Raw genomic sequence first — 230,686 nt, 5'->3', positions numbered from 1 at the left:
CTGGCGCTCCGCTATCACGGCCACCAGTTCCGCTCGTACAATCCCGATATCGGCGACGGCCGCGGCTTCACCTTCGCGCAGCTCCGCGACGGCCGGGGGCGGCTGATGGACCTCGGCACCAAGGGCTCTGGCCGGACGCCGTGGAGCCGCTCGGGTGATGGCCGCCTGACGCTGAAGGGCGGCGTCCGCGAGATCCTCGCGACCGAGATGCTCGAGGCGCTGAACGTCCCGACCTCGCGCACATTGTCGATCATCGAGACCGGGGAGGCACTGGAACGCGGCGACGAACCGAGCCCGACGCGCGGCGCCGTCATGGTCCGCCTCAACCACAGCCACGTCCGCATCGGCACCTTTCAGCGCCTCGCCTACGAACGCGACGAGGAGTCCCTGCGCGCGCTCGTCGGCTACACCCTGCGCAATCTCTACGACGAGGACAGCGACGACCCGGTCCGCCTGCTCGACCTGGTCGTCGGCCGCACCGCCACCCTCGCCGCGCGCTATATGGCGGCGGGCTTCGTCCACGGCGTGCTCAATTCGGACAACATCAACGTCACCGGCGAGAGCTTCGATTACGGCCCGTGGCGGTTCGCGCCGACCTGGGACCCGGCTTTCACCGCCGCCTACTTCGACCACCAGGGCCTCTACGCGTTCGGTCGCCAGCCCGAGGCGATCCACTGGGACGTCATGCAGCTCGCAATCAGCCTGCGCCAGATCGCCGAGAGCGACCCCCTCGTCGAAGCGCTCGACACCTTCGGCGACCGCTACATGGCTGCGGTCACCGAAGCGATCCTCTGGCGCCTAGGTGTCGTGGCCCGCGATCCGACCGAAGACCGCGCCCTCGTCCAGCACGTCGAACGCGCGCTGCGTACCACCGGCGCGAGCATCGACCGCTTCTATTTCGACGCGTTCGGCGGCACGCTCCCCGACACTTACGGCAAGCCCTGGACCGAAGTCCGCAACGCCCTCGCCCCCTACGCGCCGCGGAAAGATCGGTCGCACCCCTATTGGTCGGGCGAACCGTGCAGCATGCTGATCGACGAAGTGGAGAGCATCTGGTCCGCGATCGCCGACCGCGACGACTGGTCGCTGCTGGACGCCAAGGTCGCGAGCATCCGCGCGATGGGCGAAGCGCTGGCCTGACGCCCCGAAAAATCCGTCACCCCAGCGCAGGCTGGGGTCTCCCGCGGCTCCTGCCCCGCCCTCGCCACGGGAGATCCCAGCCTTCGCTGGGATGACGGCAAAGGCAGGACGAGGTCGCACGCCATCACCGAGCCCGGGGGTTGGTGACTTCCCCGTACCACACGCTAAAGAAAACACATGGCCGAAGAGCTCCCTATCCTACGAACCCGCCACCGGCGCGCTGCTCTGGCGCGCCCCCCTCAGCGACGTCGACGCCGAAGTTGCCGCGGCACGGGGCGGCTGGGCGATCTGGGCGTCCAAACCGCTCGCCTTCCGGATCGAGACGCTGCGCCGCTTCGCCAACGTCGTTCGCCAGCGCGCCGACGCCTTTGCCGACCTGATCGCGCGCGAAACCGGCAAGCCCGTCTGGGAAGCCCGCACCGAAGTCGACACCGTGATCGCAAAGGTCGACATCTCGGTCACCGCCTATGCCGAGCGCACCGCGCAGCGCCGGATGGACGCGCAACTCGGCAGCCGCGTCGCGCTCCGCCACAAGCCGCACGGCGTGCTCGCGGTGCTCGGCCCCTATAATTTCCCGGCGCATCTGCCCAACGGCCACATCGTCCCCGCGCTGATCGCCGGCAACGCGGTGGTGTTCAAACCGTCCGAGAAGACCCCCGCGAGCGGCGCCTTCATGGTCGACTGCTACCGTGCCGCCGGTGTGCCCGAGGATTGCATCCGCCTCGTCATCGGTGGCCCCGCCGAAGGCAAGACGCTGGCCGCGCATTCCGGCATCGACGGTCTGTTGTTCACCGGATCGGCGCGCACCGGCCTGGCGCTCAACCGCGCCTTCGCCGACAAGCCCGACAAGATCCTCGCGCTCGAAATGGGCGGCAACAACCCGATCATCGTGTGGGATACGCCCGACCTCCACACCGCCGCGGTGCTGGTGATCCAAAGCGCGTTCACCACCGCCGGGCAACGCTGCACCGCCGCCCGGCGCCTGATCGTCAATACGAAGCTCTACGATCCGCTGCTCGACGCGATCAATAAAATGATCGGCCGCATCATCGTCGGCGATCCGCATGCCAACCCCGCCCCGTTCATGGGCCCGGTGATCGACAACGAAGCCGCCGACCAGCTGACGGAGAGCTACCTCGCGCTGATGATGCGCGGCGGGCGCCCGATCCGCCACCTCGAACGCCCGGTCGCGGACCGCCCGTTCCTGATCCCGGCGCTGATCGACGTCACCGACATGCCCGACCGGCCCGATCTCGAACTGTTCGGCCCGATCCTGCAGGTCATCCGCGCTGACGACTTCGACGCCGCGATCGCCGAGGCCAACAACACCCGCTACGGCTTGTCCGCCTCGCTGATCAGCCAGACCCCCGCGCTCTACGACCGCTTCTGGGCCAACGCTCGCGCCGGCATCGTCAACTGGAACAAGCCGACCAACGGCGCCTCCAGCGGCGCGCCGTTCGGCGGCATCGGCTGGTCGGGCAACCATCGCCCCAGCGCCTATTACGCGGCGGACTACTGCGCCTATCCGGTCGTCAGCAGCGAAGCCGAAAGCGCCCGCGCCAGCATTGGGATCGGTCTGCGCGACGCCTGAGCGCGCTCCCCGGAAAAGCTCTCCTACCGCCCTCCCAAGCATCATTCCGTTGCGCCGCAGCGCGGCCCCGCCCATCTCCGGTCCATGGCAACCCTTCTAGACCCGACCGCCCGCGGGCGCGTGATCCTCGTCGGGGCGGGCCCCGGCGACCCCGGCCTCCTCACGGTTCGCGCGGTCGAGGCGTTGAAGACCGCCGATGTCGTCGTCCATGACGGCCTGATCGACCCCCGCGTCCTCGACATCGCACCGCCACAGGCACAACGCATCTCGGTCGCCAAGCAGCGCGCGCGCCACACCCTGCCGCAGGAGGCGATCAACGCGCTGATCATCGCGCACGTCCGCACCGGCGCGATCGTCATCCGGCTGAAGGGCGGTGACCCGTTCGTGTTCGGCCGCGGCGGCGAAGAGGTCGAGGCGGTCCGTGCCGCCGGCCTGCCGGTCGAGGTGATCCCCGGCGTTTCCGCCGCGCTCGGCTGTGCCGCGGAAGCGATGCTTCCGCTCACCCACCGCGACCATAGCAGCGCGGTCAGCTTCGTCGCCGGCCAGTGCAAGGGCCTCAGCGAGCAGGACTGGGCTGGCCTCGCCGGACAAGGTCGGACTTTGGTCATCTACATGGGCGTCGCCACCGCGACCGACATCGCCGACAAGCTGATGGCCGACGGCGTCGCCCCCGACATGCCTGTCGCGGTGCTCGAACGCGGCACGTTGAAGGGCAGCCGGGCGCTGCGCACGCTGCTCGCCGATCTCGGACCGATGGTGACGCGCGAAGCGGTCGCGAGCCCGGCGATCATCGTCGTCGGCGAAGTCGTCGAACTGTCCGACGCACAGGACAAGCTGGCCCGCTGGGCGCGCGTAGCAGAGGCGGCATCCGCATGAGACTCCTGACTGGCAACGATCTCCCGACCGGCGACGTCGTCTGGTGGAACGGCACCGGCTGGTCGCGCCACCTCGAGGACGCGGTCGACGTCGGCACCGCGGGCGAATCGATCCTGCGCACGGAGGAAGGCGCGCGCCGCGTCAACGTCCCCTATCTGATCGAAGCGACCGCGACCCCGGACGGCCCGCGGCCTGCGCACATCAAGGACCGCATCCGCGCGCTTGGACCGACGATGCGGCCTGATCTCACGTTGAAACCGGCCGATCCGAATGCGGGGAGTTGGGTGATATGATTCACGCAAAGACGCTAAGGCGCGAAGAGAAGCAGAGAGTGGTTCACGCGGAGGCGCGGAGACGCGGAGGTGTCATCCTTGCCGCGCAGCGGCCCTCATCATCACTGGCCGCGCAAGGATCATTAGCCGCTGGCGCGGGCGTTCTCCTCAAACGCAACTCCTCCGCGTCTCCGCGCCTCCGCGTGAACACCCTTCTTCTCTTAGCGTCTTCGCGGCTTAGCGTGATCCAACCTTCTGTCGGGCATACCCATGTATAAATACGACGAATACGATCAGTCGATGGTCGACCAGCGTGTCGACGAGTTCCGCGACCAGGTCCGGCGCCGCCTGTCGGGCGAACTGACTGAGGACCAGTTCAAGCCGCTGCGCCTGATGAACGGCCTCTATCTCCAGCTGCACGCCTACATGCTGCGGGTCGCGATCCCCTATGGCACACTCGACGGTCGCCAGATGCGCATGCTCGGCCACATCGCGCGCAAATACGATCGCGGTTACGGCCATTTCACCACCCGCCAGAACCTCCAGTTCAACTGGATCAAGCTCGACGAGACCCCAGACATCCTTGCCGAACTGGCGACCGTCGAGATGCATGCGATCCAGACGTCGGGAAACTGCATCCGCAACATCAGTTCGGACCAGTTCGCCGGCGCCGCCGCGGACGAAGTCGCCGATCCGCGTCCCTGGGCCGAGCTGATCCGCCAGTGGAGCACCTTCCACCCCGAATTCACCTACCTCCCGCGCAAGTTCAAGTTCGCGGTGATCGCGTCGGACGAAGACCGCGCGGCGATGCGCCTGCACGACATCGGCATCCAGCTGACGACGCGAGACGGCGAACTCGGTGCGAAGATCTTCGTCGGCGGCGGCATGGGCCGCACCCCGATGATCAGCCACGAAATCAAGGACTTCGTGGGCTCCGACGACCTGATGAGCTACCTCGAGGCGTGCCTGCGCGTCTACAATCGCTACGGCCGGCGCGACAATATCTACAAGGCTCGGATCAAGATCCTGCTCCACGAGATCGGTCCCGACGAATATCGCCGCCAGGTCGAGGAGGAGTTCGTCGCGGTGAAGACGCTCGGCCTCGACCCGCCGCGCGCCGAGCTGGACCGCATCACCGCCTTCTTCGGCGCGCCCGATTTCGACACTATCCCCGCACCCGCGATCGACCGCAGCGACCCCGACTTCGCGGTCTGGATCGACCAGAACGTCAAGACTCACAAGCAGGACGGCTATGCGATCGTCACGATCAGCCTGAAGCCGGTCGGCGGCATCCCCGGCGACGCCAGCGCCGATCAGATCGACCTGATGGCCGAGCTCGCGGAACGCTACAGCTTCGACGAACTCCGCGTCAGCCATGCGCAGAACATCGTCCTGCCGCACGTCCGTACGCGTGACCTTTACGACCTTTGGACCGCGCTCGCCGCTGCCGGGCTCGCCGAGCCGAACCTCGACCTGATCAGCGATATCATCGCGTGCCCCGGCCTCGACTATTGCAGCCTCGCCAACGCCCGCTCGATCCCGCTTGCGCAGAAGATCGCGACGCGCTTCGGCAGCCTCGAACGCCAGCGCGATCTCGGCGAGCTGAAGCTCAAGATCAGCGGCTGCATCAACGCCTGCGGCCATCATCACGCCGGCCACATCGGCATCCTCGGCGTCGACAAGAAGGGCACCGAGAACTACCAGCTCTCGCTCGGCGGATCGGGCGCTGAGGACGTCAGCCTCGCCAAGATCACCGGCCCCGGCTTCTCGGAGGACGGCGTGGTCGACGCGATCGAACGCGTTACCGATCGCTACATCCAGATCCGCGAGCCGGGCGAACGCTTCCTCGACACCTATCGCCGCGTCGGCTTCGAAACCTTCAAGGAGGCGATCTATGGATGAGCAACTGCTCCGCTTCCGCGACGACGAACCGCATGACGAACCCGCGGTCACGCTCGATTCGTTCATCGGCCAAAGCAACGCGACCGCGGTCCGTCTCGAAGCCGGCGACGATGCCCGTGCGCTTCTCCCGCAACTCGACCAGCTCGCGCTGATCGAGGTCAGCTTCCCCGGCTACCGAGACGGTCGCGGTTATTCGACCGCGCGCATCCTTCGCGAGGCCGGCTATGCCGGTGAGCTGCGCGCCGCTGGCGACGTGCTGGTCGACCAGATTCCGCTGATGCGTCGCTGCGGCTTCGACAGCTTCGCGCCCGAAGCGCCGATCGACATCGATGTGCTGCGCGCCAGCCTGGCCCGCTACGACACGCCGTACCAGAAGGCCGCGGACGACCGTGTCCCGATCTGGAAGCTGCGCCATGGGTAACGCCGTGCGCCAGCTCGACATGATCGACGTCACGCCCGCCTTCACGATCGTCGATGCCGCCGCGATGGAGGTCCGCTTCGCCGGCCGTTCGGCGCAGGAGATGCTGCGCGAATTGCTGAGCGGCGAGCTTGCTGGCCGCACCGCCGCGGTCTCGTCGTTCGGCGCCGAGTCGGCCGTCCTGCTGCACATGGTCTCGGAGATCGACCGCGACATTCCGGTGGTCTTCACCAACACGCAGAAGATGTTCGGTGAGACCCTCGCCTACCGCGACGAACTCGCCGAGCGCCTCGGCTTCACCGACCTGCGCGTGTTCCGCCCCGACCCACGCCTGCTCGCGATCAAGGACAAGGCTGGCTTGCGCTGGTCCTACGATCCCGACGGCTGCTGCGACCTGCGCAAGGTCGAACCCCTCCGCCGCGCCCTCGCGCCGTTCGATGCCTGGATATCGGGCCGGAAGGGGTTCCAGTCCGGCACCCGGCAGGCACTGCCGCGGTTCGAGGAAGACGAAGGCCGGCTGAAGATCAACCCGCTAGCGGACTGGGACAAGCCGCGCCTCGACGCCTATTTCGCCGAGCACGACCTGCCGCGTCACCCATTGGAAGCGCAAGGCTACCTCTCGATCGGCTGCGCCCCCTGCACCACCAAGGTCGCCCCTGGCGAAGACCCGCGCGCGGGGCGCTGGCGCAGTTTCGACAAGGTCGAATGCGGTATCCACGCCCCGACCAGCTACGACCCGATCATCTGATCGATTGCCCTCTCCCCTTCGGGGAGAGGGAGGGAGGAGCGTAGCGACGGAAGGGTGAGGGGTGTGAGGCTCGGAACGCTCGTCCCAACGCCCCTCACCCTTCCCACGGCAAGCGCCGCGGGCCCCTTCCCTCTCCCCGAGGGGGCGAGGGAGAGTTTAATACTCCGCGAGATCCGAGAACTTCGTGATCGTCGGATCGAACTTCATCCGCACCTTGCCGGTCGCGCCGTGACGCTGCTTGGCGATGATCAGCTCCGCCAGACCGTACACCCGCTCCATCTCGGCCGCCCAGCTGTTGTGATCCTCGAAGATCTTCGCGCTATCGCCCTCAGCTGGCCGCTTCGGCTCCTTCGAGGCGACGTAATAATCCTCGCGGTAGACGAACCAGACCATGTCGGCGTCCTGCTCGATCGACCCCGATTCACGCAGATCCGACAGCATCGGCGTCTTGTCCTCGCGGCTTTCGACCGCACGGCTCAGCTGCGACAGTGCCAGGACCGGCACGTTCAGGTCCTTGGCCATCGTCTTCAACCCGCGCGAAATCTCCGAGATTTCCTGGACGCGGTTGCCGTCCTTGCTCTTGCCCGATCCGCTCAGCAGCTGGAGATAGTCGACCACGACCAGCCCGATCTCGTTGTTGTGCCGCCGCTGCAGCCGCCGCACGCGCGTATGCAGCGCGCCGATGCTCAGGCCACCGGTATCGTCGATGAACAGCGGCAAATTCTCCAGCTCGGCCGCCGCCGCCGCCAGCTGTGCGAACTCGGTCCGGCTGATCTTACCCATGCGGAGCGATTCAGACGAGATTTGCGACTGCTCCGCCAGGATACGCGTCGCCAGCTGATCCGCGGACATTTCCAGCGAGAAGAACGCGACCTTGGCGCCGACCGAATCCGCCGGCGCAATGCCGTCGGCCATGTCGCGCATCCAGCGTCGCGCCGCGTTGAACGCGATGTTGGTCGCGAGCGAGGTCTTGCCCATGCCCGGACGACCCGCGAGGATCATCAGATCGCTGTGATGCATGCCGCCGATCTTGGCGTTGATCGAATCGATGCCGGTCGTCACGCCCGACAGGTTGCCGCCGGAATTGAGCGCGCGCTCGGCCATCTTGACCGCCGCGGTGGTCGCCTGCGCGAAGGTTTTCACTGCATTCTCGGTGCCGCCATCGGCCGAAACCTTGAACAGCTCCTCTTCCGCGAGCTCGATCTGCGCGCGCGGATTGACCTCCTCCGACGTATCCATCGCCCGCTCGACGAGCGTCCGCCCGACCGACACCAGCGACCGTAGCATCGCCAAATCATAGATCTGCGCCGCGAACTGCCGGGCGCCGATCAGCCCCGCACCGCTGCCGGTCAGGCTTGCCAGATACGCCGGGCCACCCAGTTCGCGCATGCCTTCGTCGGCGTCGAACATCGGCCGCAGCGTCACCGGCGTCACCAGCATGTCGTTGCCGCGCAGCGTCTTGATTGCGGCGAAGATACGGCCGTGGACCGGCTCGAAGAAATGCGCCGGCTCCAGCCGGTCGACCAGATCGTCCGCGAGCCGGTTGTCGATCATCATCGCGCCCAGCATCGCGGCTTCGGCCTCGACATTGCGGGGCAGCTGGGGGGCTTCGGGGACGGGAGCGGGGAATGCGAGCGTTGCCATCCGCTTCGTGTACGCACGCGACCCCCGCGTTCCAAGCCGGCTGCGGCGGAATGATGGGGATAAGTCGGGCAAGTGACACGCGCCGCGCGCGTCGCTATCGCGGGTCATGGCCGACCCGCGGATCATCGCTGTAGAGCTCGACGAGCATACGCTCGGCTGGCGTTCGGCGGATATCGAGCAGGAGCGCCGGATCGCGATCTTCGACCTGATCGAGGGCAATCACTTCGCGCCGCAACGTCCGCAGGCCGATGGCTATGCCGGCCCGTACCGGATCAAGCTGGAATCGTCCGAAGGTCGGCTCGGGATCCACATGTACCGCGAGGATGGCACGCATATCGAGACGCTGGTGCTGGCGCTCGGCCGCTTCCGCCGTCCGATCAAGGATTATTTCGCGATTTGCGACAGTTACTACCAAGCGATCCGCGCCTCGACGCCGCAACAGATCGAGACCGTCGACATGGCGCGCCGCGGCATCCACAACGAGGCGGCGGAGTTGCTGCGCGAACGCCTGGCGGGCAAGATCGACGTCGATTTCGATACCGCGCGGCGGCTGTTCACGCTGATCTGCGTCTTGCACATCCGTTGATGGACCGGCGCTGATGTACGGACTCTGGAAAACCGCCAGCGTGTTGGTCGCGATCGGAATCCTCGCGATCGTCGGATGGCATTACGCCACCGGCTGGCACCCATCGGTCAAGGACTACACGCTGCAGGGCGTCGACTTGGGCGAGAACCCGGGTCCGGTCGAATGGGGCACCGTGCGCGCACGTGGTGCCGACTTCGCCTATATCGTCGCAACCTCGGGCGCCGACCGTCGCGACCCTGGCTTCGAAGCCAATTGGGCCGCGCTTCCCGAAGCCGGCCTGCGTCGCGGCGCGGTCCACGTGTATTCGCTGTGCCAGAGCGCCAGCGACCAGGCTAACGCCTTCAACACCTTCGTGCCGCAAGCCGGCGACGCGCTGCCCGCCGCGGTCGATATCGCGTTTCACGACGACTGCACCGCCCGCCCCGATCGCGCCGCGCTGATAGAGGAGGTCGCGCGCTTCGTCGCGATGGTCGAGACGCACACCGGCAAACCGATGCTGCTGCGCATCGCGAAGCCCGTCGATGTCGCGTACCGCCTGTCCGATGCGCTCGCGCGCCCGATCTGGGCGGTGGCGAATGTGATGACGCCGCATTATGCCGCCCGGCCCTGGCGGATGTGGCGTGCGAGCGACTTCCGCCGTATCGACGGGATCGAGGGACCTGTGAACTGGAACGTGGTGGCATCATGAACGAAGCAACGACACTCGTGGCCGCGGCCCGCCGCGCATCAGCCCACGCGCACGCCCCCTATTCGCGGTTCGCGGTCGGCGCTGCGCTGTTGCTTCGCGACGGCAGCATCGTCACCGGCGCCAATGTCGAGAACGCCAGCTACGGCCTCTCGCTCTGCGCAGAAACCGTCGCGGTCGCCACCGCCAGCGCCGCCGGTCGCCTGCGCGAGATCGTCGCGATCGGCGTGATCGGCGGCGCGATGGACGCCGACGGCAACGCCACCGGGACGACCCCCGTCAGCCCGTGCGGCCGCTGCCGCCAGGTTCTCAACGAAGCCGCTCAAATGGCCGGTGTCGACCTGCCCGTCCATTGCGGCGCCGCGGAGGGCGATGCGATCCGGACTTACCGCCTGTCGGAGCTGCTGCCCGATGCTTTCGGGCCGGCCGATCTCGGCATCGGCTAAACGCCTGGCGCGGCGCCAGCGCCGGTCATCGCCCCTGTAAGCTCGCCGGAACGGCCACGGTCGCGAGAGGATGTTTCGACCGCCAGCGGAGCCCGCGAAGATCACCAACGTTAGACGCGGCCGGTGCGCAACGCTCTAGCCCAGTCGGCGCGACCATTGGCCTCAGCATCACGAGCCGCCTGCTCCCAATCATACTCGACCGCAATCAGCTCGACCGTCCAGCCGTGGCCGTCGTCGGACAAGATAGCGTACCGCGCATGCGGCGACCCGCTCTCCGCCACATGCGCATAGGGGCGGTCGTCGTCGTACGCCGGAAGGCCTACGCTTCCCGGGTTGACGATCAAGTGGCCACCATCGAGCCGTACCACACGTTGAAGGTGGGTGTGGCCGCACAGGATCACCGAAGCATCGATGTCTCCGATACGGCGTTCGATTTCGGCGGTGGTTGCCGGACGAATGCCTGTCTCGTCGACGGTTTCCAACAGATAGGTCAGGTCGCAATCGGGCGTGCCATGGACGAGAAGCACGTCTTGGAACAGACGAAGGGTCGCCGGCAGCGCTGCAAGCCACCCACGCTGTTCCGGCAGCATCGTCATCGCGGCGTGACGGTCCGACAGGCCCATCTTATCGAGGGCGTGCGTGGAAAGCTGACGTTCGTGGTTGCCGCGTATCGTCGGGAACTCGAGCGGCATCAGTCGGTCGGCGGTTTCCCTTGGGAACAGGCCCCCCGAGCATATGTCTCCTAGGTTGACCATCTTCTCGACCTTCCGCCCGGCGGCGTCGGCCAGGACGGCGTCGAGAGCGGCGACGTTACCGTGGATATCGGAGATAACACCAAGCTTCATCGCGGCATTCTAGCGAAGCAAGCGCTCGCCGATAACCCCGCGCTGGCAAACGGCTCCGGGACTTCCACGAAGCCGGCAACTACGGGAACAGCACGTCGTCGTACGTAGGCCCCGTCAGCCCCGCCCCCTTGCCCTCGTCCGACATCCGGGCGAAAGCCGCAGCGAAGGGGAACTGCCATGTCCGTCCTGTCCGACCGCTGGATCCGCGAGCGAGCGCTTGCCGATCGCATGATCGAGCCGTTTCACGAGGCCCAGCGCCGCGACGGCTGCATCAGTTATGGGCTGTCCTCGTACGGCTATGACGCGCGCGTTGCCGACGAGTTCAAGATCTTCACGAACGTCGACAGCGCGATCGTCGATCCCAAGGATTTCGCCGCGAACAGCTTCGTCGATCGCAAGACGGACGTCTGCATCATCCCGCCGAATAGTTTTGCACTGGCGCGCACCGTCGAATATTTTCGCGTGCCACGCGACGTACTGGTCATCTGCCTCGGCAAGTCGACCTATGCGCGCTGCGGGATCATCGTCAACGTGACGCCGCTCGAGCCCGAATGGGAGGGCCATGTGACGTTGGAGTTCTCGAACACCACGCCGCTGCCGGCGAAAATCTACGCCAATGAAGGCGCCTGCCAGTTCCTTTTCCTGCAGGGCAACGAGCCATGCGAGGTGAGCTATGCCGACCGCGCCGGTAAATACATGGGCCAACGCGGCGTAACCCTGCCGCGACTCTAGGGGCTTACCCGCCCGCCGAACGTGGGCTCCGCGTGAACCGTTGGTTACGTTCCCTCACACTGGTAGAAGCGGATACCCCTCAGCGTTCAGTCGCGCTGGCGGCTCAGCGCGTCGCCATCTGCGGCGCGAACCGCGCCAACCCGCGCTGTGCGAGATCATGCGAAGACACCACAGCGCCCGACGGCATGTCGAGCGCGACCGCCGGCTTGTCGAGAACGGCCGCATACAGCGCCTTGGCTTCTGCCGCGCGTCCCGTGTTCCGATAAACCGCGGCGAGATTGAGCATCAGCTCCGGCCGGTCGGGAAAAATCCGGCGCTCGGCGACGATGCTTCGTTCCGCAGCCCCCATGTTGCCAGCCGCGATCTGCGAATAGCCGGTTCGCTCGGCGGCGATCGCAGGGGTCGCCGCGACGACCAGGCTCAGAACGATCAGGGGAACTACACGCACATCCGATCTCCTCATGACCTTCCTCTTCGGAAAGGTTTCACTTTTGTGACATCGGTGTGTCACTTTCGTTACGCGCGTGCAAGTCTAATCGCAGACTCCCGACGTCGGAGTGACCAAAACGAAAAAGGGCGGCCCCGCAGGACCGCCCGTAGATATTCGACGCTATCGTTCGACTTAGAAGTCGTTGCGATACTGCTCGTTGCCGATGAAGCCGAGCTTGGTGATCGCGGAGCGCTTCACCACGGCCAACGTACGGTCGACCACCTCGTAGCGGGCCTGCGGATCCGGCTGGAAGTGCAGTTCCGGCTCCGGGCTCATCGTCGCGGTCTGGTCGAGATACTGACGCAGCGTTACCTCGTCGACCGGCGAACCGTTCCAAGACACGACACCGGCTGGGTCGATCGAGATCTTGTTCTTTTGCGGGTCGATCGGGTTCTGCGGCGGGTTCGGGCTGTTGACCGGAAGGTCGACCTTGACCGCGTGCGTCTGGATCGGAATGGTAATGATGAACATGATGAGGAGAACGAGCAGGACGTCGATCAACGGCGTCATGTTCATTTCCATCATCGGGCCGTCGTCTTCTTTGCCGCCGCTCATTGCCATGTCATGCTACTCCTAAATAGGTCCGAGCGATCGTCAGCGTTCGGTTGTGCCGCCGGCGGGCGGCTGTGAGATGAAGCCTACGCGGGCAAAGCCGGCGCGCTGCATCGTGTAGATGGTGCCGCCGATGCACTTGTACGGCGTGTTCACGTCGCCGCGGATATGTGCTTCGGGAAGCTCCAGACCGGCAACATTCGCGCCACCCTGGCGATCGATCTCGGCCTTCAGCTTGACCACGGCACGATCGAGCAGCTCGGTCGAGGTGACCGGGCTCATGCCCCAGAACACCGCGCAGCTGCCGTCGGGCTTGGTCGTCACCGACAGCGAGACGTTCTCGGGCTTGGTCGTCGTCGGATCGAAACGGACATCCGGAAGCTTCAGTTGCACCGCCTGGACCGCGACGGTCGTCGTCACCAGGAAGATGATCAGGAGCACAAGCATGACGTCGACCAGCGGCGTCGTATTGATGTCCGATATCGATTTCTCGGTGGAATCGCCACCAACGTTCATCGACATGTGCGAGTTATCCTATCCGTATCATTTATCGCCACCGGATCGCCCGGTGGAATGGGGCCGCCACACCGGCAGCCCCATCATATGCCGTTACGGGCGGGTCGGAACGCCACCGGTCTGGCCGGCAGTCGTCGTACCAGCAGCCGAAACCGGCTTGGCAACCGGCTTGGCCGCACCAGCAACGACCGGGCGCACGGCGCCGTTCGATGCCAGGAAGCCGAGCACGTCGTTCGAGAAGGCCGAGAGGTCCTCCGAGATCGACTTGTTGCGACGCTGCAGCCAGTTGTACGAGAGCACGGCAGGAACCGCGACGACCAGACCCAGAGCGGTCATGATCAGTGCTTCACCGACCGGGCCTGCGACCTTGTCGATCGATGCCTGGCCCGATGCGCCGATCTTCACCAGTGCGCGGTAGATGCCGATAACCGTACCGAACAGACCGATGAACGGCGAGACCGAACCGACCGTCGCGAGGAAGGCGAGACCGCCACCCAGCTTCGAGTTGATCGCGGCTTCCGAACGCGCCAGCGAACCGTGCAGCCAGTCATGCGCCTCGACCGGATCGGTCAGCTTGGCGTGCTGCTCCTGCGCGGCCAGGCCGTCGTCGACGATCTGCTTGTAGGCCGAGTTCTTCTCGAGCTTGGCCGAACCCTCGCGCAGCGAGTTCGACTGCCAGAAGCTCTGGCGGACGCGCTTCTGTTGATTGATCAGCTTCTGCTGCTCGAACAGCTTCGAGAACAGGATGTAGAACGAGACGACCGACATCAGCACCAGGATGCCGAACACGGTCTGCGAAATCAGACCGCCTTCCTTCAGGGCCTGCGTCAGGCCGTACGGGTTCTCGGGAGCGGCGGCGCCCGCCGCGGCAAGGATAGTGGTGAACATGATGGGTTGGTCCTCTGACTAGTCAATTTCGTTCGTGACGAAGAAGATTCGGAATGCGTGGTACGGCGTGCGATTACTGCGGGGGCACCTTCCAGGTGACGCTGAAGCTCGACGTCGCCACCATCGGGTTACCGTTGGTGTCCTTTGCCGCCGAATAGCGGCCGCGACGCTTCGCCACAGCGCAGGTCTGGTTATCCAGCGCCGTGTTCCCGCTCGACGAGGTCACGGTGCAGCCGGAAACCCGCCCGTCGGTACCGATCGTCACCTTGATGCTCGTCCGGCCCTGCGCCTCTTCGCGCAACGCAGACGGCGGATAGTCGTCGTTGGAGTACCACGAAATCGGGTTCCCCTTCGCGACGGCGCCCTGCGAGATCACCGGTGCCGGCGGTGCCGGCGGCGACGGTGGAGCAGGCGGTGCCGGCGGTGCCATCGGCTGGCTCAGCGGAATGATCGTCGAGGTCTGGATCTGCGGAGCAGGAGACGGCGTGACGACCAAAGGCGGCGGCACGACGACCGTGGTCGGCGGCGGCGGCAGGTTTGGCTGGTCAGGCGGCGGCGGCGGGGGCTCGTCGGGCGGAGGCGGCGGCGGCGGCGGCTCCACGTCGAACGTGTTAAGCTTTTCTTGGGCCTTTTTCACGTACTGGTACGCGAGGCCGGTGACGAAAGCATAGCCCAAGGCCGCATAAATCAGCGCGACGATTACGATCGCGGCGATTTTGCCTCCGGACATCTTTTGGTCAGTATAGGCCATTCAGAAACGACACTCCCTCAATCTGCCTGTCCCGGACGCTACGCGGCGTCGGAGGCACAAAACACAAAAACGTCTTCCGTGGGCCGGAGCATCCACGGGGCAGCGTGCAAGTCCTATCGCCACGCCTTGCGACACGCAAACGCTTTGTCGGACGCAACAAACGTACAAGCGCATGATGACACCAATATTTCTGTTTCGTTCAGGTGCAATGGGGTAGCGGACAGGCATGATTGCACCACGCCACCGTTCCGCCGCGCTGGTAGCGCTCGCACTTCTCGCCGCGCCGGCTACCGCGCAGGGCCTGCCCCAAGGTGCAATAGCGTCCGAAGTGATTCGGTCGGGTACAGCCGGGCTTGGCTATGCCGATCTTACCGATCTGGTGCTGGCGGCACCCGTGATCGCCGATGCCACAGTACGTTCGGTCAGCCGAATCAAGGGAGTCGAAGCCGCCGGGGTCGCGCCAGACCGGGTACGGCTCTACGTCGAGGTCGACGTGACCGCGCTGATCCGCGGCGCGCAGGGCCTGCCGCCACGGATCGGGTATCTCGTCGACGCCCCGCTCGACGCCCGCGGCCGCGCGCCGAATTTGAAGAAGACCCGCGTCCTCGTTCTCGCCCGCCCGGTCGCCGGCGCGATCGACCAGGTCCAGCTCGTCGCGAGCGATGCGCAGTTGCCGTGGACGCCCGAAACCGATTCGCGGCTTCGCACGATCGCCCGCGAGGTACTGGCTGCCGATGCACCGCCCGTGATCACCGGCGTCGGCAATGCCTTCCACGTCGCGGGTGCATTGCCCGGCGAAGGCGAGACGCAGGTGTTCCTGACGACAGCCGACCAGCGTCCGGTTTCGCTGTCGGTACTGCGCCGCCCTGGCGAGCAGCCGCGATGGGCGGTGGCGCTGAGCGAGATCGTTGACGAAGCCGCAGCACCACCGGCGCGCGATACGTTGCTCTGGTACCGCCTCGCCTGCGCGTTGCCAGCGACCCTTCCGGCGCACAGCACCTCGGCGCTCGAAGCGGCCGATGCGCAGGTCGCGCAGGAGGATTACAGCTTCGTCATTGCCGCACTGGGGGATTGCGCCCGGACCCGGCGCTGATCTCCAGCACCTGTCCGGTCGTCGACCACGCATCCTCGAGGAAGGCGATCGCCGCGTCGACATCGCGGGTGTCGGCACCCTGTTCCGGCACTACCGCGTTCACCCGCATCCCGGGCGCGCGCTCGATCGCCAACGGCCCGACGGCCGCGCGTGCCAGCGCCATCTCCAGCGGACTACGCGCCGCAATCACAACGACGAGCGAATCATCCGTCGCGGCTCGCACGAGCGCCGCGATGTCATGCTCTGCCGCAAGGTCCAACCGCATCAGCGGCGATGCCGCACCAGCGTCACACCGATCAATTCACCCGCCTCGGCAATCGCCAGCTTGACGATCTTCACCATCACCCGCGTCACCCGTGCATCCTGCAGGAACACCGTCTCGCAGATATGATCGGCGACGGCCTCGATCAGCGTGAAGTGCACGCCAGGTGGCAGCGCTTCGGTCGCGGCGCGTTTCAGCTCCATATAGTTCTTCGAAGCCGACAACGGCGTGTCCGGTGCGAAATGGCGCGGGCAGACAAGATCGACGGTCAGCGAAATCCGCAGCGGCTGCGGCAGATGCGTCTCCTCCGAATATATACCGGTCAGGACCGGCACTTCGATGTCGTGCACTTCGAGTTGAAGACTGTCTTCCATCCTCGCGCCTCTAGGATCACGCGGTGCGCGCGGCAATCCACTTGCGTTCACGCACCCGACCGGTAATGCGCGCGGCGATCGGCGCCGCGGGCGCCCGAGCGGGAAATACCGATGATCACGATCGTACGTCTGGATAGCATCGCGGCGGCCGACGTCGAAGCCCTGCTCGATCGTGCCTTCGAACCCGGACGCCACCGCCGCACCGCCTATATCGTACGCGGCGCAGCGCATGCGATCCCGACCCTCAGTTTCGCCGCGCTCGACGACGGCATGCTGGTCGGCAGCATCCAGTGCTGGCCGGTCGCGCTCGTCGCCGACGATGGCGTCGCGCAGCCGCTGGTCATGGTGGGCCCGGTTGCGGTCGATCCGACGCATCAGATGCACGGCATCGGGCGGCTGCTGATGACCGCCGCGCTGGATGCCGCGGCCGCACATCGGCTCGACGACGCGATGATGCTGATCGGCGATCCCGAATATTACGGCCGCTTCTTCGGCTTCAGCGCGGAGCGTACCGCGGACTGGATGCTGCCCGGCCCGGTCGAGCGCCACCGCCTGCTTGCGCGCGGTCCCGGCGTACCCGCGGTCGCCGGCACGCTCGGGCCACGCATCGCCGTCGCCGCCTGACGCCAATACGGCGCGGCCCGCTTTACGGACGAGCCCCGCTTTACGGAAGAGGTCGCCGCGCCTACCTCGCACCGATGCCCATGGACGCCCTTCCCGACCTCGCCTCGCTCAGCCTCGCGGAAATCGCCAAGCTGGTCGAGGACGCCAAACTGCCGCCCGTCGATACCTGGACCCCGACGCATTGCGGCAACAGCGAGATGCGGATCGCGCGTGACGGAACCTGGTATCACCAGGGCTCGCCGATCGGCCGCCCGGCGATGGTCCGGTTGTTCTCGACGATCCTCCGACGTGAACCGGACGGTGGCTATGTTCTGGTCACGCCGGTCGAAAAGCTCGACATCGAGGTCGAGGACGCGCCGTTCGTGGCGGTCGAAATGAAGGCCGAGGGACAGGACCGCAATGCGCGGCTCGCCTTCCGCCTCAACACCGGCGACCTCGTCACCGCGGATGCAAACCATCCTCTGCGCTTCGTCGACGATGCAAGCGGCCCCCGCCCCTACCTGACGGTTCGTGGCGGCCTGGAGGCGCTGGTGGCGCGCCCGGTCTATTACGAACTCGCCGAGCGCGCGATCGCTGGTGGTGAGACGCCCCCCGGCATCTGGAGCAACGGCGCCTTCTTCGCGCTGGACGCCGCAGCATGAGCCTTGCCGATCGGTTGGCAACCGCCCTCGCCCGCGATGTCGATCCCGGCATCGTGCTGTTGAGCGGCGACCGCGAGGACGCCCAGCCCGGCGAATCACTGCACGAAGCCGCAGTGCTGGTCGCCATCACCGACCGCGCCGAACCCGGCATCATCCTCACCAAACGCACGGACACGCTACGCCGCCACGCCGGCCAGATCGCGTTTCCGGGTGGCCGGGTCGATCCGGGGGAAGATGCGACCGCCGCGGCCCTTCGCGAAGCCGAGGAAGAGATTGCGCTTCCTCCCGCCGCGGTCTCGGTGATCGGCGCGGTTGATCGCTACCGCACCGGCACCGGCTATCACGTCACGCCGGTGATCGGCGTCGTCCCGCCCGATCTCACGCTGCATCCCAGCGAAGCCGAGGTCGCCAGCGTCTTCGAAGTTCCGATCGCCTTCCTGTTCGATTCCGCGAACCAGATCGAAGCCAGCGCGCAGTGGAAGGGTGAAACCCGGCAGTATTACGAGATCAACTGGCAGGATCGGCGCATCTGGGGCGCGACCGCGGCGATGATCGTCAACCTGTCGCGCCGGCTGGCACGCCTGTGACGACCCTTCCCGATGCACCCTGGCGCAACCGCGTCGGGCTCGAGCAGCTCGCTACCGCGCTCGGCGCACAGGACGGCCAGGCGCGCTTCGTCGGTGGCGCGGTGCGCGACACGCTGCTCCAACTCGACGTCGCCGATATCGACATCGCGACTTCGCACGCCCCCACCGAGGTCATCGCCCGGCTCCAGGACGCCCGCATCAAGGCGATCCCCACCGGCCTCGCGCACGGCACGATCACCGCGATCGTCGAGGGTGCGCCGGTCGAGGTGACGACGCTGCGTCGCGATGTCGCAACCGACGGCCGCCACGCGATCATCGCCTATACCGACGACTGGCGCGAGGATGCCGCACGCCGCGACTTCACGATCAACGCGCTCTATGCGGACCCGGCGACCGGCGAGGTGTTCGACTATTTCGGCGGGCTCGACGATCTCGCGGCACGGCGGGTTCGCTTCATCGGCGACCCGCTGCAGCGGATTGCGGAGGATCATCTCCGCATCCTGCGCTTCTTCCGGTTCCAGGCGCGGTTCGGCGAAGCGATCGACCAGGCCGGGCTCGACGCCTGTACGGCACGCGCCAACGACCTGATGGCGCTGTCCCGCGAACGCATCGCCAGCGAGGTGATGAAGCTGCTGGTCGCGACCGGCGCAGTAGCGGTCGTCCGATTGATGGTCGAACGCGGCATTTTCCGCGCCGTGCTGCCCGAAATCGATGAGGCGGGGGCGGACCGGCTTGCCGAACTCGCGCAGCGCGAACAGGCGGCGGGCATCGCGCCCGATCCTATCCGCCGCCTCGCCGCGGTAATTCCGGCGGCGGATGCCGAATCGGTCGGCGCTCGCCTGAAACTGTCGAATGCGGACCGCAAACGCCTGATCGCGGCCACGGCCGGCCCCGGCGAAGAGGGCACCCGCGGGTTGGCCTACCGCGCTGGTATCGTCGGTGCGACCGATCGGCTGTTGCTGGCAGGCGGGGACCTCACCGCGATCCAGGGCTGGACGCCCCCCACGCTCCCCATCAACGGCGGGGCGCTCGTGGCGCGCGGGTTACGCAAAGGCCCCGACGTCGCGGCCATGCTGCGCCGGATCGAGACGCTGTGGATAAACGAAGGGTTTCCGGACGCAGACCGCCTCTCAACAGTCGCCGACACATTAGTCGCCGAGGTACTGGCAGCCCAATCAGCGCCGGAATAATCAGCCTCAACCGAACCCCAGCATTGCGAACGCCGCGTCCGGATCGAGCGGCCGGGCAAAGAAATAACCCTGCCCGTACGTGCACCCCAGCGCTGCCAGCGTCTGCGCGAGTTCGTGGGTCTCGACGCCCTCGGCGGTCGTCTCCATGCCGAGCGCCTGCGCCAGGCTGAGGATAGCGCGCACGATCGATACCTTGTCGCGGTCGGCAAGCATTTCGGTGACGAAGCTGCGGTCGATCTTCAGCACGTCGATCGGCATCTGCTGCAGATAGGCGAGGTTCGAATACCCGGTACCGAAATCGTCCATCGCGAGCGTTGTGCCCAGCGCCTTCAGCGCGTGCATCGCCGATGCGATCCGCTCCGGGTCGCTGCCGATCGCGCTTTCGGTCAGCTCCAGCGTGAAACGGTCGCCGGTCAGCCCCGTCGCCGCCAGCGCCGCCTCGACCACCGGTGCGATATCGTCGCGCTGCAGCTGGATCGCCGATAGGTTGACCGCGACCCGGACGCCGCAATTCCCGCCAGCGGCAGCGTCCCACGCCGCCAGCGTTCGCGCCGCCTCCTCGATCGCCCAGCGGCCCAGCGGCACGATCAACCCGGATTCCTCGGCGACCGGGATGAACGCGTTGGGGGAATATTCACGGCCGTCGTCATCGGTCCATCGCGCCAGCGCCTCGAACGAGGTCACCCGGTTGGTGGCGAGGTCGCAGATCGGTTGATAGGCCAGATGCAGCCGGCGCTGTTCGATCGCCCGCCGCAGCGCCGTCTCCATCGCGAATGCATCGCGCGCGATCGTAAAGTCCTGCGTCAGATAGGATTCGGACCGGCCGCTGACCTTGGCGCGCTTCACCGCAAACTGCGCGTGGCGAACCAGTTCGGCGACCTCGTCCGGCTGGTCTGCGCCGTATGCGATGCCCACCGAGCATTCGATGCTGATCTCGTAGCCCGTCAGCCGAAACGGCGTCGCCAGCGCCTGACGGATCCGTCGCGCCAGTTCGTGGGCTTCGTCACGCGAATCGTCGAGCGCCATCAGGATGCCGAACTGGTCGCCGCTGAGCCGCGCCAGCGTATCTCGCGCGCGCAACGCGCCCTTGATCCGGCGCGCAACGGTAATCAGCAGTTCGTCGCCCGCCAGGCTGCCCAGACACGAATTCAACCGGCCGAACCGGTCGAGATCGATCGCCAGCACCGCATGGCCGTTGCGATCCGGCAGCCGTTCCAGGGTCTCCTCGAACCCCTCGCGATTGGGCAGCCCGGTCAGGCTGTCCGTGGTCATTTCGCGCCGCATGCTGCGCTCGGTATGCACCTGCGAGGTCTGGTCGACGAACGTCACCGTACAGCGATCATGCACCGCAACCGACGAACGCGCGAACGTCACCCGGTAATAGCGGCAGTCGACGACCTCGCCGAGCGTCCATTCGAAATCGACGCGGACCAGGCCTTCGTCGAGAAACAACGCGATGCGGTCGCCCAGTTCCGCCAGCATCGGCGATCGATCCGCCACCACGCCCAGCCCGGCCAGGCGATAGGCGCGGTTCGTCGCGAACACCGTCAGCCGCCCCTGCTGGCGATACACGTGCACGGCCGGGATCGGGACGAGCTCGAGCGCCAGCGTCACCAACTCCGCGGTGATGATCTCGGACGTCTCGGTCTGGGGAGCAGTCGATGCCATCAGGCCCGCCTATCTCCTTTTAGTTAAAACCCTCTGAATGATCCAAGATGGCGAAGTCATTCAAGAAAACCGTTTTATCCAAAGTGATTATCGCGCGGGAAGCCGGTCGGCGGCATCCGTCCGGCCGCACCCCGCGCCGCGCGCCACGGGCCAAGATCGGGCTCGGTTCGAATCCGACCGGTTCCCCCGCCCATCGGCCAGCTCAACCCGTCGGAAAACGCGAAGGTGATCGCATCGGCAAGCCCGCCATCGCGGTATCGCTGCATCTGCAGCCCCTGCCCGCGCGTCATCTCGACCAGCTCGGCCAGCGGAAACACCAGCATCTTGCGGTTGTCGCCGATCACCGCGACGTAGTCGTGCGTCGCCGCGATCGGCCGGACCAGCTTCAGCGTCTCGCCGGGCCGCGGCGTCACCACCGTCTTGCCCTTGCGCGTCTCGGCGACGACGTCGGCGGCGTTGACCACGAACCCGCGTCCGTCGGTCGCCGCGACCATCAGCCGGGTCTGCTTGGTCGCGGGCAACAGCGCGACGATGCCGACGCTGCCGTCGAGGTCGATCATCGCGCGCACCGGCTCGCCGAACCCGCGTCCGCCGGGCAACTTGTCTGACGCCAGCGTGTAGAACCGGCCATTCTCCGCCGCCAGCAACAGCTTGTCGGTGGTCTGCGCATGGAACGCGAAGGCCGGACCGTCGCCCTCCTTGAACTTCAGCGCCTCCGGGCTCGCGAGGTCGTTATGCCCACGCATCGCCCGGATCCAGCCGCGCTGCGACAAGATCACGGTGATCGGCTCGCGCTCGATCATCGCTTCCAGCGGTATGTCGCGGGTCGGTGCAGCCTCCTCGATTGTGGTGCGCCGCTTGCCGAGTTCGGTCTCCGAACCATAGCGGTCGCGGATCTTGCCGAGGTCGCGCTTCATGCGGTTCTGCTGCTTCTTCGGCGACTCCAGCAGCGCGGCTAGGTCGGCGCGTTCCTTGTCGAGCTTGTCGCGCTCGCCCCGGATCTCGAACTCCTCGAGCCGCCGGAGCGACCGCAGCCGCATGTTGAGGATGGCTTCGGCCTGCCGATCGGTCAGCGCGAACTCGGCGATCATCACCTTCTTGGGTTCGTCCTCGGTCCGGATGATCGCGATCACTCGGTCGAGGTTGAGATACGCGACCAGATAGCCTTCGAGCAGTTCGATCCGGTCGGCGATCTTCGCTAGCCGATGTTCGGTCCGCCGCCGCAGCACGACGAACTGATGCTCGACCCACGACGACAACGCCTCGCGCAAGCTCATCACCCGCGGCGTGCGATCCTTGTCGAGCACGTTGAGGTTCAGGCTGACCCTCGTTTCCAGGTCGGTCAGCCGGAACAGCCCGTCCATCATCACCTGCTGGTCGACGGTGCGGCTGCGCGGCTCGAGCACGATCCGGACCTCGGTATCCGATTCGTCGCGGACGTCGGCCAGGATCGGCAGCCGCTTGGCGTTGATCAGGTCGGCGATCTGCTCGATCAGCTTGCCCTTCTGCACGCCGTACGGGATCTCCGACACGATGACCTGCCAGCCGCCCCCCTTCTCCCGCTCGATCGTCCAGCGCGCCCGCACGCGGAAGCCGCCGCGCCCGGTCGCATAGGATTCGCGCATCACCGCCGCCGGGTCGACGACCAGCCCGCCGGTCGGAAAATCCGGGCCCGTGACATGCTCCAGGATCATCGCGTCGTCGGCATCGGGCCGGTCGACCAGCATGATCGCGGCATTCAACAGCTCGGCGGCGTTGTGCGGGGGAATGCTGGTCGCCATGCCCACCGCGATTCCGCTGGCACCATTTGCGAGGAGATTGGGGAACAGACCCGGGAACAGTTCGGGCTCGTGATCCTCGCCGTTATAGGTCGGGCGGTACGAGACGGCGTCCTCGTCTAGGCCATCCATCAGGTCCATCGCGACCTGCGTCAGCCGGGCTTCGGTATACCGGTAGGCAGCGGCGTTATCGCCGTCGATATTGCCGAAATTGCCCTGCCCATCGACCAACGGATACCGCATCGCAAACGACTGGGCGAGCCGCACCATGGCATCGTACACCGACTGGTCGCCGTGCGGGTGGTATTTGCCGATCACGTCGCCGACGACGCGCGCGCACTTCTTGTACCCCTGCGCCGGATCGAGCTTCAGCAGCCGCATCGCCCATAACAGGCGCCTGTGCACGGGCTTCAGGCCATCGCGGACATCGGGCAGCGACCGCGCCGTGATCGTCGACAACGCATAGACGAGGTACCGCTCGCTGAGCGCGCTGTCGAACGGGGCATCGACGATGCTGTCGAACGGGTCTTTGAAGTCGGTGGCCATCGGCTGCCACGCTAGCACCCGCGACCGTAACGATCAAAGGATAGCCACGCCTCCGTCACCTTTTGTTCTCCCCCCGGTCCCCACCGACCCGCCGAAGACCCGGCTGGTTGGCCGGTTCTCCGTATGGGCGCGGGACCGGGGTCCGCCGTCCGGCGCGGTTCGGCAAGGCGAGACGCGTCGGTATCCGAGGTACCGCGTTGGTGCCCGCAACGGCTCAGCATTCCTCGCGCGCAATTGCGCCTCCCCCTCCGCACGGATATAGGCCGCGGCATCGACCTTCATTGCCCAGCGATACGCGCGCCCGGGCCTGCTCAATTTTGAAAGGGTGCACATGGCTCGTCGCCGCCAGATCTACGAGGGCAAGGCCAAGATCCTCTACGAGGGTCCCGAACCCGGCACGCTGATCCAGTATTTCAAGGATGATGCGACCGCGTTCAACGCCCAGAAAAAGGGTACGATCAACGGCAAGGGGGTGCTTAACAACCGCATCTCCGAACACATCTTCACGCTGCTCGACCATATCGGCGTGCCGACGCACTTCATCCGCCGTCTCAACATGCGCGAGCAACTCATTCGCCAGGTTGAGATCGTTCCGATCGAAGTCGTCGTCCGCAACGTCGCCGCCGGCTCGCTGTCGACGCGCCTCGGGATCGAGGAAGGCACCAAGCTGCCGCGCACGATCATCGAATATTACTATAAGGACGATGCGCTCGGCGATCCGATGATCTCGGACGAGCACATCGCCGCGTTCGGCTGGGCCAGCCAGGAGGAGATGCACGACATCGCCGACCTCGCGATCCGCGTGAACGATTTCCTGTCCGGCCTGTTCGCCGGCGTCGGCATCCGCCTGATCGACTTCAAACTCGAATTCGGCCGCATCTTCGACAACGACTATGGTCGCATCATCCTCGCGGACGAGATTTCCCCGGACGGCTGCCGGCTGTGGGACATGGAAACCAACGAGAAGATGGACAAGGACCGCTTCCGTCGCGATCTCGGGGGCGAAGTTGAGGCCTATCAAGAGGTTGCACGCCGTCTTGGCCTGCTGCCCGAAGGTGGCGACAATTCGGTGCTCGACCTCGAAAAGCACCGCAAGAACCGGGGCAAGTAAATGAAGTTGAAGGTATTCGTGACGCTGAAGCCCGGCGTCCTCGACCCCCAGGGCAAGGCGATCCACCACGCGCTCGGCTCGCTCGGCTTCGCCGGCGTGCAGGATGTCCGCCAGGGCAAGCTGATCGAACTCGAAGTCGCCGACGATACCGACGACGCGGCGATCGATTCGATGTGCCGCAAGCTGCTCGCCAACACGGTGATCGAGAATTACCGGATCGAGAAGGCATGAAGGCGGTACTGTCATGAAGACTGCGGTGGTCGTCTTCCCGGGGTCGAACTGCGACCGCGATATCGCCGTCGCCCTCGAGGCCGTGACCGGCGTCAAGCCGGCGATGGTCTGGCATGCCGATACCGAACTGCCCGATGGCACCGGTATCGTCGCGGTCCCCGGCGGCTTTTCCTATGGCGACTATCTGCGCTCCGGCGCGATCGCCGCTCGTTCGCCGATCATGCGCGCGGTCGTCGAGGCGGCGGGCAAGGGCCTGCCCGTGCTCGGCATCTGCAACGGCTTCCAGGTCCTGACCGAAGCCGGCCTGTTGCCGGGCGCGCTGATGCGGAACGAAGGGCTGAACTTCGTCTGTCGCAACGTCGCGCTGACCGTCGACAACGCCCAATCCAGCTTCACCTCACGCTATGCCGCGGGCGAGCGGATCACCGTCCCGGTCGCGCATCATGACGGCAACTACTTCGCCGACACCGACACGCTCGACCGCCTTGAAGGTGAGGGCCAAGTCGCGTTCCGCTACGCCGAACAGGTCAACGGTTCCGCGCGCAGCATCGCCGGGCTGATCAACGACGCCGGCAACGTGCTGGGCATGATGCCGCACCCCGAACGCCGCATCGAAGCCGCGCACGGCGGGACCGACGGTCGCCGCCTGTTCGAAGGCCTGCTAAAAACCGTCGGCGCGTAATACCGGGCGCTCCCGAGGGAGCGCCCGTCCGGGTCAGGCCGCCGCGAACATCTCCGGCGGCAGCGCCATCAGCGACTCCGCACCGCCCTCGATCTTCCGACGCAGCGCGCCAGCATCCGGCAGGATACGCTCGGCAAAGAACCGCGCCGTCACCAGCTTGGCGTCGAGGAACGCGGCGTCGCCCTCACCGGCTGCCTTCAGCTTGGTCGCGGCGATCGCCATCCGCAGCCACATCGCGCCGACCGCGACGATCCCCATCAGCGTCATGTAGCTGTACGCGCCGGCGCCGACATTCTCGGGGTTCTTCATGCCGTTGGCCATGAACCACATCGTCGCCGCCTGCAGCTGGCCGTTGGCCTTCTCCAGATCGGTCGCGAAGACGGCGGTCGCCTCGTTCTGCTTGGCGGCGGCAACGTCGTCGGCGACCAGCTTGAAGAACGCCTGGATCGCACGGCCGCCGTTCATCGCCAGCTTCCGCCCGACCAGGTCCATCGCCTGCACGCCGTTGGTACCCTCGTAGATCTGCGCGATCCGGGCATCGCGGACATATTGCTCCATGCCCCATTCGGCGATGTAGCCGTGGCCGCCATAAACCTGCTGCGCGTTGGTCGCGATTTCATAGCCCTTGTCGGTGCCATACCCCTTGATGACCGGGGTCAGCAGGCCGATCAGGTCGCCAGCCAACTGGCGCTCCTCCTCGGTCTCCGCCGCATGCTCCAAATCGGCCTGCAGCGCAGTCCACATGATCAGCGCGCGGAGACCCTCGGTCTGCGCCTTCGCCTCCATCAGCATCCGGCGGATGTCGGGATGGACGAACAGCGTATCCGCCTTCTCCTGCGGCTCCTTCGGCCCGGTCAGCGCACGGCCCTGGCGGCGGTCGTGCGCATACTGGACGGCGTTCTGGTACGCGACCTCGGCGATGCCGAGACCCTGCAGACCGACGCCGAGGCGCGCGGCGTTCATCATGATGAACATCGCGGCGAGTCCCTTCATCTCCTCGCCGACCAGCCAGCCGGTCGCACCGTCATAGTTCATCACGCAGGTCGAATTGGCGTGGATGCCCATCTTGTGCTCGATCGAGCCGCAGGTGACGCCGTTGCGCGCCCCCAGCGAACCGTCCTCGTTGACCAGCACCTTGGGCACCACGAACAGCGAGATGCCCTTCGAGCTGTCGGGCGCACCTGGGGTCTTCGCCAACACCAGATGGATGATGTTCGGCGTCAGGTCATGCTCGCCCGACGAGATGAAGATCTTGGTGCCGGTGATCGCGTACGATCCATCCGCCTGCGGCTCAGCCTTGGTGCGGATCAAGCCCAGATCGGTGCCGCACTGCGGCTCGGTCAGGTTCATCGTGCCGCCCCATTCGCCCGACACCATCTTGGGCACGTACATCGCCTTCTGCGCGTCCGATCCCTTGGCGATCAGCGCGGCGATCGCGCCGTGGGTCAGGCCCGGATACATCGCGAACGCCATGTTCGACGAGATCATGTATTCCTGGAACGCGGTCGAGACGACGTGCGGTACGCCCTGGCCGCCATATTCGGGCTGGTTGCCGAGCGTCGCCCAGCCGCTCTCGACATACTGCTTGTATGCTTCCTTGAAGCCGTCGGGCGTCGTCACGCTGCCGTCGGCGTGGCGCGTGCAGCCCTGCTGGTCGCCCGACAGGTTGAGCGGGAACAGCACTTCCGCGACGAACTTGCCGCCCTCTTCCAGCACCGCGTCGACGACGTCGGGGGTGGCGGTGTCGAAGCCCGGCAGGTTGGCATAGCGTTCGAGCCCGACGACATGCTCGAGCACGAAACGGGTGTCACGGACGGGGGGCGTGTACTGCGGCATGATATTATCCTCTGTCCTGGGCGCGGCCGGCTTCGAGCACGGCGACGAAAGCGGTAAGTTCGGTGATGGCGGCGTCGATGTCGCGCTTCTGCGCCTCAAGCAGGTCGATCCGGGCGCGACCGCGATCGATCGCGACCTGGCGCTGCAGGCGACGACCGTCGCCGACGTCGTACAGGTCGATCATCTCGCGGATTTCGCCGAGGCTGAACCCGACGCGCTTGCCGCGGAGGATCCAGGCCAGGCGCGCGCGGTCACGGTGCGAATAGATCCGCTGCGTGCCGCGCCGTTCGGGGGTGATCAGCCCCTCGTCCTCATAGAAACGCAGCGCACGTGCGGTGACGTCGAACTCGGCCGACAGGTCGGAGATCGTGAAATTCTCCTGCCCCTCGCGGGCATCGATCACGGCATAGGAGGCGAAGGTCGTCATCGCCGCGATATCTAGGTCACCTTTACGTCAACGTCAATCCGCGCACAGGAACCGCCCCTTTGACGATCGCAGCGCGCTTGCCTCCGATCGCGACTCGCTCAGGCGGTCGACGGCAAGCGCGACGAGCGAGGCGCGTCCGGTGCACAACGACTCGCACGCGTCGGGAATATCGGCGGGAAACACAATCCGGTCGCCGTCGAACTTGGCGTTGAACCGGCACGCGCCGAACGCAAGCTTGAGCGTATCGCCCGATCGCGCCACCGTCCCCGTCGCGGCGCACGCCTGATCCTCGCCGTAATCGACGCTGACCCCGATCCGGGCGGTCTTGTCCGTCCCGACCACGCAAACCCGGTCGGTATCGCGCGCCCACGATCCCTGCAGCAGCGCGTGCGGGTTCGGCACGATTCCCGCCGTCTCGGCCGCCGCCTCCAGCCGCGCACCCGCGCTGTCCGCCACGGTGTTCGACGGCGCTTGCCCGCAACCGCCCAGTACGACCGCGAGCAGCAGCACGCGTTTCATTCGGCCGGGACCAGCCCGTCACCCTCGATCCGGCGGTAGAAACAGCTTCGTGCACCGGTGTGGCAGGCCGGGCCCGCAGCATCGGCGATCACCCAGATCGCATCCTGGTCGCAATCGACCCGTAGTTCGGCGACGCGCAGCACGTTGCCCGACGTCTCGCCCTTCTTCCACAGCGACGCCCGGCTCCGCGACCAGAAATGCGCCTCGCCCGTCGCCTGTGTCGCGGCCAGCGCCTCGGCGTTCATATGCGCCACCATCAGCACGTCGCCCGACACCCGGTCGGTCACCACCGCGGTGACGAGGCCGGCGGAATCATATTTGGGGTCGAGCAGGAGCCCGGTTTCGCGCGAGTCAGGATGGGGGTCGGTCATACCCCTTCATAGCCCAGATCGGCGCCGATGCGACGGGCCGCATGACCTGTTCGTGACAAACAGGCGACAAGTCGCACAACCGTTCCTATATGGCGGCCTCCGCTGGACGTGAGACCCCGCCATGCTGACGACAAACCCGTACGATGACGACAAGCTCCGCGAGGAGTGCGGAATTTTCGGCGTTTCCGCGACCGACGGCGCTGCCGCCCTGGTAGCGCTGGGGCTCCATGCCCTGCAGCACCGCGGGCAGGAAGCCGCCGGCATCACCACGTTCGATGGCAAGCATTTCCATACCCACCGCGCGATGGGCCATGTCGCGGGCAATTTCGACCGCGACGACGTCATCCGCGCGCTGCCGGGAACGATCGCCTGCGGCCATGTCCGCTATTCGACCAGCGGGGACACCGCGTTGCGCAACGTCCAGCCGCTCTACGCCGAGCTGTCGACGGGCGGCTTCGCAGTCGCGCACAACGGCAACATCTCGAACGCGATGCGGCTCCGCAAGGAGCTCGTCCGCCGCGGATCGATCTTCCAGTCGACCAGCGACACCGAGACGATCATCCATCTGGTCGCCACCTCGAACTACCGCACGCTGCTCGATCGCTTCATCGATGCGCTGAAGCAGGTCGAGGGCGCCTATTCGCTGATCGTGATGACGCCCGAGGGCATGATCGCCTGCCGCGATCCGCTTGGCATCCGGCCGCTGGTGATGGGCAAGCTCGGCGACGCGATCATCTTCGCGTCCGAAACGGTGGCGCTCGACGTGGTCGGCGCGACCTTTGTTCGCGCGGTCGAACCCGGCGAACTGGTGATCGTCCAGGGCTCCGAAGTCCGATCGATCCGCCCGTTCGCGCCGATGGCGGCGCGCCCGTGCATCTTCGAATGGGTCTATTTCTCGCGCCCTGATTCGATCGTCGGCGATCACTCGGTCTATTCGGTTCGGAAAGCGATCGGCGCGCAGCTCGCGATCGAATCGCCGGTCGACGCCGACCTCGTCATCCCGGTTCCCGACTCGGGCACGCCCGCAGCGATCGGTTACGCCCAGCAATCGGGCATTCCGTTCGAGCTCGGCATCATCCGCTCGCATTACGTCGGCCGCACCTTCATCTCGCCCGGCGACAAGGTCCGGCATCTCGGCGTCAAGCTCAAGCACAACGCCAACCGCGCGCTGATCAAGGGCAAGCGCGTCATCCTGGTCGATGATTCGATCGTTCGGGGCACCACGTCGCTGAAAATCGTCCAGATGATGCGCGAAGCCGGCGCCGCGGAGGTGCACATGCGCATCGCCAGCCCGCCGACGCGGCATTCGTGCTTCTACGGCGTCGACACCCCCGAACGCGCCAAGCTGCTGGCGGCGAAGCTCGATCTCGGCGGCATGACCGGCTTTATCCATGCCGACAGCCTGGCGTTCATTTCGATCGACGGGCTGTACAAGGCGCTGGGCGAGGCGAAGCGCGCCGATATCCGCCCGAAATACTGCGATGCCTGCTTCACCGGCGATTATCCGACGACGCTGACCGATTACGACGAGGGCGCCGAAGTCGACCAGTTCGCGATGCTCGCCGAACGCGTGGTCTGACGGAGCGCACGGATGAAGCCCCTCGCTGACAAACTCGCGCTGGTCACCGGCGCCAGCCGCGGCATCGGCGCCGCCACCGCGATCGCACTCGCCGCGCAGGGCGCGCATGTCGTCCTCACCGCGCGCACCGTCGGCGGGCTCGAGGAAGTCGAAGAAGCGATCCACGCCGCTGGCGGCTCCGCGACTATCGCGCCGCTCGACCTAGCGGAAACCGATGCGATCGCCCGCCTCGCCACCGCGATCGGGGGCCGCTGGGATGCGCTCGACGTCCTCGTCCTCAACGCGGCGATGCTCGGCTCGCTGTCGTCGGTGCCGTCGATCGACGCCAAGGAACTGGCGCAGATCCTGACGCTCAACGTCAGCGCGCAGGCCGCGCTGATCGCGGCGTTCGATCCGATGCTGAAGAAGGCGAAATCGGCGCGGGTGATCGGCGTGACGTCCAGCGTCGCGCGCAAGCCCCGTGCCTATTGGGGCATGTACGGCGCCTCGAAGGCGGCGTTCGAGACGCTGCTTGGCGCGTATGGCGACGAAATGGCCGAGATCAGCGGCATCCGCACCGCGATCCTGGACCCCGGCGCGACGCGGACCAAGATGCGCGCGCGCGCCTATCCCGGCGAGGATCCGCAGTCGGTCAAGGAACCCACGGTGGTGGCGGATCGGATCGTGCAGTTGGCGATCGACGGGTTCGAAAACGGATATTTCGAGCGGGTCGGCTGACTCTAGTCATGCCGGGCTCGTCCCGGCATCCAGGGTTACGCGCGCTGTCGTTCGTGGCTCCGGGTCCTGACTTTCGTCAGGATGACGGAGCGCGCTTTACCAAAGTCACCTGCGCGACATCGATACCGCCGCCGCGAAACCCACCCTCGCAGTACATCAAATAATAGCGCCACAACGCGACGAACTTCGCATCCAGCCGCTCAGGCAAACGTCCCTCGGCAACCGCCGCATCGAACGCCACCCGCCAGCGCCGCAGCGTCTCGGCATAATCGAGTCCGAACGCGTGAGGCGCCTCCCAAGCCAGCCCGCGCGCTTCCGCCAGCGCGCGAAACTTGCGCTCGGACAGCAGCAGCCCACCAGGAAACACATAACGCTGGATGAAATCGACGCTGGTCGCGTAGGCATCGAACACCGCATCATCGATCGCGATATACTGGATCGCCGCGCGCCCGCCGGGTTTCAAAACGCGGGCGATGGTGTCGAGATAGGCCGGCCAATATTCCTCGCCGACCGCCTCGACCATCTCGATGCTGGCGACCGCGTCGAATTGCCCTTCAGCGTCGCGATAATCGGTCAGCGCCACGGTCACGTCCAGCCCCGCCGCCGCCATCCGGTCGTCGACATAGCGCTTCTGCTCGGCCGACAGCGTCAGCGCGTGGACGTGCACCCCTGCCCGCGCGGCGATCTCGGCGAACGAGCCCCAGCCGCAGCCGATCTCCAGAATCGTATCGCCAGCCTGCACCCGCGTTCGGTCAAGGATCGCGCGCAGCTTGGTCTGCTGCGCGCTCTCGAACGGCTCCGCCGGATCGGCGAAGATCGCGCTCGAATAGGTCAGGGTCGGGTCGAGCCAAGCTTCGTAGAAGTCGTTGCCGAGGTCGTAATGCGCGGCGATGTTGCGGCGGGCGCCGCCGCGATCGTTGCGGCGCAGGCGATGCCATGCGCGCGCCGCAAGCTTGGCGATCCCCCCCGACCGCGCCGCATCGCCCAGCGGCACGCGGTTGCGCATGAACAGGTCGAACAGCGGCACCGGGTCGGGGCTCGACCAGTCGCCGGCCGCCCAGCCCTCGTACCAGCCGACCGACCCCGCCATCGCCAACCGGACGAGCGCACGCCAGCGATGGAGGACGACGACCGGCACTGGCCCCGCAGCCCGACCGCCGAGCAGCCGCCGCGTGCCGTCGGGCAACCGCGCCTCGATCCCGCCGACCTCGAGCCCCGCGTCGATACGGTCGAGCAGCTTGTGAAAGATCGGCGCGACCGCACGCGCAATGCGATTGCCCTCCGGCAACGTCGTTATGGCAAGCCCCGCATTCATCGCGGCGCTCCATGCAACACGGCGCGGACGGAGGAAAGCCGATACTCCTCGTCCTTGTCATCCTCCCGCCTTCGTCATCCTGACGAACGAGGCGTCAGATCTGCCGCCCCGCCGCCAGCGCCCGCTCCCGCGCCTCGCGGTGCCCGATGATCTTCGCAGGATACGCCTTCGGCCGACATCCCGCCTCGTCCGGATCGTGGATCGCGGCGTCGGACACGCCCTTCAACTCCGGCACCCAGCGCCGGATATAGTCCCCAGCATCGAACTTCTCCGACTGCGTCAGCGGCGCCATGATCCGAGAGAACATGTTCGAATCGATCCCGGTCCCTGCGGTCCACTGCCAGTTGACCGAATTGTTGCCGTAATCCGCACACAGCAGGCAGTCCCAGAACCATCGCTCGCCGCGCCGCCAGTCGATCAGCAGATGCTTGATCAGGAAGCTGGCGGTGATCATCCGCACCCGGTTGTGCATCCAGCCGGTGGTCCAGAGCTGGCGCATCCCGGCGTCGACGATCGGATAGCCGGTCTTGCCCTGCTGCCACGCGGCCAGGTCCGCATCGGCCGCCTTGCCAGTCCGCCACGGCAGCGTGTCGAATTTCGGACGGCCGTTGGCGTCGGCATAGTCGGGCATCGCCATCACGACGCCGTCTGTGAAGTCGCGCCACGCAAGCTCCTTCCGGAACTTCTCCGCATCGTGATGGCCGTCGACGCCGTGCCACACCGCGCGCGGGCTGACTTCGCCGAAGTGGAGGTGCGGCGACAGGCGCGATGTGCCCTCCTCGCCCGGCAGGTTGCGCGTGGCCTCGTACTCATCGACCTTGTCGGCGAAGTCGTCGATGCGCTTCAGCGCCGCCGCCTCGCCGGGTGTCCAGTCCTCGCCGAAACCGGTCGACCAGTCGGGCTTGCTCGGCAACAGGTCCCAACTCGAAAGCGTGTAGCTGTGCGGCCAGCGGTCTGGAGCCTCGATCTTCCGGGGCGCCGGCTCGGGTTTCGCAGGCGGCATCATCTGCGACAGCGCGCGCCAGAACCCGGAATAGACCTTGAACGGCGTGCCCGCACCGGTGCGAACGTGCTCTGGCCGGGCAAGATGGTTGCCGTCATGCAGGCACAGCCGCTCGCCGAGCGCCGCTTCCGCCTTGCGCCACCAGGGTTCGTAATGGCGGATCGCATGGATCCGGTCCGCACCGGTCTCTTCCATCAGCTTGGTCAGGATTTCGACCGCATCGCCGCGCCGCAGGATCAGCTTCGAGTGCTTTGCCTCCAGCGCCTTCGACAAAGCGTCGAGCGTGTGATGCAACCACCACCGCTGCGCACCGCCGATCGCCCACGCACCTGGCGCATCGTCGTCGAGGATATAGACGGGCACCACGGCGCCGGCCGCGGCGGCGGCGATCAGTGCGGGCTGGTCGTGAAGGCGAAGGTCCTGGCGCAGCCAGAGGAGCGTTGTCATGCCCGGCTCTACGCGCCGAGCCCGCGCTGCGTTCCGGCGCCACCTCCGAACGCATCGCCGAGGGTCAGGATCGCGGCGACGTGCCGCTCGGCAATCGCCAGCGCATCGTCGCCGTATCCGCCGCCTACCGTACTCGCGAGCGGGATGCCGCGCGCTGTCGCCAGCCCCGCCACCAGCCGCTCTCGGCGCTCCAGTCCGCCCAGGGTCAGCGAAAGCCGCCCCAGCCGATCGTCCACGAACGGATCCACCCCCGCCTGGTACAGGATCAGGTCGGGCCGGACCTCGTCGAGCATCGGCGCCAGCGTCGATTCGAGTGCAGCGAGATAGCCGTCGTCGTCCACCCCATCGGGCAGCGGGACGTCGAGCGTCGAACAAGCCTTCCGCACCGGAAAGTTCTTTGCGGCATGGATCGAATAGGTCGCAAGCCCCGGTCGGCCGGCGAGCAACGCCGCGGTGCCGTCGCCCTGATGAACGTCGCAGTCGACCACCAGGACGCGCTCGACCCGCCGCTCCTCGACCAGTCGCACCGCCGCCACCGCAAGGTCGTTGAACACGCAATATCCCGCGCCGGTATTGGCGAGCGCGTGGTGGCTGCCCCCTGCCGTATTCGCCGCGAAACCGTGCTCCAGCGCCAGGCACGCCGCGACCCAGGTTCCGTTCGGGACGATCGCCGCCCTTTGCGCCACCGCCGGCGTCACCGGAAAGCCGATCCGCCGCTCCTTCTCGCGCGGGACGCGGGCCTCCAGGACCTCGGCGACATAGTCCTCGTCGTGCACCGCCTCCAGCCACTGGCGCGGGGTGGTATCGGGCAGATGCCATTCGACGGTTGCACCCTGTGCCAGTAACAGGTCGCGGATCAGTCCGTTCTTGTTCCAGCGATAGGTGGATTTTGCCGGTGCCGGGGTGACATAGGCGGGGTGATGGACGACGCGGATCATCGACCCTAGTTAGGCATTCGAAGCGCCCGGAGACAGATGTGATCGACCTACCCTATCGGCCCTGTGCGGGCGTGATGCTGATCAATGCCGAGGGCAAGGTGTTCGTCGGCCAGCGCCTGGATACCACGATCGAGGCTTGGCAGATGCCGCAGGGCGGGATCGATCCCGGCGAGGACGCGCAAGCCGCGGCGTTGCGCGAACTCGGCGAGGAAACCGGCGTCGCGCCCGAGCATGTCGAACTGATCGCCGAGGCGCCGGGCGAATTCACCTATGATCTGCCGCCTGAACTGATCGGTAAGGCGTGGAAGGGCAAATGGCGCGGGCAACGCCAGCGCTGGTTCCTGTATCGCTTCCTCGGCACCGATACGGATATCGACATCGCCACCGCCCATCCCGAGTTCCGCAGCTGGCGCTGGATGGAGCCCGAAATGCTGCCGGCTACGATCGTGCCGTTCAAGAAGACGCTGTACGAAAAGGTACTCGACGCCTTCGCGCCACACCTCGGCGCAACGACCGGCCGCTGAATGGTTCCCAAGCCAGTCGGCGCTCGCTAGGGCAAGGCGTGCGCCGACTGTTGCTTATCCTCGCCCCGCTGCTGGTGGCGCCGCTGCTGATGGGCAATGCGGCGGATCCCGGCTCCGTCATGATCCCCGAGAACATCCGCGCGATGCTCGATGCTGCGCTCGAGTCCGGTAACGAGGCCGATGTCTCGACCATCGTGAAATACGCCCGCGCGGCCGATCCGCTGAGCGGCGACGCGGTCCTCGCGATCGCGGAGAAGTGGAAGGCGGATCGCGCCGCGCAGCGAACCGCGGTGATCCGCCAGGCGAACTTCCTCGATCTGTGGCGCGGCAAGGCCGAGGTCGGCGGGTATCTGACGACTGGCAACTCCGACACCGCGGGCGGCAGCGCGGTGATCGACCTGACCCGCGAGGGCCTGCGCTGGCGGCAGAAATTCCACGCCCAGGCCGACTTCCAGGCCAACAACGACATCACCGTGCGTGAGCACTACCTCGCCTCGTACGAACCCAATTTCAAGATCGACGATCGCGCCTATATCTACGGTGCGGCGCAGTATGAGAGCGACCGGTTCCTCGGCTACGACAACCGCTATTCGACCTCGGTCGGTGCCGGCTACAGCGTGCTGAAGACGCCGCGGACCAAGCTCGATCTCGAGCTCGGACCGGCGTATCGCTACACCGAATTCACCGACGCGGTCGTGCAGAGCAGCATCGCCGCGCGCGGGACGGTCGACTTCAGCTGGCGCCTGACCAAAGGCCTGACCGTCAGCCAGCTCGCCTCCGCCTATGTCCAGCGCGACAACAGCACGGTCAGCGGCACCACCGCGTTGACGGCGAAGTTGATCGGCCCCCTTTCGGCCTCCGTGTCCTACAATTTCCAGTATGAAAGCACCCCGCCGGTCGGGTCGGTGTCGACCGACACCACCAGCCGTGCTGCATTGGTCTATAGCTTCTGACGGTGGCCTAGCGTGCCGAGCGCCGCTAGGTTGATCGGATGACGGGACTTTCAACTACCGAGCGGGACGCCGTGGCGCATGCTGGCGCAGCGCCGATGCTGGCGCAGGTCGAGGCCTGGGCCAGTATCAACAGCGGCACGCGGAACCTCGACGGACTGAAGACCATGGCGGCGATGCTCGCGGATGAGTTCGCGGTACTCCCCGGTGATGTGACGTTGGTTCCCCCCGACCCTGCCGAAAGCGTTGGAGCGGACGGATCGGTTCTGGCGCTCGATCATGGTCATCACCTCCGCGTTACGGTCCGGCCGGATGCCCCGGTACGCATGCTGCTTACGGGTCACATGGACACGGTGTATCCGGTCGATCATCCGTTCCAGACGCTGCGGACATGTGAGGACGGTACGCTCAACGGTCCGGGCGTCGCCGACATGAAGGGCGGGCTGGCGGTGATGCTAGCGGCGCTGCGTGCGGTCGAGGCGAGCGGATCCGAGCTCGGTTACGACGTCGTGATCAATTCCGATGAGGAGACCGGCTCGTTCTCGTCCGCCGCGCTGCTTGCTGCCGCCGCGCGTGGCAAGGTCGCGGCACTGACTTACGAACCCGCGCTTGCCGACGGGACGCTGGCCGGGGCACGCGGCGGCACGGGAAACTTCTCGATCGTCGTCCGGGGGCGCAGCGCGCATGCTGGGCGCAACCCGGAGGACGGCCGCAACGCGGTCGTCGCCGCGGCCGATATCGCAGTGCGCCTCGCCAAGGCCGCCGGACCTGAGCTCGCCGTGAACCCGGCGCGGATCGAGGGTGGTGGACCGAACAACGTCGTCCCCGATCTCGCGGTGCTCCGCGTCAATTTCCGCCCTGCGACGCTGGACGATATCGCCCGCGCCCGCTCGCACGTCGATTCGGTCACCGCGACGGTCGCCGCAGACCATGACGTCACGGTCAGCGTGCATGGCGGCTTCAACCGTCCGCCGAAACCGATCGACGCCGGCGCCGCGCGGTTGTTCGGTCTCGTCAAGGCTTCGGGCGGCGACCTGGGGCTCGACATCGCGTGGAAGGCGACCGGCGGTGTCTGCGACGGCAACAACATCGCCGCCGCCGGCGTGCCGGTGGTCGATACGATGGGCGTCCGCGGTGGCGCGATCCATTCGGTCGACGAATTTCTCATACCCGACAGCCTGGCCGAGCGCGCCGCGTTGTCCGCGGTCACCATCCTGCGCATCGCCGAGGGACGCCTGTGAGTTTCCGCATCCGCGCCGCGGTCGACGACGACCTGCAGCATCTCTACGAAATGGCGAAGCTGACCGGGGGCGGGTTCACCAACCTGCCGCCCGATCGTCGGGCGCTTACCGCGAAGCTCGAGCGCAGCCACGCGGCCTTCGCGCGCACCGACCAGGGGGTCCGGGACGAGCTGTTCGTCCTCATGCTGGAGAACACGCAGACCGGAGAGGTTCGCGGCACCTGCCAGATCTTCACGCAGGTCGGGCAGAGTTGGCCGTTCTACAGCTACCGGATCGGCACGCTGACGCAGCACAGCAAGGAGCTGAACCGCACGTTCCGCGCCGACATGCTGACGCTGGCGACCGATCTGGAGGGCGCCAGCGAAGTCGGTGGCCTGTTCCTGCATCCCGGCGAACGCGCCGGGGGCCTGGGCCTGCTGCTCGCGCGCAGCCGCTATCTGTTCATCAAGGCGCATCGCGCGCGCTTCGCCGACCGGGTGCTGGCCGAACTGCGCGGGATCATCGACGAAGCCGGCGGATCGCCGTTCTGGGACGGTCTGGCAGGACGCTTCTTCGGGATGAATTTCCAGGACGCGGACCAGTTCAACGCGGTCAACGGCCACCAGTTCATCGCCGACCTGATGCCCAAGCATCCGATCTACACAGCGATGCTGTCCGAAACCGCGCGCGCCGCGATCGGCCTGCCGCATCCCTCGGGCCGCGCAGCGATGCGCATGCTGGAGAACGAGGGATTCTCGTTCGACAATTACATCGACATCTTCGACGGCGGCCCGACGATGACCGCGCGCACCGACACCGTCCGCGCCATCGCGGACGCACGAGAAGCGCGGGTGGCCACGATCACGAGCGATGGCGGCGTGGCATCGCTGGTAGCGTGCGGCACGCTCGGCGATTTCCGCTGTGCGTTCGGGGATGTCCGCACAACGGAGGACGGCATCGGATTGAGCGAAGCCTGCGCGAACGTGCTCGGGGTCGGCCCCGGCGATAAGGTGCTGCACGTGGCACGGTTGTAATGCTGGTTACGCACCCCCCATCGTCATCCCGGGCTCGACCCGGGATCCAGGGTAACAGGCGCTGCCACCCGTTACCCTGGGTCCTGACGTTCGTCAGGATGACGACGGTTTGATTCGCGGGGTTTCCATGACGGCTGAAATCAACTTCGACGGGCTGATCGGCCCAAGCCACAACTACGCCGGGCTCAGTCCCGGCAACCTCGCCGCAACGCGCAACGCCGGCGCAGTCGCATACCCGCGTGCCGCCGCGTTGCAGGGCATCGCGAAGATGCGCGCGAACCTGGATCTGGGTCTGGTCCAGGGGATTCTGCTCCCACACCGACGACCGAACCGGCTGTGGTTGGGATCACTGGCGACAGACTACGCCACCGCGCCAGATCATCTGCGCGCGCAGGCGATGTCCGCCTCGGCGATGTGGGCCGCGAACGCAGCCACGGTCAGCCCGGCAGCCGATACCGCAGACGGAATATGCCACCTCACCGTCGCCAACCTGATGACGATGCCGCATCGCAGCCATGAATCGCGCGAGACACTGCAGCAGCTCATCGTCGCGTTCGCCGACCCCGCCTTCCGAATCCACGGCCCCGTGCCGGCGCCGTTCGGCGACGAAGGTGCGGCGAACCATATGCGGCTTTGCGCCGCGCATGACGCGGCCGGCGTCGAGATCTTCGTCTACGGCGTCCCCGGCGGCCCCTTCCCGGCGCGCCAGCACCGCGAGGCGAGCGAAGCCGTCGCGCGCGCGCATCGCCTCGACCCGACGCGCACGCTGTTCGTGGCGCAGTCCGAGGCAGCGATCGCCGCAGGCGCGTTCCACAACGATGTCGTCGCGGTCGCCAACGAGCGCGTGCTGTTCGCGCACGAGCAGGCCTTTGCAGACAAGGACCGTTTCTACGCGGAGCTGACTCGCGCGATGCCCGAGGTCGAGATCGTCGAGGTACCGGCGGATCGCGTGAGCCTCGCGGACGCCGTCTCGTCCTATTTGTTCAACGCGCAGCTGGTGACGACCGCGGACGGCCCGACGCTGGTCCTGCCCGAGGAAGCGCGCGACAACCCGGCGGTATGGGCCTGGCTGCAGGACCATGTCGCCGGCAATGGTCCGATCCGCCAGTTGAAGATCGTCGACGTTCGCGAATCGATGGCCAATGGCGGCGGCCCGGCCTGCCTGCGTCTGCGCGTCGTCTGCGATCCGGCAACGGTCGACCGGCGGTTCCTGGTGGACCACGCCAAGCTCGACAGTATCGCCGAGGTCGTCACCGCCTATTGGCCAGAGCATATCGCGCCGGACGCGATCGGCGAGGCCGACCTTATCGCGCGGATCGAGCGCGCGCGCGAGATGCTGCTGGAAACGCTCGATCTTGTCGGGTTAATTGACAGTTAACCATTCGGGGGAGCTTGCAAAGCACGCGTTTCCGCCACTGGCACGCGTGTTGCATAGCCGACGGCATGTGGCACCGTGTCAAACGCCTGTTCATCATCAAGACCAAGTTCGAGGCGTTTCTCGTGATCTACGGCCTCGGCCTCGGGGCGGCGGAACGCGGTGTTCACTACCTCCAGCAATACCCTGGCTATGGCGGCTGGATGCTGTTCGCCTGCTGCCCGATCGCCGTATTCATGGCAGGCGGCATGATCTTGGATTCGCTCGACCGGCGCCATCCCGACTAGCTGGCTTTTGCGGCCAACAGGATTAATTGGTCGCGTGCGCCGGAATGGTGCTTATCTGCGGTCAGCAATGACTCTGACTCACCTCCAGCGCCTCGAAGCCGAGAGCATTCACATCCTGCGCGAAGTCGTTGCCGAGGCTGAACGCCCGGTGATGCTGTATTCGGTCGGCAAGGATTCCGCGGTGATGCTGCATCTGGCGAAGAAGGCGTTCTTCCCCGCGCGTCCGCCCTTCCCGCTGCTGCACGTCGACACGACCTGGAAATTCCGCGCGATGTACGATCTGCGCGACCGCGCCGCGGCCGAGGCGGGGATGGAGCTGATCGTCCACACCAACCCGGAAGCGCGTGAACAGGGCATCAACCCGTTCGACCACGGCAGCCGCCACACCGACATGTGGAAGACCGAAGGGCTGAAGCAGGCGCTGACCGCGGGCGGCTACGACGCAGCGTTCGGCGGCGCGCGGCGCGACGAGGAAAAGAGCCGCGCCAAGGAACGCATTTTCTCGTTCCGCTCGGCCAGCCACGGCTGGGATCCCAAGGCGCAGCGTCCGGAACTTTGGCGGCTCTACAATACCCGCATTGCGAAGGGCGAGAGCATCCGCGTGTTCCCGTTGTCGAACTGGACCGAGCTCGACATCTGGCAGTACATCCTCGCCGAGGGAATCGAGATCGTGCCGCTGTATTTCGCCGCGCCGCGCCCGACCGTCGAGCGCGACGGGATGCTGCTGATGGTCGACGACGAGCGCTTCCGGCTCGCGCCAGGCGAAGTACCGGTCCAGCGATCGATCCGGTTCCGCACGCTGGGCTGCTATCCGCTGACCGGCGCGGTGGAGAGCGAAGCAGCGACCCTGTCCGAGGTGATCCAGGAAATGCTGCTCACCACCACCAGCGAACGCCAGGGCCGTGCGATCGACCATGACCAGACCGCAAGCATGGAGAAAAAGAAGCGCGAGGGGTATTTCTAATGGCGTCCAACGATATTGCGAACCGGCCGCCCACCCTTTCTCAGGCAACAGGCGAAGGCCGGGGTTACACCCCCGAAACCCTCATCGCGTCCGATATCGACGCCTATCTCGACACGCATGCGCACAAATCGATGCTGCGGTTCATCACTTGCGGGTCGGTCGACGACGGCAAGTCGACGCTGATCGGCCGGTTGCTGTATGATTCGAAGACGATCTTCGAGGACCAGCTGGCCGCGCTGGAAGCGGATTCGAAGCGCGTCGGCACCCAAGGCCAGAACATCGACTTCGCACTTCTCGTCGACGGCCTTGCCGCCGAGCGCGAACAGGGCATTACGATCGACGTCGCCTATCGGTTCTTCTCGACCGAGAAGCGCAAGTTCATCGTCGCCGACACCCCCGGGCACGAGCAATACACCCGCAACATGGTCACAGGCGCCTCGACCGCCGACCTCGCGGTCATCCTGATCGACGCGCGCAAGGGCGTGCTGACGCAGACCCGCCGGCACAGCTATCTCGCGCACCTCGTCGGCATTCGCAAGATCGTGCTGGCGGTGAACAAGATGGACCTGGTCGGCCACGACCAGGCGACCTTCGACGCGATCGTCGCAGATTATAGCACCTTCGCGACGTCGATCGGCATCGAGCGTTTCACCGCGATCCCGTTGTCGGGGCTGACCGGCGAAAACGTCGCCGAGCATGCCGCGACGATGCCCTGGTACGCCGGGTCGCCGCTGCTCGCGCATCTCGAGACCGTCGCGATCGATGCCGATGCGCGGCAGGCGAAGCCGTTCCGACTGCCCGTGCAATGGGTCAACCGCCCCGACCTCGACTTCCGCGGCTTCGCCGGGATGATCGCGAGCGGCGTGGTCCGGCCGGGCGACGCGGTACGGATCGTACCGTCGGGCAAGACGACCACGGTTGCCCGGATCGTCGCGATGGGCGGCGACCGTCCCGAAGCGGTGGCGGGCGAGTCCGTGACGCTGGTGCTGGCCGACGAAGTCGATTGCTCGCGCGGCGACGTCATCGCGGCGGCCGACGCGCCGCCGCAGGTCGCCGATCAGTTCCTCGCGACCATCGTCTGGATGTCGGACACCGCGCTGACGCCCGGTCGTGGGTATGCGCTGAAGCTCGGTACGCAGGTCGTCGGCGCCACCATCCAGCCGCCGCGCCACGTCGTCGACGTCAACACGCAGGCCGAACTGTCCGCCAAGACCCTGCAGCTGAACGATATCGGCGTGGCGGAGGTCTATACCGACCGCGCGATCGTGTTCGAACCCTATGCCGAAGGGTCCGATCTCGGCGGTTTTGTGCTGATCGACCGCGCGACCAACGCGACCGTCGCGGCGGGGATGCTGCACTTCTCGCTGCGCCGCGCGCAGAACGTCCACTGGCAGTCGATCGACATCACCCGCGACGCGCACGCCGCGCAGAAGGGGCAGACGCCGAAGGTCCTGTGGTTCACCGGGCTGTCCGGCTCGGGCAAGTCGACGATCGCCAACCTCGTCGAGAAGAAGCTGCATGCGCTCGGCCGCCACAGCTTCCTGCTCGATGGCGACAACATCCGCCACGGCCTCAACAAGGACCTTGGGTTCACCGATACCGATCGTGTCGAGAACATCCGCCGCGTCGCCGAGGTCGCCAAACTCATGACCGATGCGGGTTTGATCGTCCTGACCGCGTTCATCAGCCCGTTTCGTGCCGAGCGGCAGATGGTTCGCGAACTGGTCGGCGCGTACAATTTCGTCGAGATCTTCATCGACACGCCGCTGGAACTCGCCGAGGCACGCGACGTGAAGGGCCTGTACGCCAAGGCGCGGGCCGGCGAGATCGCGAACTTCACCGGCATTTCCAGCCCTTATGAGCCCCCGCAGAACGCCGATATCCGTGTCGATACCCGCCGTGAAAGCCCCGAAGCGGCGGCCGAGCGGATCGTCGAGCATATCATGGGTGTATGGAGCCACGACCTTTGACCGACGCCGAACTCGCACGATTGATCGCGCTCGAAGCCGGGGCGTTGCTGCAGGATATCCGCGCACGTGGCGGGGCGTCCGGCAAGGAGCTGGGCAATATCGGCGACCGCGAGGCGAACACGCTGATCATCGCGCGGTTGCGCGAGGCGCGTCCCGACGACTTCGTGCTGTCGGAGGAAGCGCTCGACGACCAGGCACGTTGTGCCGCCAGCCGGGTGTGGATCGTCGACCCGCTCGACGGTACGCGCGAATATGCCGAAGGGCTCGATGACTGGGCGGTGCATATCGGCCTAGCGATCGACGGACGGCCACGGGTCGGGTCGGTCGCGGTGCCGGCGCGGGGCGCGGTGCATACCACCGACGACGTACACCTCCCACTTCCCGCCGCACAGACCCCGCCGCGCATGGTCGTCAGCCGATCGCGCGCGCCGGAGATCGCCCGGACCGTGGCGCTGGCGATGGGCACGCCGATGATCGCGATGGGATCGGCCGGGGCGAAGGCGATGGCGGTGGTCGATGGCCGGGCCGAAATCTACCTGCACGACGGCGGCCAATATGAGTGGGACAATTGCGCGCCCGCCGCCGTCGCGCTGGCGTCGGGTCTTCATGCATCGCGGATCGACGGGTCGCCGCTGGTTTACAACTGCGCCGACCCGCTGCTGCCCGACCTGCTGATCTGCCGCCCCGAACTCGCCGCGACGGTGCTCGCGGCGATCGCACGGGCGCGTTAGTTCGCGTGCTCCAGATGAAGGTAGCGGGTCGAGAAGTCGGCGAGGTCGCGTAGCGCGTCCCAGCGCGGGAAGCTGATCCGCCGCCGATTACGGGTGATCAACCCATCCGTTTCAAGCGACTTGATCGTGCGGTTCACATGCACCGCGGTCAGCCCCAGCGCGTCGGCGAGCTGCTCCTGGCTCATCGGCAGCTCATAGCCGTGGTCGCCGGACAGCCCGAGCACGTCGAGCCGGACCGCGAACTCGCATAACAGGTGCGCGAGCCGCGACCGCGCGTCGCGCCGGCCGATATTCAGCACCCATTCGCGCGCGATCGATCCCTCGATCAGCGTGGCGACGAAGATCGCGTTGCCGATCGCCGCGTGCGATCGTGCGAGCTCGCGTAATGCTGGGCGCGGGATCGTCGCGACATCGGCGCGCGTGAGCGTCTGAACGTTATGATCGGCGACGGCGAGAAACAGATGCTGGAAGTCCAGCGCGTCCCCCGGTACGTGCATCGACACGATCTGCCGCATCCCCGATCCGGTCAGCTTCTGGCGATAGGCGAACCCGGACAGCAGCACCGCGCAATGCTCGGGTGCCTCGCCCTCGCGCACCAGATAGGCGGACGGGTCGTACGTCCTGATCGTATGCGGCAGCGCCAGCAGCGCGGCACGATCGGAGGGCTGTAATGGCGTATGAATCTCAAGCTTGCGCACCATGAGCGCAAGCGGACTGGTCGAGTCATCCAACTCAATTCTCCCGCTGTATTAGGGCGGGAGCGCACGTATCCACCAGCCGACAGCGCCCGAGGCATAGCCGTCGATATCGTTACGTTAGCATGCTTTGTCGCGCCGTCTAACCCATGGCGTGCGGCGGCGTGTCCGCGGCGCGGCCGGTTAGCGACGACGGCGGTCGAGTGCTATGCCGGCGAGGTTCTGCGCTCGACCGATCTGCCGGATGCGCACGCTGGACAGTTGGCCGGCAAGTGCCAGGAATTGCGCACGATAGGCGGCAAGTTCGGGTGTCCGGCATTTGCGCGTGCCGTTCACCTGACCAACGATCAGCGCGGAATCGCCCAGTAGCCGGACGTCGCGCTCGCCCAGTAACAGCGCGACCTTCAGCGCGTGTATCGCCGCCAGCCATTCGGCGTCGCTGTTGGTGCCGTGGCCCAGATCGTCCTCGATATAGGCGACACCGCGCACGACGACCGCGGTTTCCATCCGCCCTGGATTGGGCCGGCATCCGCCGTCGAAGAAGATTTTCGGGCTAGGCATTTCGTTTGGGGCTTTTCGGGCGTGCCGGACGCGTGGTCCAGGCCAGGATCGCGCCGGCCGCGAGCAGCAGCAGACCGTTGCGCGGCGATCCCCGCCGTAACGCGCCCAGCCCGCCTGCTGCCAGCAGGGTGGCCGGGACGCCGATGCGCGGACCGATCAGTCGGGTCGCTGCGCTGACCTGGGCGCTGGTGAGCACGAGGCCCGGCTGCTTCGGAACCGGTGCAGGATCCTCTGCGATAGCAGCGCTCGCCACCGTGTCGGCGACGACCGCGCCGCGTTCGCCCATCGGCCGCGCCGGGCCGGTGGTCGTATCGCTGGACGTCTGGCGTTCGAGCTCGGCGTTGAGTTCGGCGCCGAGCAGAAAGACGTACGCCGACAGCCACAGCCAGGTCAGCAGCACGATCACGGCGCTCAGCGATCCATAGGTCGCGCCGTAATTCCCGAACCGGGACACGTAGAAGCCGAACCCCAACGTCGCCGCCAGCCAGACCAACGTCGCCGCGACCGATCCCGGCGTCAGCCACACCCATTTCGCCTTTTCGCGATTCGGCCCGAACCGGTAGAGGCAGGCCGCCGCCGTCATCGCGAACAGGGCCAACACCGCGTAGCTGGCCAGTCGGACGCCCGTCAGCACGATCTCCGGCGCGCCGGGGATCAGACTGTCGATCAGCGCGAACGCGGCGGTGGACAGCGCGGCCGCGAGCGCCAGGACCACTGCGCCGATCGTCACGCCGAACGCGAGCAGGTTCAACGCGACGAAGCCGCGCGTCTCGCGTTGCTCATAGGCGATGTTGAGCCCGGTGATCGCCGACGAGGCACCCTTGGTCCCGCCGTACAGCGCGATTCCGAGCGCGATGATCAGGCCAAAACCCTTCTTGCCTTCGGACGTGCCGACCACGGTCGCCAACTGATCGCCGATCAACCGCGCGGCGTCGTCGGGCAGCACGCCGAACAGCGCGCGGATGTTGGACACCACCGTGCTGGTGTCCGCGACGAGGCCGTAGATCAGCACGATCGACGCGAGCACCGGGACGATCGTGGTGAAGCCGTAGAACGCGATCCCGGCGGCGATCAGGCCGATATTGTCGTCGTTCGACTCGGCCCAGGCGCGCTTCAGCACCTGCCACCATGTGCCGCCGGACATCTTCAGCGGGCTGTCAGCCGCACGATTTTCGGCGGGATCGTTGGCAGTCGTCGTCACATCGTTTTCCCTGTCATCCCGCGTCCAAGCGCCGGGCCTGCCAGCCAACGCTGCGTGCGGCGCTTATGTCCGTGCCGCGGTCAAAGTTGCCGCAGCGCGCTGGCGGGTCGCGCGCCGAGGATCGGCCACGCGCCGATCAGTCCGATCGCCATCGTCATCACCGCGCCGCCGACCAGGGTCGCAAGCACCACGCCGTAGTCGGGCAGCCACTGAAAGCTGAACAGCTGGGTGACGACGTACCACGCCCCGCCGAGCCCAAGCAGCAGCGCCAGCGCCGACAGCACCACGCTGAGGAATGCATATTCGAGCGCCTGGACGCCCAGCACCTGCAACCGCGTCGCGCCCAGCGTCCGCAGGATCACGCCGTCATAGGTGCGCGCCTCCCGCGCCGCAGCGATCGCGCCGATCAGCACCGCGATGCCGGCGAGGATCGCGACCGAGGCGGCGGCGGTGATCGCGGTCGCCATCTGCGTCACGATGTCGCGGATCTGGCCGATGACGCCGCGCACCTCGATGACCGACACCGACGGGAAGCGCGGCAGGAGCGCCCGCATCACCAGGCCCTCCTGCCCCGGCGCGAGGTCGATCGTCGCAGCCAGATTATGCGGCGCGTCACGAATCGCGTTGGGCGAGAACACCATGACGTAATTGAACCCCAGCGTATCCCAGCTGATCCGCCGGAACGACGCGATCCGTGCGCTGCGCTCGACGCCGAGCAAGCTGTAGCTGATCGGGTCGCCGATCTTGAGGTGCAGTATCTCGCCCAGCTTCGAGTCGATCGACACTAGCGGCGGGCCGGCATAGTTGCGCGGCCACCACCGGCCGGCGGTCAGTTCGCTACCCTCGGGCAACGTCGCGGAATAGGTCAGGCCGCGCTCGCCGCGCAGCGCCCACGCCCCCTCGGGCAGCGTCTTCAGGTCTGCGACCCGCGTGGTGCCATAGCCGGTGATCGTGCCGCGCATCGCCGGCACGGTGCGGATCACCGGATGGATCGCGACACCCTCGATCGTGCGGCGGAACTCGGCTTCTCGGTCGGGCGGAACATCGAGCGCGAACAGCGCCGGCGCGCGCTGCGGCACGGTGCGCGCGATATTGGCGTCGATACTGGTGCGGATCGCGGCGAGCAGCACGAACAGCGTGAGACCCAGCCCCAGGGCCACGACCAGTGTCCCGGTCCGTGCGCCCGGACGGTACAGCGCCGCGACGGCAAGCCGCAGCAACGGCCTTCGTGGTCGCGGCAGGAGGGCTGCACCGCGACGTACCGCCCAGCCGAACCCCGCCAGTACCAGCAGCACGCCCGTCACGGCGGCGAGGAACCCTGCGCTCAACCAGGGCTGTTCGGCGGTACCCAGCGCCAGCGCGACGATCGCCGCGCCTGCGCCCAGCACCCAGGGCAGCGTCCGCCGCAGCGGCACCGGGCGCTGCCCGAACGTCCCGCGCAACAGCCCGGCGGCCGGGATGCTGCCGGCTTCGATCAGCGGCGGCGCGGTGAAGGCGAGCGCGATCAGCATGCCATAGGCGGCGGCGAGCGCGAGCGGCACCGGCTGGACCGCGAAGCTCGGCGCGACCGGCAGCACGTCGCCGGCCAGCGTGACCAGCAACGGCACCGCCAGCGCACCCGCGACCAGTCCGGCGGCGATGCCGATCGCCGACACCACCGCGACCTGCAGCACATAGATCCGCGCGATCATGCCCGACGTCGCGCCCAGCACCTTCAGCGCGGCGATGCTGCTGCGACGCGCGGCGAGGTACGACGACACCCCGTTGCCGACGCCGATGCCCGCGATCACCAGCGCCGACAGTCCGACCAGCAGCAGGAACTGGCCCATCCGGTCGATGAAGCGTTCGGCACCGGGCGCGGCGCGATCGCGGGTCTTGGCCTCCCACCCGGCCGCCGGAAATGCCGCCTTCATCCGGTCCGCTGCGGTCTGGGGCGAGGCCGCTGAGGGCATGCGGATTCGGTATTTGCTTTCGTACAGGCTGCCCGGCTGGATCAGTCCGGTCCGTGCGATCCCGGCCAGCGATACGATCGCGACCGGGCCCAACGTGAAGCCCTCCCCCAGCCGGTCGGGCTCATCCGTGACGATGCCGCCTACCGTAAAATCCGCGGAGCCCAGGCGGACGGTCGCACCGGGCGCGACGCCGAGCCGCTGTGCCAGTGCCGGCACGATCCATACCGTGCGCGGATCACGAACGGCTGCCGACCCACCGCCACGCACTGCGAGCGTGCCGTACAACGGATAGGCGGCATCGACGCCCTTCAGCTCGATCGGGACGCTGGTCGTGCCGCGGACCGCCATCGACTGCATCCGCACGGTATCCGACACTGTGCCGAACCGCGCCATCGCCGCGTGCTCGGTCGGTGTCGCGGTGCGTTGCGACGCGGCGAATTCGACGTCGCCGCCCAGGATCGCGCTGCCGCGTCGCGCCAGTTCGTCGTCGATCGCGCGCGTCAGGCTGCCGATCGCAGCGAGCGCGCCGACGCCGAGGAACAGGCACGCCAGAAGCAGCCGCAGTCCCCGGAACCGCAGGTTGAGTTCACGCCGCGCGAGTCGCCACGCCAGCCGCCAGTCGTTCATGCGGCGCGGTCCGCGACGATCCGGCCATCGCCAAGCTCGACGACCCGGTCGCACCGTGCCGCCAGCACCGGATCATGGGTGATGATCACCAGCGTCGCCCCGGCTGCCGCGCGACGCTCGAACAACAGATCCATCACCGCCGCGCCGGTCGCAGCATCGAGGTTGCCGGTCGGTTCGTCGGCGAAGACCAGTGCCGGACGCGGTCCGAGCGCGCGGGCGATCGCTACGCGCTGTTGTTCGCCGCCCGACAATTGCGTCGGATAATGGTGGATGCGATGCGCCAGCCCGACTGCAGCGAGTTCCGCCTCGGCCCGCGCGAACGCATGGGCGATCCCGGCCAGTTCCATCGGCACCGCGACATTCTCCAGCGCGGTCATCGTCGGCAACAGGTGAAAGGCCTGCAGCACGATCCCGATCCGCCCGCGCCGCGCGATCGCCAGCGCATCCTCGTCGAGCGCACCGAAATCGAGACCGGTCACCGACACCTGCCCTCCGCTGGCACGCTCCAGTCCGGACAGGATCGCCATCAACGACGACTTGCCCGACCCCGACGGGCCCAGCAGCGCCACGCTGGTCCCGCGCCCGACCTCCAGGTCGATACCCTTCAGGATCGCGGTCGCGGCGGTGCCGGTGCCCAGGGTCAGCGTGACATCGCGCGCGGCGATGACCATATCGGGTGCAGGTTCGGTCATGGAGATCATCATCTTGCAGCGAAAGCGCCTCTATGCGGCGGCAGCCCTACTTGTCCAAGCGGCACTGTTGGCCGGGTGCGATCGGACCGTGGAAATTCCCGCGCCGGTCCCGACCGCAGTGACCGGCCCGATCGTTACGCCGGTTGCCGCGCCGAAGGGACCGTCGCGGCTGATCCTGGCATTCGGCGACAGCCTGTACGCAGGCTACGGGCTCGATCGGGGGCAGAGCCTGCCCGACGCGATCCAGGCGCGACTGCGGCAGGGCGGCGTCAATGCGACGATCGTCAACGCGGGAGTGTCGGGCGATACCAGCGCGGCGGGGCGGCAGCGGTTCGTCTTCGCGCTCGACAATCTGCCGCGCAAGCCGGACCTGGTCCTGATCGGGCTGGGCGGGAACGACGTGCTGCGCCAGATCGCGCCCGCTGAGACGCGCGCGAACATGACCGCGATGCTGGAGGAACTGCGCCGCCGGAATATCCCGGTGATGCTGACGGGGATGATGGCGCCGCCCAACCTGGGCGTAGATTATACGAAGCAGTTCAATGACATTTGGACCGATCTTGCGGCCAAGTATCAAGCGACGTTGTATCCGTTCATCCTCGACGGGGTGATCGGCAACGCCGGGCTGATGCAGGCCGACCGGGTCCACCCCAATCCGAAGGGCGTCGCGAAGATCGCCGATCGCATCACGCCGATGGTGACGAGCGCCCTACCCACCCCTCCGTCATCCTGACGAAAGTCAGGACCCAGAGCCAAGCAGCACAGCGTCCGTAACTCTGGGTCCTGACTTTCGTCAGGATGACGGAAGTAGTACGTCAGTATGACGGGGTTGGGCCAGCCTCCGTCAGACCACGAACAGCGTCACGCCATCATATTTGATGTCGTTCGCGTTGAAGATCTTGTCCGGCTGGAACGACCGATCGGTAACCTCGACGTCGTTCAGGCCGGCAATCTTGAACGTGCCGATCTTGAACTCCTTGGGCGGCTGGCCATCGCGCTCCAGCGCAACCGCGTCGACGAACACGTCGTCGTGGCGGGTGTACAGGATATGCGGCGCCAGGATCATCCGCGTCTTGTTGTAGGTCACGCCCACGCATTTGCGCAGCGCGATCGCCTGCAACAACAACGTGTTCGTGTTGGCAGGCGCGTCGGGTGTCGTCGTCATGTTGTGCATCGCAGCAATTTAAGTCGCGTCGCCGTTCGCACGAACCGCCCTCCCCTCACAAGTCAAATCCGCGTCAGTCGCGGACCTCGTCGGTATGCACGTCGAACCCGACCAGCCGCGCTGGCCCGAACGTCGTGGTCAGCGCGGTGTCGGTAGCATCGCGACCCCGCGCCATCAGCACGCGTCCGATTCGAGGCATATTATGGCGCGCATCGAACACGTGCCAGGCGCCGCCCAAATAGACGTCGAACCATGCCGAGAAGTCCATCGGCGCATCCGACGCCGGAATGCCGATATCGCCGAGATACCCGGTGCAATAGCGAGCCGGGATGTTCATGCACCGGCACAGCGTGATCGCCAGATGCGCAAAGTCGCGGCACACCCCCTGCTGTTCCTGATAGGCGTCCCATGCGGTCTTGGTCGGGCGCGCGAACTGATAGCCGAACCGGACATGGTGGTGCGCGAAGTCGACGATCGCCTGCACCCGCGCCCACCCCGCGGGCATATGCCCGAACAGCGACCACGCGGTCTCCGACAGCCGATCGGTCTCGCAATAGCGGCTGCCGAGCAGGAACATCAGCACGTCGTCGGGCAGGTCCTCGACCGCGTGCTGGATCGCATCGGGCACCACCGCATCCGGCAGCCCGTCGTCATGAACCGTGAAGTCGCACGACAGCGTCAGGCCGCCCGCGGGCACCGTCGCGCGGGTGCAGACGTTGCCGAAGCCGTCGAGATAATCGTACATCGGAACATCGGGGGTGGCGACGATCCGGTGCGAGGTGACCAGATCCTTGTTGCGCGATGGATGCAGGCTCAGCATCGCCATCATCGGCGTCGCGACCTCGGTCTCGTAGCGAATATCGTACCCGGTACGGATCAGCATCGATTCGGTCCCCCTACGCCTGCTCTGCCCGCGATATGTGTTCCACCGTGCCCGGTTCGACCGAAATGTCCACCGAGACGGTCATGTCGAGGAAACTGCCGGGGAAACCCGCCCAGGTACCGGAGATCGGTACCGCCTGGTAAATGTCGCGTGCGACCGCGACCCTAATGAGCCCGCGGTTGCCGACGATGCCGTTGGTCGGGTCGAACTCGACCCAGCCCGAGCCGGGCAGGTAGACCCGCACCCAGGCATGGGTGTTCCCTCCGCCGGTGCGATGCTCGCCGGGCTGCGGACTATAGACGTAGCCGGACACGAACCGCGCCGCGAAGCCCAGCGCACGGACCGCCTCGATCATCAGCATCGCGTAATCGCGGCACGTCCCCTTGCGGCGGGTCAGCGTCTCGATCGGCGACTGCGTGCCCTTTTCGGCGCGCGAAACATAGGTGAACTCGCGCTTGATCGCGGCGGTCATGTCGGACAGCATGCCGAGCGTGTCGGTCTGCCCCGTCGTTCCGACAAAGCGCCGCGCCCAGGTGTCGATCTGCCGCTGCGGATCGTGATGCTGTCGCTCGATCGAGCGCAGCAGATCGGGCATTTCCTCGGACGAATAGGTGAAGGGGTAGACCCGCGCATAGTCTTCGATATCGACATGCTGCAGCTCGGCCGGGGTGTGCTGCAGGCGAATCTGGCTGTCGAACACCAGCGTCTTCGCCCGCTTGTCGAACGTTGCGATCGCCACCGAATTTCCGAACACGTCCTGCAACCAGCGCACGTCGCTCGGCTCGGGACCGATCGTCAGCTGCGAGTCGATCAGGTGCTGGTCATAGCTCTCACGGGGCCGCACCATGATGCGATGCTCGCCAAAAGCTACCGGGTTGCGGTAGGTATAGGTCGTAACGTGGGAAAGAGTGAGCAATGGCATTGCCGATGGGTGTCGCATGAAAATCCGGCCGAACCAACCGTTGCTTGGACCCGACGATGCCCCGCCGGTCCGCATCATCAACCCCGGCGGCGGCTCGCCCTTCCTGTTGATCGGTGACCATGCCGGCAACGTCGTGCCGCGCCGGCTCGACACATTCGGGGTCAGCGACGCCGACATGGGCCGCCACATCGGCTGGGACATCGGCATCGGCACGCTGGGCGAACTGCTCGCCGCGCGGATAGACGCGACCTTCATCCGCCAGACCTATTCGCGGCTCGTCATCGACTGCAATCGCAGCGCAGCGCAGCCCGATGTGATCGCAGAGATCAGCGACGGCACACCGGTTCCCGGCAACCACGGCCTGTCGGACGCCGATCGCGCGCACCGTTTCGCCGAGATCCACGAACCCTATCAGGCTGCGATCGGGGCCGAACTGGTGCGGCGCGACGACGCCGGGGTGCCGACCACGCTGGTTGCGCTGCACAGTTTCACGCCGTCGATGCGCGGGCACGATCGCCCCTGGCATATCGGCATCCTCCACGATCGCGGCGACACCCGGTTCGCGCAGGCGATGCTGGCGGTGTTGCGCGACGAGCCCGATCTGGTGGTCGGCGACAACGAGCCATACCGCATGGACCAGATCGACTACACGATCCCCCGCCATGCCTATCCCGCCGCGCGACCCTATGCGGAAATCGAGATCCGCCAGGACCTGCTCGCCAGTCCCGACGGCTGTGCGCACTGGGCGGACAGACTGGCGCGCATCCTGCCCACCGCCTCGGCGATCCTCGACCAGCGCTGACCGACCCACCGACGGCGGGCATGAAAAAGGGCGGCTTCCGAAGAAGCCGCCCTCCATTTCTCATCGTCCGCGTGATCAGAACTTGAAGTTCGCACCTGCACGGAAGGTCCGCCCGATCAGCCCGGCATAGTGCCAGGTGGTCAGATAGTTGGGCGAGCTTGCATAGGATGCCGGTGCGATCGGCGCGCGCGCGCCGAAGACGTTGCCGACATTGCCGAAGAACGAGAAGTCGTCGTTCACGGCGACGGTCGCGTTCAGGTCGACGTTGATGAAGCGCTTGACGTAGCAGAACCGGTCGGTCGGCACGCCGGCGGCGGACGACTTGTACAGGCTGGCGGCGCACGACGTGTCCAGGCTGCCCTGGTCGGTCGCGATCGCCTTGATCTTGCCGACATAGTAGGTCGTCGCGGTCAGCGAGAGCTTGCCGAGGTCGAGCGTGTTCTGCCAGTTGCCGCGCCAGTTCGGCGTGCCGTTGCCCGACGACAGGTCGTACGGACCCATCGTGCCGGCATATTTCTGCACGCCCTGCGCGGTGTGGCGATCATACTGGATGATGTAGGTCGCCTCGACGCGGCTGGTGAAGCGAAGCCCGTCACCCAGGGGAACCCGCGCCTGCGCCGCGAAATCGAGCCCCGACGTCTTGTCGAAGTTCACGTTCACGAACGGTGCGTTGATGATCAGCAAGCGCGGCAGCGCGTTCGGGAACGCCGGATCGACACCGTCGATGGTGTTGACCGTGTAGCCCGGTCCGACCGCGGCGACCGCTGCGGTTGCCGCTGCCAGCGTCGACTGCTTGTAATAAGCGACGATGGCATCGCCCGCGAGCGGGCCGTTGGCGATCAGGTTCGACTTCTTGACGTTGTAGTAATCGACCGTCGCGCTGAACCACGAGGTCGGCTCGACGATGATGCCGCCGGTAAAGCTACGCGACGTCTCGGGCTTGAGTTCGGGGTTGCCGACGAAGCCGCGACCGACCGAATAGGACAGGTTGTACGGGTTGCCGCCGGTCGTGCAGGCGTTGGTCGCCGTCGCGGCACCACCGTGCAGCGCGCAGAAATTGCCCGGGGGCTGCGTGGTGACGAAGCCGGCATATTGCGAACGCGGACCGGATTCGGCGAAGGTCGGTGCGCGGAAGCCCTGCGAATAGGTGCCGCGGAGTGCGATCTGCTTGATCGGGGTCAGCTTGAAGCCGATCTTCGGCGAGAAGCGCCCGAAGCCTTCCGAATAATGATCGTAGCGGCCCGAACCATTGACCTCGAGGATGTTGAGGATCGGTGCCTGGATCTCGAAATAGCCGGCCGAGACGGTGTGCTTGCCGAACGCCGACGAGGTGGTCAGGCCCCAGGTGTCGAGGAGTGCGTTCTGGTTGTTGTTCTCGAGAGATTCACGACGAACCTGGCCACCGACCGCGACCATCAGCGGGCCACCGGGCAGCTCGAACAGCTGCTTGGTGATCGCCGCGTCGAGCGAATACATCTGCGAATGCGACGGCGTGATCTTGTCGGGCGAAACGAAGTCGCGGACCGCCTGCGAGTTCAGCGACGGATTGACGAAGTTGTAGGCGCCGGTGTTGATCGCGTTCAGCGTGTTGGCGATGTTCAGGTAACCGCGCTGGACGATCTCCAGGTTGTCGCGGGCGTAGACGCCGTCGACCTTCCAGGTCCAGTCGTCACCCACCGTGCCGTGCAGGCCGCCGGCGAAGCGGTAGACTTCGTTGGTACGATCGCTGCCCGCGTCGATGTCGCCGAACTGATAGTAGATGCGTGCAGCGCCAGCGCCAGGCGTGTTGGCGTTGGCGGCCGCGAACGGGTTGTTCGGGTTCAGCTGACGCCCGGGTGCGCCCGCAATCGCGCAATTGATGCCGGCCGTGCAGATATAAACCGGCAGGACGATGCCGGGGTTGCTCGACGCCAGCGACGGCGCGCCGCCGTAAGGCTGCGTGTTGCGCAGCGAACGCGGGCCATTGTTGATGCTCACATAGCTGTTCGAATAGCTGCCGGTCAGGTAGCCCTCGACGTTGTCGGCAAGACGTACGCTGATGCGGCCGTTGATCGAGTATTTGCGCTGGAACGGCGCGATCTGGAAATACTCGTCTTCCAGATTATGCTTGCAGCCGACGCCGTTGGCGCCGCCGGTCTGGGTATAGGTGCCACCGACGCAATCGGTCAGGTTCAGCGTCCGGTAGTTGGTGTTGGTCAACGCGGTACCGCCGCTCAGCGGGTTGTTGAGGTTCGTCTGCGTGGTCTGCACGACGACCGCGTTCGGCGTTGCGGTGGTCAGCGAGTTGTCGGCGCCGTTGTTGTCGTTGCCGCCGATCGAGGTCAGGTCGCGGTTGTTGTACGGGAAGCCACGGCTGTGGTTGCTGACGCGGCCGTCCTGCTGGAATTCGCCGTTGAGATAGACGTTGAAGCCCTTGTCGGCATAATCGCCGTAACCGATCGTCAGGTTGGCGCGCTGGCGGGCGGCATCACCGCGGCTGCTGGCGCCAGCTTCGACGGTGCCGGCGATCCCGGTGAACTGCTTCTTGAGGATCAGGTTGACCACGCCGCCGATCGCGTCCGCGCCGTACGTCGACGAGGCGCCGTCCTTGAGCACCTCGACGCGGTCGATCAGGCTGAACGGGATCGAGTTGAGATCGACATAGGCGTTGTGGCCATCGTCGTTGATCGGGAAGTTGGCCGAACGCAGACCGTCGACCAGCACCAGCGTCGACGACACGCCGAGGCCGCGCAGCGACACTGCGACGCCACCGGCCGAGAATCCGCTCTGGAAGCCGACGCCGATCGAACCGCCGCTATCGGCCGAGACCGAACGGATCGCTTCCGCAGCCGTGGTGATACCGGCCTTGGCGAGCGTGTCCGCGGTCAGGACCGTGACGGGGGACGGCGTCTCGGTGTTGGTGCGGCGGAACAGCGAACCGGTGACGACGACGTCCTGCGCCTCGGGATCGGCAGCCTGGTCGGTCTGTGCCAGCGCGGGATCGGCCGGCGCGGTCTGCGCGAAGGCAGGGCAGCTGAGGCTCAGCAGGATGGCGAGCGGCGCAGCGCCGGTGCACAGGCGAGCGTGGGCGCGATTGAACGAGCGCATAAAAGGATGTCCCCCAAATCTATTGATCGGCCATGAGCCGAGCCGGACGCCCCCAGCGTCCGATGCAGCGTTTCCTGTCTGACGACGTCAGGATTGTAAAACGCTTTGGGTCCGAAGCGTAACTTTATTGCGTACTGTTACAATTCCGCAACAATCCAATCGATGCCTATCGCGCGACCCAAGAAGCGATCCCCGCGATGCCGCGGAAATCGTCGACTGCGCGCACGTCCAGCGTCGGATAGGTCGACCTGACCATGTCGGCGAGCGCCGTTCCCGGGCCCAGTTCGAGGATCCGGTCGACCCCGCGTTCGACCATCGCCTCGAGCGTGGCAGCCCAGTCGATCATGGTGTCGATCTGCCCCGCCAGTCCGGCCAGCGAGCGGGCGCCGTGAACGATCGATGCGTCCGCCGCACCGATCAGCGTTCGTCCTGCAACAGGCCGTCGAAGCTCGGATGCGTCCAGTGCGGCGCGGAACGGTGCCACGGCATCCGCCAGGCGCGGCGTGTGGGATGCGACGCGCACTCCGATCGGTCGCGCCGACAACGCTCCCATCGTCAACGCCGCCTCGCAGCAAAGGCCGACCTGGCGCTGTTCGCCACCGATCACGAACAGCTGGCCCGGATTGACGATAGCGATCGCGCACCCGAACCGCGCAACGAGTGCCTCCACCGTGTCGCGAGGCAACCCCCGGACGAACCCTAAGCCGTCGTCCGCCCCCCCGGCGGCATCCATCGCCTCGGCCCGCACCGCCGTCAGTTGCAACGTCTCTTCGGCGGACCATAGCCCCGCCACGCCCCAGGCGGTCATCTCGCCGACGCTGTAGCCGGCGACCAGCAGCGGTTCTCGCGAAGCGATGCAGGCAGCCGCCGCCAACCCTCGCGCGACGCAGAGCATCTGACTGGTCCGGTTCGTGTGAAGCGTGGCGTCGTCGGCATCACGCACGAAAGCGACGACATCATGCCCCAACATCGCGCTCGCTGCCGTCAGGATCGGCGTTGCCGCCGACGCATCGGCAAACAGGTCGAACATCTCGCGACCCTGGCGCCCCTGTCCCGAACACAGCAGGGCAAGGGTCATCCACAGGCCTCGACGAACAGCGCCATCGCGAGCAGGTCGGCGCAACCGCCGGGGCTCAGCCGCCGCACGGTGAACGCGCGGTGGATCGCGGTCGCCCGCGCCAACCAATCGGCGTCAGCGACGCTTCCGGCTTCGAGGAACGCGCGCGCCTGGGTCTGCGCGAACGCAAGCCCTTCGGGACCGCCGCGGTAGAGAAGATTGGTGTCGCCGACGCTGGCGATCAACGCGAACACCGCATGAACGCGGTGCGCATCGCCCGCCGCGGCCAGCCGCCGCCCTTCGGCAAGCGCTGGCAACGCGGTCCGGTAGAGCGACGGGAAGCCGGCGACGGCCTCCGCGCGGGCGCCGCCGGTCGCATGGCGACGCGCGACGATGCTGCCATGGCTGTGGAGCGGCACCGGCCCGCGTCCGATCTCGGCGCCCCAGCGCTGCGCGACGATCGCTCCCAGCGTACCGGCGGCACCGTAGCGCGCTCGGAACCCGGTAGCCGCGCACAGCAATCCCATGCCGAAGATCGCACCGCGATGCGTGTTGACGCCGCCGGTCGCCACCATCATCGCAGCCTCGGCCTCGATCCCGATCGCTCGGAGGCGGTCCATTCCTGCTCCCGCCGCGCCGGCTTCGACGAGCATTGCGAAGAACGGTTCGAGCGCATCGGCGCTGCGGTCCATCATCACCGCGTCCATGTCGTCGTGCGCACCGGTATCGACCGGACTGACGAGGCCCGGCTTGGGATAGGTCGCGACCTCCAGCTTGAGGCAGTCGGTCGCGATCCGGGCGACGCCGTCACTGTCGATAGCCGTCGCCGAGCGGGCCAGCGCGGTCATGCGAACATCTCGATACGCGCGACCATCCGGTTGCCATCCGCCGCCTTCGCCAGCACCTCGGGCGCATCCGACGCCCATTCGCGCCACTGCACCGCCAGACCCGCCGGCGTCACGATCTCTCCGTCCAGTCGCATCGGCGCCTCCGTGTCGATCCGCTCCAGCGCCGCGGCGAGCCGCGCTGCGTCATCGGCGTGCGCGACCTTCCATACGACATCCAGATCCGACGTCTCCGACAGATACGGTAGGCCGGTCAAATACCCCCACGCCAAACTACCGAAGCAGCGTGTTTCGGGACCGAGCGCGACAAGAGCCGCGATGGTGTCATGCCACGCCGCTGGCGCGCTCTGCATTGCGTCAGCAAGCAACGGCAGCGGCGCATCGGACACGATCGCATCAGCGGGCGCGGCGAAGGCCAAACGCTGTTTGCCGAGCGATGGCGGCAGCGGCAGACCGAGCGGCACAAGCCCCGCCGCGTCTTCGCAAACCGGACGTCGCGCGATCAGTGGGCAACCCGCCGCGACCCAGTCGACCACCACCGGCATCTCCCGGAGCGCTGGATACGCGGCCAGTATCTCGTTCCAGCGAGCCGGATCGAGATAGATCAGCCGGTGACGCTCGAACTGCATCACCCCTGCGCGGCCCGTGCGACGTCGTCGGCGATCCGCGCAGATTTCGGCCGTCCGCCTCGCTCGCCGCCAAGTGCTGCCCGGTCGTCGCCCTCGCGCGGGCGGGCGAGCAACGCCTGCAACTGGTCGGCAAGGCTTGCGCCTGCATCCCAGACCGCCGCGATGCCGCCGACGCTGACGAGGTTGTCGAGACCCGGCGCGAACACCGGCGTCGTCTTCGCCTTCGACTCCAGCACCTCGATCGGCAGCTTCGTCACGCGTGCCATCGAGGCAAGGTCCATCACCTCGGGATGCGCGCCGGGCAGCGCCACCAGCGTCCCGCAGGCGAGTGCCGTGGCAATGAACGCGCCCGCCGCGCTGCCGCCGTACAACAACCCGATCGTGCGATGACCACGCGCTTCCGTGAGCAGCAGCGATTTGGCGAGATGCGCGAGATACTCGCTCAGCCCAAGCAGTTCATCGCGGCGGCTCATCCGCTGGCTTGCGCTGTCGACGAGGAACAGGATCGGCGCGGCGTCGTCGCTGCGCGCGACCTCCAGCACCGCGGCGGATAGCCGGATCGCCTGCTCGATCCCGATCGGCGCGCGCGCGGTAGCGCCGACGACATGGACCACCGCACCACCCGGCAATGTCCCTTGGCCGAACAGCAGGTCACCCTCGGCAGTCACCGAATGGCCGGACGGGAACAGCGAGGCAAGGATCTCAGCGGGCGTCATCGGCGCTCTCCCGATACTGGGCGGCAAGGGTCGCGAAGGCGGTGGCCGGCATGTCGGGGATCCCCTTCGGATCGTCGATCCCCAGCACGCGCCAGATATCGGTCGCATCGGCTGCCTCCCCAAACCGCGCGATCCGTCGTTCGAGCCGCGCCTGCTCGGCCGCCAGCGTATCCCCGTCGAGCTTTGCCGGACGCGCCAACGCTGCCCGCGCCGCGTCGCGGAACGCCGCCGCGTCGTCGTCGACGAACACGTCCGCGCCGCCGATCAAGGTCCGATGCTTGCCGCCCATCGTCCGCCACACCAGCGCGCGATCGCGCGAGTCGAACTCCTCAACGCCCATGTTGGTCTCGATCACCTCGGGCCCGGTCACGCTGATGCGGCCCTGTTCGGACACGATCAGCGTCGAGCAGCATCCCGCGATCAACCCGCCGCCGCCGTAACAGCCGGCGCGGCCGCCGATCAGGCCGACCACACGGACGCCCGCCATCCGCGCTTCCGCGACCGCGCGCATGATTTCGGCAATCGCGATCTCGCCGGCGTTGGCCTCCTGCAAGCGCACGCCGCCGGTGTCGAACGCGATCACCACATCGCGCCCGAGCGCCTTTGCCGCGCGCAACAGCCCGGTCAGCTTGGCACCGTGCACCTCGCCGAACGCGCCGCCCATGAAGCGGCCCTCCTGCGCGGCAATGAGCACAGGCGTACCGTCGAGCGTCGCGCTACCGACCACGATCCCGTCGTCGAACTGCGCGGGCAAGTCGAAGATGCCGAGATGCGGGCTTGTCTCGCGCTGCTCGGGCCCGACGAACTCGGCGAAGCTGCCGGTGTCGACCAGCGCCGCGATCCGCTCACGCGCACCCGCTTCGTACCAACTCTGGCGGATATTGCTCATGCCTCGGGCTCCTCGATCATACGGACGCCTTGGGCGAGCCGCAGCGACACGGTGTCGGGTCGCGCGCCGCCATCGTTGATCGCGATCCGCAAGCCGCCCGCCGCGCGCCTGCCGACGAAATCGGCGACCACCGCGTCCCACAGATCGCGAAAGCCGTGTGCCGCGGTGCTGATCTCGATCGCGCACCGATCGGGTGCGTCGCCGCGCTCGACCAGTACCTCGAGATTGCCCGACGCGACGACGCCAACCAGCGCCATTTTCCGCGTGCCGCCTGCCGGGGTCGGCGCGGCGATATCGAAATGGAGAATTTCCATGATTGTCCTACCAGTTCCGGAAGCGGCTCGGCGGCCGGTACAGCCCGCCGGAAGCGAGCATGAGGTCCTTGATCGATCGCGCGGCGAGCATGTTCCGGTTCGCATCAAGCGGATCGATGCCGAGATCCTCGGGCCGCTGGATGATCTTCCGTTCGCGCAATCGCTCGACCATCGCCTTGTCGCGGCCGCGACCGATCTCCGTAAAACCCGCGACGCCGCGGATCGCCTGCTCGCGCTCGTCGGCGGTGCGACACAGCAACAAATTGGCGATGCCCTCCTCGGTGACGATGTGCGTGGTGTCGTCGGCGTAGACCATGATCGGCGCCAGATCGAGATCGAGCTTTTCGGCAAGTTCGAGCGCGCCGAGCTTCTCGACGAACAGCGGCGCGTTGCCTTCGCCGAACGTCTCGCCGATCTGCACCACGAGCTTGCGCCCGCGCCTCAAAGGCGCCGCGGTATCGGGATCGGCCTCTGCCCCGGCCTGGAGCCAGGGTGCGCTCGGATGGCGCCGACCGCGCGCGTCCGATCCCATGTTGGGCGCGCCGCCAAATCCTGCGATCCGGTTCGCGGTGATCGTCGAGCTGTGCCCGGCGAGATCGATCTGGAGCGTCGAGCCGATGAACATGTCGCAGGCATACAGCCCGGCGGTCTGGCTGAAGGCGCGGTTCGAGCGGAGCGATCCGTCGGGGCCGGTGAAGAAGATATCGGGCCGCGCGGCGAGGTAATCCTCCATGCCGACCTCGGAACCGAAGCAATGCACCTGCTCGACCCAGCCCGCCTCGATCGCCGGGATCAGCGTCGGATGCGGGTTGAGCGCCCAGTGCGTGCAGATCTTGCCCTTCAACCCAAGCTTCTCGCCATAGGTCGGCAGCAGCAGTTCGATCGCGGCGGTGTTGAAGCCGATGCCGTGATTCAGCCGGCGCACGCCGTACGGTTGGTACAGCCCCTTGATCGCCAGCATCGCGGTCAGGATCTGCGTCTCGGTCATCGCCGCGGGATCGCGTGTGAACAGCGGCTCGACATAAAAGGGCTTGCCCGCGTCGAGCACGAAATGGACCTGGTCGCCGGGGATATCGACGCGCGGCAGCGTATCGACGATCTCTCCGACCTGCGCGATCACCAGCCCGCTGCCGAAGCTCGTCGCCTCGACCACCGTCGGCGTGTCCTCGGTATTGGGGCCGGTGTAGAGATTACCGTGGCGATCCGCGCTGACCGCGGCGATCAGTGCGACCTGCGGCGTCAGGTCGACGAAATAGCGCGCGAACAGTTCGAGATAGGTGTGGATCGCGCCCAGCTCGATCTTGCCGCCGAACAGCATCTTCGCGATTCGCGCCGATTGCGGGCCCGAATAGGAGAAGTCGAGCCGCTTCGCGATCCCGCTGTCGAACACGTCGAGATGCTCGGGCAGCACCACGCCCGACTGGACCATGTGCAGGTCGTGGATCCGCGCCGGGTCCATCGCCGCCAGCCCCCTGGCGAGCACGTCCGCCTGCTTCTGATTGTCACCCTCCAGGCAGACCCGGTCGCCCGGCCGCAGCACCGCCTCGAGGAAATCGACCAGTCGTTCGGGGTCGATCTGTTTGCCGGTCGCGAAGCCACGACCGGCCTCGATCCGTTCCTCCCGCAACAGCTTGCGCGTATTCCATTGCCGCACCGCACCGCCTCCTGACGTTCGTTCTATCTGCATCCTTGTATTCCTTGTTGCATCAAACGCAACCCTGTGCATACTTTAAGGACGATACGGCGACAGACCGAATACAATCGAGAGGAATTGCGATGCGCTGCTCCCTACCCCTCACCCACGCGCCGGACCGCGTCGCATGATCGCCGGCGTCGCGCTGCTCGCGATCTGTACGCTGATCGGGCAATTGCTCGGCGAGGGCCTTGGCGCGCTGCTCGGCGTGAAGGCCAATGTCGGCGGCGTCGGCATCGCGATGATCCTGCTGATCGTCGCGCGGATGTGGCTGAAGTCGCGGGGCCGCTACGTCGAGGGCGTCTCGCGCGGCATCGGCTTCTGGGGCGCGCTGTACATCCCGATCGTCGTCGCGATGGCGGCGCAACAGGATGTCGTCGCCGCGGTCGAGGGCGGACCAGTGGTTCTGATCGCCGGCGTCGGGGCGCTGCTGGTGTGCTTCAGCGCGGTCGCCATCATCAGCCGGCTGTCGGGCGCAACGGAGACGATGGACGAGATCGAGGCCCGCGAAGCGCGTGAGGCAGAAGCTGCGCTCGCCCCCTCCCCTGCAACGACGCACTGAGGAGCGGACCCATGGAAATGATCACCAAAGTCCTCACCGCCAACGCGCTGCTCACCGCCTTTGCAGTCGTCGGCATCGTCATGTGGCTATCTAACATCCTGTCCGCGAAGCTGACGATGGGCCGCGTCCACGGTTCGGCGATCGCGATCCTGATCGGTCTTGCGCTCGCCTTCTGGGGCGGGATCGCGACCGGCGGGCACAAGGGGCTCGCCGACCTGCCGATGCTCGCCGGGATCGGGCTGATGGGCGGCGCGATGCTGCGCGACTTCGCGATCGTCGCCACCGCGTGCGAGGTCGATGTCGAACAGGCCAAGAAAGCCGGGCTGATCGGCGTAGTCGCGCTGCTGCTCGGCACCGTGCTGCCGTTCATCGTCGGGGTGCTGGTCGCTGCCGCGTTCGGCTATACCGATGCCGTCTCGATGACCACGATCGGCGCGGGCGCGGTTACCTACATCGTCGGGCCCGTCACCGGCGCGGCGATCGGCGCCACCTCCCCCGTGATCGCGCTGTCGATCGCGACCGGCGTGTTCAAGGCGGTGATGGTGATGGTCGGCACCCCGCTGGTGGCCGGGCTGATCGGGCTCAACAACCCGCGCAGCGCGATGGTGTTCGGCGGGCTGATGGGCACCGTCAGCGGCGTCTCGGGCGGGCTGGCTGCGACCGACCGCCGGCTGGTCCCGTACGGCGCGCTCACCGCCACCTTCCACACCGGGCTCGGCTGCCTGGTCGCGCCGTCGATCCTTTACTTGATCGTGCGCGCGATCGTAGGAGGCTGACCATGGCGGACAGCGATCCCGAAGACACCGGCCTGCTGTCGGACCGCATCCGCAACGCGCTGACCGACGCGATCTCGTCCGGAGAGCTGGCGCCGGGCACCACGCTCGACGAACAGCAGCTGGCCGATCGCTACGGCGCCTCGCGCACCCCGGTCCGCGAAGCGCTCCGGCAACTCGCGACCAGCGGCATGGTCGAGGTCCGCCCGCGCCGCGGCGTCATCGTCCGCCACGTCACCGCGGACGAGGTAATGGACATGTTCGAGACCATGGCCGAGCTGGAAGCGGTCTGCGTCCGCCTCGCCACCTATCGCATCACTCCGCTGGAGCGCAGCCGCCTGCTCCGCATCCACGAAGCGAGCGAAGCCGCGGTCCTGAGCAACGACGTCGATGCCTACGACGCGCTCAACCGCGAGTTTCACGAGGCGATCTACCGCGCCGCCCACAACGACTTCCTCGCCGACCAGGCGATCGCGGTCCGCACCCGCCTCAACGCCTTCCGCCGGATGCAGCTGCGTCAGGACCACCGCCTCGCCAGCTCGCGTGAAGAGCATGACGCGGTAATGCGCGCGATCGCCGAGGGCGACGGCGAGCTGGCGGCGCGGCGGATGCGCGCGCACATGCTCAATGCCGCCAGCGCGCTCGACAGCTATATCGCGCACCAGGATATCGCCCTTTCCACTCCCTCAAGACCTTGAGGCCTTCATGACCACCGTTTCCGACCCGACATCCCGCACCGACAGCTATGCGCGTTCGCTCGCCGACCCCGACGGGTTCTGGCTCGACCAGGCGCAGCGGCTCGACTGGATCGCCGCGCCTGCCAAGGCCGGCGACTGGTCGTTCGCGGAGGCGGATTTCCACGTCCGCTGGTTCGAGGACGGCGTGCTCAACGTCTCGGCGAACTGCATCGACCGCCATCTCGCGACCCGCGCCGACCAGGTTGCGATCGTCTGGGAACCCGACGATCCCGCCGAGGAGCCGCGCCGCTACACCTATGCCGAGCTCCACCGCGAAGTATGCCGGTTCGCCAACGTCCTGAAGGCGCAGGGCGTCGCCAAGGGCGACCGCGTCACGATCTACATGCCGATGATCCCCGAAGCGGCGTTCGCGTTGCTCGCCTGCGCGCGGATCGGCGCGGTGCATTCGGTGGTGTTCGGCGGCTTCTCCGCCGATGCGCTCGCGAACCGGATGGAGGATTGCGGATCGACCGTGGTCGTCACCGCCGACGAAGGCCGTCGCGGCGGCAAGCGCGTCGCGCTCAAGGCCTGCGTCGACGAGGCGGCAAAGATCTTCGCCGGCATCGAGACCGTGATCGTGGTGCGCGCCACCGGCGCCGATGTTGCGATGCAGGACGGCCGCGACGTCTGGTACGACGCCGTCGCAGCGACCGTCGCCGCCGACTGCGCGCCCGAACCGATGGCGGCGGAGGACCCGCTGTTCATCCTCTACACCAGCGGATCGACCGGCAAGCCCAAGGGCGTCGTGCACAGCAGCGCCGGCTATCTGCTCTGGGCCACGCTGACCCACGCCACGGTGTTCGACTACCGCGCGCCCGAAGTCTTCTGGTGCGCTGCCGATGTCGGCTGGGTCACCGGGCACAGCTATATCGTCTATGGTCCGCTCGCGAACGGCGCGACGACGCTGATGTACGAGGGCGTGCCGAACTGGCCGACCCCGTCGCGGATCTGGGAGGTCGTCGACCGCCACCAGGTCGCGACGCTCTACACCGCCCCGACCGCGCTGCGCGCGCTGATGAAGGAGGGTGATGGCTATGTGACCTCGACCTCGCGGAAGTCGCTGCGGCTGCTCGGCAGCGTCGGCGAGCCGATCAATCCCGAGGCCTGGCGCTGGTATCACGACGTCGTCGGCGAAGGCCGCTGCCCGGTGATGGACACCTGGTGGCAGACCGAGACCGGCGGCCACATGATCACGCCGACCCCCGAGATGATGCTGAAGCCGGGCTCCGCCACCCTGCCCTTCTATGGCATCGAGCCGAAGCTGCTCGACGGCGACGGTCGCGAACTGGAGGGCGAGGCCGAGGGCAACCTGGTCATCACGCGCAGCTGGCCCGGCCAGATGCGCGGCGTGTGGGGTGACGAGCAGCGCCATTTCGAAACATATTTCCGCACCTTCCCCGGGGTATACACCACCGGTGACGGAGCGCGGCGCGATGGCGACGGCTATTACTGGATCACCGGCCGGGTCGACGACGTCATCAACGTCAGCGGCCACCGCATGGGCACCGCCGAAGTCGAATCCGCGCTGGTCCTGCACCACGCGGTCGCCGAGGCGGCGGTCGTCGGCATGCCGCATGACGTCAAGGGCCAGGGCATCTACGCCTATGTCACGGTCAATGCCGGGGTCGAGGTCGACGATGCGCTGGCAAAGGCGTTGCGCGACTGGGTCCGCCACGAGATCGGCCCGATCGCGACCCCCGACGCGATCCAGTTCGCGCCGGGCTTGCCCAAGACGCGCAGCGGCAAGATCATGCGCCGCATCCTCCGGAAGATCGCCGAGGGCGACGTATCGAGCCTGGGCGATACCTCGACGCTCGCCGATCCGGACGTGGTCGAGCATCTGGTGGCGAACCGGGTCGGAGGTACGGGCTGACAACAGTCCCACTGGAATGCGCGGATGCCCCGTCCGCAGCGAGGGGCAACCGCGCAAATCATCGAGAAACGCGCGCTTGTTACGGCGCTGCAATAAAAGTCGCATCAAACTGTCAGCACCGACTGCGAAGGCCCCGCTCGAAACGCGTTAAGGGGACTTCCGGTGGTTACGAGAAAATTGATGATCTGCGCGGCGTCGGCGACGATGCTGACCCCGCTGTCGGTCGGAGCGCAGACCGTCCCGACCTCGCCGCCGGTCAATTTCGTCAACGAGAGCAACCCCGCGATCGGCAGCATCGTGCCCAAGCTGCTCGACAGCTATGTCGCGCTGGTCCGCGATCACCCCGAGGTACTGGTCCAGAACTACAATACCGTCATCACGCTGACCAAGGCGCGCACGACCGCGCAGACGCTGAACGCGATCCACGACGATCGCACCAACCAAGCCTACAGCATCCTCAACGGCCTCGGCGCGCTGACCAACCTCTACATGGCAGGCGCCGGCGCCTCGACCTCGGGCAACGCTCCGACGACGTTGACGCCGACCAGCTACGCCGCCGCGACGCTCGCCGACTATGTCGCCAACATCAATCTCGGCAACAGCTTCAGCCCGGGCAGCGCGACCTTCGCGAACGGCACCGCGACGCCGCTGGCGGGCGCGGTGAACTTCATCAACAACACGGTCCGCGCGAACAGTTCGACCGAACCGGCGAAACGCACCTTCGCACGCTATCAGGGTACCAATCCGCCGATCGATCCGCTTGATCCGCGCTTCGCCAACTACAACGTCAACACCAACCGGGGGGCGCTGACCGCAGCGGATACCGCGGCGATCATCGTACCGTCGTTCCTGTCGAGCTACACCGTCCCGGCCCCCTATGCGACCACCACGCAGTGGGTGCGCGGCTTCACCGTCACTGCCGCAATGATCGCGGCGAATGGTGGCAACCCGATCACCGCGCCCAATCTCGGCAGCTTCGACGCTGCGGGCAAGTTCACGGCAGCGACGTTCAAGGTCGGCGAATACGTCCCCGGGATCGGCGCATCGCCGCGGCCGTACCGCGTGTCGGGCGACGTCAACGTGCCGGCGCCGATGCTGCAGATCATCAATTCGACCAACCCCTATGCCGATGGTGCCTATCCCAGCGGCCACACCAATTCGGGGCTGCTCCAGGCGCTCGGCACCGCGTTCCTGATCCCGCAACAGGGTCAGGAACTGCTCGCGCGCGCGGCCGATCTCGGCACCAACCGCATCCTCGCCGGGATGCACTCGCCGCTCGACATCATGGGCGCGCGGATCGAGGCGACCGCGCTGGCTGCGACCAACATCTACGCCGCCCTGTATGACGCGAAGGGCAACCGACTCGACTGGACCAATCCGGCCAACGCCGGTGCCTATGCGGTGTACCAGGCTTATACGCAGACCCAGGCGTATCTCGCCTCCGCGTGCGGCACCGCCACCGTTACCGCATGCATCGCCGCGGCGACCGCGTCGGGTGCGACCGCGGCCGACCCGTTTGGCAACGCCGCGCAGAACAAGGCGACCTATCTGGCGGACATGACCTATGGCTTCGCGCCGATCGGTCCGGTCAAGGCAATGACCGCCGCCGAAGTGCCAGTCCAGGCGCAGGTCCTGCTGCTGACTCGGTTCGGCTATCTGACCGACGCACAGCGTACCGAGATCCTGGCGACGACGGCGTTGCCGTCGGGGTATCCGGTGCTGACCGGCAACACGCTGGATGGTTGGGGGCAGCTCAATCTCTATGCCGCTAACGACGGTTATGGCGCGTTCAATGGCCAGGTCGCGGTGACGATGGACGCGGCGCAGGGTGGGTATGCCGCGGCGGATAGCTGGAGCAACGACATCGGCGGCAGCGGCGGGCTGACCAAGAACGGCACCGGTAGCCTGACGCTGACGGGCAAGAACACCTACGCCGGGCCGACGATCGTCAATGGCGGCACGTTGGCCGTGACAGGGTCGAGCGTATCGGCGACCACGGTCAACGGCGGCGTCTTTGCAGGCACCGGCACCACCGGCGCCGTCACCGTCAACAGCGGCATCCTGCAGCCTGGCCTGGGCACCACGCCGGGCACGCTGACTATCAACGGTGGTTTGACGCTCGCCAGCGGCGCGACTCTGGTCGAGACCGTGTCCGGAGCACTGGCCAGCCGTACCATCGTATCCGGCGCCGCAGCGCTCGGCGGCACCGTTCGCGTACAGGGCACCCCGACCGCACTGCCGGTCACTCGGATCGCCCTCGTTACCGCAGCCGGCGGCGTAACCGGCAGCTTCGCGGCGGTGACCGGGTTGAGTGCCACGCAGCGCGGGGTGATCGATTATTCGGCGAACGCGGCCACGCTCAATCTCAACCGTACCGATATCGACTATCGCCCGCTCGGCATCACCGCGAACCAGCGCGCCGTTGCCGGTGCGCTGACCACCGCACTTCCAGCCGCCAGCGGCGTGGGTGCAGCGACCGCGCTCAACGCGGTCTATGCCACCGGCCAGGCATCGTCGGCGGCCGGCGCGGCATTGCTCGATCGTCTGTCGGGCGAAGGTCTCGCGGATGCGAACAGCGCCGCGCTGTTCACCGGCCGGATGTTCGGCGATGCGGTGACCGACCAGCAGCGCGCGGTCCTGACGGACAGCCAGACGCACCTGTGGGGCGGGCCGCTTGGCGGACGCGAATGGACCGACGGCCGCACCAGCGACGGCACCGCGGATCGCCGCAGCAACGCCTGGGGTGGCCTGGTCGGGCTAGACGGCGAAGTCTCGCCGGGCTTGCGCGCCGGATTCGTCGCCGGTGGCCTCGATACCCGTTTCAACACCACCGCGCGGGCGACCAAGGGCAAGGCTTCGAGCTTCCACGTATCGGCCTATTCGTCGTTCGCGCTGCCAACCGCGGGCAGCTATTGGCGCGGGTCGGTGGCTTATGGCCATTACGCGATCAACACGACGCGGATCGCCGGCGGGATTGGCGGCGTCGCCGCCGAGACGGAAACCGCGCGCTATAATGCCTCAGAGCTGCGGTTGCGTGGCGAAATCGGACAGCGCGTTGCGACAGGCAGCTTCGACCTGACGCCGTTCTTGGCGGCCGAATTCGCGCGGCTCGACACCAACGGCTTTGCGGAACGCGGCGGTGCGCTGGCGCTGCAGGCGGACCGTCAGCGCACGACGTCGCTGCCGGTCAGCGCGGGGCTCCGCGTCAGCGGCGCCTTCCCGTTCGGCAACGGGCTCTCGCTGCGGCCGATGATCGAGGGAAGCTATTCGCACGAGTTCCGCCGCAACCGCGACATCGGCGTCGACTTCGTCTCGCTGGCCGATACCGCGTTCACGATCGAGGGTGCGCGTCCGTCGCAGAGTGCGTTCGTCGGCAAGGCCGGTGTGCAGTTGCCGCTGGCGCCTACGCTGGTGCTGTACGCCACGGGCACGGGTGTCGCATCGTCGCAGCAGCGATCCTATGCCGGCAATCTGGGCGTGCGGATCGGCTTCTAACCCGCATTCTCGGACGGAGCTTGGTTCGTCAGGACCAAGCTCCGTGCGAAAAACGTCGCGATCAATAGTCCTTCGAATAGCGCAGGCTGGCGTTCGATCCACCCGAACCACCCGCCGACGACAACAGGCTGAGCGCCTTGGTCAGGGCAATCTCGAGCTGCGTCGAGGTGAAGCCCTTCGCGTCGGTCACGACCTCCACATAGATGTTGTCGGTCAGGTATTTGCCTGCCGCGAGGCTGGTGCCCTTGCCGGTCGCCTGGTCGGCGCCGACGATCCGCAGCCGGTCGAACCCGGTCGCCGAACGCAGCTTGCCGAGCGGGTTCAACCCGCCGCCACCCGACCCGCGCAGCGAGTTGAGCGCCGCGGCGAGCTGGATCGCCTCGGTCGCCGACAGGTTGGTCGGGCTGCTCCCGAACAACAGCCGGCTCAGCACCTCGTCCTGCGGCAGGACCGGAGTCGAGGTGAACGCGATCTGCGGGTGCTGGCCAGTCCCGGTGATCGCGATCACCGCGGTGATCCCGTTGACGGTCGTGGTCGCGGTGATGTTGATGTCCGGATCGGTCAGCGCGCCGCCGCGGAAGCGCACCGTGCCCTTGGTCACCTCGAAGCGCTTGCCCGCGAACGAATAGGCGCCCTTCACCACGTCGAGCCCGCCGGTGATGATCGGCGCCACCGACGTCCCGCCGATCCGCATGTCCATCCGCCATTCGGAATCGAGGCCCATGCCCGATACGAACAGCTGGTTCGGCGCGGTGACGTGCAGGTCGAGCTTGAACAGCCCGGCAGGAGCCGCCTTTGCCCGGTCGGTCGGTCGTGCGACGCGGATGTCGCTCTTGCGCCGCACGCCGGTCAGTTCCGACACCTCCGCCTGGCCCTGGCGGATGATCTCGTAGCGCGCTTCCGGGATCTGGAGCTCGCCTTGAATCAGCCCGCCGCCGGGCCCGTTGGTCAGGTGGATCGTGCCGCTGGTCGTCGCGCTGATCGCGTCGCTCTTGGCGAGCTGCGCATTGTCCAGCGTGGCGCGTAGGTCGATCGGGAAACCGCTCGCCGCTGCCAGACCGATCGATCCTGTCGCCTGCACGGTACCATCGCCGGCCTTCGCCTTCAGGGTCGTGATCTCGAACCGCTCGTTGTTGAAACGCCCGGCAAGCTGCATCCGCGACAACCGAGTCCCATAGGTCTCGTTGTCATACGTCAGATTGTCCGCCCGGATCAGCCCGTTCAACCGCGGCGCCTGGACCCGGCCGGAGAAATCGGCCGCGATCGCGATCGGTCCCGACAATTGCTGGTTCGGGATCGCCGCAAAGCTGAACAGCACTGCCGACGGACCATTGTAGCGGATGCCGCCCGACAGCGGCGCCGCCATCAGACGCTCGCTCCAAGTCGCACCGGCACCAAGCGGCCGCAGGTTCGCGACCATCCGCCCGACCACGGTCGGCCCGCGCCGGACCAGCGCCCGAGCCGTGCCACCGGCGCCGTCGAGCGTACCGGCGAAGACGATGTCGACCGGCTCCGATACCGCGGCCAACCCTGAACGGGTGAAGTTCGACACGGTCATCCGTGCATCGACGACGGGAACCGCGTTGCTGTTCGCCTGCGCGAAATCGAGGCTGCCGGTTGCCTGCCCACCGATACCTAGGTTCGGCATCAGCGCACTCAGCACCGACAGGTCGAGCTTGTCGAGCCGCGCCTTGGCGTTCAGTCCGCGGCCATAGCTGCCGGCCAGTCGCGTCGACCCGCCGTTCGCCCCGCCGAAATCGATCCGGGTCGGGGCCAGCGTGTACACGCCCTTCGCCGCGCGGATCCGCGCCGGGTTGATCGTGCGGAACGCGATGCCGTTCGCCTGGCCGGTCAACGCGGCCAGATAATCGTTCGGGCTCAGCTTGGCGTTCAGCGCGATCCGGAACGGCACGCCGCTCGACCCCGTCGCCACCGCCTGCGCGGTACCGCGACCGCCGACATAGTTCACCTTCGCGCGCGCGGCCGACAGGACGACCTCGCCGTAGCGGAGGTCGGCGACCTGCGCGTCGGCGACGATCTGCGGCGTCGGGGTCAGCACCGCGCTGGCGGCGATGATCGCGCGCCCGATGGTGAAGTCGACCATCCCCGGAATCGTCGCGCCATTGGCGCGCGCGGCGACATCGGCGCGCTGGTACCCGCCCTGGTTGCCTAGGCGGACGTTGCCCGACAGTCCCTGCCCGGCGAAGTCGAGCGCACCCGCAAACGGACCCACGGCAGTCTGCACGACACGGCCGTGCGCCGCGATTCCGGCGAATACGACGCGGCGGACATCGACCGCCAGCTGTGTGCCGGGCGTGACCAGCACGTCGGCGGTGAACGGTCCGTAATTGGTGCCGCCGCTGGCGGTGACGGCATAGGCGCCGCCACGGCCGACGACCCGAGCGTTGAGGTTGACGAGACCGACGCCGACGCCGGGTCGCGGTGCGCGCAGCACGACGACGGGTGCATCGGCGCTGCCGGTCACGCGCGCGGACAACGGACCGTACGCGGTCGAATAGGCGTCCGCGTTGACCAGCACCGCGCCCGTCGCCGGATCGAACCGGCCGTCACCCTTCGTGATGCGGAACTGTGGCGCGTTCATCCGCAAATTGCGGAACGTGACGATCCCTTCGGGGCTGTAGCCGATGTCCGACCGCACGATCGCGTTGCCGCCCAGGAAATTGCGCGCACCCTCGTTGAACAGCTGCGTGGTCTGCGCGGCGACGCGGCCGACGATGCCGAAGCCGCCGTTCGGGCCGGGCACCAGCTTGGCGTCGGTGGTCAGGTTGAGGATGCCGATGCCGTCGACGCGGTAATTGTTCACCCGCCCCTTCAGCGCACCGGTGTAGCGGCCGGTCGCCATGTTCGCGACGATGACCGCGGTCGCATCGATCTTGTCGGACCGGATCTTCAGATTGTCGGACAGGATGTTGGGCATCGCCACCGCGATGTCGCCCTGGATCCGGACGTTGGTGGTCAGCCCGCCGACCGCGGCGTTGAGCCCCGTCACGCGTGCGGCGCGGGCGTTGAGCGGGACCAGGATGCGATCCGCGTTCACCCGCGCCAGCCCTTCGGCATAGACTTTTTCGACCGTGGTCGTGCCAAAGCCGATCGCGGCCGCGCGCACCTTGTAGTCCACCGTCGGCGTCGCGAACGCGCCGTCGAGCACCAGCCGCGCGGTCACGTCGCGACCGCGCAGGTTCGGTGCGATCGCGCCCGGCGTCAGCAGCTTGGCGTTCACCGCGAAGTTGGCGAAGCGGCTGTTCGCCAGATCGATCAGTCCGCCGGCATCGACCGCCAGCGCGTCCGACTTCAGCGTCATCCGCGTATCGGCCTTGCGGTCATTGAGCGTGGTATCGATCGCGACGTCCAGCTGCGGCGCGGTCAGGCGCTCGACCGGGCCTTCGAGATAGAGACCGGGCCTGGTCGGCCCGCGCACGGTGATGTGTCCATTGGTCGCGGTCAGCGCGAGATTCGCCAGCTGCCCGCCGCCCAGCGTCGCGACCGCGTTGCCGCGCCACGATGCCCAGCTGCCACGACCGTCGACAGTCGCGGTCAGCGGCGCCTTCAGCGACCCCATCGTGGCGACGACGCCGCCGACCGGCGCGTTCAGCCGGACGTTGACGTCGAGCTTGTTCTGCGCCGGTACCGCATCCAGTTTCAGCATCAGCGTATCGCCACCGGCGATCCCCGGACCGACCAGCGCCGCGGCGTTGGTGGTCAGCTGGGCACGCTTGTCCGCGATATGCACCGCGCCGTCGATCTTCACGATATGCGTCGCGCCGGTCACCGGCTTGGCGATCACGAAGCGCGCGATCTGCAGGCGGTTCACGTCGATGTCGAGATCGGGCAGCAACGGCGCGTTGGGATCGCTCGGCGTCGCCTTGAGCTCGGGGCGGCGCTGCAGCGTGACCAGCGGCGTCGACAGCGAGCGCACGTCGACATGGTTGTGCGCAAACGCGAACGGGCGCCAGTCGACCGCCAGCTTGGGGCTGGTCAGGAACACGCCCTTGGGATCCGACACGCGCACGTCGCTCAGCGTCATCGCGCCATAGATCGACCCGTCGATGCGCCCGACCTTGATGTTCAGCCCGGATGCGGTGGTGTAGCCGCCGATCTGGTCCGCGACGAGCCGCCGGCCAGGATCGGTGTTGATCCCGAACAGCACGATCAGCACCAGCGCGATCACGCACAGCACCGCGATGCCGATCCACTTGAGGATGCGCTGCCACAGCGGCGCCCGAACGATAACCGTCTCGGGCTGCCCGTTCTCGGCCGGATAGGTGTCTTCGGCCATCAGAATGCCTGCCCGATCGAGATGTAGAGGGCGACCTTGCCGTCACCCTTGCGCGGGTTGAGCGGCGTCGCGACGTCGAACCGCAGCGGCCCGAAATTGGTGTAGAACCGCCCGCCGATACCCGCGCCGATCTTCAGCGCGCTCAGGTTCGGCGTGCTGCTCTCATAGCTGTTGCCGGCGTCGACGAACGGCACGATGCCGAAGTCGCCGAACCGATACCGGGCCTCGAGCGCGAATTCGTTGAGGCTGCGCCCGCCGACCGGATCGCCGTTGGGATCGAACGGCCCGAGCCGCTGATAGCCATAGCCGCGCACCGAACCGCCGCCGCCGCCATACAGCCGCCGCGAAGGCGCAATGTCGTCGCGCGCGATGCCCTGGATCGTCGCCGCCTTCGCCCGACCCGCGATCACGATGCTCTGCGAGACCGGGTAGTAGAACGTGCCCTCGACCTGCGCGCGGACATAGGGGCTGACCGATCCCTGCACCGACGTCTCGGGACTGATGTTGACGCGCAGCCGGTAACCCTTGGCCGGGTTCAGCAGGCTGTCCGAACGGTCGAACAGCACCTGCGTCGGCAACGCGACGATGCCGTAGGTGCGACGGACGTTCTTGCCCTGCGCGAAATCATAGACGCTCTCGTTCGTGCCAACGAGTTCGCCGCCGTAATAATAGGTCAGCTTCTTCTGCCAGATCGGCGTCGAGTCGTAGCTCCAGCGAACGCCAAGCGTGCCGGTGAACGCGGTGTACGCGTCGTAGTTGCTGTGGTTCGCCGACGCGATCACGTTGAAGGTGCGATCGCGCTTGCCGGCATTCGAACGGCGGAAGGTCGCCGATGCGCCCTGCTCCTGGGTGCCCGCGATGACCGAACCGATCAGCGCACCCTCGGGCGCGAACAGGTTGCGGTGCGTCCAGGTCCCCTCGGCGCGGATGCCCTGCCCGGTCGAATACCCCGCATTGCCGGCCAGCGTGCGCGCCGGCCCCTTGGTCTGGCGCACCAGCAGGTCGACCGCCTCGGTCCCATCGGCATTGACCTGCCCGGTCCGCACCGGCTCGACCGACACGGTCGAGAACAAGGCGGTGCCAACCAGCGCGTCACGCAAATCGTCGGCGAGACGGTTGTCGTAGAGTTCGCCGCCCTTGAACCGCGGGAAGACGTTCAGGTGATCGAGGTCGAACACCGCGTCGCCCTCGGTCCGCAACTGGCCGAACGACGACCGCGGACCGGTATCGACCGGCAGCGTATAGGCGCCCGTCGGCGTCTGGTCGTCGAGCAGGATATCGCGGTCGCCGACCTTGACGAACGGGTAGCCGCGCTGCGGCAGCACCAGGCTGACGTTCGCCTCCGATCCCTGGATGCGCTCGGCCTCGATCGCGTCGCCGACCTTCAGCGGTAGCTGGCTGCGGACGAGATCGGGGGGCGTGGTCGGCCCCGCCTCGACGGTGATCGACGACAGGGTATACAGTCGGCCCGGCTGCGCACTGACCGTCGCCTTCAACCGACCCGGCGTACCCGGCACGGTCTCGATCGTCGACACCGCGGCGGCGTCGTAATAACCGAGCGACTTCAGCAGCCGTACCGCGAGCGCCTCGTCCTCTTTGGCGCGCGCGGAAACCTGGGTTGCGTTGGCCGCCTTGCCGCCGCCTTCGCGCAGCGCCGACAACGCCTTGTAACGCGCTTCCAGCCCATCGGCCGCCTTATCGAGCCCGACGATCGCGGTGTCGTAGCGGATCTGCGGCGCGTCCTTGTCCTTGATATCGGCCGCGGTTTCGAATGGTACGGTGTCGTAGCTCGCGAGCGGGGTCAGCGGCTGCGCGAGTTGGGGATCCTCCGGCCCGGTCGGCGGCAGGACGTTGCCGGCGACGGCCGGCGTCGTCGTCGTCGCCGGGGCATTCGGCATCGCTTCGAGCGGCGCGTTCAAATCCCCCGAAAGCGGCGGCAACGCGCTGTCGAATTCGGCTTCCGGCACGATCGGCGCATCGCCACGCGGGTCGGCGGATTGCGTGCTGTTAGGCCGATCCTCGGGCTTGGGCGCGGATGGCCCCTTTGCCGGCGCGGTGCCGGGCTTCGCAATCTGAGCGAACCCTGGCGATGACGCAACCAGCGCCAAGGCGAGCCAATAATGCCGGCTTGTCGAAGCTATCACGCTGTACACGATCCCCATATCAGGGTGCGACCGCGTTCGATTCACCCCCACCCGACTTCTGTAACGCAAAGCCATAAAGATGGTTTCGGTTAATTATTCATTTTTCATACGCAGCCGATTAAGCCGCCGACCGCGACGATAACGGTGTCACGCCCAGGGCGATCGATCCTGAGCGAAGCCGGCAGCACCGAGGCGCCTTGCGACATGTCGCCGCGCGTGGTGATCGTCATGTCGAGCGTCGCGGTGACGTCGCCGCCGCGATATTCGGTGACCGCGGCAAACCCGAACCCGCCGGGCCCGGTCTGTGTGGTCCGGGCATAATCCTTCGTGACCCCGTCGATCGCGATCCGCAGCAGGGCGGGGTCGGCACCCGCCATCGCCACCAGTTGCCGCGTGCCGGCGACGTTCCACAGATACGCCGCGCAGCCCTTTGCGGGCAGCGCCTGCTTCGCGATCGGTCCGATCGGCAACCCGTCGATGAGCGCGGGCGGGGTCGCGGAGGGGGCAGCGGCTTGCAGCGCGATCGCGCTCAACAGGGCTATCATGGCGCATGGGCTACCATGAACAGCCACGCGGGATAAGCCGCGATCGCCAGCAGCGTGCCCAGCGGCAGCGCGGTATCCGCCGCAACCGCGCGGCCGCGAAGATGCGCCGCCAGCACCATGCCGAGCCCGACCATGCTCGCGATCAGCAACACCGCGGGCAGCATCTGCCACCCGAGCCAGAGCCCGATCGCGCCGAACAGTTTGGGATCGCCGCCACCCATCCCGTCGCGGCCGCGCACCCGGCGATAGAGTGTCGCGATCAGCCACAGCGCTCCGAACCCAGCCCCGCCACCGATCGCGCGGTCGATCGGCGACGGTTCGAATGCCAGCGCAGTCAGCACGCCGGTCGCCGCCAGCGTTCCCGTCAACCGATCCGGCAACCAGAACGCGATCAGGTCGAGCGTCCCGAGCGCGAGCAGGAGCCATCCGAATACCGCCCCCGCCAGCGCGGCCGGTCCCGCGACGACCCAGCCCGCACCGGCGCCGATCACCAGCGCGCCGAGCTCGACCCGCCAATGCAACGGCGCGATCGGCGCGCTGCAGGTGCGACACCGTCCCCGTTGCACCAGCGCGCTCAGCAACGGCACCAGTTCCCATGCGCGCAACGTCGCCCCGCAGGAATCGCACGCCGACCGCCCGCGCATCACCGACCGATCGTCGCTCCACCGCACGACCAACGCGGCAATGAAACTGCCGATGATCGCGCCGAGAACCCCCAGCCCGATCGCCCATGCGAGCCGCTCAGACACCGGTCTTGCGGATCAGATAGCGATAGACGCCGAGCAGGTTGATCCCGAACAACACGGTATTCTGCGTGCCGAGCGCGAAATCCCTGGTCAGCCAGGCGCCGGCGAACCAGCAGATCGACGACCCGACGAAGATCACGAACCCCCATCCCGTCACCCGCCGTCCGGAATCGAGCGAGACCATGAACGCGGCGAGCATGCCGGAGATCGACGCGGTCCATTTCAGGACGGTGATGAGGGTTTCCATGCGCCATCCCTATCCGCTGCCGAGCGCCGGCGATAGAACAGGTGCGTCCCGATCTGCGCGACCTTGACCAGCGAGTCGCGCCAATAGGGAACCATCCAGTCGGTATGGTAATGCGTCGCCCGGCCGACCGGCGCATAGACGTGGCCGTCCAGCGCGCGCCGTGCCGCCCGCCGCGCCTGCTCCCACCCGTCACGCTCGGGGCGGCGCACCACCGATCCGTCGCACGAGAACGAGAACTGGCATCCGGTCGGCCGGTTCGCGCCCTGATACACCACGCCGCACACCGTCTTGGGAAATCCCACCGCCTGGACGCGGTTGAGCACGACCTGGACCACCGCTCGCTGGCCATCACGATCGTCCCCGGCCTCGTAGAGCGCGACCGTCGCCAGGCACTCGATCGCCTGCGCCCGCGATGCCGGCCCGCCGCTGAAGCGGAACCGCTGCGCCGGGCGGCCGGTCGTCACGATCGGGACCAGCGCGTTCGAGGCGCGCGCCGCGGCCATCGTCAGCGGGCGGACCCGCCGGTCGTCGGGCTCGATCGGCGACCGCATCAGGCCACTGGCAATCGCGACCGCCGCCGCGACCCCGAGCAGCAGCAGCCAATGTTCGGACGACGCGCCGCGCCCCCAGGTTCGGTTTCGCCGAGGCGCCGGGGGTCGCGTGCGCGCTCTGGTCATGGCCGATCGTCTAGCCAAGGACCGGCGTGTTGGAAAACGACGATGGCGACCTCACCGGATCGTGAAGCGGACCTGGTCGACCACCCGCCCGGCGACGTCGACCAGCCTCAGCAAATGTCGCCCCGGTGCCGCCAGCACCAGCGGGCTCGCCGCTGCGGGTCCGAGATCGCGGTTGTCGAGCAGCAACCGGTGGCTCGCCACGCTGCCGGTGACGCCGACCGCGAAACGCTGGCGATCGGGCGGGATGTCGGGGTCGATCGCATAGACCGTGCCGGCGATCGGGTTGACGATCCGCGGGCGGCGCGCTTCGCCCGGCGCCGCGGCGATCAGCGTCTGTCCCGTGCCGGCAAGGAAATACTCGCGCCGCGGCTGTTCGACATGATCGGCAAACGCGATCGACCGCGTCTCGATACCCGTCGGCATCGGCGGCGCGCGACTGGGCAGGCGGGCGTGCAGCGCCAGCATCAGGTCGCGCCATACCGGTGCCGCGCCGCTGGTGCCCGACACCGCGCGCATCGGATCGCCCTCCAGGTTGCCGACCCACACCGCGACCGTGAACCGATCGGAAAAGCCGACGCACCAATTGTCGCGCATCGCCTTGGACGTGCCGGTCTTCACCGCGGTCCAGAACGGCAACCGCAGCGCCGAGTCGAGCCCGAACGTCGCCGCGCGCGCATTGGGGTCGGCGAGCATGTCGGCGACGATCCACGCCGCCGCGGGTGTCGTCACCGCGCGCGACCCCGGATGCTGCGCGCGCCGCAGGATGCGCAACGGCGACCAGCGGCCGCCATTCGCAAGGCTGCGATAGGCGTCGGCCTGTTCGAGCAGCGTCACCTCCGCCGAGCCCAGCGCGAGCGAGAACCCGTAATATTGACCGTCTTCGACCAACCCCCGATACCCGGTGTCCCACAGCCGGTCGCGGAACGGATCCACCCCGACCAGCAGCAGCGTGCGCACCGCGGGCACGTTGAGCGACCCCGCCAGCGCAGTCCGCGCCGACACTGGTCCCTTGAACCCACGGTCGTAATTCTGCGGCACGTACAGCCCCGACGCGGTGTCGAGCTGGACCGGCGAATCGTCGAGGATCGACGCCGGCGTCAGATAGCCGCGCTCGATCGCCTGCGCGTAGAGGAACGGCTTCAACGTCGATCCCGCCTGGCGATAGCTGTTGGCGCCATCGACCGCCGCCGCGGTCGAGGCACCGCCGATGCCGCCGACATAGGCGAGCACGTCGCCGCTGGCATTGTCGACCACCACCACCGCGCCGTCGCGCGCGCGACTGCCGCCCAGCCCCTGCAGCTGCCGGCGGAGCGCAGCGATCGCGAGCCGCTGCACCCCTGCGTCCAGCGTGGTCGCTACCCGCAGCCCCGGCCTCGTCAGCAGCCGATCGGACAGATGCGGCGCGAGCCCCGGGTCGAGCGCGAGGCTGCGTGCCGGGCCGAGCATCGAGGCGGCTTGCGACTGGAACCGCGCACAGTCGCGGGCGTGCGCCAGCCGGCACGCGCGCGCGCCCAGCCGACCGGCCGACACCTGCGTATCGGGGAGCAACGCGGCGAGCAGCACCGCGTCGTCGGCGGCAAGCGCGGCGGGGGTCTTGCCGAACAGTCCCAGCGCCGCCGCGCCGATCCCCTGCGCCTCGCCGCGGAACGGCGCGAGGTTGAGATACGCCTCGAGGATCTGGTCCTTGCTCCAGCGCGACTCGAGCGCGCGTGCGGCCCGCAACTGGCGCAGCTTGTCGCGCCAGCTGCGGGCGCCCGGGCGTGCGAGATCGGGCGCGAGATAACCGGCGACCTGCATCGAGATCGTGCTCGCGCCGCGCGCCGGACGGCCTTCGAGCCGGTTGCGGATCGATGCGCCGAGCGCGAGCCAGTCGATCCCGTGATGCCCGGCGAAGCGGTGGTCCTCCGCTGCGATGACGGTCTGCGGCACCACCGGCGCGATGCGGTCGAGCGGTGTCCAGGCCAGCCGACGGGTCGCGAAATCGACGCGGGCGCTGTCGATCAGCACGCCGTGGCGGTCGTAGAGCCAGGATTCGGACGGGCGGTAGGCGGCGCGGGCGGCGGCGTAGTCGGGGATCGGCGGGGGGTACGTGGCGTAGTCGAGCGCTCCGAACACAATTGCTACCGCCAGGATCGCGCCGACCGCCCATCCCCTGGTTCCCCGGCGAAGGCCGGGGCCCAGTCGGGAGAACCAATCTTGTAGTACGTGGAGCGTCGTCACGTCTGTGTCTCAGCTGGGCCCCGGCGTCCGCCGGGGAACACGCTACCCTTTCTCCCGCGAAGGCGGGAGCCCAGGGTTACGCGTGCTATGCGCGCGACTCCTGTTCTCCCGCCACCGCGATAGAACCCGCTCACCGATCCCCCACGACGACCACCGCATTCGGCACAGCCGCGCGGATCGCCGGCGAGTACATCGCCTCGACCCGGCTCGGCGGCAACCCGAACCGTCCCGCACCGTTCAAACGCAGCGTGTACGCCACCGTGAACCGCCCGCGCGGCACCCACGCGAAGTATCCGCGCCAGGCGTCGCGGCCGCGCTCGACATAGGAGGGCTGTACACCCTCGCCGCCTTCGCCCGACTGCAGCATCGCCGACTGCCCGCCCAGATCGCCGACGATCGTCGAACCTGCCGGGATCGGATCGTTGACGACCACCCAGTTGCGCTCAGCGCTCGCGTCAACGGTGATCGTCACCTTCACCACGTCGCCGCGGGTCAGCCGGCCCGGGTTGCGCGCCTGCACCACGGACACCTGACGGGTCATCCGATACCCCGCCGCCAGCGGCCGGGTCAGCGGCACCGCAGCCGACACCGAGACGGTCGCCCACGGCCCCGCCCCGCCCGCCTGCGCCATCCGCAGCGGCGCTGGCGATGCGGCAAGCGGGAACGACGCCACACGCTGGTCCGACGCCAGCGGCCAACCGCGCGAGATCTGCCGCCCGGCATAGGCGAGCGTCGTCGTACCCGCGATCGCCTCCGCCGGATACAGCCCGGCGAATTTCCGCGCGGCAACCGTGCCCCAGGCGTTGGCGGTGGTCGTATCCCAATGCCCGCGCGACTGGCGCAGCGCGGTCCCGACCATCATCCGCGGCGCATCGTCCTGCCAGCCCGGCCGACCCAGCGTCACCAGCACCGACTTGATCGCCGCCTCGTCGCCCGACGACATCAGCCACCACGACGCCGAACCCTGATCCGACAGGTCCAGCCGCGTACCCTCGTACACCAGCCGCGTCCGCAGCACGCGCTCGCCCTCGGCGCGCAACGCGGCACCGTTGGCGAGACCCGGAATACGGTCGAGCGCTGCCAGATAATCCGCCAGCGTCGCGGTCGGCATGTCGGCCGGCGGCATCCCGATCTGGCCGAGCATCGCCGGTGTCGCCGCCCCGGCACGTGCCAGCGCGGTCAGCGCCGCGACGCGCTGCAGACGGACATCGCCGTAATCCTCGCGCCGCAACCGGCCGTCGAGCACCGCCTTCATCGCCTCGACCATCTTGGTCTTCGCCGCTTCGGGAACCGCGAGCCCGGCCTCGCCGGTGATCGACAGGACATAGGCGGTCAGCGCCTCGGACCCGTTCAGCCCATCGCCAGGGAAATACCGCAGCAGCCCGTCGGACGCCTGATAGGTCGGGATCTCACCCGCCAGCCGCGCCCAGCCCGCCGCATCGCCCAGCACGACGATCCGCGACAGCCGCTGTTCGAAGCAGTTGTACGGATACGCGGTCATGTAATCGCGCACGCCCTTGAGCGGTGGCGCGAGACTGTCGTCGAGGCGGATGTCGACGCTGCCACGACCGACGATCGCGCCGGCCGGTGCCGCGATCGGGATCATCGATCCCTCCCCGACACGCGCCAGCGTCGCCGCCCAGACCTCGACCGGAATCGCCGGCACGACGTCCTGCGACACCGTCACCTTGTCCGCCGCACGGCCGTTTGCCGTGCGTGCGCTGACCTGCCAACGCAGCGTGCTCACGCCGTCCGGTGCGGTCAGGTTCCACGCGATCGGCGCCGCGCCCCCCGCCGGGATCGTCACGGTCAGCGGCTTGCCCGCCGCGACCCGCGGGAAGACGTCGACGGTGGCGGTGACCGTCATCGGCTTGGTCGATCCGTTGCGCAGCGTGAACTGCGCCGCATACAGATCGCCGGTCCGCACCAGCGGCGGCAGCCCGGCATAGATCGACAGGTCCTGCGCGGTCCGAATGTCGGTGCTGCCGGTGCCGAACAATTGCGCACCATCGGTGGCGATCGCGACCAGTTTGAACGACGACAGCGCGTCGCTGAGCGGCACCGCGACCTTCGCACGACCCTGCGCATCGAGCGCGACGCGGCCACGCCACAGCAGCACCGGCTTGAAGTTCTCACGGTTGAGGCCGGACACGTCGCCAGCGCCCCCGCCATCGCCGCCCGCCTCGACCGCCTTGCGGCCGTAATGCCGCTTGCCGACCACCTGCATCTGTGCGGTCGAGGTCAGCACCGACAACGGGCGCTCGCCCATCATCGCGGTCAGCACGTCCCAGCTCGGATTGGGCGCAAGCTGCATCAGCGCCTGGTCGACCGCGGCGAAGGCGACGTCGGCGGTCCGTGCCGGCTTGCCGTCAGGCGTGCGGACCTGGACCATCACCTGCGCGGTGTCGCGCGGGGCATAGCGTTCGCGGTCGGCCTTCACCGCCACCTTCAGCTGGTGCGCTTCCCACCCGACCTTCACCTTGGCGATGCCGATGCGGTAGGCGGGCTTGGCCAGGTCGACCAGGGCGGTCGGTTCCTGTGCCTCGTCGGGGCCACTGGACAGGCCCAGCGAACGCGCGATGCCGTGCACCCAGCTCCAGAACCCGCTCTCGACGCGTCCGCGCACGACCATCACCGACACGAACACGTCGGGCGCATAGGCACCGTCCATCGGCACCGACACTACCGGATCGGTGCCCGACAGATGCGTGACGAAGCTCGACAACACGCCCTCGCGCTCGACCGTCACCAGCGCCGTCGCCTCGCGGAACGGCATCCGCACCTGGAAGCGTGCGGTCTCGCCCGACTTGTACGTCTGCTGCTCGGGGACCAGGTCCATGCGGTCGCCATTGTCGCCGCCGAACCACCAGTCCTCGTCGCCCGCCAGCCACACGCTGCGAACCGCGCGCGCGACGTGGCCGTCGGCGTCGACGGTGGTCGCGACCGCATAGACCTCGCCGGAGACGCCGGGATCGACCTTGCACATCGCCAGCCCCTGCGCGTCGGTGGTCGCCGAACAGGTCGCGGCGATCTTGGTCGTGCGCATCTGGTTGTCATAGGCATAGAAGCCGCCGATCAGCCGCCGCCGCGCGGTCAGGATCTGCCGGCTGTACAGCGCGACCGAGATCTTCTGGCCCTTGATCGGTTTGCCCGCGGTATCCAGCGCGACGAAGCGCAGCCGCAGATCGTCCTGCTTCATCAGCCAGCCATCGGTTTTGACCCCCAGCTGCACGCCCGACGCGAAGATCGGGATCGTCCTCGACGCGGTCAGCGTCTCGCCGTTGGCATCGCGGTAATCCATCTCGACCTGCATGTCGGCATTGCCGTCCAGCGACTGCGGCACCTCGACCACCTGGCGCGCGGTACCGTCCCCACCCAAAGTCGCGGGCAGCGTCTGGGTCGGCGGCAGTTCGGTCTTTTCCTCTTCGCCGTCGCCGTCGAGCGGCTTGACGCCCTCGGTCACCGCGCGACCGCCGAACGTGTAGCCGTCATAGCCCTCGGGCGTGGCGCTGTGCGCGAACCAGCCGACGCGCAGGTCGACCGCGAGGTTTGAGGCCCCGCCGCCCGACAGATAGCCGACGAACAGGTCGAGCGGTAGGTTCGCCGGGCGCACGGCTGCACCCTTCGGCCCGGTCACCGTCGCGCGCATCGTCGGCAGCTTGTATTCGTCGACGCGGAAAGTCTGGTCGAGGGCGATAGTGCGTCCCTCGGCCTCGATCGACAGCGCATAATCACCCATAGGCGCACCCTGCGGCACGCTCCACGCATTCTCGCCGACGCCGTATGCGTCGATCGACAACGGCAGGTCGAACTGCGTGTCCGACCCGCGATGCGTCAGCCGCAGCGTGCCGGTCACGCCGGGCGCCAGCGCGAACCCACCGCCGCCCGGTTTCCGCAGGATATGCTTCATGTGGATCGTCTCGCCCTGCCGGACGAGCGCGCGATCGAACAGGGTGTGGACCATCTCGCCGCGCGTGGAATACCCGTAGGGCAGGTCGAAGTCGTAGGGACTGATCCCGTTGCCCCATTCGGTCAGCGTGAAGCTGTAGTCGCCGCCGCGTCGTGCCGACACCATCAGCGGGTGCGGCGCGCCCTCGGACTCGCAATTGCCATAGGTCTCGGGCTCGGGCAGCCCGGCCGGCACGAACAGCCCGCCGGTGCGGTCGGTGACGCCGCGCGCGAGCAGCTTGCCGGTGCAGCTGTCGGTGACCTGGACGTCGGCGTTGGCGGCGGGCTTGCCGTCGGACAGTTGCGTGACCCAGGCAAGGCTGCGCTCGCGGCCCCATTTGAAATGCACCGCCATGTCGGTGACCAGCGCCGCGCTCGCGACGTAGCGCGGCACGTTGCGCCCGAGCAGCGCGCGGCCCAGCACCGGGCTCGCCAGTTCGACGACGTAGAAGCCGGGGTTGGTCAGCGGAATGCCGACGACCTCGAAATCCTTGCCCTTGCCCGGCAGCGCGACCTTCATCGGCGCGCCCAGCCCGGCGGCTAGGATCGGCTTCTCGCCGGTATGGTTGATATGGATGGTCTGCTTGTTGCCCTCCGGGCCGCGCTCGATATCCTCGATATCGGTGTCGCCCGCCTTGGACACGGTGCGCAGCCATTTCGCGATCTCGCCGTCGGACCCTGCGACGCGGACGCTCTGGCCGTTCACGCCAAAGCTGCGGCCGGCCAGTTCGGGCTCGATCGCGCGGACCGTGACCGGCAGCACGCCGCCCTGCTTCGCCTCCAGGATCCCGAAATTCGCGGCGAACTTCACCAACGGGGGCGCGGCGTCGAAACGGACCTCGAGCGGGAAACGCTCGGCATTGGCGAGCGCACGGCCGCTCTCGTCCTTGACCCCGGCGGGCAACACGACCTTGCCGGTGGTGCCGAACGCCTGGCGCGCGGCGAAGGTGATCGTGTCGATCGTCGCCTCCTTCTTGTCGTCCGTGTCGAACACCGGGGCGATCGACTTGCCGTCCGCAGTCTCGATCCGGATCGCCGCCGCCTGGCTCATCGCGATGGGCGCGGAAAAGCGTACATAGGCCTTCTCGACCGGGCTGCACCCGCCCTGCGCATTGACGCGCGAACATTCGAACCGCGCGGTGAAGGGCTTGCGCACCGTATAGTCGAAGCGCTGGTCGGCGCCCGCGAGCTTACCGCCCACGCCGGAAATCTTCGCGCCCCAGACCAGCGCCATGTCGCGGCCGGGGGGCAGCGGACGGCGGCATTTCAGCGCGGTGACGCTCGACAGCATCTTCGCACGCTCGGCGGCGACGGTCGGGATCGTCGTCGGCAGGCCGGCGGATTCCAGGAAGTTCCGGACCTCGTAACGCTCGGTCCCGAGTTCGCCGAGCAGTTTGGCAGGCAGCTCGGCAGGCAGCACGTCGACCGCGATCTTCTCGCCGATCCCGTCGACCGCGCAATAGGCGTTGGCGGCGACTGAAGCGCGGGTCGCGGCCATGTTCGCGGCGACCAGGAACACCTGGTCCTCCTCGATGTCGCTGTCCTCTCCGCCGGTCAGGACCGCGCGCGCGACCGGACCACCGGCATCCACCTTGAAGCTCTGCTGTCCGCCCAGCGCATAGCCGCCAGCGCTCTTCAGTCCGGCGCGCGTCTTAATCTCGCAGGCGGTGCCGCCGGGCAGCGGCGTCGCGAAGTCCCAGACATAGGTCTGCTGATCGACCCAGCGTCCCTCGCCACCGATCGGGCAGGTGACCTCCAGCGGTCCCTGCGCGCGCGGATCGCCGAGCGCGACCATCGCCTGGCTGAAGCGGATCGTGAAGCGCTCGATCGCACCATTGCCCAAGCCGGGGGTCGCGAGCACGACCTGCGGGGTCGCATCGCCGAACGCCGCAACCGGCGCGATCGCAAGCGCCAGGCACGCCAACCGAAGTTTCAAACCCATTCCCGTGCTCCCCTGCCCGGCGCGAACCTAGTCCGGCGCGCAGACAAGTCCAGTGCGATACGCTACGGCAAGGCTGCCTCAGGGGCGACCTCAGGGCCGGCCTCAGGGATCGACGAGCAGCCGGTACCCCACGCCCAGTTCGTTCGCGATCACGCTGCCGACGCCGGCGCTTCCCTCCAGCTTGGCGCGCAGGTTGCGGATGACGATGCGCAGATACTCGACACGGCGATCATGGTCGTTCGGCCACGCGGCTTCCATGATCTTCTGGTGCGTCACCACCCGCCCCGGCGCGGTCGCGAGCGCTGAGAGCACGTCATATTCCTTGCGGGTCAGATGCGCTTCCTCATCACCACGACGCGCTATCCGATGCTCGAAATCGATGGTCAGATTACCCGATTTCAGCACCGTCGGCTTGACGAACACGGTACCGCGCCCACGCAGCGCGACGCGCAGCCGCGCCAGCAGCTCCTCGGTATCGAACGGCTTGGTGACATAATCCTCGGCACCCAGATCGAGTGCCGCCACCTTCTGGTCGGTGGCGTCGCGCGCGGACACCACCAAGATGATCGGGTCGCCCAGCCGCTTGAGCAACGGCACCAGTTCCAGCCCGTCGCGGTCGGGCAGGCCGAGGTCGAGCATGATCGCGGTCGGGCGCAGCGCGGCGGCGACCTTCAGCGCATCGGCGCCGTCGACCGCTTCGCTGACGTCATAGCCGGTGCGCTCCAGCGTGTTGCGCAACAGGCGGCGGATCGCGAGTTCGTCGTCGACGATCAGGACGCGGGGGCCACTCATGCCAGGATCGCTCCTTCGCTGTCGCGGATCAGCAGGCCCTTGGGGAAGCACAGGCTGAACCGCGCGCCTCCGCCGCCTTCGCGGTTGGCCGCCTCCACGGTCATCCCCATCGCCTCGGCGAACGCTTTAACGATCGCGAGGCCGAGCCCGGTTCCGCCGATCGCGCGGTCCGATCCCTCCAGCCGGCGGAACGTCTCGAACACTTCGGCTTCGCGACCGGGCGGCAATCCGGGGCCTTGGTCGATCACCGACAGCGTCAGGATGCCGTAACGATGCTCGCCGCGCACCACGATCGGCGTCCCCGGATCGGCATAGCGTCCGGCGTTGTCGAGCAGGTTGAGCAGGCAGTGATGCAACAGCTGCGGATCGACGTTCACCAGCGGCAGATTGGGCGGCACGTCGAGCTGGATCGCGTGGCCATCCAGAGCGCGCTTGGTATCGTGCACCGCGCCGGCCACCGCATCGGTCAGGTCGGTCGGCTCGACGCGCAGCCGAAGCGCGCCCGCCTCGACCCGCGCCATGTCGAGCAGATTGCCGACGAAGCGGTTGAGCCGTGCCGCTTCGGTCTCGATCGTCGCGATCAGTTCGGGGGTCGCGCCGCGGTGGAGTTCGGCGGCGGCGGCCATCACCGACGTCAGCGGGGTGCGCAGGTCGTGGCTGACCGACGACAGCAACGCCTGCCGCAGCCGGTCGCGTTCGCGGACCGCATCGACATCGCGCATCTCGACCTCCAGCCGCAATCGCTCCAACGCGAGCGACGCCTGGTCGACCAGGCTCATCAGCAACGGCAGCTGGTCGGCGCGGAGCGGATCGCCGCCGCTTTCGCGCGCCAGCCCCAGCACCGCCAGCGTCCGGTCGCCCGATCGCAGCGGCTGGAACAACCATTCGGACGCCGCCAGCGTCGCCGACCCGCGCCCCGCCGGCACGCCGTTGTCCCACGCCCATTGCGCCGCCGCGAGTTCCATCGTCTCGAGCCGGTGATCCGGCGCGTTGGCGGCCTGGACGACGAGGCCGGTCTCGCCGGCGACCACCATCACGGTGCGCAGGTCGAACAACCGGCCGATCTCCTCGCACACCGCTCGGGCCAGCGCGACGGGTTCGGTCAGCGACGTCAGCTGGCGCAGGAACCCGGCGAGCGCGGCATTGGTCCGCGCGCTCGCGGCGGCGATGTCGGCCTGCGCGCGGACCCGGGCGGTCAGCTGGCTGGTCGCGAACGCCACGCCCAGCAGGACGAGGACCGATATAACGTTCTCGGGGTTGCTGATCGTCAGCGTGCCGGTCGGCGGCAGGAAGAAGAAGTTGTAGGCAAGGCTGGATGCGATGCCCGCGAACAGCCCGGTGCGAAGCCCGAACAGGCTCGCCGCCGCCATCACCGGCAACAGATAGAGCAGCGCCACGTTGCCGAGATCGAGGATGTGGAACAGGCCGCTGGCAAGCCCGGTGACCGCGCCGACCATCGCCGTGGTCCAGGCATAGCCGGCCCCGCTGCCCCACTGGCCGCGCCGGTGCGGCTGGCGGACGGCCACGCCCGCGCCGACGATCGGCAGGACATGCACCGCGATCCCAGGCGTATCGCGGACCAGCCGATCGACCACCGATCCATGACGGAACTCGAACCATCGCGACCGTGACGACTTGCCGACGACGAGCTGCGTCGCACGCGCTTCGGCGGAGATCGTCTGCAACCCCTCGACGACCGAGATCGCCGGAACCGTCGCCACCGCGCCGCCGAGCTGGGTCGCGAGCGCGAGCACCGCCGCCAGTCGCCGATGATCCTCGTCGCCGAAATGCTGCGCGCGCGGCGTCTCGATATAGACCGCGGTCCACGGCGCATGCAGCGCATCCGCCAGCCGCTTCGCCGCGCGCACCAGTCCGTCGGCACCGGGCAGTTCGCTGACCGCGACGACGATGCGCTCGCCCCCCGCCCAGGTCCCGCCGACACCCAGCGCGCGGACATGGTCGAGCATCTGCGCATCGACCGCCTGCGCGGCGCGCCGCAACGCCAGTTCGCGCAGCGCCGACAGGTTGGACTTCGAGAAGAAATGCGACAGCGCGCGCGTCGCCTCCTGCGGCAGATAGACCTTCCCCGCCTTCAACCGCTCGATCAGTTCATCCGGCGGGATGTCTACGACCTCGATCTCGGCGGCCTCGAGGATACTGTCGGGCACGGTCTCGCGCACGCGGACCCGGGTGAACGAGGCGACGACGTCGTTGAGGCTCTCGATGTGCTGGATGTTAATCGTCGAATAGACGTCGATACCCGCGGCCAGCAGCTCCTCGACATCCTGATAGCGTTTGGGATGGCGGCTGCCGGGCGCGTTGGTGTGCGCGAGTTCGTCGACCAGCACGAGCCGGGGGCTGCGCGCGAGGATGGCGTCGAGGTCCATCTCGTCGATGCTGTGGCCTTCATAGTCGACGCCGCGTCGGGGCACGATCTCCTGCCCGCGGGTAAGCGCCTCGGTCTCGATCCGGCCGTGCGTCTCGACCACGCCGATCACAACGTCGACGCCCGCACGACGCCGCTCGGCGCCTTCGGAGAGCATCTCATAGGTCTTGCCGACCCCGGGTGCGGCGCCAAGGAAGATCTTCAAACGGCCAAGGCCCTCCTGCGACGCCTGTCGCAGAAGGGCCTCGGGAGACGGTCGACCGGACGCGTCGCTCAACGCGCGGTGCCGCTCGCATCGAGCGCGCGGTTGAGCGCCAGGACGTTGACGTGCGGCTCGCCGAGAATGCCGAACAGCGCGGTCTGGGTGTTCGCGGTCACCAGCGTACGGACGCGCTCGACCGGAAGCCCGCGGACCCGCGCGACGCGTGCCACCTGCAACAGCGCGGAGTCGGGCGAGATATCGGGGTCCAGCCCCGAACCCGAAGCGGTCACCATGTCGGCGGGCAACGGCCCGGCGTTGCCACCGGCGCGCTGCTTCGCGACGTCGGGCTTTATCCGGTCGACCAGCGCCTGGCTGGTCGGCCCAAGGTTGGAACCCGACGAGGCGAGCCCGTCATAGCCCTTGCCCGCCGCTGACGGCCGGGTCTGGAAATACCGGTCGCTGGTGAACGCCTGCCCGACCACGGTCGAGCCGACGACCTTGCCGTTGGCGACCACCAGGCTGCCGTTCGCCTGGGCGGGGAAGATGGCCTGTCCGATCCCGGTCATGGCGAGGGGATAGACGATCCCGAGCATGATCGCGAACAGGATCGTAAGGACGAACGCCGGACGGAGCGCGGAGGTAAAATCTTTGGTCATATGCTAACTCCCAGGGTTCAGGCGAGACCAAGGCCACCGACCGCGAGGTCGATGAGCTTGATCCCAACGAACGGCGCGATCAGCCCGCCGAGGCCGTAGACGGCGAGGTTGCGCGCGAGCAGCGGGCCCGCCGCCATCGGCTTGTACGCGACGCCCTTCAGCGCAAGCGGCACCAGCATCGGGATGATCACCGCGTTGAAGATGATCGCCGACAGGATCGCCGATTCCGGGCTGCCGAGCCGCATGACGTTGAGCACCCCCAGCCCCGGATAGAGCACGACGAACATCGCCGGGATGATCGCGAAGTATTTCGCGACGTCGTTGGCGACCGAGAAGGTCGTCAGCGCCCCGCGCGTCATCAGCAGCTGCTTGCCGAGCCCCACGACCTCGATCAGCTTGGTCGGATCGCTGTCGAGATCCACCATGTTGCCGGCCTCGCGCGCGGCCTGCGTGCCCGTGTTCATCGCCACGCCGACGTCCGCTTGTGCCAAAGCCGGCGCGTCGTTGGTGCCGTCGCCGCACATCGCGACCAGCCGCCCGCCCTGCTGTTCCTTGCGGATCAGCGCCAGCTTGTCCTCGGGAGTAGCCTGGGCGAGGAAATCGTCGACCCCCGCCTCGGCTGCGATCGCCGCGGCGGTCAGCGGGTTGTCGCCGGTGATCATCACCGTGCGGATGCCCATCGTCCGCAGTTCGCCGAAGCGTTCGCGGATGCCAGCCTTGACGACGTCCTTGAGGAAGATCGCACCGAGCAGCTTGCCGTTCAGCGCGACCGCCAGCGGCGTACCGCCGGCCCGCGCGATCTCGTCGGTGATGCGGCGCAGTTCGGTCGCCGCAGCGGTCGTCCCGGCGCCTGGGTTGGCCTTGAGGATCGAATCGACCGCGCCCTTCTGGATCAGCGAACCGTCGACCTGCACGCCCGAGATACGGGTCTGCGCGGTGAACGGGATGATCTCCGCACCGTCCGGCAACACCGAAATGGTGACCCCGAACTTCTCGCGCGCCAATACCACGATCGAGCGGCCTTCAGGCGTTTCGTCGGCAAGACTGGCGAGGCTGGCAGCCTCGGCCAGTTCCTGCTGGCTCGTTCCCCCGACACTGCGGAACTCGCTCGCCTGGCGGTCGCCGATCGTGATCGTGCCGGTCTTGTCGAGCAGCAGGACGTCGATGTCGCCCGCAGCTTCGACGGCACGGCCCGACTTGGCGAGCACGTTGAACCGCACCAGCCGGTCCATGCCCGCGATACCGATCGCCGACAGCAACGCCGCGATCGTCGTCGGGATCAGCGTGATCAGCAACGCCGCAAGGATCGGGATCGGCACCTTGCCACCCGCGTACGACGCAAAGCCCGGGATCGTCCCGACCGCGATCAGGAAGATGATCGTGAGGCCGACGAGCAACAGCGTCAGCGCGATCTCGTTCGGCGTCTTCTGCCGCTCGGCGCCCTCGACCAGCGCGATCATGCGGTCGAGAAAGCCCTCGCCCGGGTTGACCGTCACGCGGACACGGATCTCGTCGGAGATGACGCGCGTGCCCGCGGTCACCGCCGAACGATCGCCGCCCGCCTCGCGGATCACCGGTGCGCTTTCACCGGTGATCGCCGCTTCGTTGACCGATGCGACACCCGCGACGACGTCGCCGTCGGACGGGATCAGGTCGCCGGTCTCGACCAGGACAATGTCGCCGACGGTCAGCCGGCTCGATGGGACCAGTTCCCAGGTCCTGCCGACCCCGGTCAGCAGCTTGGCGCGCAGCTCGGCCTTGGTATCGCGGAGCGACGCGGCCTGCGCCTTGCCACGCCCCTCGGCGAGCGCCTCGGCGAAGGTGCCGAACAGGACGGTCAGCCACAACCAGATAACGAGCTGGAGCTTGAAGCCGGTGCTGAGCCCGTCATGCCCGACGACCAACAGCACGGTCATCAGCGCGGCGACGGTGGCGGTGACGAACATCACCGGGTTGCGGATCAACTGCCGCGGATCGAGTTTGCGAAAGGCGTCGCCGATCGCGGGTGCGATCAGCTCGGCCGTGAACAACGATTTTGTAGGGGTGCGTGCCATCAGGACAGTCCCGTCAGAAGGTTTTGCCGCTGATCATCGCAAGATGATCGGCGATGGGGCCAAGCGCCAGGCTCGGCAGGAAGGTGAGACCGCCGAGGATCGCGATGATCCCGATCAGCAGGCCGACCCACAGCACGCCCGTGGTCGGGAACGATCCCGCGCTTTCCGGCGTGTATTTCTTGGCGGCGAGCGACCCGGCGATCGCCAGCATGGGCACGATCACGAAGAACCGGCCAAGCCACATCGCGACCCCCAGCAGGCCGTTGTAATAGGGCGTGTTGGCGGTCAGCCCGGCAAACGCCGACCCGTTGTTCCCGACCGCGCTGGTGAAGGCGTAGAGGATTTCGGTGAACCCGTGCGGCCCCTTGTTGAGCGGCCCGGCGAGCCCGTCCGCCAGCACCGCGCTGAGCGCCGTGAAGCCGAGAATGACGAGCGGCAGGATCGCGATCGCGAGCACCGCCAGCTTCACTTCGCGGGCTTCGATCTTCTTGCCCACATATTCGGGGGTGCGGCCGACCATCAGGCCCGCGACGAACACCGCCAGGATCGCGAACAGCAGGAAGCCGTAGATACCGGCACCGACGCCGCCGATGACGACCTCGCCCAGCTGCATGTTGATCAGCGGCACCATCCCGCCCAGCGCGGTGAAACTGTCGTGCATCGCATTGACCGCGCCGCACGACGCGGCGGTGGTGACGACCGAGAACAAGGCCGACGCGGCGATCCCGAAGCGGACCTCCTTGCCTTCCATGTTGCCACCCGCAACGCCCAGGCTGTGGACGATCGGGTTGCCCGCGGCTTCCTGCCAATAGGTCAGGGTGACGCCCGCCAGGAACAGCACGAGCATCGCCGACAGGATCGCCCAGCCCTGCCGGGTGTTGCCGACCGCCTTGCCGAACGTCCAGGTCAGGCCGAAGCCGATCACGAAGATCGACAGCATCTGCACCAGGTTGACGAGCGCGGTCGGGTTCTCGAACGGATGCGCCGAGTTCGCGTTGAAGAAGCCGCCACCGTTGGTGCCGAGCATCTTGATCGCTTCCTGGCTCGCGACCGGGCCGAGCAGCAGCGTCTGCTTGACGCCTTCCAGCGTGGTGACGTCGACCGTACCGGCCAGTGTCTGCGGCACGCCGCTGGCGATGTAGAAGATCGTCACGACGACGCAGATCGGCAGCAGGACGTAGAGCGTGACGCGGGTCATGTCGGCCCAGAAATTGCCGATCGTCGTAGCCGATCGCCGCGCGAACCCGCGGAACAGCGCGAACGCCAGCGCGATGCCGGTCGCGGCCGACAGGAAGTTGTGGATCGTCAGCCCGAACATCTGGCTGAAGTTCGACATCGTCGTCTCACCGGCATAGCTCTGCCAGTTGGTGTTCGCCGTGAAGCTGATCGCGGTGTTGAACGCCAGATGCGGACTGAGCCCCGCCAGCCCCTGCGGGTTACCCGGCAGCACGCCCTGCAGGCGCAGCACCGCATAGGTCAGCGCCATCAGCACGACGTTGAACATCAGCATGTGGACCGCGTACCGGCGCCAGCCCTGCTCCGCCTTCGGATCGATGCCGCTCAGCTTGTAGAAGCTCGTCTCGACCGGGCCGAGAATGGCGTGGATCGGCGTGCGGCGGCCTTCGTACAAGGCGAACAGCCACAGGCCGACGGGTTTGGTCAATGCCAGCAATATGCCGACGAAACCGAGGATTAGGATCCATCCCTGGATAGTCATGGGGGTGCGCTCCTAAAAGCGTTCGGGACGGATGAGCACCGCCACGAGGTAGAAAAGCAGCCCGAGCGCGACGATCGCGGCGAGCCAGAGGTCGAGATTCATGATGTCGTCCTTGGGCTCAGGCGTTGTCGCACAGGCGGACATAGGCCAGCGTCGCCGCCACCAGTCCCACCATGATCGCTATCCAGAGTAGATCCTGCATCGGATAGTCCTTTGTATTCAGAAGGAAGCAGTGAGGGACGCGACGAAAGTACCGTCGGCGATCGATCCGGTCCCGTCCTGCCCACGACTGAAGCTCGGCTGGAGATACGCAGCACTGCGACGCGTAATGTCGGTGTCGATATAACTCACGTTCAGTGTCAGATTCTTATACGTAGTGTCCGCACCCAGCGACCAATCCCAATAGTCGCCGGTCGGTGCCGCACTGGTCGCGTTGGGGCCAAGGCCGTCATTGCCCCAGCTATGGCCGATATGCGCCTTCGCCGTGATCGGCGTGCCGGGAAGCGCGAACGCGCCGTCGCCAGTGAGGTACAGATTGTCGGTCTTGGCGCCGGGATTGGTGTAAACCCCCGCGGCGGCATCGGCGCCGGTGCGATACCATTTGCCGAGCGCCTGCTGCTTCGGCGCGTAGAAAGCGCTCGCGGTCAGCGTCGCCGGACCGGTCGTGCCGCTAAGCTTCACATAGGGCTCGGCATAGTCGGTCTTCGATGCGCCGCCCGGATACATGTACCAGGTCAAACCGACGTCGATCGTCGCGTTGTCGGCAAGCTTGTGCTTGTAGCCCCCGATCAGGTCGAGCTCCATGTTCGATCCGCCGAACGTGCCCCAGCCCGACAGGTTCGAACCCCAGGCGCCGACATACACGCCGCTCTGGTGCGCGATCGTCAGCCCGCCCTGGATCGCGCCGTCCTTGTCGGACTGCGAAACCCCGCGCAGGCGGTAATCGGTGGCGAGCGTCACCGATCCGCTGACGGTCACCGGGGCCGGCGGCGCGGTATCCTGGGCAAAGGCAGGCGTCGCGGTCGCGGCGATGATACCGAACAGCGCAACACGTCGAAGGTCGTACATACATGTCCCCATAAGCGCGCGATCGTCGCCGGCCGTGTTCGACCGGTGCGTCGCGAGGACATGCAATTAGGCTTCGATCGCGTAGCGTTTCGAGGCCGATTCAGGCAAACCGCATAGGATTTGCGTAGTATTTCAGCTCAGAGGCTCAGGTTGCGGCGCCTCACTTCAGTGGTTGCGACCTCGCCGAGCCAAGTCTGCGTCTCGCCCGAGAAGATATCGGCTAGGTCGAGCAGGTCGTCGTCGACCAGGCCGGCGATGGCGGCGCGAATTTCGGCGAGCTGACGTACGGCACCCGCACCTTCGGCGGCGCGGCGTTTGATCTGGGTCTTGAGCATCTGCGTCCGGTAGCAGGACCTGCTTGGAAATGGCAGCCCGTTCGCCCCGAACGCTGCGCAGGCTTCAGGCTGATCCTTCCGCTGCATGCGCGATACCGCGTTCCAGCCCACGCAACTCGGCCAGCCCGCGCATTCGCCCCAACAGCGAATAGCCCGGATTGGTGGTGCGGTTCAGGTCGTCGAGCATCTGGTGGCCGTGGTCAGGGCGCATCGGGATGCTGCGCGCCTCGCGCACCGAAAGACGGTGCACCGCCGCCACCACGGCCGCCATCCCGGCGTCGCCATCCAGATGCGCGGCTTCGTGGAAGGCGCCGTCCGGCTCGCGCTGAACCGATCGCAGATGCAGGAAGCCGATCCGGCTACCCAGCCGATCGACCATTCCGGGCAGGTCGTTGTCGGCACGCACCCCGAGCGACCCCGTGCACAGGCACAGGCCGTTCGAAGGATTTGGGACGCGCGCGAACAGCGCGGCGATGTCGGCTTCGGTGCTGACGACCCGCGGCAGCCCGAAGATCGGGAATGGCGGATCGTCGGGATGAACGACCAGACGGATGCCGAGCGTATCCGCCAGCGGGCACACCGCCTCCAGGAATGCGACATGGTTCTCGCGCAGCTGCGCCGCGTCGACGTCCGCATACGTCTCGATCGCCCGCAGGAACGCGGCCGACGTGAAGCCTTCCTCGCTCCCCGGCAACCCGGCGATGATCGTCCGCTCCAGCGTCGCGCGCGCCGCATCGTCCATCGCTGCAAACCGCGCTTCTGCCGCTGCGCAGGTCGCGTCGTCATAGCTCGCCGCCGCATCCGGCCGGCGAAGGATGAAGATGTCATAGGCCGCCACCGCCACCGCTTCGAACCGCAACGCCCGTGCGCCGTCCGGCAGCGTCCAGGCCAGATCGGTCCGCGTCCAGTCGAGCAGCGGCATGAAATTGTAGGTGACGACGTCGATCCCGCATGCCGCCAGGTTGGTCAGGCTCTGCCGATAATGATCGATCAGCTGGTCCCAGTCGTTCGACCGGATCTTCACGCCCTCGCTGACGGGCAGGCTCTCGACGACGGTCCAGTCGAGACCCGAATCCTGCACGACGGCCTTGCGCGCGGCGATCGCGTCGCGCTGCCATATCGCGCCGTTCGCCACCTCGTGCAGCGCGGTCACGACCTCGGTAGCGCCGGCCTGCCGAATACCCTGCAACGGTACCGGGTCGTTCGGCCCGAACCACCGCATCGTCTGCGTCATCAGCACGTCTGTCGGCCTCCCTGAATGCCACGCGGCCAGTGCTGCGAACGGCGGACGTCGTTCTCGTGCATCTGTGGCCGCGTTTTGCCCCTATCGTACGGCGGTTAAAGGTGGTCAACTGGCCTTACCAGTTTCCCGAGGTTGTCGGGCTAGTAGCCGTGGCGAGTTTTGATGGTGGCAGAGACGATCTTTCCCGGCGATGCGCCGAGCTCGGGCGCAGGGCTTCCGGCCGGGGGGCGGCTGTACCAACGGCTCGCGCGCCTGTTGTTCGATCAATTGTCGTCGGGCCGCTATGCGATCGGCGACCGCCTGCCCGCCGAACGCGAATTGTCGCTGGAGCATAATGTCAGCCGCCCCGCGGTCCGCGAGGCGCTGATCGCGCTGGAAGTCCAGGGCTACATCGTCGTTCGCCTCGGTTCGGGGGCGTTCGTGCGCAAGCTGCCGGGCCAGGGCGATCGGCCGGGGTTCGCGATCACTGCGTTCGAATTGACCGAAGCGCGGATCCTGTTCGAGGGCGAGGCCGCCGCGCTCGCCGCCGTGCATATCGACGACGGCGAACTGGCGCAGCTGGCCGAACTGGTCGAGCGCATCGACCAGGAGAATTTGCTGCCCGACGTGACCGAAGACGCCGACCGCGATTTCCACATGCTGATCGCGAGCGCGACGCGGAACGCCGCGGTACTGCGGACGATCGAGAGTTTCTGGCTGACTCGCGCCACCTCGCCCGAATGTGCGCTGCTCCACGACAAGGCGCGCAGTGCCAATATCGGCCGGTGGTCGCCGAACACAGCGCGATCCTGGATGCGTTGCGCACCCACGACCCGGTCGCCTCCCGGCTGGCGATGCGCGCGCATCTGTCCGCGGTGATGGAGCATCTGTTGTTCACCACCGAAGAGCGCGCGGTCGAGGAGGCACGGCGATCGATCGCCTCGACCCACGCCCGTTACCGCGCCAGCACCCGCACGCTCGCAGGCCCCGGTTCGAACGACGATCGCGCCTGACCCCGAAACGGGCTTGCCTCGCAAACCACGTTCGTCGATCTGGTTCGACGCATCGAACAGGGGACCGGTATGCAGCGTGGGACATGGATGGTTACGGCAGCGGCGGCGATGTTGCTCGCCGGATGCGGGAGCAGCGACGTCGATCAGCGCAAGGCGTTCGTCGCGTTCCTGCAGACCCGCGTGCTCGAAAAGCCCGGTATGCACGTCCCGCAGCTCACGCCCGACGAGCGCGCCTCGTTCGGGCATTATGCCGACGACTATGCAATCATCTCCGACTTCAACAAAACGATGACCGAGAGCGTCTCGCCCAAAATGAACGCGGCGATGAGCGTGGGATCGATCAGTTCGCTGGACGAGCTGGTTGCGCAGCGCTCGCGAATGCAGACCGTGAAGTCGTCTTTGGGTGCGATGGCCACCGCGTTGCGCGACGATATCGCGCAGGCCGATGCCGCCCACGCCAAGCTCGCCCAGCCCGCCGACGTCAAGGCGGTCTATGACAAGGCGTACGACCGGCTGGTGACGAAGCCGGCCGAGGCGTTCGGCGGCATCGTCCCGGTGACAAACACCATTCTCGGCCAGGCGATCGACCTAAGCGACTACATTCAGTCCCATCGCGCCGCGGTGCAGCTGTCGGGCTCGACGGTGCAGACCGCAGATCCGGCCGTTCGGTCCGCCCTCAACGATCGGTTGCAATCGTTGCAGTCGAGCCAGAAGTCCGTGATGGCCGCCCAGGCGAAGTTGCAGTCGGTGGTCTACGGCGGGCCATCCTGAACCGACGCCGGCGCATGGCGTCGCCGGCGTTGCTCCTGCAATCTGGCGGACCTCCGCGCGTCAGAAGGTATACGACGCGCGGACACCGCCATAGCGCCGGAAATCGCGGGGCAGATAGCTCTGGGTCGCGAGCGCGTTGCCCTGGTTGCCGTAGGAGTTTGCGAGGTTCGCGAAATACTGCTTGTCGAACACGTTATTGACGAACGCCACGATCTCCCACCGCCGCGCGCTTTCGCGGATACCCGCGGACAAATTGAGGATCGTGTATTTCGGCTGCACGCTCTGCGGATCCTGCGAAATCGAATAGTTGATCCGCGTCTGATAGGTTGCCGACGCCTGTAGCAGACCGTCGAGCGTGTCGGTCAGATGCGGCGTGAAATCCCCGCTGACCGCCGCCTTCCACTTCGGCGCCTGCGCCGGGCGGAACCCCGCAAGGTTCTGCCGCGACGGCGATCCGACACAGCCTTGCGCGGCGGTCTGCCCCGGATAGCATTGGCCGAGCGGGAAGGACGTGATCTCCGCGTCGTTGTACGTCACGCCGCCGGTGATGTTGAGCGTACGCGCCAGCCGGACGCTGCTCTCGACCTCGACACCGCGCGTGCGCAGCTTGCCGACGTTGGCGAGGCGGAAATTGATCGTGCCGTCGGGCAGCGTCTCGATCCCCTGCGCCTGAAAATTGTCGAACTTCGTATCGAACAGCGTGACGTTCAGCGTCACCCGACGGTCGAGGAACTGGCTCTTCACGCCGAGCTGCCAGTCCTTCGAGGTCTCGGGCTGCACCGGCCCGGTCCGCTGGCGCAACAGGTTGAACCCGGTGCCGATGTCATAGGCCTGGCCCTTGTGCCCGGTGGCATAGGTCAGGAACGCCATCACATCGGTCGCGAGATGCTGCTGGAGCCCAGCCTTGTAGGTCTCGAACGTCTCGCTGTCGGCCCCCGCGAACCGCGCGTCGCCGTTGAGGATATCGTGGAACGTATAGTCGATCTCGCCGCGTCCCGCACGCGCGCCGCCGATCAGCGTCGTACCCTCCAGCAGGTCGAATTCGAGCTGCCCGAACGAGGCATATTGCTTGGTGCCGTTGGTCGCATACCAGCGTGCCTGCGAGAAGAACGGCCCGCGCGTGAAATCACGCGTCAGGTTCAGGTTCGAATAGAACAGCCCGAGCGTATAGCGGAAGCGATCGCCGCCGGGCGAAAGCAACCGGAATTCCTGCGAGAAAGCCTTGGTTCGGAACGTGCCGAACTGGCTGTTGTCGAGCGAGGCGATCGCCGATTCGTCCTGGTCGAGGATGTCGAACTGCTTGAACTTGTCGTACGCGGTGATCGACATCAGCGTCGCGAACCCAACATCGAGCGAGGCACGCAGCGATGCCGCGTAATCGCTATAGTCAGTACCGGAATCGATGTTGTTGACGACCGACTGGTTGGCGTCGGTGAAGCTTACCCCGGGCGCGAACACCGCGGGCGTGTTGGCCGCGACGCCGCGTAGCCGGGCATTGGGCGACACCCGGATGAACGGCCGCCCGATCGTGGTCTGGCCATCGATGTATCCGGCCTGCGCGGTCAGGTTCAGCGTGTCGGTCGGATCCCAGACCAGCTTGCCCTTGAGCGATAGCGTCTCGAAGCCGCTGACCTTGCGACCATTGTACAGATTGTCGACGTTGCCGCGGAACTTGTCGAAATTGCCGCTGACCCGGAACCCGAGGTTGCTCGTGATCGGTCCCGATCCGGCGATGTTCCAGCCATATTCGTCGTCGGTCGTCGCCAGCACCGCGACCCGCCCTGTCAGCGTCTTGCTCGGCCCCTGCGTGACGATGTTGATCAGCCCCGCGGATGCCGACCGGCCATAGAGCGTGCTCTGCGGCCCGCGCAGGATCTCGACGCGCTCGATATCGGACAAGTCGGCGAACGCGCGCGCCAGGAACTGGACGGGGACGTCGTCGATCTGAACCGCGACGCTCGGCTCGACGCTGGGCGAGAAGGCGAAGGTGCCGATGCCGCGGATCGAGATCGAGTTGTTGACCGGTTGCTCGGACGGCTTGATCACCAGCGACGGGCTCGCCTTGGTCAGGTCGGCGAACTGGCGCACGCCCTGTGCCTGCAACGCATCGCCGGTCAGCACCTGCACCGCGAGCGGCACGTCCTGGACGCGCTCTTCGCGCTTTTGCGCGGTGACGATGATGTCGGTGCTGCTCTCGTCCGACGGCGTGGTTTGCGCGGCGGTCTCGGGGCCGGCGGGCGCGACCTGCGCCGAGATTTGGCCGCTCGCCAGCAGCGCGGATGCGACCAGCGCCGATCGCGCGAGAATCGTGGTGCCGAGCAAGTGCATCGCATCCCCCTTACTGAATGCCGGTTTCGTCCGGCTTGGCCGATACGTACCATCCAGGGCGGGGCGTCGCAAGCGTTGTACTACAACACCGAGCAGTTTCATCGGGCTGGTCTTGGTCCTCCCCCGCCGAGGGGGACGAATTCGAGGTCGCTCAGTTCTTGCCCAGCGCATCCATCGCTGTCGCGGCGAGCAGGAACGCGCCGACACCGTAATATTGCGTATCCGTCGCCTCGACCTTCTCGGGCCGGTCGCTGACCTGCTGCACCCAGCCGAGCCGCCCGTCCGGCTGGATCGAGCGCGTCAACGCAGCCCAGCCGCGATCCGCCACCGGGCGGTACCGGCGCGCATCGAGCAGCCCGGCCTTTACGCCCCACGCCATGCCATAGGTGAAGAAGCCGGTGCCGCTCGATTCCGGCGGAGAGCCTTCGGCGGCAAGCAACGACGGCGCCCAATAGCCGTCGGGCTTCTGCAGCTCCGCGAGCCGCCCCGCCATCTCGACGAACAGCGCCTCCATCCGCTTGCGATCGGCGCTGCCCTTGGCGAGCATCGGGATGATCCGCGGCATGCTGGCGAACACCCAGCCATTGCCACGCGCCCAGAACTGCTTCCGCGCGCGATCGTCGCGGCGGTCGAAGAACCGGCTGTCGCGGTAGAACAGCCGCTCGGCGGGGTCGTAGAGGAAGTCCACCGTCGCCCAATATTCGCGCATCGCGTATTCGCGGTAGCGTGCGTCGCCGGTCTGCGCCGACAACGCCAGCATCGCCGGCGGCGCCATGAACAGCGCATCGCACCAGCACCACCGCTTCAGGCATTCGGTGGCGTCATACCCCTCGGGCGGCTGATAGAACGGCAGTCCCACGCGCGGCGGATTGGCCAGGATGAAATCGAACGCTTTCTGCGTAGGGGCCAGCGCCCCCGCCCCCGCCCCGTGGCGCGCCGCCCATAGATAGGACTGCGTGATCACCAGGTCGTCGGCATGATAGGGGCGCCGCGCCGGCAACCACTCGTTAGTGCGCCCCATGTCGAGCACCGCCTGCCGGATCGCCGGCGGTCCGCCCGCATCGGCAAGCGCGGTCATCCCGACCCAGAACACCGCCTGTTCCCACGCACGCGGGTTCTTGGTCTCGGTCGTCACCCGCGAGACGTGCGCCGCATCGAGCCGCGCTAGCTGCCACTCGGCGAGCCGAGTCGCGAGCACGATCGGCTCGCCCCGAACCGCAGCCGCCCCCGCAGCGGTGCGCGCCGCGGGCGCCTGCGCGAACGACGGTACCGACGCGGCGAGCATGGCGAGGGTAGCAAGGGGTCGCACGATCATGCGGTGGTCTCCGGGAAAAGGGATGAAATCGCTCTCGGCGTCAGTCGACGGCGCGCAGTTGCGCCACTTCGCTCAACTCGCTGTGCCGGCTGAGGCTTTCCTGCATGTGATGGCGGGCGGCATCGCGCGCACGCGACGGGTCCATGCGGACGATCGCGTCGAGGATCGCGTCGTGCTCGATACGGACCAGCGCCGCATAGGCCTGATGCGCCTCGGCGGACTGGTCGCGCAGGTACAGGCTGCGCGGCGGCACCAGCCTGAGGCCGAGAAAGTCGATCAGTCGGACGTAATAATCGTTCTGCGTCGCGCGTGCGATCGCCAGGTGGAACGCGATGTCGGCCTGCGCCGCGGCCTCCGGATCCGCGCTGACGTCGGCCATGCGTTGCAGCGCTTCGCGAATCTCGCCGATGTTTCCGGTGGTGCGGCGCGCCGCGGCCAGCGCGGCCATCTCGGTCTCGATCGCCAGCCGCATCTCCAGCAGCTTGATGACGTCGGCCAGTTCACCCAGCTCCTCGCGCGTGACCTGGAAGGCGCGATACGCGGCGGTGGCGGCGACGAACACGCCCGATCCCTGTCGCGATGTCGTCAGCCCCTGCGCCGCAAGCCGCGCCGATGCCTCGCGCACCACGGTGCGGCTGACATTCTCGGTCGCGCAGATATCCTTCTGCGCCGGAAACCGCGAGCCCGGCGGCATTTCGCCCGATCGGATGCGGGCCTCGAGTTTGACGAACAGGTCGTCGGTCAGTGATGACGTGCGTCTTGCCACTGTCGTTCCCTTCGGCACCGCAGTCCGTCATGGCTGCGGACCGGACTTGTACTATCGACTGTCGCTTGTATGACTAATCCATCTTTGATCGGATATCCAGCGGTCCCTGTTTCGGGGAAAGCAGCGTGGAAACGGTCGAACGCCGATGACCAGGGAGAGAGTATTTTGCATTCGCGCCTATCGCTGATCCTGACCGGATCGTTGCTGAGCCTGGCCGCCGCGATGCAGGCATCGGCGCAGAACCGTCCGGTTCCGCCGGTCCAGCCACAGGTCGCTCCGGCGCGCCCCGATTGGGAGAACCCGGCGGTGTTCGCGATCGGCAAGGAGCCCGCGCGCGCCACCGGCTTCCCGTTCGAAACCCGCGCCAGGGCGCTCGCCGGCCACCGCACCAAGTCCGATCGCTTCATGTTGCTGAGCGGCCTGTGGCGGTTCGCCTTCTCGCCCGATGCCGACCGCCTGCCGACCGGGTTCGAGCGCCCCGATTACGACGTCTCGAAATGGAAGGAGATCAAGGTTCCCGCCGACTGGCAGACCGAGGGGTACGACCAGCCGCGCTACAACAACATCGCCTACCCCTTCCCCGCCAACCGCCCGCTGATCCCGCATGCGACCAACCCGGTCGGGTCCTACCGCCGCGACATCGACCTGCCGGCGGGCTGGTCGGGCAGCGACGTCATCCTCCACATCGGCGCGGCGGGATCGGCCTATTACGTCTGGGTAAACGGCGTGAAGGTCGGTTATTCCGAGGACAGCAAGCTGCCTTCCGAGTTCGACGTTACGAAGCAGTTGAAGCCCGGGCGCAACACCGTCGCGATCCAGGTCTATCGCTGGTCCGACGGCAGCTATCTGGAGGACCAGGATTTCTGGCGGGTCTCGGGGATCGAGCGCGAGGTGTTCCTGATGGCCGCGCCGAAGACGCGCGTCCGAGACTTCTTCGTCCATGCCGGGCTCGATCCGAGTTATCGCGACGGCACTCTCGCGGTCGACGTCGCGGTGACGCCGGGTGCCGCGACTTCGGCACGGATCACGTTGCTCGATGGCGACAAGCCGGTCCTCACGCGCTCCACACCCGTCGTCGCGGGCGCAGCCGAGCGCAAGGTGATGCTGACTGGAACCCTGCCCGGCGTGAAGCCGTGGACCGCGGAAACGCCTGCGCTCTACATGCTGCTGGTCGAACTCTACGACGCCAGGGGCGCGATCATCCAGTCGACCTATAGCCGGATCGGCTTTCGCACCGTCGCGATGAAAAACGGGCTGGTGACGGTCAACGGCAAGCCGATCACGATCCGCGGCGTCAACCGCCACGAACACGACCCCGACACCTTCCACACCATCTCGCTGGAATCGATGGAGCGCGACATCCAGCTGATGAAGCGCAACAACATCAACGCGCTGCGCACCTCGCATTACCCCAACGATCCACGGCTCTACGACCTGGCCGACCGCTACGGCCTGTACGTGATGGACGAGGCGAACATCGAGAGCCACGGCTATATGGACTATGCCAACAAGCATCCCGAGGATCGCGGCAAGTATCAGCTCGGCTTCGATCCCGCCTGGGACGCCGCGCACGTAAGCAGGGTTTCGAACATGGTCGAGCGCGACAAGAACCACCCGTCGATCATCTTCTGGTCGCTGGGCAACGAAGCCGGGATCGGCCCCGCCTTCGCGCACGCCGCCGCCGCCGCGAAAGGCCGCGATCCGGGCCGGCTGATCAGCTATCTCGGCTGGGGCACCTGGGTCGGCGAGCCTCGCCCCAACGACTATGCCGACATCTATGCGCCGATGTACGACACCCCCGACCGCATGGTCGACTACGCGACCAACTGGAATTTCCGCCAGCCGATCATCCTGTGCGAATATGCGCACATGCAGGGCAATTCGGGCGGTAACCTCAAGGAATATTGGGACGTCATCTACGCGCATCCCGACAAGATGCAGGGCGGCTTCATCTGGGACTGGGTCGACCAGTCGACCAACCAGAAGACCGCGGACGGCAAGCATTACTGGGGCGATGGTGGAGTCTATGGTCCCAACCCCAACGGCGACATAGAATTCGGCGACGGGCTGAACCAGCCCGACCGCACCCCGAACCCGCATCTGTTCGAGGTGCAGAAGATCTATGCGCCGATCCAGTTCGCCGACTTCGACCCGGCCAGCGGCAAGGTGACGGTGGTCAACCGCCACGATTTCGTCGACCTGTCGGGCTACGACCTGTCGTGGGAGGTGCTGGAGGACGGCGTAGGCGTCGCGAAGGGCGCGCTGCCTATGCTGCACACCGCCGCGCATGGTCGCGAAGCCGTGACACTGGCGCTGCCGGCGCTGACCCGTAAGCCCGGTGCCGAATACTTCGTGACCCTGAGGGCACGCGCGAAGGCGGGATCGGTGCCTCAGGTCCCCGCGGGCCAGGTGATCGGCTGGGACCAGTTCGCCTGGGGTCCTGTAACGCCTGCCTCCACCGCAACCGCAACCGGTGCGGTTACGCTGGCCGACAAGGGTGACACGATCCGGCTGAGCGCGGCCGGCGCGACGCTGGCGATCGATCGCCGCACCGGGCTGATGACCGATTATGCCGCAAACGGCCGGACACTGCTCGCCGGCGGCACACCGCATTTCTACCGCGCGCTGATCGACAACGACATCGGCACCGGCGCCGAGAAGACCAGCGGCGTCTGGAAGACCGCCTCCGATGCTCGCCACGTGGACGGGATCGAGGCGCGCGGCGCCACCGTCACGGTCCGTCATTCGGTCGGCGACGGCGTCGCGACGTTCGTAACCCGCTACACCATGCGCGGCGACGGATCGGTCGCCGTCGAGGGCAGTTTCACCCCGCTCAAGACCGATCTGCCCGACCCGCTGCGCATCGGCCTGGCGTACCGCATGCCGTCGGCGATCGACACGGTCGAATGGTATGGCCGCGGACCGCATGAGAGCTATGCCGATCGCAAGACCAGCGCCGCGATCGGGCTGTGGCGTGGGCGGATCGCGGACCAGAACCACGACTACATGCGACCGCAGGAAACCGGCAACAAGACGGATGTCCGCTGGATGGAGCTGTCGCAGCCCGGCACGGGCGGCCTGCGCGTCACCGGCGACGCACCGCTGTCGATGAACGCGCTCGCCTTTCCCTATGAGGACCTCTCGCGCCGCGCGCCGGGCACGCGCAAGAGCAGCGACATCGTACCCCGCGACCATGACACGCTGCTGATCGACGCGGTGCAGTCGGGCGTCGGCGGCAACACCAACTGGGACGCCACCGGACAGCCGCTGCCGGCCTATCGCGTACCGTTGGCGCCGCGGACCTTCGGCTTCGTCCTGCGACCGTTCGCCGGTGACGGCACGACGCCGACCGCCTCACAGCCCGCCAGCGCCACGGTGGTCCAGTGACCGCCCGCCTCGCCATCGTCCTGCTGGCGCTGTCGGCTGGCGCTGCAGGCGCGCAGGACTCCGTTACGATGCCGCCGATCGTCAAGCCGATGACCCCGCCGACCGGCGCCGCCCGCGAGCCCGCCGCGCGCGCGCAACTGGCGAACTATCGCTACGACGACATCCTCTGGGAAAACGACCGTACCGCGCACCGCATCTACGGCCATGCGCTGGAGGCGGCGGAGGCGCCGTCCGGGTCGGGCATCGACGCCTGGGGCAAGAACGTCGCCTGGCCGTTCGCCGATCGCCAGCTCCGCACTGGTGACCAGCATGGCTATCACGGCGAAGGCATCGACTTCTACAATGTCGGCACCGGGCGCGGCATGGGTGGCCTCGGAATCTGGTTCGACAACAAGCTGTGGACCTCGCGCAACTACCGCTCCTATCGCATCCTCTCGAACGGCCCCGCCGCGGCGGACTTCCGCGTCGACTACGCCCCCTGGCCGGTCGATGTCGGCCGGAAAGTCTGGGAGACGCGACGCTTCACGCTGCCGCTCGGGACCAATTTCACGCGGATGGTGTCGACTTTGTCCTCCGACAAATCGGGCGAGCTCGTTGTCGGCATCGGCATCGGCAAGCGCACCACCGGCCCCGGCGGCGACCTGACCGTCGACCGGACGAAGGGCGTGCTGTCGTGGTGGGGTCCGCAGGACGGCGAGCACGGCCGGATGGGGATCGCGGTGCGGGTCGATCCCGCAACGATCGTCGATATCCGCGAGGATGCCGACAATCACCTCGTGCTGGTCAAGGCGATGCCCGGCAAGCCGTTCGTCTATTATGCCGGCTCGACCTGGGACAAGGGCATTGCCGGCATTCGTACCCGCGCCGCCTGGGACGCCTATGCCGCCGGCGAACGCCTCGACTTCTCCGTACCGAAGGATCGCAAATGAGCGACGGCGTAGCACGGCGCGGGGTGTTGGCCGCGATCGCCGGAGGAGCGGCGCTGGCCGCGACGCCGGCGATGGGCGCAACACCGCAACCCGACCAGGCGCCGCTGCCCGACGGCCCCACCGACCGCGCCTACATGCTGGCGCTGCTCGACAAGATGGCGAGCCCGGTGCTCGACCGGATGGCGCGCGGCAGGCTGCAAAGCGAGTGGAAGCTCGAACTCAGCCCGACCTGGGACGGTCGCAATCCGAAGAATGGCTATCTCGAGGGGTTCGGCCGACTGATCGACGGCATCGCGCCGTGGCTCGCGCTGCCCGACGACGCCACGCCCGAAGGCCGCCGCCGCGCGACGCTGCGGCAACAGGCGCTGCAAAGCTATGTCCACGCGGTCGACCCGAAGAGCCCCGACTATCTGCTGTGGAGCGGCAATGGCCAGCCGCTGGTCGATTCCGCCTATTTTACCAGCGCCTTGCTGCGCGCACCTGACACGCTGTGGAAGCCGCTCGACGCCCGGACCAAGGCGCGGATCATCGCCGAGATCCAAAGCCTGCGCCGGATCTCGCCGCCCTACACCAACTGGCTGTTGTTCGCGGCGATGAACGAGGCCTTCCTGCTGGCGGTCGGCGCGGAATGGGACCCGGTCCGCCTCGACCTGGCGATCCGCAAATTCGACGAATGGTATGTCGGCGACGGCTGGTATGCCGACGGCGTCCATTTCCATTTCGACCTGTACAACAGCTACGTCATCCATCCGATGCTGACGCAGATCCTGCAGGTGCTGGTCGCGACCGATGCCCCGTTCAACAGCCTGAACCCGAAGACCCGGCTGCCGGTACAGATCAAGCGGATGCAGCGGTACGCGACGCAGCTCGAGCGGATGGTCGGCCCCGATGGCGCCTTTGCCGCAGTCGGCCGGTCGCTGACCTATCGCACCGCGGCGCACCAGCCGCTCGGCCAGCTCGCATGGAAGAAGATGCTTCCAGATACTCTGCCCCCCGGACAGGTCCGCGCCGCGACCGTCGCCGCACAACGCCGCGTGTTCGCCGATCCGTCGAACTTCGACGCCGACGGCTTCCTGACGATCGGCTTCACCCGCCACCAGCCGACGCTCGGCGACTGGTATTCCAACGCCGGCAGCATGTACCTCGCCGCCGAAAGCCTGCTCGCGCTCGGCCTGCCCGCCGACGATCCCTATTGGACCAGCCCGCCCCTGCCCTGGACCATGCGCCGCGCCTATGCCGGCCAGGACTTCGCCAAGGATTACTACGTCGACTATTGATGCCGCGGCTCACCGCGACCCCGCCAACGCTTCTGCCGGAGACTGTCCGAGAGTATAGATGCCGTGCATCACCGTATCATAGTGATTCTCCACCGCCGACGTGCCGTCGTTCATCGTGATGCCGAACGCCGCCATTGCGGGGCCGCACGGGAACCACGTGAGCACGACCTCCTCGCCCGCATGTTGCAGGACATCCTGCGCCTTCAGATCGGAGACGATCATGTGCCTTGCAAGCGCTTGCGGTCGGCCTCGTTGAGCGTTCCCAACAAGACGTTGTCCGACAGCGCTTCCGGGGACGGCCCTAGCATGGCAGCGCACGGCGGCGGCTTGCGTGGATAAAATCGAACCGTACACAAATGGACGGACAGCCGATTGCCGCTATGTTACTCGTGAACAATCAATTGTCCCTTGGGTTTCCCGCTCCGCCAGATCGGCGATCGGCGTGACAGCCTGTCCTGGTTCCGGATCCTGCCATTGCGCTCACCGACCGAGTCTCGCTGTCCTTCCGCGGCCTGTAACGTGCAGGGGACACCTGTGTTTCCACGGCGGCATCTCGACCAGGCGTTCGGGGTGACTGCCGGGGGCGGCCGATGAGGAACGACCAGGAACAATCCAGGATCGAGCATGAACTGGTCCGCAAGGATCGGGGCACCGATCCCTTCTCGGCGGCGGTCCGCGCGACGCGGATGCCGATGGTGATCACCGATCCCAGCCAGCCCGACAACCCGATCGTGTTCGTGAACGGTGCGTTTTCGAAGCTCACCGGCTTTGCCGAACACGAAATTCTGGGGCGCAACTGCCGTTTCCTGCAAGGGCCGGAAACCAATCGCGACGATGTCGACCGCGTGCGCGATGCGGTCGCCAGGCTTGAACCGATCGAACTGGAACTGCTCAATTACCGCAAGGACGGTACGACGTTCTGGAATCGACTGCTGATATCGCCGGTGTTCGACGACGACGGCAACCTCACCTATTTCTTCGCCTCGCAGTTCGACGTGTCGATGGAGCGCGAACGGCTGTCCCGGCTGCAGCAGGACCGCGACGATCTGGAAGCCGAGATCGGGCAGCGGACCAGCGATCTGGTTCAGGCCGAGAACCGGCTGCGCTTTGCACTGGAGGCTGCCCAGCTCGGATCGTGGAGCCTCGACCTTGCGACCGAGCGCATGACCGTCACCGACGGCTGCAAGGACAATTGGGGCAGGCCGCGGTCGGAGCCGTTCCGGTACAGCGACCTGAGAGACTCGGTTCACCCCGAGGATCGGGCGCATCGCGACGAAGCGTTACGGCTCGCGCTGGAGCAGACCGACAATTACGAGGTCGAATATCGCATCCTTACGCCCGACGGCGACGAGCGGTGGCTCTTCGTCCGTGGTCAGGTCTTCAGACGCGCCGATGGGACACCTTTGCAACTCGTTGGCGTTTCACAGAATATCACCGATCGAAAGCGGGCCGAAGAGCACCGTACCCTGCTCGCGCATGAACTCAGCCACCGCGTCAAGAACATGCTCGCGACGTTGCAGGCTATCGTCGGCCAGACCCTGCGCAATGCGACGTCGCTCGAAGGCGCAGCCGATACGCTCGCGGGGCGAATCCAGGCGATGGACGCCGCCAACAGCCTGCTGGTCGACGACCGTTGGGAAGACGCCGCGATCGGGGACCTCGTCGGTCGCGCGCTGGCGCCGTTCCGCACCGACGACGGTCGCCGTATCCGGGTCAGCGGTCCCGATGTTAGCCTGCCCTCGCGGGTCGCGGTCGGTTTGGCGCTCGCGCTTCACGAACTCGGTACCAACGCCGCGAAATACGGCGCGCTGTCCAACGCCGACGGCCATGTCGAGATCGACTGGAAGATCGTCGGCGGCACGAAACCCGAACGGCTTCACTTCAGCTGGACGGAGGTAGGCGGCCCCCCGGTCTCGCCACCGACCCGCACCGGGTTTGGATCGAAACTCATCCAGCGCGTCCTGGCTAGCGAGATCAGCGGCACCGCGAATGTCGACTATCGCCCGACCGGCGTGGTGTTCTCGGCGGTCGCTCCGTTGCCGAAATCCGGCGACGACCTGAAGGCTTGAGCGCCCCACGCGCACTTCGGGACACGCCATCATCACGCGTCATCTGAGTTTCCGTGGCGGCGGCTGCAACCGCAGTCGCCGTTGCTGCGTTTCCGATCATTCATGATCAAGGTCGCCAGCTACAACATCCATAAGGGCATCGGCCTGGATCGTCGCCGCAATCCCGAACGGGTGGTCGAGGTGCTGCGCGAGATCGACGCCGACGTCATCGCGTTGCAGGAAGCCGACCGGCGCTTCGGCGAAAAGGCGTGCGTGCTGCCGTTCCACCTGCTCGACGAGCATAGCGACTGGAAGCCGGTGCCGCTCGGCGCCCGCACTACCAGCATGGGGTGGCACGGCAACGTCATCCTGATCCGCAAGTCCGCGCAGCTGGTGGACAGCGAAGCCATCCACCTCCCCTCGCTCGAACCGCGCGGCGCGGCGATGGCAGATGTCCGCACCGCCGGCGGCATGATCCGCGTCGTCGGCATGCACCTGGACCTGTCGGGACTGTGGCGGCGCAAGCAAGCCGCGGCGATACTCACGCATGTCGAAAGCTGCACGCACGCGTATCCCACGGTGCTGATGGGCGACCTCAACGAATGGAGCGCCGGCTCCGGCTGCCTGCGCGATTTCGGCCGCGATCATGCGTTCGCGCCGACCGGCCCGAGCTTCCATTCGCGCCGAGCGATCGCCAAGCTCGACCGGATCATGGTGTCGAAGGCATTGCGGGTCGTCGACTGCGGGGTGCACGACAGCCCGGCATCGCGTAAGGCCTCCGACCATCTGCCGATATGGGCGATGCTGGAGCCGGTATGACCGGCGGTGCTGGAGCCGGTATGACCGTGTTGCTTTCCTTGCCCCGGGGTTCCGCGCCGAGCGCCGTCTGATGATTCGCGAAAAGGAACTTCGGCTCGCGCTTGTCTGCTACGGCGGCATCAGCCTCGCCGTGTACATGCACGGCATCACCAAGGAGATCTGGCGCCTGGTCTGCGCCAGCCGTGCATTCCACGACGGCGACACCCCGGCGGGCGGCAGCGAAGGCGTGTACGCCGCGCTGCTTGCCGAAATCGAGGCGGAAGGCGGGGACCGCGTCCGCGTCCTCGCCGACATCATCGCCGGCGCCAGCGCGGGCGGCATAAACGGCATCTTCCTGGGCCAGGCGATCGCCACCGGTCAGAGCCTAGACCCGCTCACCGACCTGTGGCTCAGCGCCGCGGATGTCGAGGCGCTGATCGACACCGGCAGTGCGCCGCAGTCACGCTTCTCGAAGGTCTGGGCGTTGCCGCTCGCCTGGGTCGCGGCGGGCCGCAGCGCGGAGAAGGTCGAGGCGCTGGAGGAAGCCACGCGCGACGAGGTGCGGTCGAAACTGTCGCACTTCATCCGATCGCGCTGGTTCGAACCCCCGTTCGGTGGCGCGAGCTTCACCAACCGCCTGCTCGACGCGTTCGATGCGATGGCGTCCAGCACCCGTGGCGCCCGCCTGCTGCCACCGGGACAGCCGCTCGACCTGTTCGTGACGGTCACCGATTTCACCGGTCACCCGGAACGCCTCGAACTGAATTCGCCCCCCGAAGTGGTCGAGACCGAGCACCGCCTGGTGTTCGACTTCACCGACAACGGCACCGGCGTCGACACCCTCGCCCCGCTCGCCGAACTCGCCTTCGCGGCCCGCGCGACGTCGAGTTTCCCGGGCGCCTTCCCGCCGTTCACGGTCGCGGAACTCGACGGCGTCCTCGACGACCGCGGCATCGCCTGGCCAGAACGCGCGACCTTCCTCGAACGCGCGCTGCCGCGTCAGTGGGCGGCGGGCTCCGCCGAGAGTGCGGTGTTGATAGACGGGTCCGTACTCGCCAACGCGCCGTTCCGGCCGGCGCTCGACGCGCTCAAGGAACGCCCGGCGCGACGCCAGATCGATCGCCGGATCATCTATATCGATCCCTCGCCCGGCGTGAAACTGACGCTGAACCGCGGCCAGGGTACGCCGGGATTCTTCCAGACGATCGTCGGCGCGATCAGCGACATCCCCCGCCAGCAGCCGATCCGCGACAATCTGGAGGCGATCGCCGAACGATCGGCACGGATCGACCGGATGCGCGGGATCGTCGCCGCGATCCGTCCGCAGGTCGAGGCGGAGGTCGAATCGCTGTTCGGCCACACCCTGTTCCTCAACCGGCCGACGCCGGCTCGGCTGGTCGCGTGGCGCCGCCGGTCGCAGAAAGCGGCGATCGCCAGTGCCGGTTATGGCTATGCGGCCTATGGTCACCTGAAGCGCAGCAACGTCGTCGACGCGATCGCCGGTCTGCTGCATCACGCCAGCGACGACCATGCGCCGCACCGGTTGCGGCGCATCCGCAGCGCGGTCGAGGCCTTCCTCGCCTCAACCGGTGCGGACCAGATCGGGCCCGGCTTTCCCGGCGGCGCTAGCCCCGCCGCGATCGACTTCCTGCGTCGCTTCGACATCGGTTTCCGGATCCGCCGCTTGCGGCTGATGGCGCGACAGCTCGCCGAGATCGAGGTCGATGTCGACGAACCCGAACTGGCGCCGATGCGCGACGCGATCTACGCCTCGCTCGCGCCCTATCTCGACGCGCGCCGGGCGGATGCGCATCCCGCCATCGACGTTCCCGCTCGCGACATCGCGCCTGCGCTTGATGCGCTCTCGGCATCGCTCGACCTCCACGCGCTGGATGCGGCTGCCGATATCCAGCTCGCCAGCGGGTTCGCCGCGCTCGGCAAGCGCGCGCGCCGTACACTGCTGCTTGCCTATCTCGGCTTCCCCTATTTCGACACCGCCACCCTGCCGTTGTTGCAAGGCGAGGGCCTCGACGAATTCGACCCGATCAAGGTTGACCGGATCGCCCCCGACGATGCCACCGCGATCCGCTCCGGCGGGGTGGAGGCGACGTTGAAAGGCATTCAGTTCAATAGCTTCGGCGCGTTCTTCAGCCGTGCCTACCGCGAGAACGACTATCTCTGGGGGCGGCTGCACGGCGCCGAGCGGATGATCGACATCACCGTCTCGACGCTGCGTAAAAGCGCCCGGATGAAGCCGGGGCGCGTCGCGCTGATCAAGCGCGCGGCGTTCGTCGCGATCCTCGACGAAGAGGAGCCGCGCCTGACCGCGATCGCGCCGCTGTTCGCAGAGTTGCGCCGCGAGATCGGCTGAAGGCTGGCCAAGCGCCGCCATCGCGGTTAGCCTTGTCGCATTAACGAGGTGTCGCAATGCAGTTCCTGAAAATCTTGTTCTGGTGCCTGCTGGCGTTCATCGCCGCGGTCGCGACCATCGGCAACTGGACCACCGTGCCGATCAAGCTGTGGGGTGGGCTGATCGCCGACGTGAACCTGCCGCTGCTGCTGCTGGTGACCTTCCTGCTCGGGTTCGTCCCGACGATGCTCTACAACCACGCGATCCGGTGGCGGTTGCGCCAGCGTCTCGCGACTTGCGAGCGCCAGCTGGCCGAACTGCGCCTGCCCAAGCCGGAGCCGGTGTACGTCGCGACGCAGCCTGACCCGGTCGTGCCCGTTGCTGTGCCCGTTCCCGCACCCGCGCATCTTCCGTCGGGCGCGATCTGATGAACCGCATCTACCTCGCCCTCGACACCCCCGATCTCGACGCCGCCAAGGCGATCGCGACCAAGGTTCGTCACCATGTCGGCGGGCTCAAGCTCGGGCTCGAATTCTTCGCCGCGCACGGCCAGGCCGGCGTCCATGCGATGCAGGCGCTCGGCCTGCCGATCTTTCTCGACCTCAAGCTCCACGATATTCCCAACACCGTCGCGAAAGCGATCCAGGCACTGGCGACGCTGGAGCCCGCGATCCTGACCGTGCACGCCAGCGGTGGCCGCGCGATGCTCGAGGATGCCAAGGCGGCAGCGCCGAAGGGCACCAAGGTGATCGCGGTGACGATGCTCACCAGCCTCGACGCCAGCGACCTTGCCGCCACCGGTGTCTCCGGCAGCGCGCATGACCAAGTGGTCCGGCTGACGGAACTGGCATGCGCGGCGGGGGTCGACGGTATCGTCTGCTCTGGTGCCGAAGTCGCCGCGGCAAAGGCGATCTGGCCCAAGGGGTTCTTCGTGGTGCCGGGGGTACGCCTGCCCGACGGCGTGATCGGCGACCAGAAGCGCGTCGTCACTCCGCGCGAGGCGATGGACGCCGGCGCGTCGATCCTGGTGGTCGGCCGCCCGATCACCAAGGCGGACGACCCCGACGCCGCCGCGCGCGCGATCAGCGCGACACTTTGATACGCCCCGCCATCCTGACGCGCTTCGTCATCCTAATACGCTCCCGTCATCCTGACGAAAGTCAGGACCCAGAGTAAAGAACGCTGACGGCCTTGGCTCTGGGTCCTGACTTTGGTCAGGATGACGGAAGATTGCAGTGTATGCCGCAACCGACTCCCGCAGTCGCGACCAAAGGACCACGATGACCACCGCCAAGATCTGCGGCCTTTCCACGACCGCCACGCTCGACGCCGCGATCCGGCACGGCGCGAGCCATGTCGGGTTCGTGTTCTTCCCCGCCTCGCCGCGCCACGTCACCTTCGCAAAAGCCGCCGAACTCGCCGCGAACGTTCCTGGCCACGTCGCGAAGGTCGGCGTGTTCGTCGATCCGGAGGACGAGATGCTCGAACAGGCGGTCGCATCCGCAGCGCTGGACGTCCTGCAACTCCACAAGGTGACGCCCGCGCGCACCGCCGCGATCCGCGCCAAATTCGGCATCGAGATCTGGGTCGCGGTGGCGGTTCGCACGCGCGGCGACCTGGATGTGGCGCAGGGGTTCGCCGGCGTCGCCGACCGTATCCTGTACGACGCCAAGACCCCGGAGGGCGCGGCGTTGCCCGGCGGCATGGGGTTGCGGTTCGACTGGGAGCTGCTCCGCGGCTTCCGCCATCCACTGCCCTGGGCGCTGTCCGGCGGGCTCGATCCGGTCAATGTGGCGGAGGCGATCCGGCGCACTGGCGCGGACCTCGTCGACGTGTCTTCGGGCGTGGAAAGCGAACCGGGGATCAAGGACGAAGCCAAGATCGCGGCGTTCCTGAGGGCCACTACCACCTGAACAGTTCACCCGCGAAAGCGGGTGCCCAGACTGGTCCGGGATACAAGGGCTTGGCGCACCGTACCGAGGTGCTAAAGCGCTCCGCATGAACGCTCCCTCTACCCTCGCCCCCAACTCCTATCGCGCCCAGCCCGACGAGCGCGGCCATTTCGGCGACTTCGGCGGCCGCTACGTCGCCGAGACGCTGATGCCGCTCGTCCTCGAACTCGACGTCGCGTATCGCGCCGCGAAGGCCGACCCCGCCTTCAAGGCGCAGTTCGACGACCTGCTCGAACATTATGTCGGCCGCCCGAGCCCGCTTTACTACGCCGAACGCCTGACCGAAGCGCTGCGCGAGTCCGCCCCCGAGGGGATGGGCGCGCAGATCTGGTTCAAGCGCGACGAGCTCAATCACACCGGCGCGCACAAGATCAACAACTGCATCGGCCAGATCCTGCTGGCGATGCGGATGGGCAAGACGCGGATCATCGCCGAGACCGGCGCCGGCCAGCACGGCGTCGCCACCGCCACGGTCTGCGCGCGGTTCGGCCTCCCTTGCGTGATCTACATGGGCGCCAAGGACGTCGAGCGTCAGGCGCCCAACGTGTTCCGTATGAAGCTGCTCGGCGCCGAAGTCCGGCCCGTGACGAGCGGCGCACACACGCTGAAGGACGCGATGAACGAGGGCATGCGCGATTGGGTCGCGAACGTCCACGACACCTTCTACATCATCGGCACCGCCGCCGGCCCGCATCCGTATCCCGAGATGGTCCGCGATTTCCAGTCGGTGATCGGCACCGAGGCACGCGCGCAGATGCTGTCGCGGGTCGGTCGCCTGCCCGACATGCTGGTCGCGGCGATCGGTGGCGGATCGAACGCGATCGGGCTGTTCCACCCCTTCCTCGACGATGCCGACGTGCAGATGCTCGGCGTCGAGGCGGCGGGCCACGGCCTAGACAAGAAGCACGCGGCTAGCCTCGCGGGCGGTTTCCCCGGCGTCCTCCACGGCAACAAGACCTATCTGTTGCAGGACGAGGACGGCCAGATCACCGAGGCGCATTCGATCTCGGCCGGGCTCGACTATCCCGGGATCGGTCCCGAACACGCCTGGCTGCGCGACATTGGTCGCGTCCAGTATGACAGTGCTACCGACGTCGAGGCGCTCGACGCGTTCCAGCTGCTGTGCCGCACCGAAGGCATCATCCCCGCACTGGAACCCTCACACGCGATCGCAGCCGTGACCCGCAAGGCACGGAAAATGCGGCAGGACCAGATCATCCTGGCGAATTTGTGCGGTCGCGGTGACAAGGACATCTTCACGGTGGCGGAAGCGCTAGGAGTGGCGATATGACCGCTCTGTCCTTCCCCCCTCCCGCAAGCGGGAGGGGCCGGGGGTGGGCTCGCGCTTCCGTCGTTAGCAACGCACGTTCGCGCCACGTGGGGGCTCTAACTACCGACGCCGTATGCTTAGGCCGGGAGCCCACCCCCAGCCCCTCCCGCTTGCGGGAGGGGAGCAGAACATGACTCGCCTCGCCGACACCTTCTCCCGCACCGCCGCGCAGGACCGCGCCGCGCTCGTCGCGTTCGTCACCGCGGGCGACCCGACGCGCGATGCCACCGGCCCGATCCTCGACGCGATCGTCGCCGGCGGTGCCGACATCATCGAACTCGGCATGCCGTTCACCGACCCGATGGCCGACGGCCCCGCGATCCAGGCCGCCAACATCCGCAGCCTCGCGGCAGGCACGCGCACCGCGGACATCCTCGCGATCGCCACCGCGTTTCGCGCGCGGCATCCCGACACCCCGCTCGTGCTGATGGGTTACGGCAACCCGATGCTCCGCCGCGGCGCCGACTGGTTCGCCGAGGCTGCCGCGAAGGCAGGCGTCGACGGCGTCATCTGCGTCGATGTACCACCCGAGGAGGACGACGCGCTCGGCCCCCAGTTGCGCGCTCAGAATATCGACCTGATCCGCCTCGCCACCCCGACCACCGACGCCGCGCGGCTGCCGCAGGTTCTCGATGGCGCCAGCGGCTTCCTCTATTACGTCTCGGTCGCCGGCATCACCGGGCTGCAGCAGGCCGCGCAGGCCTCGATCGCCGACGCCGTCGCCCGGCTGAAGGCGGCGACCGACATCCCCGTCGCGGTCGGCTTCGGCATCCGCACCCCCGCCCAGGCCGCCGACGTCGCACGCGTCGCGGACGGTGTCGTGGTCGGCTCGGCGATCGTCGAGCTCGTCGCGCAGCACGGCGCCGATGCGCCCGAGCCGGTCCGCGCCTATATCACGTCCCTCGCCGATGCCGTGGCGAGCGCAAGGAAAGAAGCATCCATGGAGATCGGCGCATGAGCTGGCTCAACAGCGTCCGCAACGCGATCCCGTTCGTCGCCAAGCGCGAGACGCCGGAAAACCTCTGGCACAAGTGCAAGGGCTGCGGCCAGATGGTCTTCACGCGCGAGCTGGAGGACAATCTCTACGTCTGCCCGAAGTGCGACCACCACGACCGCATCGGTCCCAAGGAACGCTTCCACCAGCTGTTCGACGACAGCAGCTGCAGCGAACTCCCCGCGCCGAAGGTGCCCGAGGATCCGCTCAAGTTCCGCGACCAGAAGCGTTATGTCGATCGCCTCAAGGCGGCACGGACCGACAACAGCGAACAGGATGCGCTGGTCAACGCGCGCGGCGCGATCGACGGGCATCACGTGGTCGTCGGCGTGCAGGATTTCGGCTTCATGGGCGGATCGATGGGCCTGGCCGTCGGCGAGGCGTTCGTCCGCGGCGTCGAGGCGGCGATCGAGGACCGCTGCCCCTATGTCATCTTCACGGCCAGCGGCGGCGCGCGCATGCAGGAGGGTATCCTCAGCCTGATGCAGATGCCGCGCAGCACGGTCGCGATCCAGATGCTCCACGATGCCGGGCTGCCGTATATCGTCGTGCTGACCGATCCGACCTCGGGTGGCGTGATGGCGGCGTATGCGATGCTCGGCGACGTCCAGATCGCCGAGCCCAAGGCGACGCTCGCCTTCACCGGCCGCCGCGTGATCGAGAGCACGATCCGCGAGAAGCTGCCCGAGGATTTCCAGACGTCGGAATATTATCTCGAGCACGGGATGATCGACATGGTCGTGCACCGCAAGGATCTGAAGGCGCAGTTGGGTACGGTGATCGGATACCTGACGGCACGCGAAGCCGCCTGACCTGCTGCTCCCTCTCCCCTCCGGGGAGAGGGACGGGGAGAGGGGCGCCCCAAAAGCCAGCGCCCGGAACGGCCCCTCACCCCAACCCTCTCCCCGAAGGGTAGAGGGAGCAGGATAACGCAATGCCCGACCACGCCGTCTCTTCGTCCCCCGCCGTCCAGGCCCAACTCGACCGCCTGACCGCGCTGTCCCCCGGCGTCGACATCCTCGGTCTCGAACGCATCACTGCGCTGATGACCCGCCTCGGCGACCCGCATCTGAGCCTGCCCCCGGTGTTCCACGTCGCTGGCACCAACGGCAAGGGCTCGACCTGCGCCTTCCTCCGCGCCGCGATCGAAGCCGCGGGGCACAGCGTCCACGTCTATTCCAGCCCGCATCTGGTCCGCTTCAACGAACGCATCCGCCTCGCCGGCCGACTGATCGAAGACGACGCGCTCGCCGCGTTGCTGTCCGAAGTCCTCGACGCCGCTGAAAATGGGGCCGACGATCTGCAGGCGAGTTTCTTCGAAGTGACCACCGCCGCCGCGTTCCTCGCCTTCGCCCGCACACCCGCCGCCGCGACCATCGTCGAGGTCGGACTCGGCGGCCGCCTCGACGCCACCAACGTCATCCGCACGCCCGCCGTCACCGGCATCGCCGCGCTCGGGATCGACCACCAGTCCTTCCTCGGCGACACGCTGTTGCAGATCGCCGGCGAGAAGGCCGGAATCGCCAAGTCCGGCGTACCGCTGGTCACGATGGACTATCCCAAAACCATCCGCGCAAAGATTGCCGCGGTCGCCGATGCAGCCGGCGCGCCGGTGTTCGCGCGCGGCACCGCCTGGACCAGCGAGACCGCGCGCAGCACGATGCGCTACCAGGACGAAGGTTTCGCGGTCGTCACCAACCGCCCCCGCCTGGTCGGTGCGCACCAGTCGCGCAACCTCGCACTCGCGATCGCGATGCTTCGTCATCAGGGCGCAGTGCACGTCCCCGAAGCCGCGATGCGCGCCGCCGCCGACTGGGCGCACTGGCCCGCGCGGATGCAGCGCCTCGGCGACGGTCCCCTCCGTGCGCGCCTGCCCGAGGGAAGCGACCTGTGGCTCGACGGCGCGCACAACCCCAACGCCGCGCAACCCGTCGCGCGGGCGCTGCGCACGCTCGCCCGCGGGCGTCCGGTCACGCTCGTCCTCGGCATGCTCGCCAACAAGGATGCCGATGCGGTCCTGCGCATCCTCGCGCCCTCGGTCCAGCGGCTGATCGCGGTACCTATTCCGGGCCACGCCCACCACGCTTCGGACGCGCTCGCCGCACTCGCCCGATCGTTCGATATCCCGGCCGAGAGCGCCACCGCCGTGCCTGCCGCACTCGACCGGGTCGACACCCCCAGCCTCGTCCTAATCGCCGGCTCGCTCTATCTGGCCGGCGAAGTGCTCGCGGAGAACGACGAGATGCCGGACTGACGGCTTATTGATATTGACTATCAATAACCGATACGCGACGATCCGGTCATCACCACGGAGTCGCGTTAATGACCGATACCCAGGCCGCCATGACCCTGCTGCCGCACGCCCTGCCCGAATGCGAAAACGCGCGGATCGCGTTGTTCGCGATGCGTCGAATGGGGGCGAACGGCCTGTCGGATGCCCGCGCGGCACATACGATGTTCACCGCATTCGGCCAAGGTTTCCGCCGGCCGCTGGTCCTGCTCCGCGCCCTGATGGCGGATCTCGCCTGCACCGCCGCGGGGACGATCGCGGTCGCGCCGTGCTGCTGCGCGCGGATGACGCCGGCCGAATCGGCGTTGCTGACGATCCTCGCGCGGGTCGAGACCGCACCGGAGATCGCCCGCTATCTGATGGCCGACCTGCTCGGCGTCCGCCGCATCGACGGCGTCCTCACCAGCGCCGCCGCGGTCGCGATGGCGTTCGCCGATGAGGGGCGACCAGTCGTCATTTAGGCCGCGGGTCCTTCCCGCGCGTCGCCCGGCCCTTCGACGCCCGCGCTGCCGATCGAGCGGTCGATCACGCCCGACCGGCTCATCCACCAGAACAGCAGCACGCCGGGCAGCGCGACCACCGTCGTCAGCCAGTAGAAATCGACATAGCCGAACCGCTCGACCAGCGCGCCGGCGGTGGTCGCGGTCAGCAACCGGCCGACTACGCTCGACGCCGCCGAGATCAGCGCATATTGCGCGGCGGTGTAGCGCAGGTCGCACAGCGCGGAGAAATACGCGATCACGGTGACGCCGCCGATCCCGCTGGCGATGTTCTCGAACCCGATCGCCGCGGCGAGCCCCTCGTTCGAATGCCCCGCGCCTGCGAGCAGCGCAAAGCTCGCGTTCGACACCGCCATCAGCACCAGGCTGATCAGCACCGACCGCTTCAGGCCCAGCCGCGCGTACAGCACGCCGCCGATGAAGATCCCGACCAGATACGCCCAGAACCCGACGCCGACGTCGTAGAGCGCGATCTCGTCGTTGCTGAACCCCAGGTCGTTGAGCATCAGCCGCAGCACGATCTGGCCCAGCGTATCGCCGATCTTGTGGACCAGGATGAACACGAGGATGATCGCCGCACCCTGGCGCCGGAAAAATTCGGCGAACGGGCCGACGATCGATCCGACGATCTCGCCGATTCCTCGCTTGGCGGTCGGTTCGCGGTGACGATCGGGCTCGCCCAGCAACAACCCAGTCAGCATCGCCGGCAACGCGAACGCCGCGCACGCCGCGTAAGCGCCGCTCCAGCCGATCCGCGAGGCCAGCACCAGCGCAAGGCCACCCGCAGCGACGTTGCCGATCCGCCAGCCATATTGCGTCATGCCCGATCCGACGCCGAGCTGATACGGCTTCAGCGTCTCGATCCGATAGGCATCGATGACGATGTCGAAGGTTGCGCCGGCGATCCCGACCAGGATCGCGGCGACGATCGTTCCCGACAGGTTGGTGGCCGGGCTGACCAGCGCGAGATTGACCACTGCCGCCATCACCAGCAGTCCGGCGAACACCAGCCACGACACCCGCTGCCCCAGCCGTCCCAGCACCGGCAGCCGCACGCCGTCGATCATCCACGCCCATAGCGGCTTCAGATTATAGACCAGGAACCCCAGCGTGAACGCGGTGATCGTCTTCTTGTCGAGCCCGTCCTGCGCCAGCCGGCTGGTCAGCGTCGCGCCGATCATAGCGTAGGGAAAGCCCGACGATACGCCGAGGAAGAACGCGGCCAGCGGCGCCTTCTCGACATAGGGGCGCACCCCATCAACCCAGCGCGTCCCCGCGGTCCGTTCCATAGTCTAGTCCCTGCTCGATACTGGCGGGGACCCTAGGGAGGCTCGGCCGCAGCGGCAACACTCGCAGGCCGCGCTGCTGGTTCAGACCGTCCCGAACAACCGGAACCCGAGCGGCAAGCGCTTGGTCACCTTGCCGTCCAGCAACGCCTCGATCGCCGCGATCGCGGCCAGCAGGTCGCGCGGCGAATACGGCTTCGACAGGCATCCGCTCGCCCACGCCTCCGCCTCGTCCGGGAAGCTCCCGGTCACGAACAGCACCGGCACGCCGCGCGCATGCGCCGCCCGCGCCAGGTCGACGCCCGACCCGTCGGCCAGGTTCACGTCGACCACCAGCATGTCGATGCGGTCGTCATCCTCGATGATCGGCATCGCCTCGGCGACGCGGTCGGTGGTCGCGACGATGGTGAATTTGGCTTCGGTCAGCGAATATTCGGTATCGAACGCCACGAGCGGTTCGTCCTCGACGAGCAGCAGCCGGACGATCTGGCGTTTCTTCTTCCCGAATAGCATTGGCTACAGCCCCGCACGCCTGAACGATAATCGTTACGCCCTTGTACCTTAACGCGCGCGTTGCCCTTAGGTCGCAAATATTTTCGCGCGTGGCGTCATTCGGCTGTATCAGCGCCCGATGACGACTTCCAAAGACTCCGACACGCCGCCGGAAGGCACCCCTGTCGGTACCCCCACCGCGGCTCCGGCCAGCGCCCCTACCGGCGACCGCATTGCCAAGCTGCTCGCCCGCGCCGGCATCGCCTCGCGCCGCGAGATCGAACGGATGATCGAGGAGGGCCGCGTCGCCCTCAACGGGTCGACCGTCGATACCCCCGCGACGATCCTCCGCAACCTCAACGGCGTGACCGTCGACGGCGACCCGGTCCAGCCGCCCGAGGCCGCGCAGCTGTTCCTCTATCACAAGCCGCCCGGCCTGCTCGTCACCGAGCGCGATCCCGCCGGCCGCCCGATCATCTACGACAAGCTGCCCAAGGACCTGCCGCGCCTCGTCCCCGTCGGCCGCCTCGACATGAACACCGAGGGACTGTTGCTGATGACCACCGATGGTGGCCTGAAGCGCACGCTCGAACTGCCCGCCAGCGGCGTCGAGCGCGCCTATCGCGCGCGCGCCTATGGTCCGATCACGCAACAGCAGCTCGACGAACTGATGGAAGGCGTCGAGATCGAGGGCGTCCGCTACGGCGCGATCAACGCCAATATCGAACGCCGCACCGGCGCCAACGTCTGGATCGAGATGATCCTGACCGAGGGCAAGAACCGCGAAGTCCGTCGCGTCCTCGAATATCTCGGCCTCCAGGTCTCACGCCTGATCCGGACGCGCTACGGCCCGTTCGTGCTCGGCGACCTGATGCCCGGCCAGATCGGCGAAGTGACGCAGCACGACGTCGTCGCCTTCCAGAAGGACATCGCCAAGGGCAAGCCGGCCGGTCCCGCCGAGCGCGCCAACATCGGCATCAGCGCCAGCGCGGCGGCCGGCGCCGGTATCGGCGGCCGCCCGAAGACCGCGGCGATCCCCGTCGCCGGCCCGATCCGCGCGCCCCGCGCGGTCGCTGAACGGCCCGCCCGGGTGAAGCCGCAACGCATCCGCCCGACCGCACTGCAGCAGCGCGGTGACACCACCAACCCCTGGACGCGTCCCGAAGCCGGCGAACGCAGCGCAGCGCGCCCACCGGCGCTGCATTCGGCACGACCGACGGCGCAGCGCAGCGACCGCCGCGACGACGATCGCGACCGTGGCGAGGCGCTGAGTACCAGCCCCAAGATCAAGCATTTCCGCGCTGCCAAGCCACCGCGCAATGCGCCGCCAGCGCCGACCCGCGTCGCCGGCAGCGGCCCGCGGCGTACCGACGCGCAACGGACGCCCTACGACGCCAGCCGCCCGCAGCGGACCCGCGACGATACCGCGCGGCCACAGCGGACCCGCGACGATGCGGCACCGCGTGCGCAGTTCGATACCCGCCCCGCTCGCGGCGCACCCGCTGACCGCGCTGCCCGCAGCGCGCCAGGCGACAACCGCGCTCCCCGGAGCGCACCGACGGACAACCGCGCTGCCCGCAGCGCACCGATGGACAAGCGCGCCGCCCGCAGCGCAGGCGGCCGCCCCGGCGCCGAGCCGCGCGCCTTCCGTCCCGATACCGGCGGCAAGCCCGCACGTCCGGCCGGCAAGGGCCCGTCGGGCGGCCGCGGCCATCCCCCCAAGGCACCCCGCGGAGGCAAGAAGTAATGCGTATCATCGCCGGCCAATGGCGTGGCCGTCCCATCGTCGCTCCGAAGGGCGAGGACACCCGCCCCACCGCCGACCGCACACGTGAGGCGCTGTTCTCGATGCTGATCAGCCGCGTCGGCAGCTTCGACGGGTTGGCGGTCGCCGACCTGTTCGCGGGCTCCGGTGCGCTCGGCATCGAAGCGCTGTCGCGCGGCGCGGCGTCGTGCCTGTTCGTCGAACAGGACCGCCTCGCGGTCGACGCGCTCAAGGCCAATCTCGCCAAGCTAGAGGTCCGCGCCGACGTCCGCGCGACATCGGTGATGGCGCTCGGACCCGCGCCGGCGGCCCTCGACGTCATCATGATGGACCCGCCTTACGGCACCGGCGCCGGCTTGGTGGCGCTCGACAAGCTCGCGCGCCTCGGCTGGACCAACGCCGCGACCTGGATCAGCATCGAGACCGCGAAGCAGGAACTGGTCGAACTCGCGGGCTTCGAAGTCGACGCCACGCGCGTGCATGGGAAAGCCCGGATCACATTGCTGCGGGCAATCTAGTCCTCCCCTTGCAGGGGAGGTGGCAGTCCGCAGGACTGACGGAGGGGTGTCACCCTATCGATGGCGGGTTACCCCTCCGTCTGGCTACGCCAGCCACCTCCCCTTTCAGGGGAGGATTTACCCAGGATCAGCAATCCTCCCAAACTCAACACCCCCGCCGCCATCAGATACAGCCCGACCATCCACAACCCGTGCGGCGCGAGCGCCTCCGCCACGATCGGCGCCAGCGCGCCGCCCAGCACCCCGCCAAGGTTGAACGTCATCGACACCCCGGTATAGCGCACCCCCGCGGGGAACAGGCTCGGCAGCCATCCGCCCAACGGCCCGTACGCGAACCCCATCACGAACAGCGCGCCGGCCAGCCACAGCCCGACCACAGCCAGCGATCCCGACCCCAGCATCGGCCCCATCAGCGCGCCGACCACGACACACCCGGCAAACCCGATCGCCAGCATCCGCTGTGCCGACTGCCGGTCCGCCAGCACGCTCGCGACGATCACGCCGGCCGCCAGGAACCAGATCGCGACCAGTTCGACCGCCAGGAAAGCCTCGCGGCTGTAGCCGAGCGTCTTGGTGCCGTAGCCAAGCGCAAATGCCGTCGCGAGATAGAACAGCGCGAAGCACGAGATCACGCCGAACGTGCCCGCGAAGGTCGGCCGCAGATGCTCGCGGAGCAACGTCGCGATCGGCACCTTCGGGATCGCCTCGGCACGCTCCGCTTCGAGGAACGCCGGCGTCTCGACTAGTTTCAGCCGCACCCAAAGCCCCAGCGCCACCAGCACCGCGCTGACCAGGAACGGGATCCGCCAGCCCCAGGCGAGGAACTGCGCCTCATCGAGCACCAGCCCGAGCAGCAGGAACAGCCCGTTCGCCGCTAGGAACCCGACCGGCGCACCCAGCGGCGGGAACATCCCCCAGGTATTCCGGCGATGCGGCGGCGCGTTCTCGACCGCCAGCAACGCCGCCCCGCCCCATTCGCCGCCCAGCCCGAGCCCCTGCCCCAGCCGCATCAGGCACAGCAACGCCGGCGCGATCCAGCCGACCTGCGCATAGGTCGGCAGGAACGCGATCGCGACCGTCGATCCGCCCATCAGGACCAGGCTGGCGACCAGCGTCGACTTGCGCCCGACCCGGTCGCCGAAATGCCCGAACAGCACAGCGCCCACCGGCCGCGCGACGAACGCCAGCCCGAACGTGGCGTAGGACAGCAACAGCTGCGCGCCCGCCGACTGCCCGCTGAAGAACAGCGACCCGAACACCAAAGCGGCAGCGGTCGCGTAGATGTAGAAATCGTAGAACTCGACCGCGGTGCCGACCAGGCTGGCGGCGAGGATGCGGCGGTGGGAGCGGAGCGTCGTCATCCACGCTGCATCCGTCGATCCACCGCCCCGGTCAACCGCCCCGTTCACTACGCCATTCAACCGCCGCGGTGGACAGCGCACAGCTTGTTGCCGTCCGGATCGCGCACATAGCCGAGGTCGATCCGCCCCATGCCGGTGTCGCGCGGCCCAGGCGCCGCTTCGATCGATGTTCCGCCATTGGCGACGGCGGCATCGTGAAACGCCTGGACCTGCGCCAGCGACCCGCATCGGAAGCCGATCGTGCAGCCGTTGCCCGGCGTCGCGGTCTCGCCGTCGATCGGCTCGCTGACCCCGAACGAATTGCCGTCGTGCCGGTAGAACAGCCGGACATGCCCGCTGTCCGCAACGTGGCGAAACGCTTCGCCCGCCCCGAGCACGCCGAGGACGGCATCGTAGAACCGCTTCGACCGTTCGATGTCGTTCGATCCGACCATGACGTGATTGAACATACAGTCTCTCCTGTCCGCGCAACGTCGCGCCCGGCGATCGCTACACCTCAGGGCTGCGGATTCCACCCGGCATTGCCGTTCCACTGCGCGAAAACCTTCGTCCGGGTGTTCAGCCCCGTCAGGTCGGCGTTGCTGGCGGCATAGCGCGTCTCGCGCCCGGCGAGCGGCAACGGCGTACCGGCGGCGGTCAGCGACCCGCTCTCACGCCAGCCTTCGCGCGCGGTCGGCAACTGGTTCGGCACCGGATTGATGAACCACCCCGCGGTCGCGATATGCTCGCCCATCCGGACCCCCAGGAACGCGACCGTATCGCAATATTGGTTCGCGTTGCCTGGCGATCCGCCGCCCACCGCCAGCGGCGTGGTGCAGAAGCCCTGCGCCTGCGTATTCCCCCCCGAGCGCGCCAGATAGGCCGAGCCCGCCGGCACGCCACTCGCAGCGGTCAGCGACCCGCCCAGCACCACGAACCCCGGATAGCCCTTCGCACTGCGCGCCTGGAACAGGTAACCGCCGGACGTCGGCGCCGACGGATCGAAGACCGTGCGCAGTTCCGAATTCTCGATCAGTTCGGCGAACGGATAGCCCCACAGGAAGTCGACATCGCCCGCGATCAGGCTGTTGTAGATCCACACCCATCCCTTCATCTGCAGCGTATCCTGCGTCCCGATGAAGTTCATGTCGGTGCCGATGAACCGCGATCCGTTCAGCGTCGCGGAGTTATAGTAGATCACCTCCGACTGGCTGTTCTGCGTGGCGTCCTTCTGATGCGTGTTGGTCATCGTGAAGTTGGTCAGCTTGAGCAGGTCGCCGCCCTCGACCAGCAGCAACGCACGGCCGCCGCCGAGCGACAGTCGATTGCCCAGCGTCGTGACGCCACCGATATTGGTGAAGGTCGTGTTCGGCGTCGCGCGGCTGCCCCCGGTGCCCGGATTGAACGCTTCCCAGTTGCTGTTCTGCACGACCGTCCCCGCGCGGTTCTCGCCCGCGATCGTCAGGTTGCTGACGTTGCGCAGGAACAGCTGCTCGTCATAGACGCCGTTCTTGACGGTGATCGTCTTGGCGGTCGCAGCGCCCGCGCACGACAGGCATCCGGTCGCCATCACATAATCCAGCGCACCCTGTACCGACCGAAAATCCGCCGCGCCGTCGTCGTCGACGACCAGGGTGCTCGTGGATGTCGGCGCCGACCGGGTGCGGAACGTCCAGCCCGTGGTGCCGCCGATCCCCGGAAAGCTGCCCGCACCGGCAAACCCGCCGTTGAACACCGACTGGTCGACCTGCACGTAATAGCTGGTGTCATACGCCAGCACGCCGTCGTGCAACTTGATCGTCGCGCTGTTGCCGGCGATCCGGATCGGGCGATAATAGGTGAAGCGATACTGCGTCAGGCTGGCCACGCCGTTGCCGATCTTGTCGATCTCGGTGTTCGCGGCCCCGATCGCGACCTGGGTCTCGCCCCCCGCGGCGACCACGTTCGGCGAGGTGTCGATGGTGTCGACCAGCGTCCCGTCGCTCTTGTACACCCGGATCTGGCCCAGGCCCGTCACCACAGGCGCGGTATCGAAGGTCAGTTTGAGCAGCGTATCCTTGTACGCGGCGGTCTCTCCGGTCGCGGGCAGCAGGCTCGCGCTTGCCGGAGCAGGCGGTGTGGTCGCCGTCGGCGTCGGCGTGGCCGCTCCGCCATTATCGTCCCCACCACATCCCGCCAGCGCGAGGACCAGCGCAATACCCGACGTCGCGACACGAACCTTCATGCTCTCTCTCCCGGTCACATGGTCGGGTTGGCCCGATCCACAATTACGCGATAAGCTGACACCGGTGTCAGATTAAGTCAACGGGAGCGGAGGCACTGGACCGACGACCAAGCGATTACGGCAAAGAAAAAGGCCCCCACCGCGAGGTGGAGGCCTTCCAAAGTCGGCAGATGTACCGGCTTACTTCTTCACGCCGACCGTGGGCACGTCGACCGTCTCGGTCTCGGTCTTGACCTTGGGCACTTCGACCTCGGTCTTCTTGGTACCGACGACGACCTGCTTCGAATCCAGATCGACCTTCGGCAGTTCGCCGCCCTTGACCGAGACCTGCGGCAGCGCGCCGTCCTTTTTGACGTCGGCGCTCCAGAACCCGGTGGCGAACAGCACGCCGACGATGACGGCGATCACGACCAGGATGATCACGATCGTCGACGCGCCGCTGCGGCGCTTTGGCGGGATGGTCTCGGTGGTGCGATAATCGGACATGATACTCTCCCTGTTATAACGGGGAAGTAACGACACCATCGCGAACTTGTTCCCGCGCGCGGCACAGGGCCTAGCGCTCAATACCCCAGTACGTGCGCCAGCCCTAGCAGCGCCCAGTACAGCACGCCCGCCAGCAACATCGCCACCGGCAGCGTCATAACCCAGGCCAGCACCATGTTGCGCACCGTGCGCCGCTGCAGCCCGCCGCCGTTCGCGACGCTCGCGCCCGCCACGCCCGACGACAGGATGTGCGTCGTCGACACCGGCAGGCCGTAGCGGTCCGCCAGCATGATCGTCGCCGCCGCCATCAACTCGGCCGATGCGCCCATGCCGTAGGTCAGGTGCGTCTTGCCGATCCGCTCGCCGACCGTGACCACGATCCGCTTCCACCCGACCATCGTCCCCAGCCCGAGCGCCAGCGCGACCGTGACCTTCACCCACAACGGGATGTAGCGCGTGCCGTGCTCCAGCTGCGTGCCGTACGCCTTCAGGACGTCGGCCTCCTGCGCCGTGAAGCGCGCGTTGGCGCTCTTGTCGTTCGCGACCAGCTTGGTGGTGTCGAGCACCAGGTACATGTCGTTGCGCAGATTGGGGGTCGCCGCCGCGGGGACCTTGCCCAGCGATCCATAGCCGGCGATCCGGTCCGACACGTCGTTCGACAGCGCCGCCAGCCCGCCATAGACCGCCGGATCGTCGATCCGCTTGGTCCGCAGCGCCTGCGTTACCACCGCGCGAGCGGCAGGCAGGTCGGTGACCGGGCCATTGGCATGCGCGGCGTACGCGGTCGACGCGGCTCGTGCGGCCTGCACGAACCCCGGCGTCGCGCTCTCGGGCACGGTGCGGTTCAGCGCATAGGCGGTCGGCGCGCAGCCGATCAGGATCAGCATGATCAGCCCCATGCCCTTCTGGCCGTCGTTGCTGCCATGCGCGAAGCTGACCGCGGTGCAGGTCGCGATCAGCAGCGCGCGGATGCCCTTGGGCGGCGGCGACTGGTTCTTCGGCGCCTCATACAGCGTCCGATCGCGCACGAAGCGCTTCATCACGAGCAGCAGCAGCAGCGCGCCGGCAAACCCGATCAACGGGCTGAACGCCAGCGCCGACAGCACTTTCCAGACCTGCGCCATGTCGACGCCCGACGTGCCATCGGCGCCGCCGCGAAGGATCTGGTTGGCGAGCCCGACGCCCAGGATCGACCCGATGAGCGCGTGGCTCGACGAATTCGGCAATCCGACGAACCACGTCGCCAAATTCCACAGGATCGCGGCGAGCAGCAACGCAAAGATCATCGCGAAGCCGCCGGCGCTGCCGACGTTGAGAATCAGGTCGACCGGCAACAGCGTGACGATCGAATAGGCGACTGCGCCGGACGACAGCACCACGCCCAGGAAATTGAAGAACCCCGACCACACGACTGCCAGCGGCGCCGGCATCGAATGCGTATAAATCACCGTCGCGACCGCGTTTGCGGTGTCGTGGAAGCCGTTGACGAATTCGAACCCCAGCGCGATCACCAGCGCCAGCGCCAGGAATGCGAACGCCCCGAACGCCAGGCTCTCGCCGACCTGCGCGGTATCGACGAACACGCTGAACCCGGCATAGCCGAGCCCGCCGATCAGGACCGCCAGGAACACCCAGCGGCTAGCCGGATGAAGCGAATGGTCGAGGCGCGGACCCGCAGGAGCGGATGCAGGCTGCGGCACGGTCGATTCACCGCGCGATGTAAGGGTGGTTGCCATGGCCCATCTGCCTTCGCCGTCGATGGTGACGTTTTTATGACATGGGCGTGCGTTTGGATCAGCAGCCCTGTCGCGCTTCGATGGCGGCGGCACCCTGACGGCGCTTGCCCCCGTCGCCGCCGTTCCCTACCTGTTCGCTGGTGACCGAACTCGCTCAAACCGCCCAAGCAGACCCGCCCTATCTCCGCGGCCTCAACCCACCCCAGCGCGAGGCGGTGCTGACCACCGACGGCCCGGTGCTGATCATCGCCGGCGCCGGTACCGGCAAGACCGCCGCGCTGACCGCCCGCCTGGCGCACCTGATCTTCACCAAGAAGGCATGGCCGAGCGAAATCCTGTCGGTCACCTTCACCAACAAGGCCGCACGCGAGATGCGCGAGCGGGTCGGTCGGCTGGTCGGCGACGCGGTAGAGGGGATGCCGTGGCTCGGCACGTTCCACGCGATCGCGGCCAAGATGCTGCGTCGCCATGCCGAACTGGTCGGGCTGCAATCCAATTTCACGATCCTCGACACCGACGACCAGCTACGTTTGCTGAAGCAGCTGATCCTGGCGGCCGATATCGACGAGAAGCGCTTCCCGGCGCGGTCGCTCGCCGGGCTGATCGACCAGTGGAAGAACAAGGGGCTCATCCCTGCCGACATCGATGCCGGCGAGAGCGAACGCTATGCCAACGGCCGCGGCGGCGAATTGTACGCGCAGTACCAGGCCCGGCTGATCGCGCTCAACGCCTGCGATTTCGGCGACCTGCTGCTCCACATGCTCGTCATCCTGAAGCGCCACCGCGACGTGCTGGAAATCTATCAGCAGCGCTTCAAATACATCATGGTCGACGAGTATCAGGACACCAATTCGTCCCAGTATCTCTGGCTTCGCCTGCTCGCGCAGGAGCGCAAGAACATCGCCTGCGTCGGCGACGACGACCAGTCGATCTATTCCTGGCGCGGCGCGCAGGTCGAGAACATCCTGAAGTTCGAGAAGGATTTTCCCGGCGCGAAGATCATCCGCCTCGAACAAAATTATCGCAGCACCCCGCACATCCTCGGCGCCGCGTCCGGCGTCATCGCGAACAACGGCGGCCGCCTCGGCAAACAGCTCTGGACCGAGCGCGACGTCGGCGAGAAGGTGAAAGTCATCGGCGTCTGGGACGGCCCCGAGGAAGCGCGTCGCGTCGGCGACGAGATCGACCTCGTCCGCCGCAGCGGCAAGACCCTCGACGAGGTCGCGATCCTGGTCCGCGCACAGCACCAGACCCGCGAGTTCGAGGACCGCTTCATCGCGATCGGGATGCCGTACAAGATCGTCGGCGGCTTCCGCTTCTACGAACGCGCCGAAATCCGCGACGCGCTGGCGTACCTGCGCGTCGTCAACCAGCCCGCGGACGACCTCGCCTTCGAACGCATCGTCAACGTCCCCAAGCGCGGCCTAGGCGACAAGGCAGTGGCGCGCATCCACCAGCTCGCCCGCGCCACCAACGTACCACTGACCACCGCCGCCGCCCGTATCCTGGACACCGACGAACTGACCGGCGCCGCCAAGAAGTCGCTCGGCCGGCTGGTCGGCGACATCGCCCGCTGGCGCGACATGGCGACCAGCCTGCCGCACGCCGAACTCGCGCGGCAGTTGCTTGACGAGAGCGGCTACACCGCGATGTACCAGGCGGAAAAGTCGGTCGAAGCCACCGGCCGCCTGGAGAATCTCAGCGAACTCGTCCGCGCGATGGAGGAATACGACTCGCTCGGCGCGTTCCTCGAACACGTCAGCCTCGTGATGGACAACGAAGGCGGCGCGCAGGATCCGCAGGTCACGATCATGACCATCCACGCCGCCAAGGGCCTCGAATACGACACCGTCTTCCTCGTCGGCTGGGAAGAAGGCCTGTTTCCTTCGCAACGCTCGCTCGACGAAGGCGGGGTGAAGAGCCTCGAGGAGGAACGCCGCCTCGCCTATGTCGCGATAACCCGCGCCCGGCGCCTGGCCGTGATCATCCACGCCGCCAACCGCCGCATCTACGGCCAGTGGAACTCGTCGATCCCGAGCCGCTTCGTCGCCGAACTCCCCGACGAGCATATCGAGGCCGAGACGACGATGTCCGGCGGCGCGAGCCTGTGGCAGGCCAACTGGTCCGAAAAGGCCGATCCGTTCGCCGACGTCGCCCGCGGCACCGGCCGCGGCCCCGGCTGGCAACGCGCGGCCAGCCCCGGCAGCAGCTTTTCGGCCGGGCCCTCGCGCGTCGTCGAATCTCGCGCCAGCGCCGTCAGCCTCGGCAACAAGGGCCGCGACGACCTGTCGGTCGGCATGCGCGTGTTCCACCAGAAGTTCGGCTATGGCGCGATCCTGGTGATCGAAGGCAACAAGCTGGAGATCGAGTTCGAGAATGCCGGCCAGAAACGCGTGATGGACAGCTTCGTGACGATCGGCGGCTAGACGCGCGCTCGGCGATACGCGGTATCGTCGAGCTCGCCCTCCCAGCGCGCCACCACGGTCGCCACCGTCAGGTTCGCGCTGGCGCTCGGCACCGTCCGCGTCATGTCGAGCAGCCGGTCGAACGGCAGCACGAAGCCGACCACCAGCGCGGTCTGTTCGGGCGCCACCCCAACCGCGGACAGCACCGCCGCCAGCATGAACAGCGACGCCGACGGCACCGGCGCGGTGCCGAACGCCGCCAGCGCGCCAGTGACCAGGACGATCCCGTACACCCCGGCATCGATCGGCACCGAGAACGCCTGCAGGCTGAACACGCTGAGCAGCCCGACATACATCGCGGTGCCATCCTTGCCGATGCTCGCGCCAAGCGGCAGCACCGTCGAATAGACCGGCTTGCCGATCCCGAGATTGCGACCCGCCACCGTCATCGCGACCGGCAGCGTCGCCGAAGACGACGCGGTCGAGAACGCGACCGCCAGCGCATCGACGATCCCGCGGAAGAACGGCACCACCGGCACCCGCGCGAGCAGCCGCAGCATCAGGCTGTGCACCACGACGATCTGGATCAGCGAACCGATCACCACGCTCAGCGCCAGCCAGCCGATGTTGAGGAACACCCCCGCGCCGTTGGTCACGACGGCGTTCGCGATCAGCGCGAACACGCCGAACGGGGTCAACTCCATAACCACGCCGACGATCCGCAACAGCACCGCCGACAGCGACTGCAGCACCGCCGCGAACGGCTTGCCCGCCTCGCCGCTCAGTACCGTACCGATCCCGAACAGTATTGCGACGAAGATCAGCGCAAGCATGTCGCCCTTGGCCAGCGCATCGACGATGTTGAGCGGGACGATGCCGACCAGCTGGTCGTACATAGCGACGGGTGCGCCCAGCGGTTTCGGGATCGCGCTGCCGATCGGTGCGCCCACGCCCGGGCGGATCACCATCGCCACCGCCATGCCGACGGTGACGGCGATCGCAGTCATCACCGCGAACAGCCCGACCGCACGACCGCCGAGCGGCCCCAGCCGCTTGGGATCGGCAAGCGAAGTGATCCCCGACGCGATCGTCACCAGCACGATCGGCGCCACCAGCATCCGGATCGCACGGATGAACAGGTCACCCATGAACGCCACTTTCGGCGCCGCGCTCGGCCACACCAGCGCCAGCAGCAACCCAAGCGCGAGCCCGCCCAGCACGCGCTGCCACAACGGAATCGCGAACCAGCGTCGCATCATACTTTGTTCGTCCCGGCCATGATCGACGACCCTATGCCATCCCCGCCGAACCTCACAGCTTGAACCGGACGCCGACGCGGTAAGTCCGGCCGAGCAGGTCGTACAGCGACTGGTTGGTCGACGGCGTCGCATACGCGCTACCGGCGGGCCCTTGCGCGACCACCGGCGGATCCTTGTCGAACAGGTTGGTGACGTTGGCGAACAGTTCCAGACTGCGGTCGCCCATTGTGATCGCCTGCGACGCGGTGGCGTCGAGGTAGAACGCGCCATCGATATGGTTGTCGTTGATCGTCCGGTTGGTGACGGTCGAGACCGGGCACGCCGTCGTGCATTCGACGAAGCTGGTGTCATAGACCCCGGCGCTCACCCCCCGCCCGATCAGCGTCAGGTCGGTGCCCCCGTTGCTGTAGCTGCCCCGCACCCGGTACAGCCATTTGGGGGTCCCGCCGGATGCGTTCTGCCCGACGGTATCGGTCGGCGCGTCGATGCCGTTGTTGAAGTAGTTCTTGATGTAGCGTGTCGCCATCGCCCGCACGGTGACGTCGCCGGTCCCGACCGGCACCCGGTACGAGCTCTCGATATCGAGCCCCCTGGCGCGTTGCTGCGCGAAGTTGAACGGGCTTTCGAACACCTGCAGCGTGCTGCCGAACGCGTTGGGCCCGCGCACGATCGCGGTGCAGAACGCCTCCACCCCCTCGTTGCAGCGATCGACGATGGTCTGCGCCGCGACCGAACCGATCGCGTCCTGGATCTTGATGTCGTAATAATCGACCGACAGCGCGAACCGCGGCAGGAACCGCGGCTGCAGCACGATTCCTACGCCCCATTGGTCGGCACGCTCCGGATTCAGCAGCGGGTTGCCGCGGGTCGTGCCGGCAAAGCTCACCGACGCGTTGTTCTGCGACGAATCGATCAGCGTGTTGATGCGCGTCGACCCGGCCGTGTAAAGCTCGCCGAGGTTGGGTGCGCGGATGTCGCGCGAGCGTGTCGCGCGCAGCCGGATGTCGGGGATCGGCTCGAACGTCACCCCCGCCTTCCATGTCGTGACATAGCCGGACGTCGAATAGTCGGTCGCGCGCACCGCGCCGTTGAGGTCGAGCCCCTTGATCACCGGCACCAGCAATTCGAGATAGCCCTCGGTGACGTCATAGCGGCCGAAGGTGGGCAGGAAATTGCCGACGAACCAGCCCGACTGGAACTCGGTCGCGACCGAGCCCGACACCTTTTCGCGGCGATGCTCGCCCCCGATCGCGACCGACACCGGCCCCGCCGGCAGCCTGAACGCGTCGAACGAAAGGTTCGCGGCATAGACGTCCTGTTCGAACTTCTGGCGCCGAAACGGATTGCCGATCACATAATCGAGCGCGGCCTGGCTCGCGACGCCGATCCCCATCCGGTTGAGCGGGACGCAGCCATTCGTCGGCGCGGTCAGCGTCGAACGGCAGACGATCGTTCCCGCCGCGACGCCGATCGCATTGCCTGCCGGCGCGAACACCGCATCCTGCGCCAGCGCCAGCCGCGCGGTATTGGTGATGTCGCGCGCCATCTCGCGCGTGCGGCTGATCCCCTTCTGGTAATAGACGTCCCAGCGTGCGTTTCCTGCGAACAGCCCGAACTTGCCGTTCGCGCCGAGGACATAACGCTGCACCTCGCGCTCGGTATCGTTCTTGCGGATCGGCAGGTCGGCGTTGGTGGTGCCGAGCGTGAACTGCGCGATGTTGCGCGCTACAAGGTCGCTCCGCACCGAGGCCGGGATGAAGGCGTTGTCCGACCGGATCGTGATGTTCCCCTGGTTCGGTTGCACGCCCAGCCAGCCCAGGTTCTGCGACTTCGCATAGGATGCCTGGCCGAACACGTTCAGCCACGACGCGACGTCGAAGCTCAGCCGTCCGAACGCGCTCTTGCGGTTCTCTGCCGGGTCGAGCGACTGCAGCCCGTTGACCTGCGTCGCCTGCCAGTCCCCACCGATCTGCCACGGATCGCGCACGGTGCCGAAATTATACTGGCTGACCTGCCCGCCGACGCCGAACTGCGTGCCCCGGAGCGCCGTGTTGGTGATCACCCCGCCCCGCGTCGCCTGGCTTAGACCCGCATTCGCCGTGACCAGCCGCTCGGGCTGGCCGTTGCCCGCGACGTAGGCAGGGTTGTTGATCATGTACCAGCCGCGGTTGTTCCAGTCGCGAGGCACCCCGTTCAGCCCGTCGCGGACCGCGATCTCGCCGTTCAGCAGCAAGTGACCGCGGCCGCCTGCGAACCCGGTGCCCGCGGTCAGGCTGAAACGCCGACTGGGCGCGTCGCCATAGTCGGTGATGCCGTATTCGGCGGCGCCCTTGATCCCCGAATACTCCTTGTCGAGGATGAAGTTGACGACGCCCGAGACTGCGTCGGAGCCGTAGGCCGCAGACGCGCCCCCGGTGACGATCTCGACGCTCTTGATCAGCCCTTGCGGGAAGGTGTTGACGTCGACCAGCCCGCCCAGCGTCGATCCTACCGATCGCTGGCCGTCGAGCAGCACCAGTGTCCGCGCGGTGCCCAGCGAGCGCAGGTTCAGCGCGTTGACGCCGGCGTTGCCCGCGCTGATGTTGAGGTTGGAATTGGCGGGCGTCACGCTGCCGACCAGCGACGGGATGTCGTTGACGAAATCGGCGACGTTGGCGGGCGCACTGGCCTGGATGTCCTCGCTGTTGAGGACCGTCAGCGGCGTCGGGGCGCGGTACCCGTCGCGCTGAATCCGGCTTCCGGTCACGGTGACCTCTGCCGGTTCGGCTGCCTCCGCCGAAGCCGTCGGCGGAGTGTCCTGTGCGAAAACAGGTACGCTCCATGCGAACGCCATGGCCAGCGTCGATGCGGAGGCGATCCATCGTGATCCGGTCATTGCAGTTCCCCTTTTGATTAGACGTGCAGATCCCGTTCGGTCGCCGGTCGTTGCCGACGACATCTCTCCTGCTTTTTCCGCCCACCTGTTTTCAGGGCCCACCTGTTTCAGGGTCGTCGCGGTCGTCATGAACTCAGGGCGTGCCCCAGAAACCGGGCGACGGCGGCGAGAGCACGCCGTCGACGCCGCGAACCCCGCCCGGCAGGTCGGCGGACAGCCACAACGGACCGTCCAGGTCGACGAACGACGACCGCGCCGCCACGATCAGCGCGGGCGCGATCGACAGCGACGATGCGATCATGCTGCCGGTCATCACGCCCAGCCCGGCAGCGGCCGCGGCGTCGGCGAGCGCGAGTGCGCCGCTGAGACCACCGGTCTTGTCTAGCTTGATATTGATGACCTGGTATTTGCGGCGCAGCGCGGCGACATCGCCAGCGACGTGCGCGGACTCGTCGGCGGCGATCGGGACCAGCGGCGCGAAGCCGTCCAGCGCATCGTCGGCATCGGCCGGCAGCGGCTGTTCCAGCAGGTCGATCCGCAGGTCGACAAGCAACGGCTGGAGCCGTTCGACCTCGGCGATGGTCCAGCTTTCATTGGGATCAACGATCACCCGCGGTCCCGGTGCCGCGTCGCGGACGGCGCGAATCTGGCGTTCGGGATCGCTGCGATCGACCTTGATCTTGATGAGCGGAACGCCGGCCAGCGCGCGCGCCGCGATGCCCATCGTCTCCGGAGTATCAAGCCCCACCGTCATCGCGGTCGCCGTCGGCCCGATCGCCGCGACGCGCAAGATGTCGGTCACCGCGCGGCCTTCACGCTTGGCTTCCAGGTCCCACAGCGCGCAATCGACGGCATTGCGCGCGGCACCGGCCGACATCAGCTGCTGGAGCTCGGCAAGCGTCGCTCCCTCCTCGATCGCCCCGCGGACCGCCGCGATCGCGGCCAGCGCGCCCTCGACCGTTTCGCCGTAGCGCGGATAGGGGACGCCCTCGCCGCGACCGACGACGCCGTCCTGGGCGATCTCGACCGTCACCACCTCCGCGACGGTCTTGACCCCGCGCGAGATGCGGAACGGCGTGGCTAGCGCGAAAGCGTCGCGACGCGCGACGAGGGTTCGAAGCATGCGTTGATCCAGTCGATGATAGGGTCGACGCCCATTGCGAAGGGGTCGGTGCAGGGCAGACCGAGCAGGTCGGATGTCTCGGCGCACAGGCGTTCGGCCTGCGCGGGCGACAGCTTCGAGGTGTTGAGCGCGACGCCGACCATGCGGACATGCGGACTTGTCAGCCGCGCGACGCTCAGGTTCGCGTCCATCGTCTCCCTCAGTCCCGGCATCGCGTAGTGCGGCAGGCCCCGCATGTGCTCGCGGACGGGATCGTGGCACAGCACCAGCGCATCCGCCTGCGCGCCGTGCAGCAGCCCGGTCGACACCCCCGCAAAGGACGGGTGGAACAACGACCCCTGCCCCTCGATCAGGTCCCAGCCGTCATCGTCGCGCGCCGGCGAAATCTGCTCGATCGCGCCGGATATGAAATCCGCCACCACCGCGTCCAGCGGCACGCCGTCGCCCGCTATCAGGATGCCGGTCTGGCCGGTGGCGCGGAAATCGGCGGCCATCCCGCGCGCGCGCATGCCGCGTTCCAGGCATAGCGTGGCGTACATCTTGCCGACCGAACAATCGGTGCCGACGGTCAGCAGCCGGCGACCCGCGCGTGGCTTGCCGTTGCCGATCGGCAGGTCGGGGCGGGGATCGCGGACATCGTGGAGCAACCGGCCGTGCTGCTTCGCCGCAGCGACCAGCGTCGGTTCGTCGCGCAGCCGGTTGTGCAGTCCGGACGCGACGTCCAGCCCGGCCTCGATCGCGGCGATCGCATCGCGGACCAGATCGTCGCCCAGCTTGCCACCGGCATTGGCGATACCCAGCACGAGCGTCTTCGCGCCCGCTGCCACCGCCTCGGCGAAGCTCATTCGCGGCAAGTCGAGCGTCAGGCCGCAATCGTCGTGACGGAATTCGCCGACACAGGCCTCGGGTCGGAACACGGCAAGCCCCCGCGAGGTCTTGATGCCGACCTCGTCGTTGGAATGGCCGAGATAGAGTAGGTACGGACTGCGGATCATCGAAAACCTCTCGGTTCATGTGCCGCAGACTATGGCCATGGTAACGGAAACACGCCCGTTCGATTGCGCGCCCGCGACATAACCGCGGGTTATGTCGGTATCAGACGGCGGGCTCGAAGCCGGCCAGCCTAAGCGCGCCGTCGATGGCGTCGCCCAGCGGCTCGCTCAGTCGCTCGACGGTGCGCGCACGCAACCACGGGCTGATCCGCGGCGCCAGGCCGCCGACCAGCGTGCAACGCGCCACGCCGCGCGCGAAAATCGTCTCGATGAAGCGTTCGATATGCTCCGCGGCATCCTCGACGATAGACCGCGCGATCGGGTCGTTGGCCTCGGCATAGTCCATCACCAGCGGCGCGAACATGCCATAGTCGCGCGGCGTCGCTTGATCCATCCACGCGATCGCCTTGGCGGTGTCGTGGTCGAAGCGTTCGGTCACCGCGGCACTGAGCGGGGTCTGCCGCGTCCGGCCATCGAGCGCGCGCAGCGCATGCCGCATCGCGCTGAGCCCCAACGCCGCCGCGCTGCCTTCGTCGGAGATCGGGAAGCCATAACCGCCGATCGTGAAATCCTGCCCGCCGATCCGCAGTTTCGCCGCGCTGCCCGTGCCGATGATCAGGATCGCGCCATCCCGCCCGGCATGCGCGCCGATATTAGCGATCTGCGCATCGGTCGCGAACGCGGTCGAGGCGAACCCGAAATCGAGCGCCTCCAGCGCCTCGCGCATCCCCAGCCGCGTGATCCCTGCGATCCCCATCCCGGCGCGGATCGTGGCGCGCTCGGCCGGTGACAGGCCGGCTTCGGCGATGGCCTGTGCCGCGGTCTCCATGAGGGTGGCGTAGAGCGCCTCGATCCCGATACGCGCGTTCGCCGGCCCCGATCGCCCCTGCCCGATCACGACGCCCTGCGCATCGACCAGCCGCGCGCGGCAATTGCTGCCGCCCGCGTCGATCCCGAGGAAATAGGCGCCACCGGTCATTGGGTCTGAACCTCGTCGTCGGTCATCAGGTCATCGCCATCGATCCAGCGGACGATTTCGCGCGCGGCGGGGTGGTCGATCGCAGCGTAACGCGTCCGCAACCGCACAGCACGGGCGCCCAGCCGCTCATGCCCGACATCCTGCAGCGCCGGCAGATCCTGCTGCAACACCGCCGCGAACTCAGCGCCGAGCAGCTGCCGGGCGGCGGCGGCAAAGACCGCGCCATACGAATAGCCGTCACCCTGCGCATAGATCATCGGCAGCGTCAGCGCCGGGATGCACCCCAGATGCGCCTGGATCGCCGGGTTGATCGCATGCCCCGAGACGTGCCCGGCGATCCCCGCCGGCCGCCCGGTAAAGCCACGCAGGTGCAGGAACCGCGACATCCGCGAACCGTCGTTGACCGGATAATTGTCCCATAGGCAGACCGGACGCCCCAGCTCGCCAGCGACCCGCGCCAGATGCGCCGGGCCGATCTCGCGCGCGCAGACCTCTTCGCCGGTCCAATACACCTGCACCGCCGGATCGAGCAGCCGCCCGAGATCGTGGAGATACCCGTCCGGGCGCTCGCCGAACACCAGGTCCAGCACCGGATCGTCCGAATAATAGGTCGGGCAGGTATAGACCCGCGTTGCCCGCGTCAGCCCCGCGCACATGTTGACGATATCGGCCTGATGCCGCGCCAGATCGGGAAGGTCGCCGCGCAGATCGTCGAACAGCACCGCCAGATCGTCGATCCCGATCGCGTCGAGGTCGGCGATGCGCCGCGCCAGATCGACGCGCGTAGCGTCGTCGAACGGATGGCTCGCGCCCACCGGCGTGATCGCGATCCCGAACCGCAGCCCCGCCGCGCGGCATTCCGCCGACAGCCGGGCCAGCGCCGCGGTCTGCGCGGCATCATGCCCGACCCGCCAGTCGCGCCGCAGCGCCCGGTCGGCCTTGGGCCCGTAATGGTAGAAACCATATCCGGCCCCGGCCAGCGTCGCCACCACATGGCTGCGCTCGGCTTCGCTCCAGAGCCGGCCGAACCGTCCCTCGATCAGCCCGAGATCGGGTGTCATGCGCAATGCTCCTCTCGCGATCCACCGATCCAGGTCGCACGGACGCGGCGGTCGGCACCCAGGTGGACCAGGTCGGCGCGCAGCCCCGGCGCGATCGTGCCGGTCTCGTGCTCGAGCCGGAGGAACCGCGCCGGGTTGCCACTCGCCATCCGCGATGCCGCGACCAGCCCGCAGCCGAGCATGTCGACCGCGTTCCACAGCGCGTCGACCATCGTCAGCGCCGACCCCGCCAGCGTGCCGTCCGGCCCGCGACAGGTGCCGTCGACCGCCGCGATCTCGCGCCCCATCAGCGTGAACCGGTCGCGCGTGCCGCCCACCGGCGGCATCGCGTCGGTCACCAGCATCGCGCCGTCGATACCCCGCGCCGCCAGCGCCACGCGCAGCGTCGCGGGATGGACGTGCAGCCCGTCGACAATCAGCCCGAAATGGCTCGCACGGTGCTCGAGCGCGGCACCGACCATGCCGGGATCGCGGCTGAGAAACTGGGTCATCGCGTTGAACAGATGCGTGAACCCCGCCAACCCCTCGGCCAGCGCGGCGCAGGTCTGGTCGTAATCCGCCAGGCTGTGCCCGGCACACACCAGCACGCCCGCATCGGCCAGCGTCCGCACCGCACCGTGCGGCGCGAGTTCGGGCGCTAGCGTCACGATCCTCCGCCCCGCGCTCGGCGCCGCCAGCCGTGCCAGCACCGCGTCGTCGATCGCGGCGAACCGCGACTGATCGTGGATACCCTTCTTGGCGACGTTGAGATGCGGCCCCTCGATATGCACACCGAGCACCCCGGGGACCCGCGCCGCCAGCGCATCCTCGCCCGCGACGATCGCGGCGTCGACGACGTCGGGGTAATCGCTGATCAGCGTCGGCAGCAGCCCCGTGGTGCCGAACCGGCGGTGCGCCGCGGCGATCGTGCGGATGCCGTCGATATCGGGCCGGTCGTTGAACAGCACGTCGCCGCCGCCGTTGACCTGCGTATCGATGAACCCCGGCAGCAGCCAGCCACCACCCAGGTCATGGACCACGCAGTCATGCGGGATGGTTTGCGGGGTCACCACGCCGACGATGCGGTCGTCGTGGATCAGCACCGCCTGCCCCTCGACCACGATGTCCGTCAGGACGATATTCGCGCCCACCAGCGCCTGGATGGTCATCGCGCACCCGTCATCTGGCCGGCGTCCGGGTATGCGCGTTCCCTACATTCCGGGGTCGCGTCATACGGCGCGCACGATATCGGAAATCCTCGACGGGGCGGCGTTGCGACGGCAATATCGGGATGGATCGAACTCATCGTACGAATAGATACCAGTCGAGGCTAACAGGCAAGTGGCATTCGATTGGTCGTGCGTTACCCGAAAGCCGCCGTACGGGCCAAGCGACATGAAACGCGGCAAGCCCGGATTCGCCCGTTTTATCGCAAAATCATCCAGCGGCACACTTGATACCATTTCTAATACCACATCTTTACACGTCGATGACAGGTATGCATAACGCCCCGCAGCCAGCCGGGGCATCGTAACGACGATCGCGCTTGAGCAGGCCACGAACGGATCAGGGGACAGCGAATGGTAAAGTCGTATCGACACAGCGCAGCGATGGCAGTGCTCGCCTTCGCCCTTGCCCAGGCCCCCGGCATCGCGATCGCCCAGACCGCGCCCGTAGCTACGCCACAGGACGGTGCCACTCCCGCCGCTGCCCCCGCCGATCAGGACACGACCGACGTCGTCGTAACCGGCACGCGTATCCCGGTCCCCGGCCTCACCTCGAGCAGCCCGGTTGCATCGATCGGCGAACAGCAGATCAAGCTGCAGTCCGCGCTGACCATCGAGGATTTCTCGACCAAGATCCCGCAGCTGTCGGGCGGCGTCCGCCAGGGCTCGCAGGGCAGCGACGCGTTCGGCGCGCAGGTCCTCGAACTCCGCAACTTCGGCCAGAGCCGCTCGCTGGTGCTGATCGACGGCACCCGCGCGGCACCGTTCAGCTTCCGCAACTCGGTCGACGTCAACGCGATCCCGGCATCCCTGATCAAGCGCGTCGACGTCCTGACCGGCGGCGCCGCCGCGGTCTACGGTGCCGACGCGGTCGCCGGCGTCGTCAACTTCATCCTCAACGACGATTACGAGGGCATTCGCGGCACCGCGACCAGCCGCCTGTCGGTCAATGGCGGCGCGCAATATGGCGGCTCGCTGATGCTCGGCACCGCGCTTGGCGACCGTGGCAACATCGTCGTCGCTGCCGACTACACGCAGCGCGACGGCATCCGTGCCGGCCAGCGCGACTGGGCGGCGACGCCGAACCAGACCATTCCCAGCATCGGCGGCGTCTTTACCGACGTCGCGAGCGGCCGCCGCTTCGGTTATACCGATGACGGTGCGTTCACGACCAACCCGTCGGCGACTTCGAACGTCTCGGCCAGCTATCCGTTGATCTCGCCGCTGAAGCGCATCAACGTCGCCGCCCTGTTCAAATACGAGATCACCCCGCAGATCGAATATTACGGCCGCGCGATGTACACCAACACGCGCACCGAAGAGACCGGTACACCCGGCGCCACCCCGGCCTCGGTCAGCCGTGTCGTCTCGATCAGCCAGACCAACCCGTTCCTGACCGACGCGATCCGCAACCAGCTGACGTTCGTCAACGGCGCGGCACAGGTAAACGTGTCGCGCTCGCTCGCCGAACTCGGGCTCGTCACCTACGAAACCGAGCGTAACACGCTGCAATTCCAGTCGGGCCTGCGCGGTCCGCTGACCGATGCGACGCGCTGGAACATCTATGCGCAATATGGCCGCTCGACCGAGAATTCGCTGATCCGCGGCGATGGCCTGGTCAACAACGCTGCGGGCGCCAACAACTTTGCGTCGATCGTCAACACCGTCGACATCTTCGGCCCCCGCCGGCCGGGCTTGGCGAGCGCGCTCGGTAGCACGCTGAACGGCTTCAACCGCAAGCGCGACCAGTTCGTTACCGCTGCGACGATCAGCGGCACCTCGGCCGACCTGTTCTCGCTGCCCGCTGGCCCGATCGGCTTTGCCGCCGGCGTCGAATATCGCCGCGAAACCGCGAGCATCGACCAGGACAGCGCGCTGCTCAGCGGCAACTCCTACCGCCAGGGCGTCCAGGCCGCGTATAGCGGCTCGTTCGACGTCGCCGAGCTCTACGGCGAAATGCTCGTCCCACTGATCCACGACACCCCGCTGATCCGCAAGCTCGACATCGGCGGTGCGTATCGCCTCTCCGACTACAACCTCTTCGGCACCCACGGCACCTGGAAGGTCGAGGCGAACTGGGAAGTCGACCGCAACCTGCGCGCGCGCGGTACCTATCAGCGCGTGCTGCGCACCCCCAATTTCGGCGAATTCGCTGCCAGCACCTCGTCGCTGCCGTTCAACAACCTGGTCACCGTCGACCGCCTGAAGCCACGTTATGGTGGCGATCCGTGCGTGATCGGCACGGGCAATGCCGCACAATGCGCACGCTTCGGCGCACCGGCGGTCGGGTCGACGAATTCCACCGCCGCCAGCTACCTGACCGGCAATTACTATTACGGCGGCAATCCCGATATCAAGCCGGAGACCGGCTACACCACCACCGCGGGCGTGGTCTTCACGCCGACCTTCATACCCGGGCTCAATGTCACGGTCGACTGGTACGAGCTCGATCTGCGCGGCGCGGTCGGCGTGATCCAGCCGATCGCGGCGATCACCAGCTGCTACGTCACCAATCCGACCGCGAGCAATCCGCTGTGCGGGCTGGTCACGCGCAACGCGAACGGGACGTTCAAGGACGCGTTCGTCAACAACCAGAACCTCGGCCGCCTGCTTCAGCGCGGGCTCGACATCACCGCCAGCTACACGCTGCGGGCCGACTGGCTGCCCGGCAAGGGGCTCCGCGCCAGCTATCAGGGCAATATCGTCACCTCCTACATGATCCAGGCCAACGCGACGGTCGCCGGGATCCAGTGCAAGGGCACGTTCGGCGCGACCTGCTCCAGCGACGGCACCACGCTGGTCCAGCCGGCCTATCGTCACACCGCGGGCCTCGGCTGGCAGTTCGACGGCGGCGTGATCCAGTTCGACTGGCAGCGCATCGGCAAGGTCAAGTCGAGCGCGGTCGGGTCGACCGAGACGCTGTCGGCGCAGAACACCTTCGACCTCTCGGCGTCGCACGACTTCACCGACGTGATCACGATGAGCGCCGGCGTGTACAACATGTTCGACAAGGCCCCGCCGCGGGTGTCGTCGGGCGGCGTGTTCAACACCTTCCCCGACACCTACGACATCCTGGGTCGCACGATCGGCTTCTCGCTGACCGCACATATGTGATCGGCAGCGCGCTGTGCTGCGCGCTAACCCCACCAATCCGTCATCCTGACGAAAGTCAGGATCCAGAGCCCCACCAGACAGCGTTTGGGGCTCTGGATCCCGGGTCAAGCCCGGGATGACGGATAGGCCGTCAGGATGACGGTCGATAAGATGATGTCCCTTCCCCGCCCTACGGCCGGAGTTCCCTTCGATGATGCTGCCATTCTCGACGGCCGACTGGCTGGTGATCGGTGCCTATATTCTGCTGCTGGTTGCCGGCGGCTGGATCTTCACCCCGCGCAAGACCGCGTCCGCGCGCGACTATTTCCTCGCGGGCGGCACCGTGCCGGCATGGCTCGCCGCGATCTCGGTGCTGTCGGCGACGCAGTCGGCCGCGACCTTCCTGGGCGGTCCGGACTACGGCTATCACGGCGACCTGACCTATCTCAGCGGTAACATCGGCGGCCTGATCGGGGCGATCTTCGTCGCCCGCATCATGATCCCGCGCTTCTATGCGATCCAGGCGACCACCGCATACGAGCTGCTGACGCTGCGGTTCAGCGAAAAGGCGACGCGCTGGGCCGGCGGCATGTTCCTGGTCGGCCGCGTCTTTGCCGGCGGTGCGCGCGTCTATCTCGCCGCAATCGCACTGGCGATGGTCATCACCGGCAGCGTCGGCGCGCAGGGCATCGTCATCGCCGCCGCGATCCTGATCATCGCCAGCGTTCTCTTCACCTTCGTCGGCGGACTGAAGTCGGTGCTGTGGAACGACCTCATCCAGTTCGTCGTCTATATCGGCTCCGCGATCGCGGTTCTGGTGTTCCTGCGGCTGTCGATCCCCGCCTCGAACGCCGAGATCGTCCAGGCGCTCGCGAACACGCCGGAGGGCGTGAACAAGCTGAGGCTGTTCGACTTCTCGCTCGATCTGTCGCGGCCGTTCTCGATGCTCGCGATCGTCACCGGGCTGGCGCTGCTCTACATCGCCAATGCCGGAATGGACCAGGACACCACGCAGCGCCTGCTGTCGTGCAAGGACGCCAAGACCGGCGCGCGCAGCCTGTACCTGTCGGTGTTCGCGACGGTGCCGGTGGTCGGCATGTTCATCGTCATCGGGCTGATGCTCTACATCTTCTACGACCGTCCCGACCTGATGGGCGGCACCAGCGCGGCGGCCGGCAACCGCTTCGGCGGCGAGAAGATCAGCATCTTCATGCATTACATCCTGACCCAGCTGCCGGGTGGGCTGCGCGGGCTGGTGACGGTGGGGATTTGCGCCGCTGCGGTCGCGACCACCAATTCGGCGCTCAACGCGATGTCGTCGGTGCTGGTGCAGGATTTCTATCGCCCCTGGCGCGACCGGCGCGGGCCGGTCGACGAGCATCATTTCGTCCAGGCGGGGCGTGCCGGCATGGGCGTGATCGGGGTCGCGATGTTCGCGATGGCGGTGGTCTCGTTCTACTGGCAGCGCTATAGCGACATGGGTCTGCTGGAGTTCGCGCTGCAGGTCATGATCTTCACCTATGCGGGCATATTGGGCGTCTACTTCACCGCGCTGTTCACGCGTCGTGGCACCACCGGGTCGGTGATCGCCGCGTTGCTCGTCGGCTTCGCGGTCATCGTGCTGCTGCAGCCCGGGATCGCGCGGGCGATCGGGTTGCCGGCGATGCTGACCGGGCTCGCCTTCCCCTTCCAGCTTTGCATCGGCACGCTGATCGCCTTCCTGGTCTGTGCCGCACCTGCCCCCAAACGGGAAAAACGATCATGATGACCACCGAAACGCTCGATCCGCGTTATCTCGACCTCGACTTGTGGCCCACCGAGCTAGCGGTGCAGGCGATGCTTGAAGGTCAGATGTCCGCAATAGCCGCCCTCCACTCCCAAACTGCGGCGATCGCACGCGCCGCCGACGCCGCCGCCACGCGCCTGGGTCAGATCGGACGGTTGATCTTCGCCGGCGCGGGCACGTCGGGCCGCTTGGCGGTCCAAGACGGCACCGAGCTTCACCCGACCTTCGGATGGCCGATGGAGCGGCTGGTGTTCCTGATGGCAGGCGGCGTCGGTGCGCTGACCGAAGCACAGGAAGGCGCCGAGGACGACGAAGATGCCGCTCGCGCCGACATCGACGCGCACCGGGTCGGAAGATCCGACGTGGTGATCGGTGTCGCTGCCAGCGGGCGTACGCCGTTCACGGTGGCGGCGATCGAACACGCGCGCGCTGCCGGTGCGCTGACCATCGCGATTGCCAACAACCCGGACAGCATTCTGGTCGACCGCGCCGAGCATGCTGTGGTCGCGGCGACCGGCAGCGAGGTGCTGGCGGGATCGACCCGAATGAAGGCGGGCACCGCGCAGAAGGCCGTGCTGAACCTGCTCTCGACCGCGATCATGCTGCGGCTCGGGCTGGTCTATCGCGGGCGCATGGTCGCGATGCGGATCTCCAACGCGAAGCTCTTGCACCGTGCGCATCGCATGGTTCAGGATATCGCGGGGGTGGATGCGGACATGGCAGAACACGCGCTGAATGAAGCGGATAACGATATTCGGCTTGCCGTGGTCATCGCAACGGGCATCCCCGCGTCACAGGCGGCGGCGCTGCTCGACGCGCATCACGGCAATTTGCGCGACGTCCTGCAGGGTATGCGACCGCGATCATGACTTCGACGCTCGACCTCGCCCTGACCCGCGATGGCGAAGGCACGCCGCTGTACATGCAGCTCGCGCGCAGTCTGCGCGACCATATCAGCGGCGGTGGCATCGATCCCGGCAGCGCGCTGCCGTCCGAACGCGACCTCAGCGAGATGGCAGGCCTGTCGCGCGTGACTGTGCGCAAAGGCATCAAGCAGCTGATCGACGAAGGCGTGCTGATCCGCAAACAGGGGTCCGGCACCTTCGTCGCACGCCGGATCGAGGCGCCGGGCACCAAGCTCAGCAGCTTCAGCGACGATACCCGGTCGCGCGGGGAAGACCCCGGCGTGGTATGGATCTACAAATCCTATGCGCTGCCGACCGAGGAGGAAGCCGCGGCGCTTGGCGTCACGGTCAGCACGCGGGTGGCGCGACTGGGTCGCGTCCGCCTTGCCGGCGGCGAACCGCTGGCGATCGAGCATGCGGTGATCCCGGCGATGTTCATGCCCGACCTCGATAGCCTGGGGGATTCCCTCTACCAGGCGCTCGACGCGCATGGCCATCGCCCGACATCGGGCACCCAGCGCGTGCGGGCCTCGTTGGCGACCCCGACCGAGGCAGGCATCCTGTGCGTCCAGCAGAATTCCGAAGTGCTGCGGATCGAACGCCGCACGCGCGTTCCCGACGGCAGCATCGTCGAATTCACGCGCTCGGTCTATCGCGGCGACCGCTACGAGTTCGTCACCGAACTTGACGTCGTCTGAGGCCGGATCCTCCCCCATGCGGGGTGAGGGCCAGCCCCACTGACTACCGCATTTCCATCCGGATCCCGACGCGGAACGCGCGTCCCAACAAGTCCGAATAGGTGCTGTTAGCCGCCAGCCCCGTCTCGGGCACCAGCAGTGGCCAGCGATCGAACAGATTGGTGACGTTCAGGAACAGCTGTGCATCCGCGCCGCCCATGGCGATCTTCGCAGTCAGGTTGAGATCCGTGTAAAACAGGCCCGACACGTGGTTGACGTCATAGGTCGGGAACTGCGTGGTCGAGACCGGGCAGCCCGTCTGGCATTCAATGCCGTTGCCTACATATTTACCCGAGCTGACCCCGCGACCGACCCCGGTGATCGAGAAGCCGGGAGTGTCGTAGGTCAAGCTGCCGCGATAGATCCATTTGGGCGTGCTCGCCTGACCGCCGTTCACACCGACCGAGTTGAGCACCACCGAGCTCGGTACACCGCTGTTGAACAGGTTGTCGATGTACCGCGTCGCCGACCCGCGCAGCGTCACCGCGCCCTCGCTATCGCCGAACAGCTTGTCGAGCGGCAGGCGGTACGACCCGTCGATATCGACGCCGCGGACCAACTGGCTGGCGGCGTTGAAAGGCTGACTGCGGAACTGAAGATAGGGCTGGCCCGGCGACGAGCGTGCCGGATCGGTGACATAGGCGTCGCAGAACTGCTGCTGCCCCTGGAAGCACAGGTTGATGATGTCCTGTGCGCCAAAGGTGCTGATCGCGTCCTTCACGTTGATCCGGAAATAATCGACCGACAGGTTGAAGCCCGGCAGGAACCGCGGCGTCGCGACGACGCCGGCGTTCCACGTATTGGATTTTTCGGGCCGCAGGTTAAGATTGCCGGTGACCGTGGCGGAATAGCCGATCGAGGCCGGACCGTTTGCGCCGTCATTAGTGAAGAAGGGATTGCGTACTGAATCGCTGTTTGCGGAACCGGCTGCGAACAGTTCGTTGAGGTTGGGCGCGCGGATGTCGCGCGACCGCGTGACGCGGAAGCGGATGTCCTCGATCGGCTGCCAGGTCGCGCCAGCCTTCCACGTCGTCACATAGCCCGCGGTCGAATAGCGCGTCGCGCGCGCGGCACCATTGAACTCGATTCCCAAGCCTAGCGGAACAACGGTTTCGAGATAGGCCTCCTTGACGTTGTAGCTGCCGTTGGTGGGTAGGTAGTTGCCGACCGACCAGCGGTTGGTGGTCGCCGGGCGGCCATTCGCATCCAGCGCCGACAGCGGCTGGAACTCGGGCGGGACATAGCCGCTTATCTGTTCCTTGCGATATTCGGCGCCCATCGCGACGCTTACGTCGCCGGCCCAGGTCCGGAACGGCGTTACCGACAGGTTGAACGCGGCGTTATACTGTTCGACCAGCTCGTCGCGGTAGGGGCTGCCGAGCACATAGCCGAACGCTCCCGGGTTCGCGACGCCCAGGCCGAGGCGGTTGAGCGGGATACAACCGGGGTCGTTGTTGGTGGCGATGGAATCGACGTTTATCAGGCACTGGATCGACCCCGTGGCGTAACCACCGGGGTTGCCGGCCTGCGCGAACACCGCCGCGGTCGCATTGTTCATCTTGGCGATGTTCATCACGTCGCGCAGCTGCTCGCGCAGCTTGGCACGACCGTATTGGCCGTAGATTTCCCAGGTTGCGTTCTTGCCGAACACCTCCGTCGTGCCCTCGGCGCCGACGGCATAGCGCTGCACCTCACGCTTGTTGTCGACCCCGCGGAACGGCAGGTCGGCGGCAGTGCTCGCGATCGTCACGCTGGTGATGCCCGCAAGCTGCGCGCGGCCCAAGGTGTTGTAGAGGAACGCGTTGCAGGTCTGCGGTGCAGTCGCCGACGTCAACGCGGCGCCGCACCCGGTAGCCGACAGCGCGACGCCGGTGGCGAGGTTGGGGCCGGCGTTGAAGAACACGTGCTGCTTGTTGTACGCGCCTTCCGCGAACAGTTCGATGCCGTCGGCGATCTCGTAACTGGCGCGACCGTACAGGCCGTGGCGGTCGTCCTGCGGGTCCAGCCCGATGCGACGCCCCGAATCATTGACCTGCCAGTCGCCGCCCTGGGTCAGCGTCGGTGCGGCGGCACCGGTCGGCGACGGGAAGGTCAGTGCGCCATACTGGAATTGCTGGATGGCGCCGTTCTGGCCGAAATACACCCCACGCAGGCGGTTCGCGGTACCGCCGGCGGACCCGGTAATCAGACCGCCCGGCGTCGAGTTGGCCGCGCCGACCTGCTTGCGGATCAGGAACTGCGGTACGCCCGAATTTATCGTGGCGTCATAGGCTGGGTTCTGGATGCGGACATAGCCGGTCGCGTTCCAGTCGCGATCAACCTTGAAGATGCCATCGCGGTGCGCGACCTCGCCCGACAACAAGATATGGCCACGATCGTCGGCGCCGAAAGCAAAGCCGCCCGCGACACTGAACGAATAATTCTGGCCATCACCCTTGTCTGTGATGCCGCTGTCGATTGCAACTTTCAGGCCCTTGTACTTCTTGTCGAGCACGAAGTTGACGACGCCCGCGACTGCATCCGAGCCGTAAGCCGCCGACGCGCCGCCGGTGACGACCTCGACGCTCTTCACGAGCTGCTGGGGAATGGTGTTGACGTCGACCAGCCCGGTGATGGTCGAACCTACCGAGCGGCGCCCGTCGAGCAGCACCAGGGTGCGGGTCTCTCCTAGGTTGCGGAGGTTCAGAGCATTAATGCCCGCCTGGCCGCTGGAGAGATTGAGGCGCGAGTTGGCGGGGCGGGTGGATCCGGCCAGTGCGGGCATCTGATTGACGAAATCGGCGATGTTATTCGACGGCGACGAGTTCAGGATCTGCTCCTGCGTCAGCACCATCACCGGGGTCGGCGCCTGGAAGCCGTCGCGTGCGACGCGCGATCCGGTGACCGTGACCTCGTCGCCACCGCCCTCCTGCGCAGCATCGGCGGTCTTGGCAGCCTCCGTTTCGGTCTGCGTCTGAGTCTGGGCAGCGGCCGGTGCGGCCATCCCGATCGCGACGGCCAGCACGACCCAGCTGGAAACGCTCGCGAGGTCCCGGAGATGCCGCTCGAAATGCACAGGATTCGTCATTTTACCCCCAAATATATCCGTTGTCGCGCCGGTCTGTTCGCCGGCTTTGTGTCGAGTCCCTGCGGGTCCTCCGATCCGGTCGCCCCGCTGTTTCAAGCGGAAACGCCGATCGTGTCGGACGGGTGAAGGTGCGCGGTTGCGGCAACACGCGTCAAGGCCAAGCGAGCGTCCATCGCTTCATCGACCCATAACCGCGGACCATAGGCCGCAACCGGTAAACTTGCCCTATGATCGGTCGAAGCACTTGCCATGCCGACACCGATGTCGGCGATGAGCGACCGGGGCGCGGCTGGCGTCGACGCCGGCCACAGCAGGGGACATCGTCCATGATCGACCGCCGCCTATTCCTCCACGGGTCGGTCGCGACCCTCGCGCTTGCCCCCGTCACCATCGCAAGGGGAGCAACCGCCGTGGCGCACAAGGACATGGACGGGCTCACAGCCCCGATCGAGATCGTCGACGACGTCTACGGCATCCCGCATATCCGTGCCGCCTCGATCCCCGACGCGTTCTTCGGCCAGGGCTATGTCGTGGCACGCGACCGGCTGTTCCAAATCGACCTAGCGCACCGCCGCGAACTCGGGCGGCTCGCCGAAGCGTTCGGGCCCGACTTCGTCAAGCACGACGCCGTCGCGCGGCTGTTCCACTATCGCGGCGATCTCGATGCAGAACTGCGCCGGGTGCCGGCCGACGTGCTGGCCTGCGCGCAGTCTTACGTCGCCGGGATCAACGCGCGGATCGACGAGCTCGCCGCCGACCCGTCGCTGCTACCGCTCGAATACGGTATCCTGGGGGTCGTCCCGATCAAATGGGACGTCCGCACATTCGTCCTCGCCCGCGGCGCCTCGATCGGCAACGCGGACGATGAGGTGCGGCGCGCGCAACTGGCGGCACTCGGACTCCTAGATCTCGACGCGGTGGTCGCCCCGCTGCGCCCGGCGTGGACCATGACCGTGCCCGCCGGGCTCGACGTCGCGGCGGTGTCCGACGCCGACCTGGGCGTGCTGCGCCAGGGCGGGCTGCCGTTCGGTCCGGGCACACCGACGCTGGAACCGACAGAGTCCCCGGTCGAGCGCGCCAATGCCGGTAGCAACGCCTGGACGATCGCGCCGAGCCGCAGCGCGACTGGTCGCCCGATCCTTGCCAACGATCCGCATCTCGGCATCGGCGGGTCCGGTCCGCGCCATGTCGCGCACCTGACCGCGCCGGGGCTGGACGTGATCGGCGGCGGCGCACCCGGGCTGCCGGGGATCATGCAGGGCCATACCGATCGCTTCGCGTTCGGCCGGACCAATTTCCATATCGACCAGGAGGACCTGTTCGTCCTCGAACTCGATCCCGCCGATCCCGAACGCTATCGCCATGCCGGCGGCTGGAAGCGCTTTACCCGGGTCGAGGTGGCGATCGCTGTCAAGGATGCCGCCGCGCAGTCCGCGACGTTGCGCTACAGCGTGCAGGGCCCGGTGATCTCGCACGATCCGGCCCGCCACCGCGCGACCGTGCTCGGGTCGATCGCGATGCAGCCCGGCGGTGGCGGTTCGTTCTCGATGATCGCGATCAACCTGGCACGCGACTGGACCTCGCTGCGCCAGGCGTTCCGCCTCCACCCCTCGCCGACCAATTTCCATTATGCCGATATCGACGGCAATACCGGGTGGCAGGTGATCGGCTTCGCCCCCATCCGCAAGACCGGCGAGGGCCTGTTGCCGGTGCCGGGCGACGGCCGCTACGACTGGACCGGGATGCGCGATTTCGCGTCGTTGCCGCGCGAGTATAATCCGAAAAAGGGCTGGTTCGCGTCCGCCAACCAGAACAACCTGCCGCCGGGTTGGCCGCGCGACCGGATCCCGGCCTTCTCGTTCCGAGACCCCTATCGCTACGACCGCATCGCTGACGTGCTCGCGGCGCAACCGGATCACAGTCTGATGGACAGCGTCGCGCTGCAGCACGACACGCTTTCGACGCCGGCGCGGCAATTGCTCGCGCTGTTGCCGAAGCGTCCGTCGAAGGCCGCCGACATGCTGCGCAGCTGGAACGGTCGGATCGACGCAGACAGCGCACCCGCCGCGCTGTTCGAGATCCTGTGGCGCGACCTGGGCGCGCGCATGCTCGCGGTGATCGTGCCCGAACGCGCCAAGGACCTGGTCACCGAGATCGCACCGTCGTTGCTGCTTGGCCTGCTCGCGCATCCCGACGCGCGACTTGGCAGCAATCCCGCCGCGGCGCGCGATGCGATGTTCGATGCCGCGCTGACCTCGGCCTGGGCGACCGCGCAGTCGTTGCTCGGACCCGATCCCGCCAAATGGCGCTGGGGGACTCTGCATCAGGTCCGCATCACGCATCCGCTGTCGCGGGTGCCCGCAATCGCCGCCGCCTTCCCCGCGATCGAGGGCGAGGGCACCGGGGGTGATTCCTACACCGTGATGGCACGGTGGCTCGGCAATGGATCGAGCTGGAGGGCGAGCGGCGGGGCCAGCTATCTGCAGGTCATCGATGTCGGTGCGTGGGACAATTCGCTGATGCTCAATTTGCCCGGCCAGTCGAACGATCCGCGATCGCCGCATTACCGAGACCAATACGCGCCGTGGATCGCCGGCCGCATGCAGCCGATGCTGTTCAGCCGCGCCGCCGTCGATGCAAAGGTTGCCTCGCGCACCGCGCTCACCCCCTCGGGCCGCACAGGGAACCGCCGATGAACCGCCTCGTCCTGTCCACGCTGGCGTTGGCCATCGCCGGCCCCGCGGTCTCCGCTCCAGCAAATGTCGACGTCGTGATCCGCGGCGGCACGATCTATTCGGGCGCCGACGCCGCGCCGATCACCGGCGACGTCGAGATCAGCGGCGATCGCATCGTCTATGTCGGCCCCAGCCGCCGGACGCCGGCGGCGCGCGTGATCGATGCGAAGGGCCAGATCGTCGCGCCAGGCTTTATCGACGCGCATACCCACCCCGACACCTATATCCGCTCGACCGACGCGACCCAGCGGCTCAATTTGCCCTGGCTGGCGCAGGGCGTGTCGACGGTCGTGATGGGCGTCGATGGCGGCGGCACGCCGGACGTCGCGGCGGACGCCCGCTCCCTGACCGCGGCGAAAGTCGGCACCAATCTGATCCCGTTCGTCGGGTTCGGCGCGATCCGCAGCCGCGTGCTTGGGCAGGACGACCGCGCGCCGACCCCGGCGGAACTGGCGCAGGAAAAGGCGCTCGCCGCCAAAGGCATGTGCGAAGGCGCCTACGGGCTGTCGACCGGGCTGTTCTACGCGCCGCAGAGTTTCGCCAAGACCGACGAGGTGATCGCGGTGGCGCGCGAGGCGGGCAGCCGCGGCGGAATCTACGACACCCACCAGCGTGACGAATCCAACTACACGATCGGCCTGATAAACTCGACGAAGGAAGCGATCGAGATCGGCCGCGAGGCGAAGATGCCGGTGCACTTCGCGCATCTGAAGGCGCTGGGCGTCGACCTGCAGGGCCAGGCACCACAGCTGATCGCGACGATCGAAGCGGCGCGCGCGGCCGGCCAGAACGTCACCGCCGACCAGTATCCGTGGCTCGCCTCGGGCTCCAGCGTCGACGCCTCGCTGTTACCGCGATGGGCCAGCGACGGTGGTTATGCCAAGCTGATCGCGCGGTTCGACGATCCGGCGACGCTGGTGCGGATCAAGCGCGAGATGGTCGAGAACCTGCGACGCCGCGGTGGCAAGGAGTCGATCCTGCTGACCAGCGCGGACCAGCCCTGGACCGGCAAGACGCTCGGCCAGATGGCGACGCAATGGGGCGTGGACCCGGTCGATGCCGCGATCCGCATCCTGCGCGTCGCCAATCCCGAGGGCACCGGGCCTGCAGGCGTCGGTATCGCCAGCTTCAACATGGCCGACCGTGACGTCGACCTGCTGATGAAGCAGCCGTGGATCGTCACCAGCTCGGACGGATCCGACGGCCATCCGCGCCAATACGCCACCTTCCCGCGCAAATATCAGACCTATGTCCGCGAACGGAAGGTCATCACGCTGCGCGATTTCGTGCGTCGCTCGACCGGGCTGACCGCCGATATCTATCGGATCGACCACCGCGGCTATCTGCGCACCGGGTATTTCGCCGACGTCGTGGTGTTCGACCCGGTCAAATACGCGCCTCGCGCGGACTACATCCATCCCCGCGTCCCCAGCGTCGGCGTCACCACGCTGCTGGTGAACGGTCAGCTTGCGCTCGCGAACGGCGCGACGACCGGCGCCGCGCCCGGCCGCGTGCTGCTGCGTCCGGCTCCCGCGGGCTGCCCCGCCTCTTGATCGGCCGCTTGACCCGACACCCGGGCGTGGCCGACACGGTCTCATGAACCTGCGGCACATCGAGATCTTCCACGCGGTCTATGTCAACGGATCGGTCAGCGCGGCGGCGCGCGCGCTGAACATCTCGCAGCCTTCGGTATCGAAGACGCTGCGCCACGCTGAATCGCTGCTCGGGTTCGAACTGTTCCAGCGGACAAACAGCCGGCTGGTCCCGACCGAGGACGCGCACGCGCTGTTCGAATCGGTCGCAGGGATACAGGACCGCGTCCACGGGCTGCGCGAGGCGGTGCGCAACCGTCGGGCGGGTGCCGGTACCACGCTGCGTATCTCGGCACTTCCCAGCTTGGCACTCGGCGCGCTGCCGACCGCGACGGCACGGTTCATGACGATGCGACCCGATGTCCGCTTCGACCTGCAGACCGTGCATCACGACGACCTGCTGCGGAAGCTGTACGAGCGCGAGACCGATATCGCGATCGCCGCCGAAGTCCCGCGCGGTGCGCCGCTCGGGCAGGTCTGGCTTGGCGAAGGCGAGCTGGTGGTGCTCTACCGCGAGGCCGACATGCCCGATGCGCCGTCGCGCGTCGAACTGACGCAGCTGGCGGGGCGGCCGTTCATCACGCCTGCGGCCAGCGGGCCGATCGGGCAGATGTTTAGCACCGAACTCGCGCGCCTCGGGCTCAACCTCGACGAGGTGGCGTCGGCGCGCACCTTCTACATCGCCGCCGCGCTGGTCCGCGCCGGGGTCGGGCTGACCATCGTCGACAATTTCACGGCCGAAGCGTCGATGGCGCCGGGGCTTGCGATGCGATCGCTGAAACCGCCGCTGACCTTCGACGTCCATGCGATGCACCTGCTCGATCGCCCGCCCAGTGCGCTGGCGAGCGAATTCCTGTCGCTGCTCAGCGACGTCATCGAGGCGCCGTGATGCCGAGGATATTTCCGCTCCTGCTCCCTTTGTTGATCGCCGCTGCACCCGGTGATCGCGCGGTCGAAGACGCGTTGGCGAGCGCAGGTCCTGGCACGCGGATCGGGCTGGTGGTGGCCGACGACACCGGCCGCGAAGTGGTCGCGATCCGCCCCGACGATCGCTTCGTTCCGGCGTCGAACACCAAGATGTTCACGACCGCCGCGGCGTTCGCGTTGCTCGACACCGCGGCGGCCGATGGCGGCGGGGGCGCGACGGTGCGGATGGAGGGGCGCGACGTCGTCCTCGCGGGACACGGTGATGCGCGACTGTCGAGCGCGGCGGACTGCGTTACCGACTGCCTGATCGAGCTGGCGCGCGCGGTCGCCGCCCACACCCGGGTGGTGCATGACGTGATCGGCGACGACACCGCGTTTTCCGACGAACGCTGGCCGCAGGGGATGAGCTGGAACAACATCCCGAGCCGCTCGGGCACCGCGATCTCGGCGCTGACGATCGACGACAATGTCACGACGATCACCGTGACGCCCGGGGCACCGCCCACCGTCACCGGCGATGGTTATTACCGGATCGACGATCGCACGACGGCTGGCGGCACGAAGGCGGCACTGGGCGTCTTGCGCGCGCCGAACGACGATTTGGTCCGCGTCGGTGGCACGATCCCGGCGGGCGCAACGCCGGAGACGCTGACGCTCGGCATCGACGATCCGGCGCACCGCGCGGCTTGGCGCTTGGCGGCGATGCTGCGTGGGTTGGGCGTTCGCGTCACCGGTGCGATCGCGGTTCGCCACCGTCCGCCTTCACCTTCCGACGATCCCGCAACCCGTGGCACGGCCCCTGCCCCGCGGCCGCCGGAACCGCCGGTGCTTGCTCGGCTCGCGCCCCCGCCACTGGCTGCGGATCTGCGCGTGACCAGCAAGATCAGTCAGAATCTCCATGCCGAACTGTTGCTGCGCCGGATCGGTGCGATCGGGGGGACCGGATCGGTCGCGGACGGGCAGCAGGCGGTACACGCGATGCTCGACGGCGCTGGGGTGCCGCGCTGGTCTTATGATTTCGCGGACGGGTCCGGAATGTCGAGCTACAACCGGCTTACTCCCCGCGCGGCAGTGCGGTTCCTGCGCTGGACGCAGGTCCAGCCCTGGGGCGCGGCGTGGCGTGGGACGCTGCCGGTCGGCGGTGTCGACGGCACCGTCGCGCGTCGGTTCCGCGGTACCGCGCTCGATGGGAAACTGTTCGCGAAGACCGGCACGCTGAACGGCGCCAACGCGCTGTCGGGGTTTTTGATCGCCGCCAGCGGGCGGACGCTGACCTTCTCCGCGCTGGCCAACGACATGCCGGGCGATAGTTCGGCGACCCCGGCGGTGGACAAGGCGCTGCTGGCGATCGCCGCGGCGTACTGACGGCGCGTTACAGGACGGCCAGCACTTCGCCGAGCGAAGCGTTCGCGACTCCCCGCCGCGCCAGATGGTCGGCCATCGCCCGCCACCAGCCGTGAAACTGCGCGAGATCCGCCGCGTCGCGAACATAGGGCGTGTGGCCGGCCGCCAGCGAGGGGGAGTGGAACGAGAAGTTCAGCAGCCGCGCGCCATCGTCCAGCGCGACATCGACCGCGGCGATCGTCGCTTCGATCGGCATGTCCTCGGGCGTCAGTGCGATCCGCGACAGCAACCCCAGCTGCGCGGCCGCGCCGCGCGCCTTGGCCAATGGGGCGAGAGCCGGATACAGCCAATTCGCATGACCGCGCAGGCGTCCGGTGAAGACCGTGGTCAGCGGTAGCTCGACGATGCCGCCGGTGCGGTAGGCTGCGCTGTCGAGCGCGGTAAAGTCCGGTCCGCCATCGCCGCGATAGTCGTAGCCGGGGCGGACCGAGCTATCGATCCGGTAGCCACGCTCGGCGAGCAGCGCCAACGTGCGCGGCCCGATCCCGTAGCGCCCGGCGCGATAGGCGCGCGGACGGTGGCCGAACGCGCGATTGACCGCGTCGGTCAGCACGTCGATCTTCGCCGCCTCCAGATCGCGGATCAGGTTGCCCGCGTAGCTCGTGACGGGTCCGACCGGCTCGTCGAACGGCGGATTTACCCAGGGGTGCAGCTGTGTGCCGATCTCCGACCGGCCATCCTCGATCACGCGGGACAGGATCTCGACCGATGCGGGATCCGTCGCGATCGGGTGGTCGATCATGCAGGTCAGCGCGATGCCGTGGTCCACGAACCGCCGGTGCGCATCGGGAAACGCCGCCATCGCGGTCGTCGCGCGGGAGGCGCGGTCGAGCGGCTTGCGCCAGTCGAACTCCTCCTCGACATCGACGAAGACGGTGAACCGCGTGCCGAACGCGTCCGGCCAGTCGATCATCTGCGCGGTCGAGGGCCGCGGTACGCGGTACCGGGTGTCGGCAATCACCGGACGGTGTCGAACGCCTGCCCGGTGTCGCGCTGCAGCGCCGAAGGCAGGCGCAGGGTCAGGCGGTCGGCATCGATCGCCAGCCCACCGCCGAGTTCACCCGCGAGGTTCTGCACCAGCCGCAGGGTGAAGCCGGTGCCGAGCAGCGGCGCACCCTCGATCTCGTCCTCGGCGTCGATGCTGAGCAAGGTCTCGGTCGCGTGCGCGGCCAGCGCGCGCGGGCGATCGAACGACAGCAGCACCTGATCCGAACCGGAAGTCGCCGTGATGCCGATCCGCTCGCCGCGCCCACACGCCGAGACCAGCGCCGCGAGCAGCCGCCCGACGAGGCGTTCGACCGCGCGGTCGTCGGCGGCTATCTCGCAGTCGTCGCTGCCCGGATCGACCAGCAACGTCGCGCCACGCAGCCGCGCCAGCGGCGCGAGATCGGTGACGACGCGGTCGATCAGGGGCAGTACCAGCACCATCGTCGGCCGCAGGTCGAGCGCGTGTCCCTCGATCCGCGCGGCGGTGTCGAGATCGTCGATCGCGGCGAGCAGGTCGCCGGCCTGCGTCCGGATCGCGGTGGCGCGGTCGCGGTAGGTCGGCGACACCGGACCAAGCAACTCGGTCTCGATCAGTTCGGCAAAGCCGGCGATCGCGTTGGTGGGCGTGCGAAGCTCGTGGACCAGCTGGCGGAGCGAATCCGACACCGTCGTGGTCGCGGCATGGCGCTCTGCAACCTCGTCGTGGCGTGGCCGGCGCGCGGTGCCGCGGATACCGGTGAACCGGCCGCTCTGATGATCGAACACCGGGATACCCGAGATCCGCCAGGAGCCCTTTGCATCCGAGAGGCCGCCGACCTGCAGACGCGCGTCGGCGAAGCGCGAGCGGCGGCGGACTGCGCCGGCTACGACACCATCCACCTGAGCGTCGCCCTGGAGGGTGGCGTGGGCGAGTGAAACGCCGATCAGGGGTGCGCGGGTAACGCCCTCTATCCAGCGGATCACGCCGGTCGAATCGGTTTCGAACAGGAAGCTCTCTCCGGGTGCCTTTGGTGCAGCCGGTTGTTCGGGTGGTGCGATGCGCTCGCGGTTGAACGCGTCGATCCTGGCGACCAGATCGGAAATCTCGAAGCGCGCCGGATCGCTGGAGCGTTCGCCGGCGATGTGGCGGAACGCCTGGGCGACGACCGGCAGCCCGCGGGCGATGTCTCCGACCGCCACAAACGGCGTTTCGCTTAGCGGTCCGGCCAACACCGGCGGCGGAGGGGGCGCGGGAGTAGGTGCGGGCGCGAGGACTGGCTCGGGTGCAGCCTCGGCGACGATTTCGGGCGCGGGCAGCACGAAGTCGATCGTGCCGAACGTCTGCAGCCCGCGCGCGACTTCGGACGGCAGGTCGCGGCGGTGTCGCAGGACCGAGCGGCCGGTGGGCGAAAGCGCAGGCAACAGCGTCAGCCAGTCGGCCGTGGGAAGCCGAACCATGCGCAACACCGGCGCAGCGATCGCGAGTTCGTCCTCGGCGAAGAAACCGACCAGCGCGACTCCCGGCGATGCGAATGCCAAAGACCGCGCGCTGGCGGCCCGGACTGCGGCCGGAACCGCCTGACGCAACAGCCGCAGACGTGCGATCGCAGGTTCGTCGACGGGCATGCGACCGCGGCTCATCAGGTCGACCAGTTGGCGCCAGGCGGATTGCGCGCCGAAGCCGGTCGCCATGTCGGCGGACAATACGGTCTTCAGGCTGTCGTCGAACCGCACGGATACCCCCGGATGGACGCTTTGGAACCGGGCGTCGCTGCCCTCCACTACCGCGGGAGGGTCTCATAAGGAATAACGGAATTGGTAACTGAATACACCCATCGTCCCTCACGTCGCATTGTGGGACAATTGCGTTTCGCCGCAATAATCTTATCGCTATGGGGGTAGCAACGCGCGGAATCGCGATGTTTCAGGAGTATGAGCGAAATGAGTTTTGACCGGATCGATCGGCAGATCCTGTCGCTGTTGCAGGCCGACGGTCGCATGACCAACGTCGACCTCGCCGACCAGGTCGGATTGACAGCACCGCCCTGCCTGCGACGGGTTCGCGCGCTGGAAGAAGCGGGGGCGATCCGCGGTTATCACGCCGACCTCGACGCCGGAAAGCTGGGCTTCCCGATCACCGTGTTCGCGATGGTCAGCCTGCGCAGCCAGGCCGAGCACGACCTGACTGCGTTCGAACAGCACATCGCCAACGTCGCGGAAATCCGCGAATGCCATATGCTTAACGGCGAGATCGACTTCATCCTGAAGATCGTCGCGGCGGACCTGAAGAGTTTCCAGGAAATCCTGACGACGCATCTGACGCCGGCGCCCAACGTCGCGAGCGTGAAGACGTCGCTGACGATCCGGACCGCAAAGGCGTTGTCCGGTATACCCGTGACGCTGGACTAGTCCAGCGTATCGACGGCGGGCGCGGGATGATCCCGCGCCCGCCGTAGGGTCAGGCGACCGGTGCTGCCATCCAGGTCGACCACAGGTCCGCGGTTTCCTTCCGCGGCGATGCCTGGATTGCGCCAAACGCAGCCGCCGCCCCGGCCTTGTCGCCGGACTTGGCGAGCGCGATGCCCAGGTGCAGGTTGACGTCGTCGGCGGCCACACCGCCCTTGGTCAGCGCGAGCCGATACATCGTCGCGGCCTTCGCGTAGTTGTCCTGGCCGAGATAGACGTCGCCGGTGCTGGCTGCGAGCTTGCCGTTGGCAGCAGCGCCGGCACGCTTTTCGATCGTCGCGATCGGGCTGTCACCGCGAATCGCGGTCGCGGTCTCGGTCAGCAGCGTCTTTGCCATCGAGTTCGCGGCCGGGATCTTGCCCGATGCGATGCCTTCCTTGACGACGGCCTGCGCCTCGCTCGGCAGGCCGCGACGGTTAACGCTGTCGGCATATTGCAGATAGTCGGTCTGATCGGCCAGCGACTTGGTCGCCCGCATCAGCCGGAACAGATCGATCTTCTGCGTCTCGTCCATCGGCACCAGCGCGTTCTGCTGGATGCCGACCAGCACGATCGTGTCGCGCCAGTTCTTGGACGTCGGATAGGCGCTGACCCACTTCTTCAGCCATGTCAGCGTCTCAGGCTTCAGCTTGGCGGCATAGGACTTGGCGACCGCGTAGCGATAGAGTTGCTCGTCGGGCTTCTGGCCGCCTGCGGACTGCGCTGTGATCGCCGCTTCGAGATCGGCGGTGCCGCCAGCGACGTCGCCGCTGTTCATCTTGGCTTGGACGATCTGCAGCGCCAGGTTCTGATCGGTGTAGCCGAGCTCCTTCGCCTTGTTGAAATACTGCAGCGCCTGCGGATACTGCTTGCCGTTGAAGGCCAGCGCGCCACGGCGATAATTGTAGCGGCCGCGGTCGGCGGCGGGGGTGCTGGGGCTGGCGATCAGCGCATCGAGCGGCTTGGCGAGCACGGTCTCGTTGATCGGCGCGTTCGGGTTAGCCGCCTGTGACACAGCCAGCTTCTGCTGCTCGAGATCGTAGCGCATCGCTGCAGCGATATACTTGTCGTCGTCCGTCTTTGCGGCCGTCTCGACCTGGACGACGGCGGGCTCGGCGGTAGCGAAATCCTTGGCGGCGATCGCGGTCTGCGCACCCTGGGCGGCCTTTAGGACGTCGGGGCTCAGCTTCAAGCCGGGCTTGACGTCTTCCTTCTTGTCCTTGGCATAGGCCGGGGCGCTAAGCGCCATACCGCTGACGCCGGTCGCAAAGATGGCAGCCAGCGCGAGCTTGGAAACGGTCTTCATACGTGCACTCTCCTGATGCGTCGTCGACGCGCCCGCGCCGCTATATGTGTGGGGTTCGACCGGTTCAAGCGAACTGCCGGCGTTAAGTTCCCTGATAGATCCTTTGCCGGCGTCCGGTGAACCGCGTTTGAACGGTCGCAGAACGGCAATTGAACGCGACCGCCGGGACGTTTAGTCGACGGCCATGATCGCCGTTCTCTCCCCCGCCAAGACGCTAGACTATGAGACGCCGCTGCCGTCGCTGGTCCCCACGCAGCCGCGCTTCGCCGACGAGGCGGCGACGCTCGCGCATGCCGCCGCTAGGCTGCCGCAGAAGAAACTGCGCGAGCTGATGCATATCTCGCCGGCGCTGGCGAAACTGAACGCCGACCGGTTTCGCGACTTCGATACGCTGCCGGAACGGCCGGCGCTGTTCGCGTTCGCTGGCGACGTCTATACCGGGTTCGACGTCGGCTCGCTCGACGAACAGGGGGTCGCGTTCGCGCAGGGCCACGTCCGGATGCTGTCGGGGCTTTACGGGCTGCTCCGCCCGCTCGATCTGATGCGCCCTTACCGTCTGGAAATGGGCACCCGTTGGGCGCCGCGGAAGACCAAGCTCACCGACTGGTGGGGCGACCGGATCGCCAAGGTTCTGGCGGCCGATGTCGAGGAGGACGGGTCGGGTGTCGTGCTGAACCTCGCCAGCCAGGAATATTGGGCGTCGGTCGACGGCCGCCTGCCCGGCTCGGTTCGCGTCGTCGCGGTCGATTTCCGCGAGGGCGCGGCAGAGAAGTTCGTCAGCTTCCACGCCAAGAAGGCCCGCGGCATGGTCGCGCGCTGGACGGCCGAGCACCACATCGAGGATATCGAGGCGATGAAGGGATTCGATACCGACGGGTACGCCTATGACGCCGCTGGCAGCACCGACGACGTCTGGCGGTTCGTCCGCAAATGAGCGCGGTGATCATCGGTGCGTCGGGCGGGATCGGCGCGGCACTGGAAGCAGCGCTGATCGACGAGGGCATCCCGGTCCAGGGTTTCGCGCGATCGGAAACCGGCGACCGGCATATCGATCTGGAGGACGAGGCGAGCATCGTCGCGGCGGCGGGGCGGATCACGGGTTCTCCCACGCTGGTCGTCGTCGCCACCGGGCTGTTGCACGACGGCGACCGCGGCCCGGAAAAGGCGATGCGCGAGATCGATCCGGTGTGGATGGCGCGCAATTTCGCGATCAACGCGATCGGCCCGGCGCTGGTGGCGAAGCATTTTCTGCCGCTGATGCCGAAATCCGGGCGGATGGTGTTCGCGGTATTGTCGGCGCGGGTCGGGAGCATTTCGGACAACAAGCTGGGCGGCTGGTACGGCTATCGCGCGTCGAAGGCGGCGGTGAACCAGCTGGTCCGCACGCTGGCGATCGAGGACAAAAGGCGCAATTCGAGCGGCATCGTCGTCGCGCTGCATCCCGGCACGGTCGATACCGATCTGTCGCGACCGTTCCAGGGCAATGTCTCGCCGGGTCGGCTGTTCAAGCCGGACCGCGCGGCGGTGCAGTTGCTCGACGTGATCGACGGGTTGCGGGCGCCGGACAGCGGCAAGCTGTTCGCATGGGATGGGGTCGAGGTTTCTCCGTAATCGTCGCTCCGGGACGCACGCGGAGATGACGCCAATGTCATCGATCCGCCATTCGTCCGTCAGGCCGATCGGCGCAGACTTCGCGCATCGTTCACCAGGAACGAGCTGATGAGGATGCTGTCATGACCAAGTTCCTTTCCTCTGCGGTCCTCGCAGGTGCGGTCTTGCTGTCGGCGACGGGCGCGACCGCGCAGATGCAGGCGAAGCCCAAGACCGTCGCGACCTCGACAAAGACGACCAAGACCACGACGCCGATGGGCAACACCAAGATGGCGACGCGGACGACCACGACCCGGAAGGGCCGTATGGTCAGTGCCAAGCTCGCGAACGGCAAGACCGTGACCTATGACTGTTCGCTCAAGGGCAACAAGACCAAGACCGCCTGCAAGTAAGCGGGCGCGCCCTACCCCCGTGCGCACGCATGCGCGTACGCGCGGGGGTGGTAAGGTCTGCCCCCCTCGGCTAGGGTGTGTCATCATTCCGACACAAGCCGAAAGCCCATAGATTTGACCGACGAGACCATCCTCGCCGAACCCACCGGCGGCGAGCCGGCCGGCATCTCGACCATCTCCATCGTCGACGAGATGAAGACGAGCTACCTCGACTATGCGATGAGCGTGATCGTCGCCCGCGCGCTGCCCGACGTTCGTGACGGGTTGAAGCCGGTGCATCGGCGTATCCTGTTCTCGGCGCATGAAAGCGGCTTCGTCGCGGGCAAGGCGTATCGCAAATCGGCGCGCATCGTCGGTGACGTGATGGGTAAATATCACCCGCACGGCGACAGCTCGATCTACGAAGCCTTGGTCCGGATGAGCCAGGACTGGTCGATGCGCGTGCCGCTGGTCGACGGCCAGGGCAATTTCGGGTCGATGGATCCCGACAAGGCCGCGGCGATGCGCTATACCGAGGCGCGGTTGTCGAAGGTGGCGAACTCGCTGCTCGGCGATCTCGACAAGGACACGGTCGACTTCATCCCGAACTATGACGGGTCGGAGCGCGAGCCGTCGGTGTTGCCGGCGCGCTTCCCCAACCTGCTGGTCAACGGCGCCGGCGGCATCGCGGTCGGGATGGCGACCAACATCCCGCCACACAATCTCGGCGAGATCATCAACGCCTGCCTGGCGTACATGGAAAACGGCGCGATCACGGTCGACGAGCTGTTCGAGATCGTCCCCGGCCCCGACTTCCCGACCGGTGCGATCATCCTCGGCAAGGCCGGTGCGCGGTCCGCGTACGAGACCGGGCGTGGCTCGGTAATCATCCGCTCGCGGCATGTCGTCGAGGAAAACCGCGGCGACCGCCGCTCGATCGTGCTGACCGAGATTCCGTACCAGCAGGGCAAGAACGCGCTGGTCGAGAAGATCGCCGAGGCCGCCAAGGACAAGCGGATCGAAGGCGTCAGCGACATCCGCGACGAATCGAACCGTGAGGGCGTGCGCATCGTCATCGACCTCAAGCGCGATGCGTCGCCCGAGGTCGTGCTGAACCAGCTGTGGCGGCACACGCCGGCGCAGGGATCGTTCCCCGCGAACATGCTGGCGATCCGCGGCGGCCGGCCCGAGCTGCTCAACCTGCGCGACATCATCGGCGCGTTCATCACCTTCCGCGAGGAAGTGATCACCCGGCGGTCGAAGTTCGAACTCGCCAAGGCGCGCGACCGTGCGCACATCTTGCTCGGCCTGGTCATCGCGGTGTCGAACCTCGACGAGGTGGTCCGCATCATCCGCGGGTCGTCGAGCCCTGCCGAGGCGCGTGCGAAACTCATCGCGCGCGAATGGCCGGTCGCCGAGATCGCGCCGTACATCGCGCTGGTCGAGGCGGTCGAGGACAAGCAGGAGGGCGGCGTCTATCGCCTGTCCGAGATCCAGGTCCGTGCGATCCTGGACCTGCGCCTGCACCGCCTGACCGCGCTCGGCCGCGACGAGATCGGCGACGAGCTGAAGGTGCTGGCGGCGTCGATCGGCGAGCTGCTCGCGATCCTAGCCGACCGGGTCAAGCTGTACGACGTCATGCGCGAGGAGCTGATCCAGGTCCGCGACGAGTTCGCGACCCCGCGCCGGTCCGAGATCGCGCTGTTCGCCGGCGGAATCGAGGACGAGGACCTGATCGAACGCGAGGACATGGTCGTCACCGTGACCATGCAGGGCTATATCAAGCGTACCAGCCTCGACACGTTCCGCGCCCAGGCGCGTGGCGGCAAGGGCCGTGCGGGGATGTCGACCAAGGACGAGGACGTCGTCACCGAACTGTTCGTGACCAGCACGCACACGCCGGTGCTGTTCTTCTCGAACCACGGGAAAGTCTATCGCTACAAGGTCTGGCGGCTGCCCGAGGGTGGCCCCGCCACGCGCGGACGGCCGATGGTCAACCTGCTGCCGCTGGCACCGGGCGAGACGATCTCGACGGTGTTGCCGCTGCCCGAGGACGAGGCCGAATGGGGTGCGATGCACGTCATGTTCGCGACCGCGAAGGGCACCGTGCGCCGCAACGCGATGGATGCGTTCACCAACGTGCCGTCGAACGGCAAGATCGCGATGCGCTTCGAGGAGGGTTCGGAGGACAAGCTGATCGGCGTCGCGCTGCTCAGCGCGCATGACGACGTGCTGCTCGCGACCAAGCTCGGCAAGGCGATCCGCTTTGCCGGCGACGACGTCCGCGAGTTCCAGAGCCGGACCTCGACGGGCGTGCGCGGCGTGACGCTGAAGGCGGACGACGAGGTGATCTCGCTGTCGGTCCTGCACCGCGTCGAGGCGACCCCGCAGGACCGCGAGACCTATCTGAAGTTCGCGCCGTGGAAGGCCGAGCGCGAGGGTGAGCACGACCTGGGGCTCGAGCGGTTCAACGATCTCAAGGACCGCGAGCAGTTCATCCTGACGGTCTGCGCCAACGGATACGGCAAGCTGTCGAGCGCGTATGACTATCGCCAGACCGGCCGCGGTGGCCAGGGCATCACCAACATCGACAACATCGCCCGCAACGGCGAAGTCGTGGCGAGCTTCCCGGCGGCCAAGGGCCATCAGCTGATGTTGGTCACCAACCAGGCCAAGCTGATCCGCACCACGCTGGCGTCGCTTCGCGTCATCAGCCGCAACTCGGCCGGCGTGAAGCTGTTCGACGTGGCGAAGGGCGAGAAGGTCGTGTCCGCGGCGCGGATCGAGGAGACCGAGGAGGACGCCGAGATCAACCTGGCCGACACCGCGCCCGAGATTGCGCCCGATACCGGTGCGGTGATCGGCGACGATGCGGCCGAAGGCCCGAAGGACGGCGAATGACCGATGCGCCCATGATTGCGACCGCGTACAAGGTGCTGACGGGCGAGCAGATGGCGACGCTGGAAGCCGGCAGCTTCGCCGGGGCGCCGGTCGATCTCGCGGATGGCTATATCCACCTGTCCACTGCCGACCAGCTGACCGAGACCGTCGACAAGCATTTCGCCGGGCAGGACGACCTGCATGTCGCGGCGATCGATCTCGATGCGATCGGCGACGCGGTGAAGTGGGAGGAGTCGCGCGGCGGCGCACTCTTCCCGCACATTTATGGCGGCCCGCTGCTGCTCGAGACGGTGATCGCCTATGGACCGCTGGAGCGCGGTGACGACGGCAAGGTAAGGCTGCCCGTCGCCGGCTAGATCAGCGGGCTAGATCGGTCGTTCGACCGCGGCGACGCTGCGTTCGCCGCGGACGACGACGATGCTGCCGAGGATGATCAGCCCGCCACCGAGGATCAGCGGCAACCCGGCGGGGTCGCCGAACAGCCCGATACCGAGCATCGATCCCATCAGCGGTTCGATGTTGATGAACACGCCGGCGGTCGCACTGTCGACCCGCGACGCGCCATATTGCCAGGCGGCGGTGGCGACGAAGGTCGAGAGCAGCCCCTGCCCGACGATCCCGCTCCACGCGACCGCGCTCAGTGCGATTGGCGGGGGGCCGTGGAGCAACAGCGCGACCGGCAGGATCGCGAGCGTCGCGACGATCAGCATCACCGCCGGCACCGCCATTGCCGACCGAGTGACCGGCACCCGCTTGAGCACCAGCAGCCAGCCGAGGAAGACGAGCAGCGACACGAGCGACAGGATGATGCCGATCGGCGTACCGGCCGATCCAGGCTTGCCGGCGATCAGCGCGGCGCCGATCGTTGCCGCAGCGACGCCCGCCCATGACGCGCGGCTGACCGGTTCGCCCATCAGCCGCGCGGCGACCGCGATCAGCGCCGGCATCGCGCCGACCAGCAGCGCGGCGAGCGTGACGGTGACGCTTGCCAGCCCCTCGAACTGGATCAGGAACCCGGCGCCGTACAGTACGCCGGCGAGCAGCACGACCGGCGACCGGAACAGCGCGCGTGCCTCCGCGGTGGCGAACGCGAACGGCAGCGACACCAGGCTCGCCACCGCGAACCGCAGCAGGATCATGTGCGCCGGCTCGAGTTCGCGCAGCGCGAGCTTACCGAGCGGGAAGCCGAGGCCCCAGAATACGCCGGCGAGGATGAGAGCGATGAAGGGCAGACGACGGATCCCGGTGATGGCTGGTCGCCGTCCGATACCGACACGCCGGCGCACGTCAAAGGCCGTTCTGCCGTCGCGGTTCGCCGCGAGATTTGCTAACGGGCGGCGATGACCGACATTCTGGACACCCCGGCGACGGACGCGATGCCGATCCGGGTCGCCGCGCTGTATCGCTTCACGCCGTTCGCGGACATTGCTGCGATCCAGGGACCGCTGGCGAAGGTGTGCTGCGCCAATGGGGTGAAAGGTACGCTGCTGCTGGCGGCCGAGGGGATCAACGGGACGATCGCCGGGACCGATGTCGCGGTGGACGCGGTGCTGGCGCACATTCGCGCGCTGCCGGGGTGCGCGACGCTGGACGTCAAGGACTCTCGCGCCGCGGATATGCCGTTCCACCGGATGAAGGTGCGACTGAAGCGCGAGATCGTCACGATGGGCGAACCGGACATCGATCCGCTTGCCGGCGTCGGTCATTATGTCGAGCCGGAGGACTGGAACGCGCTGATCGCCGCACCGGGGACGATCGTGATCGACACGCGCAACGAGTACGAGGTCGCGATCGGGACGTTCGCCGGGGCGACGGACCCGCGGACGAAGACGTTCCGCGACTTCCCGGCCTGGTTCCGCGAGCACCGCGACGAAATCGTCGGCGATGGCCCTGCCCCGACGATCGCGATGTTCTGCACCGGCGGCATACGCTGCGAGAAGGCGACCGCGTTCCTGAAGGCGGAGGGGTTGGACGACGTTCATCACCTCAAGGGCGGTATCCTGAAATATCTGGAGACGGTGCCGGCAGCGGAGAGCCTGTGGGAGGGCGAGTGCTTCGTGTTCGATCAGCGCGTGGCGGTCGGGCATGGGCTGGCGCCAGGGACACATGCGCTGTGCCATGCGTGCCGGATGCCGGTGAGCGAGGCGGACCGGGTTTCGCTTTTGTATGTCGAGGGGGAGAGTTGCCCGGCGTGTCATGATGTGCGCGATGATGTGCAGCGGGCTGGGTATGCGGAGCGCGAGCGGCAGGTGCGGCTGGCGGCGGCGCGGGGCGAGGCGCATGTGGGGGCTGTGTTGGCTTCCACGGCTCCCCTCCCTGAAAGGGAGGGGTCGGGGGTGGGTCGGCCGGTTGACGAGCGCGGCACCAGCCCCGAGCCGACCCGCCCCTAACCCCTCCCTTTCAGGAAGGGGAACGCGTCAGGCGAACCGCGCCGCCAGTTCGGTGTTACCCTGGGTCATCGCGAGCGGCCGCCCCCTGTCACCCTGAGCTTGGTGGACGCCTATCCTCGTCGGACATGGCCTAGCCGCAGTCTTTCGCTTCCTTGTTCTCCCGCGAAGGCGGGAGCCCAGTCTGGGTCCCCGCCTTCGCGGGGAAACACGTCTTACGTGCAGGGATAGGTGTCACCGTGGTTCGGGGTCCGCCGCACCGCGAGCGCTGGCGTTCGCGACACGGTGGATGCTGAAACGCGTTCAGCATGACGGAGAAGGTCAGTGGGCGAACCGCGCCGCCAGTTCGGCGTTACCTTGCGTCATCGCGAGCGTCCTCACGCTATTGCCGGCCGCGTCCGTGAGGTCGGCGTCTGCACCGGCGGCGAGCAGCAGGTCGATGATCTCGCCCTGGTTGAACAGCGCCGCCATCATCAGCGCGGTTTGTCCGACGCTGTTGCGGCGGTTCACGTCCGCGCCCGCATCGATCAGCGTCTGCGCGATCGGGACATAACCCTTGAAGCAGACGCCCATCAGCGCGGTATTGCCCTGTGCGTCATGGGCGCCGTCGACCGCGGCACCGTGCTCCAGCAACAGCGCGGTCGTGCTCTGCTGGCCGTTGTAGCTGGCCAGCACCAGCCCGGTATAGCCCTTCGCGTCGGTGACCTCGATATCGACGCCGGCCGCGAGCAGCGCCGGGATGACGTCGTCGCGACCCATGCGGGCGGCGTCGAACCAGAGCTCGACGAGCCGCTCCATCGGCGGCAGTTCGCGGACGTCAGTCATTCGCGGTCTCGATGTAGTGCGGGACGAAGCGCGCGAGGTTGCGCGTGACCACGTCGTCGTCCTCGCGCACGCCGATCCCGGCCGCGGCGTCGCCGACGATCCAGGCGCCGATCACCGGGTGGCGGCCGTCGAAGGTCGGTGGTGGGGCATAGGCCTGGCGGATGAAGCCTTCCGCGCCGTAGCCCTCGTCGAGCGCGGTGCGGGTGCCCGATTGCTCGACCAGTTCGACATTGGCGCCCTCGCGCGAGAACAGCGGTTTGCGGACGTAGCGCGGGCCGAGGATGCTGGCCGCCGGATCATCGTCGAAGAACGCGGGGAGCAGGTTCGGGTGGCCCGCATGGCGCTCCCACAGCAGCGGCAGGATGCCTTTGTTCGAGAGGACCGCCTTCCACGCGGGTTCGATCCAGCGGACGTCGGCCTTGGCGAGGTTCGGCGCATAGTCTTCGCGGAGCATGAACTCCCACGGATAGAGCTTGAACGCCGCCTGCAGTTCGAAGCCGTCGTCGTCGACGAAGCGGCCGTCGCCGTTGAGGCCGATCTGCTTCATCTCGACGAATTTGGGCTCGATCCCGACCTGGATCGCCAGATCCTCGAAGAAGCGGACGGTCTGGCGATCCTCGATCGCGGTCGCGTCGGCGGCGAAATGGACGAAGCCGCCGGTCGGGAAGATCGCCGCGAACCGGTCGCGCAGCTTGTCGAACAGGCTGTTGAACTGGTCGGATCCCGGGGGCAGCGTGCCCTTGCCGATCAGTTCCTCCAGCCAGATCCACTGGAAGGTCGCGCATTCGAATACCGATGTCGGGGTGTCGGCGTTGTATTCGTAGAGCTTGGCCGGGCCGGTGCCGTCATAGGCGAAGTCGAACCGCCCGTAGAGCGACGGTTCGCGCTTGCGCCACGAGTCCGCGACGAAGTTCCAATGCTCGCGCGGGATCGCGAGGCGTTCCATCAATTGCTGGTCGCGGACCACGGTGTCGACCAGGTCGAGGCACATGGCGTGCAGCGCTTCGGCGGCCGGCTCGAGATCGGTCTCGATCTCGGCGAGCGTGAAGGCATAGGCGGCGCTCTCGTCCCAATAGGGGGCGCCGCCGGTATCGTGATAGACGAAGCCGATCGCGTCGGCCTGGGCCCGCCAATCGCTGCGGGGGTCGAGCGCGATCCGCTTCATGGGGTCAGCTGTCCTTGGTGTCGTCGCGCTGCTCGATCTGCAGCGTGGGTTTGGCGGGTGCGCTGAGGCGGGCAAGCACATCGTCGGCGGAGGACTGGCCGGGCATGATGCCGGCTAGGCGCAGCTTCTCGTCGAGGTCGGCGCCGGTGCGGCGATCCTCGAGTTCGCCCGCGGCCTTGATCCGTTCGCCGCGGATCGCCTGGCGTTCGCGGATCCGTGCGAGGCTGTCGGCGGCGGACCCGAGCTTGTTGCCCGCGCCCATGCTGCCCGATGCGACCGAAGCCTGCGCCTTCTGGACCGATTCGTTAACCTTGACGACGTCGACCTCGCGGCGGAGCTGTTCGATCTTGCGGTCGGTCTGCGCGACCGCGGTATGGATCTGCTCCTCGGCGCCGCGCATGTCCTCGACCTGCGGGCTCTTCAGCGCGATGTCCTGTTCGAGGTCGGCGATCCGCTGTGCGACCTGGCGGGCGAGGTCCATGTTGCCCTTGTCGACCGCGACGCGGGCAGACGCCTCGTATTTCGCGACCTGTGCGCGGAAACTCTCGACCTCGGTCTCGAGGATGCGGCGGCGGGCGACGAGGCCGGCAAGGTCGTCACGCGCCTTGCCCTGCGCCTTGTCGGCGTCACGGATTTCCTGGTCGAGGATGCGCAGCGCGTTCGCGTCGACGACCGCCGCACCGGCTTCGTGCGCACCGGCACGACCGAGGGTGAAAAGCTTGCTCCAGATGGCCATGCCAGTCTCTCCAATTCGTTGAGTTTATGCGCCGCGCAGGTCGGTCGCGGCGGCGATCGCGTTCTCGGCAAGGGTGTTGAGTTCGATGATCACGGTGTCGAGCGGACTGGACGTCGCCAGCTCGCCGAACAGCTCGTAATAGTCGCGGCCGTCGAGCGTGCCGATGCCGAAATTGGACAGCGGCACCAGCTTCTGCGTGCGCAGCAGCCGTTCGTTGAACGCCGCGCGGTCCGCTTGCTCGTCGCACGGCCACAGCAGGACCGAGGCCGAGATCTGCGCCTCGCTGACATTGACGAACAGTTCGAGGTCGCCGTGGTTGTGCATGGTGACGAGTAGCACCGGATCGCTGCCCTCGACGATGCGCGCGGTGAATTCGCCGGCGCCGACGGGCACGGACGAATCGAGCGCGGCCTTCAGGCTGCGGACGGTCCAGGTTTCGGTCATGCAGGAACTCCCCGTGGCGTTGCGTGTCGCTCACATAGGACGGCTGGCGGGCGCATACCACAGTGTTGCCAACGTTCGCCTGCGAAGGCGGAACGGAGGCTTTGCGGACGTGTCGGATCTGCCCTATGCTGGTACCACACACGCATCCGATGAGGTTCCCATGTTCGATCGCCTGTTCGGTCGCAAGCAAGCGCTTGAAACGTCCGAACTTCCTGTCATCCGCAACGTGACGCTGGGCCGCACCGTGATGCTCGACCCGCTGGCGTGGCGGCGGTTCGGCTCGGAGCTGCTGTTCCCGTTCGACCGCGACACGCTGGTGATCGTCGCGCAGGGGCTGGTCGACCTCAACGAGGGCGGGTTCGTCCACCGGTTCTACACCGACGACGACATCATGTTCCAGGCGGTGTCGAACGACCGCCAGGGCCAGGACGTCACCGACGTCACCGTGTTCGCGCCGTGGGACAGTGCCTATCCGTCGTCGTCCGCCGAGCGCCCGGCGTGGAAGTCGCGGCTGTCGGCGCGGACCTTCACCGCCGAGGGGTTGCCGGAGTATCGCCGGGTGTGGTTCGGCGACGAGGCCAGCGAGCAGGATCCGGTGACGTTCTGGGAGGAACTGCACGATGACCGCGACGGCATCGTCGACCGGCGGATCTTCCAGACCTGCATGCTGTTCGGGCGCGACCTGCCGGGCGACGGACGCGAATTGCTGTTGGCGATCGACCAGGAAAGCGAAGCGGGCGAGGTATCGTTCGAGATCATGCTAGGGGTGGCGCTCGAGCTCGGCGAATTCCGGGCCTGACGGGGGATAGCATGATCGATCAATACGGTTTCGGGGCAAGCGCGCTTGCCTTCCTGATCGCCTTCGTCGCGGCGGGGGCGTTCACGATCGCGTTCAAGATCCTCTATCAATGGGCGACGCCGTATCACGAGCGGACGCTGATCCGCGACGGCAACACCGCGGCCGCGATCACGCTGGGCGCCGCCCTGCTCGGCTATGTCCTGCCGCTCGCGTCGGCGCTGGCGCATACCGTCAGCCTGGCCGAGTTCGCGGTCTGGGCGCTGCTGGCCGGCGTGATCCAGATCGTCGCCTTCTCGGTCGTCCGCCATTTCCTGATGCGCGACTTCAGCGACCGGATCGTCCGCGGCGAGATCGCGGCGGCGACCTATATGGCCAGCATCTCGCTGTGCGTCGGCATCCTCAACGCCGCCTGCATGACCGCCTGAAGGACCGCAGATGAAACGCTCCAGATCCATCGTCCTGACCAGCCTGATCGCCGGCAGCGGCTTTTCGCTGTCCGCCTGCGACGGCGATGTCGGCGGCAAGCCGGTCGACGCGCTGAGCTACAAGACCGTCGCCGAATGCCGCCAGGCCGGCACGATCCCGGCGGCGCAGTGCGACACCGCGTTCGCGCAGGCGCAGAAGGCGAACGACCAGAACGCGCCGCGGTTCGACAATCGCGCATCGTGCGAGGCGCAGTTCGGCGAGGCGCAGTGCCAGCCGCGCAACAACGGCAGCTTCTTCACGCCGCTGCTGACCGGCTTCATCGTCGGTCAGATGCTCAACGGCGGCGGCGGATACGGCTATCGCGGGGCGCCGATGTACCGCGACCGCGACGGCAATTATCTGGGTGGCGCAGGCGGCCGGATCAGCCGTGATTACGTCACCGGCCGCACGCAGATCGGCTCCGACGCATTCAATCCGTCGGCGCGCTCGGCCCCTACCCGCGTCCAGTCGCGCAGCTCGGTGATCTCGCGCGGCGGCTTCGGTGGCGGCTTTGGCGGACGCGGGTTCGGGGGCTAGCGGGAACGCGCAGGCGGCCCGGCGGTTGTGCTAGCTCGCCGGAATGCTCCGGAAACGGAGACATTCATGGACGACCTCACGTGCGACGTCGCGATCATCGGCGCCGGGACCGCCGGGCTTGCGGCCGAACGTAGCGCGCGCAGCAACGGCGCGACCACGCTGCTGATCGACGAGACTTTCGGCGGCACGACATGTGCGAGCGTCGGCTGCATGCCGTCGAAACTGCTGATCGCCGCGGCCGACGCGGCCTATGGGGTGCGGCACGCGGCGGTGTTCGGTATCGGAGCGACGGCGACGATCGATGGTGCCGCGGTGATGAGGCGGGTTCGCAACGAGCGCGACAAGTTCGTCGCCGGCGTCGAGGACTCGATCGCGAAGATCCCGGATGCGGTGAAGATCTGCGCGCGCGCGAAATTCACCGGTGCGACGACGCTCGAACTGAGCGACGGGCGGACGGTGCATGCCAAGGCGGTGGTGATCGCGACCGGGTCGGCGCCGATGATCCCCGAGACGTTCGACGCGGTGAAGGATCGCGTGCTGACCAATGAGACGATCTTCGACCTAGCGACGCTGCCGGGATCGGTCGGAGTGATCGGCGCGGGACCGCTGGGGCTCGAACTGGCGCAGGCGCTGGTCCGGCTCGGAGTCGAGACGATGGTGTTCGACAAGGGCAATGCGGTCGCGGCGCTGAAGGATTCGCACGTCGCCGATGCGCTGCATGCGATCCTGGAGAAGGAACTGCCGGTCGTGCTCGGGGTCGAGACGCAGGTCGTGCCCGACGGCGACGGCGTTCGGTTATCGTGGTCCGGCGAATCGTCGGGTGAGCGGCACTTCGAGTATCTGCTGGTCGCGACCGGACGCCCGCCGCGGCTGGAGGGGCTAGGGCTGGAGACCACCGGGCTGGCGCTCGACGACCACGGCACGCCCACATACACGCGCGAGACGATGCAGTGCGGCGATGCGCCGGTCTTCTTGGCGGGTGATGCCGATCACGACCGCCCGGTGCTGCACGAGGCGTCGTCCGAGGGCACGATCGCCGGGCGCAACGCGGCGAGCTTCCCCGACGTCACCGCGGCCGAGCGGATGGTGCCGTTTTCGATCATGTTCACCGAACCCAATGTCGCGGTGATCGGCGTGGTGCCCGAGGACGGTGCGGCGGACGTCGTGGTCGGCACCGCGTCGTACACCGACCAGGGCCGCGCGAAGGTGATGGCATGCAACGCCGGGCTGGTGCGCTTCTATGCGGACGCGGCGGACGGCTGCCTGACCGGCGCGACGATGGCGGGGCCGGGCGTGGAGCATAGCGCGCACCTGATCGCGTGGGCGATCCAGTCGGGTTGGACCGCAACCGAGACGCTCGCCCTGCCCTTCTATCACCCGACTTTCGAGGAGGGACTGAAGCCGGCGCTGCTCGCGATCTGCCATGCGGTGCATGCCAAGCCGCCGCCGTTCCGCGACGACGGGTTTCTACCGGGGACGTGAAGGCCGCTTGCGTCGTCCCGGGCCTGTCCCGGGATGACGGAAGTCAGTCCAGGTCCAGATAGGCGACGACGTCGTTTTCCGTCGCGAGATACAAGCCCGCCTGCATATCCTCGGGCTGCTGCGCCGCGATCTGCAGCGCGTCGCCCATCGGGCCGTAGAACAGCGTCGTCACCGCCCCGCCCTCGCCTGCATCGTCGAGGTGATACAGGCGGACCGAGGCGGTTTCGAACGTCGTGCGCATGCTATCGGCGCGCGAGCCACTGGGTGACGGCGGGGCGGAGACGCTCGGCGGCAGCCTTGCGGACCGCGATCGCCGAGATCACGCGCCTGGAGCCGCCGCGTGACGCCTCGGGCAGGTTGGCGGCGGCATAGGCGGTGATCTTGCCGGGCATCGCCGGATCGTTCGATCCGCCGCCCAGCCCGACGACGTAGCCCGACCGCGAACTTTCCTCGACGAAGCCGTCGACGATTGCCTTGTTCGCCACCGCCCAGTCGAACGCCATGTCGGGGTGCCGCCCCGCGACCGCCTTCAGCAGCGCGGCCTTTTGCGGCGTGGTGACGGTGTCGGTCTTGAGCAGCGCCAGCGCCCGCGTCGCGAGCGCATCGTCGCGCGCGCTGCCGAGTAGCGAGACGAAGCGGTTCTTGGCGACCGGGCTGGTCTCGGCCTTGGTCAGCGCGAGCAGCGCGTCCCATTCGGCGGGGGTCGCGTTGACCGCATAGGTGGCGAGGATCGGCTGGCGGATCGCGGGCGGGATCGCGGTCGAATCCTTGGCGAGCGCCGCCACATAGGTACGCGCACGCGCCATCACCGCCGGATCGCCGCTGGTGCCGAGGACGCCGACCAGGGTTTCGCGGAGGTTGCCGACCAGCGGGGATTCGCCGGGCTTGGCGTCGATCCCGATCCGCGCCAGCACCGGCGACAGGATTGCCAGCGACCGGGTCCGCAGCTGGGTTTCGAGCGGCGTGTGGGCGTAGAGCCCCGCCAGGCTGCCGAGCCCCCCCGCGACCGACGACCATTCGAGCAAATCGGCGGTCGCGCCGACCTGCGCCGTGACCGCGAAGTAGCGCGACAGGTCCTGATAGCCGCCGGCCGCGAGCGCGAAATCGTCGCCGATCGTCCCGAGCCGGTCGGCGAGGTCGAGCTTAGCATAGTCCCGTACCAGCGCGGCGTGACCCGCCTCGTCGTACAGCACCCGCGTGTAACTGCCCTTGCCGCGGTTGATCACCAGCGTGCCGCAGCCCTTGACGGTGACGCGGGTCGCCGAGCCGGTGACGATTGCCGAGGACTGGCCACCGCCCAGCGTCGCGACGACCAGCGGAACGTGCCAGGTCTGCGGCGCCTTCGATGCGGCGTCGAGGCCGAAGCGGCCCTGCGCGAGCGTCGCGGTGGTGGTGCCGCCCGAGCAGGTCGCACCGGTCAGCGTGACCAGGGGTACGCCGCCCTGCAGCGTGAAGTCGTGCGCGATCTCTGCGACCGGCTTGCCCGCCGCGGCCGACAGCTCGGTCCAGAGCTGCTCGGTGACGGTGTTGCCGTATTTGTGCTTGGCCATGTAGCTGCGGATGCCCTGGCGGAACACGTCCGGCCCCAGCGTCGATTCGAGCATGCCGATCACCGCCTGGCCCTTCGAATAGGTGATGCCGTCGAACGCCTCGCCGATCTGGTCGACGGTCTCGACCTTGCGGATGATCGGGTGCGTGGCGGCGGTCGCGTCGATCCCCATCGCGGCCTCGCGGTCGCTGGACACCGCGGCGGCGTCGGACTTCCAGGCCGGTACCAGGTCGCTGCTCGACTTGCCTTCCATCCAGGAGGCGAAGCCTTCGTTGAGCCAGAGGTCGTCCCACCACGCCATCGTGACTAGGTCGCCGAACCACTGGTGCGCCATCTCATGCGCGACGACGGTGTAGATGCGCTGCTTGTTGCTCTCGGTGGCGCGCTTGGCGTCGAACAGCAGTTCGTTCTCGAAATAGAAGATCGCGCCCCAATTCTCCATCGCGCCGAAGAACTGGCTGGAGCCCGGGCCGGCGATCATGTCCATCTTGGGCAGTGGGTAAGGCTGGCCGAAATAGTCGTTGTAATAGCTGAGCAGGTTCTTCGCGGCGGCCAGCGCATAATCGCCCTGGTCGACGACGCCGCGACGCGAGATGATGCCGATCTCCGTGTTGCCGGCCTGCACCGTCTTGCGTTCCATGTCGCCCATGCCGAGGAACAGCAGGTAGCTGGACATCACCGGGGTCTCGCCGAAGCGGTACAGCTGGGTGCCGTCCGCCTGCTTGGTCACCGACGTCGCGGGCATGTTGGAGAAGGCGAGGTCCTTGCCCGGCGCGGTCGCGGCGAGGCGGAACTTCGCCTTGAACGACGGCTCGTCCCACATCGGCGCGAAGCGACGCGCGTCGGGCGCCTCGAACTGCGTCGCGAGCATCCGCGCGGCGGAGCCATCGGTGTTGGTGTAGTCGATCGCGAACAGCCCGGAGGCGGAGCGGCCGATCGTACCGGACCATGCGAAGGTCAGGGTGTGGCGGCCGACGCTCGCCGCTTTCGGCAGCGTTACGGTGAGGAGCTGTGATGCCTCGTCCGCCTTGAAACTGGCAGCACCGCCGTCGAAGGTCGCCGACGAGATTTTCAGGCCGGCGGCGTTGAGCTGGATGGTCTGCGTCGCCTGCTTGACGTCGACCGTCACGGTCTCGCTGCCGGTGAAGGTCAGCGCCTTCGCATCGGGCTTCACGTTGATGTCGTAGAGGATCGGAACGACGGTCTTGGGAAGCTGTCCGGCGGCGAGCGCGGGGGCGGAAACGGTCAGCGACAACAGCGCGGCAACGGCAAGCTTCATGGAAACGGTGACTCCGTGACAAGATATCATGCGCCTGTACGCCTTTGGCGCGACGACGCAATTGCCGACTATGGTATGCGTGCGCTAAGCCGCCCGGCATGACCGTACCCGCTCTTCTAAACCGCCTGCGTCTGCCGATCATCGGGTCGCCCCTGTTCATCATATCGGGGCCCGAGCTGGTCATCGCGCAGTGCAAGGCCGGGATCGTCGGATCGTTCCCCGCGCTCAACGCGCGACCGCAGGCGATGCTCGACGAATGGCTGCACCGGATCACCGAGGAGCTTGCGGCGCACAACCGCGCGCATCCGGATCGGCCGGCGGCGCCGTTCGCGGTCAACCAGATCGTCCACAAGTCGAACGACCGGCTGGAAAGCGACCTGATGACCTGCGCCAAATGGCAGGTGCCGATCGTGATCACGTCGCTTGGCGCGCGCGAGGATCTGAACACCGCGGTGCATGGCTGGGGCGGCATCACGCTGCACGACGTGATCGACGACCGGTTCGCACGGAAGGCGATCGAGAAGGGCGCCGACGGGCTGATCGCGGTCGCGGCCGGCGCCGGCGGGCATGCCGGCCGGCTGTCGCCGTTCGCGATCATCCAGGAGATCCGCCAGTGGTTCGACGGTCCGCTGGCGCTATCGGGGTCGATCGCGACGGGCGACGCGGTACTCGCTGCCCAAGCGATGGGCGCCGACTTCGGGTATATCGGATCCCCATTTATCGCCACCACCGAGGCGAATGCGGACCAGGCGTACAAGGACGGCATCGTTGCAGGGCGTGCGGCGGACATCGTCTATTCGAATCTGTTCACCGGCGTGCACGGCAATTACCTGCGCGCGTCGATCGCCGCGGCGGGGATGGACCCCGACAACCTGCCCGAGGGCGACCTGAAGACGATGGACTTCGGCGGCGGGTCGAACGCATCCGGGGGCGCCAAGCCCAAGGCGTGGAAGGACATCTGGGGATCGGGCCAGGGCATCGGCGCGGTTACCGCGGTCGAGAGCGTCGCGGACCGGGTCGACCGGCTGGAGCGCGAATATCGCGCGGCGCGGGTAAGACTGGCGCTGTAAACCGCGGAGCGCAGACCCGAGCCGGGGTCAGAATACCGAGGACAGCCGCCGTTGCATCGACAGCGCCGGGCTGTCCGAGGGCGTCGAGTCCCCCTGCGCCAGATCGAACCGCGCGACCCGGCGGTGAAGGTCGATGCTCGACCCGATCAGCGTCCGGGCACGGTGCGGCAGGACCACGAGCAGCGCATCGTCGGTGGCCAGCGCGACACCCAGACGCCGCGACGGATCGAGCGCATCGCGCGGGCGGAGCTCGCCGACCTGCACCGCACGCTGGGTCAGCAGCCACGCGATCACGTGCATCAACCGGGTCGTCACCTTCAGCGATTCGCAGGAGAAGCTGACGCGGATCAGCGGGTCCAGCGTCTCGCGCTCGGCGCGGCCGGCCTCGTCGAAATAGGCGCGCGCCTCGTCCGCCAGCAGCATCGCCTCGACATAGAGGGAATCGATCAGGCGATGGTTCAGGCGGTCATGGGATCCGGCAGTCATGCCACCGCCATCGCATGATGCGGCCGCACCGGACAGAAACCAAAGCACACCGCCGCCGCAAAACCGTGCCAAAACGGTGCGGTTGGCGGGGCGGTCTGGGGATCGGTCACGCGATGATGTCGGGGATCAGCTGATCTTCGAGCATCGCGATCTCGTCGCGCAGCCGGAGCTTGCGGCGCTTCAGTCGCGCCATCTGCATCTGGTCGGGCACCGTCAGCAGCGACAGCGCGGCGATCGCATCGTCGAGATCGCGATGCTCGATCCGCATGCCGTCGAGCCGGACCTTGATCTGCGCTTCGTCCATCGTTGCTCCCCAATGCCGTCGCTCCTTAGCAAACGCCGCAGCGCATGCGAGGATCAAATCGGCACAGGATTCCGCGCCGGATCGGGTCGTCGCAGGAAACCGCTCGACCAGTCGATTCGATCGGAATTGGATGCAGACATTCGACCGCGCCGGTGGTTTACTCAGTCCCCCAACCCGAATGCAGGAGGTATCCCACCATGCAGACGACGCATCAGACAGCCCTGGAGACCAAGCACGCCGTGCTGGATCGGCGAATCGCCGAGGAAACCCACCGCCCGATGCCCGACGCCATCATCGTCGCGGGGCTCAAGAAGCAGAAACTGCGATTGAAGGAAGAACTGACGGGTCTCTAGCCGGTCCGGCGCCTGCGGCAATTTTTGCCGGAGGTGCCGCCCCTGGCGCGGCGATCAAGCGCCGAGAGTTTAGCGGGGCGCCTTCGCATAGATCGGTGTGGCCGACGATTTCGCGCCGCTGATCGGCTTGCGCGCCTTTTTCGGATCGATCGCGGTATCCAGCGCGATTCCCAGGCGCCCTTCGGTCCCCCAGGCGACCTTGCCGGTGACCTCGCCGATCCCGCGCAGTTCGAGCCGGACCGCGGTCCCGACTTCGACCATCCGATCGAGTTCGATCATCAGACCGCCCTCGGACAGGTTGCGGACGCGGACCTCGCGGGCGGTACGCGCATCGTCGAGCCACAGCTTGGCCACCAGGAACAGGCTGTCGCGACCGCGTGCGCGCTTGGTCCTGGGCTCGGCGTCGACGTCCACCGCCTCCCCCTCGACCATATCGCCGTTCACATTGTCCATTCGCCGTCCCTGTACGCCGCGTAGCCCTAGGTCCACGCGTAGACCGGAAAGCATGTCGAAATGCTTACGCTTCAGTCCTCGCGGGAAACCTTCTCGTTCCGTTCGTGGCGTTCCTGCGCCTCGACCGTCATCGTCGCGATCGGTCGTGCTTCCAGCCGTGCCAGGCTGATCGGCTCGCCGGTCACTTCGCAATAGCCATATTCACCCTCGTCGATCCGGCGGATCGCCGCCTCGATCTTCGACACCAGCTTGCGCTGGCGATCGCGGGTGCGCAGTTCGATCGACCAGTCGGTCTCGCTCGACGCGCGATCGGTCAGATCGGCCTCGCGCAGGGAATCGACCTGCAACTGCGACAGCGTCTCCTGCGAGTCGCGCAGGATGGCATCGCGCCATGCCTGCAGCTTGCGCCGGAAATACGCCTGTCGCGCCAGGCTCATGAACGGCTCGTCGGCGTTCGGCCGATAGCCGTCGATGGCCTCATCAGCCGCGTCGTTGGCTGCCTCTCGCTCGGTGTCGTTCACACGATTCATTACCGTTGCCATACCACTCTCCCTCTGGCCCCGCGGCTCGACCACGCCGAACCTTGAAACCGCCCCCAAATGGTGAACGGGCCTATAGTCGCCCGTATTGCCGATCACAAGCGGCTGAAATTGCCCTTGGATCCGCATCGGCAACCGATTCTTGCGTAGCCAGAGCGGCGAGTTGCAAACTGTGTGGCAAAACCGATCCGGTTGATCCGACGGCTTTGTTGGGAAGCTCACGCAGCGGGCAACGGCCGTTTCTGTCCCACGTCGGTACGTTAACGCTGACAATGGCCGCGTTCCCGTATCATTTCGGATGAGATGCATGCAAAAGGCGGTTAATTGGATTGCACTTAACCGATTGTTTTGCACTTGGTCCGATACGGGGTCGCAGTGCCGTGACCGGACTCTGGCACCGAAGCCAGCAACGAGAAAGTGACGATATGTCAGTGCGGATGGCCTTGGCCAAATTGTGCGCTTGTGCATGCGGTGGTGCAATCATCGGCGGGGGCGCCGTGCACGTGGCCGAAACGCCCAAGCGAACCCAGTATACCAAGATGACCAAGCAGGTGGTGCGTCGCCCGATGCGCATCGCCTCCGTGCCGAAGCGCCGTCGCGTTGTCACGACCACGCGCACGACCTGCGCGCCGACCGTCGTGACGGTCGCGAACCAGGCGCCGGTCCCCTATCCGCCGGCCGCGCCGGTCGGTGAAGGCTTCCTGGGCGGCGGCGGTGGCGGCGTCCCGGTCGTGGTCGGCGGCAGCGGCGGCTTTTTCGGGGGCGGTGGTTTCGGTGGCGGCTTTGGCGGCGGCTTCGGCGGCAGCGGCGGATCGAGCGGCAGCATCGTGATCTCGTCGACGTCGAGCGGCGGCAACGTCTCGTCGGCGAGCGGCGGCAGCGGCGGTAGCAGCGGCAACATCTCATCGGCCAGCGGCGGCAGCAGCGGCGACATCTCGTCCTCCTCGTCTTCGGCATCGAGCAGCAGCGCGTCGTCGGCCTCCTCGGCATCGAGCAGCGGCAGTTCGTCAAGCGCGTCGGGCGGCGACGGCGAACCCGGCAAGCCGGGTCACGGCGGCCACGGCGGCAAGCCCGGGCATGGCGGCAAGCCTGGCCATGGCGGCTGGGGCGGTTGGGGCGGCAGCACCGGCGGGTCCGGCAGCAGCGGGTCGAGCGGGTCTTCGGGCAGCAGTGGCTCTTCGGGCAGCAGCGGGTCGTCCGGATCTTCGGCATCGTCGGCCAGTTCGGCGTCGTCGGCCAGCAGCGCGAGCAGCGGGTCGAGTGGCTCCAGCGGCTATGGATCGAGCAGCAAGGGCTGGAGCTCGAGCGGCTACAGCTCGACCGGCGGATGGAGCTCGAACGGCAGCAGCGCATCGGGCAGCAGCGCGTCGAGTGCGTCTAGCGCATCGAGCGCGTCGAGTGCCTCCAGCGCATCGAGCAGCGGGTCGGGCAGCACCGGATCGACCGGCGGCCCGCCCGCGCCGGTACCGGCACCGCCGATGGTGCTATTGTTCGGCGCGGCCGCGGCGGCGCTGGTGGCGCGCAAGCGGTTCGCGAAGTCGGCGGCGGTCGCCGCCTGACGCTTCGCCCGGCGACGGGCGGAGTCTCGCAGAAATCAGGGCTCGTCGGGTAACCCCCGGCGAGCCCTTTTTCGTTTACGCGGCCTTTAGCGCCTTTTCGATGTCGGCGATCGGATGCCCGGTGAAATCCTTGTCGAGCTCGCCGGCGAGGCGGCTGACGACCTCCTTGTGGTAATGTTTCCGCAGTTCGCCCAGCGTGCGCGGCGGCGCGACGACGATCAGCGTGTCGAAGTCGTTGGACAGCGCGCGGCGCTTGAGCATGTCGGCGGCGCTGGCCGCGAAGCGATCCTCCTCGATCTGGTGGAAGTCGGTCGGCTCGAACGAACTGCGGGCCGCGCCCTGTGTCGACGAGGCGCCACCGGCGGCATCGGTCGCCTGATCGCGGGTCGCGGGATTATCCTGCTCCTGCGCCGTCTCGACGATCAAATTGGGGAATTCGGTGTCGCCTTCGTTGCGCAGGAACAGCAGCTTGCGGCCATCCGCGACCAGTACGACGGCATTGTGGGGAATCTGCACGGGGAAGTTCTCCTTTTTCTGTGCGTCCATATGGCCAACGCGCCGGCTGGGCGCCGGGTTGCGCGCCTCCCTTCTGCTGGCACGGTTGCGCGGCTTCGCGCGGCTGGGCATAGCGCAGGCATGCACGACATCCGCCTGATCCGCGACGATCCCGCCGCCTTCGACGCCGCCCTCGCCCGCCGCGCCCTGCCGCCCCAGGCCGCCACGCTGGTTGCGCTCGACGAACGGCGCCGGTCGATGATCGCCGAGGCGCAGGCGATGCAGGCGCGCCGCAACGAACTGTCGAAGGCGATCGGGCAGGCGAAGGGCCAGAAGGATCACGCCAAGGCCGAGGCGCTGATGGCGGAGGTCGCGGGGCTGAAGGAGGCGCTGCCGGCGCTGGAAGCCGACGAGGCGCGACTGGGTGAGGAGCTCGATACCGCGCTGGCGATCATTCCCAATTCGCCGCTGGCCGATGTCCCGCAGGGCGGCGGCGAGGACGACAACGTCCTGGTCCATGCTCTTGGCACCAAGCCGGACCTCGCGTTCGCGGCGCGTGAGCATGATGCGATCGGGCCGGCGATCGGCTTGGATTTCGAGACCGGCGTGGCGATGGCAGGCGCGCGCTTCACCCTGCTCCGTGGCCCCGCGGCCAAGCTGCAGCGCGCGTTGGGCCAGTTCATGCTCGATCGGATGGTCGAGCACGGTTTCGAGGAAGTCGCGCCGCCTTTGCTGGTGCGCGACGAGGCGCTGTTCGGAACCGGGCAGCTGCCGAAATTCGCCGAGGATTTGTTCCGCACCACCGAGGGACACTGGCTGATCCCTACCGCCGAAGTGAGCCTGACCAACATCGTTGCGGGCAAGATCCTGGCGGAGGGCGAACTGCCGCTGCGCTTCACCGCGCTGACCCCGTGTTTTCGCTCCGAAGCGGGCGCCGCGGGGCGCGATACGCGCGGGCTGATCCGGCAGCACCAGTTCGACAAGGTCGAGATGGTCTCGATCGTCACGCCCGACCAGTCCGAGGCCGAGCACGAGCGGATGACGCAGTGCGCGGAAGGCGTGCTGGAGGCGTTGCAGCTGCCGTTCAGGCGAATGCTGCTATGCACCGGCGACATGGGCTTCTCGGCGGCGCGCACCTATGATCTCGAAGTCTGGCTGCCCGGACAGGATCGTTATCGCGAGATTTCGAGCTGTTCGACCTGCACCGATTTCCAGGCGCGGCGGATGAACGCGCGCTATCGGCCCGAGGGCGAGAAGGGCACGCGGTTCGTGCATACGCTCAACGGCTCGGCGCTCGCGGTCGGCCGGACGCTGGTCGCGGTGATCGAGAATTATCAGCAGGCGGACGGATCGGTCGCGGTACCGGCGGCGCTGCAGCCGTATCTGGGTGGGCTCGAGCGGCTGGCGCCGCGGTGAAGCGGACCGCCGTCCTGCCGCTCCTTGCGCTGGCGGCGTGTATCCCGAGCGTCGATCGCCCGCCGAGCGAGGCGCCGCCGCCCCGGCCCTATCGCGCGCCGCCGCGGATGGTGCAGGAGGTGCCGCACCAGGAACCGGTGACGCGCGAGGGCAGCGACGTCGCCGCCCTCCCCGCCCCGCGCCCGGCCTGGGAAGCGCGGCCGGTCCGCGCCGACGCGCGGCGCATCGATCAGTCGATCTATGTCGTCCAGCCCGGCGATACGCTGAGCCGCGTGGTCGACCGCAGCGGCGCCAGCCTGGAGGCGATCGCCCGCGCCAACGACCTGGCGGTGCCGTACACGATCCGCACCGGGCAACGGCTGACGATACCGGCCGGGCGCTATCACCAGGTCCAGCGCGGCGAGACCGGGATCGCGATCGCGCGCGCCTACGGCGTCGAATGGTCGCGGATCGTCGCCGCCAACGCGCTGGTCGAACCCTATGTGCTGCGCGCCGACCAGCGCATCGTGATCCCCGGCGACGGGGGCTCGGACAGCCCTAGCCGTACCCATCGCGCTGCCGCGTTCAGGCTCGACATCGACGACATCCTGACCGGTGGCGAGCCCGCGCTGGCGAGCAACCAGGCACCGGCACGACCGGTCGCAACGCCGCGCCGCGTGCTCCCGTCCAACGCGGTGGTCACTGCGCCAGCGCGGCTGGCGGGCGGCGGTTTCCTCTGGCCGGTCGACGGCCGCGTCGTGAAACGGTTCGGATCGGGCGCCAGCGGCGAGCGCAACGACGGCATCAAGATCGCGGTGCCGATGGCGACGCCGATCCATGCCGCGGCGGACGGCGTCGTCGCCTATGTCGGCGACGGCATCGCCGCGCTCGGCGGGCTGGTGATCGTCAAGCATGGTGGTGGCTGGACCAGCATCTATGGCCATGCGTCGAAGCTGCTGGTGCAGCGCGGCCAGGCGGTGAAGCGCGGGCAGACCATCGCGCTGTCGGGCGACACCGGGTTTGCGGACCGGCCCGAGGTGCATTTCGAACTGCGCAAGGGGCGGACCCCGGTGGATCCGACGAGCCAGCTGCCACGGACGTGATTCTCCCGCGCGTGATGCGTCACCGTCGTCATCACAGCGAAGGCTGGGATCTCCCGGTTGGAGGTCGCGAACCTCTCCAAAGATCCCAGCCTTCGCTGGGATGACGGAGCCCGGCGTGCATGCTAACCGCCGGGCCATGACCTACCAGTCCGACCTGCTCACGACGCTCGCCACGCGCGGCTATGTCCACCAAATGACCGATGCGGCGGCGCTCGATGCGCTCGCGGTGAAGGGCGTGGTGCCCGGCTATATCGGGTTCGATCCGACCGCGCCGTCGCTCCACGTCGGCAGCCTGGTGCAGATCATGCTGCTGCGGCGGCTGCAGCAGACCGGGCACAAGCCGATCGTGCTGATGGGTGGCGGCACCGGCAAGATCGGCGATCCGAGCTTCAAGGACGAAGCGCGGAAACTGCTCGGCGAGGACGGGATCAAGGCCAACGTCGCGTCGATCCGCCGCATCTTCGAACGCTTCCTGACGTTCGGGGATGGCCCCACCGACGCGGTGATGCTCGACAACGCCGAGTGGCTCGACGCGCTCGAATACATCCCGTTCCTGCGCGACGTCGGCCAGCATTTCTCGGTCAACCGGATGCTGGCGTTCGATTCGGTCAAGCTGCGGCTCGACCGCGAACAGTCGCTGAGCTTCCTCGAATTCAACTACATGATCCTGCAGGCCTACGACTTCCTCGAACTGTCGCGGCGCACCGAATGCCGGCTGCAGATGGGCGGATCGGACCAGTGGGGCAACATCGTCAACGGCATCGAGCTGGCGCGGCGGATGGATTCGACCGAGGTCTACGGGATCACCACGCCGCTGATCACGACCGCGGACGGCGGCAAGATGGGCAAGACGATGGCGGGTGCGGTGTGGCTGCACGAGGACCAGTTGCCACATTTCGACTATTGGCAGTTCTGGCGGAACACCGACGACCGCGACGTCGGGCGGTTCCTGCGGCTGTTCACCGACCTGCCGCTGGACGAGATCGCGCGGCTCGAGGCGCTGGAGGGCGCGGAGATCAACGCCGCCAAGATCGTGCTCGCGAACGAAGCCACCGCGATGTGCCGCGGCCGTGCCGCCGCCGAGCAGGCCGCCGACACCGCGCGGAAGACGTTCGAGGAGGGCGCGTCGGGCGATGCGCTGCCGAGCTTCGCGGTTGCAGGCCCCTCGATCGGGTTGGTCGACGCGCTGGTCGGCCTCGGCTTCGTGACGTCGAACGGCGAAGCGCGGCGGAAAATCGCCGAGGGGGCGGTGCGCGTCGATGGCGAACCGGTGCGCGAGGCCGCCGCGGTGATCGATATCGCCGGCCCGGTCCGTCTGAGCCTGGGCAAGAAACGCCACGGGATGCTGACGCCAGCCGGCTAACTGCACGCGTTCTGGTTAAAACGGCCGTTAACCAAGCGCGTTAGTAGCCGCGTCCCCGTGCAGACCCTAGGACGGGCGCGGGCAATCGATCGGGGCACGCATGGCGAACCAGACGGAGACGAACATCGACGCACGGGGTGCGCCGCGGGACGAGGTCATGCACCGCACCCGCGCGACCGATGCCGAGGGCGTCGTCACGAAGCTGGTGATCGTCAATATCTCCGCGACCGGGCTGATGGCGCGGTGCGAGCTGGCGCCGGAGGTCGGCGCGGCGATCGGCGTGGAGCTGCCGATCCTGGGGCAGGTTCAGGCCAATGTGCGCTGGGTGCTGGGCGGGCGGATCGGCTGCGAATTCGCGCGGGCGATCCCGATGGCGGAATATTACGGGATGCTGTCGACGCTGTTGCGGAGCGTCTAGTCTTTCCCCAGAATCCATAGTTACAGGCGTGACGCTTGGGGCTCTGGATCCTGACTTTCGTCAGGATGACGGTGCGGTTACCCCGACCGGAGCAGCGCGACGCCTGCATCGCGATCGAACAGATAGAGGGCTGTCCTCGCCGCCTGTCCCCTCGGCCCCTCCAGCCCGCCGTCGCGATCGATGAGCAGGCGTGCGTCGTCGTGGGCGCATTGCAGCAGGTCGGCCATCATCTCGGGCGTCGCGAGCCGGAACGCCATCTCGCCCGACTGCTTGGTGCCGAGCAGTTCGCCTGCGCCACGGAGGCGGAGGTCCTCCTCGGCGATGCGGAAGCCGTCGTTGGTCTCGCGCATCAGGGCGAGGCGCGCGCGCGACGTTTCGCTGAGCGACGACCCGCGCATCAGCAGGCAGATCGATCGCCCGGTGCCGCGCCCTACCCGGCCGCGGAGCTGATGGAGCTGGGCGAGGCCGAAGCGGTCGGCGTGCTCGATGACGATCAGCGTGGCGTTGGGGACGTCGACGCCGACCTCGATCACGGTGGTGGCGACGAGTACGGCGGTCTTCGCGGCGGAGAATTCGGCCATCACCGCGTCCTTCTCCGCCGGCTTCATGCGGCCGTGGACGAGCGCGACCTTGTCGCCGAAACGGGCGCGGAGCGTCTCCGCGCGCATCTCGGCGGCGGCGAGGTCGCTCTTCTCGCTCTCCTCGACCAGCGGGCATACCCAATAGGCCTGCCCGCCGTCCGCCAGATGCCGGCCTAGCGCGTTGACGACGTCGTCGAGCCGGTCCTCCGAGATCACGCGCGTCTCGATCGGCTGGCGCCCCGGCGGCATCTCGTCGAGGCGACTGACGTCCATCTCGCCGTATTGCGCGAGCGTCAGCGTGCGCGGGATCGGCGTCGCGGTCATCGCGAGCAGGTGTGGCGGGGCGATGCCTTTCGACTGCAACGTCATCCGCTGTGCGACGCCGAAGCGGTGCTGCTCGTCGACCACGACCAGCCCCAGGTCCTTGTAGCCGACCGCATCCTGGAAGATCGCGTGCGTGCCGATGAGGATGTCGATCTCGCCGCTCGCCAGCGCCATCAGCGTCGATTCGCGCACGCGGCCCTTGTCGCGCCCCGTCAGTACGCCGACGTTGATAGGCAGATTGCCGAGCAATTTGCGCAGCGTCTCGTAATGCTGACGCGCCAGGATTTCGGTCGGCGCGAGCATCGCCGCCTGCGCGCCGGCCTCGACCGCGATCAGCATCGCCATCGCCGCGACCAGGGTCTTGCCCGAGCCGACATCGCCCTGCAGCAGCCGCAGCATCGGCGCGGTCTGCGCGAGATCGCCCTCGATCTCTGCGACGGTCCGCGATTGCGCGCCGGTCAGCGTGTACGGCAGATCGAGCATCGCGCGCAGCCGGCCGTCGCCGCTGAGCGCACGCCCCCGCCGTTTGCGCGTATCGGCGCGGACCAGCGTCATCGCCAACTGGTTGGCGAACACCTCGTCATACGCCAGCCGCTCGCGCGCCTTGGCGTCGGCGGGGTCGGCGTGGATGCGCGCCAGCGACTCATGCCAGTTCGGCCATTCCCGCTTCGCCTTCAGCCCGGGTTCGATCCATTCGGGCAGGTCCGGTGCGCGCGTGACCGCCTGCGCCGTCAGCCCGGCCAGCTTGCGCGACGTCAGCCCCTCCGACAACGGATAGATCGGCTCGCGTTCGGGCAGCGTCTCGTCGGGCTCGGCGAGCTCGGGGTGGACGATCTGCAGCTCCTGGCCATATTGATCGAGCCGTCCCGAGACGCGCTTGGCCTCGCCGATCGGGAGGAGCTTCTTCGCCCAGCCCGAATTGCCGCCGAAGAAGACCAGGCTGACATAGTTGCCGTGGACGTCGGTCGCCTGCACGCGGGTCGGCCCCCGCCCCGCGCTCGAGCGGTAGTCGCGGGGGGTCAGCGTGATCGTGATCATCCGCCCCGCGTCGCTCGTCATCAGCTCGGTGCGCGACACGCGGTCGACGTAGCCGGTCGGCAGATGGAACGCAACGTCGACGACGCGCGCCAACCCGAGCCGGTCGAGCGGCTTGGCGAGCGCGGGGCCGACGCCTTTCAGGACGAGGGTTTCGGCGAACAGCGGATTGAGGATTTCGGGTCGCATGACTATCTGCGTCCTATAGCCCAGCCGACGACCGCTTCCAGTGGTCGCCGGCTTATTGGCGTTGGAGATACGATGGACCACGAGACCCGCCTCAAGCGCCTGGGCTTTCGCAGCTCGCACCGCGGCACGCGCGAAGCCGACATGATGATCGGCGGCTTCTTCGCGACCTATGGCCGGACATGGACGGCCGAGCAGCTCGACTGGTTCGAGGCGCTGCTGGAGGAACAGGACGTCGACATAATGGGCTGGGCGATCGGCTCGATCGTGTGTCCGCCGGAGTGGGACGGGCCGATGATGCAGGCGATGCGCGACATCGATTACGTGACGGTCGTGAAGTAACATACTCCCTCCCCCCTTTGGGGAGAGGGTCGGGGTGAGGGGCAGCCAAGCAGCGCAGCGCCTAGAACAGCCCCTCACCCAACCCTCTCCCCGGCGGGGAGAGGGCTTTAGGAAGCCGATGCCAGACCTGAACACGATCCTTTCCGCGACGAGCCCGCTGACGCTGTCGGGCGTGCCGTCCGGTTTCCAGCCGTCGCTGCTCGCCGACCTCGCGCGCGCCGCGAAGACGCGCGCGGTGTTCATCGCGCCGGACGACGCGGCGATGCGCGCGGTCGCCTCGACCGCGGCGTATTTCGCGCCCGATCTCGAAGTGCTGAGCTTCCCGGCCTGGGACTGCCTCCCCTACGACCGCGCCTCGCCCACCTTGCGTATCATGGCCGAGCGCGTCGCCGCGCTGCAACGCCTCCAGGGCAAGCCCAAGGGTCCGCAGCTCCTGCTGACCACTGCCAATGCCGCGACTCAGCGCGTCCTCACCCCGTTCCGCATCCGCCAGCTCGTCGCGCGGCTCGCGCCCGGCGAACGGATCGGCCGCGACAAGCTGGCCATGCTGCTCCAAGCGAACGGCTATGTCCGCACCGACACCGTCCACGACCAGGGCGAGTACGCGGTGCGCGGCGGGATCGTCGATCTTTATCCGTCGGGCGAAGACCATGCGCTCCGCCTCGATTTCTTCGGCGACGAGATCGAGAGCGTCCGCACCTTCGACGCGACCGACCAGCGCACCACGGGGCGGATCGACGGCTTCGTCCTGCTCCCCGCCTCCGAAGCTTTGCTCGACGAGGATTCGATCAAGCGCTTCCGCACCCGCTACCGCGACGCGTTCGGCGCGACCGCGACTGGCGATCCGATGTACCAGGCGATCTCCGAAGGCCGGCGCATCGCGGGCATGGAGCATTGGCTGCCGCTGTTCGAGGAAAAGATGGCGACGTTGTTCGACCATCTCGGCGCCGATGACGTGGTGGTCCGCGACAACGGGGTAGCCGCGGCGGTGGAAAGCCGGCTCGAATCGATCGCGGACTATTACGAGAACCGCAAGCGCGCAGAGGCCGCCCAGCCCGGCAGCTACCGGCCGATGCCCGCCAAGGCGCTGTATCTCGACGCGCAGGAATGGTCCGGCGGGGTCGCGGCGTTCGCGGCGCACATCACCTCGCCGTTCCACGAACCGCCGAGCGACACCGTGCTCGACTTCGACGTCGACGGCCCGCGCGATTTCGGCCCTGAACGGGCGGCACAGGCGAACATCTACGAAGCCGTCGCCGATCACGTCGAGAAACTGCGCAAGCAGGGCCGGAAACCGATCCTCGCCAGCTACTCGATCGGCGCACGCGAACGCCTGGGGAGTTTGCTCGCCGACCACGGGATGAAAGGCGGCAAGCACGCCGAGACCTGGCAGGAGGCGCTCGGCATCGCGGATACCGCGCGCAGCTTCGGCGTCGCGCTGATCGTCCTGCCGCTCGACCACGGCTTCACCGCGCCGGGGATCGCGGTTCTCACCGAGCAGGACATGCTCGGCGACCGCCTCGTCCACCGCAAGAAACGCAAGAAATCCGCCGACGCGTTCCTAGCCGAACTGGCGACGCTGACGCCGGGTGATCTGGTCGTCCATACCGAGCACGGCATCGGCCGCTACGAGGGCCTGACCTCGATTCCGGTCGGCCAGAGCCCGCATGACTGCGTCGCGCTGAGCTATGCCGGCGGCGACAAGCTGTACGTGCCCGTCGAGAACATCGACGTCCTCTCGCGCTACGGCTCGTCCGAGGAAGGCGCGACGCTCGACCGGCTCGGTGGCGAAGGCTGGCAGCGCCGGAAATCGAAGATGAAGGAGCGGATCCGCGAGATCGCCGGCGAACTCATCGCGACCGCCGCCGAACGCGCGCTGCATCCGGGCGACGTGCTCGAACCCGATGCGAGCGGCTATCCGAGCTTCGTCGACCGCTTCCCGTACGAGGAAACCGAGGACCAGGACCGTGCGATCGAGGACGTGCTCGGCGATCTGGCCGCGGGCAAACCGATGGACCGGTTGGTGGTCGGCGACGTCGGCTTCGGCAAGACCGAGGTCGCGTTGCGCGCCGCGTTCGTCGCGGCGATGGGCGGCAAGCAGGTCGCGATCGTCTGCCCGACGACGTTGCTCGCGCGCCAGCACTACAACAACTTCGTGAGCCGGTTCGAAGGTTTCCCGATGAACATGGGCCGCCTGTCGCGACTCGTCACCGCGAGCGAGGCGAAGGCGACCAAGGAGGGGCTGGCGAACGGCACGATCGACGTCGTCATCGGCACGCATGCGCTGCTTGCGAAGAATATCGACTTCAAGCGGCTCGGGCTGGTGGTGGTCGACGAGGAACAGCGGTTCGGCGTGACGCACAAGGAGCGGCTGAAGGCGCTGCGGGCGGACGTCCACATGCTGACGCTGACCGCGACGCCGATCCCGCGCACGCTGCAGATGGCGATGTCGGGGATCCGCGAGCTGTCGGTGATCCAGACCCCGCCGGTCGATCGTCTCGCGGTGCGGACGTACATCATGCCGTTCGATCCGGTCGTGCTGCGCGAGGCGCTGCTGCGCGAGCATTACCGTGGCGGGCAGAGCTTCGTCGTCACCCCCCGCGTGGCCGACCTGCCGGAGATCGAGGATTTCCTGCGCGAACAGGTGCCCGAGATCCGCTTCGTCGTCGCACACGGCCAGATGTCGCCGACCGAAGTCGAGGAGCGCATGTCGGCGTTCTACGACAAGAAGTTCGAGGTGCTCGTCTCGACCACGATCATCGAGAGCGGGATCGACATCGCGTCCGCCAACACGATGATCGTCCACCGCGCCGACCGCTTCGGCCTAGCCCAGCTGTATCAGCTGCGTGGTCGCGTAGGCCGCTCGAAGACGCGTGCCTATGCGTATCTGGTGACGCCGCCCGAGCGGCAGATGACGGTAACGGCCGAGAAGCGGCTGAAGGTGCTGTCCGATCTCGATTCGCTCGGCGCGGGGTTCCAGTTGGCGAGCCACGATCTCGACATTCGCGGTGCGGGCAACATGCTCGGCGACGAGCAGACCGGGCATATCAAGGAGGTCGGGTTCGAACTCTACCAGGCGATGCTGGAGGAGGCGATCATGGACGCCAAGGCCGGCGGCATGACCTCGTCGCGGCCACGCGATTTCTCGCCGCAGATCACGGTCGACGCGCCGATCCTCATCCCCGAGGATTACGTGCCCGATCTCGACCTGCGGATGGGGCTTTATCGCCGCCTCAACGATCTCGACGAGGGTCAGGAGATCGAGGCGTTCGCCGCCGAGATGATCGATCGCTTCGGTCCGCTGCCCGACGCGACCGAGAATCTGATCAAGGTCATCGAGATCAAGCTCAACGCCAAGAAGGCTTGTGTGTCCAAGATCGACGTCGGGCCGAAGGGCGTGCTGGTGTCGTTCCACGGCGACAAGCCGCCCAACATCGACAAGCTGTTGGCGTATGTCGAGCGCTTGAACGGCGTCGCGCGGTTGCGGCCGGACAGCAAGCTGGTGCTGCAGCGGGCGTGGGGCGATCCGAAGGCGCGGCTGCATGGTGCGCTGCAATTGTCGAAGGGGTTGGCGAAGGCGGCGGGATAACCGCCCCTCGCCCACCCTCCGTCATCCCAGCGCAGGCTGGGATCTCATTCGGCAGGGGCGGGACAGGAGCCGCAGGAGACTCCAGCCTTCGCTGGGGTGACGGAATGCTGGTGGCGCCGCAAAATCAGCGCGCCATCAGCTCCACCAGCGCATCCTCGCCGACCGGCTCGGACAGCAGGAACCCCTGGTAGATCTCGCACCCGCCCGCCGCGAGCAGCGCGAGTTGCGCGGGCGTTTCCACGCCTTCCGCGATCACCGCCATCCCCAGCGACCGCGCCATCGTGATCGCGCCGGCCACGACGACGCGGTCGCGTGCGCTGCCGTCGATGTCGCGGACCAGCGACTTGTCGATCTTGACGTAATCGAGCGGCAGCGACTTCAGATAGGCGAGACTCGAATACCCCGTCCCGAAATCGTCGATCGCCACGCGACACCCTGCCCCGCGCAGTTCCGCCAGCAGTGCGGACGCGGCGGCAAGGTCCTCGATCAGCCCGGTCTCGGTAACCTCGATCGTCAGCCGCCCGCGTGGAAAGCCGCTCGCATCGACCCGCGCGAGGAACAGCGCCGCGAAGCCCGGGCGTGCGATATCCGCCGCCGACAGGTTCAGCGACACCCGCAGATTGCCCAGCACCGCGGGCCACGCCATCGCCCGGGCAAGGACCAGCTGCTGGATGTGATCCGACAGCGCCACCCCCAGATCGGCGCGGTCGGCGGCGGCGAACAGCGCGTCGGCGCCGAGCGGCCCCAGCTTGCGGTGGTTCCAGCGCGCCAGCGCCTCGACCCCGGTGATCCGCCCGCTCGCGATCTCGACCTGCGGCTGGAAGCGGATATCGATCTCGTCGCGCTCGATCGCGTGATGCAGGTCGATCGCCAGCGCGTCGAGCGGCACCACGCCGTCGGGCAGCGCCAGATGCAGCATCGCGCCGTCGCTCGCCTTTGCAGCTACCAACGCCTCGCTGGCCCGCCGCAGCAGTGCCGCGGCATCCTCACCGTCCTGCGCCTCCGCCACGCCGAACCGGCAGCCCAGCACCGCCAGCGCATCCGCCACCGCAAACGGCCGCGCCAGTGCTGCGTCGAGCGCGGTGATCGTCCGCGTCAGCGCGTCACCTTCGGCCTCGGCGACGAGCACGAACTCGGCGCCGCCGAGCCGGGCGACCATAGCGGACTCGCCCAGATCCGCAGACGCGATGGCATCCACGCGGCGCACCGCCGCCTCGATCAGCGCATCGACCGCGGGCCTGCCATGCGCCGCATTGACGATATCGAGCCGGGACAGCGCCACCAGCACCGCCGCCACCGGTCGCCCGTCCGCGCGTCGCTCGTCGATCCAACGTCGCGCGTCGCCGGCATCGCGGTCGTGCCGCCAGCCGCCGGGCACGACCCGCCGCTCCGCCGGAACACCGCGCGCTCGGGTCGCGTACCGATCGGCAAAGCGCAGCGCCTGGATCAGGTCGCCATCGCGGTACGGGCTCATCAGGAACTGCGTCGCGCCCCGGTCGAAGAAATCGCCGATCGCATCGGCATCGGCGCGCGACACGAGTACCAGCAGTGCATCACCGTTCCCCGCGATCGCGCCACCCAGTGCCTCGGTCGCCGCCAACCCCTGGTCCAACGCATCGCGCGCATCGACCACGGCGATCGCAGCCCCGCTCGCCAGATACGCCGCGGCGACGTCGTCGGCATCCCCCTGCATGTCCGCCTGCCACCCCGCGCCCGCCGCGATCCGTGCGATCTCGTCACCGTGACGGAACGATAGCGCGAACAGCGACGTTGCCCTTGCCATGTCCATCAAATCGATCGCACCATCATCCATCGGTGCGAGCCTAGCCGCGGCATCGGCCTCCGCCAATGCAGGAACGCACTTGTTCGACACCCCCGCGCACCTTAGCTCCGATACCATGAACGCCGCTCCCGCCCTGTCCGAAAAGCCGATGGTGGACACGCACGGCCGCACGATCCGCTATCTGCGGATCTCGGTCACCGATCGCTGCGACCTGCGCTGCCGCTATTGCATGGCCGAGACGATGACGTTCCTGCCCAAGGCCAAGCTGATGAGCCTGGAAGAGATCGCGGTCGTCGCCGAGCGCTTCATCGCCCGCGGCGTGACCAAGATCCGGCTGTCGGGCGGCGAACCGCTGGTCCGGCGCGATGTCGGCGAGCTGGTCCAGCGGCTGGGGCGGCATGTCGGTGCCGGTCTCGAAGAACTGACCATGACTACCAACGGCACCCGGTTGGCCGAGCATGCCGCGCAGATGGTCGATGCCGGCATCCGACGCGTCAACGTCAGCCTCGACAGCCTCGACCCGGATCGCTTCCGCTACATCACCCGTCACGGCGACCTGTCGCAGGTCATCGGCGGGATCAAGGCGGGTCGCGACGCGGGCCTCGCGATCAAGATCAACATGGTCGCGCTGAAGGGCCTGAACGAAGACGAGATTGCGCCGATGCTGGCCTGGTGCCGCGACGAGGGGTTCGACCTGTCGCTGATCGAGACGATGCCGCTGGGCGCGGTCGACGAGGATCGCACCGACCGCTTCCTGCCGCTGACCAAGGTGTTCGAAGATCTCGGCACGCGGTTCGCGCTGACCCGCGATGCGCGCACCACCGGCGGCCCCGCGCGCTACTGGAGCGTCGATGGCGGCACGACACGGCTAGGGCTGATCTCGCCGCTGACCGCCAATTTCTGCGACGGCTGCAACCGGGTCCGGCTGACCACCGAGGGCAAGCTGTACATGTGCCTTGGCCATGACGATCAGGTCGACCTGAAACAGGCGTTGCGCGACGGCGGCATTGCCGGGCTCGACGAAGCGATCGACGCCGGGCTTTATGCCAAGCCCAAGCGCCACGACTTCCAGATCGGCACGCCCGCGGTCGCGCGACACATGAGCGTGACCGGCGGATGACCTACGCGCGGCGGGCGCTGGTGGCATCGTCGGCACCGTCTGCGCGCGAGGCTGAGGCTGCGCTGGCCGAGATGGGCGAGTGGGTCGCGGTCGAGGACGCCGACGTCATCATCGCGCTGGGCGGCGATGGCTTCATGCTGCAGACGCTCCACGCAATGCTCGAGCGCCGCCAGCCGGTCGTCCCGGTGTTCGGGATGAATCTGGGCACGGTCGGCTTCCTGATGAACGAATGGCGCCACCACGGCCTCGACGACCGGCTGGAGCGTGCGAAATCGTTCAAGGTGACCCCGCTCAAGATGACCGCGACAGGTGTCGACGGCCGGGTCCATACGCTGCCCGCAATCAACGAGGTGTCGCTGCTGCGCGAGACCCGCCAGACCGCGAAGCTGGAGGTGACGGTCAACGACCGCGTGGTGCTGCCGGAGCTCGCCTGCGACGGTATCCTCGCGGCCACCCCCGCCGGATCGACCGCGTACAATTTGTCGGCCCAGGGACCGATCCTGCCGCTCGGTTCGGGCATGATCGCACTGACCCCGATCAGCCCATTCCGCCCGCGGCGCTGGCGCGGCGCGATCCTGCCCGACAAGGCGCGCATCGGCATCCGCGTGCTCGATGCCGGCAAGCGCCCGGTCTCCGCGGTCGCCGACCAGCGCGAGATCCGCGACGTCGCGCAGGTCGATATCTGCATGGACCGCGCCCGCGAACTGACGCTGCTGTTCGATCCCGAACATGCGCTCGACGACCGGATCACGATGGAGCAATTCGTTGCCTGATTGTGGGCCTGATTACGGGGCCTGATCATCGGCGCACAACCGTTTCAGTCGAAACCCGCTTGCATCCTCCGTTCGGCCAGTTATAGAGCCGCCTCCGGCAACGGTCCCTGATAGCTCAGCGGTAGAGCTCTCGACTGTTAATCGAGTGGCCGTAGGTTCGAATCCTACTCAGGGAGCCAGTTGCCGGTCTCATAAGTCCTCGCTTTTAGGCAGTTGAGGCAGCATTCGGCAGAAGCCGGTTCTGACCCATGGTATTACACGCGGCCGAGCATCCCCGCGGGATCCTGCTGCACCGGGGCGTCGTCTATCGCGAACATGAAAGCGCCAGAGATCCGTTGCCGGACGCGCTTCGCCGTCTCGAGCCGGCCCCGCGCCTCGATCATGCATAGGGCGGTCAGCACGACGGGCGTCGCAATCGTGCCGATCGCTGAAAAGACATCGCGTTCGAGGCTCGCGGGGGCGTCGGTCGCGTGCGCCAGCGTCCAGCGCTAAAGCATGTGCGCGTGGCAGCGTCTGCCGATGTCCTCGAACGTGCAAATTTGCACGGCCGCTGCCGCGGCCGACTTGCTCGATGGATCCACGCCGCGGGCGAAGCTGCTCGTGCGCCAGGTCGCACCGGGCCCGGGCGTCGACCAGCGACACCTCCGGCCAGGTGCCGATCGTCAGCAGCTTCTCGCGCCCCTCGAACTGGAACTTCATGCGCAGCGACTTGCGGCCGTTCGTCGCGACGTAGAGGTGCAGACCCCGCTCGTCGAAGATCTTGTAAGCGGCCGCGCGCGGCCGCGCGGCTTTCACCTCTGCGTTGGTCAGCATATGAACCGCATTCGGTCGGGGAGTGAAAATGGTGGAAGGCGAAGGGTGGCGGCCGCCTACGGCGACGAGCGTGCATTTGAGCGACCATCATCTCGCCCAACTCGGCCTGCTAGCTTCGATGGAGGCGATTTCGATCGCGCATATTTGTATGGCGTCGAAAGGTCTCCACGGCTTGAGCTTAGAAAGCTGGAAGCGTCTCGAGCGGGCTCAATTCGATCAAGTTCTATCGAGACTTAGCGACACGGCCTTAGCGATGGACGCAGAGCTATTTGGTCTCGCCAGCGACGTTAACAACGAAAAAACATGTACTGACTTTGCGTCACCAACATCTTCACAGCGTTTTGGGCGCTTGGTTTGAACGATGAACCGATGATATGAGATCTGCGGCGAGACATTCGCTTGCCTGCCACCCTCCAAGCGGCCGTTGAGCAGGTTGCGCATTTTACCTTTACGACGAAGCAATGTGCCTACCGCGTTGCCGATCTGATTCTGGACGGTGTGCTGCCCGGCGCCGGAGATGGTCCGGGCCCCAAAATGCGGTGGCGCGATCAGCTTGTTTCGTTCTGAGAATGACGCCGGTTTGTGCGGTGCTACCGGATTACACGGCGGATACACCCTCCGCTGTGCAACCGCGTACCGCACCGTTTTCGGCCACTTTCGTGATGTCCGTCGGGGTTCGATACCCCGACCGACACCCCTAGCCGCAACGGCTATCGGACTACTGCTAACGCCCATAGTCCGGCTTTTGGCTCGCTTCTGCCGCCCGCAAGAGCGGACATACGTCATCAGTAAATGGTCGACAGGGAATTTGCGCCTCCTCTGCCAGAGCCCTGTTCGACGATCGTCGCGATGTTATCGTCGAATGCGCATACCGCCTGCCGCGAGGGCGTAAATTCGTTCCATCGCCGTGGGGCGCTGCAAATCTATTTTCGCAGGGAAGCTGGGGTGCTGCCGTCATAGCGGCGTCATCCTTGTGTCACGTCAGGGGGTATTTACATGACTTTCAAGTTCGAGCCGTTCCTTTCTCGTAAACACGCGCAGAGTGTTCGACACTCTTCAGCAAACCCCTTGGCCGAGTGGAACGAACTGGCTTCCCCCGCGAGCGCACGAGCGGCGGTGCGCCTGCTCCGACCCGCGGACTGCAAGCCGACGCGTTTCGGGAGCGTAGCTTTGCTGTCCTGTGCCACCGCTTTCTGCACCGCGACGCCGGCAATAGCCCAGTCATCGACCTGGGGCACCGCCGGCACCGTAGCGACAGGCGCGTTGGTCGGCGCCGCACTCGGCCTGCCTGCACTGCGCCACGATAGCACGGGAGATATCCAGGCCGCCGGAAGCATGGGTGCCGCGTTCGTGCTAACCCAAGGGCTTAAGCAGGCATTTCCCGATCGGCGTCCCGACGGCAGCGATGCCAAAAGCTTCCCTTCGGGTCATGCCTCCCTCGCGTTCTCGGCCGCCGCCACACTTCAGAACCGCAATGGTTGGAAGGTCGGCATACCTGCACAGCTCGTCGCGGCGTTCGTCGCGGTTTCGCGCGTTGAGGCCAAGAAGCATGCCTGGGACGATGTCGTCGTCGGCGCGGCAGTTGGTGAGTTGTGTGGATTCGTCATCACGTCGAAGGCAAATGCCTCCGTTCGAGTCATGCCTTGGGGCGGCACCAAGAGCGGCGGGGTCGGTCTGGCGATGCGATTCTGACATAGGCGGCGTCAGCCAACCCGCCGTAACAAATCGGTTTGTCGAAGAAATAAGTTGCCTGCTATCGCCGTCCAACATCCGAAAGCAGGCGATCCGCTGTCCACCAAACTCTGACATTTGCGGATCCGTCGCGTCGAATGTCCGCCAACGCCCAAGAGTTGCCGTTTGGGCAGCATAACAGCGCAGAAGAATTGGTGACGATGCACGTCACTGCGCATCGCAGATCAGAAAACGAAGTCACTCGTGGCGTAAATATGACCTAAGATCTGCAGTTGGAAATCCGCCACCGCATCGCCATTCACGTCGAGCGACAAGGTTGTCGTGTCGGCGTTGGTGTCGTAGTAGAGCACGGCTTGCTCGGCGGCGCCACTAAACGCGCCGACGAAGTGGAAGCCTTGATCGCCGGCCAGCCGGCTGTTGCCATCGAGCGCGATCACATCGACGCGATCGCCATCCATCTCGCTGAAATCCAGGATATGGTCGAGCGCACCAAGCTGCGAGTCCGACAGATCGGTGTACAGGAAGCGGTCAGCACCGCCGCCGCCCGTGAGCAGGTCGGCACCGCCGAGACCTTGGAGGATGTTCGCGCCCGCATCGCCGACGAGCACGTCCCCATAGCGTGTGCCTTGCGCGTTCTCGATCGATTTCAACTGATCGTTGACTGTGCCATCCCACGTAAGCTGCGCGGCCAGATCGATGATCACCGAGACGCCGGCATCGATGTAGCTGACCGTATCGGACCCGCCGGCGCCACCGTCCAGCACATTGGCCAGCGCGTCGCCGCGCAGGTTATCGTCGAATCCCGAGCCGCTGGCGTTCCCGATCCCGGCGAGATGATCGTTCACGATCCCGTCCCAGGTGAGCTGATGCAGCAGATCGACAACGACGCCGCGCTGCGATGTCGCATAGCTCACCGTGTCCATGCCGCCGTTGCCGATCAGCGTGTCCGCGCCACCCGCACCGCCGTCCAGCACATTGTTGCCGGCATCGCCACGGATGAAGTCGTCGAAGCGGGAGCCGATCGCATTCTCGATCGACAGAAGCCGATCATTCCTGGAGCCGTCCCAGGTCAGCTGCGCAGCCAGATCGATTGTTACCGCTGTAACCGAGGAAGCGGAACTGACGGTATCGCTGCCATTGCTGCCGTCGAGGACATCCGCACCGCCTGTACCGCCATCCAAGATGTTGTCGCTGTCATCGCCGGTAAGGCGATCATTCCCGATTGACCCGCTCAGATTCTCGATTGAGACGTACATGCCACTATCAAGGCGTTGACGCAGATCGACGTCGACGGGACCGTCGATGCTCGCGAAGCTCACCGTATCCGAGCCTTCGCCGCCGTCCATGAGATCATTGCCCCCGCCGTACAGGAGTATGTCGTTACCGTTGCCGCCGTACAGGCTGTCCACACCAAGATAATTGTACTGATCTACGCCACTGTCCAGAATGTCGTCGCCGTCGCCGCCGAATATCTGATCGTTCCCACCGAGTCCCTGCAAATAGTTCGAACCCGCATCCCCTATGATGTAATCGCCGCCGATGCTGCCGATCGCGTTCTCGATCGACGTAAGATGCGTATAAACGGTGCGGTCCCACGCAAGTTGACTCGACAGATCGATGTTCACGCCGGGCAGAACAAGCGGGTATGCATATCTTTCGGGTATATGGACAGAATCCTGCATTGAGATGGTGTCGGAGCCGCCACCGCCATCAATGATGTCTGCCCCACCATAGCCGTTGAAGACGTTCGCCCCGTCATCGCCAATCAGAGTGTCCGCGAGGCTCGTACCCCGGACGTTCTCGATCGAAACGAGGCGATCTACACCGCTAGTATAGCCAGTATAGACCGCCTGCCCAAGTCGGAGGTCGACACTTACCGGCTGACCGTCCTTGAACGTGACCCAGTCGACTCCCGACCCGCCATCGAGCACGTTGAAGCCACCGCCGCCGTTCAGCGTGTCCTCTCCGTCGCCGCCCAAGAGGATGTCATTGCCCGTGCCAGTAGCGATAAGGTCGTTCCCGGGGCCACCATCAAGCACGAGGTCGATAGTGACATTACCGACAGTGAAGTAGTCCGATGCCGATGACAGGACGAAATGGTCGAAGTTTTGCGCATAGATCGACCCGTACTTGATGGCGTTGTTTGGAAACGAGTCCGTGACAAGGACATAAGGGAATGCAAACGAGAATGCCGCCTGACTGAAATCGAGCGTGTTGTGCCCGGCGCCGCCGTCCAAAATCGCGGACACGCCCTGGTCGAAAGAGACGACGCTTACCACGACGCGATCATCGCCGTCGCCGGCATCAACCAGGTCGGAGCCGTTGCCGGGGTATATCAGGTCGTCCCCGCCCAGCGCGTTGATCACGTCAGCACTATCAGTCCCGCGCAGAATGTCATTGCCGCCGGTGCCCGTAATCACAGCCATGTCGCTCTCCTCTTCAAAGATCGTACCGGAGGCATGGCCTTGCAGCAACGAGCACCACAGGACGCGATGAAACGCTTTCGTGGGGCTTAAAGGAAATCGTTGCCGCGCCTAGGTCGGCTTCTCGAATGGTCAGGCCGGCTTAGCCAAACACTTATCAGCCAAATACCGCTGGCGAAATCCGGGGGGGCGCATCGACAAGCGAAAGTTTGCTTTCCACCACAACCGGACATTCAGCCATCGCGGAGTTGAAGTGCGATCGGGAGCCACAAGAGCGTTCTCGCATTCATCGACGCGTCACCGCGCTCTCGCGACCTTCGCACTTACGGGTCGTACCGCCGTCAGCCAGCGAGCAGCTTGGCCGCGACGTCCTCCATATCGCCAACGACCAGCAGCGCGTCGCCACCGATCAGCCCGACCTTTGTCTGCCCGTTTTCGTCTTTCCGAAGATACGCGACGTTCTCACCAACGACGAGGTAATTGCCGCCGTGGGATTTTAGCTCAACGAACTTCATGATGGAGGCTCCTGACCCGGCGGCGATACGGGCAAGAAACGAGAATCCCGTTAATGGTTCGACGTCAGCCGCTGACGGCAGGCTTCGTGCGGGTCGGGAAAACCGGACCACGCTTTGTCATTCGCACGGCGGGGTACGGACGCTGCAGCGCGACCACGTCGTCGTAGCTGCCGGTCAGCCACCGCTCGTGATCTTCCGGCGGCAGGATCGTAATCATTGCCTTCGGGTGGATAGGCGCGACTAGTTCGTTCGGGTCGCAGGTCACCATCGTGAAGCCCGCGCCCTTAGCCGTCTGCTGCCAGAACCCGGCGACCGCGAACACTGGCTGGTCTGGCACGTCGAACCACATCTCTCCCTTGACCGGCGCTCCGTCGCCCACCTTGTGTTTGTCGGGCGTCCATTCGCAGAACTCGGTTAGCGGGATCAGGCACCGGTTAGGCGGCTCGGCTGCAAGACGGCGCCACTGTGGCAGCGCGAGGTTGCGCACGTTCGTCATCGGCCACGCCGCCTGGCCGCCCAGCACGTCCCACGCCATTACGTCGAGGACGCGCCGATCGCGCTCATCTCGAACGATGTAGGCCTTGCTCTTCGGGTAGAGTTCAACCGGGTCGGCGTTCGGGCGGACGACGTCGTGCGCCCAGCTGGCATTGAAGCGGGCGAACAGCGTCTCGGGCTCTCCGCGGTTGCGTGCGCGGTTGCACATCAGAGGTAGCTCCACACGCCAACGGCGGTGCCGGCCATCATAAACACTGCGACAGCGATCATTTGCAGCCACTACCATATTCTCACCGGGCGCTCGCGCGGGTTGCGCATCTATCGCTCGACGGGAAGTCGTTCACGAATGCGATTACCACGTCGAGGTCGTCCGCGGTAAGGCTGCTCTCTACATCGATCACGTCGCCTGGATTACAAGTCACGGCGAACGCGGCCAGCCGGGCGAGCGCGTCGTTAAGGTCAGGTGTTTGGTCGGCCATCATCAGCCCTTCGCGGTGATCGGCATAGACGCACGCCCATAGCGACGCGCTGCCTCGTCCATGCTAAGCGTCTCGATCTGCCTTTGCTGCCGGGTCGCATGCAGATGCCGCAGAGTGCATGCAGCACCAAGGTCGGGATCCGCGGCGTCGTCAAAAGGACCCACCTGAGCAGCCTGGGCGCGCGCGCGATCCGGCCAAGGTGCCTCCATGGGCGAGCTGGCCACCTCCACCGTCGGGATCGACTTCTCCAACCCCGACAAGAGCAAGTCGAACAGACGCCTGGAGATCATGCTCTGCGCCCCCGGCGGCCCGGTCGATCTACGCCCCGAACCCAACAACGAGTTCGACAGCAACGCTATCGCCGTATGGTCCGACCGTGGGGTCCAGATGGGCTATGTCAGCGCAGAGCGAGTGCCCCTGATCGGGAAGCGGATGCAGTTGGACGAGGTCGCCGCAGTGTTCGAGGGGTTAGCGCATAGCGGGACGTATATCAGGTTGAGGTTCGAAGGCGGGCTCCCTATCCTGCTACCGGCGCCCGCGGAGCCGCAGCGCGCGCCGGTCTGCGGCCAGTCTTCGATCCCCACGCCTTTTACCTAACCGAAGAGAGTACAGAATGGGGCGCCTAGTAGTAGCAGCGGTGATCCTTCTCATGTCGTTGGCCGCCTGCGCGTATCGCGACGCTGGCTTCGTGACCCCGGGCATGCCCGCGCCGAACTGCGACGGTATCGAACACCCCGACGATAACCCCGCCTGCCCTGACTGGGCAGTCCCTTGGCAGAAACCGGCGTCCGCTACGCCGGCGCCCGCTACGCGAAAATAACGGACTGGGGCGAATGCGCACAAGGCGGCGGAACTGGTTCGGGAGCAGCAACGCTACTTTGCTCCCGTTGACGCGTTCTATCCGGACGAGGAAGGGTCAAAGCTCGGCCTAGCCCTGCCCATCATCGTCCGGGTCAATCGTCGGAGCACCTGACCGGGTTCGCCAGAAGGCGCTGAGAACAGCCACTACGAAGATGACCGCGAAGATGGCCAGCACAATTGGGAGGCCGGCGCCCCAATCGCTTGAAGTTGAAAAATTCATACGTGTCACTCCCTGCTAGGGTAACGCTCGAGAGGCGATTTGATCCCTTTGCGACGTACGATGTCGCGGCCCAGCGTCAGCGCTCGCAATGCGTTCCGACCCGCGGCCGGCGTTCGATCGGCATGCGTTCTATCCGGATGACGAGGGGCCTAAGTTCGGCACCTAGCGCGCGTCGAAAATGCGTCAGGGCTGTGACGCTGTTGCGCCGGCAAATCCCTGGTATACGATCTTGGGAAACGCAATGGAGTCACTTGATGAAATTCTGGGTCGCAGCCGCATTAATGGTGAGTTCTGGGGCTGTAACAGCTCAAAACTCGAACGACGTTGCGAAGCCGTCCGACACGCCGGCGCATGAGAAGAAGACCTGCCGGTCTATGAACACGACAGGCTCATTCATGGCCACGCGGGTATGCAACACGGCCGCCGCTTGGCGGCAGTTCGACGGTAATACTGCAGATGGTGCTCAGCAGACTCGCGATGCGTATCGGATGACCAGTGCAGGTACGCTGAATACTAAGCGATAGGCCGGCCACAGCGGCGAGACGGAAGCCCGGCCCCCGAAGAGCTACACCAACTCCCGCTCGAGGTGATCGTTGGCGCACAGCGTTGGTGTCCGCGCCTGCTCGATAGCCTATGAAGGTATCGAGATACCTAACGGCAACTTACGCCAATACGGCTGGGTGTCCTGAAAGCCCGACTGGTCTACTTCAGGGTTGAGGCCGGCGGTCATGGGCTTGCAACCGTTCGGTAACGACCGGATCGCCTGCACGATCCCGCTCGGCCTCGGTGAGGTGCAATTCAGCAAGCGCGCGTTGCGCGCGCTCGGCGCTTTCATTTTCAGCCCTCTGAGCCGTCAATTGTGCCTCGAAGGCGAGGTCTGGGGCATATGCGCTATAGGTTGTCATCTGAGTGTTCTCACGGGAGTTCAGGAGCTACAAAAAAGCAATGTTTATTTAAGTTTGGCCAACCTCGGTGAAGGCGGCCTGGTCGCGATTTAACGTCTTTCGTCAGCTTGGGTTCCTCCTGCGGCATTGGTCGCTGATGCGCCGCCAGGCCTAGATGGCGGCGGTTTGGATCACCGAAACTACCTTAGACCGTGCGCGTCTGCCGAGCCGTACCGGTACGGTAAAGACCGCCCACTGAGGCACCGGCTGCCGCCGTGGCCGCCTCAGGCAGGTGCAATCAGGAGGGGCAGATGATTCAGATTCGTAACATCATAATGATCGCTGCGGAGGCGGCCATCGCAGCGGTATTCGCTTCGTCAGCTGTGGCGCAAACCATAGAGACGAACTGCCAGACTGGCTATGGCAACGTGCGTTGCACGTCGATGCCGACCGGCGCGGACTATTCACGGCGACAGTCAAAGCAGCGGTCGTACGAAGAGAACGAGGTTCTGACACCGCGGTCGCGAGCCCTTGCCGAAAAAGCACGTGCGCTTCGGATTACGAACGATCGCGCCGAGTTACCGAGCCTGGTGGGTGGCTTGGTTGCGAAGGGCACATGCGGCGAAGCAGAGCAGGTTGCTTTGAAAACGGGAGACTTCGAACTCGCACAGCGCACCCATTCTTACTGCGCTGGAGCGCTCAGCGGCACGGTCATTAAAGGTAGGGTTCGCACGACGGTCATCGGGTTCAGCGCTTTCGAAGTCAGGCGCTCGAACGCCGGCGATCAGAACCTTGATGCCGTTCGAGCACCGAGCGGTTCGTCGCCGTCATGCGCGCGCGTAACCGTACAAGAGAACGTCGTCGCTGGTGCAAGGACGATCATCGGGCTGCCTGTCGCATCAGTGCTTCGTCCGGTTGGCGTCCGCTACAGCGTTCAGGCAGTCGGCTAACGATTGCCACCGGCGGTATTGTTCCGTCTGTCCAAGCGGCAGCTATGTCCGCTACCGCCCAAAATCGGACGTTCGCCACTTCGTTGCTCTGCGCAATAACTGACCTTGCTACCGGCTGGTCGCGGTAGCGGACGGCTCAACAGCTGACACCCGCTTGACACTGCCTTAGATTTCGATGCTTTTTCTAAAACGCCAACGTCGGCGGACTTGGCACGGTGCAGCATTCATGGACACGACCCGCAGAGAGTTAGTTGCCAGATTAGCCGGTACCTGTTGCGCGTTAACGCTTGTGAGCGGCTGCGGGGACGGAGCAAGCGGCGCTGGCGGGACAACGTCGCCTACGCCTACGCCTGCTCCCACTCCGACGCCTGCTCCCACTCCGACGCCGACGCCGACGCCCATGCCGAGCTATGCGTCTGCGGCGGACTTCACATATGACCGGTCTTTTACCGCTATCGGCCTTTCGCTGACAACGCCGGGCGGATCGACACCACCGACCGCGCATCTTGATCAGGCATCCCCGGCGATCGGTTTAGACTTCACAGCGGCGACGCGAACGTATCGCGCGCGCTACAACGATGCGTCGATCACGGTTGTAACGCAGCCGACGGTCACCGCCGTTCCCACAACGGCGGGCAGCGTTCCCACCGATATATATTCGAACGGCCCCATCTCATTTCTGCGGTCACCGGTCGTTTTATTAGCCAATAATACAAGCAATCAACCGACGAGCGCGACTTATATCGGCTATATCAAATGGGTGGATCAGGAACGAGTACGCTATCAGTTGTTCGGTGCGCGGACGGTGCCTGCCAATATCCCGACGCAAAACCCCGGACGCCTACCGTTAACACATCCCGGCTCGTGTATGGTTACCGTTATCTCCAAAACCGGCCAACAAACTGAATACGCCACCATATCAGGCGTGACGATAGATTTTCGTACGAACCAGGTCCAAGGCGGAGCTAATTGGGATCAGACGACCGGTTTGGGCGGTTTCGCAATTGACGGCGTACTTGATTCGACGACCGGTCGGATCAGTGGTACCGCGTCAGTGCCGCGGTTCGACGGGAAACCCTCGGACTCCACAGGCAGTTTTGAGGGTGCACTTTTCGGATTTAGCTACAGTGAGGTTGCGCTACTCGTAACAATCTCCAATCCTGACGGATCATTACTTTACGGCCTCATTGGCTGGACCGCGCAATAGTCACCGCGCGATTACGGGACTGCTCTGCGTCTCCAAGAGATATCGCATTGCCGTAGTCGTGCAGACCGGTCCGCGCGCCGCTATACTCTGATTCTGGCGAAACCGGTCCTCCCGCTATCCACCAGGATACGACATTGGGGCCAGCGATCGGTCGAGGGCCCAGTTGCGGACGTCGAGGTTATAGAGGCGGGTTCTCACAATCGGGCGGCCGCTGGCCTTACCTTCACGTTTATGCTTCCGAGTGGATCAAACAGCTAGCTGCGCGCGACGTTACTTGGAATGCCGCTGACTTTCAGCATTTCGTAATCGCGAGCAGGAATATGCATTTACATGTGCCACGCCGCGGGTCGCAGGTCGTCATATCCCGGCCCACCACGCACCAGCCTGATCGCGAACGTCTGCTTTCCCCAGTAATCAGACATCCAGCATCGTAGAGGCGGCGTGCGAGATGCCGAAAGTTACCCACGACTGGTGGCCCGCCTGCATTAACCACACCGGACGCGCCGTCAGCCATGGCGGGGGGTCCTGCTTTTTGATGCACCAGTAGTCATTAAACAGGGCGGATCCGTCTAAATCGGTAGCGCTCGAACGCTATCCGCATCCATCAGCAACGGTAGATCGAGCGTCCGGTCGAATACCTTAGTCGCTGATCGTCCAGCCTTGCTTCGGCTCTCGTCCACGCACGGGCTGGGCTGCCTTCAACGCACGCTCGAAGCGTTCATTCGGCGTAGCGCTTACTGCGCTTCTAGGGCCAACGTCGACCGGCATGTAGCCGCGCGTTGGGGCGGGCCTTTCGGCCGGCGCCGGAACCGACGGAGCGGCGACCGGAGCAGGAACAGCTAAAGTGATCGGTGCGACCTTCGAGCCGCGAGAGTTTGATCGATTCTCGATCACCGTCGTCATGTAACTGCGGGCCCTGCCACCTGGCACTAGCGACGCAACCGCCCCAGTTCCGTAGCCTGACAAGAAGACATCGCGACCAAATTCGTCGCGGCTAGCTAGGATGGGTATGCCGGGTTGCGTGCCGTCCGGTCCGCCGAGGATGCGCATTACCTCCATCACGTCCGCGGTGTAGCAGGTCGTGACCTTCTTCGACCGGCAGCCGGTCGGTGGCACTGCCTCATGGCTCGGTCGGGCGTAAACGGTTGCGGTATCAAGGCCCGGCATCTTTGCCCCTTGGCCGCCCAACAGGAACAGATAGCGGTAGCCTAGCTCATGGGCGCGCTGGGCGGCGCGATAAAGCGCCATGTCGATGGCGTCGCTTCGACCGTGGATAGCCGCGTCAATGCGCCACGATCCGTCTTTCTCCGTGCGATCCTCATAGCCAATCTTGTAGCCGATCCCGTGCCAGCGCTTCATCGGTCCGTAATAGGGCGCGTCGTCGCCACCCGCCCATGCGGGCTGCGCGGTCGCTATCAACAAGACGCAAAGCCAGTAGCGCTTCATCACAAATCCTTACAGTGGATCGCTTCGGCGTAATGGGGGGACGTTAATGTCCGGTTATGCCCCACATCCCCGCGGGTGAGCACCTCGACCATGCCCGACACCACCGCGTCACCAAGCTGTTGCCCCATGCTTCTCAAGCCATTCCGCTGCCGCGTCTTCAGCAATCAATCCGTGCAGGTTGGAGCCGCCCTCACCACGTTCGGCGTCTAGGCTGACGAACGATGTTGGCGGGCGGTGCTAGGCTCGCTCAATCTCGTTTTTTGAAAAGCCGCGACGTGTGCGCCAGCCGTGAACTACGCTGAGCGACAGCCCCATTTCCCAGCTAAGTTCGACATCCCGAAAGCCATGCCGGTATAATCTCATGCGTTTATCTTCGTCGGCGCTGTCCAGACGCCGTCGCGATCTTGAGCACCAGGCCTAAATTTCCGGGCGAGCTTGTATTTTCTCACCACTTTCGAATTACTCCAAGGAGTATGCCGCAGGCTTTGGCGATCCGTCCATCCAGCAGGTGCAGCCCCCCGCCGTCGCCGTGCCGCCCCGGCTTGGCATTCTTGACCGACAGCACGTTGAGCTTCCCCATGACGCTCCCTCCATTGTTCCCACCAGACAGCCGGAACAATGGGGAATGTCCACGAACTGGCGCGGAACGGATGCGAGCTTTACAAGGCGCCGCAAGAGGGAGCGAGGCACGGCAGAGAATAATGGCAAACGGCTAATTATACTCCTACTCAGGGAGCCAGTTGCCAGTCTCATGAGTCCTCGCTTTTTCGAGCTTGAGGCAGAGCATTCCACGGCAAGATCGTCGCGTCCAACGGTAGTCGAAAGCGTCTGCGGTGTTGCCTTAGCTCCACGACGAACACGCCAAACTGTTACGAGACGGAGAGCGTCCGGATTTCTCCTAGTAGCCGCCATCCCTTTGGGGTTCGGCCATATCTACCCTCGGACCGGCTGCCGCAGAGTCCGGTGCACATGCAGTCGAAGTGAACGGTAGCGGTTTTCCCATCTGCGCTGATTTTGGTGACGCTGATCGTGTAGATGAATGCGGACTTTGTCGACTCTCCCGGGATCGGCGCACCGACATGCGCGCGTCTTAGCGCGTCGGCATCGGCGAGCGGATATCCCGCCGGAACCTCGTTTCGCAGCGTAGGGCAGACCTCAAGGATGTCCTCGCGAGAACGACCCAAACCCGCGTAGTAGCTATCGGACTTAGGGTTCTGGTTGACCATAGGCAGGTCGCGCAGGGCGGCACGGCCCACATCGCACAGTGCCGCCGATGGTGCCGCGCTCGGTGGCGCGGCGGCCGCGAGTAGAAGGCCGGTGATGACCGTAAGCATGTCGACGCTCCCCGACGGTTAGGACGCCGTTGTAGCCCGGTATTTATGCTAACCGCTAGCAAGTCTATCCGGCTGCTTGCTGCGCCTTGGCGGCGGCGCGGAAGCGGTGGAGGAGCGGTTCGGTGTAGCCGTTGGGTTGCGTGCCGCCCTCGAACACCAGCGCGCGGGCGGCCTGGAACGCCAGGCTGTCGTTCTCGCGGCCCGCCATCGGGCGATAGGCAGGGTCCCCTGCGTTCTGCGCGTCGACCCGTGCCGCCATCCGGCTGAGCGCCGCGTCCGCTTCCGCCGCGGTGGCGACGCCGTGGAGCAGCCAGTTCGCGATGTGTTGCGACGAGATTCGCAACGTCGCGCGGTCCTCCATCAGACCGACGTCGTGGATGTCGGGCACCTTGGAGCAGCCGATCCCCTGGTCGACCCAGCGCACCACGTATCCGAGGATGCCCTGCGCGTTGTTGTCGAGCTCCGCGCGGACCTCGTCCGGATGCCAGTTGCGGCCCGCGGCGACCGGGACGGTCAGTAGCGCGTCTAGCGACGCCATGCCTTCGGCAGCGCGCGTGGCCTGACGGGCGGCGACGTCGATGTCGTGATAGTGCGTCGCGTGCAGCGTTGCCGCGGTCGGGCTTGGTACCCAGGCGGTGCTGGCGCCGCTTGAGGGGTGTCCGATCTTTTGCGCCAGCATGTCGGCCATGCGGTCGGGCGCGGCCCACATCCCCTTGCCGATCTGCGCGCGGCCGCCGAGGCCGCAGGCGAGTCCGATCTGGACGTTGCGATCCTCATACGCGCCGATCCACGCCGCACTCTTCATCTCGCCCTTGCGGATCATCGGGCCTGCCTGCATCGCGCTGTGCATCTCGTCGCCGGTGCGATCGAGGAAGCCGGTGTTGATGAACGCGATGCGGTCGCGGACGGCGTGGATGCAGGCGGCGAGGTTGGCGCTGGTGCGGCGTTCCTCGTCCATCACGCCGACCTTGATGGTGTACCGCGCGAGCCCGAGCATATCCTCGACCGCGTCGAACAGCCGATCGGTGAAGGCGCATTCCTCCGGACCGTGCATCTTCGGCTTGACGATGTAGATCGATCCGGTGCGGCTGTTGGCGCGTGCTCCGGCGATGTCATGGAGGCCGCACAGTGCGGTCACGACGGCGTCGAGGATGCCTTCGGGGGCTTCCGATCCGTCGGGCAGCAACAGCGCGGGCGTCGTCATCAGGTGGCCGACGTTGCGGACGAACATCAGGCTGCGTCCAGGCAGCGTGAACGCGGTGCCGTCAGGGGCGACATAGCTGCGGTCGGCCGCGAGCCGCCGGGTCATGACGGTGCCGGCCTTTTCGAACGACGCTTCCAGACTGCCCTGCATCAGCGCCAGCCAGTTGGCATAGGCCGCGACCTTGTCCTCGGCATCGACCGCGGCGATCGAGTCTTCCAGATCGGCGATCGCGGTCAGCGCGGATTCGAGGATCACGTCGGCCAGCCCCGCCGGATCGTCGCGGCCGATCGGATGCGCGCGGTCGATCACCAGTTCGATGTGCAGGCCGTGGTGGCGGAGCAGCAGCGTGTTTCCTGCCCGGCCGACCAGTTGCGCCGGGTCCGCCAGCACGGGATCGCCGCCGGCCCAGTCGGCCCAGGACCCGTCCGCCAACGGCACGGCGCGGTCGAGGAACGCCTTCGCCCACGCGACTACCGCGCCGCCGCGCTCGCGATCATAGCCGGATCGGCTGACCGGCGCCTCGCCCAGCGCATCGGTGCCGTAGAGCGCGTCGTACAGGCTGCCCCAGCGCGCGTTGGCGGCGTTGAGGAGGAACCGCGCGTTGAGGATCGGCACGACCAGCTGCGGCCCGGCGGTCTGCGCGACTTCGGTATCGACGCCGTCGGTCGTGATCGTGAACGGCGCGGGTTCGGGCACCAGGTAACCGATCTCGCGGAGGAACGCCTGATACTCGGGCTGATCGGACGGTGCCCCGGGATGCGCGGTGTGCCAGCGATCGAGCTCGGCCTGCAGGGTGTCGCGGGTCGCCAGCAACCGAGCGTTCTCCGGGGCGAAACGGGCGAACAGGGCGGCCAGATCGTGCCAGAATGCGTCGGGATCGATCCCGGTACCTGCGAGCGCGCGCGCGTCGATGAAATCGGCCAAAGCACGGTCGACCCTGAGCCCTGCGCGATCCTGGTAGTTGCCCGTCATTGCCGTATCCCGTCCTGCCATAGCTGCTGGTCCAAACGTAGCTGTCCGGCGCTTGCTGCAGTAGAGTGAAAAAAGGCGAAGCACCTGTTCCGTGAGGGACAGGATCGTGCCTGATCGGGCGTCCAGGCGATGCCGAGACTGCGCCCGAGCCAAACCCGATTATTGGCCTAACCAATATCGTTGACAGCGTCCGAAATTGGGCGGAGATAGCGCTATCAACCAACCTGCGCAGATGGGTATCTTGGAGATGGGGATGACCTGATTGCTAGGCTTTTGGAGGAATGCGACGTTTGACCGTCGCGATCCGCTAGCCGGCACGACCCACGTGAATTGAAGTTTTGGCAATACCGATCGCAAGCGTCCTCCGAGCCGCAACGTCGGTGCCGTCCCGTCAAAGACCTGTACCGAATACCCCCGGCCGCAACGCACGACCGGGGGGCTCCAGAGAGGAACCTGAAATGATCCCGTATCGTACGGCCCATCGCCTGACCCGCGCCGCCCTGTTGGGCGCTACCACCCTTGCCGCGCTGACCGCCTCGATGGCCACCGCGCAGACGGTCGCGCCGCCGCAGGCACAGACCCCGGCCGATGGGCAGGACAACGGCCCGCCCGTGGCGCCGACCGCGCCGGCGGATGCGACCCAGGGCACGCCGGACGAGGATATCGTGGTCACCGGATATCGCTCGAGCCTCGCCAAATCGACCGAAGCGAAGCGCGCCTCGACCGGGTTCACCGATTCGATCTTCGCCGAGGATATCGGCAAGTTCCCCGACACCAACATCGCCGAATCGTTCAACCGTATTCCCGGCGTCACGATCACGCGCGACATCACCGGCGAAGGCACCAACGTCGCGATCCGCGGGCTCGGGTCGAACTTCACCAACGTCACGCTGAACGGCGCGCCGATCGCGGTTGCGTCGTCGGGCGCGACCGACGCGCAGGGTACCGATCGCTCGGTCGACCTCAGCTTCTTCCCGACCGATCTGTTCACCAAGCTGACCGTCAACAAGAGCTACACCGCGGACCTGCTGGAAGGCGGCGCGGCGGGCAATGTCGACCTGCGGTCGGCGCGGCCGTTCGATCGGTCGACCTCGTTCCTCAACTACAACATCCAGGGATCGCAGCAGGGCGACGAGAACCGCATCGGCGTGCGCGGGTCGCTGATCGGCAGCTGGCGGAACGACACGTTCGGTATCCTGGCGGGCGTGTCGGGGCAGCGGCTGTTCACCGACACCAAGGGCTTCGAGACGATCGGTTATACCAATCCGGCGTTGAGCGCGGCGCAGTGCGGCGCGACCACCGGATGCAACGCGACCGGCGGCGGCAACTGGACGATCCCCGCGGTAGTGCCGGTCGGCGCGGGCGCCGGTCTGGTGGCGGGCACGCCGATCGACCAGGCGTTCCTGCTCGCGCACAATCCCGGCGCGACGATCCAGCAGATCGACAACGCGCTGCTGCCGCGCCTCGGCCGTCCGTCGGACAACCGCGGCTCGCGCGACCGCATCAACGCGATCGTCAGCGCCGAATGGCATCCGTCGGATACGCTGCGCTTCTATGTCGACGGCCTGTACGGCTACAAGAAGAACGACCTGATCCGCGAGGACATGGCGTGGATCGTCCGCAACAGCGCGATCATCCCGTTGAATTTGACCTTCGACAAGTCCGATTGCTCGGTCGGCTGCACGGTCACCGGCGGCACTTTCGCCAATGCGCAGTTCTTCGATGAATTCCGCCCCTATATCGAGACGACGAAGCTGTTCAGCGTCAATCCTGGCGGCGAATGGGACGTGTCCGACACGCTGAAGCTGTCGCTGCAGGGCAATTACGCGCGCTCGACCTTCCACCGCGAGAGCCCGACGGTCGGGCTCAGCACGCCGCTCGGGGTCGGCAACACCGTGACCTATGCCAACACCGGCAGCGGTATCCCCGACATCACCAGCAACATCGACCTCAACAACCCTATCAATTTCGGCTGGAACACCGGCAGCCGCGTCAACATCCAGGACGAGAAGCGGCTCAACAAGACCAAGGGCCTGCGCGGCGACCTGACCTGGGGCGGCAAGGCGCTCAACCTCAAGGTCGGCGGCGCGTTCGACGATGTCTCGCGGCGGATCACCGGTCTCGACAACAGCCAGGCCTGGCAGAACGCGGTCTGCGGCAACAACCCCAGCGTGTTCGTCGATTCGCCCAATACGCAGCCACCCTGCGCAGGGCTGAACGCAGCGGGCGCGGCACCGGCGGGCTATCCGACTTACCCGGGGTACGGCACCGGATCGACCGCAGGGCTTGCAGGCCCGGTCACCTATGGTGGTTCGCTGATCCCGAACGGTGCGGTCCCGACCTATCTGGTGCCGGGGCCGGCCGGCTTCGTCACCGTCAACTTCCCGGCGTTCGCGACCGCCAGCAAATACGACTTCTATCATGACAACGCGCCGGAGAGCGGCGGTTCGAACACCGGCGCCAGCGGCGGATCGATCCGCGAAATCGTCAAGTCGGCATTCGCGACGCTCAACGGCGAACAGGAACTCGGCGGCAACACGCTGCGGTTCAACGTCGGCCTGCGCTACGTCAACACGATCCAGAAGATCGCCGGCCGCGTCTCGTTGCCTGACCCACGCAACACCGCCGCCGGCGGCGCGTCGATCCCCGACGGCAGCCGCTTCCCGAACATCGTCAGCATCGTCTCGACGCGCAACGACTACACCAAGTGGCTGCCCGCCGCGACGCTGGCCTATGACGTCAGCGAGCATGCCGTCGTCCGTGTCGCCGGATCGCGGACGATGACCCGTCCCGATCCCTCGGCGCAGCTGCCGGGCGTCAATTTCGGCTCGCCGTCGGCCGATCAGGCGACCATCGGCAACCCGGCATTGCAGCCGTACATGTCGACCAACCTCGACCTCGGCTTCGAATATTATACCGGGCGCGAAGGCGTGATCAGCTTCAACGCGTTCCGCAAGTCGATCCAGGGGTTCACCACCACCGCGATCGATACCGTGCCGTTCGCCAACCTGGCGCAATACGGCATCACCTACGACACCCTGAACGGCAACCAGCAGATCGCGCTCAATTCGCGTGGCGGCCCGACCGTCGCGCAGGTCCAGGTCACGTCGCAGGTCAACGTGCCCAACAAGCTGACGATCAACGGCCTGGAATTCCAGTGGGTCCAGCCGCTCGACTTCCTGACGCGGGCGATCGGCATCACCGGGTTCGGCTTCAACGCCAACGCGACGTTCGTCGACCAGCGTAGCGATGGCCCGGCGACGGCGTTCGGCGTCGCGCCGTTCACCTACAACATCACCGGTTATTACGAGAAGAATGGCGTGATGCTGCGGGTCTCGACGACGTCGCGCGAAGGATCGCAGAACAGCGGCGCGGCGCAGAACGGCATCCCGGCTGCGGCTTTGTTCGGGAGCGACTATACGACCTACGACTTCTCGTCGTCGTTCGATCTCGACAAGCTGCTCGGCATCGCCCACGCGCCGCAGCTGACCATCAACGTCGCGAACTTCACCAACGCGACGCTGCGCTCCTACTTCCAGTTCGAGAACGCGACCTTCACGCAGTACAAGCCGGGCCGTCAGTTCCTGGTCGGCCTGCGCGGCACCTTCTAGGCGCGGCGTTTCGCGGCAAGAGACGGGGCGGCTGCGTGGTGTGGCCGCCCCTTTCGTTCGTCCTGACGCGACGAGAACCGAAGCCTGCTATCTTGGACCACAGGCGAGTGGCCGGCTATGATCGCGGTCTGAACCCGGTACTGGAGCCGCGATGACCGAGCTGATCATCCACCCGAACGACGCGCTCGTCATCGTCGATCCCCAGAATGATTTCTGCCCGGGCGGATCGCTCGCGGTGGAGGGGGGCGACGCGATCATGCCGGGGATCGTGGCGCTCGCCGAGCGTTTCGCGCACGTCGTCGTGACGCAGGACTGTCATCCGGCGGGTCATTCCTCGTTCGCCAGCAACTTTCCGGGGGGCGTGCCCTTCGAAACGGTGCGGATGGACTATGGCGATCAGGTGCTGTGGCCCGATCACTGCGTGCAGGGGACGTCCGGCGCGCTCTTTCACCCCGCGGTGGCGGACGCGATCGACCGCGCGCAACTGATCGTGCGCAAGGGGTACGACCCCGCGCTCGATTCCTATTCCGCGTTCTACGAAAACGACAAGCGGACGCCGACGGGGCTGTCGGGGTATCTGCGCGACAAGGCGGTGCGGCGGTGCGTGTTCGTCGGGCTGGCGTTCGACTTCTGCGTGGCGTGGTCCGCGCTGGATGCGGTGCGCGACGGGTTCGCCGCGGTGGTGGTGCGGGATCTGACGCGGTCGATCGGCATGGTGCTGCCCGGTGACGGTACGACGACGACCGCGGCGGAAGCGGCACTTGTCGAAGCTGGCGTGGCGCTCGTCGGGTAAAACGCGCCCCGCCGTCCGTGTGACTGAACCGTGCGGGGCGCTGAAGGTACGCAATATGCAGGCGATGCCTCTGCCGTAACCAGGCGCCAGGCCCGCTGAATCCCGCATGAACCGTGAGCGCTGGCGGTTAGCGCTCGGCGCGCCATGCCCGCAGGTCGGCGTCATAGGCGTGCTGCTCCGCCTCCAGCGCGGCCTGCGTCTCTCGCCGCGCGGTCTCGTGCTCGCGCTCCAGGCTGCGGCGTTCTCGTGCCAATGCCGCCTCGCGCTTCGCCAGGTCGGATAGCTGCCGTGCCTGGTCGCGCTGCATCGCCTCCAGCGCCTCCTCGGCTTTCTCGACCGCTGCACGATCGGGCTTGGGCCGCCTGGGTTTGGGTGGCTTGGGCTTGGCGGGCTTCGGTTTGCTGGCGGGGGCAGGCTCGTCGGCCGGCGTAGCGCGCGGCTTGCGGTCCGGCAGCGCGGCGATCTGATCGGCTGCACTGCCGCGCGATCGTTTTACCACGACGCCGGGTGACGCCAGCGGCTCGGCGGTCAGTTCCGGATCGGTCACCAGTTCGGCGATACCGCGCGCGAACAGGTCGTGATCGCTGCCCCACGCCGCGAGCGCGGCCTTCTGGCTCGGCGCCGCGACATAGGCGTCGTGGAACCCGGCGGCGGTGCGATAGACCTTGAGGTTGGGGGCGCGCGCCATGCCGTGCGCTACCGGCAACGCCGCGGTCGAAAAAGATCAAGGCCGGCGGGATACGGCTCCGTCTTCGTCCCGGGACGGCGGCGTTCCTGCTCGTCCGTGCGCCGTCCCACCGTCAGGCTGTCGGGCGACCGGCCGACGGGATCGGTCGGCGATGCGCGATGACGGGAATGCGCGCACGGACGTCCGCCACCCGCGCCGCATCGATATCGACGAAGGCCAGCCCCGGCGTCTCGCCCATGTCGAGCAGGACCTCACCCCAGGGATCGACCACCAGCGAATGACCATGCGTGGTGCGCCCGTCGGCGTGCTGACCGGTCTGCGCGGCGGCGACGACGAACGCGGCGGACTCGATCGCACGGGCGCGCAGCAGCACTTCCCAATGCGCTGCGCCGGTCGGGCGCGTGAACGCCGCCGGTACCGCCAGCACCGTCGCGCCCGCATCGCTCAGCGCCGCATATAGTCCGGCAAACCGCAGGTCGTAGCAGATCGACGCGCCGAGCTTGCCGACCGGCGTGTCGACCACCACCGCGGCCTCGCCAGCCACATAGGACGCGGACTCGCGCCAGCTCTCGCCGGTAGGCAGGTCGACGTCGAACAGATGCATCTTGTCGTAGCGCGCGCGGATCGTACCGGTGCGGTCGATCACGAAGCCGCGATTGGCGAAAAGCCCGTCAGGCCGGCGTATCGCCAGCGATCCGAGGTGGACCCATAGCCCCGCTGCCGCCGCCGCCTCGCGGACGCGACGCAGGACCTCGTCGTCCTCTTCGAGCACGATGTTCGCCGCGGCCCGGGTTCGGTCGCGATCGATCAGCCCGGACATTTCCGGCGTGAAGAGCATCGTCGCGTCGTTGGACGCCGCGGTACGGATCGCCTCGACCAGCGTCGCCGCATTGACCGCGGGGTCGATCCCGCTCGTCATCTGCAGCACGCCGATCCGCATCAGCCGAGCAATGGGTCCAGGCCGCCCCGCGCTTCGAGCGCCGCTAGGTCGTCCGATCCGCCGATATGCTTGCCGTCGATAAAGACCTGCGGCATCGTCATGCGGCCGCCCGAACGCTGGACCATCTCGGCCTTTTTGGGGCCGCCCATGGTGACGTCGAACTCCTCGGGCGTGACGCCCTTCGCGGCGAGCAGCTTCAGCGCGCGGGTGCAATAGGGGCAGAACGCCTTGGTGTAGATTTCCACTTTTGCCATGCGCCGCAGGTGAGGATTGCCGCCGCGCTTGTCAATCGTCGGTGGTCGACAGCACGCGGGTCCAGCACAGGATCGTCACCGACGCGGCCCCGCCCTTCAGCAGCACGCGCGTGCAAGCGTCCGCGGTCGCGCCGCTGGTGTAGACGTCGTCGACCAGCACGATTGCCTTGTCGCGCAACCGGTCGCGTCCGCCCGCGGCGATCGCAAAGGCACCCGCGACCATCTTCGCGCGTTGCCGCCCGCCAAGATTGCGCAGCGGCGCCGTCCGCCGCGTCCGGATCAGCGCGTCGCGATCGTGCGGTACGGTGGACAATCGTCGTAGCGCATCCGCGATCAGCGCCGCCTGGTTGAACCCCCGCGTCCAGATCCGCCAGCGATGCAGCGGCACCGGCACCAGCAGGTCTGCGCCATCGGGCATCAACCGCACCATCTGCCGCGCCATCGTTTCGGCGAACGCGATCCGCCCGCCGTATTTGAGCCGCAGGGCCAGACTGCGTGCGACCGGCCCGTACGCCACCGCCGCCCGGACTCCGGCATGGCGCGGGGGGTCGGCGAGGCAGGGACCGCACAACACCCCATCGCCGCGATCGAACGCGAACGGCAGGTTGCAGCCCCCGCACCAGGGCGGCCCCAGGAAGCGCAGCGCGCTCCAGCACGACACGCAGAACCGGTGATCCTCCGCGACAGGCATGCCGCAACCCGCACACCGGGGCGGCAGCGCCAGGGCCAGGATCGCGTGAAACGGCCGTGCGAGCATCGCGTGTCCCCCCGGATCGGAGCCGCCCCCCGCCGCCCTGCCCCCTTGTCGTCAAAGCCCGCGCCCGGCACAAGCGCGCCGGTGGACAATCCCGATCTCTTCGACCGCACCGCCCGCCGCCTTCGCCGGAACCGCGCCGCGCCCGATTATGCCGCGCACGATTTCGTCCGCGCGACAATGCTCGACGGTATCGCCGAGCGGCTCGACGCGGTGACGCGCGAATTCACGGACATTCTCGACCTGGGGTGTTTCGACGGCGCGTTCACCGTGCCGGGGTCGCGGATCGCGCGGTGCGATGCGGGCTTCGCGTTCGCCAAGGGTGCGGGCGGGGTCCAGGCCGACGAGGATCGGCTGCCGTTCGCGGACGCGTCGTTCGACTGCGTGGTCTGTGCCGGCGTGCTCGACCAGGTCAACGACCTGCCGGGCGCGCTGACGCTGATCCGCCGGGTCTTGCGTCCCGACGGTCTGTTCCTCGGCGCGTTCGTCGGCGCCGGCAGCCTGTCGGCGCTGCGGACCGCGCTGCGGCTTGCCGAACAGGACCGCCCGGTTGCGCGGCTGCACCCGCAGATCGAGGTGCGATCGGCGGGCGACCTCTTGATGCGGGCGGGGTTCGCGTTGCCGGTCGCCGATGTCGAGACGCTCAACGTCGGCTACCGCGATGTCGGCCGCCTGCTCGGCGATCTGCGCGGGATGGCCGCGACCAACATCCTGGTGGATCGCCACCCGCTCGGCAAGGCGGCGCTGACGGGGCTGGCCGAAAGCTTTGCCGCGGCGGCAGACGACCAGGGCCGTACGCGTGAAAAATTCGAGATCGTGTTCCTGACGGGGTGGTCGCCCGATCCTTCGCAGCCCAAACCGGCACGCCGTGGCAGCGGTACTGCCTCGCTGACGGCCGCCCTGACGCCGAAGCCGTGAGGCGCTAGCCGATCATCCCGTCGGCGTCGCGCGCCAGGATACGGCCCATCGCCTCGAACAGCTCGTCCATCGCGACCGGCTTGAAGATCACGTCGTCGGCCCCCGCCGCCAGGCAACGCTCGCGCAAATCCGGCGCGATATCGGCGGTGACGACGATGATCGGTACCTTGGCCTTGGCGTCGCCCCGCGCACGGATATGTTCGATGGCGGTGACGCCGTCCATGCCGGGCATCCGCAGGTCGACCAGCACCATCTGGAAGTCCTGTTCGTCGAGGATCTGCAGCCCGAGTTCCGCACTCTCCGCCTCGACCATCGACGCGCCGGCAACGTCCAGCATGTCCTTCACGACGCGCCGGTTCATCCGATCGTCCTCGATGAAGAGGACGTTCAAGGCCGGGTCGATTTTGTAAGGAAAATCTGTTTCGGATGCGTAATCATCTGTTGCGCATACCCCTCATGCAGCCCGGGACACAAGGTCCGGAATTGCGTGGTCTTTTGCAACTGGTGTGCCGAATAACGCCGTCGTTAGTGCAGCGCCACTAACCGGCTTGGCGACGATCCGATCGATCCCCGTCGCCAGCAAGCTATCGCGGTCACCCTCTGCCGCCGCCGGCCACAGCAACGTGACTTCGGCAGCGCCGCTCCGGACCGCGACCGTGGTCAGACCGGCATAGGTATCGTCCCAGCTGCGCAGTGTCGCGTCGTCGATCAGCACCCGGTCGATGCCGCCCTCCGACAGCCGCGCCAGGGTTTCGTCGATCGTGCCGGCAAAGACGACCTCACCGCCATGCGGCGCGAACAGCGAGCGGAACATGCTCCGCGTGATGGGGTTTCGATCGACCACGAGCATCCGGTCTCCCTCTGCACGGCGCTCCTGCACCGGTACCTCTCCCGCGCGCACCAGCGGCAGCAGCAACGTGAACGTCGCGCCTTCACCGACCACGCTGCCGACCGACACGTCGCCGCCCATGGCACGCGCCAGATTGCGGCAGATTGCAAGCCCCAGTCCGGTACCGCCGAATTGCCGCGTCGTCCCGGCATCCGCCTGGCGGAACGATTCGAAGATCTCCTTGAGCTTTTCGGCCGGAATACCGATCCCGGAATCGGACACCGTGATGCACAGCGAATCGTCGGCCGTCACCGTCGCCGCCAGCGCAACGCGGCCCGCCGAGGTGAATTTCAGCGCGTTGGACAGCAGGTTGAAGACGATCTGGCGCACCCGTGTCGCATCGCCCAGGATCATCGTCGGACACTCGGTCAGGTCCACGTCGAAGCCCAGCCCCTTCGCGCGCGCCTGCTCCTCCCACATCCGGGTCGCTTCGGTCACCGTCGTACGCAGGTCGAACGGCGCCGATTCGATCGACAGGTTGCCGGTTTCCATCTTCGCGACATCGAGGATGTCGTCGACCAGCGCGCGCATCGTCAGTCCGGCGCCGTGCACGACGTCGAGCCGGTCGCGCAGGGCCGGCGCCAACCCGGCGTCGGCCAGCATCACTTCGGTCATGCCGAGAATACCGTTGAGCGGCGTCCGAATCTCGTGACTGGTGGTCGCCAGGAACTCGGTCTTGGCGGCCAGCGCCTTGCCGAGCGCGCTGTTGGTGATCGCCAGGTCGTCGTTGGCGGCCCGCACCCGGTCGCGGCTGCGACGGGCGGTGAACAGCGCGAAGGCGAGCAAGCCGATGACGATCGCGATCGCCGCCGACGCCCCCAGGAACGCATAACGCTGCGTCCGTGCCCGGGCGCGCTCGAACGCGATCCCCCGCTCCAGTTCGTCGGCCTTCAACTGGCTGATCTTCAGTTCCTGGTTCGCGAAATCGAACCGCGCGCCCATCAGCGCGGTGCTGGCATCGATCGCCAAGCGGGTGGCGTTGTCGTCCAGTCGTTTCAGCGCCCGAAGATGAACGACGGCCGCATCCATGTCGCCGACCGCCAGGAATGTCTGATACGCCGTATTATGGATATCGCGGAACGACAGGGTCGTGGTCGATGGATCGACGCCCACCAAGGTGCGGACGATCAACTTGAGGGCCTGCGCCGGATGGCCGCGCTGCAAAGCCGATTGGGCCGCCGTGGCTGTCAATTCAATACGCCAGTCCACCGTATTTCCGGCGGCAGCGGCTTTCGTTCCGGCAGTAATAGCGACGTCTGCAGCATCTAGCTCGCCCTGTAAAAGCCGAGTGCGGGCGATGTTATTCCAGATCTGGGCCTCTAGATCTGGACTCTTCAAATCTTTTGCGAGCGATAGCGCCGCATTGAACCGAACTACTGCCTTATCGTAATCGCCGGCATCCTTTAGCGCCATCCCTATATTGTTATACGTGGATATCGATATATTGATGTCATGCGTATATAACTCGAGTGCCTGACCATAATATTTCAGCGCGTTCGTCTGATCCATTGCCTCATTGTAGAGGGAGGCGATCGATATCAGGGCGATAGCCTGGCTGCGATTGTCCGCCAGTTTGCGGTAAATCGCGAATGAATCCTGATAGTCACGCAGCGCGCTGCCGACCTTCGTCGTCTGCTGTTCGATACCGCCACGCGATAACAGGATGTCCGCCTGAAGCTTGGACTTGGGCGCGAACCTTGTCGCGGTCGCAAGCGCGCGCTCGATCAGAGGCACAGCCTGGTCGACGATGTTCATCCGCAGATAGGCTTCGCCCTGAAGCCACTGTGCCGTCGCGACAGCCACACCCCTTGCCTGCGATTCGGAGATGCCGCCGGCCTGGTGTTCCGCCTTCGCAGCGGTCGCCCGCGCCGTCGCCGGATTGATCAGCATTGCCGCCTTTGCATCGGCGATCGTTTTCTCGAAATCCAGCTTGGCACTGGCGGTTGTCGCGGGCTGCGCCAAGACCGACTGCGGAACGCAAACAGTTGCGACCGCAATCAGTGCGAGCATCGACGCGCGTCCGCGGACCATCGATATCAACCGCGTTGCCACACCGTCGCCAGACGGTTGAATGGCGTACGAAGTTCGGCAGGCGCCGGGATGTGCGCGTTGGACTGCAAAAACCGTATCAGCGCATCGAGATTGATCGGTCGACTTATCAGGAAGCCCTGGATCATGTCGCACCCCATCACCGACAGCAACGCCATCGCCGCGGGAGTCTCGACGCCCTCTGCGACGACTTCCATATCGAGCGCATGCGCCAGATCGATGGTCGAGCGCACGATCAACGGATCGCGGTTCGAACTGGTCAGCTGCGTGATGAACAACTTGTCGATCTTGAGCTCGCGCGCGGGCAACTGCTTCAAATAGGCCAGCGACGACAAGCCGGCGCCGTAATCGTCGATCGCGATGGTGACGCCAATGTCCGCGAACACCTTGAGGTTCGCAATCGCGCTCTCCGGATCGCGGATCACCGACGTCTCGGTAATTTCGAACCCGATCCGCGCGCCGCTCGACTCGACCAGCGCACAGACCTGACGAACGAATCGCGTGTCCGCCAGCAGGCCACCTGCGATGTTGATGAAGATGCGCAGGTCGTGCCCGCGATCGGCCAGCAGTTTCTGATCGGCGATCGACCGCCGGATCGTCCACAGCGTCAACGCGACGATATCGCGCGACTCCTCGGCCATCGGAATGAAATCGCCGGGCAGGACCAGGCCTCGGGTCGGATGCTGCCAACGCACCAGCGCCTCGACGCTGGTGACTTCCTGGCGACGGACATGCACCTTCGGCTGATACTGGAGAAACAACTCCTCGTTCTCGATCGCGCCGGCAAGGTCGCGCGCCAGCGCTATGCGGTCGATCGACGCGGTCGACCGCGCCACATCGCGAACCACCGATATGCGCTCGATCCGAGCGTCGACCAGCGCCCGCTCAGCCTCTTCGACCAGCCGAACGTCATCGGCATGCCCGGAAGCCGTACCCGCACCCAGCAGGAGATGGACCTTGTGCAATTCGCCATCGATGTCGAACGGCGTCTCGAATGCAGCTTCGAGCGCGATCAACGCGATATCCAGCGAAAGGCGCACCTCGCTGACGAACGCCACCTCGACCAGGTGACGTCCGGCCACCATCGTTCTGGCGTTCGGCAGCAGAGTCGCGATGCGTTCCGACACGTCGCCGATCAACAGGTCTGCGCGTGGGCGACCGAGATGCCGGCGGAGGACCGCAAAATCCGCGACTTCGACCAGCACCAGGAATTGCCATCCCAGTTGCACCACCGGTCGCCCGCCTATCGAGCGCACGGTCGCGGGCGGCACCGCCACATCGCACGCGGTGGCGTCTTTCGTCACCGACCGATCGAACTGCGCGTGCGAAAACTGCCTCATGTGAACCGCGATTATCGGACAGTCTTAAAGATACTCTTAAGCATGCCCGGGCCGGCCCCAACTTCATGGTTAACCAAAGGATACCGGTATTGTTTAACGACCTGTTAACTGATAAATAGATCGGGCATCCGAAAGGGTGCGAAAAAAATAAGGGAGCTAAAAATGCTGAAGTTCATTCTCGCGCTCATCGGTAGCGGCAACATTCGCCCCTGGTGAATTGACCCGGTCGGTCTGAATGGAATCGTTGATGGTCATACCGTTGGCGAGGTCGTCCGGACCGACCACCCGTCTAGCGCGAGCCGGCGCTTCGCATGTTATTGGGTCTGGTGCTGACGCTTCGCCGCCACCAAGTACCCGGCCATACTTGGCCCAGATTTATCCCAATTGGTAAATAGATTGAACCAATTTGGCGCTAGCCGTTCGGCGCGCGCGATGGTTCGTCGCTGTCTGCTCGATGCGACGGACGCCCATTGCATGGCCTAACCGTCGCTGAGCGACGCGCGCCTATGCAAGGTGTTTGAAAAAGCCGGGCTAAATCTGGCGCCTAGGCTTATGGTATTGTGGCTATACGTTGGAAGCCAAACGGGGCGATCGCTGCCAGCGGGGCATGCGGCCTTGCCCCCGTCGCTGACGGGTTCACCGGCAATCCGAAGATCGGCGAACCCGTCGAGTTCGGTCCCCTCCCGAACGGGAGGGGCGTTTCGTCAGCCCTTAACCTTGGCGTAGCGCTCGGACACGACGTCCCAGTTCACCAGGTCCCACCAGGCCTTTAGATAGCCCGGGCGATCGTTCTTGTACGTCAGGTAGTAGGCGTGTTCCCAGACGTCGTTGCCGAGCAGCGGCGTGCCCGGCTCCTTGGCGTCGTCCATCAGCGGGTTGTCCTGGTTCGGCGTGCTGGTCACCTTCAGCGCACCGCCGGCATCGGCGATCAGCCATGCCCAGCCCGACCCGAACTGGCCCGCACCCTTGGTGTTGAAGTCGTCCTTGAGCTTGTCGAGGCCGCCATACGCGTCGATCGCGTCCTTGAGCGGACCGGACAGCGTCGTCGCGTTCTTCGGTCCCATCGTCTTCCAGAAGAAGTCGTGGTTCCAGAACCCGCCGCCATTGTTGCGCACCAGCGGCGGCTGCGACGAGATCATGCCGAGGATGTCCTCGATCGTCTTGCCCTGCAGGCTGGCGTCCTTCTCGACGCCCTCGTTCAGCTTCGCGGTATAGGCCGCGTGATGCTTGTCGTGGTGGAAGTGCATCGTCTCCTTGTCGATCACCGGCTCGAGCGCGTCATAGGCATATGGCAGCGGCGGGAGTTCGAAAGCCATCAGGATTCTCCTTGTGAATGGGGTCGGACGTCAAACGCCCGCGCGCTCCAAATGGTCCCGGTAAAGTCGTTACGCAAGCGTGGCGCCGATGCATCTCCGGCCCGTCATCCCGGGCTTGTCCCGGGATCCAGGGCCCCAGGCGCTGGCGTTCGTAACCCTGGATCCCGGGACGAGCCCGGGATGACGGACGCTTAGGCCCCTGCCCCCAGCAGTTCGTGCCGCCGGAGCGCGTGGCGGAGCTGGTCGTAGGTCAGACCCAGCGCCTCCGCGGTCGCGCGCTGGTTGAAGCGGTGTTCCGCCATCGCCTTTGCCAGCAGTTCGCGCTCGAACCGCGATACCCGCGACTTGAAGTCCGAGGGACCTTCCTCGCACGCTACCACTGGATCCTCGATATCGGCTACGGGGGCCGCAGAGGGGGCGGCGACACGCGCAGTGCGTGCGCCGGGCCGATGCGGCGACTGGAACGGGTCGATTTCGATCTCGTCGATTTCGCCCGCCTTTTCCCAGCGATAGACCGCGCGTTCGACGACGTTGCGGAGTTCGCGGACGTTGCCCGGCCAGTCATAGGTCGTCAGCGCATCGAGCGCGGCGGGACCGAACCCCTCCCACCGCTCGCGGCCCAGCTCGGACGCCATCCGCCGCCCGAAATGATCCGCCAGCACCACGACGTCGCCGGCGCGCGCACGCAACGGCGGCAGCGTCACCACCTCGAACGACAGCCGGTCGAGCAGATCGGCGCGGAATTCATGCGCGGCGACCTTGTCGGGCAGATGCTCGTTGGTGGCGGCGACGATCCGGACATCGACCCGCATCGGCCGCGACGATCCGATCCGCGTGATCTCGCCATATTCGACCGCGCGAAGCAGGCGGTCCTGCGCCGCCATCGACAGCGTACCGAGTTCGTCGAGGAACAGCGTGCCGCCATCGGCTTCCTCGAACCGCCCGGCGCGCGCCTTGGTCGCGCCGGTGAACGCGCCGGCCTCGTGCCCGAACAATTCCGCCTCGATCAGCGTCTCGGGCAGCGCGGCGCAGTTCATGATGATCAGCGGCTGGTCCCAGCGCGGGGACAGCCGGTGGAGGCGTTCGGCGACCAGTTCCTTGCCGGTACCGCGCTCGCCGATCACCAGCACCGGGCGGTCGAGCGCGGCCGCACGACTGGCGCGTTCCAGCGCACCCATGAAGGTGTGGGACTGGCCAATGACTTGCGTGGTGCGCTCCATGCCGCAAGGTTTGGCGCGGTTTCCCAACTCTTGGCAAGTGCCATGCGAGGCCGTTGCTGTCTGCAAAAGCTATAGCATTGTAATCGCACGATACTCGAAACTGGCACGACTGATGCAATGCTTCAGGCAACCCGCCGGGAACGGTGGAAACGACATCAGGACCAAGGAGCCACGCCATGTTCACCACCGATTTCGCCCGCACCGTCGCCGCCACCGTCTGCACCATCGTCCTCAGCGCCACCTGCGTGCTGGCCGCGGTCGCACCGGCAACCTCGGCAGCGGTGGCGAGCCCGACGCATATCGTGGCATAAGGCGGCAACGCCGACCCCCCTGGAGTAGGATTTACATGGGCATCTTTTCCCGCACCCGCGACATCGTCGCCGCCAACTTCGCCGA

The 230,686-nt window shown here is 66.9% G+C and carries 203 protein-coding genes, 1 tRNA gene and 1 pseudogene (2 of these 205 cut by a window edge); 99 read left to right on the top strand and 106 right to left on the bottom strand.

What is annotated here, in order from left to right:
* The 7 genes from SJY20_RS09640 to SJY20_RS09610 form a co-directional block, all read left to right on the top strand.
* A protein-coding gene (locus SJY20_RS09640; RefSeq protein ID WP_380786575.1) for a protein adenylyltransferase SelO family protein crosses the window boundary here: on the top strand, positions 1–1,140 show its 3' portion. 219 nt of this gene lie to the left of the window's left edge; the window shows 1,140 of its 1,359 coding nt (coding positions 220–1,359); the start codon falls outside the window, past its left edge; it ends in the stop codon at positions 1,138–1,140.
* Between the two features lie 91 nt (positions 1,141–1,231).
* Entirely contained in the window at positions 1,232–2,731 is a 1,500-nt protein-coding gene (gene astD / locus SJY20_RS09635; RefSeq protein ID WP_380786574.1) for a succinylglutamate-semialdehyde dehydrogenase, read from the top strand.
* Positions 2,732–2,815: 84 nt separating this feature from the next.
* Positions 2,816–3,607, top strand: coding sequence for a uroporphyrinogen-III C-methyltransferase (gene cobA, locus SJY20_RS09630; protein WP_380786573.1), 792 nt, complete (start codon positions 2,816–2,818; stop codon positions 3,605–3,607).
* A complete protein-coding gene (locus SJY20_RS09625; RefSeq protein ID WP_380786572.1) occupies positions 3,604–3,900 on the top strand; it encodes a DUF2849 domain-containing protein in 297 nt (98 codons plus the stop codon). The genes cobA and SJY20_RS09625 overlap by 4 nt, the downstream gene beginning before the upstream one ends.
* Positions 3,901–4,149: 249 nt before the next feature.
* On the top strand, positions 4,150–5,781 hold the full coding sequence (locus SJY20_RS09620; protein ID WP_380786570.1) for a nitrite/sulfite reductase: 1,632 nt from the start codon (positions 4,150–4,152) through the stop codon (positions 5,779–5,781).
* Positions 5,774–6,202 (top strand): DUF934 domain-containing protein, encoded by a 429-nt coding sequence (locus tag SJY20_RS09615; RefSeq protein WP_380786569.1) that lies wholly within the window; start codon positions 5,774–5,776, stop codon positions 6,200–6,202. The genes SJY20_RS09620 and SJY20_RS09615 overlap by 8 nt, the downstream gene beginning before the upstream one ends.
* Positions 6,195–6,947 carry a phosphoadenylyl-sulfate reductase gene (locus SJY20_RS09610; protein ID WP_380786567.1) on the top strand — a complete coding sequence of 251 codons (753 nt, stop codon included), beginning with the start codon at positions 6,195–6,197 and terminating at the stop codon, positions 6,945–6,947. The genes SJY20_RS09615 and SJY20_RS09610 overlap by 8 nt, the downstream gene beginning before the upstream one ends.
* 156 nt (positions 6,948–7,103) lie before the next feature.
* Here SJY20_RS09610 and SJY20_RS09605 read toward each other — a convergent pair whose 3' ends face one another.
* The gene (locus tag SJY20_RS09605; protein ID WP_380786566.1) at positions 7,104–8,591 is read right to left on the bottom strand and encodes a replicative DNA helicase; all 1,488 of its coding nucleotides are present in this window, start codon (positions 8,589–8,591) and stop codon (positions 7,104–7,106) included.
* Between the two features lie 106 nt (positions 8,592–8,697).
* Between SJY20_RS09605 and SJY20_RS09600 the strand changes: the two genes are divergently transcribed.
* The 3 genes from SJY20_RS09600 to SJY20_RS09590 are packed head-to-tail and all read left to right on the top strand — an operon-like array spanning position 8,698 to position 10,308.
* Positions 8,698–9,177: a UPF0262 family protein gene (locus SJY20_RS09600; RefSeq protein ID WP_380786564.1), complete on the top strand. Its 480-nt coding sequence runs from the start codon at positions 8,698–8,700 to the stop codon at positions 9,175–9,177.
* A 13-nt stretch (positions 9,178–9,190) separates the two neighbouring features.
* A complete protein-coding gene (locus tag SJY20_RS09595; RefSeq protein WP_380786562.1) occupies positions 9,191–9,865 on the top strand; it encodes a GH25 family lysozyme in 675 nt (224 codons plus the stop codon).
* Entirely contained in the window at positions 9,862–10,308 is a 447-nt protein-coding gene (locus tag SJY20_RS09590) for a cytidine deaminase (RefSeq protein ID WP_380786560.1), read from the top strand. Before SJY20_RS09595 ends, SJY20_RS09590 begins: the two co-directional genes overlap by 4 nt.
* 110 nt (positions 10,309–10,418) lie before the next feature.
* On the opposite strand, the gene SJY20_RS09585 is transcribed toward SJY20_RS09590, so the two are convergent.
* Complete coding sequence (locus SJY20_RS09585; protein WP_380786559.1) at positions 10,419–11,153, bottom strand: metallophosphoesterase family protein; 735 nt, start codon at positions 11,151–11,153, stop codon at positions 10,419–10,421.
* 177 nt (positions 11,154–11,330) lie between these two features.
* Here SJY20_RS09585 and dcd point away from each other — a divergent pair, with 177 nt between their 5' ends.
* A complete protein-coding gene (dcd, locus tag SJY20_RS09580) occupies positions 11,331–11,885 on the top strand; it encodes a dCTP deaminase (RefSeq protein ID WP_147081236.1) in 555 nt (184 codons plus the stop codon).
* 103 nt (positions 11,886–11,988) lie between these two features.
* Here dcd and SJY20_RS09575 read toward each other — a convergent pair whose 3' ends face one another.
* The 5 genes from SJY20_RS09575 to SJY20_RS09555 all read right to left on the bottom strand — a co-directional run bounded on the left by SJY20_RS09575 (position 11,989) and on the right by SJY20_RS09555 (position 15,082).
* A complete protein-coding gene (locus SJY20_RS09575; RefSeq protein ID WP_380786557.1) occupies positions 11,989–12,333 on the bottom strand; it encodes a tetratricopeptide repeat protein in 345 nt (114 codons plus the stop codon).
* Positions 12,334–12,507: 174 nt separating this feature from the next.
* Positions 12,508–12,936, bottom strand: coding sequence for an ExbD/TolR family protein (locus SJY20_RS09570; RefSeq protein WP_380786556.1), 429 nt, complete (start codon positions 12,934–12,936; stop codon positions 12,508–12,510).
* A 33-nt stretch (positions 12,937–12,969) separates the two neighbouring features.
* The gene (locus SJY20_RS09565) at positions 12,970–13,449 is read right to left on the bottom strand and encodes an ExbD/TolR family protein (protein WP_380786554.1); all 480 of its coding nucleotides are present in this window, start codon (positions 13,447–13,449) and stop codon (positions 12,970–12,972) included.
* 87 nt (positions 13,450–13,536) lie between these two features.
* Positions 13,537–14,331 (bottom strand): MotA/TolQ/ExbB proton channel family protein, encoded by a 795-nt coding sequence (locus SJY20_RS09560; protein ID WP_380786553.1) that lies wholly within the window; start codon positions 14,329–14,331, stop codon positions 13,537–13,539.
* 73 nt (positions 14,332–14,404) lie between these two features.
* Complete coding sequence (locus tag SJY20_RS09555; protein ID WP_380786552.1) at positions 14,405–15,082, bottom strand: energy transducer TonB; 678 nt, start codon at positions 15,080–15,082, stop codon at positions 14,405–14,407.
* Between the two features lie 226 nt (positions 15,083–15,308).
* Between SJY20_RS09555 and SJY20_RS09550 the strand changes: the two genes are divergently transcribed.
* A complete protein-coding gene (locus SJY20_RS09550) occupies positions 15,309–16,175 on the top strand; it encodes a hypothetical protein (RefSeq protein ID WP_380786550.1) in 867 nt (288 codons plus the stop codon).
* Here SJY20_RS09550 and SJY20_RS09545 read toward each other — a convergent pair.
* Entirely contained in the window at positions 16,135–16,440 is a 306-nt protein-coding gene (locus SJY20_RS09545; RefSeq protein WP_380786549.1) for a Rossmann fold domain-containing protein, read from the bottom strand. The two genes, SJY20_RS09550 and SJY20_RS09545, sit on opposite strands and share 41 nt — an antisense overlap.
* On the bottom strand, positions 16,440–16,811 hold the full coding sequence (locus tag SJY20_RS09540; protein WP_380786547.1) for a dihydroneopterin aldolase: 372 nt from the start codon (positions 16,809–16,811) through the stop codon (positions 16,440–16,442). Before SJY20_RS09540 ends, SJY20_RS09545 begins: the two co-directional genes overlap by 1 nt.
* A 111-nt stretch (positions 16,812–16,922) precedes the next feature.
* Between SJY20_RS09540 and SJY20_RS09535 the strand changes: the two genes are divergently transcribed.
* From SJY20_RS09535 to SJY20_RS09520, 4 genes are all read left to right on the top strand, one after another.
* Positions 16,923–17,435 (top strand): GNAT family N-acetyltransferase, encoded by a 513-nt coding sequence (locus SJY20_RS09535; protein WP_380786545.1) that lies wholly within the window; start codon positions 16,923–16,925, stop codon positions 17,433–17,435.
* Positions 17,436–17,509: 74 nt separating this feature from the next.
* A complete protein-coding gene (locus SJY20_RS09530) occupies positions 17,510–18,076 on the top strand; it encodes a DUF1285 domain-containing protein (protein ID WP_380786543.1) in 567 nt (188 codons plus the stop codon).
* Positions 18,073–18,663, top strand: a complete 591-nt coding sequence (locus SJY20_RS09525) for a CoA pyrophosphatase (protein ID WP_380786542.1) — start codon at positions 18,073–18,075, stop codon at positions 18,661–18,663. Before SJY20_RS09530 ends, SJY20_RS09525 begins: the two co-directional genes overlap by 4 nt.
* On the top strand, positions 18,660–19,853 hold the full coding sequence (locus SJY20_RS09520) for a CCA tRNA nucleotidyltransferase (protein WP_380786541.1): 1,194 nt from the start codon (positions 18,660–18,662) through the stop codon (positions 19,851–19,853). The genes SJY20_RS09525 and SJY20_RS09520 overlap by 4 nt, the downstream gene beginning before the upstream one ends.
* Positions 19,854–19,859: 6 nt before the next feature.
* Here the strand turns inward: SJY20_RS09520 and SJY20_RS09515 are convergent, their stop codons facing one another.
* Together SJY20_RS09515 and parC are read right to left on the bottom strand one after the other, a co-directional pair.
* Positions 19,860–21,521, bottom strand: coding sequence for a putative bifunctional diguanylate cyclase/phosphodiesterase (locus SJY20_RS09515; RefSeq protein ID WP_380786539.1), 1,662 nt, complete (start codon positions 21,519–21,521; stop codon positions 19,860–19,862).
* Positions 21,522–21,595: 74 nt separating this feature from the next.
* Positions 21,596–23,845 (bottom strand): DNA topoisomerase IV subunit A, encoded by a 2,250-nt coding sequence (gene parC, locus SJY20_RS09510; protein WP_380786538.1) that lies wholly within the window; start codon positions 23,843–23,845, stop codon positions 21,596–21,598.
* Positions 23,846–24,176: 331 nt separating this feature from the next.
* Here parC and purC point away from each other — a divergent pair, with 331 nt between their 5' ends.
* From purC to purQ, 3 genes are read left to right on the top strand one after another with little or no spacing between them, the layout of a single operon-like run.
* The gene (gene purC / locus SJY20_RS09505; RefSeq protein ID WP_147081270.1) at positions 24,177–24,956 is read left to right on the top strand and encodes a phosphoribosylaminoimidazolesuccinocarboxamide synthase; all 780 of its coding nucleotides are present in this window, start codon (positions 24,177–24,179) and stop codon (positions 24,954–24,956) included.
* Entirely contained in the window at positions 24,957–25,187 is a 231-nt protein-coding gene (gene purS / locus SJY20_RS09500) for a phosphoribosylformylglycinamidine synthase subunit PurS (protein ID WP_380786537.1), read from the top strand.
* Positions 25,188–25,200: 13 nt separating this feature from the next.
* Positions 25,201–25,869, top strand: a complete 669-nt coding sequence (purQ, locus tag SJY20_RS09495; protein WP_380786536.1) for a phosphoribosylformylglycinamidine synthase subunit PurQ — start codon at positions 25,201–25,203, stop codon at positions 25,867–25,869.
* Between the two features lie 33 nt (positions 25,870–25,902).
* Here purQ and SJY20_RS09490 read toward each other — a convergent pair whose 3' ends face one another.
* The 4 genes from SJY20_RS09490 to hisI are packed head-to-tail and all read right to left on the bottom strand — an operon-like array spanning position 25,903 to position 29,022.
* Positions 25,903–27,705, bottom strand: a complete 1,803-nt coding sequence (locus SJY20_RS09490; RefSeq protein WP_380786535.1) for an acyl-CoA dehydrogenase C-terminal domain-containing protein — start codon at positions 27,703–27,705, stop codon at positions 25,903–25,905.
* A 4-nt stretch (positions 27,706–27,709) separates the two neighbouring features.
* The gene (locus tag SJY20_RS09485) at positions 27,710–28,132 is read right to left on the bottom strand and encodes a MerR family DNA-binding transcriptional regulator (RefSeq protein ID WP_380786534.1); all 423 of its coding nucleotides are present in this window, start codon (positions 28,130–28,132) and stop codon (positions 27,710–27,712) included.
* 33 nt (positions 28,133–28,165) lie between these two features.
* On the bottom strand, positions 28,166–28,651 hold the full coding sequence (locus SJY20_RS09480; protein ID WP_380786533.1) for a hypothetical protein: 486 nt from the start codon (positions 28,649–28,651) through the stop codon (positions 28,166–28,168).
* Positions 28,648–29,022: a phosphoribosyl-AMP cyclohydrolase gene (hisI, locus tag SJY20_RS09475; RefSeq protein WP_380786532.1), complete on the bottom strand. Its 375-nt coding sequence runs from the start codon at positions 29,020–29,022 to the stop codon at positions 28,648–28,650. The genes SJY20_RS09480 and hisI overlap by 4 nt, the downstream gene beginning before the upstream one ends.
* 121 nt (positions 29,023–29,143) lie before the next feature.
* Here hisI and purF point away from each other — a divergent pair, with 121 nt between their 5' ends.
* Both purF and SJY20_RS09465 read left to right on the top strand, forming a co-directional pair.
* Entirely contained in the window at positions 29,144–30,601 is a 1,458-nt protein-coding gene (purF, locus tag SJY20_RS09470) for an amidophosphoribosyltransferase (RefSeq protein ID WP_380786531.1), read from the top strand.
* A gap of 12 nt (positions 30,602–30,613) precedes the next feature.
* Positions 30,614–31,318 (top strand): SDR family NAD(P)-dependent oxidoreductase, encoded by a 705-nt coding sequence (locus tag SJY20_RS09465; RefSeq protein ID WP_380786530.1) that lies wholly within the window; start codon positions 30,614–30,616, stop codon positions 31,316–31,318.
* Positions 31,319–31,394: 76 nt separating this feature from the next.
* Here the strand turns inward: SJY20_RS09465 and SJY20_RS09460 are convergent, their stop codons facing one another.
* From SJY20_RS09460 to SJY20_RS09450, 3 genes are all read right to left on the bottom strand, one after another.
* On the bottom strand, positions 31,395–32,633 hold the full coding sequence (locus tag SJY20_RS09460) for a class I SAM-dependent methyltransferase (protein ID WP_380786529.1): 1,239 nt from the start codon (positions 32,631–32,633) through the stop codon (positions 31,395–31,397).
* Between the two features lie 94 nt (positions 32,634–32,727).
* The gene (locus SJY20_RS09455) at positions 32,728–34,083 is read right to left on the bottom strand and encodes a cryptochrome/photolyase family protein (RefSeq protein ID WP_380786527.1); all 1,356 of its coding nucleotides are present in this window, start codon (positions 34,081–34,083) and stop codon (positions 32,728–32,730) included.
* A gap of 8 nt (positions 34,084–34,091) precedes the next feature.
* The gene (locus tag SJY20_RS09450) at positions 34,092–35,021 is read right to left on the bottom strand and encodes a histone deacetylase (protein ID WP_380786526.1); all 930 of its coding nucleotides are present in this window, start codon (positions 35,019–35,021) and stop codon (positions 34,092–34,094) included.
* A gap of 38 nt (positions 35,022–35,059) precedes the next feature.
* Here SJY20_RS09450 and SJY20_RS09445 point away from each other — a divergent pair, with 38 nt between their 5' ends.
* The 9 genes from SJY20_RS09445 to SJY20_RS09405 all read left to right on the top strand — a co-directional run bounded on the left by SJY20_RS09445 (position 35,060) and on the right by SJY20_RS09405 (position 44,076).
* Positions 35,060–35,545: an RNA pyrophosphohydrolase gene (locus SJY20_RS09445; protein ID WP_380786524.1), complete on the top strand. Its 486-nt coding sequence runs from the start codon at positions 35,060–35,062 to the stop codon at positions 35,543–35,545.
* Positions 35,546–35,583: 38 nt separating this feature from the next.
* Positions 35,584–36,498: a YdiY family protein gene (locus SJY20_RS09440; protein WP_380786523.1), complete on the top strand. Its 915-nt coding sequence runs from the start codon at positions 35,584–35,586 to the stop codon at positions 36,496–36,498.
* A 38-nt stretch (positions 36,499–36,536) separates the two neighbouring features.
* Positions 36,537–37,736, top strand: a complete 1,200-nt coding sequence (locus tag SJY20_RS09435; protein WP_380786522.1) for a hydrolase — start codon at positions 36,537–36,539, stop codon at positions 37,734–37,736.
* A complete protein-coding gene (locus SJY20_RS09430) occupies positions 37,733–38,749 on the top strand; it encodes an arginine N-succinyltransferase (RefSeq protein ID WP_380786520.1) in 1,017 nt (338 codons plus the stop codon). Before SJY20_RS09435 ends, SJY20_RS09430 begins: the two co-directional genes overlap by 4 nt.
* Positions 38,750–38,876: 127 nt before the next feature.
* Positions 38,877–40,127 carry an N-succinylarginine dihydrolase gene (locus SJY20_RS09425; RefSeq protein ID WP_380786518.1) on the top strand — a complete coding sequence of 417 codons (1,251 nt, stop codon included), beginning with the start codon at positions 38,877–38,879 and terminating at the stop codon, positions 40,125–40,127.
* A gap of 65 nt (positions 40,128–40,192) precedes the next feature.
* Positions 40,193–40,411, top strand: a complete 219-nt coding sequence (locus SJY20_RS09420; RefSeq protein WP_380786516.1) for a hypothetical protein — start codon at positions 40,193–40,195, stop codon at positions 40,409–40,411.
* A gap of 55 nt (positions 40,412–40,466) precedes the next feature.
* Positions 40,467–41,375, top strand: coding sequence for a sulfate adenylyltransferase subunit CysD (cysD, locus tag SJY20_RS09415; RefSeq protein ID WP_380788624.1), 909 nt, complete (start codon positions 40,467–40,469; stop codon positions 41,373–41,375).
* Complete coding sequence (cysN, locus tag SJY20_RS09410; protein WP_380786514.1) at positions 41,375–43,345, top strand: sulfate adenylyltransferase subunit CysN; 1,971 nt, start codon at positions 41,375–41,377, stop codon at positions 43,343–43,345. The genes cysD and cysN overlap by 1 nt, the downstream gene beginning before the upstream one ends.
* Positions 43,327–44,076 carry a 3'(2'),5'-bisphosphate nucleotidase CysQ gene (locus SJY20_RS09405; RefSeq protein ID WP_380786512.1) on the top strand — a complete coding sequence of 250 codons (750 nt, stop codon included), beginning with the start codon at positions 43,327–43,329 and terminating at the stop codon, positions 44,074–44,076. The genes cysN and SJY20_RS09405 overlap by 19 nt, the downstream gene beginning before the upstream one ends.
* Here SJY20_RS09405 and SJY20_RS09400 read toward each other — a convergent pair.
* From SJY20_RS09400 to SJY20_RS09380, 5 genes are all read right to left on the bottom strand, one after another.
* Positions 44,073–44,777 (bottom strand): Crp/Fnr family transcriptional regulator, encoded by a 705-nt coding sequence (locus tag SJY20_RS09400; protein ID WP_380786511.1) that lies wholly within the window; start codon positions 44,775–44,777, stop codon positions 44,073–44,075. The genes SJY20_RS09405 and SJY20_RS09400 overlap by 4 nt on opposite strands.
* A 177-nt stretch (positions 44,778–44,954) precedes the next feature.
* Positions 44,955–45,332, bottom strand: coding sequence for a ribonuclease HI family protein (locus SJY20_RS09395; RefSeq protein ID WP_380786510.1), 378 nt, complete (start codon positions 45,330–45,332; stop codon positions 44,955–44,957).
* Positions 45,325–46,533 (bottom strand): YihY/virulence factor BrkB family protein, encoded by a 1,209-nt coding sequence (locus SJY20_RS09390; protein ID WP_380786508.1) that lies wholly within the window; start codon positions 46,531–46,533, stop codon positions 45,325–45,327. Before SJY20_RS09390 ends, SJY20_RS09395 begins: the two co-directional genes overlap by 8 nt.
* Positions 46,534–46,613: 80 nt before the next feature.
* Positions 46,614–49,112, bottom strand: a complete 2,499-nt coding sequence (locus SJY20_RS09385; RefSeq protein WP_380786507.1) for an ABC transporter permease — start codon at positions 49,110–49,112, stop codon at positions 46,614–46,616.
* Positions 49,109–49,804 (bottom strand): ABC transporter ATP-binding protein, encoded by a 696-nt coding sequence (locus SJY20_RS09380; protein ID WP_380786506.1) that lies wholly within the window; start codon positions 49,802–49,804, stop codon positions 49,109–49,111. Before SJY20_RS09380 ends, SJY20_RS09385 begins: the two co-directional genes overlap by 4 nt.
* Here SJY20_RS09380 and SJY20_RS09375 point away from each other — a divergent pair.
* Entirely contained in the window at positions 49,803–50,537 is a 735-nt protein-coding gene (locus SJY20_RS09375; protein WP_380786505.1) for an arylesterase, read from the top strand. The genes SJY20_RS09380 and SJY20_RS09375 overlap by 2 nt on opposite strands.
* 111 nt (positions 50,538–50,648) lie before the next feature.
* On the opposite strand, the gene SJY20_RS09370 is transcribed toward SJY20_RS09375, so the two are convergent.
* The 3 genes from SJY20_RS09370 to SJY20_RS09360 form a co-directional block, all read right to left on the bottom strand.
* Positions 50,649–50,969, bottom strand: a complete 321-nt coding sequence (locus SJY20_RS09370; protein WP_380786503.1) for a hypothetical protein — start codon at positions 50,967–50,969, stop codon at positions 50,649–50,651.
* Positions 50,970–51,042: 73 nt separating this feature from the next.
* Entirely contained in the window at positions 51,043–51,852 is an 810-nt protein-coding gene (locus SJY20_RS09365) for a transglutaminase family protein (protein WP_380786502.1), read from the bottom strand.
* A gap of 13 nt (positions 51,853–51,865) precedes the next feature.
* Positions 51,866–52,774 (bottom strand): transglutaminase domain-containing protein, encoded by a 909-nt coding sequence (locus SJY20_RS09360; RefSeq protein WP_380786501.1) that lies wholly within the window; start codon positions 52,772–52,774, stop codon positions 51,866–51,868.
* A gap of 16 nt (positions 52,775–52,790) precedes the next feature.
* On the opposite strand from SJY20_RS09360, the gene SJY20_RS09355 reads away from it, so the two are divergent.
* The gene (locus SJY20_RS09355) at positions 52,791–53,576 is read left to right on the top strand and encodes an N-formylglutamate amidohydrolase (protein ID WP_380786499.1); all 786 of its coding nucleotides are present in this window, start codon (positions 52,791–52,793) and stop codon (positions 53,574–53,576) included.
* A 75-nt stretch (positions 53,577–53,651) separates the two neighbouring features.
* On the opposite strand, the gene SJY20_RS09350 is transcribed toward SJY20_RS09355, so the two are convergent.
* The 8 genes from SJY20_RS09350 to mdcA form a co-directional block, all read right to left on the bottom strand.
* Positions 53,652–56,663: a TonB-dependent receptor plug domain-containing protein gene (locus SJY20_RS09350; protein WP_380786498.1), complete on the bottom strand. Its 3,012-nt coding sequence runs from the start codon at positions 56,661–56,663 to the stop codon at positions 53,652–53,654.
* A 166-nt stretch (positions 56,664–56,829) separates the two neighbouring features.
* Positions 56,830–57,741, bottom strand: coding sequence for an ACP S-malonyltransferase (locus tag SJY20_RS09345; protein ID WP_380786496.1), 912 nt, complete (start codon positions 57,739–57,741; stop codon positions 56,830–56,832).
* Positions 57,738–58,568, bottom strand: a complete 831-nt coding sequence (gene mdcB, locus SJY20_RS09340; protein WP_380786494.1) for a triphosphoribosyl-dephospho-CoA synthase MdcB — start codon at positions 58,566–58,568, stop codon at positions 57,738–57,740. Before mdcB ends, SJY20_RS09345 begins: the two co-directional genes overlap by 4 nt.
* Positions 58,565–59,194, bottom strand: a complete 630-nt coding sequence (mdcG, locus tag SJY20_RS09335) for a malonate decarboxylase holo-[acyl-carrier-protein] synthase (RefSeq protein ID WP_380786493.1) — start codon at positions 59,192–59,194, stop codon at positions 58,565–58,567. The genes mdcB and mdcG overlap by 4 nt, the downstream gene beginning before the upstream one ends.
* A complete protein-coding gene (mdcE, locus tag SJY20_RS09330) occupies positions 59,194–59,910 on the bottom strand; it encodes a biotin-independent malonate decarboxylase subunit gamma (RefSeq protein WP_380786492.1) in 717 nt (238 codons plus the stop codon). The genes mdcG and mdcE overlap by 1 nt, the downstream gene beginning before the upstream one ends.
* The gene (locus tag SJY20_RS09325; RefSeq protein ID WP_380786491.1) at positions 59,897–60,799 is read right to left on the bottom strand and encodes a biotin-independent malonate decarboxylase subunit beta; all 903 of its coding nucleotides are present in this window, start codon (positions 60,797–60,799) and stop codon (positions 59,897–59,899) included. Before SJY20_RS09325 ends, mdcE begins: the two co-directional genes overlap by 14 nt.
* Complete coding sequence (gene mdcC / locus SJY20_RS09320) at positions 60,796–61,113, bottom strand: malonate decarboxylase acyl carrier protein (RefSeq protein WP_380786490.1); 318 nt, start codon at positions 61,111–61,113, stop codon at positions 60,796–60,798. Before mdcC ends, SJY20_RS09325 begins: the two co-directional genes overlap by 4 nt.
* A gap of 7 nt (positions 61,114–61,120) precedes the next feature.
* Positions 61,121–62,800: a malonate decarboxylase subunit alpha gene (mdcA, locus tag SJY20_RS09315; protein WP_380786489.1), complete on the bottom strand. Its 1,680-nt coding sequence runs from the start codon at positions 62,798–62,800 to the stop codon at positions 61,121–61,123.
* Between the two features lie 133 nt (positions 62,801–62,933).
* On the opposite strand from mdcA, the gene madL reads away from it, so the two are divergent.
* The 5 genes from madL (at position 62,934) to SJY20_RS09290 (ending at position 70,246) form a co-directional block, all read left to right on the top strand.
* Positions 62,934–63,368, top strand: a complete 435-nt coding sequence (gene madL, locus SJY20_RS09310; RefSeq protein WP_380786487.1) for a malonate transporter subunit MadL — start codon at positions 62,934–62,936, stop codon at positions 63,366–63,368.
* Positions 63,369–63,379: 11 nt separating this feature from the next.
* Positions 63,380–64,144: a malonate transporter subunit MadM gene (madM, locus tag SJY20_RS09305; protein WP_380786485.1), complete on the top strand. Its 765-nt coding sequence runs from the start codon at positions 63,380–63,382 to the stop codon at positions 64,142–64,144.
* A gap of 2 nt (positions 64,145–64,146) precedes the next feature.
* On the top strand, positions 64,147–64,839 hold the full coding sequence (locus SJY20_RS09300) for a GntR family transcriptional regulator (protein WP_380786483.1): 693 nt from the start codon (positions 64,147–64,149) through the stop codon (positions 64,837–64,839).
* 7 nt (positions 64,840–64,846) lie between these two features.
* Positions 64,847–66,751: an acetate--CoA ligase gene (gene acs, locus SJY20_RS09295; protein WP_380786482.1), complete on the top strand. Its 1,905-nt coding sequence runs from the start codon at positions 64,847–64,849 to the stop codon at positions 66,749–66,751.
* A gap of 162 nt (positions 66,752–66,913) precedes the next feature.
* On the top strand, positions 66,914–70,246 hold the full coding sequence (locus tag SJY20_RS09290; RefSeq protein ID WP_380786481.1) for an autotransporter domain-containing protein: 3,333 nt from the start codon (positions 66,914–66,916) through the stop codon (positions 70,244–70,246).
* A gap of 61 nt (positions 70,247–70,307) precedes the next feature.
* Here SJY20_RS09290 and SJY20_RS09285 read toward each other — a convergent pair whose 3' ends face one another.
* The 17 genes from SJY20_RS09285 to uxuA all read right to left on the bottom strand — a co-directional run bounded on the left by SJY20_RS09285 (position 70,308) and on the right by uxuA (position 97,456).
* A complete protein-coding gene (locus SJY20_RS09285) occupies positions 70,308–74,543 on the bottom strand; it encodes a translocation/assembly module TamB domain-containing protein (RefSeq protein WP_380786480.1) in 4,236 nt (1,411 codons plus the stop codon).
* Complete coding sequence (locus SJY20_RS09280; protein WP_380788622.1) at positions 74,543–76,615, bottom strand: BamA/TamA family outer membrane protein; 2,073 nt, start codon at positions 76,613–76,615, stop codon at positions 74,543–74,545. Before SJY20_RS09280 ends, SJY20_RS09285 begins: the two co-directional genes overlap by 1 nt.
* Positions 76,616–76,791: 176 nt before the next feature.
* A complete protein-coding gene (locus tag SJY20_RS09275; RefSeq protein WP_380786479.1) occupies positions 76,792–77,232 on the bottom strand; it encodes a hypothetical protein in 441 nt (146 codons plus the stop codon).
* Positions 77,229–77,981 (bottom strand): prepilin peptidase, encoded by a 753-nt coding sequence (locus tag SJY20_RS09270; protein WP_380786478.1) that lies wholly within the window; start codon positions 77,979–77,981, stop codon positions 77,229–77,231. The genes SJY20_RS09275 and SJY20_RS09270 overlap by 4 nt, the downstream gene beginning before the upstream one ends.
* Positions 77,974–78,225 (bottom strand): hypothetical protein, encoded by a 252-nt coding sequence (locus tag SJY20_RS09265; RefSeq protein WP_380786476.1) that lies wholly within the window; start codon positions 78,223–78,225, stop codon positions 77,974–77,976. Before SJY20_RS09265 ends, SJY20_RS09270 begins: the two co-directional genes overlap by 8 nt.
* Complete coding sequence (locus tag SJY20_RS09260) at positions 78,201–78,902, bottom strand: cell wall hydrolase (protein ID WP_380786475.1); 702 nt, start codon at positions 78,900–78,902, stop codon at positions 78,201–78,203. The genes SJY20_RS09265 and SJY20_RS09260 overlap by 25 nt, the downstream gene beginning before the upstream one ends.
* Before the next feature lie 51 nt (positions 78,903–78,953).
* Entirely contained in the window at positions 78,954–81,017 is a 2,064-nt protein-coding gene (pbpC, locus tag SJY20_RS09255; protein WP_380786474.1) for a penicillin-binding protein 1C, read from the bottom strand.
* Between the two features lie 235 nt (positions 81,018–81,252).
* Complete coding sequence (locus SJY20_RS09250; protein WP_380786473.1) at positions 81,253–87,012, bottom strand: alpha-2-macroglobulin; 5,760 nt, start codon at positions 87,010–87,012, stop codon at positions 81,253–81,255.
* A 102-nt stretch (positions 87,013–87,114) separates the two neighbouring features.
* Positions 87,115–87,804 (bottom strand): response regulator transcription factor, encoded by a 690-nt coding sequence (locus SJY20_RS09245; protein ID WP_380786472.1) that lies wholly within the window; start codon positions 87,802–87,804, stop codon positions 87,115–87,117.
* Positions 87,801–90,395 (bottom strand): DUF4118 domain-containing protein, encoded by a 2,595-nt coding sequence (locus SJY20_RS09240; RefSeq protein WP_380786471.1) that lies wholly within the window; start codon positions 90,393–90,395, stop codon positions 87,801–87,803. Before SJY20_RS09240 ends, SJY20_RS09245 begins: the two co-directional genes overlap by 4 nt.
* A 68-nt stretch (positions 90,396–90,463) precedes the next feature.
* The gene (gene kdpC, locus SJY20_RS09235; protein ID WP_380786470.1) at positions 90,464–91,048 is read right to left on the bottom strand and encodes a potassium-transporting ATPase subunit KdpC; all 585 of its coding nucleotides are present in this window, start codon (positions 91,046–91,048) and stop codon (positions 90,464–90,466) included.
* Positions 91,049–91,065: 17 nt separating this feature from the next.
* Positions 91,066–93,102, bottom strand: a complete 2,037-nt coding sequence (gene kdpB, locus SJY20_RS09230; protein WP_380786468.1) for a potassium-transporting ATPase subunit KdpB — start codon at positions 93,100–93,102, stop codon at positions 91,066–91,068.
* A gap of 13 nt (positions 93,103–93,115) precedes the next feature.
* A complete protein-coding gene (kdpA, locus tag SJY20_RS09225) occupies positions 93,116–94,819 on the bottom strand; it encodes a potassium-transporting ATPase subunit KdpA (RefSeq protein ID WP_380786466.1) in 1,704 nt (567 codons plus the stop codon).
* 12 nt (positions 94,820–94,831) lie between these two features.
* Entirely contained in the window at positions 94,832–94,921 is a 90-nt protein-coding gene (gene kdpF / locus SJY20_RS09220; protein ID WP_147080604.1) for a K(+)-transporting ATPase subunit F, read from the bottom strand.
* A gap of 117 nt (positions 94,922–95,038) precedes the next feature.
* The gene (locus tag SJY20_RS09215; protein WP_380786465.1) at positions 95,039–95,887 is read right to left on the bottom strand and encodes a TorF family putative porin; all 849 of its coding nucleotides are present in this window, start codon (positions 95,885–95,887) and stop codon (positions 95,039–95,041) included.
* Positions 95,888–96,024: 137 nt separating this feature from the next.
* Positions 96,025–96,222, bottom strand: a complete 198-nt coding sequence (locus SJY20_RS09210) for a hypothetical protein (protein WP_380786464.1) — start codon at positions 96,220–96,222, stop codon at positions 96,025–96,027.
* Positions 96,223–96,286: 64 nt separating this feature from the next.
* Positions 96,287–97,456, bottom strand: a complete 1,170-nt coding sequence (uxuA, locus tag SJY20_RS09205) for a mannonate dehydratase (RefSeq protein WP_380786462.1) — start codon at positions 97,454–97,456, stop codon at positions 96,287–96,289.
* Between the two features lie 174 nt (positions 97,457–97,630).
* Here uxuA and SJY20_RS09200 point away from each other — a divergent pair, with 174 nt between their 5' ends.
* From SJY20_RS09200 to SJY20_RS09190, 3 genes are all read left to right on the top strand, one after another.
* A complete protein-coding gene (locus SJY20_RS09200) occupies positions 97,631–98,323 on the top strand; it encodes a FadR/GntR family transcriptional regulator (protein WP_380786461.1) in 693 nt (230 codons plus the stop codon).
* Complete coding sequence (locus tag SJY20_RS09195) at positions 98,299–98,457, top strand: hypothetical protein (RefSeq protein ID WP_380786459.1); 159 nt, start codon at positions 98,299–98,301, stop codon at positions 98,455–98,457. The genes SJY20_RS09200 and SJY20_RS09195 overlap by 25 nt, the downstream gene beginning before the upstream one ends.
* Before the next feature lie 87 nt (positions 98,458–98,544).
* The gene (locus SJY20_RS09190) at positions 98,545–99,228 is read left to right on the top strand and encodes a DUF3053 family protein (RefSeq protein ID WP_380786458.1); all 684 of its coding nucleotides are present in this window, start codon (positions 98,545–98,547) and stop codon (positions 99,226–99,228) included.
* A 60-nt stretch (positions 99,229–99,288) separates the two neighbouring features.
* Here SJY20_RS09190 and SJY20_RS09185 read toward each other — a convergent pair whose 3' ends face one another.
* The 3 genes from SJY20_RS09185 to SJY20_RS09175 all read right to left on the bottom strand — a co-directional run bounded on the left by SJY20_RS09185 (position 99,289) and on the right by SJY20_RS09175 (position 103,637).
* Entirely contained in the window at positions 99,289–101,556 is a 2,268-nt protein-coding gene (locus SJY20_RS09185) for a TonB-dependent receptor (protein ID WP_380786457.1), read from the bottom strand.
* Positions 101,557–101,707: 151 nt separating this feature from the next.
* Positions 101,708–102,871 carry a glycoside hydrolase family 105 protein gene (locus tag SJY20_RS09180; RefSeq protein ID WP_380786455.1) on the bottom strand — a complete coding sequence of 388 codons (1,164 nt, stop codon included), beginning with the start codon at positions 102,869–102,871 and terminating at the stop codon, positions 101,708–101,710.
* Positions 102,872–102,911: 40 nt separating this feature from the next.
* Positions 102,912–103,637, bottom strand: a complete 726-nt coding sequence (locus SJY20_RS09175) for a FadR/GntR family transcriptional regulator (RefSeq protein WP_380786454.1) — start codon at positions 103,635–103,637, stop codon at positions 102,912–102,914.
* 222 nt (positions 103,638–103,859) lie between these two features.
* On the opposite strand from SJY20_RS09175, the gene SJY20_RS09170 reads away from it, so the two are divergent.
* The 3 genes from SJY20_RS09170 to SJY20_RS09160 are packed head-to-tail and all read left to right on the top strand — an operon-like array spanning position 103,860 to position 109,230.
* Positions 103,860–107,024 (top strand): glycoside hydrolase family 2 TIM barrel-domain containing protein, encoded by a 3,165-nt coding sequence (locus tag SJY20_RS09170; protein ID WP_380788620.1) that lies wholly within the window; start codon positions 103,860–103,862, stop codon positions 107,022–107,024.
* Positions 107,021–107,953: a DUF4861 family protein gene (locus SJY20_RS09165; RefSeq protein WP_380786452.1), complete on the top strand. Its 933-nt coding sequence runs from the start codon at positions 107,021–107,023 to the stop codon at positions 107,951–107,953. The genes SJY20_RS09170 and SJY20_RS09165 overlap by 4 nt, the downstream gene beginning before the upstream one ends.
* Entirely contained in the window at positions 107,950–109,230 is a 1,281-nt protein-coding gene (locus SJY20_RS09160; RefSeq protein WP_380786451.1) for a DUF2264 domain-containing protein, read from the top strand. Before SJY20_RS09165 ends, SJY20_RS09160 begins: the two co-directional genes overlap by 4 nt.
* Positions 109,231–109,239: 9 nt before the next feature.
* Here the strand turns inward: SJY20_RS09160 and SJY20_RS09155 are convergent, their stop codons facing one another.
* The gene (locus tag SJY20_RS09155) at positions 109,240–109,452 is read right to left on the bottom strand and encodes a hypothetical protein (RefSeq protein ID WP_380786450.1); all 213 of its coding nucleotides are present in this window, start codon (positions 109,450–109,452) and stop codon (positions 109,240–109,242) included.
* A gap of 368 nt (positions 109,453–109,820) precedes the next feature.
* Here SJY20_RS09155 and SJY20_RS09150 point away from each other — a divergent pair, with 368 nt between their 5' ends.
* The 11 genes from SJY20_RS09150 to SJY20_RS09100 all read left to right on the top strand — a co-directional run bounded on the left by SJY20_RS09150 (position 109,821) and on the right by SJY20_RS09100 (position 121,453).
* Positions 109,821–111,299 (top strand): PAS domain-containing protein, encoded by a 1,479-nt coding sequence (locus SJY20_RS09150; protein WP_380786449.1) that lies wholly within the window; start codon positions 109,821–109,823, stop codon positions 111,297–111,299.
* A gap of 102 nt (positions 111,300–111,401) precedes the next feature.
* Complete coding sequence (locus SJY20_RS09145; RefSeq protein WP_380786448.1) at positions 111,402–112,097, top strand: endonuclease/exonuclease/phosphatase family protein; 696 nt, start codon at positions 111,402–111,404, stop codon at positions 112,095–112,097.
* Positions 112,098–112,167: 70 nt separating this feature from the next.
* Positions 112,168–114,447 carry a patatin-like protein gene (locus tag SJY20_RS09140; RefSeq protein WP_380786447.1) on the top strand — a complete coding sequence of 760 codons (2,280 nt, stop codon included), beginning with the start codon at positions 112,168–112,170 and terminating at the stop codon, positions 114,445–114,447.
* A 56-nt stretch (positions 114,448–114,503) separates the two neighbouring features.
* Positions 114,504–114,854, top strand: a complete 351-nt coding sequence (locus SJY20_RS09135) for a lipopolysaccharide assembly protein LapA domain-containing protein (protein WP_380786446.1) — start codon at positions 114,504–114,506, stop codon at positions 114,852–114,854.
* Positions 114,854–115,525, top strand: coding sequence for an orotidine-5'-phosphate decarboxylase (pyrF, locus tag SJY20_RS09130; RefSeq protein WP_380786445.1), 672 nt, complete (start codon positions 114,854–114,856; stop codon positions 115,523–115,525). Before SJY20_RS09135 ends, pyrF begins: the two co-directional genes overlap by 1 nt.
* Positions 115,526–115,706: 181 nt before the next feature.
* Positions 115,707–116,339 (top strand): phosphoribosylanthranilate isomerase, encoded by a 633-nt coding sequence (locus SJY20_RS09125; RefSeq protein WP_380786443.1) that lies wholly within the window; start codon positions 115,707–115,709, stop codon positions 116,337–116,339.
* An 85-nt stretch (positions 116,340–116,424) separates the two neighbouring features.
* A complete protein-coding gene (gene trpB, locus SJY20_RS09120; RefSeq protein ID WP_380786442.1) occupies positions 116,425–117,669 on the top strand; it encodes a tryptophan synthase subunit beta in 1,245 nt (414 codons plus the stop codon).
* A gap of 169 nt (positions 117,670–117,838) precedes the next feature.
* Positions 117,839–118,666 carry a tryptophan synthase subunit alpha gene (gene trpA / locus SJY20_RS09115; RefSeq protein WP_380786441.1) on the top strand — a complete coding sequence of 276 codons (828 nt, stop codon included), beginning with the start codon at positions 117,839–117,841 and terminating at the stop codon, positions 118,664–118,666.
* Positions 118,663–119,514 (top strand): acetyl-CoA carboxylase, carboxyltransferase subunit beta, encoded by an 852-nt coding sequence (accD, locus tag SJY20_RS09110; protein ID WP_380786439.1) that lies wholly within the window; start codon positions 118,663–118,665, stop codon positions 119,512–119,514. The genes trpA and accD overlap by 4 nt, the downstream gene beginning before the upstream one ends.
* A gap of 122 nt (positions 119,515–119,636) precedes the next feature.
* Positions 119,637–120,956, top strand: a complete 1,320-nt coding sequence (locus SJY20_RS09105; protein ID WP_380786437.1) for a bifunctional folylpolyglutamate synthase/dihydrofolate synthase — start codon at positions 119,637–119,639, stop codon at positions 120,954–120,956.
* A 68-nt stretch (positions 120,957–121,024) separates the two neighbouring features.
* Positions 121,025–121,453, top strand: coding sequence for a DUF6628 family protein (locus SJY20_RS09100; protein WP_380786435.1), 429 nt, complete (start codon positions 121,025–121,027; stop codon positions 121,451–121,453).
* Here the strand turns inward: SJY20_RS09100 and SJY20_RS09095 are convergent.
* Together SJY20_RS09095 and SJY20_RS09090 are read right to left on the bottom strand one after the other, a co-directional pair.
* On the bottom strand, positions 121,450–122,781 hold the full coding sequence (locus SJY20_RS09095; RefSeq protein WP_380786434.1) for an AmpG family muropeptide MFS transporter: 1,332 nt from the start codon (positions 122,779–122,781) through the stop codon (positions 121,450–121,452). The genes SJY20_RS09100 and SJY20_RS09095 overlap by 4 nt on opposite strands.
* Positions 122,782–122,862: 81 nt before the next feature.
* A complete protein-coding gene (locus tag SJY20_RS09090) occupies positions 122,863–123,291 on the bottom strand; it encodes a response regulator (protein ID WP_380786432.1) in 429 nt (142 codons plus the stop codon).
* Positions 123,292–123,409: 118 nt separating this feature from the next.
* Between SJY20_RS09090 and SJY20_RS09085 the strand changes: the two genes are divergently transcribed.
* Positions 123,410–125,017: a pseudouridine synthase gene (locus SJY20_RS09085; RefSeq protein ID WP_380786431.1), complete on the top strand. Its 1,608-nt coding sequence runs from the start codon at positions 123,410–123,412 to the stop codon at positions 125,015–125,017.
* Complete coding sequence (gene rsmD, locus SJY20_RS09080; protein WP_380786430.1) at positions 125,017–125,553, top strand: 16S rRNA (guanine(966)-N(2))-methyltransferase RsmD; 537 nt, start codon at positions 125,017–125,019, stop codon at positions 125,551–125,553. Before SJY20_RS09085 ends, rsmD begins: the two co-directional genes overlap by 1 nt.
* Positions 125,554–125,621: 68 nt before the next feature.
* Here the strand turns inward: rsmD and SJY20_RS09075 are convergent, their stop codons facing one another.
* From SJY20_RS09075 to SJY20_RS09055, 5 genes are all read right to left on the bottom strand, one after another.
* Positions 125,622–126,914 carry an MFS transporter gene (locus SJY20_RS09075; protein WP_380786429.1) on the bottom strand — a complete coding sequence of 431 codons (1,293 nt, stop codon included), beginning with the start codon at positions 126,912–126,914 and terminating at the stop codon, positions 125,622–125,624.
* 56 nt (positions 126,915–126,970) lie between these two features.
* Complete coding sequence (locus tag SJY20_RS09070) at positions 126,971–127,363, bottom strand: VOC family protein (protein WP_380786428.1); 393 nt, start codon at positions 127,361–127,363, stop codon at positions 126,971–126,973.
* Between the two features lie 47 nt (positions 127,364–127,410).
* Positions 127,411–129,117 carry a hypothetical protein gene (locus tag SJY20_RS09065; RefSeq protein WP_380786427.1) on the bottom strand — a complete coding sequence of 569 codons (1,707 nt, stop codon included), beginning with the start codon at positions 129,115–129,117 and terminating at the stop codon, positions 127,411–127,413.
* Between the two features lie 180 nt (positions 129,118–129,297).
* A complete protein-coding gene (locus SJY20_RS09060; protein WP_380786425.1) occupies positions 129,298–129,603 on the bottom strand; it encodes a hypothetical protein in 306 nt (101 codons plus the stop codon).
* Between the two features lie 77 nt (positions 129,604–129,680).
* Positions 129,681–131,339, bottom strand: coding sequence for an inorganic phosphate transporter (locus SJY20_RS09055; RefSeq protein WP_380786424.1), 1,659 nt, complete (start codon positions 131,337–131,339; stop codon positions 129,681–129,683).
* Between the two features lie 140 nt (positions 131,340–131,479).
* Here SJY20_RS09055 and SJY20_RS09050 point away from each other — a divergent pair, with 140 nt between their 5' ends.
* Positions 131,480–133,765 (top strand): ATP-dependent helicase, encoded by a 2,286-nt coding sequence (locus tag SJY20_RS09050; protein WP_380786423.1) that lies wholly within the window; start codon positions 131,480–131,482, stop codon positions 133,763–133,765.
* Here SJY20_RS09050 and SJY20_RS09045 read toward each other — a convergent pair.
* From SJY20_RS09045 to nagA, 7 genes are all read right to left on the bottom strand, one after another.
* The gene (locus tag SJY20_RS09045) at positions 133,762–135,003 is read right to left on the bottom strand and encodes a dicarboxylate/amino acid:cation symporter (protein ID WP_380786422.1); all 1,242 of its coding nucleotides are present in this window, start codon (positions 135,001–135,003) and stop codon (positions 133,762–133,764) included. The two genes, SJY20_RS09050 and SJY20_RS09045, sit on opposite strands and share 4 nt — an antisense overlap.
* Positions 135,004–135,055: 52 nt before the next feature.
* On the bottom strand, positions 135,056–137,878 hold the full coding sequence (locus tag SJY20_RS09040; protein ID WP_380786421.1) for a TonB-dependent receptor domain-containing protein: 2,823 nt from the start codon (positions 137,876–137,878) through the stop codon (positions 135,056–135,058).
* 133 nt (positions 137,879–138,011) lie between these two features.
* Entirely contained in the window at positions 138,012–139,001 is a 990-nt protein-coding gene (dgcA, locus tag SJY20_RS09035) for an N-acetyl-D-Glu racemase DgcA (RefSeq protein ID WP_380786419.1), read from the bottom strand.
* A complete protein-coding gene (gene dgcN, locus SJY20_RS09030) occupies positions 138,959–139,996 on the bottom strand; it encodes an N-acetyltransferase DgcN (RefSeq protein ID WP_380786417.1) in 1,038 nt (345 codons plus the stop codon). The genes dgcA and dgcN overlap by 43 nt, the downstream gene beginning before the upstream one ends.
* A gap of 100 nt (positions 139,997–140,096) precedes the next feature.
* Positions 140,097–140,972, bottom strand: coding sequence for a BadF/BadG/BcrA/BcrD ATPase family protein (locus SJY20_RS09025; protein ID WP_380786416.1), 876 nt, complete (start codon positions 140,970–140,972; stop codon positions 140,097–140,099).
* Positions 140,969–142,033 (bottom strand): beta-N-acetylglucosaminidase domain-containing protein, encoded by a 1,065-nt coding sequence (locus SJY20_RS09020; protein ID WP_380786414.1) that lies wholly within the window; start codon positions 142,031–142,033, stop codon positions 140,969–140,971. Before SJY20_RS09020 ends, SJY20_RS09025 begins: the two co-directional genes overlap by 4 nt.
* Positions 142,030–143,181 (bottom strand): N-acetylglucosamine-6-phosphate deacetylase, encoded by a 1,152-nt coding sequence (gene nagA / locus SJY20_RS09015; RefSeq protein WP_380786413.1) that lies wholly within the window; start codon positions 143,179–143,181, stop codon positions 142,030–142,032. The genes SJY20_RS09020 and nagA overlap by 4 nt, the downstream gene beginning before the upstream one ends.
* Before the next feature lie 411 nt (positions 143,182–143,592).
* On the opposite strand from nagA, the gene SJY20_RS09010 reads away from it, so the two are divergent.
* From SJY20_RS09010 to SJY20_RS08995, 4 genes are all read left to right on the top strand, one after another.
* Entirely contained in the window at positions 143,593–146,352 is a 2,760-nt protein-coding gene (locus SJY20_RS09010; protein ID WP_380786411.1) for a TonB-dependent receptor domain-containing protein, read from the top strand.
* 190 nt (positions 146,353–146,542) lie between these two features.
* Entirely contained in the window at positions 146,543–148,096 is a 1,554-nt protein-coding gene (locus SJY20_RS09005; RefSeq protein WP_380786409.1) for a sodium:solute symporter, read from the top strand.
* On the top strand, positions 148,096–148,986 hold the full coding sequence (locus SJY20_RS09000; RefSeq protein ID WP_380788618.1) for an N-acetylmuramic acid 6-phosphate etherase: 891 nt from the start codon (positions 148,096–148,098) through the stop codon (positions 148,984–148,986). The genes SJY20_RS09005 and SJY20_RS09000 overlap by 1 nt, the downstream gene beginning before the upstream one ends.
* The gene (locus SJY20_RS08995) at positions 148,983–149,720 is read left to right on the top strand and encodes a GntR family transcriptional regulator (protein WP_380786408.1); all 738 of its coding nucleotides are present in this window, start codon (positions 148,983–148,985) and stop codon (positions 149,718–149,720) included. Before SJY20_RS09000 ends, SJY20_RS08995 begins: the two co-directional genes overlap by 4 nt.
* Positions 149,721–149,763: 43 nt before the next feature.
* On the opposite strand, the gene SJY20_RS08990 is transcribed toward SJY20_RS08995, so the two are convergent.
* A complete protein-coding gene (locus tag SJY20_RS08990) occupies positions 149,764–152,826 on the bottom strand; it encodes a TonB-dependent receptor plug domain-containing protein (protein WP_380786407.1) in 3,063 nt (1,020 codons plus the stop codon).
* A 326-nt stretch (positions 152,827–153,152) separates the two neighbouring features.
* Here SJY20_RS08990 and SJY20_RS08985 point away from each other — a divergent pair, with 326 nt between their 5' ends.
* Genes SJY20_RS08985 through dacB form a run of 4 tightly spaced genes read left to right on the top strand, consistent with a single transcriptional unit; the run spans position 153,153 to position 159,445 of the window.
* On the top strand, positions 153,153–155,522 hold the full coding sequence (locus SJY20_RS08985) for a penicillin acylase family protein (protein WP_380786405.1): 2,370 nt from the start codon (positions 153,153–153,155) through the stop codon (positions 155,520–155,522).
* Entirely contained in the window at positions 155,519–157,114 is a 1,596-nt protein-coding gene (locus tag SJY20_RS08980) for an amidohydrolase family protein (RefSeq protein WP_380786404.1), read from the top strand. The genes SJY20_RS08985 and SJY20_RS08980 overlap by 4 nt, the downstream gene beginning before the upstream one ends.
* Before the next feature lie 43 nt (positions 157,115–157,157).
* Positions 157,158–158,042 carry a LysR family transcriptional regulator gene (locus SJY20_RS08975; protein WP_380786403.1) on the top strand — a complete coding sequence of 295 codons (885 nt, stop codon included), beginning with the start codon at positions 157,158–157,160 and terminating at the stop codon, positions 158,040–158,042.
* Between the two features lie 32 nt (positions 158,043–158,074).
* The gene (dacB, locus tag SJY20_RS08970; protein WP_380786401.1) at positions 158,075–159,445 is read left to right on the top strand and encodes a D-alanyl-D-alanine carboxypeptidase/D-alanyl-D-alanine-endopeptidase; all 1,371 of its coding nucleotides are present in this window, start codon (positions 158,075–158,077) and stop codon (positions 159,443–159,445) included.
* A 7-nt stretch (positions 159,446–159,452) separates the two neighbouring features.
* Here dacB and SJY20_RS08965 read toward each other — a convergent pair whose 3' ends face one another.
* Both SJY20_RS08965 and SJY20_RS08960 read right to left on the bottom strand, forming a co-directional pair.
* Complete coding sequence (locus SJY20_RS08965) at positions 159,453–160,445, bottom strand: polysaccharide deacetylase family protein (RefSeq protein ID WP_380786400.1); 993 nt, start codon at positions 160,443–160,445, stop codon at positions 159,453–159,455.
* Positions 160,442–162,184, bottom strand: a complete 1,743-nt coding sequence (locus SJY20_RS08960) for a sensor histidine kinase (protein ID WP_380786399.1) — start codon at positions 162,182–162,184, stop codon at positions 160,442–160,444. Before SJY20_RS08960 ends, SJY20_RS08965 begins: the two co-directional genes overlap by 4 nt.
* Positions 162,185–162,391: 207 nt before the next feature.
* Here SJY20_RS08960 and SJY20_RS08955 point away from each other — a divergent pair, with 207 nt between their 5' ends.
* Positions 162,392–162,859 (top strand): Lrp/AsnC family transcriptional regulator, encoded by a 468-nt coding sequence (locus tag SJY20_RS08955; RefSeq protein ID WP_380786397.1) that lies wholly within the window; start codon positions 162,392–162,394, stop codon positions 162,857–162,859.
* Positions 162,860–162,908: 49 nt separating this feature from the next.
* Here SJY20_RS08955 and SJY20_RS08950 read toward each other — a convergent pair whose 3' ends face one another.
* Complete coding sequence (locus SJY20_RS08950; protein ID WP_380786396.1) at positions 162,909–164,201, bottom strand: hypothetical protein; 1,293 nt, start codon at positions 164,199–164,201, stop codon at positions 162,909–162,911.
* Between the two features lie 184 nt (positions 164,202–164,385).
* Between SJY20_RS08950 and yaaA the strand changes: the two genes are divergently transcribed.
* The 5 genes from yaaA to SJY20_RS08925 all read left to right on the top strand — a co-directional run bounded on the left by yaaA (position 164,386) and on the right by SJY20_RS08925 (position 169,440).
* Complete coding sequence (gene yaaA, locus SJY20_RS08945; RefSeq protein ID WP_380786395.1) at positions 164,386–165,135, top strand: peroxide stress protein YaaA; 750 nt, start codon at positions 164,386–164,388, stop codon at positions 165,133–165,135.
* The gene (locus SJY20_RS08940; protein ID WP_380786394.1) at positions 165,132–165,812 is read left to right on the top strand and encodes an SDR family NAD(P)-dependent oxidoreductase; all 681 of its coding nucleotides are present in this window, start codon (positions 165,132–165,134) and stop codon (positions 165,810–165,812) included. Before yaaA ends, SJY20_RS08940 begins: the two co-directional genes overlap by 4 nt.
* A gap of 122 nt (positions 165,813–165,934) precedes the next feature.
* Positions 165,935–166,204, top strand: coding sequence for a hypothetical protein (locus SJY20_RS08935; protein WP_380786393.1), 270 nt, complete (start codon positions 165,935–165,937; stop codon positions 166,202–166,204).
* Between the two features lie 114 nt (positions 166,205–166,318).
* A complete protein-coding gene (gene gyrA / locus SJY20_RS08930; RefSeq protein ID WP_380786390.1) occupies positions 166,319–169,084 on the top strand; it encodes a DNA gyrase subunit A in 2,766 nt (921 codons plus the stop codon).
* Complete coding sequence (locus SJY20_RS08925; protein WP_380786389.1) at positions 169,081–169,440, top strand: DUF952 domain-containing protein; 360 nt, start codon at positions 169,081–169,083, stop codon at positions 169,438–169,440. Before gyrA ends, SJY20_RS08925 begins: the two co-directional genes overlap by 4 nt.
* A gap of 9 nt (positions 169,441–169,449) precedes the next feature.
* Here the strand turns inward: SJY20_RS08925 and SJY20_RS08920 are convergent, their stop codons facing one another.
* Complete coding sequence (locus SJY20_RS08920; protein ID WP_380786388.1) at positions 169,450–170,370, bottom strand: DMT family transporter; 921 nt, start codon at positions 170,368–170,370, stop codon at positions 169,450–169,452.
* 54 nt (positions 170,371–170,424) lie between these two features.
* Here SJY20_RS08920 and SJY20_RS08915 point away from each other — a divergent pair, with 54 nt between their 5' ends.
* Positions 170,425–171,474: a rhodanese-related sulfurtransferase gene (locus SJY20_RS08915; protein WP_380786386.1), complete on the top strand. Its 1,050-nt coding sequence runs from the start codon at positions 170,425–170,427 to the stop codon at positions 171,472–171,474.
* 318 nt (positions 171,475–171,792) lie between these two features.
* Here SJY20_RS08915 and SJY20_RS08910 read toward each other — a convergent pair whose 3' ends face one another.
* The 4 genes from SJY20_RS08910 to SJY20_RS08895 are packed head-to-tail and all read right to left on the bottom strand — an operon-like array spanning position 171,793 to position 174,641.
* On the bottom strand, positions 171,793–172,296 hold the full coding sequence (locus SJY20_RS08910; RefSeq protein ID WP_380786385.1) for an ankyrin repeat domain-containing protein: 504 nt from the start codon (positions 172,294–172,296) through the stop codon (positions 171,793–171,795).
* A complete protein-coding gene (locus SJY20_RS08905; protein ID WP_380786384.1) occupies positions 172,289–173,461 on the bottom strand; it encodes a glutathionylspermidine synthase family protein in 1,173 nt (390 codons plus the stop codon). The genes SJY20_RS08910 and SJY20_RS08905 overlap by 8 nt, the downstream gene beginning before the upstream one ends.
* A 4-nt stretch (positions 173,462–173,465) precedes the next feature.
* Positions 173,466–174,197: a PspA/IM30 family protein gene (locus tag SJY20_RS08900; protein ID WP_380786383.1), complete on the bottom strand. Its 732-nt coding sequence runs from the start codon at positions 174,195–174,197 to the stop codon at positions 173,466–173,468.
* 24 nt (positions 174,198–174,221) lie between these two features.
* The gene (locus SJY20_RS08895; RefSeq protein WP_380786382.1) at positions 174,222–174,641 is read right to left on the bottom strand and encodes a YjfI family protein; all 420 of its coding nucleotides are present in this window, start codon (positions 174,639–174,641) and stop codon (positions 174,222–174,224) included.
* 160 nt (positions 174,642–174,801) lie between these two features.
* Here SJY20_RS08895 and SJY20_RS08890 point away from each other — a divergent pair, with 160 nt between their 5' ends.
* From SJY20_RS08890 to SJY20_RS08875, 4 genes are all read left to right on the top strand, one after another.
* Positions 174,802–175,440 carry a DUF2491 family protein gene (locus SJY20_RS08890; protein WP_380786381.1) on the top strand — a complete coding sequence of 213 codons (639 nt, stop codon included), beginning with the start codon at positions 174,802–174,804 and terminating at the stop codon, positions 175,438–175,440.
* Between the two features lie 11 nt (positions 175,441–175,451).
* Entirely contained in the window at positions 175,452–175,865 is a 414-nt protein-coding gene (locus SJY20_RS08885) for a DUF350 domain-containing protein (protein WP_380786380.1), read from the top strand.
* Positions 175,866–175,875: 10 nt separating this feature from the next.
* Positions 175,876–176,442, top strand: a complete 567-nt coding sequence (locus SJY20_RS08880) for a DUF1190 domain-containing protein (RefSeq protein ID WP_380786379.1) — start codon at positions 175,876–175,878, stop codon at positions 176,440–176,442.
* Positions 176,443–176,508: 66 nt separating this feature from the next.
* Entirely contained in the window at positions 176,509–177,924 is a 1,416-nt protein-coding gene (locus SJY20_RS08875; protein WP_380786377.1) for a dihydrolipoyl dehydrogenase, read from the top strand.
* Between the two features lie 43 nt (positions 177,925–177,967).
* Here the strand turns inward: SJY20_RS08875 and SJY20_RS08870 are convergent, their stop codons facing one another.
* Both SJY20_RS08870 and SJY20_RS08865 read right to left on the bottom strand, forming a co-directional pair.
* Positions 177,968–178,165: a hypothetical protein gene (locus SJY20_RS08870; RefSeq protein ID WP_380786376.1), complete on the bottom strand. Its 198-nt coding sequence runs from the start codon at positions 178,163–178,165 to the stop codon at positions 177,968–177,970.
* A 1-nt stretch (position 178,166) separates the two neighbouring features.
* Positions 178,167–180,752 carry a M1 family metallopeptidase gene (locus tag SJY20_RS08865; RefSeq protein ID WP_380786375.1) on the bottom strand — a complete coding sequence of 862 codons (2,586 nt, stop codon included), beginning with the start codon at positions 180,750–180,752 and terminating at the stop codon, positions 178,167–178,169.
* Positions 180,753–180,850: 98 nt separating this feature from the next.
* On the opposite strand from SJY20_RS08865, the gene SJY20_RS08860 reads away from it, so the two are divergent.
* On the top strand, positions 180,851–181,822 hold the full coding sequence (locus SJY20_RS08860; RefSeq protein ID WP_380786374.1) for an NAD(P)H-dependent flavin oxidoreductase: 972 nt from the start codon (positions 180,851–180,853) through the stop codon (positions 181,820–181,822).
* Between the two features lie 27 nt (positions 181,823–181,849).
* On the opposite strand, the gene SJY20_RS08855 is transcribed toward SJY20_RS08860, so the two are convergent.
* Both SJY20_RS08855 and SJY20_RS08850 read right to left on the bottom strand, forming a co-directional pair.
* Positions 181,850–182,308, bottom strand: a complete 459-nt coding sequence (locus SJY20_RS08855; RefSeq protein WP_380786373.1) for a DUF1465 family protein — start codon at positions 182,306–182,308, stop codon at positions 181,850–181,852.
* Between the two features lie 106 nt (positions 182,309–182,414).
* On the bottom strand, positions 182,415–182,612 hold the full coding sequence (locus SJY20_RS08850; RefSeq protein WP_380786372.1) for a YdcH family protein: 198 nt from the start codon (positions 182,610–182,612) through the stop codon (positions 182,415–182,417).
* A gap of 197 nt (positions 182,613–182,809) precedes the next feature.
* Here SJY20_RS08850 and SJY20_RS08845 point away from each other — a divergent pair, with 197 nt between their 5' ends.
* Entirely contained in the window at positions 182,810–182,965 is a 156-nt protein-coding gene (locus SJY20_RS08845) for a YdcH family protein (RefSeq protein ID WP_380786371.1), read from the top strand.
* A gap of 69 nt (positions 182,966–183,034) precedes the next feature.
* Here SJY20_RS08845 and SJY20_RS08840 read toward each other — a convergent pair whose 3' ends face one another.
* Entirely contained in the window at positions 183,035–183,418 is a 384-nt protein-coding gene (locus SJY20_RS08840) for a PilZ domain-containing protein (protein ID WP_380786370.1), read from the bottom strand.
* A 71-nt stretch (positions 183,419–183,489) separates the two neighbouring features.
* Complete coding sequence (gene dksA, locus SJY20_RS08835) at positions 183,490–183,960, bottom strand: RNA polymerase-binding protein DksA (RefSeq protein ID WP_380786368.1); 471 nt, start codon at positions 183,958–183,960, stop codon at positions 183,490–183,492.
* Positions 183,961–184,496: 536 nt separating this feature from the next.
* Here dksA and SJY20_RS08830 point away from each other — a divergent pair.
* Positions 184,497–185,516: a hypothetical protein gene (locus tag SJY20_RS08830; RefSeq protein ID WP_380786367.1), complete on the top strand. Its 1,020-nt coding sequence runs from the start codon at positions 184,497–184,499 to the stop codon at positions 185,514–185,516.
* 75 nt (positions 185,517–185,591) lie between these two features.
* On the opposite strand, the gene SJY20_RS08825 is transcribed toward SJY20_RS08830, so the two are convergent.
* Positions 185,592–186,032 carry a host attachment family protein gene (locus SJY20_RS08825; protein WP_380786365.1) on the bottom strand — a complete coding sequence of 147 codons (441 nt, stop codon included), beginning with the start codon at positions 186,030–186,032 and terminating at the stop codon, positions 185,592–185,594.
* A 120-nt stretch (positions 186,033–186,152) separates the two neighbouring features.
* Between SJY20_RS08825 and serS the strand changes: the two genes are divergently transcribed.
* From serS to SJY20_RS08805, 4 genes are all read left to right on the top strand, one after another.
* Complete coding sequence (gene serS / locus SJY20_RS08820; protein WP_380786364.1) at positions 186,153–187,427, top strand: serine--tRNA ligase; 1,275 nt, start codon at positions 186,153–186,155, stop codon at positions 187,425–187,427.
* Positions 187,428–187,534: 107 nt separating this feature from the next.
* On the top strand, positions 187,535–188,509 hold the full coding sequence (locus tag SJY20_RS08815; RefSeq protein WP_380788616.1) for a peptidoglycan DD-metalloendopeptidase family protein: 975 nt from the start codon (positions 187,535–187,537) through the stop codon (positions 188,507–188,509).
* 136 nt (positions 188,510–188,645) lie between these two features.
* Positions 188,646–189,872, top strand: a complete 1,227-nt coding sequence (gene tyrS / locus SJY20_RS08810; RefSeq protein WP_380786363.1) for a tyrosine--tRNA ligase — start codon at positions 188,646–188,648, stop codon at positions 189,870–189,872.
* Between the two features lie 100 nt (positions 189,873–189,972).
* Positions 189,973–190,290 carry a PilZ domain-containing protein gene (locus SJY20_RS08805; protein ID WP_380786362.1) on the top strand — a complete coding sequence of 106 codons (318 nt, stop codon included), beginning with the start codon at positions 189,973–189,975 and terminating at the stop codon, positions 190,288–190,290.
* Positions 190,291–190,367: 77 nt separating this feature from the next.
* Here the strand turns inward: SJY20_RS08805 and recG are convergent, their stop codons facing one another.
* On the bottom strand, positions 190,368–192,419 hold the full coding sequence (recG, locus tag SJY20_RS08800) for an ATP-dependent DNA helicase RecG (protein ID WP_380786361.1): 2,052 nt from the start codon (positions 192,417–192,419) through the stop codon (positions 190,368–190,370).
* Positions 192,420–192,491: 72 nt separating this feature from the next.
* Here recG and SJY20_RS08795 point away from each other — a divergent pair, with 72 nt between their 5' ends.
* Both SJY20_RS08795 and mfd read left to right on the top strand, forming a co-directional pair.
* Entirely contained in the window at positions 192,492–192,758 is a 267-nt protein-coding gene (locus tag SJY20_RS08795; RefSeq protein ID WP_380786360.1) for a succinate dehydrogenase assembly factor 2, read from the top strand.
* 118 nt (positions 192,759–192,876) lie between these two features.
* Positions 192,877–196,347: a transcription-repair coupling factor gene (gene mfd / locus SJY20_RS08790; protein WP_380786359.1), complete on the top strand. Its 3,471-nt coding sequence runs from the start codon at positions 192,877–192,879 to the stop codon at positions 196,345–196,347.
* A gap of 124 nt (positions 196,348–196,471) precedes the next feature.
* Here mfd and SJY20_RS08785 read toward each other — a convergent pair whose 3' ends face one another.
* Positions 196,472–198,220 (bottom strand): putative bifunctional diguanylate cyclase/phosphodiesterase, encoded by a 1,749-nt coding sequence (locus SJY20_RS08785; protein ID WP_380786357.1) that lies wholly within the window; start codon positions 198,218–198,220, stop codon positions 196,472–196,474.
* Positions 198,221–198,245: 25 nt separating this feature from the next.
* Between SJY20_RS08785 and moaA the strand changes: the two genes are divergently transcribed.
* The 3 genes from moaA to SJY20_RS08770 all read left to right on the top strand — a co-directional run bounded on the left by moaA (position 198,246) and on the right by SJY20_RS08770 (position 200,202).
* Complete coding sequence (gene moaA, locus SJY20_RS08780; protein ID WP_380786356.1) at positions 198,246–199,250, top strand: GTP 3',8-cyclase MoaA; 1,005 nt, start codon at positions 198,246–198,248, stop codon at positions 199,248–199,250.
* Positions 199,247–200,023, top strand: coding sequence for an NAD kinase (locus SJY20_RS08775; protein ID WP_380786355.1), 777 nt, complete (start codon positions 199,247–199,249; stop codon positions 200,021–200,023). The genes moaA and SJY20_RS08775 overlap by 4 nt, the downstream gene beginning before the upstream one ends.
* 104 nt (positions 200,024–200,127) lie before the next feature.
* A tRNA-Asn gene (locus tag SJY20_RS08770) sits at positions 200,128–200,202 on the top strand.
* A gap of 75 nt (positions 200,203–200,277) precedes the next feature.
* Here SJY20_RS08770 and SJY20_RS08765 read toward each other — a convergent pair.
* Both SJY20_RS08765 and SJY20_RS08760 read right to left on the bottom strand, forming a co-directional pair.
* A complete protein-coding gene (locus SJY20_RS08765) occupies positions 200,278–200,502 on the bottom strand; it encodes a hypothetical protein (protein ID WP_380788614.1) in 225 nt (74 codons plus the stop codon).
* Between the two features lie 121 nt (positions 200,503–200,623).
* A pseudogene (locus SJY20_RS08760) lies at positions 200,624–200,836 on the bottom strand (Arm DNA-binding domain-containing protein); the annotation flags it as partial.
* 28 nt (positions 200,837–200,864) lie between these two features.
* On the opposite strand from SJY20_RS08760, the gene SJY20_RS08755 reads away from it, so the two are divergent.
* Positions 200,865–201,194, top strand: a complete 330-nt coding sequence (locus SJY20_RS08755) for a hypothetical protein (protein ID WP_380786354.1) — start codon at positions 200,865–200,867, stop codon at positions 201,192–201,194.
* Between the two features lie 638 nt (positions 201,195–201,832).
* Positions 201,833–202,528: a phosphatase PAP2 family protein gene (locus tag SJY20_RS08750; RefSeq protein ID WP_380786353.1), complete on the top strand. Its 696-nt coding sequence runs from the start codon at positions 201,833–201,835 to the stop codon at positions 202,526–202,528.
* A 224-nt stretch (positions 202,529–202,752) separates the two neighbouring features.
* On the opposite strand, the gene SJY20_RS08745 is transcribed toward SJY20_RS08750, so the two are convergent.
* From SJY20_RS08745 to SJY20_RS08730, 4 genes are all read right to left on the bottom strand, one after another.
* Positions 202,753–204,954, bottom strand: coding sequence for a calcium-binding protein (locus tag SJY20_RS08745; protein ID WP_380786351.1), 2,202 nt, complete (start codon positions 204,952–204,954; stop codon positions 202,753–202,755).
* A gap of 338 nt (positions 204,955–205,292) precedes the next feature.
* Complete coding sequence (locus SJY20_RS08740; RefSeq protein ID WP_380786350.1) at positions 205,293–205,466, bottom strand: hypothetical protein; 174 nt, start codon at positions 205,464–205,466, stop codon at positions 205,293–205,295.
* A 64-nt stretch (positions 205,467–205,530) separates the two neighbouring features.
* Positions 205,531–206,169 (bottom strand): SOS response-associated peptidase family protein, encoded by a 639-nt coding sequence (locus SJY20_RS08735; RefSeq protein WP_380786348.1) that lies wholly within the window; start codon positions 206,167–206,169, stop codon positions 205,531–205,533.
* A gap of 82 nt (positions 206,170–206,251) precedes the next feature.
* The gene (locus SJY20_RS08730; RefSeq protein WP_380786347.1) at positions 206,252–206,443 is read right to left on the bottom strand and encodes a hypothetical protein; all 192 of its coding nucleotides are present in this window, start codon (positions 206,441–206,443) and stop codon (positions 206,252–206,254) included.
* A 204-nt stretch (positions 206,444–206,647) separates the two neighbouring features.
* Between SJY20_RS08730 and SJY20_RS08725 the strand changes: the two genes are divergently transcribed.
* The 4 genes from SJY20_RS08725 (at position 206,648) to SJY20_RS08710 (ending at position 210,562) form a co-directional block, all read left to right on the top strand.
* Positions 206,648–207,037 carry an HIRAN domain-containing protein gene (locus tag SJY20_RS08725; protein WP_380786345.1) on the top strand — a complete coding sequence of 130 codons (390 nt, stop codon included), beginning with the start codon at positions 206,648–206,650 and terminating at the stop codon, positions 207,035–207,037.
* Positions 207,038–208,249: 1,212 nt separating this feature from the next.
* Positions 208,250–208,519 carry a hypothetical protein gene (locus SJY20_RS08720; RefSeq protein ID WP_380786344.1) on the top strand — a complete coding sequence of 90 codons (270 nt, stop codon included), beginning with the start codon at positions 208,250–208,252 and terminating at the stop codon, positions 208,517–208,519.
* 197 nt (positions 208,520–208,716) lie between these two features.
* Positions 208,717–209,355: a hypothetical protein gene (locus SJY20_RS08715; protein WP_380786343.1), complete on the top strand. Its 639-nt coding sequence runs from the start codon at positions 208,717–208,719 to the stop codon at positions 209,353–209,355.
* A gap of 400 nt (positions 209,356–209,755) precedes the next feature.
* Entirely contained in the window at positions 209,756–210,562 is an 807-nt protein-coding gene (locus tag SJY20_RS08710) for a hypothetical protein (RefSeq protein ID WP_380786342.1), read from the top strand.
* Between the two features lie 639 nt (positions 210,563–211,201).
* On the opposite strand, the gene SJY20_RS08705 is transcribed toward SJY20_RS08710, so the two are convergent.
* From SJY20_RS08705 to SJY20_RS08690, 4 genes are all read right to left on the bottom strand, one after another.
* Positions 211,202–212,008: a hypothetical protein gene (locus SJY20_RS08705; RefSeq protein ID WP_380786341.1), complete on the bottom strand. Its 807-nt coding sequence runs from the start codon at positions 212,006–212,008 to the stop codon at positions 211,202–211,204.
* A gap of 445 nt (positions 212,009–212,453) precedes the next feature.
* Positions 212,454–212,588 carry a hypothetical protein gene (locus SJY20_RS08700; protein WP_380786340.1) on the bottom strand — a complete coding sequence of 45 codons (135 nt, stop codon included), beginning with the start codon at positions 212,586–212,588 and terminating at the stop codon, positions 212,454–212,456.
* Positions 212,589–212,877: 289 nt separating this feature from the next.
* Positions 212,878–213,342, bottom strand: coding sequence for a hypothetical protein (locus SJY20_RS08695; protein WP_380786339.1), 465 nt, complete (start codon positions 213,340–213,342; stop codon positions 212,878–212,880).
* Positions 213,343–213,406: 64 nt separating this feature from the next.
* Positions 213,407–215,518, bottom strand: coding sequence for a malate synthase G (locus SJY20_RS08690; protein ID WP_380786338.1), 2,112 nt, complete (start codon positions 215,516–215,518; stop codon positions 213,407–213,409).
* A gap of 458 nt (positions 215,519–215,976) precedes the next feature.
* On the opposite strand from SJY20_RS08690, the gene SJY20_RS08685 reads away from it, so the two are divergent.
* Both SJY20_RS08685 and SJY20_RS08680 read left to right on the top strand, forming a co-directional pair.
* Positions 215,977–219,129, top strand: a complete 3,153-nt coding sequence (locus SJY20_RS08685) for a TonB-dependent receptor (protein WP_380786337.1) — start codon at positions 215,977–215,979, stop codon at positions 219,127–219,129.
* A gap of 151 nt (positions 219,130–219,280) precedes the next feature.
* Positions 219,281–219,922: a nicotinamidase gene (locus SJY20_RS08680; protein WP_380786335.1), complete on the top strand. Its 642-nt coding sequence runs from the start codon at positions 219,281–219,283 to the stop codon at positions 219,920–219,922.
* A 127-nt stretch (positions 219,923–220,049) separates the two neighbouring features.
* On the opposite strand, the gene SJY20_RS08675 is transcribed toward SJY20_RS08680, so the two are convergent.
* The 4 genes from SJY20_RS08675 to SJY20_RS08660 all read right to left on the bottom strand — a co-directional run bounded on the left by SJY20_RS08675 (position 220,050) and on the right by SJY20_RS08660 (position 222,561).
* A complete protein-coding gene (locus SJY20_RS08675; protein ID WP_380786334.1) occupies positions 220,050–220,610 on the bottom strand; it encodes a hypothetical protein in 561 nt (186 codons plus the stop codon).
* Between the two features lie 112 nt (positions 220,611–220,722).
* On the bottom strand, positions 220,723–221,550 hold the full coding sequence (locus SJY20_RS08670; protein ID WP_380786333.1) for a carbon-nitrogen hydrolase family protein: 828 nt from the start codon (positions 221,548–221,550) through the stop codon (positions 220,723–220,725).
* Positions 221,550–221,804, bottom strand: a complete 255-nt coding sequence (grxC, locus tag SJY20_RS08665; protein ID WP_380786332.1) for a glutaredoxin 3 — start codon at positions 221,802–221,804, stop codon at positions 221,550–221,552. Before grxC ends, SJY20_RS08670 begins: the two co-directional genes overlap by 1 nt.
* 31 nt (positions 221,805–221,835) lie before the next feature.
* Complete coding sequence (locus SJY20_RS08660; protein WP_380786331.1) at positions 221,836–222,561, bottom strand: ComF family protein; 726 nt, start codon at positions 222,559–222,561, stop codon at positions 221,836–221,838.
* An 81-nt stretch (positions 222,562–222,642) separates the two neighbouring features.
* Here SJY20_RS08660 and SJY20_RS08655 point away from each other — a divergent pair, with 81 nt between their 5' ends.
* On the top strand, positions 222,643–223,476 hold the full coding sequence (locus tag SJY20_RS08655) for a class I SAM-dependent methyltransferase (RefSeq protein WP_380786330.1): 834 nt from the start codon (positions 222,643–222,645) through the stop codon (positions 223,474–223,476).
* 4 nt (positions 223,477–223,480) lie between these two features.
* Here SJY20_RS08655 and SJY20_RS08650 read toward each other — a convergent pair whose 3' ends face one another.
* From SJY20_RS08650 to pspF, 5 genes are all read right to left on the bottom strand, one after another.
* Positions 223,481–223,867, bottom strand: coding sequence for a response regulator (locus SJY20_RS08650; protein WP_380786329.1), 387 nt, complete (start codon positions 223,865–223,867; stop codon positions 223,481–223,483).
* Between the two features lie 63 nt (positions 223,868–223,930).
* On the bottom strand, positions 223,931–226,375 hold the full coding sequence (locus SJY20_RS08645; protein WP_380786328.1) for an ATP-binding protein: 2,445 nt from the start codon (positions 226,373–226,375) through the stop codon (positions 223,931–223,933).
* 26 nt (positions 226,376–226,401) lie between these two features.
* Entirely contained in the window at positions 226,402–227,718 is a 1,317-nt protein-coding gene (locus SJY20_RS08640; protein WP_380786326.1) for an EAL domain-containing protein, read from the bottom strand.
* Positions 227,719–228,458: 740 nt separating this feature from the next.
* Positions 228,459–229,070 (bottom strand): superoxide dismutase, encoded by a 612-nt coding sequence (locus SJY20_RS08635; RefSeq protein WP_380786324.1) that lies wholly within the window; start codon positions 229,068–229,070, stop codon positions 228,459–228,461.
* A 191-nt stretch (positions 229,071–229,261) separates the two neighbouring features.
* A complete protein-coding gene (gene pspF / locus SJY20_RS08630; RefSeq protein ID WP_380786323.1) occupies positions 229,262–230,290 on the bottom strand; it encodes a phage shock protein operon transcriptional activator in 1,029 nt (342 codons plus the stop codon).
* Positions 230,291–230,466: 176 nt separating this feature from the next.
* Between pspF and SJY20_RS08625 the strand changes: the two genes are divergently transcribed.
* Both SJY20_RS08625 and pspA read left to right on the top strand, forming a co-directional pair.
* The gene (locus tag SJY20_RS08625) at positions 230,467–230,601 is read left to right on the top strand and encodes a hypothetical protein (RefSeq protein WP_380786322.1); all 135 of its coding nucleotides are present in this window, start codon (positions 230,467–230,469) and stop codon (positions 230,599–230,601) included.
* 35 nt (positions 230,602–230,636) lie between these two features.
* Positions 230,637–230,686, top strand: the 5' end (the start) of a protein-coding gene (gene pspA, locus SJY20_RS08620; RefSeq protein WP_380786321.1) for a phage shock protein PspA. It continues 616 nt past the right edge of the window; 50 of the gene's 666 nt are visible here — the first part of the coding sequence; the start codon lies at positions 230,637–230,639; its stop codon lies beyond the right edge, outside the window.

The organism is Sphingomonas sp. R86521 (assembly GCF_042466235.1).
Classification (GTDB): Bacteria; Pseudomonadota; Alphaproteobacteria; order Sphingomonadales; family Sphingomonadaceae; genus Sphingomonas.
Note: the sequence above shows the minus strand (reverse complement) of the source record. Positions and strands in the feature narration are given on the sequence as shown.

Excerpts from the sequence above, each read along its gene's own strand:
- astD (WP_380786574.1), top strand. The coding sequence starts at position 1,232 with ATGACGGCAAAGGCAGGACGAGGTCGCACGCCATCACCGAGCCCGGGG.
- cobA (WP_380786573.1), top strand. The coding sequence starts at position 2,816 with ATGGCAACCCTTCTAGACCCGACCGCCCGCGGGCGCGTGATCCTCGTC.
- SJY20_RS09625 (WP_380786572.1), top strand. The coding sequence starts at position 3,604 with ATGAGACTCCTGACTGGCAACGATCTCCCGACCGGCGACGTCGTCTGG.
- SJY20_RS09620 (WP_380786570.1), top strand. The coding sequence starts at position 4,150 with ATGTATAAATACGACGAATACGATCAGTCGATGGTCGACCAGCGTGTC.
- SJY20_RS09615 (WP_380786569.1), top strand. The coding sequence starts at position 5,774 with ATGGATGAGCAACTGCTCCGCTTCCGCGACGACGAACCGCATGACGAA.
- SJY20_RS09610 (WP_380786567.1), top strand. The coding sequence starts at position 6,195 with ATGGGTAACGCCGTGCGCCAGCTCGACATGATCGACGTCACGCCCGCC.
- SJY20_RS09605 (WP_380786566.1), bottom strand. The coding sequence starts at position 8,591 with ATGGCAACGCTCGCATTCCCCGCTCCCGTCCCCGAAGCCCCCCAGCTG.
- SJY20_RS09600 (WP_380786564.1), top strand. The coding sequence starts at position 8,698 with ATGGCCGACCCGCGGATCATCGCTGTAGAGCTCGACGAGCATACGCTC.
- SJY20_RS09595 (WP_380786562.1), top strand. The coding sequence starts at position 9,191 with ATGTACGGACTCTGGAAAACCGCCAGCGTGTTGGTCGCGATCGGAATC.
- SJY20_RS09590 (WP_380786560.1), top strand. The coding sequence starts at position 9,862 with ATGAACGAAGCAACGACACTCGTGGCCGCGGCCCGCCGCGCATCAGCC.
- SJY20_RS09585 (WP_380786559.1), bottom strand. The coding sequence starts at position 11,153 with ATGAAGCTTGGTGTTATCTCCGATATCCACGGTAACGTCGCCGCTCTC.
- dcd (WP_147081236.1), top strand. The coding sequence starts at position 11,331 with ATGTCCGTCCTGTCCGACCGCTGGATCCGCGAGCGAGCGCTTGCCGAT.
- SJY20_RS09570 (WP_380786556.1), bottom strand. The coding sequence starts at position 12,936 with ATGGCAATGAGCGGCGGCAAAGAAGACGACGGCCCGATGATGGAAATG.
- SJY20_RS09565 (WP_380786554.1), bottom strand. The coding sequence starts at position 13,449 with ATGTCGATGAACGTTGGTGGCGATTCCACCGAGAAATCGATATCGGAC.
- SJY20_RS09560 (WP_380786553.1), bottom strand. The coding sequence starts at position 14,331 with ATGTTCACCACTATCCTTGCCGCGGCGGGCGCCGCCGCTCCCGAGAAC.
- SJY20_RS09555 (WP_380786552.1), bottom strand. The coding sequence starts at position 15,082 with ATGGCCTATACTGACCAAAAGATGTCCGGAGGCAAAATCGCCGCGATC.
- SJY20_RS09550 (WP_380786550.1), top strand. The coding sequence starts at position 15,309 with ATGATTGCACCACGCCACCGTTCCGCCGCGCTGGTAGCGCTCGCACTT.
- SJY20_RS09545 (WP_380786549.1), bottom strand. The coding sequence starts at position 16,440 with ATGCGGTTGGACCTTGCGGCAGAGCATGACATCGCGGCGCTCGTGCGA.
- SJY20_RS09540 (WP_380786547.1), bottom strand. The coding sequence starts at position 16,811 with ATGGAAGACAGTCTTCAACTCGAAGTGCACGACATCGAAGTGCCGGTC.
- SJY20_RS09535 (WP_380786545.1), top strand. The coding sequence starts at position 16,923 with ATGATCACGATCGTACGTCTGGATAGCATCGCGGCGGCCGACGTCGAA.
- SJY20_RS09530 (WP_380786543.1), top strand. The coding sequence starts at position 17,510 with ATGCCCATGGACGCCCTTCCCGACCTCGCCTCGCTCAGCCTCGCGGAA.
- SJY20_RS09525 (WP_380786542.1), top strand. The coding sequence starts at position 18,073 with ATGAGCCTTGCCGATCGGTTGGCAACCGCCCTCGCCCGCGATGTCGAT.
- SJY20_RS09515 (WP_380786539.1), bottom strand. The coding sequence starts at position 21,521 with ATGGCATCGACTGCTCCCCAGACCGAGACGTCCGAGATCATCACCGCG.
- parC (WP_380786538.1), bottom strand. The coding sequence starts at position 23,845 with ATGGCCACCGACTTCAAAGACCCGTTCGACAGCATCGTCGATGCCCCG.
- purC (WP_147081270.1), top strand. The coding sequence starts at position 24,177 with ATGGCTCGTCGCCGCCAGATCTACGAGGGCAAGGCCAAGATCCTCTAC.
- purS (WP_380786537.1), top strand. The coding sequence starts at position 24,957 with ATGAAGTTGAAGGTATTCGTGACGCTGAAGCCCGGCGTCCTCGACCCC.
- purQ (WP_380786536.1), top strand. The coding sequence starts at position 25,201 with ATGAAGACTGCGGTGGTCGTCTTCCCGGGGTCGAACTGCGACCGCGAT.
- SJY20_RS09490 (WP_380786535.1), bottom strand. The coding sequence starts at position 27,705 with ATGCCGCAGTACACGCCCCCCGTCCGTGACACCCGTTTCGTGCTCGAG.
- SJY20_RS09485 (WP_380786534.1), bottom strand. The coding sequence starts at position 28,132 with ATGACGACCTTCGCCTCCTATGCCGTGATCGATGCCCGCGAGGGGCAG.
- SJY20_RS09480 (WP_380786533.1), bottom strand. The coding sequence starts at position 28,651 with ATGAAACGCGTGCTGCTGCTCGCGGTCGTACTGGGCGGTTGCGGGCAA.
- hisI (WP_380786532.1), bottom strand. The coding sequence starts at position 29,022 with ATGACCGACCCCCATCCTGACTCGCGCGAAACCGGGCTCCTGCTCGAC.
- purF (WP_380786531.1), top strand. The coding sequence starts at position 29,144 with ATGCTGACGACAAACCCGTACGATGACGACAAGCTCCGCGAGGAGTGC.
- SJY20_RS09465 (WP_380786530.1), top strand. The coding sequence starts at position 30,614 with ATGAAGCCCCTCGCTGACAAACTCGCGCTGGTCACCGGCGCCAGCCGC.
- SJY20_RS09460 (WP_380786529.1), bottom strand. The coding sequence starts at position 32,633 with ATGAATGCGGGGCTTGCCATAACGACGTTGCCGGAGGGCAATCGCATT.
- SJY20_RS09455 (WP_380786527.1), bottom strand. The coding sequence starts at position 34,083 with ATGACAACGCTCCTCTGGCTGCGCCAGGACCTTCGCCTTCACGACCAG.
- SJY20_RS09450 (WP_380786526.1), bottom strand. The coding sequence starts at position 35,021 with ATGATCCGCGTCGTCCATCACCCCGCCTATGTCACCCCGGCACCGGCA.
- SJY20_RS09435 (WP_380786522.1), top strand. The coding sequence starts at position 36,537 with ATGACGGGACTTTCAACTACCGAGCGGGACGCCGTGGCGCATGCTGGC.
- SJY20_RS09425 (WP_380786518.1), top strand. The coding sequence starts at position 38,877 with ATGACGGCTGAAATCAACTTCGACGGGCTGATCGGCCCAAGCCACAAC.
- SJY20_RS09420 (WP_380786516.1), top strand. The coding sequence starts at position 40,193 with ATGTGGCACCGTGTCAAACGCCTGTTCATCATCAAGACCAAGTTCGAG.
- cysN (WP_380786514.1), top strand. The coding sequence starts at position 41,375 with ATGGCGTCCAACGATATTGCGAACCGGCCGCCCACCCTTTCTCAGGCA.
- SJY20_RS09405 (WP_380786512.1), top strand. The coding sequence starts at position 43,327 with ATGGAGCCACGACCTTTGACCGACGCCGAACTCGCACGATTGATCGCG.
- SJY20_RS09400 (WP_380786511.1), bottom strand. The coding sequence starts at position 44,777 with ATGGTGCGCAAGCTTGAGATTCATACGCCATTACAGCCCTCCGATCGT.
- SJY20_RS09395 (WP_380786510.1), bottom strand. The coding sequence starts at position 45,332 with ATGCCTAGCCCGAAAATCTTCTTCGACGGCGGATGCCGGCCCAATCCA.
- SJY20_RS09385 (WP_380786507.1), bottom strand. The coding sequence starts at position 49,112 with ATGAACGACTGGCGGCTGGCGTGGCGACTCGCGCGGCGTGAACTCAAC.
- SJY20_RS09375 (WP_380786505.1), top strand. The coding sequence starts at position 49,803 with ATGGAGATCATCATCTTGCAGCGAAAGCGCCTCTATGCGGCGGCAGCC.
- SJY20_RS09380 (WP_380786506.1), bottom strand. The coding sequence starts at position 49,804 with ATGACCGAACCTGCACCCGATATGGTCATCGCCGCGCGCGATGTCACG.
- SJY20_RS09370 (WP_380786503.1), bottom strand. The coding sequence starts at position 50,969 with ATGACGACGACACCCGACGCGCCTGCCAACACGAACACGTTGTTGTTG.
- SJY20_RS09365 (WP_380786502.1), bottom strand. The coding sequence starts at position 51,852 with ATGCTGATCCGTACCGGGTACGATATTCGCTACGAGACCGAGGTCGCG.
- SJY20_RS09360 (WP_380786501.1), bottom strand. The coding sequence starts at position 52,774 with ATGCCATTGCTCACTCTTTCCCACGTTACGACCTATACCTACCGCAAC.
- SJY20_RS09355 (WP_380786499.1), top strand. The coding sequence starts at position 52,791 with ATGAAAATCCGGCCGAACCAACCGTTGCTTGGACCCGACGATGCCCCG.
- SJY20_RS09350 (WP_380786498.1), bottom strand. The coding sequence starts at position 56,663 with ATGCGCTCGTTCAATCGCGCCCACGCTCGCCTGTGCACCGGCGCTGCG.
- SJY20_RS09345 (WP_380786496.1), bottom strand. The coding sequence starts at position 57,741 with ATGACCCTTGCCCTGCTGTGTTCGGGACAGGGGCGCCAGGGTCGCGAG.
- mdcB (WP_380786494.1), bottom strand. The coding sequence starts at position 58,568 with ATGACCGCGCTGGCCCGCTCGGCGACGGCTATCGACAGTGACGGCGTC.
- mdcG (WP_380786493.1), bottom strand. The coding sequence starts at position 59,194 with ATGCAGTTCGAGCGTCACCGGCTGATCTATCTCGATCCGGCTCGCTGG.
- mdcE (WP_380786492.1), bottom strand. The coding sequence starts at position 59,910 with ATGACGCCCGCTGAGATCCTTGCCTCGCTGTTCCCGTCCGGCCATTCG.
- SJY20_RS09325 (WP_380786491.1), bottom strand. The coding sequence starts at position 60,799 with ATGAGCAATATCCGCCAGAGTTGGTACGAAGCGGGTGCGCGTGAGCGG.
- mdcC (WP_380786490.1), bottom strand. The coding sequence starts at position 61,113 with ATGGAAATTCTCCATTTCGATATCGCCGCGCCGACCCCGGCAGGCGGC.
- mdcA (WP_380786489.1), bottom strand. The coding sequence starts at position 62,800 with ATGCAGATAGAACGAACGTCAGGAGGCGGTGCGGTGCGGCAATGGAAT.
- madL (WP_380786487.1), top strand. The coding sequence starts at position 62,934 with ATGATCGCCGGCGTCGCGCTGCTCGCGATCTGTACGCTGATCGGGCAA.
- madM (WP_380786485.1), top strand. The coding sequence starts at position 63,380 with ATGGAAATGATCACCAAAGTCCTCACCGCCAACGCGCTGCTCACCGCC.
- SJY20_RS09300 (WP_380786483.1), top strand. The coding sequence starts at position 64,147 with ATGGCGGACAGCGATCCCGAAGACACCGGCCTGCTGTCGGACCGCATC.
- acs (WP_380786482.1), top strand. The coding sequence starts at position 64,847 with ATGACCACCGTTTCCGACCCGACATCCCGCACCGACAGCTATGCGCGT.
- SJY20_RS09285 (WP_380786480.1), bottom strand. The coding sequence starts at position 74,543 with ATGGCCGAAGACACCTATCCGGCCGAGAACGGGCAGCCCGAGACGGTT.
- SJY20_RS09275 (WP_380786479.1), bottom strand. The coding sequence starts at position 77,232 with ATGATAGCCCTGTTGAGCGCGATCGCGCTGCAAGCCGCTGCCCCCTCC.
- SJY20_RS09265 (WP_380786476.1), bottom strand. The coding sequence starts at position 78,225 with ATGGAAACCCTCATCACCGTCCTGAAATGGACCGCGTCGATCTCCGGC.
- SJY20_RS09260 (WP_380786475.1), bottom strand. The coding sequence starts at position 78,902 with ATGACCAGAGCGCGCACGCGACCCCCGGCGCCTCGGCGAAACCGAACC.
- SJY20_RS09250 (WP_380786473.1), bottom strand. The coding sequence starts at position 87,012 with ATGGGTTTGAAACTTCGGTTGGCGTGCCTGGCGCTTGCGATCGCGCCG.
- SJY20_RS09245 (WP_380786472.1), bottom strand. The coding sequence starts at position 87,804 with ATGAGTGGCCCCCGCGTCCTGATCGTCGACGACGAACTCGCGATCCGC.
- kdpC (WP_380786470.1), bottom strand. The coding sequence starts at position 91,048 with ATGACCAAAGATTTTACCTCCGCGCTCCGTCCGGCGTTCGTCCTTACG.
- kdpB (WP_380786468.1), bottom strand. The coding sequence starts at position 93,102 with ATGGCACGCACCCCTACAAAATCGTTGTTCACGGCCGAGCTGATCGCA.
- kdpA (WP_380786466.1), bottom strand. The coding sequence starts at position 94,819 with ATGACTATCCAGGGATGGATCCTAATCCTCGGTTTCGTCGGCATATTG.
- kdpF (WP_147080604.1), bottom strand. The coding sequence starts at position 94,921 with ATGAATCTCGACCTCTGGCTCGCCGCGATCGTCGCGCTCGGGCTGCTT.
- SJY20_RS09215 (WP_380786465.1), bottom strand. The coding sequence starts at position 95,887 with ATGTACGACCTTCGACGTGTTGCGCTGTTCGGTATCATCGCCGCGACC.
- SJY20_RS09210 (WP_380786464.1), bottom strand. The coding sequence starts at position 96,222 with ATGCTCAAGACCCAGATCAAACGCCGCGCCGCCGAAGGTGCGGGTGCC.
- uxuA (WP_380786462.1), bottom strand. The coding sequence starts at position 97,456 with ATGACGCAGACGATGCGGTGGTTCGGGCCGAACGACCCGGTACCGTTG.
- SJY20_RS09195 (WP_380786459.1), top strand. The coding sequence starts at position 98,299 with ATGCGCGCGCATCTGTCCGCGGTGATGGAGCATCTGTTGTTCACCACC.
- SJY20_RS09190 (WP_380786458.1), top strand. The coding sequence starts at position 98,545 with ATGGTTACGGCAGCGGCGGCGATGTTGCTCGCCGGATGCGGGAGCAGC.
- SJY20_RS09185 (WP_380786457.1), bottom strand. The coding sequence starts at position 101,556 with ATGCACTTGCTCGGCACCACGATTCTCGCGCGATCGGCGCTGGTCGCA.
- SJY20_RS09180 (WP_380786455.1), bottom strand. The coding sequence starts at position 102,871 with ATGATCGTGCGACCCCTTGCTACCCTCGCCATGCTCGCCGCGTCGGTA.
- SJY20_RS09170 (WP_380788620.1), top strand. The coding sequence starts at position 103,860 with ATGCAGGCATCGGCGCAGAACCGTCCGGTTCCGCCGGTCCAGCCACAG.
- SJY20_RS09160 (WP_380786451.1), top strand. The coding sequence starts at position 107,950 with ATGAGCGACGGCGTAGCACGGCGCGGGGTGTTGGCCGCGATCGCCGGA.
- SJY20_RS09155 (WP_380786450.1), bottom strand. The coding sequence starts at position 109,452 with ATGATCGTCTCCGATCTGAAGGCGCAGGATGTCCTGCAACATGCGGGC.
- SJY20_RS09150 (WP_380786449.1), top strand. The coding sequence starts at position 109,821 with ATGAGGAACGACCAGGAACAATCCAGGATCGAGCATGAACTGGTCCGC.
- SJY20_RS09145 (WP_380786448.1), top strand. The coding sequence starts at position 111,402 with ATGATCAAGGTCGCCAGCTACAACATCCATAAGGGCATCGGCCTGGAT.
- SJY20_RS09140 (WP_380786447.1), top strand. The coding sequence starts at position 112,168 with ATGATTCGCGAAAAGGAACTTCGGCTCGCGCTTGTCTGCTACGGCGGC.
- SJY20_RS09135 (WP_380786446.1), top strand. The coding sequence starts at position 114,504 with ATGCAGTTCCTGAAAATCTTGTTCTGGTGCCTGCTGGCGTTCATCGCC.
- pyrF (WP_380786445.1), top strand. The coding sequence starts at position 114,854 with ATGAACCGCATCTACCTCGCCCTCGACACCCCCGATCTCGACGCCGCC.
- SJY20_RS09125 (WP_380786443.1), top strand. The coding sequence starts at position 115,707 with ATGACCACCGCCAAGATCTGCGGCCTTTCCACGACCGCCACGCTCGAC.
- trpB (WP_380786442.1), top strand. The coding sequence starts at position 116,425 with ATGAACGCTCCCTCTACCCTCGCCCCCAACTCCTATCGCGCCCAGCCC.
- trpA (WP_380786441.1), top strand. The coding sequence starts at position 117,839 with ATGACTCGCCTCGCCGACACCTTCTCCCGCACCGCCGCGCAGGACCGC.
- accD (WP_380786439.1), top strand. The coding sequence starts at position 118,663 with ATGAGCTGGCTCAACAGCGTCCGCAACGCGATCCCGTTCGTCGCCAAG.
- SJY20_RS09105 (WP_380786437.1), top strand. The coding sequence starts at position 119,637 with ATGCCCGACCACGCCGTCTCTTCGTCCCCCGCCGTCCAGGCCCAACTC.
- SJY20_RS09100 (WP_380786435.1), top strand. The coding sequence starts at position 121,025 with ATGACCGATACCCAGGCCGCCATGACCCTGCTGCCGCACGCCCTGCCC.
- SJY20_RS09095 (WP_380786434.1), bottom strand. The coding sequence starts at position 122,781 with ATGGAACGGACCGCGGGGACGCGCTGGGTTGATGGGGTGCGCCCCTAT.
- SJY20_RS09090 (WP_380786432.1), bottom strand. The coding sequence starts at position 123,291 with ATGCTATTCGGGAAGAAGAAACGCCAGATCGTCCGGCTGCTGCTCGTC.
- SJY20_RS09085 (WP_380786431.1), top strand. The coding sequence starts at position 123,410 with ATGACGACTTCCAAAGACTCCGACACGCCGCCGGAAGGCACCCCTGTC.
- rsmD (WP_380786430.1), top strand. The coding sequence starts at position 125,017 with ATGCGTATCATCGCCGGCCAATGGCGTGGCCGTCCCATCGTCGCTCCG.
- SJY20_RS09075 (WP_380786429.1), bottom strand. The coding sequence starts at position 126,914 with ATGACGACGCTCCGCTCCCACCGCCGCATCCTCGCCGCCAGCCTGGTC.
- SJY20_RS09070 (WP_380786428.1), bottom strand. The coding sequence starts at position 127,363 with ATGTTCAATCACGTCATGGTCGGATCGAACGACATCGAACGGTCGAAG.
- SJY20_RS09065 (WP_380786427.1), bottom strand. The coding sequence starts at position 129,117 with ATGAAGGTTCGTGTCGCGACGTCGGGTATTGCGCTGGTCCTCGCGCTG.
- SJY20_RS09060 (WP_380786425.1), bottom strand. The coding sequence starts at position 129,603 with ATGTCCGATTATCGCACCACCGAGACCATCCCGCCAAAGCGCCGCAGC.
- SJY20_RS09055 (WP_380786424.1), bottom strand. The coding sequence starts at position 131,339 with ATGGCAACCACCCTTACATCGCGCGGTGAATCGACCGTGCCGCAGCCT.
- SJY20_RS09045 (WP_380786422.1), bottom strand. The coding sequence starts at position 135,003 with ATGATGCGACGCTGGTTCGCGATTCCGTTGTGGCAGCGCGTGCTGGGC.
- SJY20_RS09040 (WP_380786421.1), bottom strand. The coding sequence starts at position 137,878 with ATGACCGGATCACGATGGATCGCCTCCGCATCGACGCTGGCCATGGCG.
- dgcA (WP_380786419.1), bottom strand. The coding sequence starts at position 139,001 with ATGCTTCGAACCCTCGTCGCGCGTCGCGACGCTTTCGCGCTAGCCACG.
- dgcN (WP_380786417.1), bottom strand. The coding sequence starts at position 139,996 with ATGATCCGCAGTCCGTACCTACTCTATCTCGGCCATTCCAACGACGAG.
- SJY20_RS09025 (WP_380786416.1), bottom strand. The coding sequence starts at position 140,972 with ATGACCGGTGGCGCCTATTTCCTCGGGATCGACGCGGGCGGCAGCAAT.
- SJY20_RS09020 (WP_380786414.1), bottom strand. The coding sequence starts at position 142,033 with ATGACACCCGATCTCGGGCTGATCGAGGGACGGTTCGGCCGGCTCTGG.
- nagA (WP_380786413.1), bottom strand. The coding sequence starts at position 143,181 with ATGACCATCCAGGCGCTGGTGGGCGCGAATATCGTCCTGACGGACATC.
- SJY20_RS09010 (WP_380786411.1), top strand. The coding sequence starts at position 143,593 with ATGGTAAAGTCGTATCGACACAGCGCAGCGATGGCAGTGCTCGCCTTC.
- SJY20_RS09005 (WP_380786409.1), top strand. The coding sequence starts at position 146,543 with ATGATGCTGCCATTCTCGACGGCCGACTGGCTGGTGATCGGTGCCTAT.
- SJY20_RS09000 (WP_380788618.1), top strand. The coding sequence starts at position 148,096 with ATGACCACCGAAACGCTCGATCCGCGTTATCTCGACCTCGACTTGTGG.
- SJY20_RS08995 (WP_380786408.1), top strand. The coding sequence starts at position 148,983 with ATGACTTCGACGCTCGACCTCGCCCTGACCCGCGATGGCGAAGGCACG.
- SJY20_RS08990 (WP_380786407.1), bottom strand. The coding sequence starts at position 152,826 with ATGACGAATCCTGTGCATTTCGAGCGGCATCTCCGGGACCTCGCGAGC.
- SJY20_RS08985 (WP_380786405.1), top strand. The coding sequence starts at position 153,153 with ATGATCGACCGCCGCCTATTCCTCCACGGGTCGGTCGCGACCCTCGCG.
- SJY20_RS08980 (WP_380786404.1), top strand. The coding sequence starts at position 155,519 with ATGAACCGCCTCGTCCTGTCCACGCTGGCGTTGGCCATCGCCGGCCCC.
- SJY20_RS08975 (WP_380786403.1), top strand. The coding sequence starts at position 157,158 with ATGAACCTGCGGCACATCGAGATCTTCCACGCGGTCTATGTCAACGGA.
- SJY20_RS08955 (WP_380786397.1), top strand. The coding sequence starts at position 162,392 with ATGAGTTTTGACCGGATCGATCGGCAGATCCTGTCGCTGTTGCAGGCC.
- SJY20_RS08950 (WP_380786396.1), bottom strand. The coding sequence starts at position 164,201 with ATGAAGACCGTTTCCAAGCTCGCGCTGGCTGCCATCTTTGCGACCGGC.
- yaaA (WP_380786395.1), top strand. The coding sequence starts at position 164,386 with ATGATCGCCGTTCTCTCCCCCGCCAAGACGCTAGACTATGAGACGCCG.
- SJY20_RS08940 (WP_380786394.1), top strand. The coding sequence starts at position 165,132 with ATGAGCGCGGTGATCATCGGTGCGTCGGGCGGGATCGGCGCGGCACTG.
- SJY20_RS08935 (WP_380786393.1), top strand. The coding sequence starts at position 165,935 with ATGACCAAGTTCCTTTCCTCTGCGGTCCTCGCAGGTGCGGTCTTGCTG.
- SJY20_RS08925 (WP_380786389.1), top strand. The coding sequence starts at position 169,081 with ATGACCGATGCGCCCATGATTGCGACCGCGTACAAGGTGCTGACGGGC.
- SJY20_RS08915 (WP_380786386.1), top strand. The coding sequence starts at position 170,425 with ATGACCGACATTCTGGACACCCCGGCGACGGACGCGATGCCGATCCGG.
- SJY20_RS08910 (WP_380786385.1), bottom strand. The coding sequence starts at position 172,296 with ATGACTGACGTCCGCGAACTGCCGCCGATGGAGCGGCTCGTCGAGCTC.
- SJY20_RS08905 (WP_380786384.1), bottom strand. The coding sequence starts at position 173,461 with ATGAAGCGGATCGCGCTCGACCCCCGCAGCGATTGGCGGGCCCAGGCC.
- SJY20_RS08900 (WP_380786383.1), bottom strand. The coding sequence starts at position 174,197 with ATGGCCATCTGGAGCAAGCTTTTCACCCTCGGTCGTGCCGGTGCGCAC.
- SJY20_RS08895 (WP_380786382.1), bottom strand. The coding sequence starts at position 174,641 with ATGACCGAAACCTGGACCGTCCGCAGCCTGAAGGCCGCGCTCGATTCG.
- SJY20_RS08890 (WP_380786381.1), top strand. The coding sequence starts at position 174,802 with ATGTTCGATCGCCTGTTCGGTCGCAAGCAAGCGCTTGAAACGTCCGAA.
- SJY20_RS08885 (WP_380786380.1), top strand. The coding sequence starts at position 175,452 with ATGATCGATCAATACGGTTTCGGGGCAAGCGCGCTTGCCTTCCTGATC.
- SJY20_RS08880 (WP_380786379.1), top strand. The coding sequence starts at position 175,876 with ATGAAACGCTCCAGATCCATCGTCCTGACCAGCCTGATCGCCGGCAGC.
- SJY20_RS08875 (WP_380786377.1), top strand. The coding sequence starts at position 176,509 with ATGGACGACCTCACGTGCGACGTCGCGATCATCGGCGCCGGGACCGCC.
- SJY20_RS08870 (WP_380786376.1), bottom strand. The coding sequence starts at position 178,165 with ATGCGCACGACGTTCGAAACCGCCTCGGTCCGCCTGTATCACCTCGAC.
- SJY20_RS08865 (WP_380786375.1), bottom strand. The coding sequence starts at position 180,752 with ATGAAGCTTGCCGTTGCCGCGCTGTTGTCGCTGACCGTTTCCGCCCCC.
- SJY20_RS08860 (WP_380786374.1), top strand. The coding sequence starts at position 180,851 with ATGACCGTACCCGCTCTTCTAAACCGCCTGCGTCTGCCGATCATCGGG.
- SJY20_RS08855 (WP_380786373.1), bottom strand. The coding sequence starts at position 182,308 with ATGACTGCCGGATCCCATGACCGCCTGAACCATCGCCTGATCGATTCC.
- SJY20_RS08850 (WP_380786372.1), bottom strand. The coding sequence starts at position 182,612 with ATGGACGAAGCGCAGATCAAGGTCCGGCTCGACGGCATGCGGATCGAG.
- SJY20_RS08845 (WP_380786371.1), top strand. The coding sequence starts at position 182,810 with ATGCAGACGACGCATCAGACAGCCCTGGAGACCAAGCACGCCGTGCTG.
- SJY20_RS08840 (WP_380786370.1), bottom strand. The coding sequence starts at position 183,418 with ATGGACAATGTGAACGGCGATATGGTCGAGGGGGAGGCGGTGGACGTC.
- dksA (WP_380786368.1), bottom strand. The coding sequence starts at position 183,960 with ATGGCAACGGTAATGAATCGTGTGAACGACACCGAGCGAGAGGCAGCC.
- SJY20_RS08830 (WP_380786367.1), top strand. The coding sequence starts at position 184,497 with ATGACCAAGCAGGTGGTGCGTCGCCCGATGCGCATCGCCTCCGTGCCG.
- serS (WP_380786364.1), top strand. The coding sequence starts at position 186,153 with ATGCACGACATCCGCCTGATCCGCGACGATCCCGCCGCCTTCGACGCC.
- SJY20_RS08815 (WP_380788616.1), top strand. The coding sequence starts at position 187,535 with ATGGTGCAGGAGGTGCCGCACCAGGAACCGGTGACGCGCGAGGGCAGC.
- tyrS (WP_380786363.1), top strand. The coding sequence starts at position 188,646 with ATGACCTACCAGTCCGACCTGCTCACGACGCTCGCCACGCGCGGCTAT.
- SJY20_RS08805 (WP_380786362.1), top strand. The coding sequence starts at position 189,973 with ATGGCGAACCAGACGGAGACGAACATCGACGCACGGGGTGCGCCGCGG.
- recG (WP_380786361.1), bottom strand. The coding sequence starts at position 192,419 with ATGCGACCCGAAATCCTCAATCCGCTGTTCGCCGAAACCCTCGTCCTG.
- SJY20_RS08795 (WP_380786360.1), top strand. The coding sequence starts at position 192,492 with ATGGACCACGAGACCCGCCTCAAGCGCCTGGGCTTTCGCAGCTCGCAC.
- mfd (WP_380786359.1), top strand. The coding sequence starts at position 192,877 with ATGCCAGACCTGAACACGATCCTTTCCGCGACGAGCCCGCTGACGCTG.
- moaA (WP_380786356.1), top strand. The coding sequence starts at position 198,246 with ATGAACGCCGCTCCCGCCCTGTCCGAAAAGCCGATGGTGGACACGCAC.
- SJY20_RS08775 (WP_380786355.1), top strand. The coding sequence starts at position 199,247 with ATGACCTACGCGCGGCGGGCGCTGGTGGCATCGTCGGCACCGTCTGCG.
- SJY20_RS08755 (WP_380786354.1), top strand. The coding sequence starts at position 200,865 with ATGGTGGAAGGCGAAGGGTGGCGGCCGCCTACGGCGACGAGCGTGCAT.
- SJY20_RS08750 (WP_380786353.1), top strand. The coding sequence starts at position 201,833 with ATGACTTTCAAGTTCGAGCCGTTCCTTTCTCGTAAACACGCGCAGAGT.
- SJY20_RS08745 (WP_380786351.1), bottom strand. The coding sequence starts at position 204,954 with ATGGCTGTGATTACGGGCACCGGCGGCAATGACATTCTGCGCGGGACT.
- SJY20_RS08740 (WP_380786350.1), bottom strand. The coding sequence starts at position 205,466 with ATGAAGTTCGTTGAGCTAAAATCCCACGGCGGCAATTACCTCGTCGTT.
- SJY20_RS08735 (WP_380786348.1), bottom strand. The coding sequence starts at position 206,169 with ATGTGCAACCGCGCACGCAACCGCGGAGAGCCCGAGACGCTGTTCGCC.
- SJY20_RS08730 (WP_380786347.1), bottom strand. The coding sequence starts at position 206,443 with ATGATGGCCGACCAAACACCTGACCTTAACGACGCGCTCGCCCGGCTG.
- SJY20_RS08725 (WP_380786345.1), top strand. The coding sequence starts at position 206,648 with ATGGGCGAGCTGGCCACCTCCACCGTCGGGATCGACTTCTCCAACCCC.
- SJY20_RS08720 (WP_380786344.1), top strand. The coding sequence starts at position 208,250 with ATGGGCTTGCAACCGTTCGGTAACGACCGGATCGCCTGCACGATCCCG.
- SJY20_RS08715 (WP_380786343.1), top strand. The coding sequence starts at position 208,717 with ATGATTCAGATTCGTAACATCATAATGATCGCTGCGGAGGCGGCCATC.
- SJY20_RS08710 (WP_380786342.1), top strand. The coding sequence starts at position 209,756 with ATGCCGAGCTATGCGTCTGCGGCGGACTTCACATATGACCGGTCTTTT.
- SJY20_RS08705 (WP_380786341.1), bottom strand. The coding sequence starts at position 212,008 with ATGAAGCGCTACTGGCTTTGCGTCTTGTTGATAGCGACCGCGCAGCCC.
- SJY20_RS08700 (WP_380786340.1), bottom strand. The coding sequence starts at position 212,588 with ATGGGGAAGCTCAACGTGCTGTCGGTCAAGAATGCCAAGCCGGGGCGG.
- SJY20_RS08695 (WP_380786339.1), bottom strand. The coding sequence starts at position 213,342 with ATGCTTACGGTCATCACCGGCCTTCTACTCGCGGCCGCCGCGCCACCG.
- SJY20_RS08690 (WP_380786338.1), bottom strand. The coding sequence starts at position 215,518 with ATGACGGGCAACTACCAGGATCGCGCAGGGCTCAGGGTCGACCGTGCT.
- SJY20_RS08685 (WP_380786337.1), top strand. The coding sequence starts at position 215,977 with ATGATCCCGTATCGTACGGCCCATCGCCTGACCCGCGCCGCCCTGTTG.
- SJY20_RS08680 (WP_380786335.1), top strand. The coding sequence starts at position 219,281 with ATGACCGAGCTGATCATCCACCCGAACGACGCGCTCGTCATCGTCGAT.
- SJY20_RS08675 (WP_380786334.1), bottom strand. The coding sequence starts at position 220,610 with ATGGCGCGCGCCCCCAACCTCAAGGTCTATCGCACCGCCGCCGGGTTC.
- SJY20_RS08670 (WP_380786333.1), bottom strand. The coding sequence starts at position 221,550 with ATGCGGATCGGCGTGCTGCAGATGACGAGCGGGATCGACCCCGCGGTC.
- grxC (WP_380786332.1), bottom strand. The coding sequence starts at position 221,804 with ATGGCAAAAGTGGAAATCTACACCAAGGCGTTCTGCCCCTATTGCACC.
- SJY20_RS08660 (WP_380786331.1), bottom strand. The coding sequence starts at position 222,561 with ATGCTCGCACGGCCGTTTCACGCGATCCTGGCCCTGGCGCTGCCGCCC.
- SJY20_RS08645 (WP_380786328.1), bottom strand. The coding sequence starts at position 226,375 with ATGCTCGCACTGATTGCGGTCGCAACTGTTTGCGTTCCGCAGTCGGTC.
- SJY20_RS08635 (WP_380786324.1), bottom strand. The coding sequence starts at position 229,070 with ATGGCTTTCGAACTCCCGCCGCTGCCATATGCCTATGACGCGCTCGAG.
- pspF (WP_380786323.1), bottom strand. The coding sequence starts at position 230,290 with ATGGAGCGCACCACGCAAGTCATTGGCCAGTCCCACACCTTCATGGGT.
- SJY20_RS08625 (WP_380786322.1), top strand. The coding sequence starts at position 230,467 with ATGTTCACCACCGATTTCGCCCGCACCGTCGCCGCCACCGTCTGCACC.